The organism is Paenibacillus sp. FSL P4-0113, assembly GCF_038009305.1.
GTDB lineage: Bacteria > Bacillota > Bacilli > Paenibacillales > Paenibacillaceae > Paenibacillus > Paenibacillus polymyxa_D.
The window spans coordinates 2,950,172-3,180,857 of record NZ_JBBPAZ010000001.1 but is presented as its reverse complement, the minus strand read 5'-3'; the positions used below and the strand labels follow the sequence as shown (position 1 = coordinate 3,180,857).

Sequence of the window (230,686 nt, the reverse complement as noted above, 5' to 3'; positions counted from 1 at the left end):
TGCCAGAGAGCAAAATCGAATCGAGGATTTACTGGAAGCTTTTCGTGAGGATGTGATTGCTGTATCCGTAGGGAAGGTGACTGCACAGTCCATTGTGGAAGAAGGGATTGATCGAGTCGTGTTTCCAACCGAAGAGCGCATGGGCGCGATGATGGTGGAGCTGGGCAAATATTTTGAACATAACGATTCGGTGCATGGCTGTGGTCTGAAGATCGTGAATGGTCATTGAAATGAGATCAAAATTATAAATGCAGATGCTAAAAAATGAACTTATATTTCGGGATACAGAGTAAAATAAAGATAAGGGCCTACGAGGTCTTTATCTTTTTTTGTTGGACATGCATCGACAAAGATTGTTGTTATAGCGAAAATGTTTATCTAATATAATGAATAAGTTTCGATGCTACTTAGGACAGGAGCTGAGACGTTAATGAATTCTATTTGTGTATTTGCCGGGTCCAGACCTGGACATTCATCGGTATATGTTGAGGCTGCAGGCAAGCTGGGGGAAGCCATGGCTCGCCATCATATTCGTCTGATCTATGGTGGCTCTAGCAGGGGGCTGATGGGAGAGGTGGCGAATGGAATGCTGGCGGGTAACGGTCAGGTCACTGGCATTATGCCCACCCTATTATTTGATGCAGAGATCATTCATCGGGGAGTTACCGAATTTATTGAGGTAGCAAGCATGCATGAGCGTAAAGCGGCAATGAGCGAGATGGCCGATGCGTTTATCGCCCTTCCGGGTGGCTTGGGAACCTTCGAGGAGCTGTTCGAGGTATTGTGCTGGGCGCAAATTGGCATTCATCGCAAGCCCATTGGGCTGCTGAATGTGAATGGATATTTTGACCCGTTAGTAGAAATGGTGCGTCATAGCGTGCAAGAAGGGTTTACCGGGGCTGAGCATCCAGCGTTATTAAGTATCTCTGCGGACCCGGATGAATTGCTACATATGTTAAAAAATAAAGCAGAGAACTTGAAATAAAGCGTTTTTCGTGCTTGCACAACTGATTGAGGCAAGGTTATGATAAGACCCATAATCAAATAGCGGACAGACAAGGTGCCTTTGCGGTTGAGCAAAGGGTAACAGGGAATCGGGTGCAAATCCCGAGCGGTCCCGCCACTGTAAGGAAGAGGATTTTTTTAAATGGTCACTCGTGAAAAACGGGGAAGACGAAAGAATCTGTTGATGCCAAGCCAGGAGACCTACCTTGATCTGTATGCACCGTTAACCTTCGCGGAGAGGATGGGTGTACGAAATCAGGAAATCAGGCACACGTTGCTTTTTCCATGTTGGCTAGAGGTTTGCGTGGATATGAACGTGCAGCAGCGTTTGAAGCGTAAACAGACAGATGGAAAACAACGGCAGGCTGGAGGAAGACAAATCGTGTCTTCTTACGCTGTTTGTTCGTCTGATGAGAGATACGTACATAGAAACCCCATCCGGGTAGGATGGGGTTTTTTTGAGTTACAGGATGTCCATAAATCATTGGAATAGATAGCATAGCTGCCCTGAAAAGGATGAATAGGAGGAGCACGATGAACCCATTAGGAAAATTGCTGGTGATTGGATTTGGACCAGGAGATATGGAACATATCACAAAACGGGCGCTGGATGCGCTGGCCGAAAGTGAGGTCATTATCGGCTACAATACCTACGTTGATTTGATCCGTCCGTTGTTGAACGGACAGGAGATTGTACGTACAGGGATGACAGAGGAAGTGAGCCGTGCGCAGGAGGCGGTTCGCCAAGCAGAGATGGGCAAGAAGGTAGCCGTCATTTCCAGTGGAGATGCAGGAGTCTATGGCATGGCAGGGCTGGTGTACGAAGTGTTGATGCAAAAAGGCTGGCGACGCGAGGACGGGGTTGAGGTAGAAGTCGTACCGGGGATCTCGGCTATTCAGTCCTGTGCTTCGTTGCTGGGGGCGCCGGTTATGCATGATGCTTGCACGATCAGTCTGAGTGATCATCTGACCCCGTGGGAAACGATTGTGAAGCGCGTAGAAGCAGCGGCTTCGGCCGATTTTGTGATTGCATTATACAACCCGCGCAGTGGTCGGCGTACCCGCCAAATTGTGGAGACACAGTCCATTTTGCTTCGTTACCGCGATCCGAAAACTCCGGTCGGGCTGGTGAAGAGTGCTTATCGTGAACGTCAGCAAGTTATTGTAACGACGCTGGAAGATATGCTGAACCATGATATCGGGATGCTGACGACTGTAATCATCGGCAATTCCTCGACGACGGTGTATGACGGCTTGATCGTGACTCCGCGCGGATATCAGCGCAAATACACGCTGGATGCGACCGAGCAGGCGCTCAAGCCGCATCAGCGGCTCCGCACGGAAGCGGAGCCGTGGTCGCTGGATGCGTCGCAGGCTGGAGCAGCTCCAGCCGTGACTGGACCCTCCGCGAGCGGCGCTTCGGTTGCGACGCAGGCACGCCCGCAAGCGATGGCTGCCGTGCAGGCAACGACTGCTGTGCAAACCGGCGCAGCCCCGGCATCGCTGGCAGCAGAGGCGCTAAGCCGCCTCGCTATCGGCGGTAAGCTGCCTGGCGAAGCCAACGCTCGCTGGAGCGGGCAAGCGCCTGCTGCCGAGAGCACCGCCAGAACGTCAGCGGTGGCCGGAGCGGGAGCCCCGGCCGTGATGGCGACAGGCGGCTTTGGCAAGCCTGCGCTATTTGAGGTGGGCGTTTCCCCGGGTGTGGGAAACAAGAAGTTCACCGCTCGCCAGATGGCGCTGCTCGCTGAGGTAGCGGGTGATGACGGCGAGCTGGAATACACGCCAGATCATCAGATCGTGCTGCGCGTGCCGTGTGCAGACCCCGAGGAACTGGTCGGGCGGCTGCGGGATGAACGATTCATTGTCATGCCGATTGGCGATGTGTTTAGGGTGAAGGCGTGCGACTTCTGCAATATGGAGAAGGATGACTCGGTGCCTGTGGCTGAGCATTTACAGGTTGTACTTGGCGGATTACAGGCACCCAAGGAAACGAGCATTGCTTTGAACGGATGCGGTATGGCCTGCTATGGAGCCGTACTGGAGGATATCGGAATCGTCTATCGCAAGGGTGGGTACGATCTCTTCCTCGGTGGCAAAAAATTCGGCCGCAATGCTCATGCCGCTCAGCCTGTAGCGGAAGGAATTCCGGGTGATCAGATTACCGACATCGTGGAGAACGTCATCGCTGAATATAAGGAAAAAGGGCATCCGAATGAGCGTTTTCATAAATTTTTTAAGCGTGTAGGTGTCGTTGCGGGGTTCCGGCATGAGGATGCACCAGCAACGGTAGAAGTGAATGCGGTTTGTGGTGATTAATGGACTGAAGGCCTGATGAACTGGATACAAGCATATATATAATAGGGCGTCATGCAGGCTATCCCTATTAAAGAGGAGGAAACAACAGCAGTGGATGCAATATTGTTGGTTGGACATGGAAGTCGGGACCCGGAGGGGAACCAGGAACTGCTGGAATTTGCACAGGCAGTGGCAGATCGGGTACCGGAAATGTGCGTGGAAACCTGTTTCTTGGAGTTGGCACGTCCCAGCATTGCTGATGGGATGCAAACTTGTGTGGAGAAAGGGGCGACACGTGTCGTTCTTATTCCGATTATCTTGTTCGCAGCGGTACATGCCAAAATTGATATTCCGATGGCTATTGACCGGGCAAAGGCGAAATATCCGCAGGTGGAATTTGTATACGGACGTCCGATTGGTGTTCACGAGAAAATCGTCAGCATTCTGCTAAGCCGCTTGAAAGAGGCCCGTCCGGTTGCAGTTCCAGCGGGGATGAATAGCGCGGTCGAGGTATCTGACGAAGAAACGGCGGTACTTGTATTAGGACGCGGAAGTAGCGATCCAGATGCGAACAGTGACTTTTTCAAAATCACCCGTATGCTGTGGGAGAAGCTTCCTTATACATGGGTAGAGAGCAGCTTTATCGGTGTGACGCAGCCTTCCTTTCCCGATGGATTGGAGCGTTGTGTACGATTGGGTGCCAAAAAGATTATCGTGCTTCCCTATTTTCTGTTCACGGGTGTGCTAATTAAGCGCATCGGAGAAATGACCCAGGAATTTGCCGAGGCTCACCCTGCATTACAAGTGGAGATGGGCGGATATTTTGGTTTCCATCCCCAATTGATTGAACTGGTGCTGGAGCGAGCTAAGGAAGGCTTGTTCGGCAAGGTTACAGCCAATTGTGATAACTGCCAGTTCCGTCTGGAGGCGCAGGAGCATCACCATCATCACCACGACCATAACCATGACCACGATCATCATCATGAACATGAGCATCACCACCACCATCATGCACATGAGCACGACCATCATGATCACCATACACACAGCCACGATCACACTCATGAGCATGTCCATGCTCACAGCCATGATGACCATGATCACCATCACGAGCATTCACATACGCCATCTGTGATGAACGGAAGCGGGCAGGTGAAGGGCTCATGATATTCATGCTATGCGGAACGAGCGATGCTCGGGAATTGGCGCTGCAAATCCGTGACAATGGCTTCAACGTATTGACCTCGGTCGTAACCGAAAGCGCGGCGGCCAGCTTGTCCGAAGCGGGGCTGGACGTACGTACAGGCCGAATGACAGCCGATGAAATGACTACAATGATTCGGGAGCAGGGAATACAGGCGGTTGTTGATGCCAGTCATCCTTTTGCGGAAGAAGCACATGCGAATGCGATGACAGCCGCTCGCGAGTCCGGAGTTCCTTATATTCGCTACGAGCGGGCGGGACTTGTATATGACAATCATCCGTTGCTCCACATCGTGTCTTCCTATGAAGAAGCCGCATTAGAAGCGAAGCAACTCAAAGGTTCTGTAATGCTTACGACGGGCAGTAAGACGCTCGGCACGTTCACCAAGCATTTACTCGGAGACCCGGAGATTCGTCTGGTTATACGCATGCTGCCGCGCCTGGACAATATGGAGAAATGCGGCGAACTGGGCATGGAGCAAAAAAATATTATTGCCATGCAGGGACCCTTTTCCCGCGAGATGAACGAAGCATTGTACAAGCACTATGGCACGACCGTGATGGTCACCAAGGAAAGCGGAAGCACGGGAGCAGTGGATGAAAAGGTTCAATCTGCATTGGAGCTGGGGATTCACGTACTTTTGATTTCCAGGCCGGAAGTGGAATTTGGCACAGTATTTGATCATTTCGACGGAGTCATCAACGCACTGCGTACAGCAAAAGAGAAAACTTCAATTTGAGTTGAGCCTTACCCCTGCGAGTCCAGTTCATCAGGAACGACTTCTGGCATGTATTTAAAATATAGTCATCTTAAAACAGGTGTTTTTACAGGTATCCATGATTTTAGTAGCAATGAATTGTCATTTTCCTAAACTATTTTCTAATTTTCCATAAGGGAGTGGTCTACCATGGATTTCAAAACAGAATTTAAACCGCTAACGGTACAGCCGCAGGAGATTGAAGGCAAAAGCTTCGAGATGATCACAGAAGAATTGGGAGAGCATCCTTTTACAGCAGAGCAATATCCCGTTGTACAGCGTGTCATTCATGCATCTGCTGATTTTGAGCTGGGCCGCAGCATGGTGTTTCATCCAAAAGCGATTGAAGCCGGGATTGCAGCTATTCGCGCAGGACAGCAGGTAGTGGCGGATGTGCAGATGATTCAAGCGGGGCTGAGCAAGGATCGTATCCGTCAATTTGGTGGGGATGTGCATGTGTACATATCTGACCCTGACGTCATGGAAGAAGCGAAAAGGCTGAATACGACACGCGCCATTATTTCGATGCGCAAAGCGATTCAGGCGAGCGAAGGTGGTATCTATGCGATTGGTAATGCGCCGACAGCGTTGCTGGAGCTGATTCGTCTGGTGAAAGAAGGAGCGGCCAAGCCCGGACTGGTGATTGGCATGCCCGTAGGCTTCGTATCGGCGGCAGAATCCAAGGACGAGCTGCGCAAGCTGGATATTCCGTTCATTACGAATATTGGACGCAAGGGCGGCAGTACAATTGTCGTAGCAGCATTGAATGCGATCTCCTTAATGGCTGTCCGCTAGATGCGGTTGTCCGTTTGCTGTATCATGAAATGAAATGAATTGGAACATGATCAGCAGAAGAGGTTAAGGAGGAATTGTCATGGAAAAGGAAGCGGCGTCCGCCGACAAGCCCAAACGGATGAAAAGCGGTGAAGCTCCCGCACCGGACAAGCCAATGCGGTCAGGCTTTACGACAGGAGCTTGTGCGGCTGCAGTAGCCAAAGGAGCGGTACAACTGCTCATCACGGGCATTCCGCCGAAGGAAGCAGTGATATCGCTGCCCGCGGGCTTCGATCAGGCGTTTGAGCTGATTGAGCCTGTGTTGGACGCGGACGAAGCTTCCTGCACGACGATCAAGGACGGTGGCGATGACCCAGATGCCACGCATCAGGCGAGAATTATCGCGTCCGTTAGCTGGCGCGAGGAGCCGGGCATTGAACTGGACGGTGGCATCGGCGTGGGGCGGGTAACGAAGCCCGGTCTGCCTGTGCCTGTCGGAGAAGCAGCGATTAATCCGGTGCCGCGCCGGATGATTACGGAGGCTGTGACAGGTGTGCTTGAGGAGCACGGATCGGCCAAAGGTGTCCGTGTCGTCATCAGCGTACCGGACGGTGAAGAAATTGCCAAGAAAACGCTGAACGGGCGGCTTGGCATTCTTGGCGGTATTTCCATACTAGGCACGCGTGGTGTGGTCGTTCCGTTTTCCACGTCAGCTTATAAAGCCAGTGTCGTGCAGGCCATATCAGTTGCGCAAGCGATGAACTGCCAGGAGATAGTCCTGACCACAGGCGGCAGCAGTGAAAAATACGCCATGCAAATGTATGATCAGCTGACGGAAGAGGCCTTTATTCAGATGGGGGACTTTGTTGGCTTTGCTATAAAGCATGGGAAACGGCTGGGAATGAAAAAGATTATTCTCGTCGGTATGCCCGGTAAGCTGTCCAAGGTCGCTCAAGGTATCATGATGGTTCACTCCAAGAGCGCTCCGGTGGATTTTGGCTTTTTGGCTGAGGTCGCGCGTGAAGCGGGTGTGGATGAGTCGCTTGCAGCGGCAGTGGTAGAGGCGAATACAGCTACGCAGGTGGCGGATATGATGACCGAAGCGAATGCGCTGAGCTTTTTTGAAAAGCTGTGTACCTATGGATGTCAGCATTGTCTGGAGCATGCAGGTGGTGGAATCGTTGTGGAAATGGTACTGATAACGCTGAAAGGGAACGTGCTGGGGAGGGCGAGAGTCGGTGAGTAAAGTGATCCGTGTCATTGGTATCGGTGAAAATGGAGCGGCAGGTCTGTCGCAGGAAACATTGGAGCAAATTGAGCGTGCGGACCTGCTGGTTGGTGGAGAACGCCAGCTAGGATTTTTCAAGGCAGCCGCAGGGGAAAAACGAACATTAAAGAGCGGCTTATCCGCCGTGGTGGAAGAATTGGGACGGTTGCGTGAGGACAAGGATATTGTCGTGCTTGCGTCCGGAGATCCGCTTTTTTTTGGAATTGCAGGTTATTTGTCTGCCAAGCTGGGGGCGGAACATCTGGATATTATGCCGCATCTCAGCTCGGTTCAGCTGGCGTTTGCGCGTCTCGGTGAAAGCTGGCAGGATGCGGTGCTGGAAAGCGTACACGGTCGCCCGATGACCGGACTGGCGCAGCGGATTGACGGACAGAACAAGGTCGCGCTGTTGACGGACGACCGGAATCATCCCGGTGCAGTCGCTGCCTATCTGCTGCATTATGGCATGACGGAATATGATGCTTTTGTCGGCGAGCATTTGGGCGGACCGGATGAGGTGTATCAGCATTATACGCTGGAAGAGATGGCGCAGAGAACGTTCCAACCATTGAATGTGGTTATTTTGCGCCGCCGTAAGGGTGAAAACGTGCCTGCAATTCGGCGGGGATTTGGCTTCGAGGATGCGGAATTTCACCAGCGCAAGCCGGAAAAAGGGCTGATTACGAAGCGTGAAGTGCGCGTATTCAGCTTGTCCGAGCTGCGTCTGACCGAGCGGAGCATCGTATGGGACATCGGCGCAGGCTCTGGTTCTGTAGCGGTAGAATGTGCGCGACTGGCCAAGTATGGGCAAGTGTTTGCCATTGAGAAGAACGAAGGCGACCTGGCTAATGTCGAAGCGAACAAGATCAAATTCCGCACCGATTTCCCGGTTATTCATGCCAAAGCGCCTGCCGGATTGGACGAGCTGCCAGACCCGGATGCGGTGTTTATCGGTGGGAGCGGGGGAGAATTGTCCGAGCTGATTCGTCTGTGCGCTTCCCGTCTGCGTAAGGATGGACGAATTGTAGTGAATGCTGCAACGATTGAGACGCTACATGACGGTATGAAGGCGATGCAAACAGCAGGACTCGATACTTCGGTGACGTTACTGCAAACAGCGCGCAGCAAGCCGATTTTGAATATGACGCGTTTTGACGGACTCAATCCGATATATGTCATTACAGGACAGCCGTCGGTAGACGTGGCTGATGAAGTAGCAGGGGAGTAAGCTGGTAATTCAAGAGGGGGAGAGAGACAGCATGAATACGGCGGCAACAGGAACACTTTACGGCGTAGGCGTGGGGCCGGGTGATCCCGAGCTGATTACAGTCAAGGCGTATCGCATGATTCAGGAATGTGCAGTTGTGGCTTATCCGAAGAAACGCCGGGGAGGCAAATCGTATGCTCACGAGATCGTGGAGTTGTACGTCAACCCGGAGGAAAAGGAGATGCTAGGACTCATTTTTCCAATGACCAAGGACCCGGTTGTACTGGAGCGGGAGTGGAACAAAACGGTGGTTGCTTGCTGGGAAGCGCTGCGTGAAGGCAAGGATGTAGCTTTTGTCACAGAGGGAGACCCCAATCTGTACAGTACCTTTATTCACTTGGCACGACTCATGAAGGACCTCCATCCAGAGGTGCCAATTGTATCTATTCCGGGCATTTCGTCTGTGTTGGGCGCAGCGGCAGCGCTGGAATTGCCTTTGGCAGACGGAGATCAGCAGGTCGGTATTATACCGGCTACGGATGATCGGGAAGCGATGAAGCGGGCGATTGAGAATCACGATACGGTCGTGTTTATTAAGGTTGCCAAGGTGTTGGATTTGATTTTGGATGTGCTGGATGAGCTTAATCTTGGGGACTGTGCATCGGTCATTACCAAGGTCACTTCTCCTTATGAAATGGTATGGCGCAACGCACGTGAGCTGCGCGGACAGGAGCTTGAATATTTGAGTTTAATGGTGGTGAGCAAATGACGTTGGAGCCCAAAGTATATATCGTAGGAGCAGGTCCCGGCGATCCGGAGCTGATTACGGTCAAAGGCTCCCGGCTTCTACGCACGGCCGATGTGGTATTGTACACGGATTCACTCGTGAACGACGAGTTGATTGCCACGGCCAAACCAGAGGCGCAGGTATTGCAAAGCTCAGGCATGGATCTGGAGCGGCAGGTTGAGATTATGAGCGAGGCTGTGCAGGCTGGATGCAGTGTAGCTCGCGTACATACAGGCGATCCGGCAGTGTACGGAGCCATTTTGGAACAGATGGTGTTGCTGAAGCAGCGCGGAGTAGCCTACGAAATCGTACCGGGCGTCAGCTCGGTCTTTGCTTCTGCGGCCGTGCTGGGTGCAGAGCTAACTGTGCCTGATCTGACACAGACCGTCATTCTGACGCGTGCTGAAGGCCGTACACCTGTACCGGATCGGGAAAAGCTGCGTGATCTGGCTTCCCATCACTGCACAGTGGCTTTATTCCTCAGCGCAACGCTGGCGAAGAAGGTGGTCGTTGAGTTTCTGGCGGCAGGCTGGAGCGAGGACACGCCTGTAGCGGTTGTACAGCGTGCGACCTGGCCGGATCAAAAGATCGTGCGCACGACGCTTGCTCAATTACCCGCCGATTTGCGTGCAGCAGGCATAACGATGCATGCCATGATTTTGGCGGGCTGGGCGCTCGACCCAGAGCTGGTGGACAAGGACGCGCATCGTTCCAAGCTGTATGATAAGTCGTTCACCCACGGCTACCGGAAGGGAGTGAAGCCCGGTGAGTAATCCATTTGCCGCTGTGGCGATCACGAAGCATGGAGTGGAAATGGTCCGCAATCTGGGAGCCAGCTTTCCGGGTACGGATGTGTATTACATGTCCAAATTTGAGCGTGGCGACGAGCAGGAGCGTGGCATTCAGTTGTTCGAAGGCTCGGTCAAGCTGATCTTGCCGGATTTATTTAAACAATATAACGGTATTATTTTATTTATATCTCTCGGTGCAGTGGTTCGTATGATTGCACCAATTTTGGTGGATAAAAAGGTAGACCCGGCGGTAGTCGTCATTGATGATCGCGGGGAGCATGTCATTAGCGTGCTGTCCGGTCATTTGGGCGGCGCCAATGAATTGACCCGCCATGTAGCCGCTGTGCTGGGCGCACGTGCGGTAATCACAACTGCATCGGACGTGCAGGGCACAATTCCGGTGGACATGTTGGGTCGAGAATTGGGTTGGGTGGTCGATAGCTTCGACAAGGCCACTCCCGTGAGCGCTGCTGTTGTGAACGAGGAGCCTGTTGCGCTCATACAAGAGACGGGCGAACGGAACTGGTGGCGTTATGACAAGCCTGTACCTGGACATATCAAGGTATATGCTTCGACGGCAGAAGCATTACAAGAACCGTTTAACGCCGCGTTGGTCGTGAGCGACCGTTTATTGGAGCCGGAGGAAGAGGAGCAACTTCTTTCTAATGGCGTGCTGTACCGTCCGAAAAGCTTGGTACTCGGCATTGGCTGCAACCGTGGGACTGCATTAGAGGAGCTGGAAGCGGGTGTGCTGAACACCTTGCAAGAGCTGCGTTTGTCCGTGAAAAGCGTACGGAATATTGCCACCATTGATTTGAAAAAGGACGAAGAGGGCTTACTTGCCCTTTGCGCCAAATACGGTTGGGAACTGGTGACGTATACTCCGTCAGAGCTGAATACGGTGCAGCTTCCCAATCCATCGGAAACCGTCTTTAAATACACTGGTGCATATGGGGTCAGTGAACCTTCAGCCTTGTTGTCCTCCGGTGCAGACCATTGGCTGCTGGAGAAGAAAAAAAGCGGCAATATGACGTTGTCTGTAGCGCGGGTTTCCTATGACTGACATCATGAAGCAGGCTGTACAGTCTGATCCGTCTGCCGCTACGCGCAGAAGCCGTATTGTTGTTGCCGGAACAGGCAGCGGCGCAGGCAAAACGACTGTTACCCTCGGGCTGATGAAGGCGTTCGCCGACAGCGGCCTGCGAGTGCAGGGGTTTAAATGCGGGCCGGATTATATCGATCCCACCTATCATACGGCCGCGACAGGGACATCTTCCCGTAATCTGGATTCATGGATGACCTCACCGGATACGGTGCGTGAAACCTTTATCCGTGCTTCCGAAGGCGCGGATATTTCCGTGATTGAAGGCGTCATGGGGCTGTATGACGGCAAGGACCCGCTCAGCAATACCGGCTCGACCGCTGAAATCGCCATGCTGACGGACAGCCCTGTATTGCTGGTGGTCGACGTGCGCAGTATGGCACGAAGCGCCGCCGCTATTGTGCTCGGCTTTCAGCGCTTGGAGCCCAAGCTACGCATTGTGGGCGTAATTGTGAATCGCTGCGGTAGCCAAGGGCACTATGGCATCGTCAAAAAGGCGATCGAGCAGGAGTGCGGCATCCCTGTGCTCGGCTGGTTAAAGCGTGATGACGGGCTGGATATTCCCGAGCGTCATCTGGGTTTAGTACCGGCTGTGGAACGCGGCGAGCTGGAGCCGCTTTTCCAACGGGCGGCAGAGCTGATCCGCGCGGGTACGGATCTGGATGCACTGCGGGCATTGGCAGATTCGGCTCCGCCGCCCAGCCCGCCCGAGCACCCATTATTTTCCCTGAATCGGCTTCCATCAGCAGGGCATGAAGCTGATACCGGGGAACGTCCCGTCATCGCCGTCGCCAGAGATGCTGCGTTCAATTTTTACTACCCGGAAAATATGGATTTGCTGCGTCAGGCGGGAGCAGAGATTGTCTATTTCAGTCCGCTGGCGGGAGAACGCGTACCTGAGCAGGCAAGCGGCCTATACCTGGGCGGCGGTTTCCCTGAAGAGTTTGCCGCAGATATCGCTGCAAATACGGGTTTTTTGGAAGATATCCGCAACGCGGTGAGCCGGGATATGCCAGTATTCGCCGAATGCGGCGGTTATATGGTACTGGCACGGACTCTTACGGATCGTATGGGGAATGCCCATCACATGGCCGGAGTTATTCCGTCGGACGTCCGCATGCAGGAGAAACGGGCCGCACTGGGATACCGTGAAGCAACAGCTTTGCAGGATTGCTTACTGCTGGAGGCTGGACAGACCATTCGGGGACATGAATTTCATTATTCTGTCATGCACTATGACGAATCATCCGCCCCCTACTCCTACGCCTATCAAACCAAGGGGATGCGTGGTCTTCAGAGCGAAGGCTATGCGAAAGGGAATCTTTTGGCAGCCTACACGCATGTTCATCTCGCTTCTCTTCCCAAAGCGGCAGCACGCTGGGTGGAACAATGCCGGGCTTACAGTCCATAGTTTTGCAAACGAGTCCACCATTTCATATAAACAAAAAGAAGCCGATTCCCTGAAAGGGGCCGGCTTTTCTAAATTTCAATAGATTTAAACCTTACATGGTATGGAAGCGTATACATTACTTTTTTGGTGGTTCACTTACATGAGCTTTTTCAGCTGGGAAATCCTTCCCTGACTCACGCCAAGCATGGAGGCGAGTTGTTTTTGTGAAGATGCTGGATGTTCTTCCATAAGCTCTCTCATTTTCTCCAAAATAACGTCTGTGCGCTGATAAATTTTTTTCATATGCATGTTTTGCTTAAGTGGGGGTGAATGGGTTTCAGTCGCTGTGACCGGAACTAAATCTTCCGTTTTCATCGAGGCCGCACATTCATCGCAGATAAACTGATCTTTAAAATAGGTGTTAGTATCAACCGCACCGCAAAATATACAGTTGGTTGATTTGTACTTACGGAGCATGAGTGTCTGGTCTTCAATAAAAAACTCTAATGGATCGCCGATGTCAATCTCCATCGTCATGCGCAACTCTTTAGGAAGCACAATTCGCCCCAAGCTGTCCAAGGGCCGGGTCATTCCAGTCCTTTTCATTCATGCAACCTCCCCGGTTTTTTAAGATTTATAGAATGTATAAGGTTTGAGGCAATTCTTATCAATTCTATAACCGCAAGCATAAATTTCTTACAAAAAGCGGCCCTTTATTGTTAATCAAGCATGGACGCACTTTTTTTCTTACGAGTATACCATAAAGAGGCCGAATCGCCATCGTTCAGATTTATAAATTTTGAATAAGTTTTAATAAGTTTATTCCGAGCGAACATATATGCTATAATCTTCTGCTAAAGGATTTAATAGGCCGTCTGTAGAATTATTTATATATGCCGTAGCTCGGACAATGATGGCGGTGTTATGGGAAATGAATGAGGGCCAAACAGAATTTTCTGAGCGTTTTGACCCCACAAACAAGAATGAATGACACGGACCCCGCCTTTAAAGTCCTTATATACAAGTCAGGCAAGGAGGATTTATCATGGAAAAAAGAAAAGCATTGTTGTTAGGAGATTATTCGTATCCGGAGTTTCACCCGCTGCAAGGGGTGGACGAAGAGATTAGCCATATTTTACAGGATTGGATGACGGTACAATGCAGTGAAAATCGTAAAATGCTGCTCAAGGAAAATCTAGCCTCATTCGATCTATGCATCTCGTATTGTGATAGCCGTAAGGAGGTTCTGTCTCCTCAACAAACAGCAGGACTGCTGTCCTATGTTAGCGGCGGAGGTGGACTGCTTGTGCTGCATAACGGAATCACATTGCAAGGACGTTATGAAATAGCACAGCTCATGGGAGCACGCTTCCTGCGGCATCCGGCAGCGGAGCAGCTTTCCTTCAAGGTAACAGAGCCGGATCATCCGATTATGGAAGGAATCGAACCGTTCGAGATGCAAGAGGAGCCATATCGTTTTGATTTTGATCCATTCACTGAAAAAACACTACTGATGGAATACGAGTATGAAGGTCAGTGGTGGCCGGCTGCATGGTCACTGTCCTATGGCTTGGGTCGGGTCGTCTACCTGATGCCTGGACATAATCAGCCAAGTTTCCAGCACGAGAGATACCGTAAGCTGCTGCTTCAGGCTGCTAAGTGGGCTGGACGCTTTCCGGGTTAAACATAGATCATTCCATTCATTGAGGAAGGGGAGCTGCGAGCTTTATGCAGCTCCCCTTTTCAGGTTATACTAGTAGGTAATCACAGGTAGGGGAGGATATATTATGAGCGATTTGTTCAAAAAAGCCATCTCATTGGGGTGGGGCCTCACCGTTGTCAGCAAAGAAAAGGTGGAGAAAGCCGTCGAGGATCTTGTAAACCGCGGAGAACTTGCGCCTTCGGAATCCAAAGCACTGGTCGATCGTCTGATCGAACGAGGGGCAGAGGAACAGGGACAATTCAAAACAGTGATCCGCGAACAGGTTAGCCGCATTTTGCAGGAGCTGGAAGTACCTACCGAAAATGATGTCACAAGTTTGGAGCAGCGTGTGGCATTGTTGGAAAAACAGGTAGCGGAGCTGGAAAAAGAAAAGGCGGCGCTTACGGGTTCGAGCGACGCTGAAGAAGCGAACCGGCTGGATTAAAATGGCGGTTCGTATGAAGCACGCCGGTCGTTACCGGGAAATTGCCATGGCGCTGGCGCGTCATGGCTTTGGCTATATGGTGGAAGAAATGGGACTGTTCCAGCTACTGTCACTGCCTCGCAAGTGGCTGACGAGAGAAACTCCCGAGTCCAAAACGTTAGGTGAACGGATTCGACTTGTGCTGGAGGATCTGGGGCCTGCATTCATCAAGCTTGGACAGTTGGCAAGCACACGTGCTGACCTGCTGCCGGAGCCTATTATCCGTGAGCTGGTTAAGCTTCAGGATCAGGTACCGCCGTTTTCATCTGAAACGGCGCGTGGCATTCTGGAGCAGGAGCTGGACACGTCATTAGAGGACATACTGGTTCGTTTTGACGATGTTCCGCTGGCCGCTGCTTCGATCGGGCAAGTGCATTTGGGCAAGCTGCACAGCGGCGAAATGGTCGCCATTAAAATCCAGCGTCCTGGCGTTAATCGCATCATTCGGCGAGATTTGGACATTTTGCGGGAACTGACCGCAATGGCAGCCAAGCGCTGGGAATGGGTAGAGCGGTATCAGCTTCGCCAGATGGTAGAGGAGCTGGGGAGATCGCTCATTCAGGAGTTGGATTACAACCACGAAGCCCGTAATACAGAGAAGATTGCGCTCCAATTTGAGCAGGACCCACATATCTATATTCCGAAAATATACTGGGATCATACCTCTTCCCGTATACTGACCATGGAGTTTCTAGACGGAACTCACTTGGGTAGTCGTGAAGAGCTATTACGCCGTGGATATAACTTGAAAGAACTGGCGCAGCGGCTGGTGAACAGCATGTTGCATCAAATTTTTATAGAGGGATTTTTTCATGCCGATCCCCATCCGGGGAATTTACTCGTTCTGAAAAATGGTAGTCTCGCTTATTTGGACTTTGGCATGACGGGAAGGCTGAGCGAAGAGATGAAGAATCATCTCGCTTCCCTCATTATTGCCCTGATGCGCAAAAATACCGATGCCATGGTTCGGTCTATCGCACGTTTGGGGCTGGTCGAACCGGATACCAACCTGAATGCGCTACGTGCCGATCTGGACAAGATACGCGAAGATTACTCAGACGTTCCTTTTTCACAGGTCAGTATTGGTGATGCTTTGAACGACCTGTTTGGCGCAGCGCAGCGCCATCGGATTGGTTTGCCGTCGGACGTCCTGTTGCTAGGCAAGGCGTTGCTGACACTGGAGGGGGTCGTGGAGCATCTGGACCCTGATCTCAGTATTATCGCTTTGGCTGAGCCCTTTGGTAACAGGCTGCTGAAGGAACGCTTCAGCGGTCGTCGTATCCGAGGCAAGCTGCTCGGCGGTGCGACTGAGCTGGTGGAAGCGCTGATGGAACTGCCAGGACAGGCGAGGCATTTAGCCTCGATTATCGGCAAGGGCAAGCTTAAGCTGGAGGTTACTGTGCCGGAGCTGGAAATGCTTCTGCGCAGGCTGGATCAGATCAGCAACCGCCTGTCATTCAGTATCGTGCTGTTAGCGTTCAGCATTATTATGGTCGGACTGATTATCGGTTCATCGCTGAATCATCAGGCGACCATGCTGTGGAATGTACCTGCTATTGAAATCGGCTTTGTTGTCGCTCTCTTAATGGTTGCCTTTTTACTGTATTCCATTTTTAAATCGGGAAGGTTTTAGATACCGACCAGAAAGGAGAGTTATGGATACTCATAAGATGAACACTGCCCTAATGGATGGTCTCCAAATTGCAGAGGTGCCTTGGCACCGCCTGACTACTCCTTATGGTAGAGGCACGGAGTTGCCGCAATTGATATCCAATGGGGAGTACGCAGCCATTGCTGATCTGATAGAGCATCAAGGCACACTGTGGCAGGTTACGCCGTGGGTGTTACTCTTCTTATTGCGTAATTTGCATACGAGAAATTCGGATGATATCACGCCGAGTGAGTTGGAACTGTACCATGCGGTTGTTGGAGCATTGGACATGGAAAATGCACAAGAGGATTCACAGAAGTCTGTTGAATCCCTAACCATGCTGCTGGACGAAAAATATCTATGGTCAGCAGACAGCGATCCAGAAGAAGATGAACTGGAATGGGAAGAGGAAGAAGCACGTGGTTATGATCCGGTAGCTTTTTGGAGTTATTATGACTATAGCTATCGATTATTGAAGCAAGCACTGCCTGACTTTGAGAGTTTACTCCAGCACCATGCAGACTCTGAGATTGCTGAAGCCCTATCGGAGCTTGTGCAGGAATTGCGAAAATTTTAAATATAAGAAAACGAATTAAACAAGCTATGAACGGAAACTAATCTTTTGCTAAGGAGTGATTTTAGTGGCAAAAAAATTAACGGATATACATCGAATACGTCTCCTAAGTCTCCTTCGTGATATTGGGTTTGAACCATCAAAAGTTACTATAGAAAATAAACAGGGGGAAACTGAGGTTATTGATTTAGAGTCCCCGTTACCAAAAGGGTTGCAAGCTGTTTTAAATTCTCGAGGCAGTCTAAGCAAGGAGCAATTACTTGAGATCGAAGAGAGTGTTAAACAATCCAGAGAGGATTGGGATTAGATGGGGTATCTATTTGATACGAATGCAGCTATTGCCCTTCATAGACTTGACTCATCTTTGGATAGAGTAATACGACAAGCTGAGAAAGATAAAGAGAATATCTTCTTTTCTGTTATAACTCAGTCCGAGTTTATAGCCGGGTTGCCTACTAATACTGACTTAGATTCGATACCTTTTCTTGGCGGGGAATTTATTGCAGTTAATTCAGAGATCGCAGTTAAAGCGGGGCGTATCAGAAGAGAACAAAAAGATAAGTTTGCAAGAAAGCTCAAGACCCCAGATGCGTTGATTCTTGCGACAGTTATTATAAACCAATTGGTACTGGTTACGGCGGATCAAGATTTACAGTTCGCGGAGTCTGAGTATGAAGTTAAGGTGATCAACTTTAGCAGGTTAGAATCTTAGGAATTGCAAAAATTTTAAATATAAGAAAACGAATAAGATGAAGTAAATGAACGATATTCCAAGGGAATAGATGATTTCTTTCTATAAACAGCCTTTTAACTCATTCGTCTCTGCGAACCCCTTACGTTATAATGATGGACTGAATGTAACGGACCGGGTCGTTTGAGAGAGACGAACTGAATGATAGGAGAGCCTTGGCGATTGGCAGCTGGACGGATGCCCGAAACCACACGGGTTGCGAGTCAACACGCTACTCTCTGTAAATATAGGAGGCTGGAACGAGACAGTATGAATCTTAGACAACAATGGTTCGGTAATATCCGGGCCGATATACTTGCGGGCATGACCGTGGCGCTAGCACTAATTCCCGAGGCGATTGCCTTCTCGATCATTGCGGGGGTCAATCCCATGGTCGGACTGTACGCCTCCATCTCGATGGCCATTGTCATCTCTTTTGCAGGTGGACGTCCGGCGATGATCTCGGCAGCAACCGGGGCCGTAGCTGTACTGGTCGTTGGTCTGGTGAAGGATCATGGCGTGGAATATCTGTTTGCAGCTACCATTTTGGCAGGAATTATTCAAGTGCTGCTGGGTGTTTTGAAAATAGGTCGCTTTATAAGCTTTATTTCACAGCCAGTCATGACCGGGTTTGTGAATGCGTTGGCGATCCTCGTCTTTATGGCTCAGCTTACTCATTTTCATGGAGCCAATTGGATCATGTACGCGATGGTAGCAGGTACGCTGCTCATTGTGTATATATTACCGAGATTTGTGAAAAGCATCCCCGCTCCATTGACGGCAATCATCATCATGACGATCATTACGTATATATTTGGATTGAATGTGAAAACGGTAGGAGATATCGGGACGCTGACCAGTTCGCTGCCTTCATTCCACTTGCCGCAAATTGAGTGGTCGTGGCATACTTTGCGGATCTTGCTGCCGTATTCCTTTACGATGGCACTGGTTGGACTGCTGGAATCGCTGCTGACAGCCAGCATTTTGGATGAAATGACCGAAACGAAAAGCAATAAAAACCGGGAAGCCCGTGGGCAAGGGATTGCCAACTTTGTAAATGGCTTTTTTGGGGGTATGGGTGGCTGTGCCATGATCGGACAATCCGTCATTAATGTCAGCTCAGGTGGAAGAGGGCGTTTGTCCACTTTTACGGCAGGGGTATTCTTGGCCTTTCTGCTGCTCGTACTTGGTGGAGTTGTGAAGGAAGTACCCATGGGCGCATTAGTGGGAGTTATGTTCATGGTGTGTATTGGAACTGTGGATTGGAAATCGCTGCGAAACATTGCCAAGGTTCCCAAAGCAGATACGTTGATTATGGTGGTCACGGTGATCATCGTGGTGGCTACGCATGATTTGTCCAAGGGCGTAATCGTGGGCGTACTGCTAAGTGCTCTGCATTTTGGCTGGAAAATGGCTAAAATCCGTATCAGTACGACTGAGGATCATGAAGAAAAGGTGTACCATGTCAGGGGGCCGATGTTTTTCGCCTCAACGTCTCATTTTGTTGATCATTTTGAACCTTCGGATGACCCGGACCGCGTTGTAGTGGACTTTAGCCATTCGCATGTTTGGGATCACTCGGCGGTTACTGCTATTGGCAAGGTGCTTCAAAAATACAGAAACTCAGGTAAAACTATTACCCTACAAGGGTTAAATGAGGAAAGCCGTTTAATTGTAGAGAAGCTCGGCGGTCCTGTAGTTACAGAGCCACTCGTGTGATGAATCGTATAGCATAAATCAAAGCTTGAAATGAAATTTATTCATTTCAAGCTTTTTTATTTATTTCTGAAATAAAACAACACTTTTCTTTCCTAAACCATAGATAAATATGACAAATTTTCATCAAAGTATTGACGTAATAATTGGGCAGGAATACAATCATTGTTATTAAGCAAAGCAAATACATAGGAATAATTGAAAATTGAAAGGTATGCACATATGAACTTAGACTGGGACTTTATTGTAGAGAGCTTGCCGCTATATGGAGAAGCCATGTGGCTGACGTTGAAGATCGCCTTTTTTGCTATTCTGTTTTCACTAGTCGTCGGTTTGCTATGCAGTATAGTACTGTATTACAAGGTGAAGGGAATTAGCGGCATCATTGTTGCCTATATTGAGCTTTCCCGAAATACGCCGCTGCTTGTTCAGTTATATTTTCTGTATTACGGGTTTACGAAAATAGGTCTGCATATGAGCGAAATGACGTGTGCCATTGTGGGCATGACCTTTTTGGGCGGGGGTTATATGGCTGAGGCGTTCCGTGGTGGAATCGAAGCCGTAAGTAAAACGCAAACGGAATCCGGGCTGAGTCTCGGATTGTCCAAGATACAACTGGCGAGATATGTTATTTTGCCACAGGCTTTTACCATCAGTGTTCCGTCTCTGGGAGCGAATGCGATTTTTCTACTCAAGGAGACCTCCATTGTTGGCGCCATTGCTTTATTAGATTTGATGAATGTGGCAAAAGACCTAATCGGTATGTACTACAAAACGACAGAATCGCTAATTCTGCTGGTATTGGCATATCTCGTCCTGCTTTTACCTTTGTCGATACTGCTGACTTGGGTGGAAAGGAAGGTGCGATATGCTGAATTCGGGGATTAATGTGCTCTTTGAAGGTTCCAATTTCGAGCGTCTATTAGGGGGATTACTCGTTACGCTGGAGATTGCGTTACTTTCCATTATTATCGGTACTCTATTAGGCATTCTGATGGGATTGCTGCGCACCTTACAATCAAGACCGATTCGGTTTGTGCTGAGATTATATTTGGAGACATTCCGCATTATTCCGATTTTGGTGTGGTTGTATGTTGTATATTTTGGATTTACGCCTTTGTTAAATGTGAATATCAGCGGAGAATTGACAGCAATTATCGTATTCAGCCTGTGGGGAGCAGCCGAGATTGGTGACCTTGTTCGGGGTGCATTGGAATCACTGCCCAAGCATCAGGTGGAATCCGGGCAGGCACTGGGACTGACATATGGGCAGTTATACCGCCATGTACTCATTCCCCAGGCGGTGCGCCGAATGCTTCCCGGTTCTATTAATTTGGCGACACGGATGATCAAAACCACTTCATTAGTAGTGCTGATCGGTGTAGTAGAAGTGGTCAAGGTCGGACAGCAGATTATTGAGCTTGGTGTAATCAAAGCGCCCTCGGCATCCTTTTGGGTGTATGGCTTTATTTTCATATTATATTTTCTCGTATGCTATCCGTTATCCAGACTTTCCAAAAGATTTGAACGCAGATGGCAAAATTAGCAGGATGGGGTGGGTGTCATGGGAGAGGCTGTGGAGGTTTTACTCGAAATTCGAGGGCTGCACAAAAGCTTCGAAGACCGAAAAGTATTACAACAGATTAATCTGGACGTAACGAAAGGGGAAGTCGTGGTCGTTCTCGGTCCTTCGGGATGTGGAAAAAGCACACTCCTCCGATGTCTCAATGGTCTGGAACCAGTTCAGAGCGGAGATATCCGTTATAGAGGGCAAGACCTGACGGACAAGAAAGTGAATTGGCGTGAGGTGCGTCAGCATATCGGAATGGTGTTCCAGAACTACGAGCTGTTTCCGCATATGACGGTCTTAGAAAATATATTGCTCGGCCCGCTTAAAGTTCAGCGGAGAAATAAGCAGGAGGCACTTGAGCAAGCGGAGCAGCTATTGGAGCGAGTGGGTCTGCTGGATCGCAAAGATGCGTATCCGAGACAATTATCAGGTGGGCAAAAGCAACGGATTGCGATTGTGCGCGCCCTGTGTATGAATCCGGAAATTATGCTCTTTGATGAAGTCACCGCATCCTTGGACCCGGAAATGGTCAGAGAGGTGCTGGATGTCATGCGAGAGCTGGCCCAACAGGGCATGACCATGATTATCGTGACGCATGAAATGGGATTTGCCAAGTCGGTAGGAGATCGTATCGTTTTTATGGATCAAGGACAGATATGCGAAATGACTACGCCGCAGCAATTTTTTACCCAACCGGAAACAGAGCGTGCCCAGCACTTTCTGGATATATTTCAGTACGAAACGATATGAGCATTTTGCATCAATTCCATGAGCGACTTCCAATCACAATATAGAGATCGACATGTTTCTATTGGTCTCTATATTGCACCCAGAAGCGAAAGAAACCGAATGATGCAAAATGCTGACAAACAGGGGGAGGAATACAGATGAGAAAAGGAATGAAGTTCACGACGTTATTACTGGCTTTGAGCTTGCTGCTTGTTGGTTTGGTGGGATGTGCAGGGGCTGGTAATACCAACGGTAGTTCAGGCTCGGCTAAATTTGCTTCGATTGAGGATATTAAAAAGAATGGCAAGATTCGAATCGGTGTATTTGCAGATAAGCCGCCTTTTGGCTACGTGGATTCGGAAGGGAAAAATCAAGGCTTTGACGTCTATATTGCGAAGCGGTTTGCCAAAGATCTCTTGGGTGACGAGTCCAAGGTGGAATTTGTTCTGGTGGATGCTGCCAGCCGGGTTGCCTATTTGGAATCCAACAAGGTAGATATCATCTTGGCTAACTTTACGGTGACCGATGAGCGTAAAGAAAAAGTTGATTTTGCCAATCCGTATATGAAATTATCCTTTGGCATTGTGTCACCTGATAGTGCTCCAATCACCACGATTGACCAATTGAAGGGTTCGGATCAAAAGCTGATTGTCGCAAAAGGAACGACGGCTGAAACCTATTTTACGAAAAATTATCCTGACATCAAGCTGCTCAAATTCGATCAATACACAGAGATTTTCTCAGCCCTCAAAGACAAACGCGGCGTTGCCATTGCCAACGATAATACAGAGCTGATCGCCTGGGCAAAGGCCAACCCCGGCTTTACCGTAACCATCCCGGCCTTTGGTGGTCAAGATACGATTGCACCCGCAGTAGCAAAGGGAAATAAGGAGTTGTTAGACTGGATCAACAATGAGTTGGCAACGTTGGGTAAGGAAAATTTTGTCCATCAAGCCTACAAGGACACACTGACCTCCGTTTATGGAGAAGGCTTTACAGATCAATTGGTCGTAGAGGGCGGCAAAGTGGATTAATCATCATATAAGGTACTTATTAAGCATAAAGAAGCGTTGGGCTTGCTGTCCCAACGCTTCTTTAATATGGGGAAAAGAGGGCTTTAGCAACCTTTTATTTCGTCATGGAAATGCCCTCTTGGCTAATAGTAATCCTCATTCTCATATTATAGTCTCACTGTCTCTCCATTTCATCTTCGGGGATGTATTCTATAATATCAGCAAGAGTAATAGTCCTTGAAAATCTTCGTTGATGGGCAATTCTGTTCAAAGCATCAAGTATATGGACAAGTGTTTCTAATTCAAGTCTTTTGGTTTTGCCATTTACCATATCTATTACAGTAGCCGGACGTATTTTTGCTTCTACGGCTAGTTTATTTCGGGAAATATCAAGTTCTTCTAAAATATCGCCAAGTTTAAAATGATATCTCTCATGAACATTCATGATGGAAAATACTCCTTTATCAGTATAGATTCTAGCCACACGTACTCTGAAATAATGATAACAATTATGCTAAATAACAAGGAAAAAAATATCCCTGCCAGGGGCAGAGATATAAGATGCAGCGGACTATTCTGTGAATGTATCAGTGTTTCTCTGATTCATTCTCAGGTATATATTCGAGAACATCATGTAGGGTTAATGGACGACCAGAGAGCCGAATCAGTGTTTCCATCACGGTATTAAATGTTTTAAATTCGATTCGCTTGGATGTATTGTTACACATCTCATAGATGGTATTAGGTCTGATTTTTGCCTCACGAGCGAGAGCATTTTTAGTAATCCCGATTTCTCGAAGTAATTCTTCAAGTTTAAAAACAATTCCCATACATACACCTCATTATAGAAATTTAAATAGAAATAGCATTAACTATTTAAGTTTATCTTCAAAGGATATAAAATAACTACAAAGGTTAATCTTAAAAGGTTATAAAATTTACAAATCTAATCTTTAGTAAAGACCGATTTAATAGATGTGAAGGGAGCTAATCTAAATGAACAAAGGTAATTTTGAAAAAGTAAGTGTCATTCTTGGTCCCTGTGATCTTCCGCATATGTATGAGCTTTTTGAGGGCTATCTAATCAAGGACCGTTACGTCATGATGATCGACAATAGCGTGCTTACTCTTCGACATGTAAAAAAGGAAAGACATCATTCGCATCTATATTTTGATGGCGATACAGGCGGCATCACTCTTGCCAGATATGTACAACGTGAGGACATAGATGTGATTACCGAGTTAGTCGAACGGTTGCGCAACATGGATGCATTAAGTTTTCTTACAGACGAGTTGTTATGTAACACATGTCGAGAAGATATAGACTTTGATTTAGTTCGGAATAAAGGACTATGAAAAAATGGCGAACATAAATTCAGCCTCGAATTTTTGTTCTCGTCTTATTTATATAATGTAACACAGAAGCGTAAAAGGGTGAAATGAACACCGTTGTAAAAGAGATACATAATGCCCCAAAAGCTCTTGCATGCTCGTAGATTTCATTATATAATTTTAAATGATTATGATTCTCATTATCATTTAAGTCTTTAGGCACAGACTCCCAATATGAGCCTAAGTGAATAGGGTGGGGTATGTACACATGGCGAGAGCAGATGTGGCAACTGCCCGAAGACAGCCCAGCTGTCCTCATAAGGTAACGCGTAAACGAGCTTTGAGAACGCTCAAAGCTGCGAAGCGCGCGAGTTAGAGGTTCCAAGTTAACTGCAAATGGCAATATCAGTGTCAAATTTTTTAGTCTCCTCGTTTTATTTTGCACTTGCTCTCCTGATGGTGGACACAGGAAGGCAGGTGCCTTTTTTTGATGCAATAAATATAGCGCCAGGCGGATTTCGAACCGTTCTGGCGCTTTTATTTTTAGAACTGTATGAGCCAAACTCATATATTCTTTTTATATCATGTGCAATTTGCTATTGAAGTAGTTGGACGAGATTTTTCCTGCGCTTGGCAAGCCGCTCCCGAGGCTTACTCCTGGTAAGCTACATTGATTTTCATTATAGTCGTTCAGCATTAACAGCGACATTTAGTTCCATAATAGACTCCAACGCTCAGGAAGACTGTTCCTGAGCGTTGTTTTGTACTTCGGACTATGTCTCTAGCAAGATCTTTCCTGTCTCAGAAAGGTCATATCCCTGAATGGCTCCCAGTTCCCGCCGGAAGCTGTCCGAATGAAGAATCTGCAATATAAGATCAATCCATTCCTGTCGCTCTGGTGTGCGCAGCATGACGATATCGTACTGCTCCTGAATGAGTGGAATAAACTGCACGGACCCCACAATACTGGCGGCCTTCTCGATTCCGATACCAACATCGGCTTCGCCGGAGGCGACCTTGCCTGCTACAGCCATATGATGCGTCGATTCGTCTTCATATCCGAGCAAGGCAGTGCGGTCTATGTGATGAAGACGAAGCTGCTCGTCGAGCAGGATGCGCGCGCCGGAGCCCTTCTCGCGATTCGCCAAACGCAGCCCCGGAAGCGCCAAGTCCTTCCAGCCCTGCAAACCATAAGGATTCCCTGTCTGGACATACAGCCCTGCTTGCCGGGATAACAGACGGATGACGAGGTACGAGAAGCCGTTCAGAATTTTGCGAATATAAGGCAAATTATACTCACCGCTGTCGCCGTCCCACAGATGAGTACTGACGATGTCTGCTTTGCCCTGGTACATAGAGATGAGACTGTCCAGACTACCCCCATATGAGCGGAGCGGGCGAATGGACGTCTGTTGGCTCTCAAGATGCTTGACGAGAATGTCGAGGCTGATATCCTGGCCAGTAATGACTGCTGTACTGGAATTCTGCGTCGAACCGCCGGATAGCGAATGCGGCGGGATCATCATGGATATGGGTGTGGGTGATGGGTCGTGCTTCAGCAGTTGGCTTTTGGAGCGCTGCTTGTAAGCTTCGAGATCACTGGCATCCACCCGCATTTGCTTACCTACCCGGTACGAGGGGATCTCTCCTTTTTTGATCAGATCATAGACGGTCAGCTTGGATATCTTCAGTAGCTTGGCTATTTCCTCAGTCGTATAGGATACAGGAGAATTCATAGTAGACCTCCATTAATAACAGTATGATTGAAATGTATCAATTTCTGTGATGTATCATGCACAGTGTCTCATATATTGTACACCAAATCATCTGGCATAACAGAGGCTGGCGAAAAAGTCAGGAACATCAAGCTTCTAAACAGGCATAAGTGATACTTGCCAACTGCTCTTTGGTGGTTTACAAGGATTACCTTCATAGCTATAATGAGATATGAATTTATACTAGTTATATCTAATTATAACTAAACATGATTGAACGGGGGATGGAATTTGAGAAGAATCAAGTCTACGATTGGAAGTCTAGTAGCTATATGGGCACTAGTGGTGTTAGTTGCTTGCGGTTCCCAGAGTGCTGCGCCCGCAGCTCCTGTAGAGCCGGCGGCAACAGCAGCACAAACAACAACGGAGAATACAGCAGGCACGAAGGCACCGGACCAGCAACAGGTGGAGTTGACGATCTCTGCAGCGGCAAGCCTGACGGACGCCCTGAATGATATTAAGACCGGATATGAGCGGGAGCACCCGAATGTGAAGCTGAACTTTAACTTCGGCGCCTCCGGTGCACTTCAGCGTCAGATTGAGCAAGGAGCGCCCGCAGACGTCTTTATCTCTGCCTCTACCTCCAGCATGAAGGCGCTTGAGGGAAAAGCCCTTGTCAAGAAGAGCAGCACGTTGCTCGCGAATGATCTGGTATTAGTCGTTCCTGCTAAGGATGGAGTGGCGCTCAAGAAACTGGATGACCTGAAGGGACAAGACATCAAGACAGTCGCGATTGGCATTCCTGACAGTGTGCCTGCGGGGAAATATGCACAGGAAGCGTTAACGAATCAAAAGCTGTGGAGTGAATTGGAGCCGAAGCTGGTACAAGCCAAGGATGTGCGACAGGTGCTGCAGTACGTAGCAACAGGTAACGCGGATGCGGGCTTCGTATACAAGACGGATGCACTTTCCACGAAGGATACACGCATTGCGTTAACAGTGGACTCCAAGCTTCATTCTCCGATTACCTATCCGCTCGGTTTGGTAGCTGCCACAAGTCATGAGGAGGATGCACGTCAATTCTACGATTATTTGCAAACCGAGTCTGCGCTCCAGGTGATGGAAAAGTACGGCTTCCGTAAGGCGGAATAGTTGTTGACTGCTGTGAATTGGGCGGAATTTTGGCCTCCGGTACAGCTATCCCTGCAGGTCGCTTCTCTGTCCTGTGTGATCGTGCTGGTCCTAGGAGTACTGGCGGCCCGCTGGATAAGGCGAAGCCGCATACGTGGTAAGCTGGTGCTGGAGACCATTTTCATGCTTCCATTGGTGCTGCCTCCGACGGTAGTCGGGTTCCTGCTCCTGGTCATTCTGGGACGTCGAAGCTGGTTAGGACAATGGATCGAATGGCTGTTCCACGCGTCAGTCATCTTCTCCTGGTGGGCGGCGGTGCTGGCGTCTATCGTGGTGGCATTCCCGCTCGTCTATCAGACAATGAAGACGGCATTCGATGCGGTGGACCGTTCACTGGAGGACTCGGCCAGATCGGCAGGGGCTGGCGAATGGCAGATGTTTCGCTACATTACGCTGCCGCTGTCCTATCCTTCACTGCTGACTGCCGCGATACTGGGCTTCGCACGGTCGCTTGGCGAGTTTGGAGCGACGCTGATGATTGCCGGGAACATTCCGAATAAGACGCAGACGGTACCTACGGCGATCTATGTAGCTGTCGATGCAGGGAATCAGACGATGGCCTGGGCGTGGACGATTGCCATTGTCTTAATTTCATTTATTATGCTGCTTGTTGCGAGAAGGAAGACTTGAGCAAATGAAGCGTAATGATGTGTGTAATGCAGGCAATGAAAGCAGTAAAGTTAATATAGCCTAGAGGAAGTAAAAGAAGCAGAGGTAGTGCCTTAGACTATAAAGCTGTTTGCGCAGGACTGAATACGTATGAACCACCCCACAGGCTAGCGGAATGGATTGAAGAATCGTTGGGATCGTAATAGACTTTTTCATGGAGTCGCCCACCTTTCAGTTGGTTTGTAAGGGTACAAACCAACTGAAAGGTGGGCGACTTTACTTTTACCATTTAGTGGTTAATCAACAGGCCTGTACATTTATTTCTTTTGTGCAAACAGCCATTCAATCATATCCTGATTTTGCAGAGCCGGTACCCAGGAGAAGTGTCCTGTAGGTTTGATAATCCCTGCTTCGTATTCAGTAAAATGAATGAGGTTACCGTTTTGTGCTTTTATGGCAGCTACCATTTCTTGCGAGTTTTTAGGACTAACTGTGGTGTCGTCTGCAGCATGGAAGGCCCAAATCGGAACGTTTTTCAGTACTTCAACGTGTTTAGGATCGACAGGTGCATACATGTTAACGGCTTTTTCATAGTTGGTCAAACCGGCAATGGGTACACCTGCGGCGAACAAGTCAAGATTCTTTTCCAGCAGTCTCCACGTACCCATAGCTCCTTGAGAAATACCAACAATATAGATTCGGTCGGTGTCGATTGGGTATTTTAACGCTGTTTCACGTACCAAATCGGCTACAGCGCTGTTGCGTGGTTCATCCGCCCAAATGAATTTATGTTCCAAGTCAATCGGGCTTTGTGGTGCGATTACGAAGGATGGGTGTTTGGCTTGCTGCTCAGGAGAAGCCCAAGTAACAGCTCCGGCGTTTGCCAGCAAATTTACTCCGTTTCCGTCACCACGTTCGCCGTTTCCGTGCAGGAATACAACCAGAGGGTAGGTTTTGCCGGGCTCAACTTTAGGCTCAAACGTAAAGTAGTTCAGCTTGAAGCCTTCTTTATTTTCAAAGATGCTTTTTTGGAAATCGTCTACGATCGGTGTAATTTTATCTGTTGCTTTTACAGTCTGTGCAGAGGCTGGGATGAATGTTTTCTTTGAAGTTGCAATATCTTTCTTTTGACTAATAATATAATTCAACGTGTTGATGCGGTTAACTGCGCTTGTTGCATCGTAAGTAAGGGTACTTGCATTTTTATCTTGTGTATCCAGCTCAATCACGACATATTTACCATGAGTACTGCGGTTGGTGATGGCTCCAGTATCATTGGTATATACACCGGTCACGGTTCTATCTGTATATACATCATTGAGTACAGATTGAACCTGAAAGCTAGACGTGGATAAAGATGCCCCGTCAATATTGGTGCTGTATTTCAGTACAACAGCAGAAACGACTTCACCCAAAGGCTGTACTTGAGTAAGCAGGGTAGCCTGTGGCGCTGGGACATCTGTTGCTGCTGCGGCAGAGCTGGAGGATGGGAAAAAGATCGTTAGCAGGAACACGAAAGATAATAAAACAAGGGCAAAACGTCTTCTTTGCATGAGATTAATCTCCTTTGGTGTCATTTTTTAAAGCGCTTACTACATGTTCGGGATGGTTAACTGTATGCTGTGGAATCCATACAAATTAAAAAAAAGGCAAACTCCGGGTACACAAGTGTACTCGGGTTTTGCCTTTTCAGTAACAATCCCACTTGAAGGATAGCACCTTCATTGGAATTTGACAAGTGAAAGCGCTACATTTTTTTGATGTTTTATTAAAAAAGTTTTACTTTGGCAACGGTAATATTATGGTATATAATCTCCTTAACTTAACACTGTTAACTTATATAACGATGTTAAAAAAGGGGATGAAATCATGAACCAATATGATGTTATTGTCATCGGTGCAGGATTGGGTGGCTTATCCTGTGCAGCAAGACTCTCTGCGCTCGGTTACCGAACAGCTGTTTTTGAGAGCCATACTCTGCCTGGCGGTTTCGCAACTGAATTTACAAGAAAGGGATATACCTTTGATGTCTCCTTGCATGGTGTCGGCGGACTCGAGGAAGGAAGCTTTGGTCAGATGCTGAAGGCCTGTAATGCGGACCAGCGAATTGTTCCTCTCCGCAAAAAGCACCCTTACTCCATTCGTTGGGAAGGCCAGAACATTGATATTCCGTCCGATGTTCAGGAGTATGTGCAGCTCCTCAAGAACATGTTTCCTACTGAGGTGAAAGCCATTGACAGTCTATTCGCGGGCATTCGCCATTTTGAAACAGGCTTTTCTGCTTTTTCTACTCTCACTTCCTGGCGCAAGGCGGTTGGCCTGCTCAAAGCTGGGACCTTTCTCCGCTGGACGCAAATGACCACCTGGGAAGCTGTAAGCCAGTTCGGGTTATCTGACCGCTTCACGGAATTTTTCACCGCGCTGTGGGCCTATTACGGATTGCCTCCAAAGCGACTTGCGGCCCTGTATTTTTTTATTCCCTGGATCGGCTACCACATGGAGGGGACGTATTACATTGAGGGAGGCGCACAGGCTTTATCTAATGCACTGGTTGACGCTATTAAGTCAGCGGGAGGAGAAGTTCACCTGCGCAGTCAGGTATCTGAGATTATACTCGAACATGGTAAAGCTGCTGGTGTCCGTCTGAAAAAAGGGGATGTATATAAAGCCAACTGGATTGTGTCTGGTATCAGTCCCCATCATACCTATGGCCGTCTACTGGAAAACCATGATGCTGCCCGTCGTGAGCTGGAAGCTGTCAGCAGTTTGGAGACTGGCACGTCTCTCACCCAGCTATATCTGGGATTATCATGTGAACCTCATGAGCTTGGCATCACCGAAGAAGACTTAATCCTGCGTAATGAGCCGGATTCGGAGACAGATTATGAAGTAATGATGAGCGGCCAGTACACGAAAGGCAACTGGATGCTCACGAATTATAACGCCATGGACCCTAAGCTCAATGAACCGGGAAAGGGTGTCATCGCAATTACATTTTTGGACAGATTGGAGAACTGGCCTACCGCACGTCCCGAATACAAAGCCAAAAAAGAAGCCGTGACACAGCAGATATTGGGATGCCTTGAACAGCTGTATCCGGGTTTTAGCAGCAAAGTGATGGTAGCCGAATTGGGCACACCACGCACGATGCAGCGTTATACCGCTAATCCCGACGGGGCTGTTTATGGCTACGCACAAACGGTTCGGCAGTCCGGTATAAAAAGGCTCAAGCACAAATCAGCAGTAAAGCGTCTATCATTGGTAGGGGCCTGGACACAGCCTGGGGGCGGGTTTCAAGGGGTTATGGAATCGGGTATAATGGAAGCTGATCGTATCGCCGCCAAATTGGGGTAGGCAGAAAGGGCAAGTACATCTACTCATGAAACATATCAAACGCCGAGAACGTGAAAGCAATGAGATCCGCCGGAAAATCATTGAGGCCGCCCGATCGCTTTTTCTGAATCAAGGGTATGCTGAAGTCTCCATGCGCAAAATTGCGGATCAGATCGAATATTCACCAACAACTATTTATCATTATTTCGCCAATAAGGAAGCAATTGTAATTGAACTCCTGCTAGAAGGAAATGCCTTGTTTCTGCAGGCTCTTCAGCAACGTGCGGATGAAGCACAGGCAGCGGGATTGAACGCTCTGGACACACTGAAGGCGGTGTCTGATGCGTATGTTCGTTTTGGAACGGCTAACCCGGAATATTACAACATTTTGTTTATCAGCAACCTGGAATCTGTAAGCTTGGTTAGTCTTATAGACAGTGGGAGCCTTAAAGGCTTTGAGCTTCTTGAAGCTGGGCTCAAAGCCGTTATGGAGGAGGGTTCCATCATTCAAGGAGATGAGCGCTTGTTCGCCAGCTCTGTATGGAGTATGCTGCACGGCTTGACTTCTTTGCTCCTGAATTTTGATTTTCCTATGGCACAATCAAATGATGAATTGATTTCATTTACTATAGATACTTTCCTCAAGGGGTTAAGCCGCTGATGCAGCGGCTAACTTTCTTTACCTCACATCACTGTACATGTGAATCCGCATACGACCCTTCCGAAAGATTAACGAAGTTCCAAATCTGAAAGCTGCTTAAGCACGGCTTCAATACGACGTTTATCTTTTTTGAGCATCACGAGCTGCAAAGAAGCAAGAAGCAGATCTGAGATATTGGCCCAAGCGTCTGCTTCCAGAGCGGGCAGAAGATCCCGATGAATCATAATATCTAGCCCCTCCGTTGCAATCTTCTGATGAAGCTCACTACTGGATAGCCATTCAATCACCTGCTCAGCTGTAGGACAAGAGTAGGCGAAAAGTACTGCCCAGCCATCGACCGGATGATTGACCTTATCCCGTATCCAGTTAATGACCTGCGGTGAATGAAAATGCTGTAGCTGCCCATTAGCGGTGTATCCTTCTAATTTGCCATCTGCAACCGAATGCTGTAGCAGGTGATTGCAAACACATACCAAGCCTTCCTGCCCGGGTAGGCAGCGGGCGCTCAGATAGGCGCGTGTGGACGCAAATGCACCCTTAGCATGTAGGGTATTGTTTTGTGCTAAAGATGTCCATACTTGCGCGGTTTCCGGTTCCCACAAGGAGCGGACCCAATCAGCAGCCCCAACCCCTGCGGTCTCCCCTACCCAAACGGCCCATGTAGAGAATGGAACCTGGCTATGTTGAATGTTCTGCCAGTGCTGCTCCCAGGCAAGAAAAATATCCTTTGGATCATAGGCTTGAAAAGCCTGCACCACAGCAGGATGATCTACGCCATGCATGGTGGTGTAATGGATCAGCGTCTCCAACGACTGCGCATCCTCCAGCTTCATCGTACAAAACATGTCCAACCAGCGTTGCCACAGTTGTAGTGGTGGACTGTTTAGCTGAATGCCATGCTCGTCTGACACGTTAGACCAATCCCACAGCCATAGTCCGTGCAAGGTGAGCATGGTTTCTATATAGGCGGGTAGATTTTCTGCGAGCAGAGTAAACTGATCCAACTCATGATCATAACAGAACACCGCTGGCTCTGTTGCGGATGTCGCCATATCAAGCAGTATCGGATCACCCGCACCATTATAATTAAGGATCAGATATCGTTGCTCGTCCGCTGCTGAGTCGGTATCTTCCCCATAAGATGTAAAATAGCCAATATACTCATGATTCCAGCCAAATTCTCCTGTGATATCGTCGAGGATATTCGGTTCTTGTTCAAGGCCATTACTGCTTTCATATGAACAAGCCGGTTCATCGGCTACAATACAGTGTTGAGGGAGGCACCATAGCAAATGTAAGCTGCCACACCGCTTTATCAACTCAGACAGGGAGGCAGGCAAAGGCATCTGCAGCCGTTCCTCCAGCTCAGTTAGTTCACTTGTAGAAATCCCCTTCGACCATTGGTATACCACGTCAGACATCCCACCTTGTCTCAGACGATCGGCGATCTGTCCCAGCTTTTCTAAGGTTCGTTCAAAATGTACTGTCATTCGTATTTGTCCTCCTCTTACTCTACAACCTGGCAATGCTCTTTTTGCAAGAATGCTAGAATTTCATCACGAAGTGCTATCGCTGTGGGTTCATAAATGATCGCCACTTCGCGTCCATATGCATAGTTAAAACGCACATATCCGCCTAGAGTCTGAAGAAAAGCCATGCAAATATGCTCGTTTTCAATCCATAGATTTGAGTCAAAATGCTGTTTAAAACGCTGAGCCAATACCTGTATAGATGCTGGAGCTATTTGCAAGGCTTGATCGTTCGGATGGGCTGAACCGCAAGCTTCCGCCGTCTCGGGTGGATTAAATAGTAGAAATGTTGCTGCTCTATCCAGACTGACAGGTTCGAAATAACGGGGGAATGGCTCTATTCTTCCGAATTCATCCTGTAGTATATGCTCCAGTGTATCTGTAAATGGAACCTGAACATCTAATGGCTTCTTAGTAATGACCTCCGAATGTCGCGGTAGCCAAAGCAAACCTTCGACCTGAGGGTGCACCGCTAGGAAATCCCCATCTATGGAGCTACCGATGACCACGCACTCGCCTAGCTGTTGCACGGTGATCGGACAGTTATCATCATGCCTCCACAGTTCGTAATCCGCATAGGATTGTAATAGTTGAGCATCAGGCGGTTCAATCACCAGCAGTCCGCAAAAGGTACCAGGCCCATAGCGGGTGAGGAATGCTACATAGGGAGGTGGTAAAGTTAATCCATAGGTATGTTCGAAAGTTGTCAGTTCTTCGGCAGCCACCGTCGTATGTTGTGTGGAAACCCAATACATATGAATACACCTGCTTTCCGGCACTCTATCTATAGGGGTAGAGTCCAAAAGTAAATGAGAGATATGCTATAATCAGGAAATAAAATAGTTATAGATTAGTCTATCTTAATTCCGTAGGAACTACAATTTGTGAGGGACGAAGGAGGAACACATCTTATGACATCAGGGGTACAAGCCTACATCGGTCCAATTTTTGAGGAGATTGACCAGACATACGCTTCTGAGCAAAAGCGCATCGCCGAATTCCAAATCAAAAGCGTCCTTCACGAAGGGATTCATGAATACTTAAAAGTTACTTGTAAGAAGGATGGGCTGTGGGTGGATACCCACGAACCGTTTGATTGGGATCGTCGTAGACCGGATGCGGAAATTTCTGGGTTTACAGATGGGGTAACATTGCAGCAGGTGCAGGACGAATGGATGCCTATGTTCAAGGAAAAGATAGAGGCGCTATTTAATTCGGAAGAATTCAGCTCCATGTTCTTTCGTTATCGACTGGATTTTCATCTGGAAGTGGTCTTGGAGAATAAGGCCAATCATTTTACATTCTCACTCCTAAATGAAGATAAACGGCAGCAACTGTTAGCCACTATCCAACAGTTTGTAGAGCAGAAGCTCAACCCCTCCAGTAAAGCTATCCCGAAGGAAGAGGACGATTTCTTCTTAGTGAGACACTTGCTTGATCCTCATTTGTACCCTGTAAACGCCCAGCGGATGAATGAGTTGCTGAATCGAATGGATGCCAAAGTGAAGGTCAGCCGCAAGCGTGAGGAAGCATGGAGGTATCAGCTCAGCAGTGGCTTAAAGCATTGGGCTGAGGATGAATTTCTGCTGAAGTATGCGGATCGGGAAAAAAGCTATGGACTGGATTATAAAGTGAAGCCCGATATTCTCCCTTCGGAAATTCCCGCGCCAGCCATGGAGATGTTCCTGCTTACCGCGATGCGGGTGGGCTCGACCGATGCCGATGCACGGCAGAAGTATTTGGAGATTGCTGCACAGTTGGGTTCGGATCAGGCAGCCCAGTGGCTTAAGAACGGATCAGGAAGCATCCCAGCGTTATATACAAGTGAGCGAGTCATCTGCCAAGCCAATGATATTTTGCAAACGCTGGAGGTTCAGATTCGTTCAGAGGAAGAAGAGAGCTATAGAGAAGCACTCGTATATTTATGCGATATTTTAAGAAAGGGCTTTACCAAGGAATATCGGATGAAGTTCAAAAGCAAGGTGAAAAACTACCTGCCTGTACCCAAGTTGGCTAAATCTACGTTGCATCGTTTCTTCGCCAATGCACTTGAATATCCTGCGCTGCATCCGTTGCTGGCTGAATATGCTGAGGTCGTGATGGAAGAGTTCAAGTGGTATAACGATGTAGAGCCCGGTGAAAAGTCGGCAATGCCGGGAACCTATGCGGTGATGGGACTGGGCCTAAAAGGAAAGAACTATTTCCCATTAGTGAATCGTTATATGAAGCTGGTGGACAGTGAACATCAGTCCGTACAGGACGGTTACGCCGCTGTATTTGCTGACGCACACGGACTGACACCGGACACGATACCCGTTTGGACGAGGGTTCTACTGGCAGGCAACGAGTCTGCCAAACCACTGAAGTCATCCGGAATTGAAACCGTAGAGCAGGCACAGGTATTGGTGGAGGAGCTTAAGAAGCTGGAGAACTACGAACAAGAGGTGCTTGTTTATCGTATATGGGGTGGCGCGAAGAAACTAAAAAACAGCCTGAAGCAGGCTGTCCCTGAGGTAAAAGAGCTGCTGGAAACGCTTATTCCATAAAAGCATCATATTCATGATAATATCGCAGTCCTTGCGCAATGCGTTCAATATCCGGCTCGCTTCCGCTGTGGCGTAACACTTCAATGACATCCTGTACAGTCGCCACCTCCAGCCAAGATTGCACCTGATGGTCTGGCAGAGATGCAGGTATACTTTCATCACGATGATTGGTGACGGTGAGACCGGCATCCTCCAGTTCCCACAATTCTTCCTCGGGAATGATGTAATAGGTAGAATTGAGCGGATTACTTTGAACATGTTTCAGATTGGCAAATACCCATTCATTGATTTCTGTTTGGTCAACGGCATGGACCAGTGCTTCAAGGCTGTCAAAAGTTTGTATGCTCATGTATGGAGACTCCTCTCTTAGCCGCTGGCTTATGCTGTAGCTTTTGTAATATCTTTAAGATGGACTGGCGATTCTTCGCATCCTTAATGTACCTGGGAATGGAGTGGGAAGCCGTACGCATCATACCGGATGCAGGCTTTTCTCGCAACTCGGCAGAGATATAGGAGAGCAGGTAATTCAGGTGTATCCGGTTAAGAGCCCAGACAGGTTTCCCCCGATAGTAATCTAGGAAGTACAGCTGGAGCTGGAAAATAGGGTCTTTTCCGTTTTGGATCACGTTCGTATGCCATTCGCGTGATTGCACACGATGCACCGGAACCTGATTGCGTGTCTCACAGTGCGGACAGTTTATATTTGTATTTTTATGGAGTTTCGTTCGGTCATCATGGATTTCGATATTAAAATACCGTTCGCAATGGTTGCATACGCCGCGTGCATAGAATGTATAAGATTCGGGCTGCTGATATGTGTAGTAACAATGAGAACATCGAACGACGTAATAACAGTCTTTTTTGGATATGGAAATAAAAGCTTGGCCCTGACAACGGGGGCAGTGAACAGTTACCTGTTCTCCTCTTCTAATCACGGCGCTAAAGTCATATTTGTATCCATATTCATCTTTGAAGCGTTTTTGCTCCATGTTCGTTCCTCCTTTTCGGAAAGATCGTAAAAACGCACTCTTTATATTTCATATGTTATAATATTCCTTAACAACAGAATGGCTTAGATGGGCGGTCGGCTAGTCTCCTGTGAGGGAGGTGAGGCCTGTGGAGGTTAAAGACACCTTAATGTTGATGATTCAATTCGCAACGTTGGTGATTCTGATTCTTTCCTTCCATAAAAAGAAATAGACCGCCCGTGGTAGGAACCGGTCTATTTCGAATACCGTGAACTTGCAGCCACCGCCCTTAAAAGCGGCTGTTGCCAAAGAGTGAGGATGTTGACGCATCTTCACTCTTTTTTAGAATATACATCTTATTCCCATTTTAACACTTGAAAAAGACCTTTTCAATGTGCCTAAGAGCGAAAAGGTGAATAAAGATGCGCGAAAGGAGAGGGCGAGCATGAGCATTTTTACAGGACTACAGCGTCCGCAATTCCAGGCTTACTATGATGAGGCTTTTCTAATAGAGCATCGTTTTGAAAATGGTATGGGCTTTCCGCCTTCTTATATAGATTATGTCAAAACTCTTGGTTACGGGCGACTATGCGGCTTATGGAACATTCATATTCCTCTTGGCGATCACCCGGATTCATGGCTTCATCGTTATCATGATTGGCGGGCTTGGTTTGATGATTTGCTGGAATCAGAAGAGGTTTTACAAGAAGCGGCGCTGGAGCCAGATGGTTTTCCGGAGCTTTTGGAGCATGCGGTCCCTTTCGCTTCCAGTGAAGAGGATGACTTGCTGATCTGGGATATTCAATCGCCTGATGAACGGGGGGAATTCCCAATCTATGCTTTGAATCTGCGCACATGGGGCAATTTTCGGTATGCAGCCTCGGATTTGTATAGCCTCGTCGAAGCGTTGGTGGATGAAGAGCGCGTGAAGTCGGTATTGGGGACAGAGCGTACATCATTCCCATATACGTTTGAACCCTTTTAACAGGTCAAATAACCACCTTGGCATTCAAACTTCAAGGTGGTTATTTGTGCTGCTATTCTTCCTAGCGGTCATCATATTGGGCTAAATATTGCTGTACCAACTCATATCCAGCCACGCCCATTACCGTATATTGATTATATTCTTCCAGTTCCAGATTGCGTATATATTCATCCCCACAGTATAGATGGCCCGCGCAATTAAAATATTTTAGCTGCTGTTGTTCCTCGGAAAGAGGGCGATGATCGATAATGGGCCATACTCCTTTCGTCAGATTTTGGGTGGCGGTGAATATAACTTCAAATCGGCCGCGATAATTTGTGAACGGAAGATATGTCGTTTCTCCCTCGTACGCTTGATTCTGGCCTATGGATAGAACCCCGAAGGAGAACGCTTTTTTGAATCTACCATACAGTGCGCAGATCACCTGACATACCGCAAATCGGCCGTCATGCAGGGGGATAACAAAAATATCGCCTTCCTGATGTTTGATTCTTTTGAACACCATCGTCAGGCCAGCTCTTCCTGAAGGATCTCTGTTTTTAGACCTTTAGCGCTGGTAATCGTAATGCTGATCGCATCATAGCCGTTCCGCTTCGCATCTTCAAAATCGCATCGTTCGCCATTGATCAGCTCTAACTGCCCATTCTCATCTACATCGTCTGCAAACTCGTCATCCCAATCAACATTATAAAAGGCAGTTACGCTTACCTCGAAAGTATCTTCACCATCTTCGTCCAGATAGGGCAGCAGGGGAGTGCGATTGTTCTGCTGCTCCTTGGTATAAACTTCGCATAGCAGAGCATCGTAACCATGGCGGGTTCCGTCAAAAATCACGATCTGTTCACCTGTGACTGCATCTTCTGCAATAATGAGTTGGGGTGCAAATTCAGTACCAGTGATCAGCTCGTCCATAAGTTCTCCGTAATAAAAAATGTGGAATTTCGTATGTCCTGCCTGTGAACGAAGCGTACCTGTCCACTCCTGCTCGACCCATGCCTCAGGGTTTTCGGGTACAACCCAACCCTCCAAATAAGCCGGTCCCTGCTTAGCATTATGTATTTCTGTCATCATTAGGCCTTCCTTTCTGCTCGTTGAGTCGTTCAATTACCTGATTAAAAAACGTTGTAAAGTCTGTTGCCACCAGATACAAATGTCCGCATTCGTCCTGCTCTGCAATATCATAGTTCAGTTTGTCATCATAAGCATGAAGATGTGTGCGGTCCCAGTAGTACACATACGGGGTGTATTGCTTACATGTCAGAACGTAAAAATTGTCGCCCGCATCTGCACCAATCAACAAAGCGCTCTCGACATGATTGATTTCATCCAGAAATTCATCATTAATCGCTAGAAGGTCATGATTTTTGTTGGATACCTCATATCCGAAAAAACAAGTCAAATCAATGTCTCCGTTATCCACTCGATCGAAGGGCACATTGCAATAAAAAGGGGCGGCTACATAAAATCCGTTATATTGTGAAAGAAAACGTTTATAGCCAGCGGGCAATATACGCTGTATCTGTTCCTCCAATGCTGCGATCTGGGCAGGCAAAAGCCCTGATTCAATTGCGAATGACATCAACAACCAGCCCCCTTGATTCTAGTAAACCATAGATCTCTTTTTTGGAAATGAGACGACGCAGCGGTGCATCACTGTGAGATTATGTCATCGATAGGGTAACGATTTTGTTGTTCTCATCCACATCTACCTTCACATTCACTCCCAGCTTATCCTTAAACAGCTTACTGATATTGATATAGTCATCCTTAACCGGACGGCTTGAATTACCAGTTGTGCGAGTCATCCCAGCGGTGATGATGGAACGGACGTATGTTTTATCGAGCTTGGCTTCGGGATTATAGGTATAAATCATCCGTTCATGCTGATTATAAAAATGGGTTAATTCCGTGTAGTCGTTAGCATTCTCATACTGCTTTTCCTCACGCACATACTCAGGGTGGTCCATGGTGTAGTGGATTCCCCCGTCGAGGAAAGGATTTTCCTTGGAGGTTCGGAGTTCATATTGTCCATAGGCTAGCTGAAACAGATACTCTAAGCCTGAGCCCTCCGCCTGGTAGTAGAGCTGACGACTGTCCCCTCTTTTATCTATAGCGGCATAGCTACTGATTAAAGGCCAGGCATCATACTTTTTATCCTTTACCTCAATGGCAAGCTTGTAATGTACAAGCACCTTTTCATTTTGAAATAATCCAAAGCTGCTCATAATAAAATACGCAGGCACACATATAATTCCGATAATTAATATGAATATAAATATTCTTACACGCATAAGTAGAGTGATTCTCCTTTGGTTGTCGATTATGTGGAAAGCTCCCGTTTGGCAGATACACGGAATTCCTCATGCTCTACTAATTGTTTCAGAGCATGTTGTGCGAAAGGCATGCTTTTATGTGCGCGAAGCAATGCAAAAGCGGCCCCCTTGACTAAGATATATGTATCACTACGGATCAACTCTCATGTCTGTAGCTCGATAAAGCTTCTTCCGGTCCGCCACCCTCCAGCAGCACCATAACCGCATAGGAGATCGTATCAATCCAATCGTCGAGGGTGTTGATCTGCTCTACGGTCAGCAGATGATTTCGCTGCAGCATACCATCAGGATGCAACGCCCATGCCCGTGTATATTGGCAAATCCCCCACAGTGCGGCAATCAACTCTCGTTCTATGGATGGTTTCTCCAACTCATCTGCCAGAACTTCAATGATAGTCATGAGTTCATGAAAATTGTCCTCGATCAGTTCGCCTTGGAAGGGGCGAAGCATCCCTAAAAATCCGCTTCGCATTTTGGGATGCTCCAGATCATCATGGATAAAAGAATGACAGCGCAACAGCTCACGGGCTTCTTGTTTATTCATGAAGTTCCGTAATCTCTGCACGGATGCCTCTGCACAGAAAGCTGCCTGACAGCCCCGACAAGGCATCGATGTCAACGACCATATCAGCCTCTTCATAACGGAAGTCAAGTTGCAAAATGATATTTTCTGTTTCTACAGGGCTTAATACATGCTCTTTAGTTTCCAGAAATGTAAAAGTTACTGCATAGCGTGGGACGTCTTTTGCTGGAGCTTCAGGGATTACAGGTGCCTCAGTTGAAGGCTCCAGATCCGGTGATTTAGGGACAAGCACGCTAGCGTAGGATAGCTCAATCGTCAGCGTAATCTGGTCTTTCGTCATATTAGCAGCTGTAATTCGGTCATAATGAAAGGGAGGGAAATAGCCAAGCTTTTCGACAATGCTGTCTGCACCTTGAATAGAAACAGTTGGAGAGAAAGCCAGCTCCAGTCCGATGGACCCTGCCAGTTGGTCTTCATATTCCGGATTAATACGGACAAGGGCCTGTTCCGGCTCTACTTTCAAAATCGTGCCTATAAAATACTGTTTGCCATGGATCAGAACAATATCATGCGGAACGAACGGCAACGCTCCCCCGGCTTGATAATGAATGAGATATTCGTTCTCTTTTTTTTCAACCTTTTGAACTTGAATTTGCATAAATTGCAGCCTCCTGGGGTTAATAGTATGACGGATTGTTTAAGTGTGTGGTAAAGGGAACGGAGTCCACGATTGAAAAACATACTTCATATCCGGGGTATCCTGTTCGAGCATAAATGGAAGAATATCCATAATGGCGCGTGCTTTACTGCCAGCATAAAAGTTGCGCGAGCTATGTAACATTTTGTTTGCCTTTATCCACTGGCTGAGCTGCATCATAACGTCTTCGACGATTGTTTGGTTGATACGTTCATAAACGTCCTGACGGATCGAAACGAGTATGCCGCAATTATTGGATGATTGGGACATGGGGTCATTGGACAAAAGAATGTACACTTCCGGCGTCGTCCCTTTGTTATAGGACGATTTGATACTAGGCGCCTCTATAACCAGCATCAAAGGAGTCAATTCATCATTGGTTACAATACGAAGCAACTCCTGCTTGTCCCAGCGAATCTTACCGTGTTTGGCTTTCGTGGATTGATAGATAGACACACGGGTATTGCGGATTCCTGATATATTCAGGAACGTTTCAAAACAATCGAACAGGTTAGCAAAGCACTCTTCAGCAAACAAAGTGTGCTTCTCCGACAAGGAACCGGTCATTATAAAATTATAATGCAAGTTGTTAACCACAAGCATCCATCCTTTATTCATGAATTACCAATTCTTATACCATAATATATGACATGAAGATCGAATTCACCTTTTATATAGACTGTGGTCCTGTTCATTAAAATCGTTTGGAAACCAGTTCAACTTCGCGTATACTAGGAAAGTCATACATGGAACGGTCCTGAGCCGCATTGCGGCCGTATGTTGGTTACATGAACAGATTCAACGATAACGGATAAGCTCCCTTCCTGAAAAGGGTAGAATGAGAACCGATACAAAAATGGGAATTCTGAACTATGGAACGATAGATGTCATATGGCACATGAACCTATTTTACGTGACACATATTGAATACAGATAAGGGAAGTGAATACCACTTGAAGAATTTTGCAGCATTAGGCGTAGAGCAGCATTGGGTAGAAGCCTTGAAAGAACAGGGGATTTCATCTCCAACTCCTGTACAGCAGGAGTCGATTCCACTGCTGATGGAAGGTCAGGATGTGATTGCCGAGGCACATACGGGAACCGGAAAGACGCTTGCGTTTTTACTGCCGATTTTACAAAAGCTGAATTTGGACAAGCGGCACCCGCAGGCGCTTGTGATTGCACCTACGCGTGAATTGGCACTCCAGATTACAGAGGAAGCTAAATGCTTGGCTGCTGCGGAGCCGAGTTTATCTCTACTAGCTGTTTACGGAGGACAGGACGTGGAGCGTCAGCTTCGTAAACTGAAAGGTGGCGCACAACTGATTATTGGGACACCTGGGCGACTGCTGGATCACCTGAGACGTGGCACGCTGGATCTAGGCGGCATTAAAATGCTGGTCCTGGATGAAGCCGATCAAATGTTACACATGGGCTTTTTGAACGATGTGGAGACGATTCTTCAGGAAGTTCCTTACCGGAGACAGACGATGCTGTTCTCCGCTACGATGCCAGCCGGTATTCGCAAACTGGCTCGTGTATATATGAACGAACCTGTAGATGTCAAAGTGAAATCCGCTTCTTCCGTTCCGGTGAGCCAAATCCGTCAGGTCGTTGTGCAAACAACAGACCGGGGTAAGCAACAGGCATTGGTGGATATGCTGAATACGGATCGTCCGTACTTGGCTGTTATTTTCTGCCGTACGAAGCGCCGGGCTGCCAAACTGAACGAAGAGCTGCAAGAAATGGGCTTTCAGAGCGGTGAGCTTCACGGGGATTTGTCCCAGAACAAGCGGGAGCAAGTGATGAAGGCGTTTCGTGAAGCGAAACTCCAATTGCTCGTAGCGACTGATGTAGCTGCACGCGGCCTGGATGTAGAAGGCGTCACGCATGTCTTCAACTACGACATGCCGCAGGATGCCGAAAGCTACATCCACCGCATCGGGCGTACCGGCCGTGCCGGAGGCAAAGGCGTGGCGGTGACGCTCGCTACGCCAAGGGATATTCCAGAGCTTCGGAACATCCAGAAAGTTGCTGGTGTCACATTCACCAGCAGTGAGGGCGGCGGACAGCGTAGACCTGCTTCCGATACGGCTGATCGGCAGGGTCGAGAACGCCGTTCGGGCAGAAACGACCGCCGTTCCTACGGTGGCAACGACTCCGGCGGTGGACGCCGGGGCAGCGGCCGCGAACAGGCGGGCCGTCGTGACAGTGCAGGCGGCGAACGTCGCTCTAGCCGCGGCAGTAACGAGCGCAGCGGATATGACCGCAGCAGCGGTTCCGCACGAGGAGGCCAAGGTCGCTCGGCGGGACAAAGCAGCGAGCGTGGCGGGTATGACCGTAGTAGCGGCGGTTCTGCACGTGGAGGCCAAGGTCGCTCGGCAGGGCAAAGCAGCGAGCGCGGTGGATATGACCGCAGCAGCGGCGGTTCCGCACGAGGAGGCCAAGGTCGCTCGGCAGGACAAAGCAGCGAGCGCGGTGGGTATGACCGCAGCAGCAGTGGTTCTGCGCGCGGAGGCCAAGGTGGCCGCGGTGGACAAGCCAAAGGCGGCCCGCGTGGTGGTCAAGGACAAGGAGGCCGTCGCGGACGGTCCAGATAGATAAAATAGGAGTATTCTCATAGAATGCTCCACTATGGTTATCATAATAGCCCCGGGGAGGCTCATCTTCCGGGGCTATTGTAATCTTCATCCATACCGCTGAAAGAGCAGCGCCATAAGATAAATTCAAAAGATAAATTTGGAGGGGTTATACATCATGCAGGAACAGGATATGGGCAAGCGCGCCATGGTCTCAGCATGGATCAGCCTGATTAGCAACATCCTATTAACCGGCATTAAGATTATTACAGGACTTATGTTCAACAGCAAGGTGCTGGTAGCCGATGGTGTGCATAATGCTGGGGACGTGATTGCCTCTGCAACGGCACTGGGGGCGATGCGCATATCTAGCCAGCCGCCGGATGAGGACCATCCTTATGGTCACGGCAAGGCAGAAGTGATCGGTGCAAGCGTGGTGGCGGTCATATTGTTTGGAGCGGGTATATTCATCGGCTATCATTCGATTGCAGCACTGTTCGAACCGATGCCACAGGAGCATATACTGGCATTGGTGGCCGCCATTATTTCCTTGCTCTGGAAACAGTGGCTGTATATCTACACGATTCGTATCGGGAGAGCGGCCAATAGTCAGGGTCTTATTGCAACGGCAAAAGATCATCTCGCTGATGTGTACGCCTCTGGGGCTGCTGTACTGGGTATCGGATTGGGGCTGATTGGGGAGCACTGGGGCATTTCAATCTTATCTTACGGTGACCCTATTGCGGGATTCGTAGTGGCATTGCTAGTTCTGAAATTGGCGTGGGAAATGGGCCGTGAATCCATAGATGTGCTTATGGAAAAGGCGATTGCAACGGAGGAAATTGAGAGCTACGCCGCAGCCGCACTGAGTGTAGCCGAGGTTCAACGTATTGACCGTATCCGTGCCCGTGAGCACGGCCATTATATTATCGTGGATATCCGCGCTTCAGTGGATGCCTCTTTGACGATTCAGCAGGGACACGATATTATTCGACTGATTAAGGGGGCTGTCATGAAGCGGGAACCGCGGGTTTATGAGGTGCTTGTCCATTTGAATCCATGGTATGCGGACGACCACTAGAACAGACGGCGCGAATTGACAGATAACTTGCAGGAAGGGTATGCTTTTAAAAGCCGAACGATGATGAATAAAAGCGAGGTTACCCGAAAATATGCGAAAATTTTTAAAATGGTTAGGCATTTCTGTGACTGCGGCGGTTCTTTTAGTGGGCGGATATTATACGTATTCTATATATCATTTTACGAATCAAATTTCAGTTGCTTCCGGACAGGATTCGAAATTCAAACCGCAGGCACAAACTCAAACCAATGTACAACCTGTAGAGGTATCGCTCCCACCGGAATGGGATGGGACAGAAAGAGTGAATATTCTGCTGCTAGGCGGCGACTCCCGTGGAGAGGATTCAGGGCGTTCTGACTCCGTTATGGTTGCTTCTATTGATCCGGTTACGAAAAAGGCTACACTGATGTCGATTCTTCGTGATACCTACGTCAATATCCCAGGTCATGGGCAAAGTCGATTGAATGCTGCCTTTTCCTACGGGGGACCGGATTTGACCAGACAGACCGTGAGCGACCTGCTGGGCATACCAATTCAATATTATGTATATACTGATTTCAATGGTTTTATTGCGCTGGTTGATTCTGTGGGTGGTATTGACCTGGATGTCGAAAAAGATATGCATTATACCTCCAAGGCGGATAAACACCAGTTTGATATTGATTTGAAAAAGGGAATGCAGCACATGGACGGTAAAACAGCCTTGCAATATGTACGCTTCCGTCATGATGCGACTTCCGATTTTACGCGTACGGAGCGGCAACGCAAATTCATTACTGAGCTTGGCGGTAAAATTCAGTCAACCTCATCTCTAATCAAACTGCCGAGTATTTTAAATAGCATTTCTCCTTATATTGAAACGAATCTGAGTACTACGGAAATGCTGCAATTGGCTTCATTGGGCTTTAATATCGATGCAACAACAGTAGCGAAGCAGCAAATCCCGCCGAATGAATTGGTGCGCGGGGAAACCATTAAGGGTGCGCAGGTATTGGGTGTAGACGAAAGAAAGCTCAAGCGCTTCATACAGAATCTTTTTGAACAGGAGAACAAACCTGTGACCACGACGGTGGATGCTGCAACCACGATAAATGATACTCCATAACCCTCGAAAGCAAGCGAAGTTCGTACGATGACGTACAACTTTGTTTGCTTTTGTGTTTATTTGGGTATAACCTTGTATATTTTGTCCCAAAAATATATCGTATCTATGAAGAACGTATACTCATTTGTGTAAAGAGAAGGGGAATGTGGTGTGGAAATAACTCCGGCATGGAAAGACCGATTCAAGAAGTTTTTTCTGAACAACAAGTTTGTGTTATTCCTGCTGGTACTGCTGCTGATCGGCTTGAATATCTTGGTTCTTACCAAAATTTCATACATATTCACACCTGTCATAGTGCTGTTAAAAACGATCATTCTCCCTGTTATATTATCCGGCGTGTTGTACTATCTGTTCAACCCGTTGGTTGATGTACTGGAGCGTAACAAGGTGAAACGAGTATACTCCATTGTTGTATTGTTTTTGCTTATTATAGGGGTTATTGCGATTGTGGTTACATCGGTGGTGCCTGTGATCCGTGATCAAATACAGGGGCTTATTCAAAATTTCCCTGCCTATAGCGAGCAAGTACAACGACAATTCGAGAAACTGATCGGCAGCGATTTTGTAAACCAGTTCCAGAACACGATTCAAATTAATCCATCTGAGCTGGCCTCCAAAGCTTCTGAAAAGTTATCTAGCTTTATTAATAATGCATGGACGGGTGTGGGCAGCTTTTTGGGCGTGGTTACAGAAACGGTACTTGCGATTGCCACGGTTCCATTTATTCTGTTCTACTTGCTAAAAGATGGACACAAGCTACCACAGTTTATCCTGAAAATGCTCCCGCCTATGTTTCGTAAAGAAACAGATCGCATTATGACCGAGATGAATCATCAGGTCAGTTCCTATATTCGTGGGCAGATTATTGTCAGCTTCTGTATTGGGGCGCTGTTGTATATTGGTTACCTAATCATTGGATTAGACTACTCTTTGACGCTTGCAGTCATTGCATCCTTTACGAGCGTTGTCCCCTACTTAGGTCCCGTCATTGCCATTACACCTGCGTTAATTGTAGCCTTGGTTACCTCACCGATTATGCTGCTCAAGATGGTTATCGTGTGGACAGTCGTACAGCTCATTGAGGGTAAATTAATTTCTCCACAAATTATGGGCAAATCTCTTCGGGTACATCCGATCACGATTATCTTCGTTATTCTGACCGCAGGCAATTTGTTTGGTGTGGTGGGAATTGTACTGGCGGTTCCGGGGTATGCTGTCTTGAAAGTAATCGTTACACATTTGTATAGTTTCTTTAAAAAGCGTTCGCATCTCTATGAGGCGGATAAAGGGAACGCAAGTCTTTACGAAAAATAAACTTTTCCACTATAAAATTGATAGGGGCCCCTCTTGGGTAACTGTGGCTACGCGTGCTATAATTAATGTCTATCCTTATTCCCAAATAGAAAGGTCAGACTTTTATGATAAAACTCAGCATTCTTGACCAATCTCCGGTATCGGAAGGCATGACGCATGCGCAGGCATTACAAAAGACCGCTGAGCTTGCTATAGAGGCGGAACGCTTGGGTTATCATCGCTTTTGGGTATCAGAGCATCATTCTGCAGCAAATCTCGCTGGGTCCAGCCCGGAGGTACTGATTTCACATCTGGCCGCCCGTACTCGGGCCATTCGAGTGGGGTCGGGTGGGGTGATGCTGCCTCATTACAGCGCTTATAAAGTAGCGGAAAACTTTCGTGTGTTGGAGGGATTGTATCCGGGACGCATTGATTTAGGTCTGGGACGGGCGCCTGGAGGAATGCCCATTGCTACCAGAGCCCTGCAAGAAGGCAAAATGCGAGGGGGTGTAGATCTATACCCTGAGCAGTTGGATGACCTGTTAGCTTATTTACATGACAGCACAGGCAATAATCACCGTTTCGGTTCGCTACAGGCGATGCCGCTTATAGAAACTGTACCGGAAATGTGGTTGCTCGGCTCCAGTGGTGATAGCGCAGGTCTGGCAGCCGAGCGTGGCGTGGGCTTTGCGTTTGCACAGTTCATTAATGGTGAAGGCGGCACAGGGGCTATGAAGGAATACCAGGAAAGCTTCCAGCCTTCCCAGCATAGTGACCAACCACGTTCGCTTGTTGCCGTATTTGCGATCTGTGCGGATACCGAAGAGGAGGCCAATCGCTTGGCTTCCAGCATGGACTTGTCTCTTGTACTATTAGAGCAGGGAATGCGCTCCGCTGGAACACCTTCCGTGGAAAAGGCACTGGCGTATCCGTATACGCCGTTTGACCGGATGCGGATACGTGAGAATCGCAAACGTATGGTGGTCGGTTCGCCCGAACAGGTGAAGCGTCAGATTGAGCAATTAAGTAAGGACTATAATGCACAGGAGATCATGGTTGCGAGCATTATTCATGACTTTGATGCCAAAATGAAATCTATACGTCTCATGGCCGAAGTACTTGGACTGTGTTCTGTACAGTCATAATGCAATTCGCCGGATTTGAAAGATCACAGCTTCAAGGAGCTGTGATCTTTTTTTTGAATTTTTTGAGAAAATATTGGATGATATGCACTGTATGATATAGGAAATAAACCAGTTAACACTTGATAATGATTATCAATATCTTTATTATATAAAGATAGAATGAAGTTTTGATGAAAGTCGTGCGTTAAGCCCGTGACTATATATATTGGATAAGGGAAAGGGATGATTCCACATGTTTCGTCTGAAAACGGCAAATCTGGATATTGCTTATGAAGATCGATTGATTGTAGAAGATCTGAACGTAGAAATACCGCAAGGGAAAATCACAGCCTTGGTAGGCGCAAATGGTTCTGGCAAGTCCACCATTCTGAAGACGATGGCTCGCATCATGAATCCTAAGGGCGGCAGTGTTCTGCTTGACGGTAAATCCATTCATAAGCAATCCACCCGGGAAGTAGCTAAGCAGCTGGCTATTTTGCCGCAAAATCCGACTGCACCGGAAGGATTAACCGTGACGGAACTGGTATCTTACGGACGTTTTCCTTATCAAAAAGGTTTTGGTTCCATGAAAGCGGAAGATCGCAAAATGGTAGAGTGGGCCATTCAAGTAACGGGAATGAGCGAGTTCCACGATCGTCCGATTGATCAGCTTTCTGGCGGTCAGCGTCAGCGTGCCTGGATTGCTATGGCACTTGCGCAGGATACGGATATTTTATTTCTGGATGAGCCGACGACATTTTTAGATATGGCGCATCAACTGGAAGTGCTGCATTTGCTGGAGTATCTAAATACTTCGGAGGAGCGCACCATTGTTATGGTCGTGCACGATTTGAACCATGCGGCCCGGTATGCTCAGCATATGATTGCAATCAAAAAAGGGAAAGCTGAGGCGGTAGGAACTCCAACTGAGGTTATGTCCCCTGATGTGCTGCGTGAAGTGTTCGGGATTGAGGCTGATATTGTAACAGATCCTCGTACAGGTGTACCGCTCTGTCTTCCGTATGCTTTGGCTGGACAGCCTGCGGTAAGCCAAGCCATAAAAGAAATGAATGTGGAAGATAAGCAACCTGTGGGTTCTGTTGCTGAGCGACGTGATGCTAGAGCACAAGTAGCGGCAAGAGGTTAAAGGGGACATACCATGAAACCACTGGATTACGATCAGCTTGAGCAACTAGCAAACATAGTGAGAGTCACGCCGGAGGATGCTGTATATTCCGGGCCAGTGGCCGAATGGCTTGAACCAGATAAGATCCGCTCTGTGATGGAGTATTATGGCGATCTTCTGCGTGCTGAAGACGATTTAACCGCAGCCGTTTACTTTGCGAACCAGTTGCGTGGCCTCGTGTTTGCGCAGCATTTTATGGTATCACTGTGTGAACGCCGTTGGGACCTGTCCGTTTCTAATCTCAGATTTCATATTTGTTATGAAGGTCAATATCCCTCTATTAGTCTTCAGGTCATCGACTTAACAGAGCTGGACAATACGTGGAACAATGGGGATCACCGTTCTTCCAAACAGGCTCAGCAAGTGTTACGAGACTTTTACAGTTTGCAGATGCGGCCCATGTTGGAAGCAATTGCTACCGTGGGGAGCGCATCTATCGGCCAAATGTGGGGACAGTTTCCGTTGGCATTGCTGTATTTTAAGGATAGAGTACAGCCATCGTTGACTGATCCTCAGGATGTGGAGCGCTTTGAACAAGATTATATGTATGTGACACGTGAACTTGAGGGAGAGATATTTGGGCGTAAAAGAAATCCGTTTACGGTTCGTCTCGTTGAATTGGACAATCCTTACCGCCCTGGTGAAAATACCTACATGAAACCGTCCTGTTGCCAATATTACAAGACAGGTGGAGGTCAGCGGTATTGTTATACTTGCCCCAAAATGTCCGCTTCCGAACGTGAAGAACGCAGACTCGAAGTGGTGGCATCACGGTAAAGTCTCTGTGGATGTTGGCATGTCCGTCACCTTTTGGTTAAAATAGGTTATGTAACCTAAACCAAGTGACACGAAGGAGGATGCTGTATGTCTGTCTATTCACATAATGCCGTAACACCAGCGAATCAGGAGGTTTCTCTGAATACTTACGCTGGTAAGGTGCTGGTTATTGCGAATACCGCCAGTAAATGCGGACTTACCCCGCAATATGGGGATTTGCAAAAGCTTTATGACGAATATAAGGATCGGGGATTAGTTGTATTAGGCTTTCCTTGCAACCAATTTGGCGGTCAGGAGCCGGGCAGCAGCGAGGAAGCGGCTGAATTTTGCCAACTGAATTACGGGGTTAATTTCCCGGTATTCGCCAAAGTGGACGTCAATGGACCGGATACAGCGCCTCTGTTTGAATATTTGAAAAAGCAACAGCCTGGAGAACAGGAAGATGGGACAATTCAGTGGAATTTTACGAAATTCATTGTGAATCGTGAAGGTGTACCTGTGGGTCGTTTTGAACCGAAGGAGTCACCAGAAGCGATGAAAGCAGCCATTGAGCAATTGCTATAGTAGCTTTGCCTTCATTCCAAAATATATGTTTAAAAAGGTCTGATTTCCGGCATGTCTCCGGGAAGCGGACCTTTTTTTGTTCTCTACATGTGCATTTGTCTAAGGTGGGAGCATCATGTGAAAGTCGATTCCATGGGCATAATCAGGCCGCCTACAGGGGAAACTGAATGGAGCAAAAAAACATTTCAGCAAACAGTTGATCTCGTATATCCTTTCTTTTTTAAATGTGGACAAATTATGAATATCACAAAAAGCTATTGTAATGTGAAAAATATCACACTATAATAAGTGCATGAAGTGAAATAAATCACAAACACTAACGAGCTGTTTACGTGAAACTATTCACAATTATTATACAGTTTATGCCCACACACCAAGGAGGAATTCAACATGAAAGTAGCAGTTATCGGATGTACACACGCAGGCACAGCAGCTATCGTTAACACAGCTAAATGTTATCCAGATGCAGAAATTACCGTTTACGAGCGTAATGATAATATTTCATTTTTATCTTGTGGTATTGCGCTGTACGTAGGTGGTGTCGTCAAAGATCCGCACGGCCTGTTTTATTCGTCTCCAGATCAACTGTCTGACTTGGGTGTAGTGACCAAGATGCTTCATGAGGTAACGAGTGTGGATACGGCTGGCAAGTCGCTGCATGCCCGTAATCTCCAAACAGGTGAAGAATTTACAGACACATTTGATAAACTAATTGTGACCACGGGATCATGGCCCATTATTCCAAAGCTGGAAGGCATTGAACTTGATCATATTTTGCTCTGTAAAAACTATAATCATTCCAATGATATCATTGAGAAAGCCCAGCACGTACAGAACATTACAGTCGTGGGAGCTGGATACATTGGTGTTGAATTGGTAGAAGCTTTCCAAATGAATGGTAAAAATGTAACGCTGATCGACAGTGCTGATCGTATATTGAATAAGTATTTGGACCATGAGTATACAGACCGGATTGAAAGTTCCCTGAAGGAACATGGCATTAAGCTGGTACTTGGCGAGACGGTGAGTCGTTTTGAGGGTACGAACGGTAAGGTAAGTAAAGTCGTGACCTCTAAAGGAGAATATGAAACAGAGCTTGTTATTCTCTGCATCGGTTTCCGACCTCAAACGGATCTGCTCAAAGGTCAGGTAGATATGTTGCCTAACGGTGCGATCATTGTGGATAACTATATGCAAAGTAGTTGCCCGGACGTGTTTGCAGCAGGCGACAGTTGTGCAATTCGCTATAATCCGACCGGCAAAACGGCTTATATCCCTTTGGCAACCAACGCAGTTCGTATGGGTACGCTGGTGGCACGTAATCTGGTGCAACCAACCATTGCCTACATGGGAACCCAAGGAACTTCGGGTATCAAAATTTACGAAGACAATATCGCAGGAACAGGCATGACGGAAGCTGCGGCAACAGATGAAGGCATGACTGTAGAAGCTGTAACCATTGAGGACAGCTACCGACCTGAATTTATGCCAACCTCCGAAAAAGTGTTACTGAAAGTGGTATATGAACAGGGGACGCGGAGAATTCTGGGTGCTCAAATTATGTCGAAGGTGGATTTGACGCAATCCATTAACACGCTATCCGTAGCCATTCAAAACCATATGACCATTGACCAGTTGGCCTTTGTCGATTTCTTCTTCCAGCCGCACTATAACAAGCCTTGGAATTTCTTGAACGCGGCAGGTTTACAAGCATTGCCTACAATATCTGAACGGAACCCAGTTACTGTATAATTAGATTTGTCTGTGACATTGTTCATAAGTTTGTCAACAATCTGAGGCGTACGGATGAATCCTTATAGTACAATATAGAGTAGCATAAGGATCAGGGGGGAAGTAACTTATGGGTTTGTTTTATATCCTTTTTCTTGTAGTCGTGGCCATGGTAGGCCTTGGTGGAGTTCTTTGGTTCTTAAGAGCAGTTGAAAAGGAAGAATACAATTAAATGTAAAGCGCGTAGTAGCGCAGTAGATGTAATAATACAGAAAAACAGTCCTTTTTTCAGGGGCTGTTTTTTTTATAGTTACGAAAGTGATTTTTTTCACAAACTTAATCACTGATTTTAAATAAAATATGAAAGAAGAATATTTTAGTGAATAGATATTAAAGGAGCGGGGATATATGGCGAGCTATAAACCGGGGCAAATTGCTGAAAAGACGGTGGAAACAGGAGTGGCCAAGGCGAACAACCCGTGGACTGTGGCGGTGGTACTGGGGTTTTTGGCAGGTGCATTTATTGCACTCGGGTTTTTGCTGGATATACGTGTTATTGCAAGTGCGCCTAAAGAATGGGGAAGCATTGCCACCTTTATTGGAGCTGCGGTGTTCCCTATTGGTCTGGTATTAGTTTTGATCGCAGGCGGAGAATTGCTGACCGGCAATATGATGGCGGTCCCTTTGGCGAGATGGGCAGGACGGATTAAGACAGGAGTCATGTTTCGTAATTTGGCGATTATTACGCTCAGTAATTTTGCAGGTGCGTTATTCGTTGCATTTTTCTTTGGGCATGTGCTGGGTTTAACAGAAACGGGCCCTTATCTGGACAAAGTGGTGGATATGGCAGGACATAAGCTACACGAAAGCTTTTTGCAGTCTTTTATATCGGGTATAGGATGTAATTGGCTCGTAGCACTGGCTGTATGGTTGGCATATAGCACAGACTCCATTGGCGGCAAAATTATGGGGATTTGGTTCCCGACCATGGCCTTTGTGGCTATTGGATTTCAGCACGTTGTTGCCAATATGTTTCTCATTCCGGCGGCTATTTTTGCAGGCCACTTTTCATGGGCAGATTATGTTATGAACTTCATTCCGGTCTGGCTGGGGAATTTGGTAGGAGGTAGCCTGTTTGTGGCTGGAGCCTACTGGTTGGCCTATCTGAAAAAGCCTCAAGCCAACGCACATCCAGTGAATGAATCTCCAACTACTTCTTCGGTTGCACATCCAATCCGTTGATTGATCCTACCTAATCACGGTACTTTAAACAGCAATGAACAAAGCAAATCCGCCATGACAGGCCCGGGGGAACGAAACCTGTCATGGCGGATTTTTTTGGGAGTGGTCCATGATTTGGCATGGAGGATGAGTGTGCTCTCGTCCATGATGCCTTGATCTTTTTTACCCTCAGTAAGATATGATGAAACAGGATGTTGAAAAAAATTATAATTCTTAAAAAATCCGTTTTGCTCTATGCAGCAGACGGATTTTTTTAATATTTTGGAGAGCGGCTGTGTGGGAAGATCCTTCTCTTGCCATCGGCCAAAGCTGTGGATATGATAAGATCAGTGTAATTTTTGGAAACGGTAACGGAAAGGAGCATCAACACTATGGATCATCGCAATAGCGCGCCTCGTGAGGCCACGCTTCAACAAGACTTACAAGGGGGACAGCGGATGACGGAGCAGCAGGACGGTATTTTTCCGGCTGTATGCCCGTTAGATTGCCCGGATACGTGTGGGCTCCTGCTTCACAAGGAAAAAGGAAAGATAATCAAGGTGACTGGAAACCCAGATCATCCCATTACCAAAGGGGCTATTTGTAACAAAGTTCGCAATATGACGGAGCGGGTATATGATCCTGATCGGGTGCTCTATCCGTTGAAGCGTATAGGCCCCAAAGGAGAAGGGAAGTTTGAACGAATTAGCTGGGAGGAGGCGGTCAATACCATTACAGGTCGGTTCAAGGAGCTGATCCGTACGGACGGACCGGAATCTATTCTCCCCTACAGCTTTTATGGCAATATGGGCGTATTGAGTGTGGATGGAATGGATCGCCGATTTTTTAATGCGCTGGGTTCAAGCCAACTGGATCAGACGATTTGCAGCGTGGCTGGGAATGAAGGCTGGGCGTCCGTTATGGGTTTTAAGGGCGGCACCAGCCCGGAGGACACGGAGGATGCAGACCTCATTATTGTGTGGGGTGGTAATGTCATTAGCACCAACATGCATCAGGTCGTTTTGGCTGAGAAAGCACGTAAAAAAGGTGCTAAGGTGGTCGTTATTGACGTTCATCGTAACCGGACGGCGCAATGGGGGGACTGGTTCATTCCGTTATATCCGGGGACGGATACAGCGCTCGCGCTGGGTGTTATGAATGTACTGTTCGCTCAAGGACTGACGGACGACGAATTTTTACATCGCTACACAGTAGGTCATGAGGAACTGCGCGAGCATGTTAAGACCTATACACCAGAGCGGGTTTCGCGGATTACCGGCGTGCCGGAAGCGGATATTATCCGTTTGGCGGAAATGTACGGAACTGCGAGAGCAGCGTATATCAATATCGGTAATGGGCTTCAGCATCATGATAATGGCGGTATGAACGTACGTGCGGTTACATGCTTGCCTGCGCTCACTGGACAATGGCTGAAGCACGGCGGGGGAGCGTCACGCTCCAACGGCGCTTATGCCAAGATTAACAGCGCCCATCTGGAGCGTCCTGATCTGCGACAGAACCCGGATGCCCGGATGATTAACATGAACCGGATCGGAGAAGCGCTGCTACAGAAGGAACAGCCGATTAAGGCGTTATTCGTATATTGCAGTAATCCGGTAGTTGTAGCCCCCGATTCGGAACGGGTGACTAAAGGATTTGAACGAGAGGATTTGTTCACAGTCGTTCATGACCTATTCCTAACCGATACGGCCCGCTATGCAGATATTGTGCTGCCTGCCGCGTCTTCTTTTGAAGGAACAGATCTATACAAATCGTACTGGCACCACTATATCCAAATGCAGCAGCCCGTCATTGATCCGCTTGGGGAAAGCAAAAGCAATTATGAGCTGTTTAGCCTGCTCGGACGGGCAATGGGCTTTGATGAAGCTGCCTTTACGGAAAGTGAAGAGGAGATGATCGCAGGCGCGCTTGATAATCCAACGAACCCTTATCTCAACGGTGTGACCTTGGAAGCCTTAAAGAAGTCACCTTTTGTAAAGCTTGATATGACGCCAAAGGCCACTTATTTGGATCGTTTAACCACGCCTTCAGGCAAGATTGAGCTATATTCGGAAAAAATGAAACAAGCAGGTCTGCCCGCGATGCCTTCTTATGTGCCGCTGATTGAAGGGTACGACGGAGAGCACCGACCGCAAGCGGACGAGCGGTATCCATTAATGTTTATTTCACCGCCAAACCATAATTTTCTGAATTCTACTTTCGCTAACTTGCCCAAGCATCAGCGACTGGAGCGGGAGCCCTTGCTACAAATTCACCCGGAGGATGCTCAGACAAGAGGCATCGCGGACGGGGAGCCGGTTACCGTATGGAATGATCGGGGGACGTATGAGCTGAAAGCCAAAGTCACCGATCTGATGCTGCCCGGTACAGTGATTAGTCAGGGATTATGGTGGGAAGGCAAAGGACGCAGACAGCGTGTCAATGTGTTAACCTCTGATCGGCTGTCGGATATGGGACAGGGGGCTACTTTCTTCTCAACGGTGGTGAATGTGAAGCGCCAATGAGATTATGCCTTTTATGGCGTCAGATGCAAAAGGAGAAACAAAAGATATGAAATGGTTGGAGTCTTATCCGAAAGAAGTGAAAGTGTTTCTCATTGCCAGCCTGATTAATTCTGCTGGAAGTTCCCTGATGTGGCCGTTGGTTAGCATGTATGTGTTTGACGAGCTAAACCGTAGTATGGGAGATGCAGGAATTGCGATTTTAGTGCAGTCTCTGGGCGGAATTTTTGGTCAAGTGTTGGGCGGAGCCCTCTATCACCGTATTGGAGCCAAGAAGCTGATTGTTGGCTCACTCGCGATGAACGCGCTGGGACTTCTCGCGCTTCCATTTACCAGCGGTCATTGGGTAGCGTTTGTCATCATGATGGGCTTTATCGGCTTTTTTAATGTCGTATCTGTACCTGCGATTCAGGCGTTTGTAGGTTTTCGTTTCGCTGACCGTCGCGGAGAGCTGTTTAATATTATTTATGTCGCTAACAATATTGGGGTTGCAGTGGGTACGGGATTGAGTGGCGTTCTGGCTGACCTCTCCTATCAGCTCAGCTTTGTGATGAACGGAGTGACTTCTGCGGTATTTGCCGGATTCTTCTGGTCTTATCTAAGCAGGGTGGATCGGGAAGAGGGAGAAGTACAGCTCAGCAAGTCTGTGAAGAAAAGAGAGGAAATCCCAGCTCGTTTGCTGTTTCGTGATACCAGATTGTATCTCTTTGTGGGGTTAGGCTCACTTTTTTTATGGTTCGGCAATTCGATCTGGAATACAGGAGTGTCTCCCCATATTATTGAGCAGGGCTTGCCTAAAACGATGTATGGGTTACTATGGACACTGAATGGTATCCTTATTTTTGCCGCACAACCCATTATTTTTTGGATAAAACGACTGTACGCTCATCACGCTTCAGCGCAAATGACATGGGCCGGAGGATTTTATTTGGCGGCTTATATTGTCATGCTGGGCACACAGAACTATACTGGAATGATATTCGCTATGGTTCTGGCGACCCTGGGAGAAATGCTGATTGCACCTGCGGTTCCAGCATTCCTGTCTGATCATGGAGGTCGGGGTGCACCCTTTTACATTGGGCTTGTGGGGGGCATTGGCGCAGCCGGACGGGTAATGGGGCCTTATATTATGGGGAAGTTGTATGATGGTGGTGGGTTACCGCCTACACTTTGGCTGGCATCAGGCGTAGCGGTGTTGTCGATCCTGTTTTTCGTCCTGCATAGCTGGTTGAACCGTTACCGGCATCATTCGGATACTTTGAATACTATGACGTCCAAGGCGGATGTTCCCAGTTCTTAAGTCCTAATAAAAATGCAGTATTATGCTGTAATTATGGTACAATAAGTGACGGATGATTGTAGTTATTGCTTCAGGAAAGCCTTCACAGGAAGGATTGAAAGGAATTGTTTACAAGTCAACTCTTGACGATACGTCATTCGGAGATGAAGGATGCTCCTGATCTGATTGCGCTGGATGAATTGGTATGGAATGAACGCACGGCTCCCGCCTCGCTGTCCTGGAAGTCGCGCGGGGAGTTTCTGCGTAATACGCCTCCAGGCTCTCAACTGGTCGCCATCGAACAGGAAGTACTCTGCGGGTATATTGGATTTCGTCCTCCAACGCTGTTGGCTAGTAATTGTCATGTACTCGAAATAAATATAGCTGTACATCCAGCTTATCATCGCAAAGGCATTGGGACGGCACTCATGAACTCCATGAAGGATATTGCAGCTGCGGAGGGCATACGTAAGTTGAGTTTGCGTGTACTCTCATGCAACACGGAAGCCCTTATGTTTTATGAAAAAAGTGGTTTCGCGATTGAAGGACGTTTGCATGAGGAGTTTTACATAGCAGGCCAATTCGTAGATGATGTGTTAATGGCCTATTTCTTAAAATAGGCGGGAGGCTACAGACAGCAATTCGGTTGTATGCCCGGCCTAAACCAACAACGCCGCAGACCTGCTCAGGTCTGCGGCGTTGTTGTACAATACAATATTACCGAAGTTGCTTCCATTCATTTTGGAGCATACCGTACACTGCGTGGTTCATGTAGCCGTCGGGCAGCAATTCCGCTTCGCGTACAATGCCTTCGAGCACAAAGCCCAAACGTTCCGGAATACCGCGGCTACGGCGGTTCGTCGTTGCAGAGCGGATTTCGACCCGATGCAAGTCCAGCTCCATCAAAGCATATTCAACGAATACGCGGCAGGCGCTGGTCATTAGACCTTGTCCTTCGTACCCGTGTCCAAGCCAGTATCCGATGCTAACGGAGCGGTGAGTCCAATTGATCTCATGGTAGCTGATGATGCCAGCAAGCTCGTTGTCTATCCAAATTCCGGCGGTCAGACTACCGTTCTCTGCGGCTTGTTTCAAGGCGCCCTGCACGAACTGCTCTGTGTGGCTGATTTCCGTGGTAGAGTCTACCCATGGAAGCCATTGACGCAGGCGGTCACGGGACATTTCGATCAGCTCAAACAGAGGCTGCACATGCTCCTTGGTGAGCGGCCGAAGGACTGTGCGTTCGTCCAACGCATATGTAAACATGATTGATCCCCTCTTTCACTCGGAAAATCGCTAAACCAGCCAGTCTAGCATTTAATCCCATGCTACCTTATTCTGCGAGAGTCGTCAAAAGGGAGAGGAAGCTTCAAATTCAATAGGTCCCACCCGGAACCGTTCATGCTCGTATACATATCTCAGATCCAAATCCCCTACAAATTCGGTTGGGGATACACTGCCAGATACAGTGGCTTGCAGAGGAAGCTGTTCGGCATCATACATTACGACAGAGCTAAAATCGAGATGCTTTGTAAATTGGGCTGGATCATCGTAAAATACTGATGCTTTAGGGTCCATCGTGTGTGTGACACCGTCAATCGTGACAGCAATATGAACCTGGCGGTTGTGGTCACGTGGCTCCACTGAGCTGTGAACGCGCTGGGACACAGCATCTGCTGCCGATTCGACTGCATATTCTTCCATCGTCCGTGCGTTAACAATATGCAACTCCTGCAATTCGACACCCGTTCCCGAGGCACGCGTGAGGACCACGACGGCTTCACGCACACCATCCCCATTCACATCCCTATAATATAATTGTGGTGCGGTGGAGATATCTGCCGAGCCCGACCATCGGAATGTGTGGCGTTGTTGGCCGATTTCCAATACAGCTGAATGGAATAATCCCTGTGACGGACTAACAGCATATAAGCGGACGGATGAGTCTTCTGAAGCGCTGGCTAGTGGACGAGATTGTACAGTTCCGTTCACCGGGTCCGGTGAAGGATGGCCGGAAGTCATGACGGAAGAGGACAAAAGCATAGACAGCAGGATCACAATGAGCAGCTTAAACACGGGTGGGTCTCCTTTTCCGGGCAAAATAAAAGATATATACACTATAACGAATTTATTTGCCGAAAATGTTAACTCTTTTTCATAACTTGTCACTTTTTTTGCTGAAGAGAGCATAAGGATTTTCATTTTATTGAGTTATGCGGTGTGAAAGGGTATATTTAAGGGAACATGTTTTACACAGATTATACGGAAGAAAGGTTGATTAGCGTGGAGAAGCCGATCACTCCCCCCAATTTTATTAAAAATGTTATTGAAGAGGATCTACGTACGGGTAAGGTAAAGGAGGTTGTTACACGATTTCCGCCTGAACCTAACGGATATTTGCATATTGGACATGCCAAAGCTATCTGGATCAATTTCTCGTTGGGAGATGAATTCGGAGGACGCACCAATCTGCGTTTTGACGACACCAATCCGGCGAAGGAAGACACGGAATACGTGAACTCCATTCAGGAGGACGTGAAGTGGCTCGGTTATGAATGGGAGGAAAAACATTTTGCCTCCAATTATTTCGAAGAAATGTACAAGCGTGCCATCCTGCTGATCCAAAAGGGTAAAGCTTATGTGGATGATCAAAGCGCGGACCAAATCCGTGAAACTCGTGGCACACTGACCGAACCGGGGCAAAATAGTCCTTATCGGGATCGCAGTGTGGAAGATAATCTGAAGCTGTTTGAAGAGATGCGTGCAGGCAAATACCAAAATGGTGAAAAGGTGCTGCGTGCCAAAATTGATATGGCTTCGGGAAACATTAATTTACGTGATCCGATTATTTACCGTATTTCACACACAGCACATCACAATACAGGCGACACATGGTGTATCTATCCAATGTACTCCTATGCTCATCCGCTGGAAGATGCGATTGAGGGAGTAACGCACTCGCTCTGTTCGCTGGAATTCGAAGATCAGCGCCCGCTGTATGATTGGGTTGTAGCTGAATGTGAAATGGAAAAGGTACCGCACCAATACGAATTTGGACGGCTGAACCTGGCTCAAACCGTAACCAGCAAACGTAAGCTCAAGCTTCTGGTCGATGAAAAGCACGTAGATGGTTGGGATGATCCTCGTATGCCGACGATTTCCGGTTTACGTCGTCGCGGCTATACACCGGAGGCCATCCGCAGCTTCGTATATGAGACAGGTATTTCCAAAGCCTACGGAGTCATTGATTTGCAGGTGCTGGAGCATTTTGTACGTGAGGATTTGAAGCTTAAGGCACCTCGCACCATGGCAGTCATAGATCCGTTGAAGGTGGTTATCACAAACTATCCTGAAGGACAAGTTGAAATGCTGGAGGCGGAAAATAATACGGAAAATCCGGAACTCGGTACACGCCAAATTCCGTTTTCCCGGGAAATTTATATCGAGCGTGAGGACTTCATGGAGAATCCGCCGAGCAAATACTTCCGTTTGTTCCCTGGTAATGAAGTACGTCTCAAGCATGCTTACTTCATTAAATGCAACGATGTGATTAAGGACGCAGACGGAAATGTAACGGAAATCCACTGTACCTATGATGTAGAAACCAAGAGCGGATCAGGCTTTACGGGACGTAAAGTGAAAGGCACGATTCACTGGGTAGAGGCTACTCAAGCGGTTCCTGCCGAATTCCGTTTGTATGAGCCTTTGATTAACGCAGAGGACACGGATGAGATTGAAGAGGATGCATCAGAAAAAACATTCCTTGACCAATTGAATCCGAACTCATTGGAAATTGCTCATGGCTATGTCGAGCCGAACATGAAAGAAGCTCAATCACAGGACAAGTTCCAATTTTTCCGACATGGTTATTTCAGTGTCGATCCGAAGCTTTCCAAACCGGGTCAGCCTGTATTTAACCGTGTTGTATCGTTGAAGAGCTCTTTCCAATTGCCTAAGCAATAGGCTGTTGGAAAGCGTGGGAGAGATGGTAGCTTCGTGCGACCAGTTGAAAAGGAGTCTGCCGTTGGCAGACTCCTTTATTTTACGCATGCACGCTCTTTATACATTTGGCGATACTTGCTAACAAGCCAGAAGGGAAGAGGGGATACCTCATTCCTCTAGTGTTGTTAAGGGGCACTTTCTATTCGTTTGTGCCCGCTGGCAGTCCTGGCTGATAACCGTTCTTGTACAGCATGTACCACATAATGGAAAATCCCGCAGAGCCAAGTAGGGCGAAAAAGACCCCTGCATGGTACATCATTTCTCCACCAAAGTTCTGGAATAGCCAACCTCCCGCAAAACCTGCTACGATACCGGATATACCACTCCAGGTCAAGGTATATACGGCCTGTCCGGATGATCGGTATGCTGCAGGGGTAAATAGGACGGTCAACTGGGTGCCTACATAGAAGTATCCACCGAAGGTGACGCAATGAAGTGCCTGAATAAACACGATCTGAATCGGGTCTGTGGCCAGAGCCATCAGTTCCCACCGTAAGGCAAACAGCAAACTGACGAGTGCCAAACAACCTACCATCACGGTCATCTTTTTCTTCAAGAAGCGATCAAACAGCAAAAATACAATAATTTCGAATACCGATGACATAAAAACAGCAAAACCAAGCATCTGTTTGGACCCACCCAGCTCGGTGATGTACAGGGACATAAAGGCGCTGTTGATCGAATTTGGGATGGATACAAGGATGCCCAATAAAATAAAGGATATAAAGTATCCGTTCATTAAAACGCTGCCAAAGCCACGCAAATGAATAGTTGCTGTCTCCACAGAGCTTTTTAGTGGTGGGATCGACAAGGTGCAGATCAATGCAGCCAGAAGAAGTACCGTAAAGATGGTGGATATGCTGGATATCCCCGTTTGGTCAATAACGATGCCGGCAACTGCTGCTGTCACTGCCCAACCGAAAGAGCCCCATATACGGAATGCACCAAATTTCCGGTCTGTGCCCTCAATATAGCTGAGAATCAGGCTGTTGCTTTGCGCAAATAAAGGGCTTTGGAAAAAATAAAAACCAATCATCGACACATAAATCATGATATACGTATGGACATGAAATAAAGCTTGCAGCAATAACAAGGTACCTATAATCATAAATAGCAGAATACGTCGGAGGTTACGGCTCCGGTCGCTTGTATAGCCCCAAAAAGGGTTCGCAAATACGGATACAAAAGGCCCGATGGCCATCAGACTCCCGATCTCCAGCTTGTCCATGCCGATATCTTGCAGATACAACGGGAAGAAGCTGGAGAAAATGACCATAGCTCCATATAGAAAAAAATTATACAGTTTTAAGGAATATAGAGGAGTCTCTTGAATTTCTCTCTTTTGCAAGACAAGCCATTCCTTTCTTAGCCCGATAGAGAACTACGCATCGATGCCGATCTGTGGGGAGGTTCTTTATTCCAATGTATCATGTGTTGAAAGGGTTAACAAACCAATTAATTAACAATTATGTAATAATTATTAGAAGATACTAATTTGATATTGGTCTAAGTAAACTTAAAAATTATTTCGCTATTTTACTAGTTATTGTTTTTGTTGTTCCAAGGGGCGACATGTAGACGAACTACAGCATTTAAGACTATATATGGTTAGTCCAAGTAAATGCTTGGTTAGTTACAAAATCTTTATTTATAAAATAGGTTCTTAAGACCTAAAGTTTATACATAGAATAACCGATACTTAATCCATAATCAGGAGAATTTAGGATTATTTTTTCCTGAATAAAAATACTTGTCGCAGATATTACATAAAATCAGAATATTATGCTTCATGAGAAACTACATAGGTTTAATCGACTGGCCTGTATAGTTGGTTTTATGAAATATCGGGTGGAAAGGAACGGAAAATGGCATTACAGCATCGTAGAGGCAATTCCTTGTACCACCGATTTCCTCGGCTTCTTTTGCTTCAAGCAGGAGGAGGAGGTGAGTTGGTGACTTCTGAAACCAACAAGTCCAACGTAGTACTGACTCGTGAGGGAAAATCATATTATTTGCATGATCCAGAGCAACCTGGGCGGGAAGCAGAATTATTTGTTTCAGGTTTTAACGAAGTTAAACCTCAAACGCACATGATCTTTTTTGGTGTAGGACTTGGGTATCATATTCGTGAATTTCTGCGTAGACACCCAAATGCCAGCTTCTCCATCGTCGAGCCGGACATTGGTGTGATGAACATTTTTTTGCAGCATCTGGATGAAAACGATTGGCTGGCTGATAAGATGATCGAAGAGGTTATGGTAGGAGGAATGACTGGAGAAACAATCAATATACTGCATAGGTTGATTGACCGTGTATCTGGGGTCCTAGTTGTTCCATGGCTCCCGTATCGCTCCTTATTTGCTGCAGAACTGAAGAAGTTTAATGAAATATTGTACAAAATGGTCTCAAACAAGAAGGACAAAATGGCTATCAATAGCGTGTACGAAAAAAAATGGGCGTTAAACAGTATTCATAATTTCCCTTATATTTTACATAGTTCGAATTTTCTACACGCGGGCTCAGAGCATATTAGGGACAAGCCAGTCTTAGTAATATCTGCTGGCCCTTCGCTTAACGACGAAATTGAGCACCTGCGACATATTCGTGAGAACAATCTTGCTTATCTGTTTACAGTAGGATCGGCAGTGAACACGCTGGTGGAGCATGACATTTATCCGCACGGCACGTTCAGTTATGACCCGAACGAATATAACGTAAATGTAATTCAAAAGGTGATCGACAAGCGAATTGATTCAATTCCACTTATTTTCGGCAGTACGGTCGGTAAACACACCCTTGATCATTATCCAGGTCGTCTTATGCATATCATTATCTCTCAGGATGAACTCTCCAAGCACGTATTACGGACACCTGAGGGAAATAAACCAACGATTATTAACGATGCTCCTTCTGTAGCGGTCATTGCACTCCAATGTCTGATCGAGATGAAAGCAGACCCTATTGTGTTGGTGGGGCAAAATTTAGCTTATCGGGATGAACAATATTATGCTGAGGGGATTACTCATGCCCAAGGTGTTCCAGCTAGTGCAGATTTGCCGCGTGTACAGGGCGTTCATGGCCAACAGGTGGTTACACGACATTCATTTATTAAAATGAAAACAGAGATGGAGTTTTACATTAGTACAGTGAAGGGAACTGAAATTATAAACACAACGCGTGAAGGCGCTGTTATCAAAGGAACATCTTTTCAGAACTTGGAAGAGGTAATCCAGACGCGGTTAAAAAGTGTTATTGACGACGCGTGGCTGCAAACCAGCAACAATTCGGAATACGATCTCTTGTTTCTGAGGTCACGCATTGAAGAGCTTCAGCGGGACGAAGAGGTTTTTCAAACCACTATGGAACAGATTCACCATGCTTTACTCGGCATTAAACATAAGCTCAGTCTGAAGCAGGCCAATATGCTGAACGCGTCCTTTGGACAGTTTGATGACTTATTTGCCTCACTATTAGGTAATTGTTTTTTTAAAATATATGTTCTGCCTCGCCATCGTATGCGGTATGAGTTTTTGTACAGTAAAATGGACGCCATTCAGAAAAGTAGGAATCCTCTAATCAGAGGGGAGCAAATTCTGCTGTACTTCGGGGATTTCATATGGAAATGCCAGCAGGATTATATGGAAATCAAGAATGAGATCCATGAATTTCACCGTTCCATACACCTAGATAAAAAGGAGCACATATATGAGCAAGAAGAATAGAAATAAGAATAGAAGTAAAAATCGTGTAAATCGAATGATTAAGGCAAGTGTACTGACAACACAGGTACTCAACCTGGCGAACCCATATATTTCAGCTGCATTTGCATCGGATAGCGTAAGTAATACGATGGAGAATGTATCAGTGTCGGACGGATTCATACAAGACACTTCTTCATCCAGCGTGGTTTCATCGGTCTATATGCGGGCGCAAATGGACGAGCCCCCATACTATACATGGCTTTCACCTCACGCAAGCGGCGTTTCTTTTTATGAAAATCTGTATATGGCATTCAGTGAAGAGGTGCAACTGGGAGCAGGCCATCTGGTGGTGCATCAAGAAGATGGAAGTGAAGTGGGAAGAATAAACATAAGTGGGGGAACGGTCACAGGGGGAGATATCCACTTTAGTGGTCATAATGTGGTGATGAAACTGGATCATCCACTGGAGGACAGTGCCCAGTATTATGTAGAGGTCAGCTCAGGAATGTTTGTAGATAGCGCTGGACAGGGAACAAATGCCATTTGGGATAAGAACACGTGGAGCTTCCGGACAGCAGATACCATCGCACCAAAGCTGGTGAGGAAGGGACCGGAGGGCCCGGACATGAGCGGCGTGAGTCCCTACGATGCGAACTTTATGCTGGAGTTTAATGAGCCAGTGAGATGGGAGCACGGTTACGTAAGGCTGCACGAAGCTTCGGGAGGAGCCGTGGTTCGTGAGTTACCGATATCGGGTCAGTGGGGAACGGGGAAATCCCTATCAGTCTGGGAAAATACAGCCTACTTTTCCTTTTCGGGTGGGCTGGAAGAAGGAAAGTCTTACTATCTGGAAATTACTTCGGGAGCCCTAACGGATTTGGCGATGAATCCATATGTAGGGATGCATACTTCGGAGGACTGGACGTTCCGCACACGAGATGAGAAACCACGTTATACGCATCTGTATCCAGAGGGGAGCGGTCAAACGCTCACCCCGAACCTGCATATGAGCTTCAGTGAAGAGGTGCAGCTAGGTACAGGCCATCTGGTGGTGCACCAGAAGGATGGAAGTGAAGCAGGTCGGATTAACGTGAGCGGAGGTACGGTCGTAGGTGGCACGGTACATATCAGTGGTCAGCATGTGCGGATGGAACTGGATCATCCACTGGAAGACAGTACCCAGTATTATGTAGAGGTTAGCTCGGGTATGTTTGTAGACCGTGCGGGTCAGGGGACAAATGCGATTTGGGACGAGAATATGTGGAGCTTTCGGACAGCAGACACTACCGCGCCGAAACTGGTGAAGAGAAGAACGCCTGAAGGCTTGGAACTCAGTGGTGCAGGCCAGTATGCAGGCTTTATATTGGAGTTCAATGAGCCGATGAAGTGGAACCAAGGTTATGTAAGGCTCCACGAAGCCTCAGGTGGGGCAGTGGTTCGTGAACTGCGAGTATCCGGCGTAGGAAATTTAAACAGTACGTTAGAAGGACAAGACAATGTAGCCGAATTCTTGCTGTCAGGTGGGCTAGAAGAAGGAAAGTCGTACTATCTGGAAATCACCTCGGGAGCATTGACGGACTTGGCGATGAATCCGTATGTGGGTACGCGTACTCGAGAGGAATGGACGTTCCGCGTACAAGATGAGAGGCCCTATTATACCTATATGTCCCCTCACGGCAATGTGTGGACGCTCGCACCGGAGTTGGGCATGGCATTCAGCGAAGAGGTGCAGCTAGGTACAGGCCATCTGGTGGTGCACCAGAAGGATGGAAGTGAAGCAGGTCGGATTAACGTGAGCGGAGGTACGGTCGTAGGTGGCACGGTACATATCAGTGGTCAGCATGTGCGGATGGAACTGGATCATCCACTGGAAGACAGTACCCAGTATTATGTAGAGGTTAGCTCGGGTATGTTTGTAGACCGTGCGGGTCAGGGGACAAATGCGATTTGGGACGAGAATATGTGGAGCTTTCGGACAGCAGACACTACCGCGCCGAAACTGGTGAAAAGAAGAACGCCTGAAGGCTTGGAACTCAGTGGTGCAGGCCAGTATGCAGGCTTTATATTGGAGTTCAATGAGCCGATGAAGTGGAACCAAGGCTATGTAAGGCTCCACGAAGCCTCAGGTGGGGCAGTGGTTCGTGAACTGCGAGTATCCGGCGTAGGAAATTTAAACAGTACGTTAGAAGGACAAGACAATGTAGCCGAATTCTTGCTGTCAGGTGGGCTAGAAGAAGGAAAGTCGTACTATCTGGAAATCACCTCGGGAGCATTGACGGACTTGGCGATGAATCCGTATGTGGGTACGCGTACTCGAGAGGAATGGACGTTCCGCGTACAAGATGAGAGGCCCTATTATACCTATATGTCCCCTCACGGCAATGTGTGGACGCTCGCACCGGAGTTGGGCATGGCATTCAGCGAAGAGGTGCAGCTAGGTACAGGCCATCTGGTGGTGCACCAGAAGGATGGAAGTGAAGCAGGTCGGATTAACGTGAGCGGAGGTACGGTCGTAGGTGGCACGGTACATATCAGTGGTCAGCATGTGCGGATGGAACTGGATCATCCACTGGAAGACAGTACCCAGTATTATGTAGAGGTTAGCTCGGGTATGTTTGTAGACCGTGCGGGTCAGGGGACAAATGCGATTTGGGACGAGAATATGTGGAGCTTTCGGACAGCAGACACCACCGCACCGAAGCTGGTAAAGAAGAGATCACCGGAAGGGTTAGAGCTCAGTGGAGTAGGCCAGTATGCCGGTTTTATGCTGGAGTTTAATGAGCCCATGAAGTGGAACCAAGGTTATGTAAGGCTCCACGAAGCCTCAGGTGGGGCAGTGGTTCGCGAACTTCGGATATCGGGTGCAGGGAAATCGAACTTTACGTTAAAAGGCGAGGAAAATATAGCGTACATTGAGCTATCAGGCGGGTTGGAAGAAGGAAAGCCGTACTATCTTGAAATCACCTCAGGAGCGCTTACGGATATAGCGATGAATCCGTATGCGGGGATGCATACGCCAGAGGAATGGGCGTTCCGCGTACGAGATGAGCGCTCACATCGTTCTAAGCATAAAGAAACGTCAGCTCAGGATACTTCGTCTGCGGCTTCACAAACGGAGACAAAGACTGGTGCCAAATTAACAGACGCTAAGACAGCATCAGGTAAGGGCGGTACTATTCAGTTTATCGATTTAAATGATGGAGACGCCAGCCAAGCCCTGAATGTTACAAATGTTGACCAGAAAGAACTGGTAGTTGATGCCTCGGAATACAGCAAAGCAGCAAAAGTGAGTATACCTTCTGACTTTTTAAAGAAATATGAGAAAGAAAATACAAAGGTGCCGATTAGCATTCACACGGCAGTAGCCCAGTTCACTCTTTCTGCTGAATTGGTTGGCAAATTGGTCTCATTATATCCTGAAGACGACCTGATCGTCGAAATTTCAGCGTTGTCAGGCGAAAATGGTGCACAAGTGCGACAAGCTATTGCTGACACGGGTTTAGTGAATGTTGTGGTAAACCCGGTTGATTTTAAGCTTATGGCTGGAGATCAAGAGATCACTGAATTTTTCGGGCATTACGTAGAACGGAAATTGATTCTCGATCGTGAAGTGGATCCTAAGCATATAGCGGCCGTTTGGTTCGATCCTAAGACAGGTGTATTGTCGTCTGTTCCCGTGTTGATTCAGAATGTGGATGGGAAATTGGAGGCAATCATCAAATCAAATCATAACAGCATTTATGCAGTAGTCTCAGCAGATAAAAAGTTTAAGGATCTAGAAAATCATTGGGCGCAAAAAGATGTGGAGATGCTGGCAAACAAGCTGATTGTCCAAGGTGTTCAGCCTGATATTTTTGAACCGAATCGGGCGGTGACAAGAGCTGAATTTGTGGCAATGCTTGTGCGCGGGCTTGGTATGCAGGAGAAGCCGTTAACAGAGCCCTTTACAGACGTGAAAGAAAATGCCTGGTATGCTGGTAGTGTTGGAGCTGCGGTGGAAGCTGGTTTGATCCGTGGTTACGGGAATCAGTCATTTGGGCCAGAAAGATTAATTACGCGTGAAGAAATCGTGGTTATTACCGAAAAGGCTGCACATTACGCTCAAACACTGAATGCTGATCCTACTAATGAGAAATATAAAGAGATTTACAGCGATGCATCCACTGTTTCTCCTTGGGCTCAAGATGCTATGGCGCATGCTACGGAGCAAGGCTTAATTAAGGGTGTCTCTCCCGACTTGCTTGCGCCCAAACAGCAGGCGGCCCGGGCGGAGGCTACTTCCATAATAAAACGATTTTTGCAACTTATTAAGTTCACGAATTAAAAGTAATGAACTAGACGAATAGGCACCCTCTTTTTTGGCGATCCAGGTGGATCGCCATTTTTTTATACTTTAGATAGATGATATTATTAGATGTATCCGTGTTTAATGATAGAATTTGTCTAGCAAAAAGGAGGTGCGATGGTGATGGTGGAGGTGACTGGAATTATCGTGGCAGGCGGACGCTCTAACAGAATGGGACAGGACAAGGCGCTGCTTCAGCTGGGAGGCGTTACGGTACTGGAGAGAATAGCAGCTGTGCTAGGGCAGGTAGCAAAACGGGTTATTGTAGTAACTCGGGATACGCAGCAGTATAGGGAGCTTGATCTGGAAACGACAAAAGACCTGTATCCTGGCTTAGGCCCCTTGAGCGGCATTCATGCGGGACTTTCTGCTTCCAGAACAGAGTGGGGCATTGTCGTTGCCTGCGATATGCCCTTCGTGCAGCCAGAGATATTGTGCGCTTTGCTTACTCGCGTAACGAACTGGACAGCGGCGCAAGAGACAAGCAGTGAACAAGGAAAACAACAAGTACAAGGGGATCATGCAACCTTGACAGGAAAAGGCTCATTGCCCCAGCCAGCAGAACCAGCATTACAGGCAGTGATCGCCTCTGTGGATGGACGTATACATCCGCTGCTAGGTGTATATCATCAAAGTGTGTTGCCGTCTGCCGAGCAATGTCTGCGTAGTGACCGTCTTCGTCTGATCGACTGGCTAGATTCATTGAACGTTCGTTATGAGACAGCGGGCGATTGGCCAGGTGCGAGCTTAGAAATGTGGCGGCAAGCTGTGTTTAATATGAACTACCCGCAAGATTATCAGACTACAGTGGAGCAATTAAGGGGTATACAAAAAGGTATCGAACGTGCACAGAGTATGGAAAAGCCAGAACGATAACCACATCAAGAACGGAAAGAAATAACGAAAGATGAGAGAGAAGAAGTGTAATGGTTTTGAGGGGAGTACATAACATGCTGGAAGCTATTATCCATGCTGTTTTATTGGCGTTGGGTTTGATTTTGCCTTTGGGGGTACAAAATGTATTTGTGTTTAATCAAGGGGCGTGCCAGTCGCGGTTTCGCAATGCATTGCCTGCTGTCATAACAGCGGGTGTCTGTGACACAATCCTGATTACGCTTGCGGTTGGGGGCGTATCTCTTATTTTGCAGCAATTTCTATGGCTCACGAACGTACTCTATGCGGCGGGCTGTTTGTTTCTGCTGTATATGGCCTGGACTTTATGGAGATCGAAGGCAGCTTCCTCGGGAGAAAGTCAGGCGATGCGGCCGAAACAACAGATGATTTTTGCCGCTTCGGTATCGCTATTGAATCCACATGCCATACTGGACACGGTTGGCGTAATTGGAACCAGCTCCCTTCAATATGACGGCGGGGAACGCTGGGCCTTTGGTCTAGCCGCCGTGTCCGTATCTTGGATATGGTTTATCGGTCTGGCAACGGCGGGGCGTCTCGTGGGACGTATGGATTCAGAAGGGAAGTTTGGGACTGTGCTCAACAAAATATCGGCACTGATTATTTTAGGCTTGGCCATTTATATGGCGATAAATTTCATTACCAGTATGTGACCCAATCCTTGTTAGAGGAAAAACTTCAATACGGCGAACACCCCGCTCAAAGCAAAGGGAACACCGATCAAAAATAGCATAAAGGCCAGACAGCCTGCACCATTTATACCGCCTGCAATTCGGGCGTCCCGAGGGTTGGATGGATTGTAAATCGGAAAAGCGCATAGTTGGAATATAGAACATTCGGAATCGGAACAACTGTGTTTGTGGTATGAAAATGAGCGAATGTGTAGATGAAATAAAAAAAGTGACGCTGAATTACAACAGCGTCACCGTAATGCCTTGCTCCAGACGCTTCACGTCCTGGAGCTCGATCTTCCCGGCCATGGCGTGCAGAGCTGCCGCTGTGCCGCAGGCCGCTCCCTGCCGTAGCATGGCAGGGAGATCCAGCCCCGTAGCTGCGCCGGTGACCAGCCCGGCGACCATGGCGTCACCGCTGCCGAGCGCGCTGACAATGTCCGCGTCTGGCAGGCTCACGCGGTAGCGCGCATCATGCGTTACCGCCAGCGCCCCGCGCGCGCCGAGCGAGATAACGGCCAGCTGCGCTCCGGCTTCCAGCAGCTTCGCTGCCGCCGCTTCAGCGGCATCCGGGCGCGCTGCGTCGATTCCCGCAAAGTGGGCGGCCTCGTCCTCGTTAGGCTTCACGAGGTCGGGCTTTCCGCGCATCCCCAAGCGCAGCGCCTCACCGCTCGCGTCCAGCGCCACCCGCGCGCCGCGCGCCTTCGCTAGCGTGCACAGCTCGGCGTATAGATCGGGCGGGCAGCCGGGTGGCAGGCTGCCGGAGAATACGACCCAAGCCGAATCCTCGGCAAGGGTCTCGATTTTGCGCCGCAGTGCGGCTAATTCAAGCGGCCCAACGGTCGGTCCGCTCTCAATCAGCTCGGTCTGCGTGCGCGCGGACGGGTCGAGCACGGTAATGGCGAGACGGGTCTCCCCATGTGCCGTTTCAATGAAATCGGCGCTTACGCCTTCCGCGCTCAACCCGTCAATGAGCAGCCGTCCGGTGTGTCCGGCAGCAAACCCGGTTGCTCGTACTGGCTCGCCTAGTGTGCGAATGACGCGGGCGGCATTCACGCCCTTGCCGCCCGGTACCGTCAGGCCGCCTTCAATGCGGTGGACGGCATTCAAACCGAAGCCTGCAACTGTGTAGATTTTATCCACAGCCGCGTTAAGCGTTACGGTGGTAATCACAAGGCATCACTCCTTTAAGATCAGCAATTTGCAGCATTTGGTGCCATTCGCTTATGCTAAGATATTAGCTTTAATCCCAATGCTGCGGCAAGAATCATGGCGATGAATAAGACACGCAGTACGCTTTTTTGTTCACCGTACAAGAACATGCCTGTAATCGTGCTACCAACCGTTCCGATGCCTGTCCATACCGCATAGGAAGTCCCCATAGGCAAACTTTTCATGGCATAGCTGAGCAGGGAAAAGCTAAGAACAAAGGATAAGACCATAAGCACTAAGGACTTCCAGCCTTTGCCCACCGTAACTCCCTTCATACCAATGACTCCTAATACTTCCGAGCATCCCGCGATAACCAAAGCAATCCAAGCCATTATGCGCCACTCCCTTCCTGAACATCACGGTCGGTAACTAACTTCAGGCCGACCACACCTGCCAGCAAAAGGGCGATTAACAGCGTTTTGGACCATTGAAACGGTTCCCCGAATAGCAGCATTTCGCCTACGACCGTTCCCCCTGTCCCTAGTCCAGTAAATACAGCATATACCGTGCCTACAGGCAAACGCTTCGCAGCCTTCATGATCAAATAAAAGCTGGCCACCACAGCCAGCACGGTTACAGCCCAGGCGAGTATAGAATCCGCATGCTTCAAACCCGATACCCATACGACCTCAATCAGGCCGCCAACAAAGACGTAAATCCAACTGCGATTCATGATGAATATTCTCCTCAAAAATAAATTTTATAAGTTCGACGGCTTCATGCTTCATGAGGTGAGGTTAACGTAATCCCACGCCAAAAAATAGGCCATGCAGCGTCCAGTCTTCGGTGGTAGTTGACGCTTCCACTGTACAGGAGCTCCACCATGACTCCGTCCACCAGTGTCATAAAGGCTAAAGCCACATCCACTGGCTCCATATGCCCAAAGGGTTCCCGATCCCGTGCATTACGGAGGTGACGAGTTAATTTTCGCTCCATTTTGTCCAGAAAAGGATTAACAATATCCAGCACCTCGTTATACAACGATACAGGCGGAAAGAAGGAAAAGCGAAGCATAAACTTGGCTGAGTCGTTGCTCTCATATTCCTGTCCCATCCAAAACAAGAAGTCATGCAGGGTATGCTTAAGCGGCTGATCTTTACGTTCCGTAAAGTACTCGAAAATACGTAGATTCTGCTCTTGAAAAGCATACCTCGCTACCTGTAGGAACAGATCCTCTTTGCCTTGGAAATGCGCGTATATAGACGGTTTTCGGATACCGACCTCAGCGGCAATACTGCTCAAGGATGCTCCTTCATACCCATTGGTGGCAAATTGAAAAAGAGCGGCCTTTCGAATCTCTTCCATTCCCATTATTGTCACCTACCTAACGTTCGTTAGTTTATTCTTGCACGAAAAAAAGTAAGTGTCAACCCAGCATCATTGTGTTTTGTATAAAGCTTTTCTTTGGATTTTTTTATCAACATTTTAATAAAAAAGTGGGAAGAAATAAGGGGCTCATGTACAATATAATGAAGAATACTTGTCGAATGTAGTCCACTGGAAGTGAGGTTAGTTATGAGGCGAAGCTTACTAGCCGTATTGATCGCGGCTATGGTGTTTATTATTTATTATTTTGGCTTGTTTAATTACATCGGCAAAAATGAAGGAACTGTCATCAGTATTTTTTCCACCCTGACAGTGATCTCCATCAGTCTGATTATTTTTACGGAGAATCGTAATCCCTCCACTACGATGTCCTGGATTTTGCTGCTGGCATTGCTGCCAGTTGTTGGACTTCCTCTCTATTTTCTGTTTGGGCAAAATGTATTCAAGCGTCGCAAGTATGATAAAAAGGCATTGCGTGACCAACAGGCTTACGACCGCATAGAAAAGGATGCTTTGCGAGTCAAACGGGATCTGACCTGCTTTACAGATGAACAGCAGCAGTTGATGCGTTTGGCACGCAGACTGGCCCGCTCCCCGATTTATTTTGCGACCGAAACTCAAATTCTGAACAATGGAGATGAAACCTTCTCCACTTTGCTAGAAGAGCTGCGCAAGGCGCAGCATCATATCCATATGGAATATTACATTTTCCGTTCGGATGATATCGGTACCAGCATTCAGAAAATTTTGATTGAAAAGGCTAAAGCGGGTGTTAAGGTTCGGTTTATGTACGATGCGGTGGGCAGTATTCAGTTGTCAAAGTCATTTTTGAAAGAAATGAGAGATGCAGGAGTAGAGGTTGTTGCGTACGGCGGCGCTCGGATCTTGTTCTTCTCCAGCCGGGTAAACTATCGTAATCACCGTAAAATTGTAGTCATCGACGGTAATATCGGATTAATTGGTGGTCTAAATGTGGGAGATGAGTATCTCAGCCGCAACAAAGCCTACGGCTTTTGGCGTGATACGCATATGATTGTGAAGGGCGAAGCTGTGCGGACGTTGCAGCTTATATTTCTACAGGATTGGCTTCACATGACGGGTGAGTCGGTGCTCGATAGCGAATATCTGTCTCCCAGTATTGAACCCATTACAGACGGAGGCGTGCAGATTATTGCTAGCGGCCCGGATAATGAGCGGAGAGTGCTTAAAAATCTGTTTTTCTCCATGATCACGTCCGCCCGAAAATCAGTCTGGATTGCCACTCCTTATTTTATCCCGGATGAAGATATCCTGACTGCCTTACGGATGGCTGCCTTGTCCGGGTTGGACGTACGTATTCTGTTTCCCGCAAAACCGGATAAATGGCTACCTTTTCTCGCGTCTCATTCGTACTTCCAGTCGTTACTGGAGGTTGGAGTCAAGGTATATGAATATGAAAAAGGGTTCCTCCACTCCAAGCTCCTCATCATTGACGGGGAAGTTGCGACCATCGGGACAGCCAATATGGATATGCGTAGCTTTCATTTGAATTTTGAAGTTAACGCTCTGTTAATTCAAACGCACAGTGTGCAGCAGATGGTAACAGACTACGAACGAGATTTGCATTCTGCCAGTCTGATCGTACGCGAAGAATTCATGAAAAAACGTCTGTTCAAACGTTTGATGGAATCGCTCGCGCGGCTGCTTTCACCGCTGTTGTAGGTCATAAACGAATTCGCTACAGCACTATTCGGTAGTTAAAATGTAGTAAAGCCTAAAATATCCTGTAGACGGTATATAATATCTTTCCAAAATGTTGAATGATCCTCGTAAGCTGCTAGATCCAAGCTGTATTCAGCCCCCTGATTATTCCATAGCTTATCAAAATAGGCCGCAACCTGTCGGGTCAGCTTGCTGTCCGCCGGAGCGGCCACCCACAATTCATTTTCCAGATTCAAATCATCCAGATTACGGGGCGTCAGATTGGTAGAGCCACCCCAAATGATATGCTCTCCTTGCGCCTTGGCGATATAAATCAGTTTGGTATGGAATTGCTCATGGGTGGTATGATACCAGCGAATTTGAATGTTCCCGCCCGATTTATCGGACAACTCTTGGGCGACCGGACGATTGGGGATGCCGATTTTTTCCTGACCAAACGCGTTCTCATTGGGGTCCAGCAGTAATTGGATGTTTACACCGCGCGCAGAGGCATCCAGTAGGCTATTCAATACTTTGCGGTCAGCCAAATAAAACATGCCCATATGAATGCTGTCACCTTTCTTCGTCTGCCCGATGCCATCCAGAACCGAGGTGTACACCTTGCCCTCAGTTAGATATTTGATTCGATAGCTGTCCTTACTCGATGGAACTTTGGGTTCGGCCTGTGGTGTATAGGCAGGAAGCTGCCCACCGCCCGAAAAGTCCAACACCGCCTGTTCCGTTTGTAAAATGTCTCCGATGATGGGCCCCTTCACCTCCAGCGCTACATTGGAGTGGTAGGCGCTCGCGTCGTGCACATTGCCTGTAGAAATGAGCGCTGTCTGTTCGCTGACAACCAATTTTCGGTGATTGGCCTTGACGTTTAACAGCTTAAGATAGGAGCGAGCCGTAACATCCGGTCCGTCACTGGCCATCAGGTTGGGAATCCAGCCTGTGCCTTGCTGCCCGAACCATTGGAAGAAGGTACGCCACACCGCCGAATAGATGGGTGTAGAGTCCCGCAGGGGATCTACATCGGTCTGCACGACCTGAATCCCTGCTCGCTTCATATTTTCCAACAAAGGGTTGGGAGCAGAATTGTAGTTGGTATTGACTTCATCTGTAATGAAAAAGATAGGCATATCAGGATGAGCTTTCTTTTTGGCAATAAGATGATCGGTCATTTGTGCGCTAACTTGGGGGAAGTGCTGACCTTTATGCTTATAGTCGTTGAACAGAAACAGATCGATGACGATAAATTGCTCGGCTTCATCAATGATCCCGAGCATACGCTTCAAAATTTGTCCTTCATGCTGTGCAGTACTACCATCCCCGGTGGGATAGGTCAAATCCGTCCAGAAGTTTACCTCATGGGTTGAATACTCCTGGCTCTCATAAGAGACGAACGGAGGCAAGGGTTTATGGGTCTGATACAGCATGACGGCAATCAGCCAAAGGATAAGTACCAGAATGGCGATTTTAAGGGCACGGCCCTTATGCCTGGATTTTCTTTGATATTCCGGCTTAGAATGCAGCGGATCACGTGTAGTCATATGACGATCAACTCCTCAATTGGATGCTGCATTCCGTTTTACCGTGCCGGAACATGCAGTTTTATGATGGGATACTGTCAAGTTATTAACGCAAGTGTGCAGGATTGACGCGGATACTGAATGAAATGAAGGATGTTTTACTATTCGTTGAGGACATATGTCCTTTATAGAGAGTCTGCCCTATAATTTAATATATAGAAAAGTCATTTACATGGGGAGAATAACGATTTATGAGAGGAATCTTGTTTGCTTTTCTGGGAGGAGCGTGTATTACGCTACAAGGTGTAGCGAATACACGGATTAGTCAGGATATTGGTACATGGCAGGCTGCTGCTGTTACTCAGCTAATAGGGTTTATTTTGGCAGCATTAGTCTGGATGTTTACAAGGGATGGCAATGTGGCTGAAATGAAACAGGTGAAGCCAATGTATCTTTGGGGCGGTGCCTTTGCAGCTATTATTATATTTAGTGAAGTCACGGCGATCCAACATATTGGGGTTACGTTCACGATCTCGGCGTTGTTGATTGCGCAGTTGTGTTTAACCTTTCTGGTAGATATTAAGGGATGGTTCGGTATAGTGAAGCAAAAGATGAAGCTGCCACAATTTATAGGTATTGGTATGATGATCGCGGGTGTAATTATTCTGAAGCTTTAAAATAGAAATTTAACTTGTAAAGAAAGCTTAGAATGTAGAGATTGAAGGTGAGCTTAGGAATGAGAGAAATTCAGGATCAAGAGCAGCTAAAATATTTTTTGCAGCTGCATGAGTTGGAATCCATACTCTACGAGCCACTACATCCTTATTTGTCGTTGCATCGTTTGGAGCAAGGGGAAAAGCTCTGTTTACAGGGGGATCCCATTGAGCATCTATATATACTGGTGCAGGGCAAGGTCAAGATTTATACCAGTTCTACAGAAGGGAAAACCCTGATCCTTTGCTTCAAAACACCGATCGAGGTCATAGGAGATGTTGAATATATTCGGAATAGTCACGTCATCAACACGGTAGAGGCAGTGTCTCCGATCTATGTGATCGGTATTCACCACCAATGGATGAACAAATACGGCAAAGACTATGCTCCTTTGCTGCAATTTCTATTGGATGTTGTCACGCGAAAGTTTTGCCTGGACTCCGACTTTTCCAGTTTTAATCTCATGTATCCGGTGGAAGTCAGACTGGCGAGCTACCTGCTATCGGTTTCTTTTGACGAATCGAATACAGCTTTTCATGAGGAATTACGGGCATCCAGTCTGGTAGATGTGGCGAATTTGATCGGAACCAGCTATAGACATCTCAACCGTGTTATTCGCAAAATGATTGAAGATGGATGGGTTGAACGGACAAAAGGCTATATTGTCATTCGGGACAGAAAAGGTTTGAGTGAACTGGCAGGACATAATATTTATGAATCATTGTAATAGGAGCATGTAGTAAAAAACAGAAGAATATCAAGGATCATCAAGGGAGAGTTAACATATGTTATTAGGAATTGTATTGGCGGTTATCGCAGGTGCCTTGGTCAGTCTGCAAACGATATTCAATAATAAGGTGAATGAACGGACAGGATCGTGGGCCACAACAACATTGGTGCTGGGCACAGGGTTCTTGGCTTCCTTACTCGGGAGTCTTATTTTTGAAGGGAAAAATACATTTGCTTTACAGCATATGCAGCCGTGGTACTGGTTCAGTGGCATGATTGGTGTCGGTGTTGTGTTCTGTCTGGTACAAGGAATGAAGCGACTTGGCCCGACCTATGCGATCTCCATTGTATTGACAGCGCAATTAGGGACCGCCCTGTTGTGGGATTCATTAGGATGGCTAGGATTAGAGAAAATTCCGTTTACCATTAACAAGCTGATCGGTGTATTGGTCATTATCGGTGGTATTCTTGTGTTTAAATTTGGACATTTTGCAGAAAAGCGGCAGCTCAATTAGGGGCGGCTTTTCTGTAAAGTTTCCGAAATAACTGGTTTATTGCGTATTTTGAACATGATCTATGGGGGAGAAAAAATGTTCACGATCGTGTATATATTTTCCCATCCATGATACAATGAGAGTATCTTAAAATAACCACTTTAAGGGCATACGATATTTGTATAAGAGACGATAAATAGATCGGTTACCGTGTTCGGGAACGGTCTTATTTGTGCTTCTTGAACTTGATACAATAAACAGAGTGACTTTGGATGAGGTGGAACATAGATGAGTAGTACAGAGAATAAAAAAGGAGCACCTGACGGCTTTAACAGATCCGGCTCTTTGTTGCCTGCCGCGCGGACAGGCGAACGGAAGATTGAGCACGTCCGCCTTTGTTTGCAAGAAGATGTGGCCGGACAAGGTATCACCAGCGGGCTGGAGCGGTATGTCTTTAAGCACTGCGCTCTGCCGGAGTTGCAATTTGACGAGGTTCGCCTTGATACTACTTTTTTAGGACAGGCTGTACGAACACCGTTGCTTATTAGCTCCATGACAGGCGGCAGCGCCGAGACAGGAGCGATTAATGAGCGATTAGCAGAGACAGCGGAGAGACGCGGCTGGGCATTGGGCATCGGCTCGGTACGGGCTGCGGTGGAAAGGGAAGAATTGGCTCCAACCTTTGCAGTCCGCCGTCTGGCACCCAGTATCCCGATCCTTGCCAATCTGGGTGCGGTGCAGCTGAACTACGGATTTGGCGTGGACGATTGTCGCCGTGCAGTAGACATTGCTGGAGCAGATATGTTGGTGCTGCATTTGAACGGATTGCAGGAGATTTTCCAACCCGAAGGGAATTTGGATTTTAGCGGCCTGCTTAATCGTATCGAGGAGTTGTGTCGTCAGCTTTCAGTGCCTGTAGGAGTGAAGGAAGTAGGTTGGGGCATAGATGGCGAGACGGCATCAAGACTGTATGATGCGGGTGCAGCCTTTATTGATGTCGCTGGTGCAGGCGGGACAAGCTGGAGCCAAGTGGAGAAATTTCGTAACCCTGATCCTGTGCGTCGCGCGGCGGCGGAGGCGTTTGCGGACTGGGGCAATTCGACCGCTGATTGTATCGTGGAAGTCAGAGCCGCTCAGCCACATGGTGCTCTGATCGGCAGCGGTGGACTGAGAGACGGTGTCAATGCAGCGAAGGTGCTTGCTTTGGGAGCTGACATGGCAGGCTTCGGGCGTTCTTTGCTCGGTTCTGCGGTTGCCTCTAGTGAAGCGCTGGAGGCACGTTTGGAGCAGGTCGAACTGGAACTCCGCACGGTCATGTTTGGCATTGGGGTAGATGGAATAGAAGGGCTCAAAGATACGACTCGACTAAGAAAGAAGGTAAATGGATGAGCGGACTTATTACATTGGTTCCGATGAATGCGGAGCAATATGATCGATTTGAACAACGCTCGCTTGCCGACTATGCGGATGAGAAAATCCAAGCAGGTACATGGACGGTTGAAGAAGCACCAGAGCGAGCGGCAGAAAGTTTTGCTCAATACCTGCCACAGAGACTAGACACACCTCATGCTCACCTGTATATGTTGATGTTTTCCGATGACGGGGGGCAGAGTCAGGAGGAAGCTGGCTACATCTGGTTCAATATTACGGACGGCGTGCAAGGAGAAGAAGCTTTTCTATTGGATATCCTTGTATACGATTCATACCAGGGGAGGGGTCTAGGTACGATGGCGATGGAGGCTTTGGAACAGGAGGCTCGCAGGCTGGGAGCTGTCCGCATCGGGTTGCATGTATTTGGGCATAATGAGCGAGCTTTGCATGTATATCGCAAGTCGGGCTATCGGATTACAGATATCCAGATGAGCAAAGAAATCTAAATAGGGATATAGTAAAATCCTGAATTCCATAACCGTATGCTTGCCGCGTGTATAGGTTCTCATATATAATGTGGGTTGGTAAACTAACGGATGGCATAACGCATATTTTATATAAACGGGAGTTGTTCTGATTATGGCTTTAAAAGCGGGGATTGTGGGCTTGCCGAACGTGGGCAAATCAACACTTTTTAACGCAATAACGCAGGCGGGTGCGGAATCCGCAAACTATCCATTTTGTACGATTGACCCCAATGTAGGCGTCGTTGAAGTACCGGACGAGCGGCTGGATAAGTTGACCGAACTGGTTGTGCCGAATAAAACGGTGCCAACGGCTTTTGAATTTGTTGATATTGCAGGACTTGTGCGCGGTGCGAGCAAGGGCGAGGGTCTGGGTAACAAGTTTCTGGCTCATATTCGTGAAGTGGATGCGATTGTACATGTGGTACGTTGCTTTGAAGATGAGAACATTACCCATGTAGACGGCAAAATTGACCCGATCAGCGACATTCAGACCATTAATTTGGAACTGATTCTGGCGGATATCGAAAGCGTAGACAAGCGTATTGAACGTTCCCGCAAAAACATGAAGGGTGGCAACAAGCAATACACCCAAGAAGTTGAAGTGTTGGAGCGGATCAAAGAAACGCTATATGCTGATAAACCTGCGCGTAGCTTAGAATTGTCGGATGAAGAACGGCTGATTGTACGCGATCTTCATTTGCTGACGATGAAGCCTGTACTCTATGCCGCTAATGTTAGCGAAGATGGCGTAACGGAAGCCGACAGCAATCCATATGTGCAAAAGGTACGCGATTTTGCCGTGGCTGAAAATGCAGAAGTGGTGCCGATTAGCGCCAAGGTAGAATCTGAAATTGCTGAGCTGGAAGGCGAAGACAAGGCGATGTTCCTCGAGGAGCTGGGATTGGCTGAATCCGGATTGAACCGTTTGATTAAAGCAGCATATCGCTTGTTGGGCCTGTATACGTATTTCACAGCAGGTGTGCAGGAAGTACGCGCTTGGACGATTCACAAAGGAACGAAGGCACCGGGTGCTGCGGGCGTAATTCATACGGATTTTGAACGCGGATTTATTCGTGCCGAGGTTGTATCCTACAACGATTTAGTCGCTGCTGGTTCGATGAATGGGGCCAAGGAACGGGGTCAGCTTCGTCTGGAAGGTAAGGAATATGTAGTGCAGGACGGAGACGTTATGCATTTCCGTTTTAATGTTTAATATAAAATTTCTAGAGTACAATACTCGATTCGGATATATAAAAGACGATGTCTCAAGTAAGTGTGTTCTAAAATGTGCTAGATAATGCGGTCGCTGCCTATATTAGGGCGGCGACTTTTTTTATTGAATTACATGTCGTGTGGATTTTTGCAAAATCCTAAATTAGTCAGTATTTCTTGTAGCTAATTCATGAATTAGTTGGTATAATAAAGAGCTGTAGCCAGTGAAATTGAAGCTGGCTTCATATTAATTTAACTGAAGAGGTGAATCGCTTGTTGGACCGATTGCAATCATTGGCGGACCGCTACGATAAACTGAGCGAACTGCTCTGCGATCCGGATGTAGCGAACGATAGCAAAAAACTTAGAGATTATTCCAAAGAACAGTCTGATTTACAGCCTGCTTATGAAGCATATACCGAATATAAAAATGTCGTTGAAGAGCTGGAAGCTGCAAAAACCATGCAGGGTGAAAAGCTGGACGACGAGATGCGTGAAATGGTCAAAATGGAGATTGAAGAACTGAGTGTTCGTAAGCGGGAGCTGGATGAAAAAATCCGTATTTTGCTGCTGCCGAAGGACCCGAATGATGATAAAAACGTTATTATTGAGATTCGTGGTGCAGCGGGTGGTGACGAAGCAGCACTATTCGCAGCTGATTTGTACCGGATGTATACCCGTTATGCCGATACCCAAGGCTGGCGTGTAGAGCTGATGGACGCGAACATGAATGATCTCGGGGGCTTTAAAGAGGTTATTTTCATGATTAACGGCCGCGGTGCATACAGCAAAATGAAATTCGAAAGCGGCGCACACCGCGTCCAGCGGATTCCGACGACGGAATCAGGTGGACGTATTCATACATCGACATCTACAGTATCCGTTATGCCTGAGGCAGAAGAAGTGGATATTGAAATTTCCGACAAGGATATTCGCGTGGATACGTTCTGTTCCAGCGGTGCGGGCGGACAATCCGTTAATACGACCAAGTCGGCGGTGCGTGTAACGCATATGCCAACAGGTATTATGGCAACCTGTCAGGACGGAAAATCCCAGAACTCCAATAAGGAGAAGGCGCTGCAAGTTTTGCGTGCCCGTATTTCGGATATGTTGCGTCAGGAAGAGGAAGCCAAATATGCAGGCGAGCGTAAGAGCAAAGTAGGTACCGGGGACCGCAGTGAGCGTATCCGTACCTACAACTTTCCGCAAAGCCGTGTAACGGATCATCGTATTGGACTAACTATGCATAAGCTGGACCAGGTGATGAACGGGGAGATCGAAGAAATCGTATCGGCGCTCACGATTGCAGAGCAGGCTGATTTGATGGAACAAGAGGTTTAAGTTTTGGGGAACGAGCGCGATTGTGTGTATCGGATGTCGCCGGAACGAAACATGAGTGTCAGAGAAGCCTTGGTTGAGGCTTCTTCTTTTTTAGGAAGCTGTGGCGTTCTGGAGCCCCAGCATAATGCCCGTTTGTTGCTGGAGCATGTGCTCGGATTGGAAGGTACGGCGTTTTACGCCGCTCTGGGTGATCCGTTCCCTTCCACCGCCAAGGAGGCGTGGGAACGGATCATAGCCCGCAAAGCTGCGGGTGAACCGGCGCAGTATATTATCGGACGGCAGGAATTTTATGGCCGCCCGTTCGCGGTTTCGCCGTCGGTGCTGATTCCGCGCCCCGAGACAGAACTGCTCGTCGAGGCGATACTCCAGCACGGCGATCGGCTGTGGCCAAGCGGTGCTCCTCAGGCGCTCGACATCGGCGCAGGCAGCGGTGCGATTGCCGTGACGCTGGCGGCTGAGCGACCGAGCTGGCGCGTAGCGGCAGGGGATATTTCGGCTGCCGCGTTAAAAGTAGCGGCTTATAACGCTGCTGCGAACGGCGCAGCCGTAGAATTCCGCGAGGGCGATCTGCTGGCGCCATTTGCGGGAACGACGGTGGACATTCTCGTGTCCAACCCGCCGTACATCCCGGCTGCTGACATCGCTGGCCTACAGCCGGAGGTCCGCGACCACGAGCCACGGATGGCGTTAGATGGTGGTCCTGACGGGCTCGGCCCGTATCGGGCAATGCTGGAGCAGCTCGGACTCCTTCAGGCTCCGCCCTGGCTAATCGGGTTTGAGCTGGGGATGGGACAGGCCAGAGACGTGGCTGGCCTGCTGGAACAGGCAGGTCATTGGAAGAACATTATAATCGTTTCTGACCTTGCAGGGATTGAACGACATGTCCTAGGCGTCTCGGAGTAGTGGTGCATTTTCTTTTTGCGAGTCTTTCCTTTAGAATAAGAGGAGTATGACCGAGAAACGGCTCAGGGGGAAATCATGCTTCAGAAATTGAAAAAAATTGACGGTCCGGTTATCTTTATTCTGGTTTTGCTCATGGCGATTAGTATCATAACGGTATACAGCGCAGGTAGGGGCCCTACGAACTTGGCAGAGCACGGCAACGACTATCAAAAGATGATCGGGTATTATATATTGGGTTTTGTGGCGATCTTGGGTTTAGCGATGGTCGATTTTCGGATATTCATTAAAAAAGCCCTGTACGTATATGGAGGCGGAATATTCCTGTTGGGTCTCGGATTTTTTGGTGGGACGGTTAACAACTCTCAGGGCTTTCTGAAAATTGGTGGCTTGAATCTTCAGCCTGCCGAGGTATTCAAGCTGGTTCTTATCATTTTTCTGACTTATATGCTGATCAAAAAGCGCAAGAGTAGGCTGTATTTCATTCAGGATGTTCTTCCAGTGGCTCTGGTGAGCTTTGTCCCGTTTGCCATGGTTATGGCACAAAATGACTTGGGTAATGCGCTTGGTTACATTGTCATCGTCATTGGTATGCTATGGATTGGTAATGTGAAGGCATCCCATGCGTTAATCGGATTCATCGTATTTGCAGTCGCCGTTGGCGGCGGGATCAAAGCTTATATTTCGTTTCACGATGAGATTGATTCCTTTATGAAGGGGATTGGCCGTAGTCACTGGGTTGAGCGGTTGGACCCTTGGTTGGTACCGGAAGAGGCAACCGCGAAGGCGTCTTATCATACCAAAAATGCCAAGCTGGCGATAGCCTCTGGCGGGATGATGGGCAAGGGCTTTTTGCAAGGAACCTCGGTACAGTCCGGGCGTGTTCCTTATACGTATGCGGATTCTATTTTTGTGGTCGTAGCGGAGGAATTTGGCTTTGTAGGCTCTTCAGTGCTGTTATTGTTATATTTTATTTTGATTCACCGAATGATCCTGATTTCGCTGGAATGCCGGGATCGCGCCGGACCGTATATTATTGTCGGGATTGTGTCCATGTTACTGTACCAGATTTTTGAGAATATTGGTGCGTTTCTGGGCATTATGCCGCTTACGGGGATTACGCTCCCGTTCATAAGTTATGGTGGTACCTCGTTGCTTATTAACATGGCTAGTATCGGCTTGGTTATGAGCATTAAGGTGCACGGCCAAGAGCTGGAGGATGATCTGCCACAGCCTTCCAGATTGAACTTGACGAAGGCGAAAAAAGCCTAGTACAGTTGGAATGTGGCTAGATACTGATTGGTATTTGTGTGTGAGTTGAAACGGTGCAACGCGAGAGTCCAGATTGTGAAATCTGGGCTTTTTTATATTCCTCGGCGAGGGTCTGAAGCTTGGTGTAGCATGATTCGAGGGTGTATTGAAGAAAATCTGTAAAGTGGTTATGAATATTTTACAAGACTTATAGGTTTAGACTCTCCCAAACCGGACAAACTGATAGACATGATAGAGTTTGGGTTTGGGGGGGGCGAAGATGAGAAGTTGGGTAAAGCAAGCTGCAATGATACTATTTTGTATTTCGATATTAATGATGTCTTGGGAAGGTCAAAAGACGGATGCTGCTATGACCATGGGAACAAGAGGAGCCTTAGCATCAGGAGTGACTACAACAGGGCTGGAGGTGATTCCACACGACTCCATTCGACTGCGTATTTTGGCCAACTCGGATCGCCCGGAGGATCAGCTAGTTAAACGCGAAATACGGGACGCTATTGTGCAGCAGATGAATGCTTGGGTGAGTGAGTTGGAAAACCCGCAAAGCTTAGACCAAGCCAGATCATTGATTGATGCTCATTTACCTGAAATTGACCGTTTGGTAGGTACGGAACTGGCTCGTCGCTGCATTGCGTATGATCATCAGGTGGAACTGGCGAGCGTACCTTTCCCGACGAAAATGTACGGTGGTCTTGTCTACCCGGCAGGGAATTATGAAGCGCTACGGGTTACGCTGGGGCAAGGAAAAGGTCAAAATTGGTGGTGCGTGCTGTTTCCTCCGCTGTGCTTTATTGATGCAGGCAGTGGGGAAGCAGCGGCACAAACGGTATCAGCAAAAACGGATCATGGAGATAGTCGGACGAATACCACTGACAAGGAGCCGGAAGTGCGTTTTTTTCTGTGGGATGCACTTGCGGGACTGTGCAGCTGGGTGAGTGGCTTGTTTGCCTAAACGTTGAGGAGTGTAAGTTTCCCCATATGCTATAATGGAGCTTACGATAGATATACACATGGCAGAGCCAAATAAACTGATCTTTCAAAGTAGCCATATAGGATCAAGCGAAATCACTGGCCTGTATACGACAATAAGATATGGGATGATCTGATATGAGCGATAAATTGAATCAAATGCAAGACTTGTGCGGAGATTTTGTGCAAAAGGAAAAATCGGAGCAAAAGCTGGACGAACAGGGGAATTGCGAGCTGAAGCAGGCATTGAAGTCTTCCCATACCCAATGGTGGGATGTAAGATGTTTGGTTCCTGTGAACAACACTGACGGGGGTATTTCTGACGAAACTTCGGCTGAACAGACTCGGATCGCGGCGGAAAAAGGCATACGCGAGGCTGCTGTACTTCTCCAAGCTGGAGAGACGGTAGCCTTTCCTACGGAGACCGTGTACGGACTGGGAGCCGATGCTCGTAGTACAAAAGCGGTGGAGGCGGTATTCGCTGCCAAAGGACGCCCGTCCGATAACCCGCTCATTGTACATATTTCTGATGCTGATCAATTAGAGGGTATGGTAGCAGAAATAAACGATACAGCCCGGGCGCTGATGAATATGTTCTGGCCGGGACCGCTGACTCTCGTATTGCCAGTGGTACCGCAGGCACTGTCATCACGTGTGACAGCCGGGCTGGACACGGTTGGTGTGCGCATGCCAGATCATCCGATAGCACTGCGCTTGATCGCTGAAGCGGGTTGTCCGTTGGCTGCGCCAAGCGCCAATCGTTCGGGAAGACCTAGTCCGACCCTAGCACAGCATGTGCGGGAGGATCTGGAGGGCCGCATCGGCGGCATTTTAGACGGAGGTCCCACAGGTGTGGGGCTGGAGTCCACGGTGGTGCAGGCGGCTGACGACGGAACGGTCACCATCCTGCGCCCCGGCGGCGTGACGGCTGAGCAGCTCGCTGCAGTTGCTCGCGCCGTCGTGCTGGACCCGGCGCTGGCCGCTACGCCCGGGGAGGATGCCGACAGCCCGGCGCCGCGCTCGCCGGGCATGAAGTACACGCACTACGCGCCGCGAGGCCGCTTGAGCGTGGTACAAGGCCCGTCGTCCGTTGAGGTGACGGGCTGGATTCGCGCCGCGCTGGCGGAGGCTTCCGCCAGCGGAGAGCGCACAGCAGTGCTCGCGTTCGACGAGCATACCGCCGGCTACGCCGGAGAACGCGTCTACACGCTAGGCAAGCTGGACGCGCTCCATGAGGCAGCGCAGCGCCTATACGGCGTGCTGCGCCGCTGCGACGAGGACGGCGTCACCTACATTTTGGCGGAATCCTGTCCGCCGAAAGGATTGGGAGACGCCGTCATGAACCGCCTGCTTAAAGCGGCAGGTCACCGAATCGTCCGCCTGTAGCTTCTGTCGAATCAGAGCCTCTTATATTAAATTTTCCTCCCTCCTCTTCTCGGTATGGGGTACTTTCAGTGCATGCTTGTACTGATTTGCCCCTTGTCCGCATAACGTGTACAAGAACAGACGGATAATGGAGGGATGGAGTATGCTGGCAGCCTCTGCCCATGCCGGGCAGGTTGTAACGATTCTGATCATGGCGGTAGCGCTAGGAATGGATGCGTTATCGCTGGGCGTAGGGATCGGCATGAAGGGGATACGCCTGCGAGACGTGCTGCGCATCAGCACTGTTATTGGCTTTTTTCACATTCTGATGCCATTGCTGGGAATTTTCACGGGCCATTATATGAGTTCTTTATTAGGTCATGTGACGACCTACTTCGCAGGGGGGCTACTCATCCTTTTAGGCGGGCATATGGTGTATAATTCCTTCAAAGGGGACGGCGTACAGGTATTGGATCATCGTTCGCCTTTAGGTCTTTTGCTGTTTGCACTTGGGGTGAGCGTGGATTCATTTTCTGTAGGAGTGTCACTGGGGATGTTCCAGAGTGATCTGGTGCTGTCTGTTCTGGCATTTGGTTTTTGCGGGGGAGCAATGGCGATGTTGGGCCTGCTGCTGGGTCGCAAGGTCAGCCGCAATCTAGGAGATTACGGGGAAGCAGTGGGCGGTGCCATTTTGCTGGCATTCGGCTTTATGTTTATGTTTTGATTTTAGCGCAGACAGTGTAAAATAAGTGCAGGGTTAAAGTAAGGGATTAGGATTATAGTAATCCTCTGTTTATATATTTTTTAACATACGGGGGGTGAAAACGTTGAAGAATATCTTATTTGTATGCACTGGGAATACCTGTCGTAGTCCAATGGCTGAAGGGATGCTGCGTAAGTTGGCTGCTGAGCATGGACTAGAACTGGAAGTGCGTTCTGCGGGAGTGGCAGCGATGGAAGGCACGCCGATATCCCGACATGCAGAGGCGGTTCTACGTGATCACGATATATCCGATCAGATCACTTCAACCCCTTTGAGCGACGGGCTTGCCGGGTGGGCACACCTGATCTTAACCTTGACGCAAGGACATAAACAGCACGTAATTCAGCGCTTTCCCCAAACGGCGGGCAAAGTATTTACGCTTAAGGAATATGTGGAGAACCGGGATGCGGTGTTGAATGATGTACAGGAGTTGGACGGTTTATATGCTTCACAGCAGTTGATGGCTTCACTTGGACAAGAGCTATCGGCGCAGGAGCGTGAACGAATGATTGAATTACACCAACGGATTCCGGGCTTTGATATTTCAGATCCGTTTGGCGGTTCACGAGAAGACTACGATGTCACAGCTGCGGAAATCCGCACGGCGCTGCATAAGCTGCTGGACAAGCTAAAGGCCTCTTCCGAATAAAATCGCTCTTACTCATCTATTTTGTACGGAATCTGTTGATTTTCGACGGTTAATCCGTTAAGATAAGGTGGAAAAATGAGAATCCGATGTAACTGGCGACAAAAGTGGGATTAACCACGATGGAGCATCGGATATACGGCCGGTCGCCTGGGCAAAAGAGCAATTCCACATAGGTGTGGACTGCTCTTTTTTCATATACAAGTTATGCCAGATGTTTAGCTGAGGGTTGATTCCTTCAAAGGTTCTTCCATTTTTTCTGCTCGAAATCTGAAACATCGGCTATAATATAGTGAGATTGTGATCAGGAGAGAGTGTGTTGAACTTGGGGCATGAGACCGTGCCTAGTCTCTGAGAGGCTGTTCAACCAAAGGAGGTTCCAATGGTGGGACAATTGGATCATGAGATTTCGCTAGAAGCACAGACCACTTCTGTTGTGCGGGAAATCGCAGAAGCAGCCAGTCTCAGGGCTGGTCGCCTGCTGGTTATCGGCGTTAGCACAAGTGAAGTGGCTGGAAGTCGAATTGGCACGGCGGGAGCGCTCGATGTGGCTCAACAACTGTTATCTGGAGTAGAGTCCGTTCGCAGGCAGTATGGCTTTGATGTAGCGTTTCAATGCTGTGAGCATTTGAACCGAGCGTTGGTCGTTGAACGGGCTGTACTGGAGCGACTGGGACTGATGGAGGTTGCGGCTGTTCCTGTTCGTACAGCAGGAGGCTCTATGGCTACCGTCGCCTATCGTTCTATGAGCGACGCGTGTTTGGCGGCGAACGTGCAGGCTCATGCCGGGATAGACATCGGCGAAACGCTGATTGGCATGCATCTGCGACCGATTGCTGTTCCGTTTCGCCCAAGCCTTCGCTGGATTGGCGAAGCACGTGTGACAGCGGCGTTCACCCGTCCTCCACTTATTGGCGGACAACGGGCGGTGTACAGTCTGGAGCAAGAAGTCGGCGGAAACTGCGATTAGCATTTGGCATGGCGGCATGTTTGTACTAATCGTTTTTGCAATGAGGATGAGGTACCCAACAGAGGAGCAGGCGGTAGCTTGTATACCCAACAATTGACTATGGAGAGGGAGTAATCAATCATGATGGAACACCTGCGTAAAAGTGACCCAGCAGTGATGGAAGCAATGGGACTTGAACTGAAACGACAACGCCACAATATCGAGCTAATCGCATCCGAGAACATTGTCAGTGAAGCAGTAATGGAAGCCATGGGCTCCGTGCTGACGAATAAATATGCTGAAGGTTACCCAAACAAACGCTACTATGGTGGCTGTGAGCATGTAGATATCGTTGAAGATATCGCACGTGACCGCGCAAAAGAACTGTTCGGCGCTGAGCATGCTAACGTGCAGCCTCACTCTGGAGCACAAGCCAACATGGCAGTGTATCTGGCAGCTCTCAAACCTGGAGATACTGTACTGGGTATGAATCTGGCGCATGGTGGCCATTTAACACACGGAAGTCCGGTTAACGCTTCCGGCTTGTTGTATAACTTTGCTGCCTATGGTGTCCGCGAAGACAACTTCCGCATCGACTACGATGAAGTGCGCAAGGCAGCCTTTAAGCACCGCCCTCGTCTGATTGTAGCTGGCGCGAGTGCATATCCGCGTACTATTGACTTTGAAGCTTTTGCTTCCATTGCCAATGATGTAGGTGCTTTGTTCATGGTGGATATGGCACATATCGCAGGTCTCGTGGCAGCGGGAATTCACCCAAGTCCAGTTCCGCATGCCCAATTTGTAACAACAACGACACACAAAACGCTGCGTGGTCCGCGTGGGGGTCTGATTCTGACTCGCAAAGCATGGGCGCAAGCGATTGATAAAGCTATTTTCCCTGGTACTCAAGGGGGGCCACTGATGCATGTGATCGCGTCCAAAGCGGTTGCTTTGGGTGAAGCGCTCCAGCCATCGTTCAAAACCTATGCGCAAAATGTAGTCCGCAACGCACAGGTGCTGGCTGAAACACTGTTGGCTGAGGGGATTAACATTGTATCCGGTGGTACGGATAACCATCTGATGCTGTTGGATACGCGCAATTTGAATATCACAGGTAAAGAAGCGGAGCATGTATTGGATTCCGTGGGCATCACGGTCAATAAAAATGCGATTCCTTTTGATCCGACCAGTCCATTCGTAACAAGCGGGATTCGTATTGGTACACCTGCTGCAACATCTCGTGGGATGGATGAAGAGGCTATGGTCAAAATCGGTAAAATCATTGCTGAAACCCTTAAAAACCCGAAAGATGATACTGTATTGTCCAAAGCAAGCCAAGCGGTTGGCGAGTTAACAGATAAGTTCCCGATTTATCCAGGAACTCAATACTAATTCATCGACAATCATAATCTTTATATTATAGGCTGTTTTCCTTCCGTAAGCCGGAGGAGAACAGCCTTTTTTTGCTTCCAAACGACTCGAAACTTACATTTTTGGGTAATAAGCGATTACAGTAAAGGTTTATGCGCGCTTTCCTTTATATCTACGACAAAGGAGTGATTACATTGAGTCAAAGAAAATCCGCGCAATTATTGCAGCAGCTCGTATTTGTGGGACCGATGGCGTTGTTTTTCGTCTTGATTATGGTCATTCCGTTCCTGCTGGGGCTGTATTATTCCATGACGAACTGGGATGGAGTATCTGAAAATATCCGATGGCTCGGGCTAGGGAATTACGTTCATATTTTTAGGGACGATCCAGATTTCCGTAATGCGTTCTGGTTTACAGTTCGGTTTACCGTATGTGGTGTCATTCTAACGAACCTGATTGGCTTTTTCCTAGCCTATGCACTTACCAAACCGTTGCGTACCCGTAATGCACTGCGAACTGTATTTTTTATGCCCAATATGATTGGCGGCTTGCTGCTCGGCTTCATCTGGCAATTTATATTTGTACGCGGCTTTTCTGCGGTAGGGGAGGCAACAGGGCTTTCCTTTTTTAAACTGCCGTGGCTGGGTGATGGGCCAACTGCTTTTTGGGGAACTGTCATTGTGTTTGTATGGCAATATGCAGGTTATCTCATGGTTATTTACATATCTTCGTTAAATAATGTCCCGTCTGCCCTGATTGAATCGGCTCAAATTGACGGCGCGGGCCGAAGACAGATTTTGCGTCATATTGTAGTGCCACTTATTATGCCAGCGGTGACCGTCTGCTTGTTCCTGGCGATATCCTGGTCCTTTAAAGTATTTGAATTGAATTTGGCTCTCACAAAGGGGGGACCTTTCAAGTCGACAGAGTCTGTAGCGTTGGACATATATAATGAAGCGTTTACAAATAATCGACTTGGATTGGGAACTGCCAAGGCTATGATTTTCTTCGTGGTCGTTGCGATCATTACCAGCATTCAGGTGCGTCTCACGAAGAAAAAGGAGGTCGAAATGTAATGGAAAAAACGTCAAACTACCGTTTGGGCACATGGGTTGCTGAAATATTGCTTATTGTGATCGGGTTAATTTTTCTGGTTCCATTCTATTTTTTGCTCGTAAACTCCGTTAAATCCTTTGGTGACATTTTGGCCCATTCCGCTTCGTGGCCGACAACCTTCCGTTTTGAAAACTATGCTAACGCCTGGAATAAAATAAACTTTCCCACAGCACTGGGGAATTCACTGATTGTCACGATCGTCAGTAATGCGCTTTTGCTGCTCATCAGCTCGATGGCCGCTTACCAGATGGTTCGGCATGACACTCCTTTTAATCGGTTTTTATTCGGTTTACTTGTGGCAGCAATGGTAGTTCCCTTTCAATCGATTATGTTGCCGCTTATGGAAGTGTCCAACGTATTGAGCTTAAACAATAGTATACCAGGACTGATCCTATGTTATCTGGGTTTTGGGGCGCCTTTATCCGTTTTTCTTTTTCATGGCTTTATTAAAACGGTACCTATTGAGATCGAGCAGGCGGCAAGGGTGGACGGTTCATCCCGGTACGGGGTGTTCTTTCGCATCGTTTGTCCACTCCTGCTGCCTATGTTCGTAACTGTGCTTATTTTGAATACCTTATGGATATGGAATGACTATCTGTTGCCTTCGCTCATTTTGAATGATCCTGAGCTGCGCACCATTCCGATTGCAACCTATATGTTGTTTGGTCAGTACACCAAGCAATGGGACTTGGCGCTGCCAGCACTGGTGTTGGGGATCACGCCAATTGTTGTGTTTTTTCTGGTGATGCAAAAATACATCGTTTCTGGCATTGCAGCCGGTGCGGTCAAAGGCTGAAGGGAGGGATATCCGATGAAAAGAACAGCGTTGCTTGTCATCTCCTTGATGGTGCTGCTCGCATGTACACTTGCAGGTTGCGGAAATACGAAGGCTCAACAGAGTGAAACGAAAACGATACACATTTATCAATTCAAAGTAGAGATTTCGGAACCGCTAAATAAGCTGAAGGCAGAATATGAAAAAGCGCACCTTGGCATCAAGTTGGATATCCAATCTGTCGGTGGTGGTACGGACTACGGTGCTTCGTTGAAGGCTAAATTCGCATCAGGCGATCAGCCGGACATTTTCACAAATGAGGGCTACCAGGACCGCGATACGTGGTTGGAGTACTTGGAGGATTTGTCGGATCAGCCATGGGTAAAGGATCTGGACGATTTCGCTCGTAAGCCGATGACGGTTAACGGTAAGATTTATGGACAGCCTATGAACCTAGAAGGATTTGGTTTTGTTTATAACAAGGATTTGTTCAAAAAAGCGGGCATAACCAAACTACCTCAGACGATAGATGAACTGGAGGAAGCGGCCAAGCGACTGAAAGCGGCAGGGATTATACCTTTTGCTAACGGGTATGCGGAATGGTGGGTTCTGGGGAACCATTTTATCAATATTCCGTTTGCCAGACAGCCGAACCCGGAAAGTTATGTTGAGGATTTAAACAAAGGAACGGCTCGCATCCCCGGTAACCCGGTGTTCGATCAGTGGGTGAAGTTGCTTGACCTGACTATAAAATATGGGAACCGCAATCCGCTCACGACGGATTACAATACACAAGTGACGCTGTTTTCGACAGGTAAGGCTGCTATGATGCACCAGGGGAACTGGACGCAACCGCAAATAGATGGAATTAATCCTAACTTGAATTTGGGTATTCTGCCTGCGCCTATAGACAATGATCCCTCCACAGGAGGTAGACTCGCGGTGGGAGTAGCCTCGAACTGGGTGGTCAACAAAAATTCGCCTGTGAAGCAGGAGGCAAAAGAATTTCTCAATTGGTTGGTCACATCAGAAACAGGCAAGCATTATATCACCAAGGAGTTTAAGTTTGTTCCCGCCTTCAAAAGTATTACGTCCAGCGACGAGACGACAGGCGATCTAGGTGCAGAAATATCTCGGCATGTGAGGGAAGGCAAGATATGGAGTTGGAACTTCCAACGCTTTCCGAAGGGGCTGAATCAGGATTTAAGCAGCAGTATGCAAGCCTATATTGCAGGGGTTATCACAAAGGATGAAATGCTTCAGCAATTTCAGGGGGCATGGGACAATTTGAAGTATAGATAAAAGAATACCTCTGCATGAGGAGGCAAAGGCTATAGCTCGGGCAGGAAGTATAAAGCCTTCAGGCTTTGGCGGTCAAGGGCCGTCAGAGCCTTTTTGTTGTGTTTTTATGTGACGAAAGTCACACGTAAAGCGGTCCTATTCATTATTTTACATGTCATATCTTTCCCTTGACAAAAGGTTACGGTGGCAGGTGTTAAATCAATCAAGGGAATGTTATAATAAACAGGATTTACAGGCACGCATTGCATCTGTGCTTATTTGGTTTGTACAAATAGGTTACATAGATCCTTTCGACTCAGGATAGTTCGATATGCTGGTGCGAAAGAACGTGACGATAATACCGGAGGGAATATATTATGGCGAAACTGGTGGTTTGTGATCACCCTTTGATCCAACACAAACTTACATTTATCCGCGATGTGCGGACCAACACCAAGGATTTCCGCGAGCTGGTGGATGAAGTAGCAACATTGATGGCTTATGAAATTACACGGGATATCCCGCTGGAAAGCATTACGGTGCAGACACCGGTTGCTGAGACAGAAGGTAAAGTGATTTCCGGACGTATGCTGGGTCTTATTCCGATTCTGCGTGCAGGCTTGGGTATGCTGGATGGCGTAGTAAAACTGCTGCCTGCAGCAAAGGTGGGCCATGTGGGACTGTTCCGCGATCCTGAGACGCTGCAACCCGTAGAATACTATACGAAGCTGCCTACAGATGTAACTGAGCGCGAATTGATCGTGATTGATCCGATGCTTGCAACGGGTGGCTCTGCAATTGCGGCGATTGATGTGTTGAAAAAGAGAGGCTGCACTCAAATTAAAATGATGAATCTGATTGCTGCTCCTGAAGGAGTCAAAGCTGTGCAGGATGCACATCCTGATGTAGACATCTATGTCGCTGCACTGGACGAGCGTCTGGATGATCATGGATATATCATTCCGGGTCTTGGTGACGCGGGAGACCGCTTGTACGGAACCAAGTAGACTGCCTTTGGCAGTTCGGCAAAATCTATGGACGTTATACAGGTCCTTATTTTAAATAATGGAAGATCTGTGAAGCGGACATTTATTATGAAAAGGGGTTCAACAGAAAATGTCCAAAATCAAAGTGATGACAATTTTTGGTGTGCGTCCGGAAGCAATTAAGATGGCTCCTCTTATTTTGGAGCTTCAGCGTCACCCGGAGCATATCGAGTCCGTGGTATGCGTTACAGCTCAACATCGCCAGATGCTTGACCAGGTTCTGGAAGTTTTCAATATTCACCCTGATTATGATCTGGACGTAATGAAGGATCGCCAGACACTGAATGAAATCTCCATGCGGGTACTTCAAGGTCTGGAACCTGTATTGCGTGAGGCCAAGCCCGATATCGTGTTGGTTCACGGTGATACACTGACGACTTTCCTCGCCAGCTATGCAGCCTTTATGCAGCAGATTGAAGTAGGGCATGTGGAAGCGGGTTTGCGAACGTGGAACAAGCTTTCTCCATATCCTGAAGAAATGAACCGTCAGCTCACAGGCGTGCTGTCTGATCTGCATTTCTCGCCTACTTCTTTATCGGCTGGAAATTTGCGGAAGGAAAACAAGCCTGAATCGCGAATATATGTTACAGGCAATACAGTAACTGACGTATTTCAGTATACGGTTTGCCAGGATTACGAGCACCCTGTACTGGAGTGGGCTCAGGGCAAACGCCTGATTCTTATGACAGCACATCGCCGGGAATCCCAAGGGGAACCGCATCGTCAGATTTTTAATGCGGTTAAGCGAATTGCGGATGAGTTTGAGGATATCGCTATTGTTTATCCGGTTCATCCGAGTCCGGCTGTGAAGGAACCTGCATTTGAGATTTTAGGCAACCATCCGCGTATTAAGCTGATTGATCCGCTGGATGTCGTGGATCTGCACAATTTTTACCCACATACACATCTGATCCTTACGGATTCCGGTGGGCTTCAGGAAGAAGCGCCTTCGTTCGGAGTACCTGTTCTGGTGCTGCGTGATACGACTGAAAGACCGGAAGGAATTGAAGCGGGCACCTTGGAACTGGTGGGTACGAACGAAGAGAACGTGTACAATCGGACCAAGGCACTTTTGACAGATTCCGCGTTGTACGATTCTATGAGTCAGGCAGCGAATCCTTACGGCGATGGAAAAGCATCAGTAAGAATTGTCAATGCGATTTTGCACCATTATGGCGTTCAATCCGAACGTCCTGAAGAATTTCACACAATGTTCACAAAAGGTGTTCGTCCGATATAATTATTCTTTACAAGGCAAGCATACAGTTAAACTGTACGGTTACCAAGGGATACAGCAATTTAAGATGCTTTGTCGTTTGATTTTATACTTTAGGGCGCTAAAATATCTCAATTGACAAAGCATCTTATATTTAAGTAAAATGGACTGGAATTGCAGGGGTGACATGGAAAAGTGGTCAAACCTTCCAAGCAAAACAACAACCGAAATAACACCGGAAATGCCTTCAAGGCAATTGGATTGGTGAGCGCGATTGGCATTGATTTGGCGATATGCACACTGGGTGGTTTCTATGCCGGAAATTGGCTCGATGCCAAACTTGGTGGCTCCGGAATTTGGATTGGCGTAAGCGTTCTCGCAGGCTTGGTTGTAGGCGCATTAAGTATTGCCCTTGTGATCGGAAAGGTATTGAGGGATAACCATGAATGAGATGACCCGTATGCAAAAAATGTTATGGATCGTAGCGCTTGGTATTATGGCTCTGTGTTTCCTGGTCTCCGCCTTCATGCCCCAACATCGTGACATTGCTCACGGAATCATTCTGGGAACGGGAGTAAGCTGTCTAAATGTGCTGTATATGGCCTACAAAATTCGACAGGTTGCGAGTGCGGCCGCCGGTGAAAGAAAGAAGAGAGTGTATGGTATTGGCTTTGGCGTTCGATTAGGGACCTCAATTTTGGCAGTGGTGCTGGCGATAGAATTTCCGGCCTACTTCCATGAGATCGCTGTAATGGCAAGCCTGGTGACTGGGCAATTTCTTCTGTTAATTATAGGCATCATATTCGCGCTTCAGGAAAAATGATAGCTCAACTGAGAAAGGGGTGAGAAAACATGTTGCATGAATCACCGATTATCCAATTGGGCGGGTTTAACATTGACTTGTCCGTCATTATTATGCTTATTGTGACCTGCGCGATTGTATTTGGACTGGCATTTGCTGCAACGCGCAATTTGTCTGTGGACAATCCAAGCAAGCTGCAAAATTTTATGGAATGGGTCGTCGAATTCGTTCAAGGACTGATTACCAGCACAATGGATTTGAAAAAAGGGAAGCCATTCCTCTCTTTGGGGATGACGCTGATCATGTTCATCTTCGTGGGAAATATGCTGGGATTACCGTTCGGGATTGTGACCGAATTCGATAATGTGCAAAGTGCCCAAGTATTTGGACATGAAATCATTCCGGTCAAAGAAGCATTAGAACAAGCACAGGCGTCTCACCCGGGAGAAGCTGCCCATGTAGGCATCAGCTGGTGGAAATCACCTACCGCAGATGCAGGGGTATCCATTGGACTGGCTTTGATGATCTTTGTCCTGGTTCATTTCCTGGGGATTTTCCGTAATACCAAAGCTTACTTCAAGCATTACGTTCAGCCATTTCCATTCTTTTTGCCAATTAACTTGATTGAGCAGTTCTCAAAACTGTTGACACATGGTATGCGTCTATTCGGTAATATTTTTGCCGGCGAAGTTTTGATCAGTGTTCTGCTGAAAATGACAGCACTTGGTGTGGGAGGTATGGTTGCTTCCGTATTGGGACTCGTGGTCTGGCAAGGATTCAGTATTTTTGTCGGCAGTATCCAAGCGTTCGTCTTCACGATTCTGACGTTTGTATATATTTCACAGTCTATTGACACGCATGAAGAAGAGCATTAGACAAGCTCGTTTTCTGGTTTTAAGTTAAGTTCAGGAGTACGCTTCGCTCTTAACTGCAAATACATGTAACACACAAATACACATCACTAAGGAGGATTTTTTAAAATGGGAGTTTGGGCATATATCGCAGCTGCAATCGCAGTAGGTTTGGGCGCTTTGGGCGCTGGTATTGGTAACGGTCTGATCGTAAGTAAAACAGTTGAAGGTATCGCTCGTCAGCCTGAAGCAAAAGCAACGTTGCAAACGGTAATGTTTATCGGTGTAGGTCTGGTCGAAGCCCTGCCAATCATCGGGGTCGTTCTGGCATTCATTTTCTACGCAGGTGCTTAATTGAATGGAAGCAAGGTTTGGCGGGGAAGGCACAGCCATCCGCGCCTTCTTTGTTCGTTTGAACATGAAAGATCCAGAACCGACGTTCACCGGAAAGGAGTGACTTCAATTGAGTTTAAATTGGACAAGTATCGTTTTCACAATCATTGCATTTTTGATCTTGTACTGGTTACTGACGCGTTATGCATTCGGACCTCTCTTTTCCGTTATGGAGAAGCGGCGTCAGCTTGTATTACAGCAAATGAATGAAGCGGCACAGACGCGTGAACAGGCTGCTGCTTATGTTGAGGAGCAAAAGCAGGCTCTCCAGCAAGCACGTAAGGAAGCGTACGACATTATTGAGCAGTCAAAACAAACAGGTAACAAACAAGCGGAGCAAATTATTGTTCAGGCTAAAGACGAAGCTGTCCGCCTGAAAGACGAAGCTGTTCGTGAAATCACAAGCGAGCGTAATAAGGCGGTTGCCGAACTGCGCAGCGAAGTGGGTAAAGCTTCGGTACAAATTGCTTCCAAACTGATTCAAAAGGAAATCAAGGAAGACCAAGTCCAGGGAGAGCTTGTCGACCAATACCTTAAAGAGGTAGGAGGCAAAGCATGAGCCGGGATACGGTAGTAGCCAAACGGTATGCGAAAGCTTTGTTTGAAGTGGCAGAGCAGGAACAGACCATTATGGAAACCGAGCAGGAGCTACGTGCTTTTGTAGAGGCTGTATCGGGGGATGCTGAAATCCGTAAATTCATTAATTCTCCTAACATTACGGAAGCGGTCAAGCTTCAAGTTCTGGCTAACAGTTTTGAAGGCAAGTTGTCTGCCTCGCTAATTAACACGATCAAACTGTTGATTCAGCGTAGTAGAGCAGATTTGTTTGAATCTCTCCTTGCCGGATACCTCGATATTCAGGAATACAAGCTGGGACTTGCTCATGCAAAGGTGTATTCGACTTATGCTTTAAGTGATCAGGAAAAAACAGCGGTAGCCGAGGAATTCGGAGCCCGTGAACATAAAACAATCCGTGTGGAAAATATAGTGGACCCGAGTCTGCTGGGCGGATTAAAAGTGGTTATCGGCGATACATTGTACGACGGCAGTCTGGCCGGCAAGCTGGATCGTCTCGAGAAATCCTTTAACAGACGAGTATAGAAGATAGGGGTGAACACACTTGAGTATCAAACCTGAGGAAATCAGTTCATTGATTAAAAGTCAGATTGAACAATATAAAAATGATATCGAGGTCGTTGAAGTCGGCACTGTTGTTGAAGTCGGCGACGGTATTGCCCGCGTCTACGGACTGGAAAAAGTTATGGCCGGTGAATTGGTTGAATTCGACACTGGCGTATTGGGCTTGGCGCTCAACGTGGAAGAAAGCAATGTCGGTGTTGTTATTTTGGGTCAATTCTCCGACATTCGTGAAGGTGGTCAAGTAAAACGTACAGGCCAGATCATGCAGGTCCCTGTAGGGGAAGCAATGATTGGACGTGTAGTTAACCCATTGGGGCAACCAGTAGACGGTAAAGGACCGATTGCTACAACAGAATTCCGTCCGGTTGAAAGTCAGGCTCCAGGCGTTATGGCCCGTAAATCGGTACATGAGCCTATGCAGACGGGGATTAAAGCTATTGATGCGATGGTTCCAATTGGTCGTGGTCAACGTGAGTTGATCATCGGTGACCGTCAAACAGGTAAAACATCTATCGCAATCGATGCAATTTTGAACCAAAAAGGTAACGGCATGAAATGTATTTATGTCGCTATTGGTCAAAAACAATCCACGGTAGCTCAAGTTGTTGAAACATTGCGTCGTCACGGTGCGCTGGAATATACGATTGTCGTTACGGCATCAGCTTCCGAGCCATCACCATTGCTGTACATTGCTCCTTACTCTGGCTGCGCTATGGGTGAGTATTTCATGTACAAAGGCGAGCATGTCCTTGTTGTTTATGATGACTTGACTAAACAAGCGTCAGCTTACCGGGAATTGTCCCTGTTGCTGCGTCGTCCACCGGGCCGTGAAGCATATCCGGGTGACGTTTTCTATCTTCACTCTCGCTTGCTGGAACGTGCAGCGAAGCTGAATGATGAGTTGGGCGGCGGATCACTTACCGCATTGCCGTTCATCGAGACACAGGCTTCCGACGTTTCTGCATATATTCCAACCAACGTTATCTCCATCACAGATGGACAGATCTTCCTGGAAGCTGACTTGTTCTATGCAGGACAACGTCCGGCGATCAACGTAGGTATTTCCGTATCTCGTGTAGGTGGTTCAGCTCAGATTAAAGCAATGAAAAAGGTAGCAGGTTCCCTGCGTCTGGATCTTGCTCAATATCGTGAGCTTCAAGCGTTCTCCCAATTCGGGTCCGACTTGGATAAATCCACAAAAGCCCGTTTGGATCGCGGCGCACGCATGATGGAAATTCTGAAACAGGGTGTTAACCAACCGCTTGCTGTAGAGCAACAAGTAGTGAGCTTGTATACTGCTGTAAAAGGCTTCCTTGATGATATCCCTGTAGCGGATGTAAAACGTTTTGAAAAAGACTTCCTGTCTTTCATGGTGTCTGACCATCAGGACGTGCTTCAATCTATCCGCGACACGAAAGACTTGGTGGCTGATAACGAAACGGCTTTGAAGGCAGCTATCGAGAAATTCAAAAAATCATTCGCCACGTCGGTATAATACATTGGAATTTGCCTGTTTATGATGAAAGATGTTCTAAGGAAGCGTGCCCTCCGGGTTTTGGCTTCCTTGGCATGTTTTACCCTCAATAACAGGCCCTTTAACATATGCCCGGCTGGATTTGAATCTTACGAAGTTAGCTTTGGCTTTGCCAAAGCTTGAAGGTGGTGAAATCATGGCAAAAGGTATGCGCGAGATTAAACGTCAGATTAAAAGTGTGCAGAGTACGAAGCAGATCACGAAAGCGATGGAAATGGTCGCTGCATCCAAGCTGAGAAAAGCTCAGGAGAAAGCGGAGTCGGCTCGTCCTTACTCGGAAAAGCTTAAGGAAGTTGTGAGTAGCATTGCTTCTGGAGCGAATAACATCAAGCATCCAATGCTGGAAACGCGTCCGGTTAAAAAGACTGCTTATCTCATCATTACATCTGATCGTGGTCTGGCTGGTGGTTATAACGCCAATATTTTACGACAGGTTACGCAGACGATTTCTGAACGTCACCGTTCACAGGATGAATTTGTGATTTTCATCATTGGACGAAAAGGACGGGATTATTTCAGACGTCGTGAATTTCCTATCGCTGAATCGGTAACAGATCTGTCGGATACACCTGCTTTTGCAGATATCAAAACGATTGCAAGCAAGGCTGTACAAGGCTTTGAACTTAAAGAATTTGATGAGCTTTATCTATGCTATAACCGCTTTGTCAACGCATTGACTCAAATTCCAACAGTTGACCGTCTGTTACCAATGGCAACACCGGATTCAGCTACAGCTTCATCCTCAATTAACTATGAGTATGAGCCTTCACCAGAAGGAGTGCTGGAAGTATTGCTACCGCGTTACGCGGAAACGCTCATTTACGGCGCTTTGCTGGATGGTAAAGCTAGTGAACTGGGAGCGAAGATGACGGCAATGGGATCTGCTACGAAGAATGCTTCCAAGTTAATTGGTGAGCTTTCCTTGACCTATAACCGTGCTCGTCAAGCGGCTATTACCCAGGAAATTACGGAAATCGTTGCAGGGGCAAGTGCTCAGTCTTAATCAGGCTTATAGCGACTGTTTTATAGCAGAGTCTACACTATTATGATAAATTGCGGGCGCAAAACAAATCAGAGTGGTTCGGATTTGCGGCTGTGCAAGCTTGTAGGAGGGAAACCAAAAGATGAACAAAGGACGCGTAGTGAGCATCATGGGTCCGGTTGTCGACGTTGAGTTTGAACGTGGACAGCTTCCGGAAATCCTGAATGCCATTCATATTGGGACTGTGCTGGAGAGCGGAGTCAAAATTGACCTGACGCTCGAAGCTTCAAAACATCTAGGTGACAACCGTGTGCGTTGTATTGCCATGTCTTCCACAGATGGTTTGGTTCGTGGAGCTGAAGCCATAGATCTGGGAGCACCTATTTCAGTACCTGTCGGCGAAGCAACTCTTGGACGCGTATTTAACGTACTTGGAACGCCAATTGATAATGGTGCTGATATGAGTGAAACGGCTAGAAACCCAATTCACCGTCAAGCTCCTTCTTTCGATGAGCTGACAACTCAAGCAGAGATGCTCGAAACCGGTATTAAAGTTATCGACTTGCTGGCTCCTTATGCCAAAGGTGGTAAAGTCGGATTGTTTGGTGGTGCTGGTGTAGGTAAAACCGTAACCATTCAAGAATTGATTAACAATATCGCTCAGGAGCATGGTGGTATTTCTGTATTTGCGGGTGTAGGTGAACGCACACGTGAAGGAAATGACTTGTACCATGAAATGAGAGATTCCGGCGTTATCAACAAAACAGCGATGGTGTTCGGACAAATGAACGAGCCTCCGGGTGCACGTTTGCGTGTAGCTCTCACAGGTCTGACGATGGCGGAATACTTCCGTGACCAAGAAGGCCGTGACGTGTTGCTCTTTATTGATAACATTTTCCGCTTTACCCAAGCGGGTTCTGAGGTTTCTGCCCTGTTGGGACGTATGCCTTCAGCAGTAGGTTACCAGCCTACGCTGGCTACTGAGATGGGTCAATTGCAAGAACGGATTACTTCTACTAAAAAAGGTTCCGTTACTTCCATTCAGGCGATCTACGTGCCTGCGGATGACTACACTGACCCTGCTCCTGCTACAACGTTTGCCCATTTGGATGCTACAACGAATCTGGAACGTAAAATTTCCGAAATGGGTATTTACCCGGCGGTTGATCCACTTGCATCAAGCTCCCGGATTTTGGCTCCAGACGTTGTGGGTGAAGAGCATTACAATGTAGCGCAAGGGGTAAAACAAATTTTGGCCCGCTACAATGAGCTTCAGGATATCATTGCCATCCTGGGTATGGATGAGCTGAGTGAAGAAGATAAAATGTTGGTAGCACGTGCACGTAAAATCCAGCGTTTCCTTTCTCAACCTTTCCACGTTGCCGAAACATTTAACGGCTTCCCAGGTAAATATGTGCCGGTTAAAGAAACTGTACGAAGCTTCAAAGAAATTTTGGAAGGCAAGTATGACCACCTTCCAGAAGCGGCCTTCCTTTTTGTAGGAGCCATCGAAGAAGCAGTTGAAAAAGCTAAAACACTGTAAACATACAGGCAAAGATTAGCCGAGCCTTACGAAGTGAGCTGTCTGCGGACAGCTTCCAGGAGGGATTCAAGTGAGCACGTATTTACTAGAGATTGTGACGCCGGAGCGCCTGGTCTATACAGAACAGGTAAACAGCATCAGTGTTCGCGGCTCGGAAGGCGATCTTGGGATTTTGCCCGGACACCTTCCCTTGGTCACTCCCTTGAAGATTGCACCGATACGCATTAAAATCGGTGGTCAAACTGAAGTGATCGCGGTCAATGGGGGCTTTCTTGAAGTCCGCAAGGATAAAGTGGTCATTTTGGCTGAGAGTGCGGAACGTTCCGAAGAAATTGATGTGGAGCGTGCCCGTGCGGCAAGGGAGCGGGCAGAACTGCGGCTCCAGAGCAAGCAGGAACAGATAGATCATCATCGGGCGGAAGTAGCTCTGCAACGGGCGCTTAACCGTCTAAATGCTACAAGCATCAGAACCAATAAGAATTAATATTGGAGTTTAAGTGGAATTTTAAAAGGGTTCGGCATAGTATACGGATGGAACGACAAGGAGACCAATTCATAACTTCTGCCAGAAAATGTCCGGTAGAGGGTGAGGAGGAACCTTGCTTCCTTCGATCACTGTGATCGGACTCTTTTTTTAGCTGTTATTACCAAATGTACAGTCCTATTTCTTGCCTGGCTGCTAGGTATTTAGTACCTTTTAAATTCACGAAACAGAAGTGATTAATCACATTTTGTCGAAATAAATGTCCTAAAAACAGAAATAGCACTGGCATATTAGGCGTTCGCCGAGTATTATAAAGAAGTCTGTGACGCAGATGGGGGGAATTATGGTTGAACGGGAAACAGCAATTGGCTGAACAGCTAAGTCAATCGGCGAGTATGACCGCGCTGATCTCTATGATCGTATCGCTCCTCTGTATAGCATTAGCTTGGTGGGCTTTACAGAGCTTAAAGCTGGATTTGTTAATCCGACAACCCAAAGGACCGCAGGGCAGATTGCTGCACTTGTTTCTTGCTATTATTTTGGGACAGTTGGTTTCGGGGTTCCTGTTGAGCTACATCTCTTGGAGCCAGATGCTCTAGAATTTGTTTTAACATGAAGTAGGCGGGTTATATGACCTTATGACTGTGTCTCTGCGGGAATTGTCGAATAACATCGCGTCATATTGTTAACAATGGTAAACAAAAGAACCATACATGTATAGCTGGCTGAATCAGTTAGAGTACAATGGTCGTCAAGTACAAAAAAACGCTTGTATACTTGTTTTAATCAGTGGTATGATGGCAGTTAGGGTATTAGTAAAATCTTGTTTTTTTATGTAATGAAAAAGCAAGGCATGAAAATAGCGGAATATGTTCTTTTTTTCCAGAATGGAAAAGAGAAATGACGCGCGGAGGGAACCATAGATGAGCAAATTTATCGTCCGCGGTGGCAACAGATTGACCGGGAGTGTCAAAGTCAGCGGAGCCAAAAACTCAGTTCTGCCGATCATCGCCGCTTCTCTGCTAGGAGAAGAAGGAGAAAGTGTCATTATTGATGCACCTCCTCTAGACGATGTGATGACCATTAACAAAGTGCTGGAGTCCTTAGGAGCAGGCGTTACATACCAAGATGAGGTCATTCGTGTTGACGCGCGGAAGATAATTTCCTGTGAAGCCCCTTACGAGTGGGTTAGGAAAATGCGCGCTTCATTCTTGGTTATGGGACCGTTGCTTACGCGTTTGGGACGTACAAGAATCTCGCTTCCAGGCGGATGCGCAATCGGAACGCGACCCATTGATCAGCATTTGAAGGGTTTTGAGGCATTGGGCGCGGAAATTAGCCTGGGCCAAGGTTTTATTGAAGCTAAAAGTAACGGGCGTCTGCGTGGAGCTAAAGTTTATTTGGATGTAGCCAGCGTAGGGGCAACCGAGAATATTATGATGGCCGCTACTCTTGCTGAGGGCGTAACTACCATCGAGAATGCTGCTAAGGAACCTGAGATTGTTGATCTCGCAAATTTCCTGAATGGAATGGGTGCCAAAGTACGTGGTGCGGGCACGGGCGTTATTCGTATTGAAGGCGTTGAGAAGCTGCATGGTGTAAAACATACCGTCATTCCCGACCGGGTAGAAGCAGGTACTTATATGGTTGCTGCTGCGATCACAGGCGGGAACGTATATGTAGAAGGCGCAATATCCGATCATTTGGGTCCGGTTATTTCCAAGATGGAAGAAATGGGTGTAACCATTCAACCTGATGAGAACGGAATTCGTGTCATTGCAGATAAGCCGTTAAAAGCCGTTGATGTTAAAACGTTGCCTTATCCAGGTTTTCCTACCGATATGCAGTCACAGATGATGGCACTTCAGCTTGCCGCTGAAGGAACGAGCATTATTACGGAAACCGTGTTTGAAAATCGTTTCATGCATGTGGATGAATTTCATCTCATGAATGCGGAGATTAAGGTCGAAGGCCGTTCTGCCATTGTAACGGGTAATGCTAAGCTGACAGGTGCGAAAGTAACCTCTACAGATTTGCGTGCAGGTGCTGCGTTGATTCTGACCGGACTCATTGCAGAAGGTACAACGGAGGTATCCGGCGTACATCACATCGATCGTGGTTACGTTCATTTGGCTGAGAAGCTGACCGGATTGGGAGCGGACATTTACAGAGTGACCGTGGAAGAGTCCAAACTGGATCATTCACCCAGTACAGAGCGCGTAATGCCGGAAGAGGCGTCTGGGAATCTGTTTAAGAAGATTCAGCCTTCCCTCGCCTAAGCTTTAACGCATGTAGCTTCATGTTGCATACGTATATTCTTAAACAACGAAGAACCAAGTCCGAAAGGACTGGTTCTTTTTATTGTTTATAGCCAGTCTTTTTCATTCTTTCAGTTCTCTTAAAATGGTTCTATCAAAGTGGACGACTTCATATGATTGAAAATATCTGCTGGAGTATATCTATACTTCCAGCCGGACACTTAGCCCTTTGATGGAGGTTTCAGCCTATGAAAGATTCGCAGGTTCGCATCCGTATACCCATTCATCATCCTAAGGAACATCGCCAGGCTTTATTTGCGGAGGAAGACACTGGCTCTATAGCTACCTTGTTACAGAAAAATAAGCTTATGCAACAGCAGCCGGACGCAAGAGGTACATTGCCGACTGGCGTCAAGCCCAATCGGGGTACAACAGCCGTGCCTTCCGCTGTGAACTCTGTTGATACGGCTCTGCCTATCGCTGGAGTAGCGGCCCATGACACACGCGCTGCAAGCCCGCTGCCGCACCTGCGTCCTTCCGCCGGGCGTGCCCCACGCTGGGGCAGCCGCCGCCCATGGCTGCCATTCGCCGCCATGGCAGGGGTGCTGGTGCTTGCCATGGCTGTGCCCGCGCTAATGGCGTGGCCTCGCCAGACGGCGCAGCCGGTGCCGCCAAGCAGCCGCACGGCAGTACCGGCTGCGCCTAGCGTGACGGCAAAGGGTGAGACGCCCGTCACGCGCTTACCGGGCGTCCCGCCGATGCCAGCGGTGCCCGCTGCGCCAACGCGTAGCGTACCGGTGGCGGCAGAGCCAGACGTGCGTGTGTATGTCACGTCCACCGGTCGCACGGAGACGTTACCGCTGGAGCAATACATTGTCGGCGTAGTAGCTGCCGAAATGCCGCCCAGCTTTGAGGGGGAGGCACTGAAAGCGCAGGCCATAGCCGCGCGTACCTTCATTGCCCGGCGCTTGCTGGCTGATGACACTAGCGGTGCCCCTGCGGGAGCAGATGTGACGGATACTGTTAAACATCAGGCTTATATCTCCAAAGCTAAACTTACTAGAGAATGGGGGCATTCTGGTAAATCCGCAGAGCTGGCTAAAATTCAGCAGGCCGTACGAGACACCAAGGATACGATCATGGTATATGAAGGCAAGCCCATTACGGCATCTTTTTTTTCTACTAGCAATGGCTACACCGAAAATTCAGAGGATGTGTGGGCGAAGGCAGTGCCCTATTTACGAAGCGTATCAAGTCCATGGGACAAGCAGTTGGCCCCGCGTTATTCAGAAACCGTCACACTGAGTCGTCAAAGCGTGTTCGATAGATTGGGGTTAAGTCGTACTGCAATTGCCGCCTCTACTGGAGGAGGAAGTATGCCAGAGATTCGTATACTCTCCAAGACAGAAGGACATCGCATCAAGAAGATTGAAGTTGGTGGCTCAATCTTTACGGGACCGGAGATCCGTAACAAACTGGGGTTGCGTTCGGCTGAGTTTACTTGGAAGGCTGAAGGGGACCGGATTGCTATAACAACCTATGGCTATGGTCATGGTGTTGGTATGAGTCAGTGGGGAGCCAATGGAATGGCCAAAGAAGGTCATACTGCCACTCAAATACTCCTTCACTATTATACTGGCATTTCTTTTGCGCAAGCCTCTCGTATTCTAAGTTAGTAAATATTTCGAAACTTTGAAGTATAAAAGAGTTGCACCCGGTAACACTGGTTACTGAGGTGATGAGCAAATGAATGAACAAAATAAAAACCAGAACCAAAACCATGAAGAAACACCCAAAACCTTTCAGGGTGGAAGAGCTTCACGGCCGTCTTCGTGGAAAAAGCTGTTGTCCAAAAGGTGGGCATACCCGGCAGCCTACATTGCCGCAGCAGCCATTATACTAACTTTAGTGTGGGTCTATCAGGATGCCAGCCAGAAGTCTTTCAAACCTGACCCAGCTAGTCCATCGGTACAAAGCACAAGTGCAGTGAATACCGATGTTAACGGACAACAGCCAGAAAGCGTGGAAGTCGTTGCCCAGTCGGAAAATATCGCATGGCCAGTGGCAGATGCTGGCGCAGTACAGGTCGTAAAGCCGTTCTTTGATGAGAACGCGACCGCTGATGAGCAGGCGGCAGCTATGGTAGAGTACGATAAAACATTTACCGCTAACACTGGGATTGATCTTTCCCGGACTGACGATCAGGCGTTTGAAGTAAGAGCCGCCCTGAGTGGCAAAGTATCTCGTGTGGAACAACATCCGCTGGTAGGTAATGTCGTAGAAATTACGCATGATAATAATCTCAAAACGGTGTACCAAAGCTTGAGTGATCTGAAAGTAAAAGAAGGCGATCAAGTGAAACAAAACGATGTGATTGCTTCAGCGGGTCGTAACGAGCTTGAAAAGGATTTGAAAACACATTTGCATTTTGAAGTGTATCAGGATGACAAGCCTGTGAATCCAGCAGGTCTGCTTCCTAAAAAATAAATCTGGTCATGGCTTTGCATGCAAAGCGGGGAATCCATATTCCCTGCTTTTTTCTTGTGTAGTTTTTGTGCATAAGGTAAACATAAGCTGCTTTTGCCAAATAAATAGGCCTTCCGAAGCATGTCTTCCCGCCAAACCGCGAATATATAGGCACGCTCCTCATATAATGTACCAAACTATCCACAGTAGGGAGGCGGGAGCGTGCACGATTACATCAAGGAACGGACCATCAAAATCGGTCGCTGTATCGTGGAAACAAGGAATACGGTCCGTACGATTGCCAAGGAATTTGGTGTCTCCAAGAGCACGGTGCATAAAGATCTGACCGAACGGCTGCCTGAAATCAACCCGGATCTTGCCGATCAGGTGAAGCACATTCTTGAATACCATAAATCCATCCGCCATCTGCGGGGGGGAGAAGCCACGAAAATTAAGTACAAAAAAACGAGTGGCAAACGAAGGGAGATTCTCGTTTCCGGCAAGTCCTAAAAATATATAGTGAATTGGCTGGCAAAGCCATTGAATCAACCCCCTGAAGTATGATATGTTAAAAGATGGTACAAGACGAAAAATGACATGTAACCGTAGGTTTATACATATATTTGCCGCTTCTTGTCGAATCTTAGCTTTTTAAAATATCACTTTGGGGGCCTTTTTAATATGTTCAGTAATGATATCGGTATCGACCTCGGTACGGCCAACGTGCTTATCCACGTCAAAGGGAAGGGGGTTGTTCTTGACGAACCTTCCGTTGTCGCGATAGAAAGCGATACAAAAAGAGTCCTGGCTGTCGGAGAGGAAGCGCGCCGTATGGTGGGACGTACTCCTGGTAATATCATAGCCATCCGTCCATTACGTGATGGTGTCATCGCCGATTTTGAAGTAACAGAAGCGATGTTAAAATATTTTATCAATCGGGTGGGGGGGAAAAGCTGGTACAGCCACCCTCGTATTCTAATTTGTGCGCCAACGAACATTACCTCAGTGGAGCAAAAAGCGATTCGTGAAGCGGCGGAACGTAGCGGGGCCAAGGAAGTATTTTTGGAGGAAGAGCCAAAAGCGGCTGCCATTGGAGCAGGAATGGATATTTTTGAGCCTAGCGGCAACATGGTAGTGGATATTGGTGGCGGAACGACTGACGTTGCAGTCCTCTCTATGGGGGATGTCGTAACAGCTTCTTCCATTAAAATGGCAGGGGACAAATTTGATACAGCCATCATGAAATATGTAAAAACGAAGTACAAGCTTCTGATCGGAGAACGTACGGCTGAAGATATCAAGATTGCTATCGGAACTGTGCATCCGAGTGGACGTCGTGCAGAGATGGACATCCGTGGACGGGATATGGTATCCGGATTGCCCAAAACGTTAAGTATATCTGCAGATGAAGTGCAGGATGCACTTAGAGATCCTGTGTCAGCGATTGTTGCTGCGGCCAAGTTTGTATTGGAGCAGACCCCACCGGAACTGTCAGCTGATATTATTGACCGTGGTGTTATTTTGACTGGTGGCGGTGCCTTGCTTAGCGGATTGGACGAGCTACTTGCTGAAGAACTGCGCGTTCCCGTACTGGTTGCCGAAGATCCGATGCATTGTGTTGTTAAAGGTACAGGAATTATGCTAGATAATTTGGATCATGTGGTTAAGAAAAAGTTCTAATCTGCCGATAGTGACTATAAGAGACTCGTGTGCGGTCAGGCAGGTTGCCTAGCATTTTGGCCTTCGTGCCTCCGCGCGAGCATATGATTTTAGCAGAGTATAGGATTGGGGTGCACGTTACATGTTGAGAGGTTTATATACTGCGGCCGCCGGATTGATGACACAACAACGACGCCATGACACCGTGACGCAAAATATTGCTAATATGAATACGACGGGATACAAACAGGAGAACAGTGTTCAGCGTTCTTTCCCCGAAATGCTTATTTCCATGACGGGTGGTAACCCTGATAACCCGGACCGTACGGTCGGCAAGCTCAATACTGGCGTTTTTGCTGAGGAAAGCCTCTCCCCTTACATTCAGGGAGCATTAAAGGACAGTGGACAAGCGACGGATTTTGCGATACAGTCCAATATTAATGTGAACGACCCAGCTACTGGTCAACCTATGGCTTTTGATCAGGCGGGAAAATTCATCAATGCTAACGGTGAAGTCACCTACCGTCCAGAAGCGTTTTTTTCGGTGCGGGACAGTAATGGTAATGTTCGTTATACACGTGACGGGCATTTTCAAGTAAATGGAGCGGGAGCATTGCTTTCATCGACTGGCTCAGCGGTGCTGGATACGAATGGAAAACCAATTCAATTGATCGGGGCTGTCTCAGCGCTTAAAGTAAATGAGCGGGGCGAATTGGTAGATAGCCAGTCCAACCAGACGTTGGGGACGACGCTCGGTATTAGTGTCATTGATCGTCCGTATCAGCTCGTTCGTGAGGGTAATGGGAATTTCCGCCTGAATGATACTGATGGTGCTACAGCTAGAATGATGACCGCTAATGATGCTGTATCCGTTCGTCAAGGTTACCTGGAGGTATCTAATGTAGATGCTTCACAGTCAATGGTGGATATGATGGCTGCGTTAAGAGCGTACGAAGCGAATCAGAAGGTAATTCAATTTTATGATAAAAGCTTGGACAAGGCCGTTAATGAAGTAGGCCGTGTATAACAGGGGGTAAGTGATGAACAACTCCATGATTGGTGCAATGGTATCTATGGCCAGTGTGCAGCAGCGTTTGGATTTAATTGCCGATAATATTGCCAATGTCAATACAGTTGGTTATAAGAGTAAACAGGGTTCATTTGAAGATGTATTGGCCAATGTGAAACAACAGCCTTCAACGTATCTCCAAAATGGACGGGCCATGCCGCTCGGTTATAATTTGGGCTACGGAGTTAAAACGGCCGCAATCATGAAAAATATGGAGCAAGGTCCGCTCAAGGAGACGGGACTTCCTACTGATCTGGCGATCCAGGGTAATGCCATGTTTGAAGTTCAGGGAAATGGGCAAAAAGCTTGGACCCGTGATGGTAGCTTTCATTTTATTCCTGATCCGAGTGATAGTGCGACGATGATGTTGACCACTGCTGAAGGCTACTCCGTGCTAGATAACAATGATGTTCCTGTGACTGCTCCAGCGGGTTCCAAGGTGGCTATTAACTCGGATGGCGAATTGCTGATTCGTGCTAATGGAACTGGGATTCCGACAGTTGGTCAGAGAATCAAGCTAATGGATGTACAGCGTCCAGAAGGACTGGAACAGCGGGATGATAACCTGTTCGTGTTGTTGAATGGTGTAACAGAGGCAAATGTATTCGGAGCTGCAGGTGTGGCAGGTGCTGTTCCAGCGGACGTATCTGTGCGTTCCGGTTATCTCGAGGAATCTAATGTGGATTTAGCGGGCGAAATGACGGATATGATGCAAGTTCAGCGGATGTATCAAATGGCGGCACGGGCATTAACTTCTAGCGATACGATGATGAACATGGCCAACAATCTGAGGGCTTAAGGATTTGGTGATGAAAGAAGAACAATCTGATTCCCGTCCGGTGCCTGTAAAGACGAAGTCCCGCTGGCGTACTGCTCGTTATTTCATAGTTCCGTTGCTGCTCCTGTTATCGCTGTTAGGCGGCTTAATTGCAGGATATGTAATTGTAGGTAAGCAAGGGTTGTCAGGCGTATTTGAATGGAGAACCTGGCAGCATGTCATTGATCTTATTTTTGCGCCTTAAGTTTACTTTAAAAGAGTGGGGTGGCGGGAAAAGTCCGCTCCGCTGCTACCCGCCATTAGTGCCACTCTTATTAAAATAAACCCCCCGCCATTGTGTGGGGAGTATAGCATAACAAAACCCTGTGCCAGTGGCGCAGGGTTTTGTTATGCTTTTAAGGGAGAGGCCTCCAGCGTAGCGCGTGTGGAACGTAGCCAATGAAGCCATCGCAGGGGGCTTCGATTTTATTTCGTCCTTCACGGCAAGCGAGCATTATCGAAGCGAGGCTTTCCTTTTGAGCCAAAAGTAACTCGGCGGAGGGGTTTATTTGAATCTGGAGAAGCGATAGCGTTCGCCTTTGCCCCTAAATTTTAACCTTGCAGGTTTTATAAAATGAGAAAATTTAGGGACAACAGCGATCGGAAGATCAAATAAATCGTGCAGCCCCTCCTCCTTTGCTCAATTGAATCTCCGCTTCACCCCATAATAGGAGCACCCAATATGGTACTTCCGCGTAATTTTCTTTTTGCATCTGATAACTGTATAATGATGGGGAAGTTTATAACACTGCGGGGTAAAACCAAGCACGGGCAAAAGGGCTTCTTCGCGCCTCGGGTTGCATAACCGGCGGAAAAAGCCCCTTATCTCAACCTCCACTTCTGCAGTAGGTGAAGGATATCTAACATTGTTGCCGCCAAGAGCTGTTTTTATACAGCGTAGGCGGGGTAATATTATGCTTGCAGTAACTCATGATTGATACAGAGTCAGACCTGCAAGCGGGAGGAGTTATTAAGGTAAATGGACAAATTGCAATTGGATGTTAATCAAATTCAGGAGATTATCCCACATCGAGCGCCATTTTTATTGGTGGATCGTATTATTGAGCTGGAGGAAGGGAAAAGAGCAGTAGGTATTAAAAATGTAACGATGAATGAGCCTCATTTCATTGGACATTTTCCGGGGTATCCCGTTATGCCTGGTGTGTTGATTACCGAAGCACTGGCTCAAGTTGGGGCAGTGGCATTACTGCACCTAGAGAGCAATCGTGGCAAAATCGGGTTCTTGGCAGGATTGGATGGTTTCCGTTTCCGAGGACAGGTGGTTCCTGGTGATACGTTAACGCTTGAAGTGGAAATCACTCGTTCCAAAGGCGCATTTGGCAAAGGGAAAGCTACGGCTAAAGTAGGCGATACGGTAGTAGCTGAGGGCGAAATTATGTTTGCTCTATCTGACCCTCCCCAATAAATAAAGCTCTGCCGACATAAGCACGAGGTCTGAACCGAGTGCAAGTGTACATAGAAATCCTGTTTTGATAAACCAAAAATGGAGAGGGGAAATTCCGTATGACGCAGTTGAGTAAAAAAGCATTAGAAGGCGTTGAGAGCTGGCTGCAAGACCCTTATATTGATGAAGAAACCAAACAGGAGTTGCGCGCATTGGAAGGCAACGAGCAGGAACTGGAGGATCGCTTTTACAAAGAGCTGGAATTTGGCACAGGCGGTCTGCGTGGAGTGATCGGAGCAGGGAGTAACCGGATGAACCGTTACGTCATTGGACGTGCGACTCAAGGGCTGGCTCGCTATATTTTAGAACAGCATGCTGGTAAAGAAGGCAAACCTTCGGTTGTCATTGCGCATGATTCGCGTCATTTTTCACCAGAGTTTGCACTGGATGCAGCTTTGGTGCTGGCGGGCAATGGTATCGTGGCTAAATTGTTCCCTTCCTTGCGTCCAACGCCACAGCTTTCGTTTAGTGTACGTCATTTGGGAGCCAGTGGAGGGATCGTTGTAACAGCCAGTCACAATCCTCCTGAGTATAATGGATACAAGGTATACAACGATGAAGGGGGTCAGCTTGTTCCTGATCAGGCTGAACAGGTAATTAGTTATATCCGTGAGGTTCCTTCTTTTGCTGACATTCGCAGTCTGACACGTGAGGAAGCAGAGGCACAGGGATTGTTGGTTTGGCTTCGAGAAGAGGAAGATGAAGCGTTTGTAGATACGGTAGCCAGTGTGAGTGTGAACCGTGAGCTGATTGCAGCCGGACCAGGCAAAAATTTCAAAGTTGTGTTTACGCCTCTCCATGGCACTGGAAATGTACCGGTTCGTCGCGTACTGGAGAAAATCGGTTTTGAACAGGTGCATATTGTGCCTGAGCAAGAGCTGCCAGATGCTGAATTTTCGACTGTTAAGTCGCCAAACCCAGAAGAACGCGATGCGTTTAAACTGGCAATTGCGCTGGGTGAGAAAATTGGTGCAGATCTGTTGATCGGAACAGACCCTGATGCTGACCGTATGGGTGCAGTTGTGAAAAACCGTGATGGCGAATATGTAGTATTGTCCGGTAATCAGTCTGGTGCGATCATGGTTTACTACTTGTTGAATCAGCTGAAAGAAACAGGCAAGCTTCCGAATAATGGGGCTGTTATCAAAACCATCGTAACCAGCGAAATGGGTGCAGTCATTGCTGAACATTTTGGAGCAACCGTGTTTAACACGCTAACTGGCTTCAAGTATATTGGCGAGAAAATGAACCAGTTTGACCGAACTGGCGAGTACACCTACTTGTTTGGCTATGAAGAGAGCTATGGTTATTTGGCAGGTAATTATGCTCGCGATAAGGATGCTGTCTTGGCGGCTATGCTGATCGCTGAAGCTGCTGCTTATTACAGCACACAAGGTAAGACGCTCTATGATGTTTTACAAGAGCTGTACGAGCAGTTTGGCTACTTCCTTGAGAAGCTGGAGTCTCGTACTCTTAAGGGTAAGGATGGAGTGGCACAGATTCAGGGCAAAATGACCGATTGGCGTAGCAACGCGCCTCAAGAGATTGCAGGCGTGAAGGTAGATAAGGTACTGGACTACTCACAAGGTCTGGACGGTCTTCCACAGGAAAATGTACTCAAATTCTTACTGGAGGACGGTTCGTGGTTTTGCCTGCGCCCTTCGGGAACAGAGCCGAAAATCAAAGTATACTTTGCGGTACGCGGTTCCTCGCTATCAGACGCGGAGCAAAGAATCAGCCACCTGGTCGATGCTGTTATGTCTCGCGTAGACGCTTGAGAAAAATCCCTTTATAATAGAATAGGTTAAGGTAATTGGATAAGATATAGTAATCGGTGACCTCTCACGGCAAAGGGCAGTACGCCGTGGAGGTCATTTCTGTATTGCAGAATAACCTGGAAGAGGCTTTGGGGAAAATAGGCTTATTCCGGCAGCGGAGGATTTTGCAAAATTCAATGAGTGACCTACCAAAAGGCTGAGTACGACAAGGTGGGCAGCATTGAATTTTGCAAAATCCCGAATATTAAGGAGGTTCTTTGGTGTATCAGAAATGGCAGTGTTGGAATACGGCTTCTCGAAAATGGTTATGGATTTTGGTGGCTGTCGGCTTGCTGGCTTCCATTCCAGTCATCGCCGATCGTGTGAAGACAGAATCCTCGAGTAAAAAAGTAGAGATTGTATTCGATTATCGGGATTTGACGGAGGCAGCCTCGTATCAGGCTCATCCGCAGGACTATCTGAATGAGCAGCTTGACCGCTTACAGCAGGCGGGTGTGAACAGCATGGCGATGTATGAAAGTACGTTGGATGATTTTCGTAAAGCGGGCCGTGTCGTAACCTATACGACTCAGAACGTTGCCGATATGGAAAAACGGCTTTCACCTGCAAATGAGAATTTTACGTATATTGTTTTTGCTGACAAAGAAAATGCGGAGGCATTAAAGCCGTTAATTTTACGTACGTTTACAAGCCTGGACATCAATGTAAAACCTTGGACTTATCAGGGACAGGAAGGGTTAGTTGTGGAAACATCTCCAGAGGATGCGTACCTCAAGCCCATGCAGCCTGACCCGATTGCGATGAAGCAGCTTCGGAGCAAAGGATTTTTTATTGTTCCACGGATGAGCGACAGTCTTCCTTATAACCAGGAGTTGACAGAAGAGATGCTTGCTTCTTTTCAGCAGAATGGTGTAAAACGCATTTTGTTTGAAGGTGATTCAGTCAAAGGCTTCACCGATAACGAGAAAGAGCATAGCTTAGCGGCATTTGCTAAATTGCTGAACAAATACGATATTGGCCTAGCTGCTATCGAAAACTTAAAAAAACCGCAAGCAGGCTTCAATAAGCTCGCTTACGATATCCACTATAACGTTGTGCGTTTATACTCATTGAGCGATAAAGATGCAACGCTCGATGTGGAAACGTTGGCCGATCGTTTTGCTCTGGCTACCAAGGATCGTAATATTCGCATGTTGTATCTGAATACCGCGCCTAGCCGTAGTATTGCTGAAGCCAAGGTGAAGGATTCGGTAGATAACCTGATCCACAGCTTGGATAAGCCGGGTAACGCTGTACAACGGATGGAGAAAAAGGGGTTTGAACTCGGACAGGCTGAACCATTCCAAGTAGTCGATTCGTCCATTCAGCGCTATCTGAAAATGATTGTCGTACTAGGTGCACTGGCATTCTTCTCCATTATGGTGTCCTATTTCGTCCCGGCATTGACTTTGCTGGCATTTGCACTCGGTTTGGTAGGTTCAGCAGGACTTTATGTTTTGAACTCCAGCTTGATGGAGCAAGGTCTAGCCCTACTCGCGGCGATTAGCGGACCAACGGTTGCAATGATCATTGCTGTGCACACGATTAGAATTAAACGTGAACAGGGATCTGAACTTTCTGCAGGTCAGCGTTTGGTTCAAACGCTTATACTGTACGTACGGACAGCGATTTTGTCGCTGGCTGCAGTACCATTTGTTATTGCTCTGTTGAATAGTATTGCTTACAGCCTTGTGCTGAACCAATTCAGAGGTGTAAGCTTGCTTCACATTCTGCCGATCTTCTTGGCAGCGATATATATTTTCTTTTATCGTGGCGTTTCTATACGAGAGGAAATTTCCAAGCTGCTACGTACGCCGATTACTGTATTGTGGGTGATCGCATTGGCTGTTATCGCAGCCGCAGGTTATTACTATTTGACTCGTACTGGAAATGCGGGCACAGTGTCGAACACGGAGCTGGCATTCCGGAACTTCCTTGAAAATGCGTTTGGTGTACGTCCACGCAATAAGGAATTTTTGATGGCTCACCCACTGTTTATTGCAGGAGCGTTCTTGAGTTTGAAATATCGCAAAGCAATCTATTTGCTGATTATAGCTGCTATTGGTCAAGCCTCTATGGTGGATACCTTTGCTCACATTCACTCTCCAGCGGCACTGTCGCTTAGTCGCGGGCTGTTAGGATTGGGCTTCGGTCTGGTGCTGGGAATCATCGCAATTGTCGTGTGGCAAGTGCTGGAAGGGTGTTGGAAGAAATGGTCACCACAGCTCAAACGATAATCATCTCGGGTTATTACGGCTTTCACAATAGTGGGGATGAGGCGGTGCTCAAGTCGATTTTGACAGCTTTAGAGGAGGAGAGCCGTCAGGCGGGTATCACGGTCAAGCCTGTTGTTCTATCTTCTGACCCTGCTTGGACACAGAAAATGTACGGAGTAGAAGCTGTACCGCGGATGAGTTTGGGGGAAGTTCGTAGAGCGATTAAAAACAGCGATGGGCTAATAAGTGGCGGCGGGAGTCTGCTCCAGGATGCAACAAGCCCTAAAAGTATTCCGTATTATCTGGCGATTCTGAAACTGGCCCAATGGGCTGGAAAGCCGACTTTTGTATATGCTCAGGGCATTGGTCCGGTACAACGGAAGATATTTTATCCTATGATCCGTTCTGTGTTTCAGCGCTGTGAATATGTTTCTGTAAGAGATGAGCAGTCTGCCGCACTACTGGATACTATGAAACTAAAGAACCCGGTTGTCGAAGTTGTTCCTGATCCGGTAATGGGGCTTCCATTGCCCCGAGGTTCCGAGCTGCATAAAGCAGCAACTGAGACTGATCAGGATCAACCTCCGATCGTTGGCGTATCTGTACGTTACTGGGATAAGGAACGCCGCGATTTGAAGGCTATCGCGGAGGGCTTAAAAAAATTAGCTGCTGAGCGCCGTGTACACTTACGCTTTTTACCTTTCCATCTGCCTGATGACGAGCAGGCTTCAAGGATGGTAATGGATTTGTTGGGGGATATTAGGAGGACGAGAAGCATTGTAAGCATGTGTGATCAAGTCACCGATCCTCAACAGATGCTTTTGGAAGTCAGTCGTTGCAGTTTGATGATCGGGATGCGATTACACAGCTTGATCTATGCAGCATCCCATCAGGTGCCTCCGTTGGGGATATCCTATGATCCTAAAATTGATCATTTCCTCAGCCGTGTCGGTAGCCAGCCTGTAGGCACTACAGAGGCACTGGATGGACAAAAACTGGCTAATGAGTCTATGCGGTTGCTGGATCAGCGAAGTCAATGGATCGAGAGCCAGGGAGCGGCCATTGCTTTGTTAAAAAGTGAGGCTCGCTTACCGGCGCAGCATATCGTTAATTACTTGTGTCGCAAAGGATGATGGATACAGTGACAGTTGATAAGGTTACGAATGTGCCTACCGTCCCGATTTTCGGTGTTCCGGTATCAAGGCTTAATATGAAAGATACATTAAATGTATTAATTCAAGCAGTGGAGTCTCGCCGGCCCCATCAAGTGATCACTGCCAATCCGATAATGGTAATGGCAGCATTGGAAGATCCAGTGTACATGAACGTTATGAAACAGGCGGAGCTGATTGTCCCGGATGGGACCGGCGTAGTGTGGGCTGCAAACTATGTAGGACATCCTGTACCTGAGCGTGTAGCGGGCTTTGACTTGTTACATGAATTACTTGCAGCTGGCGAAAACTATCATTGGAAGGTTTATTTACTGGGATCAACATCTGAGGTGATTCAAGCGACCGCAAAGCGGGTACATGAGCTTTATCCCGCAATTACGGTTTGTGGCAAGCGTGATGGTTTTTTTGGACCAAAAGAGGATGAAGCCGTAATTGCAGCTATTCGTGAAGCAAATCCTGATTTATTGTTTGTAGCACGTGGAGCGGACACACAGGAACCCTGGATTGGTAAATATAAGGAAAAGTTGGGTATACCGGTGATGATGGGGGTTGGCGGCAGCTTCGATGTTATATCAGGCAGAACCAAACGCGCACCTAAATTGTTTCAAAAGCTACGGGCTGAATGGTTATATAGACTCCTCAAAGAGCCAAGCCGTTACAAAAGAATGCTTGCGCTGCCGAAATTCGCCGCGAAAGTGATGCGCGAAAAAGAAAACGTCACAAAAGTGTGATAAATAGCTTGAATCTGCCTCCAAAACCCGCTAATTTGCCAGAATATGAAGCTTGGTATTTATTTTTGATCAGAGTATAATTCAATGCGGTTACATCTGAAAAGGGATTGCTTTAAAATTGGGGGTCGAATGATCAAATGTTATTGATCTATATTATTGGGTTCATCATGGCACTGGGACTTGCGCTGTTACTGACACCGCTCGTCAAGAAATTCGCTGTGAAGGTTGGAGCCGTCGATGTACCGAATGCCCGAAAAGTACATACCCGAATTATGCCGCGTCTTGGCGGACTGGGGATTTTCTTGGCATTTCTGTTGTCCTTATTGGCGGTGTTACCTTTTGTGCCTGACGGAATGCTGTCCTCTCGGGATATTAACTTTATCGCAGCCTTTCTGATTGGCGGTACGCTGATTACACTGATTGGTGCTCTCGATGATCGTTTCGATCTCAATGCAAAATTGAAATTTTTGGCTCAAATTGCCGTTGCGTGTATGGTCGTGTTTGCTTTTGATATTCGTGTAGATTTTGTAAATGTACCTTTTCAGGATGCATACTCATCTTTGGAAAGCTGGATTTCCATTCCACTTACGATTTTTTGGATCGTAGGTGTAACGAATGCCATCAATTTGATTGACGGTCTGGATGGACTGGCTGCAGGTGTCTCAGGCATTGCGATTGGAACTATTTTTGTGATGTCGATATTGATGGGTAATTACATGGTAGCTATGCTTTGTCTTGTGCTGCTGGGCAGTATTATCGGATTCTTATTTTTTAACTTTCATCCTGCAAAAATATTTATGGGTGATACAGGGTCATTATTTTTAGGTTTCTGTCTGGCCATGCTATCCATGCTTGGTTTCAAGCAAATTGCTATCGTATCTTTTATTACGCCATTGATTATTATCGGTGTACCATTGTCAGATACATTCTTTGCTATCATTCGTCGCAAGTTGCAGAAAAAACCGATTTTCTCTCCCGATAAAGGTCATTTGCATCACTGCTTACGCGAACTAGGTTTCAGTCACAGACAGACGGTGTTGATTATCTACGGTATTGCTGCATTTTTCGGTGTATTGGCCGTGATTCAGTCGTCTGCTGCGCTTAATGAAGCGAACTGGGTCACCTTTGTCGTGATTTGTATTATGATGTTCTTCCTACAGATCGGTGCAGAGGTTATTGGTCTTGTTGGCAAAACCAAACGCCCAGTTATTAACACACTGATTCGGTTGTTGGCTAAGCCAGATTCCCAAACGCGTTCAAAATTATAATTTTAATTTAAAAGTAAGCCTTCAAGCTTGGCGGAATACCGCGGGTTTGAAGGCTTTTTTGATGTTTGCTGTAAAAAAACTCCCTCCTTTTTTGAGAATTTACTAATTTTTTGTATGTTTACTACCGATAAAAAAAGTATTGAATGATTACGTACCCCAAGGTGCGACAGAATCAAAGGAGGACAATGATTTGAAACGATTGCTATCCATGTTGCTGACGGTTGGTCTCATCATTGGCTTGGTGCCGGCGGCCCTGGTAGGTACGGCTCATGCTGCGACAGGAACTTATTTCATTTTTCCAAATGAGAAGTATGATGCGGATTCGGCCAGATCGGTGAACACCGACCGTATTACAGTTAACGGTACGATTAACGGAGTGAACGGAAGCACGATATCATATAGTGTATTCCAGCTCTCTAAAAATGGAACGACCCTTAATGTGGTGAATAAAAATGAGAGTCAAAAAGGCGGAATTACGGTCAGTGGCTCTACACTTCAAATTACAGACATCAAGCTGTTTCCTGGCTTGAACCGAATTACATTCCAAAGTAGCCAAAACTCGGCTGAGATGAAGGATTCTATTTACGTAGAGTACCAGGATGGACCCAAGGTTTATGATCTGTCTGCTACGCTGAATGGTGAAACAGAGCAATTGGTAGAGAACCAGACAGCTGTGTTAACAGACGCTCGCAATAGCGGTACGGATGATGTTAAAGTAGTCATTCAAGGTACGGCGCCTAATGCCGACAGTGTAACGCTTACGTCTGCAAAAAGCAGTAATACGTATAATGTATCCTCTTACACTGGCTATAAACTAACAGGTAGTGTTGTACTCAGTCCAGGTAAAAATATAGTGAATATTAAAGTGAATAACGGAACTCAGGCTCTTACAGTTACACGTGAAATTACGATTTATACGGGAAAACCGGAATTCTCTGATTTGACCTTGAACAAGGATGGGAATGTTTCTGCCGATCTGACCACCTCGCCTGACTTTACCGTATCGTCTACAAGTGGTGTGGTTTTAAAAGGTAATGTTTTGGTGCCAGGCGGTCCAACCGATCCAGGAGTTGCCACAATCAATGCGCGTTTTACCGATGTGAGTAACAATGGTAGCGCTGTGGGTAGTGCGACTGGAGTTGATGCCACAATTGATACTGCAAATGTGGTTACATCAAATGGTTATAAAGTATATCCATTTCAGGTGACTGTACCTTCAGAAGCTGTTATTGATCATTTGACCAGGGCATCTCTGGGGATAACCTATACGGATAGCAGTACACCTCCAGCTCCATCGGCTGTCCAATTTACATTGCGCAGCAGCACTCAGCCGTATATTGATGATATTAACTATCTTCCTGATTTTAATAATCAATTGTTGAGCAGAATTAAGGGAAGCGGGTCTGATCAAGCAGCTGCCATAGATGAAGCTCTGAAATTAACTGGAAGCTCTATGAAGAACAAGACTACAGATGCTCCATCTGTTCCTGTTGGTATGGAGTTCATCGTTGTTAACGGTGCACCTTCTTCAATTAGTGAACTTTCTGGTGTGTCAGTTCATACTGTAGGATCACCTCAAGATGTGATTCGGACAATCAATGGTAAGTCAACACAAGTGAAGAAAATCGTTGCTTATGTAGACACTTTGCCTAAAGAAGGACAAAACGTACTGAATTTTTACCTGAATGGCGACTCGACCAAATTAATTAAAGCAACGGTGAATCTGTTGCAGGGTCCGTTCATGAAATACGATACGATTTATGATGGGCAACAAATTCCGTTAAATACATCCAGCTCAAACTTGAATACCTATAAATTGACTCAACTGGGCTACTTTAAAGGTAAATTGCTTGATGTGAGCAACGCAGCGGATATTCATTACACTGGAAGTAACCGAAATGTATTCCTGTATGTTAATAATGTATTGGTTGATCTGGATGGTTCAGGAGCGGACTTCAAGCTTGCTGCTTCCTCAGAGACAGCCGCAGCCAATGCCTTGGCGAACGGGAATAATGAAATCAAGTTTGTGTACAAGCCAGGTATTGAGTACAGCAATACGGTAAAAGTAAACTTTACACAGACGAATATTCCAGTAATTCCTGTTCCAAATACACAAGGAATCATCCCTTTTACACCAGTTAGCGGCTTGAGCAATACACCGAAGTATAGCGAAATTGCTCCGAAATCAAAAGATGCTAATTTCACCAAAGTGGATGATACTAACTACAATACATCTCTGAAAAATATCAATGTATTTGGTACTTTCAGTATTGCCGATTTGGGTAAAGCAGATCAGGTAAATGGTTCGTTAAGTGATATTGCCAATAAAGATCAATATATTTTGGAGATTAAGGGATCGGATGACAGTGAATTCAACTGGACGTTGAGTAACGAGTTTTTCTCAGCAGAAGATGCTAAGACAACATACAATTCCGGTTCTACTACAGATAAATTTACTAATAAAGATTTAAAAGACCTGCTTGTGTACTACCATCCGGACAAAAAGTATTTCAGCTTTGTGTTGAAAAACCAAACTCTTTCGCAAGATGGAACACCAGTAGCTTATAACATTACCTTGTACAACAGTGGCAAGAGCGGGCCGTTTGCTACTTTCCGACTGCAAGTATCCGGTCAATCCACATCTTTTGATATCTTGCGTCCGCTTCCTGAAAAACGGATCGTGAATCAAAACTTTGTGCAAGTTGTTGTAAACGCAGGTAACGCAGATAGTGTTATGGTAGGTAAGGAAAAAGCGGTTCAAGAAGGATTTGATTCTGACTATGATGGTACTGTTGATTACCCATCAACTTACAAAGCCATCGTTACAGGTCTAAAAGCTAACAAAGATAATAAAATTGATGTAGTGGTTACAGTAGGCAAGGAAAAACTAAAACAAACCATTACTGTTAAATATGTGCCTACAAATATTCCTGGCGAGCAGTACATGGAAGCGATGAAAACATCGCACAAAGTGTTCGATGGTAATCTTACACTTGCTTTTGCAAAGGGAACGAGTCTAATTCGCCGGGATTACGATCAACCACAGCAATTCAAAAACCAGGTTTTCTCTGGGCATACTTTGTATTTTGCGATAGCAAATAGCGAAGATGGTGTGGTAGACCGTCATGAATTTGAAACTGAAAAAGCATTGTCCGATATGCGGAGCTTGATTGCAGACGGAAGTAGATACTTCAACCGGGATTTCCCAAGTCGTTTTACCAAGTCCAGTCCAGTATTCTGGATTGACCCAGGTACCGCAGATGATATCAAAACGGATGCTTACGATCCAGTGACATATGGTGCTGATCCTTATCAATTGGCTAACAAGTCGCAAAATGACAGCAGCAAGATCAAAAACTTCTACTGGCGTGACCCATCTAACGAGTTAGTACCTTCCAAGCGTGCTACATTGACGCTGACGTATGATAGTAGTATTGCTCAAGATGCAGGGAAACAAATGTCGGTGTTCTATTTTGATTCTGATCTTAAAGACTGGCAGAACATTGGTGGTGTGGTGGATCCGAAAAAACACACCATTAAAGTACCGTTTGATCGTTTCGGTTACTATGTAGTTGCTAAAGTTGGAGAAACGTATAGTGATGTCATTAAGCACAAATACGCCAGAGATTACATCGAAGCTATTTTGGCTAAAGGTGTCATGAACCCAATGGATCCAATTAATAGCTTTGGACCTGACAGCTACATTAAAAGAGGCGAATTTACGTCTATGATCGTCAAAGGTCTGCAAATTCCGCTTAATTTCAGCGGAGCGAAGCATTTTGACGACGTGTCTATTCCAAATACGATATCAGCAGATGCGCTCTATGATTATCGTTATATTGAAACAGCTGCACGCGCTGGTATTGTCAAAGGTTCGCAACCAAGAATCTTTATGCCGGAAGATGTAATCACACGCCAAGATGCAGCAGTCATTATCGCTAAGGCATTGAATTTGAAGCTTGAAACAGATCATGACAAGATCATGAAGAATCTGTCTAAGACCTTTAAAGATGCGGACAAAATTGATTACTATGCACAGGCATCTGTGTTGGCTATTGCCAAGAAAGGCTTTATTACGGGTTCACCTGTTGATGCAAGCGATCTGAAAAAAGGATATATGTTTAATCCTACTTCTCTGACCTTGCGTGGAGATGCAGCCATTATTGTAGCTAAAGTTATGGCTGATAAAAAGCTGCTTCCTAAAATCTAATTAACAAAACACCTGAAATTATTAAACATCCCTCCATGCGAAATGGAAATTCCCTTTCATATACATGAGAGGGATGTTTTTTATAAATCAGCTATTTGACTGGAATTAAGGGCCTATGCCATAATATCAATGAGGTAAGAACTTTGGATTAGCCTTACAACGTTTTTTATTTTGGATTTAGCTTAAACGTCTGTAATTAATTTCTTTTTTTTAAGCTTTTATCTCAAAATGTGTTTATTATTTTTTTATATGTTTTTTTTGCGCATTTATCTGAAACTTTACGCTTATTTCATCGTAGTAGTGGATGTGTGTGCTTAAATATTACATAGAGAAGTGAGTGGGGAGTGATGAGATGTCTCAGTTTTCAATACGCCGTCCTGTAACAGTATTTATGTTAATTATTGCTTTGTTAATCGGGGGCGGTATTTTTGCGTTAAGACTTCCTGTAGAGCAAATGCCGGATATGAAGTTGCCATTCGCTGCAGTGGTGACTAGTATTCCAAATGCAACGCCTACAGAAGTTGAGGAATTGGTTACTAAACCTATTGAGAAAAGTCTGGCTTCTATTGAGAACGTGGATAAAGTCATGTCCGAGTCTTCAGAAGGAACATCTATGGTCATGATTCAATTTAACTGGGGAGTAGATATCAATCAAGCAACCCTCGACATGCGAGATAAAGTTGATGGGGTTAAAGGGTCTCTTCCCAAGGCGGCTAATTCGCCGCGTGTCCTTAAGGTGGATCTCAACGCAACGCCGGTTATTACGCTCTCTCTTACAGGAGACCAGGATATTAACAAGTTGAAGCCTATTGCTGAAGATATTATTGAGCCGCGGCTTGAAAGAATTGCGGGAGTAGCTGCAGCCAACATGTCAGGTGGGCAGGCTCGGCTTGTGAAGATTACCGTAGATCAAGCCAAACTTCAAAGCTATGGCATTACGTTAGATCAAATCAGCCAAGCGCTATCGTCTAATAACGTAGCGGGTTCTGCTGGTTCGGTGTACCGAGGCAATACAGAAATCCAACTTCGGGTTCAAGGTGAATACAAAGCTGTTTCAGAAATGGGTGAAACGCCAATTCCAGTAGGGAAGGGAAGCATTAAGCTAAAGGACATCGCGAAAGTTGAAGATTCCTTGGATGATGTTACAACCATTTCTACCTATAACGGAAAGCCAAGTATCAATATTTCTGTTACTAAAGCTACAGGAGGGAATACCCTTTCAATCGCCGATTCTGTAAAGGATAGTTTAGATTCGATACGGAAGGAATTGCCTCCGGGAACTCAATTGGAGATGGTAACAGATGCATCCAAACCCATTAGCGACTCCGTACACTCATTAGTAGAGCATGCTATATTGGGAGTTATTATCGCAGCTATTGTGTTGCTGTTATTTTTGAATAGTATACGTTCTACTATTATTGCTACTATTGTTATTCCAATTTCCTTCGTAGCTACGTTTATGATGATGTATTTCACCGGACAAACCATTAATATTATTTCACTGAGCGGTTTGCTTCTGGGGTTAGGATCCTTTGTCGATTTTGCGGTTGTTATTATTGAGAATATTTTTAGACAGCGACATGAAGGGAAAAGCATGCTACAAGGGGCTATTGATGGCTCCAAGCAGGTGGGTAATGCCGTTATGGCATCTGCACTTGCGCAGATCGTAGTATTTTTACCAGTTGTTTTTGTTGACGGAATTGCGGGAGTTCTATTTAAACCGTTGGCGTTAACAGTTATTTTCTCTCACATTGCAGCCTTGCTTGTATCCCTTATGATTGTGCCGATGCTGGGCTCACGTTGGCTACCTACCGTGCCAGATGAATCCATTTATTCTTCAGGTACTTATAAGGGTGTTAACCCTATTGTGTGGTTTAATATTGGCTTCGAGAAATTTAAGAGTGGGTATCGCCGTATACTGAAGTGGGGAATTAACCATAGAAAATCTGTGTTAATTATTACTTTATTAATGTTTGTGGCAGCTGGGGCTCTAGTTCCTTTCGTTAAGGCTGAATTTATCCCAGCATCCGATACTGGGGAATTCACAATTAACGTGAAACTTCCTAATGGAACGGTCTTGGAAGAAACGGAAAAGGTTGTTCAAGATATAGAAAAAGAAATTTTGAAAGTTCCGGATCTAGATAAAATGACAGTGACTGTTGGTTCTGGTGGCAATTCTGGTTATTCAGGGGCAGCTCCAACTAATTCGGCGGATCTAAGCGTAACGCTGAAGGATGGACATCAGCCAACAGATGGTGTAGTTGAGGGCCTTCGTAAGAAATTTGATAGCATTCCGGATGCAGAGATTACAATGGCGTCTACAACAGGCCTTTCAAGCGGAGCGGCTGTTAATATTAACTTAAAAGGTGACGATATTGACGTCCTGAGAGAACTTTCAGACAATCTCGTTGCGGACGTAAAAAACATACCGGGTACGGTCAATGTGAAAAGTACCTTGAGTGCTGTTCGCGAAGAATATGAGATTACCGTTAATCGGGAGCTTGCGAGTCGATATGGCTTATCAGCAACTCAAATTTTATCAGCAGTGAATACTTCTTTTAATGGATCAGTCGCCACAAGCTATCGTACAGGTGAAGATCAGATTGATGTGAAGATATCGTTGCCAGAGCAAAACCGCCATGATTTGTCAAATCTTAAATCCTTACGGATTACCACTTCGCAAGGTATTGATGTACCTTTGTCTTCCGTAGTAAGTATTGATAAACGGACTGTACCCGATACTGTTACTCGTGAAGACCAAACGCGTCAAGTGCAGATTACAGCTGATATTGATGGAACAGGGGATATTCTTACTATTAATCAAAAAATAGATGCTCTTTTGAAGAGTACTCACTTCCCAGAAGGCTACAGTGCAGACACGGGTGGTGGACAAAATGAACAAATGCTGGAGTCTTTCATGAACTTGGCGATAGCTATTTTGCTATCTGTCGTGCTCATTTATATGGTTATGGCAGGACAGTTCGAATCGTTGCTCACACCGTTTGTTATTATGTTTTCCGTTCCACCTACGGTAATTGGTGTGCTTATCGGTTTAGCTGTAACCGGGGCGAGTCTCAGCGTTTCAGCTTTGACGGGTTACATCATGCTCGTCGGTTTGGTCGTCAACAATGCCATAGTTATGATTGACTTTATAATTCAGCTCCGAAAAGACGGCCAAGATCGGGATGAAGCTATTATTCATGGAGCGTCTGAGCGGTTGCGTCCGATTTTGATGACCACGCTGGCTACTGTACTAGCTTTGATCCCAATGGCATTCGCTACAGGAGAGGGTAACGAAACACAAGCACCGATGGCAGTTGTTGTTGTATTCGGGTTATCCTTCGCAGCTGTTATTACATTGATTCTTATTCCGGTAGTCTACGTCATCATGGATAATATGATACAAAAACGTAAGAATCGGAAATTAAAAAGACAAGCGAAGAGAGAATTAAAAAAAGAAGCGAAACTACAAAAAAGTGTTCATATATAAGGTGAGGTGGAGAAACATAATGAATAAAAAAAGTGCTCTGATTGCTACAACTTTGCTTTTATCAGTTGCATTAGCGGGTTGCGGTGGGGGAGAGGCCCCTGCCGCATCGACTACGGCGCAACAAGCCATTCCAGTTCAAGTAGCAAAAGTGGCTAAAGGTAGTATTAACGATTCAACAGGTATTATTGGAAGCTTTGCTCCCAAAGAGACAGCTCAGGTGTCTCCGAAAATTAGTGGTAAAATTCAAAGTATTAACCTTACAGTGGGCCAAAAAGTAAATAAAGGCGACACATTGTTTACTATAGACCAAAAGGACTTGCAAGACTCGATTAAGCAATCCCAGGAGTCTTACCAGGTTGCCCTGGCCAATTTAAAACAAGCAGAGTCAGGTGCAGCGCAATCGGTACAGCAGGCAGAATCCAGCGTGGATCAAGCCAAAAGTGCGCTTGTCCAGCAAGACAACACCATCACCCAAGCTCAGACCAGTCTGGTCGATGCTCAGAGTTCCGTGCGTGATGCTCAAAATACGCTCAACCGCAACCAACAGTTGTTTAGTGCGGGTGCTCTATCTCAATCTGAGTTAGAGCAGTCTCAAATAGCGCATAGAAGGGCTTTAACTGCAGTGGAGAATGCACAGATCACACTTCACAATGCACAGACGTCCAAGCAAAGTGCGCAAACAACATATAGCAATGCTCAAAAATCATTACGTCTTGCCCAACAGAAAACAGGCATTGACGTAGCTCGTGCTTCTGTCAATCAAGCTAAGTCCAGTTTAGACACAGCACGTAGCCAACTGGTGGATACTGTGGTCAAAGCTCCGATTTCCGGTACGATATCGGTAGTAACAGGAACCCAGGGGCAAATGGTTAGTGCACAATCCGCGGTTGCTACAATAGCAAATACCAATCCTATTATTGCTAAAGTTAACGTTTCTGAATCTGAGCTTCTCAAGATGCAGGTGGGTTCATCTGTGACTGTAGGCGTGGACTCGTTAAATAAGCGAATTGAGGCCAAAGTATCGGCTGTCAATCCGGTAATGGATAATGATCTGAAGGCATACCCTGTTGAGGTATCAGTTCCTAATGGTTCTGGCGAATTAAAATCAGGGATGGTTGTAACTGTATACATGAAATCAGAAGCTCCTAAAAACATTTTGGTATCGCAGGATGCCATTACGGAGCAGGCAGGGAAAAAGTATGCTTATGTAGTGGAAGGAACAGTGGCTAAGCGGGTAGAGGTGCAGACAGGCCAGGAAAGTGCCAAACAGGTTGAGGTAACCAAGGGGCTTGCTGAAGGACAAAATGTTGTCGTTAAGGGCGTTAGTCTGCTTACGGATGGCGCGAAGATTAATGTAGTGAAGTAATTTGTCGCGGCTATATTTACGGTAAATCACTGTTACTCCGTCATTTCTACTACCTAAAGTGTATTAGAGTATTAGATTTCAAGGGAATCTGTAGACTTTATGTACTTTATATATTCTATGGATAATTCTTAACGAATATACTCCATTAAAGGCCGATTTCATGTACGAAAATAACCCTTGTACATTTAAGGTTGATAAGGTAAAAGTTGTAGGATGACGGAGGAACAGGTTCAATAGTATAATTATGACTGTGGAAAGCGGAATACATAATTCAAAAAAAATAATTTTTTTTTGAAACAGACGCAACTTTTTGAACCCATGCTACGTCTAATTGGGTGAGTATGAAACAAAGGGGTACAAAAGCGTAAAGACAAAATTCGCTAAAAAAAATCTTTACTGCATTGTTATCACATTGTATAATACTGGAGTACGTCATAAATGGACGCTTTCTTTCAACTAGATTCCAAGCTTCTGTGATATTGTCACAGATATCATTTTATAAGGGTTCTCATAAAGCTCGGAAAGGAGGTGTAACGACTGATGAGTGACAAGATCCGACAAAAAGACAAAAATAATATTTCTGGTTATATTCAAGGAGGAGAAAAAAAGGTTATGACAAAGTTTAATAAAAAAATGATTAACGTGCTGGCAACAGCAACATTGGTTGCTGGTGTAGCAGCTCCAATCGCAGCATTGACTGCACCAACTGCAATCCATGCAGCTTCTAGCTTATCAAACCTGAATAGCCCTAGTATTGGTTCTAGTGCAAAAACGAATGTTGAATTGGGTAGAGCAAAAGTTAGCATTAGCCAAGCTTCCATCAGACCTGGTGCATCGTTTACAGTAACATTGCCAAAAGGTTTTGAATTTTCTGGCGCTGGAAACGGTGTTAGTCGCGTAAGAACTGCTACTGACGCTACTTATGGTTTGGGTGTATATCTTGATGCAAAAGATAACGACGACGCTGAAAACCTTGAATCTACTGGATATAAAGATGCAGATGCAATTGTAGTTACTAAACTGACTAACAAGTCTGCAAAAGTTGAATTGAATTTCAGCAACTCTGCTGATGCTGCTGATCTTTATCTGAACTTTGGTAAAATCAATGTTACTGGACCTAGCAATGGACCTATCAAAGTTGCTATTGATGCTGCTTCCGCAAGCGGTTTGACTAGTGGCGAAGTAGTGATTGGTAACGTGGTTTCTTCTGGTCAAATTTCTTTGAGCGCAGCTGATACTGTTTCCAGTGAAGAAAACTTTACTGCAACTTTGAAAGTTAAAGAAGAAACAGCTGGTTCATTGGGTAACAACAACATTAAGTTGAAATTGCCTAGCGGTTTCAAATGGGATTCTGCTCCTAAATCCGCAGCTACTATTCTGTTTGGTACTGATATCAAACCTGAAAACGTAAAATATTCCACTGACGGCGATACTTTGACTTTGTCCTTGGATAAAGTAAGTGGTGAGCAAACATCTTTCCAATTGCCTGTAGGATTCTATGTTGATGATGAAAACAGTGCTAAAGAAGGCGATGTTACTGTTAGTATCTCTGGTAATGCAACAACTGATGTTAGCTCCCTCGTAGTAGGTAGCTACGGTCAAATCGGTGGTGGCGTTTCTGTTGCTACTCCATCAACAATCCTTGCTGGTCATGACGAGCAAAAAATTGGTGATGTTACAATTAAAGAAACTGTTGCTGGCTCTTTCGTAAAAGGACGTACTGTAACTTTGCGTTTGCCTGAAGGTGCTCGTTGGCAGTCGACTTTTGAAAGCAATAACCCAGGAAGTAACTTCTCTGGTTCTATGGAAAACACTAACGGTTTGGGTGGAGCAGAAGTTTCCTACACTGACTCTGACAAACGTACTTTGAAATTGACTTTCAATAGCGCAAACAGCACAACTGACGCTGGTACTTTGAAACTGAAGAACGTTGAAGTTGCAACGCAACCAGGTTTCTCCGGCGATCTGAACGTTGATGTTGCTGGTAGCCAAGGTCTGAGCGGTACTGTTAAGGTTGCTACTGTGAAACAAGCAGTTACTCTGGCTGCTGCTTCCAAACCAACCCTGACAATCGGTCTGGGCGATCAACAAGTTGGCGATATCACAATCACTGAAGCTGCTAAAGAAGCTTTCGTTAAGAAAGACGGTAGCCGTGAAGTAATCTTGGAATTGCCAACAGGCGTACGTTTTGCTTCTACTCCAGAAGTAAAAGTTACAGCTGGTGACGTTAAAGTGAAGAGCGTATCTACTGATACTTACGGCGAAAGCAACAAAGGCCGTCTGAGCTTCTACATCGACAGCGAATCTGCTACTCCAAGTACAATCACAATCTCGGCTCCTAAGCTGACTGTTGACCGTACTGTAGCTCAAGGCGACATCGTTGCTAAGCTGAAAGGTAGCGCAGTTTCTTACACTGCATACAAAGGCGCAACTGACAACACTCAAAACTGGAAAGACAACAACACTGCAGCTGCTGAAGTAGCAATCGCAACTGTTGGAACTCCAGCTCCAGGTGCTACTAAAACTAAAGCTGTCTTCACACTGGGAAGCACTTCCTACACTGTGAACGGCGAAAGTAAAACTTCTGATGTAGCTGCTTATGCTGAAAACGGACGCACTTACTTGCCAGTACGTTATGCAGCTGAAGCTTTGGGTGTATCCCCACAAAACATCCTGTTTGACAAAGCAACTTCCACAGTTACCCTGATTAAAGGTGACCGCGTTGCTCAAATCAAACTGAACACAAACCTGTTGACTATTAACGGTTCTGTGGTTCGTATGGACGTTAAAGCTGTAACTAACAAAAACCGTACTGTACTGCCTATCTTCTGGGTGAGCAGAGCGTTGGATGCATCCATTAACTACGATGCAACTGCTAAAACAGTAACTGTTGAAAACAACAACTAATTTAAGAGCAACTCTTTTGAGTTAACTGAATTAGATGAGAAGAGGGTTCCTTTTGGAGCCCTTTTCTTTTATTAGTCTTATTGACAAAGGAGAGAAATTATGAAACGTTTTGGAGTGGCAGTACTGTCCACACTGGTTCTTTCTTCTGCGTTCGCCAGTCTTGCAGGAGCTCAACCAGGTGATATAAAGGTTATTATTAACGGCGTAACTCAGCAATATACCCAGTCCCCGGTTGTTAGTCAAAATACAACCTTGGTGCCTCTGCGTGGAGTTTTCGAAAGCTTGGGTGCGAAAGTCGATTGGGACAGCAAAGCTAAAAAAGTGACAGCATCTAAAAATGACGATACGTTAACTTTAAATGTTGGTTCTAAACTTGCTTATAAAAATAGTAATCCTGTACAGCTTGATGCAGCTACTCAAATTCAAAAGGGTCAAGTACTCGTTCCTTTACGTTTTGTGAGCCAATCATTAGGCGCCAAAGTAAATTGGGAACAGGCTACACGAACAGTGACCATTTCCAATCAAGCTAATAGCAGTACTACTGACGACCAAACCAATAGTTTGTCCAGTAAGCCTCTCGCAACTCCTGTGACCCAAGTTACTTATGATACCTACTATAATGACTCTTTGACCTATAATGATGCAGTTAAACTGGCTGTAGCTGATAGTACTTCAGTTAAAACTGCAGCAACGAATATCGATCAAGCCGGAAAAATCATGAAAGAAGCTGGCAAGGATATTAATTTTGTTCCAGCAGAAGCAGGTGATGAAGCGCAAGACAAAGCTTTTAAAGGTTATGCCCAAACGAACCTTAATTATGAGGCTGCTAAGAAAAACTTGGATATGACCAAAGAGAGTATTGAATATAATGTGAAGGATCTTTATAACAAGCTCCTACAAAAGCAAAATGCCGTTAAGCTGGCTGCTTTGAATATTGAAGATGCAGAGCGCAAGCTTAAAGTTGCACAAATTAAAAGAGATAATCAAATGTCGAGTGATTATGAGGTCACGCAAGCGACTAATCAGTTGACTCAAAATCAAGCTGCTTTAGAGAAGGCAAAAAAAGATTTAGATAGCGCATATGTATCTTTGAACCAAGTGATTGGTTACAAACCAGAGCAACGTTATGAACTGAAGGATAAGCCTGTCTATTCTGAATTTAAAGATAATGTAGAGACAAAAGTAAGCCAAGTACTTACTAGCAGTACTGCTATTTGGTTGAGTGAGCAAAAAGTGGATTTGGCTGAATTGAGCTTGAAGCTTTACAACTTCAATACTCCAGGAAATACCCCTTATGAAGCTGAACAACTTAATGTTGAAAAAGCTCAATATGCTACAGAAGGCACAAAGAGACAACTCGAAGAAGCTGTAAGAACAATTTATAACAATATCAAAGCATTGGAAAGTCAATATTCACAGATTCAAGCTGGCTTAGTGAGTGCTAGAAGTGCGGCTGATATGGCTAAGAAGCAATTTGATGTTGGGTTGGCTACAGAGCTTCAGGTTTATGAAGCTAATTTGAAAGTAACTACTGCTGAGCAACAGGCGGAAGATATAGTTTCAAGTATTGATACTTTGAAGGTGGCTTTCAATAAGCCTTGGGCTATGCAAGGTTCCACTGGAGCAAGCGCGCAATAATTAAAACTTAACTATACTTGCTATAACCTGCTGTAGGAGGACTTCATGAAATCACGCTATAAAGTATCGTTGGCTGCAGCTTTACTTGGGGGAGGAATTGTAGCAGGCTCCTTAATGAACAATTCAGTTAACGGAGCCTCCAGTTCTGGACAACCTGGTACAGCTGATGATCCAGTCGTAACCAAAAGCTATGTTGACCAAAAAATTGCCCAGGCAATCAAAGGTGGAGTGCCCGCAAGTAACACGAGTAGTAAAACGACTAGTTCGCCTACTCCAGCGACAAACGCTACCTCTAACACAACGGCGTCAGGAACTTCTAGTGCAGGAAAAACTTCCACACCAGAGCAGACAGAGGTTTTAAAGGTTGTTGATGTAAAGCCTGGTCAAAAACTGATTGCCAAAGCAGGCTCGGAATTTATTTTACGTAATGGTTATGCTGTTGTGTATAGTATGGATGCCAGTGGGGCTATTGATATTACTTCTGGAACGGAAATTGTTCATAATCAGGCTGTCGAAAAAAATCATTTATTATCGTTTCCTAGAGAAGGAAGAGGTATTCAAGTAAAAGAAGGTCAGAAGTTTGGTCTGGTCGTTATGGTACGAGGCGGTTATTCTGTTCAGTAAACTGTTTTGTATTTAAGCTGCTTTCGGCGGCTCTTTTTCTTAAATACTGTTTGGGATAGCAAATTGTTCTTGGCTAAGTTGAACCTAATCGCTGCACACTAACCCCATGAAAGACAATACATTTAGTGGAGGGTGTATACGAGATGGCGTCAAGAGGTCAAAGACGATTAATTCCCGAGAGTCGTGTCAGGTTAGATGATTTGAAGTATGAAATTGCTGCTGAGTTTGGGCTACCTGTTTATAATCCCCAATATACACATATACAACCTAAGGCTGACAGTGAATTTGCTGCAGAATTGGGGGAGTTTGCGGGGGGCGGGAATGTAGCATGGCGTGATTTAACTTCAAGACAGAACGGTTCGGTTGGTGGTGAAATTACTAAGCGACTGATAAAATCTGCTGAACGTAGCTTATCTGAATATGGTACATTGTAAGTTGCAATAATTTCTACAGTTTTTGAACATATAGTAGCGTAAAATCTGGGGTAATTTACATGTAAATCAAAAATGGTTTGCATGTAGATTTACCCTAATTTCGAATGTTGTCATTGGGTGACACGAATTGACACCTTGTTTTAAATAAGATATCATGGCATTTGAGGCTTGTACGCAACCTTTTCCTACCGGAGAAGGTTCATTTTTTATTAATCAGGTGTAACAAGATACCTCCCGCCATTTGATGGCTTGAAGGTATCTGAATAATGCCATTACCATGTCAGGATTTTTTTATTAAATCCTCATGTATTTTAATTGTGGGAGGTTGAAATTCATGTCTGTAAAAGGCCGTCATTTGTTCACGTCCGAGTCTGTAACAGAAGGCCATCCGGATAAAATCTGTGATCAGATATCCGATGCTGTATTGGATGCCTTTCTGGCTAATGACCCTAATGCACGGGTAGCATGTGAAGTATCGGTAGCTACTGGTCTCGTTCTCGTCATTGGTGAAATCAGTTCCAAATCGGAGTACGTGGATATTCCATCCATTGTACGTAATACGATTAAGGAAATTGGCTATACACGTGCGAAATACGGTTTCGACTATAATACTTGCGCTGTATTGACTTCTTTGAATGAACAGTCGCCGGACATCGCTCAAGGGGTTAATGCTGCCTTGGAAAGCCGTGATCCTGCTGAAGTAGATAAAGAAACTGAAAACATTGGGGCTGGAGATCAAGGATTGATGTTTGGTTTTGCTACGAACGAGACGCCGGAGTTGATGCCTTTACCTATCGCTATGTCTCACCGTATTGCACGGCGCTTGTCTGAAGTGCGTAAGGATGGAACACTGAATTACCTTCGTCCTGACGGTAAAACCCAAGTAACGGTAGAGTATGAAAATGGTAAACCTGTTCGTATTGATGCTATTGTAGTTTCTACGCAGCATGCGGAGGATACTACTTTGGAGCAAATTCAAGCAGACATCAAAGAAAAGGTTATTTTGCCAGTTGTTCCTGCCGAATTATTGGATGAGCAAACCAAGTATTACATTAATCCGACAGGACGCTTTGTTATCGGTGGTCCTCAAGGAGATGCAGGTCTGACAGGTCGCAAAATTATTGTGGATACGTATGGTGGGTATGCACGTCACGGCGGGGGAGCATTCTCCGGTAAAGATCCGACCAAAGTGGACCGTTCCGCTGCTTACGCTGCTCGTTATGTAGCGAAAAACCTCGTAGCAGCTGGATTGGCAGACAAAGTGGAAATTCAGCTTGCTTATGCCATCGGTGTAGCTACGCCTGTTTCGATTAACGTCGATACATACGGTACGGGTAAAGTGAGTGATGAGAAGCTGGTTGAATTGATCCGAAATAACTTTGATCTGCGCCCAACAGGTATTATTCGCATGTTGGATCTGCGTCGTCCAATTTATAAGCAAACTGCTGCCTACGGTCACTTTGGACGTACAGATTTGGATGTACCATGGGAGAGCGTAGATAAAGCTGAAATTCTAAAAGAACAAGCGGGGCTGTAATTCCTCGTATGTTATCAAAATAAAAGCAATAACCCAAAAAGACTGTTTCATGCTTTGCATGAACAGTCTTTTTTTTGATGTGTTTCGCTGTTAAGTACGAATTTGTTCTGATGTACCGAATGCTGAGTGACTACTCGGATATCGGAGCATGGTCCAATAAATTTTTAAGTAAACGACAAACCTTTTGCAGTTCCTTGTACTGCTCCAAATACGCAAAAAGGGCTTTCAGGAGACCTTTCTGAGGGTTCGATTTCAGAGCCTCTTCCTTTAAATGAGCGTAGATTTGCTGACACTCCTGTTTCTCCTCTGAACTCCAAGAAGACAGCAGTATACTGTCTTCCAAAGAGTGGAGAAGGCTGTTAATTTGACGGCCTTGATCAAAAGGATTACTTAGAGCACTTTCGGGTAACCAGCCTTGCTTGCTCCAGAACAAATGTGGAGCTGAATCAGCATTGTTCAGGCTGGTTGCCAAGGAACTGGATAAGAAGATAATAAACTGTGTCAGATGTTCAATCGTTTCATCATTCATGCGATCGGCAAAGAAGCGAATATATTCAAACACAATGCTTTTAAGTACAAAGGTCACGTCCCATGCATGATCTTCAATGCTCGGTCCAAAAATATCAATCAGGCAGTCGCGAACCCATCTGTACAATTTGTATTCATGATTCTCGAATGCGTAATTAAGTTGTTCATTCTGGAAAATAAGCATGGAAGGCTCAGGAAGATCCATCATGAGATACACTTTGTTTTCAACGAGATTTTTCAAGTAAAGTACAATAAAACCGTGTAGTTTATCGTGCTTAGAAAGATCAGGTTTACTGTAGAGAGCCCGGATGTCTTGTTCAATATTATTTTCCAGAATGATACACATTTCTAGAGGGAGTTCTTCTTTTCCCTGAAAATATTTATAAAAGGATGCCTTCGCCATCCCACTTTCTTTGGCGATTTCTTCAACAGATGTTGAATAATAGCCTTTTCTGGAGAACAGCCGAATGGCGGCCTGTAAAATATCATTTTTTTTGCTTTCCATACATACTTCCCCCTAGGGACCGACTAACTCGACAGCATGCGAACTCACTTCATACATCATAAAGATTGATCAGGTGTGATAACTGTGTGCTGCTGTCTTTTGAGTTGACGGCGCATCTTGTATTTGGCCATGATCATATACAAGGACGGCACGACAAACAAGGTTAACAAGGTCGAGAATAACAAACCGAAAATGACGGTAAACGCCAGTGGCTTAAAGAGCAGGCTTCCCAATAGTGCCAACGGAATCATACCTACAATGGCGGCCAAGGATGTCAATAAAATTGGTCTGAAGCGAGCGGCGGCCGCCTGTATTACGGCTTCCTTCAATTCCATTCCTTCATGTCGTGCATCCTCGATAAATTCAATTAACACAATCCCATTCCGCACAACAATGCCCGCGAGTGCAATGATTCCCATGATGCTCATAAAACCGATAGGCATATCGGTTAAGAAAATACCAATAATCCCGCCGGCTGCTGCCAGGTACACGGTCGTCATAATAATAATAGGAATGGAGAGAGAATAAAATTGCATAGTAATCAAGAGTAAAATGAGCAAGACTACAACGATAGCCAGCTGTCCTAAGTCCTTGAATATGGTCGATTGGTCAGAGGTTTCCCCACCAACCTCCCATTTGTAGCCTTCTGGGAATTTCATTTGCGCCAGCTTACTTTCAACATCAACCATCGCTTCGCTTGCAGTTCGTCCGTTCAAATCGGCTTCCACCGTAATCGTCCGCTCCATATTGTAATGCTTGATTTGCTGAATAGCAAATGACGGCTTAATCTGGACAAGCTGGTTTAATGGAATTTGCTTACCAGCTGCATTAACTACACTTAATTGTTGGAAAAGCTTACTTGGCTCCTCGTCGCTGTGATTCAAATACATTTTAATATCTACCAGACTGTTTCCAGTATCAAATTGGCTGACTTGGGCTCCTTCTTTTAATAGAAGCAGGGTGCGAGTCAAATCTGTGTAACTTACCAGGTATTGATCCATCGCTTGTTTGTTGACCTCAAGCTCCAGTGCATATCGTTCAATTCCTATATCATCCACGATGCCTGTTGTGCCCTCTACTGTCGCGATCTGCTCCTTTGCCTTTTGGGCAAGAGTTTGCAGTTCATTCAGATCCTGACCTGAGATACGAATAGAAACGGGCTTACCCACTGGAATCCCGAGACGAGGAACATACATCGTAACTGTAACTCCAGGGTAGGATTTCTTAACATGTTGTTCCCAAGCATCAACTGTCGTATTGAGATCGAATACGTTTTCTTTGCCGACGACAGCAATCTGCCCCACCGTTTCGTTATAACTAATATTTCCACCCGAACTATTAATGTCACTAAACAGTTGTGGGGCAGTCCCTCCAGTGCTGTAGACGACCTTGGAAGTTTCAGGTTGCTTTTTCACCCAGCCTGCAAGGTCTTTAACGACCTGGTCGGTTTCCGCAATTGAAGTGCCTACAGGCATTTTTACATTTAGTGCAACATGAGGATCTTCCGACTCAGGAAAAAGTTCAACTGAGGTAAAGGGAACTAATCCATAGGCGGCTGTTCCAAGCATGAGTCCGACCATGGCTGTCAACAAGGGACGTTGAATGACCTTAGGCATCAGTTTTTGTGAATAGAGCTTGTTTAAAGAATGAATCTGCTGGCCGAGCAAGCCTGCTGGTTTAGATTTACCCTGAGGGTGACGAGCCTGTCTGCGCTTCTCATACCATTCTCGAAAAATAGGGATGATGGTGAGCGACATGATCATAGAGGCAAGCATGGTCAGGGAGACAATAGCAGGAATAGGTTTAATAAAGGCACCTACATTTCCAGGAAGAAACAACAATGGCGCGAAAGCTGAGATGGTAGCCAGAGTTGCAACCAAAATAGAAAGCATGACCTCTTTGGTACCTTTTACAGCTGCGACTGAGGGTGATTCTCCTAATTCCGTAAGTCTACGCTCAATATTATCATTTACAACTACGGCATCATCCACGAGTATGCCGAGTACGATGATCAGACCGACAACGGAAATCTGATTTAGAGTAATGCCGAACATAGGCAAAAAGATAATGGCAATCGAAACCGAAATAGGAATGGCCAGTGCAACAAATGCAGAGGTGAGCAAATTCAGCCCCAACATACAAACGAGAATAACGGCCACAATCGCAAGAATCGTTTCACGCTTTAAGTCGTCAAAGATATGGCTTACCTGATCCTTTTGTGCAAAAAGAGTTTGAAAGTGAACACCTGCGGGGAGTGTTTTTTCCAGTTCTTTGAGCTTGGTATTGACCTTTTCGCTCATAGAAGGGATGTCTGTGCCTGTTTCTGCTCCAATACTTAACGTAATGGCCGGTTTACCCTCTACATAGGCAAAGTATTCTGTATTAGGATGGGCCAGCTCCGTTATGCCGATATCTCTCAAATAAACAGGATTACCCTCTTTGGTGCGTGTCAAAAGGACCTGATTCAATTCATCAGCTTTTTCGGTCTCGCGAACAATAAGTTGATAGGTACGTCCGTTGTATTCAATATTACCAGTAGGGACCCGATCAATTTGAGCCTGAATCGCTTGAGCCACTTGTCCCCACGAAAGCTGGTATTGCTGAAGTTTCTGATTGTCAATATGGACACGTACTTCTTGATCAGGGAGACCATTGAATTTGACGCTAGATACGCCAGAAATGGTATTGAGCTGATCTTTCCAAGTCGTTGTTAAATCATTTAGTTTATACAGCGGTGTGGAAGAGTCAGCCGTCAGGGCATAGGAGCCGATAAAAGAGCTGGTTAGTTTGTCATTTACAACAGGTACTTCAACGCCTTGAGGAAGATCAGCTTGTGCATCTTGCACTTTTTTACGCATATCATCCCAAACCGTTTGAGGATCAACTCCGTTTTTGGATTCGATTAAAATAGAGGAGAATCCGTTACCAGAAGTCGAACTAATCGTTTTAACACCTTCAACTTCCTTAATGCGTTTCTCCAGCTCTTTAGTTACGGTTTCTTCTACTTTTTGTGGTGAAGCACCAGGGTAGACTGTTGTTACCATAGCATTCTGTATGGTGACATCCGGCATTTCCTGCTGTGGTAACTGGAAAAAGCCGAAGATTCCGACCAAAATCAGCATGACAAAAAACAGCAATGTAATTTTTCGTTTTTTTACGATGTACTCAATCATGGGCGTCCGCCTTCCTCCGACTGAATCGCATTTCCATCAAACAGGTTTTCTGCCCCTTTAACGATAATACGTTCGCCTTCACGAAGTCCCGATACGATTTGCAACTGATTATCTACAACCTGATTACCAAGCTCCACAGGGGTTTTAACAGCTTTTCCTTGAATGTCTTTGAAAATAAAAGGCTTGCTTCCCGTGTTAATGACTGCTTCGGCAGGAACGAGAATCCCATTCTTGTCGGTCACCTGTTGAGCAGCTTTAATGACCTGACCGGGTAACCAGTCTCGCTGTGGATTGTTTATAACAATCTCTACGTTAACCCTTCCTGTGTCGGTGCTGGTTGAAGGATAGACGTTAGACACCGTACCTTGACGGGTCTCTTCATAGAGCGCCACTTCTACTTGTTGACCCTTTTTCCAATCCTTAATTTCACTGTCTGGTACAGGAAGTAGTACTTTGAGGCGGTCGATGGAGCCTATGCGATAGACGGCTTGCCCTGACGCGACCAAATCACCTGTATTCACGATTTTTTCTAAGATTACACCGTTCACAGGAGAGATTAGACGTGTGCGTGAAAGTGCAAGTTCTGCCTGCCCCTTGGCAACAAGGGCTTTTTCGTAGTTGGCATGGGCTTGTTTTTGGGAAGCCACAGCCTGTTCACTGGCCGCTAGGGCTTTGCTTTTACCTGCAAGCGCATCTTGAAAGGAAGCTTGGGCGGATTGATGATCTTCGGCTGTGGCCCCTTCCAGCAAAAGGGACAGGGATTCCTTGGCTTGTTCCAAGTCTTTCAGGGCTGCGGTAGCATTCAGGTGAGCATTTTCATTATCTGATGCGGTAGCAGCGCCTGCCTCAAACAGCTTCTGTGTGCGCTCGCTATCCGTCTTGGCCTTGTTATAAGCGCTTTGTGCCTTATCTACAGTAGCTTGCGCTTGTTGTTTCTCTTGAGCACGTGCGCCTTTATTGACCTTGTTAACATTCGCGCGAGCTCCTGTAATGCCGGCATCGGCGGATTGAATCGCGGAGGTAGCAGCCTGTAAATTAGCCTGTGCGTTATCTATACCGGCCAAGGCCTCTTGAATAGAGGCTGTCGCCTGTGCAACCTGCAGTCTATAGTCAGCGTCATCTAGACGGGCAATGGTTGTACCTTTCTGTACAGCCGTCCCGGTAGTGATTTCTGCGCTAGCGACGATACCTCCGTTCTGAAAAGCCAGTGTACGTTCTTCATAGGCTTGAAGAGTGCCTGACAAGTTATAGGCAGTATGAAGTGGCGTTGATTTGACGATTGCGGTCCGCACAACGGTTGGCTGTACAGATGAACCTAGAGCGGCATCTTTTTTTTCTGTAGAACATCCGGTCATTGCGATGCACAGGGATAAAGTAGATATGATGATGGCCCGTTGTTTATTCATGATTATCAATCCTTCCGATAGGGTCATAATTAGAGAAGTGAAGTGAACTAATAAGTATTATTTGAACTAACAAGTTCAAATGTATTATAGTGCGCCGATATTGCATTCGTCAATTCATCGTTTTAGATTTTATGAATTAGTTGACGGGACTTTCGTAACTTTTGCCTATATAATAAGTCTATTAACATAAGAGGATTTTTTTGTTTATTGATAGAGTACATGCGCGGAACAAAACCGTTTAAATACATTGAAGATGGGAGCTATTATCCAAATGTTTTTAAGTAATAAGAAACAGAGTGAAGTGAAAGTTAATGGCAGAGGAATCGCTAAAAGATGGGCCGTGTTAACACTGGCAGGGGTATTATGGGTCGGTCCGGTTGCTGGAACTGGGGCTCTAATCCCCTTGAATGGCTGGATGTCTGCTCCAATCGCAAGTGCAGCCTCTGGTTCAACTGTAAAATTGGGAGAAGAGATCATTACTTCGGGTGCAACATTATTGAAATATCGTTTTAAAGGGTCCAAAGGAACAGCACTGGCTGATATCATTCGAGTAGACTTGCAAAATCCGTACGTTAAGCTGGATGTCATGACGGGGAAGAATGGACAGTTTACGACCCGGCAGAGCACAGGCGGCATGGCAAAAGAGACTGGAGCGGTTGCTGGTGTAAACGGGGATTATTTTAATACCTCAAGCGAGGGAGCTCCGATCGGTGGACAAGTATCCAAGGGTGTGTTGATGTCTACTCCATCTGATTTAACGGGCATGTATGCCTTTGCTGTAACCAGAGATGGTTCTCCGATGGTGGAGCAGTTTACTTTTGAAGGAACAGTAAAAGCTGGAGACGGGTCGTCTTTCTCTTTGGCGGGGATGAACAAGGCTTCGTATTCGCCTGAGACGAGCGGGGGCAGTTATAGTCACTCTAATGCTATGTATATTTATACATCTGCTTGGAAAGCAATTGAGCGGCCCAAAAACAGTTCGACAACGCCTACCGAGGTATTGGTACAAAATGGTGTGGTTACGCAAGTCTCCGACAATGCTACATTGAATATGACCGTTCCGCAGGATGGCTATATTTTACGTACTCACGGTAAAGCGGCTGATTATGCCAAAGCGCATCTGACCGTGGGACAGACGGTAGAAACAAGCTATCGCCTTCGTGTTAAATCGACAGGGAGTGAAGTAGATCCTTCCAACCTTCAGATGATGATTGGTGGACATACCATATTAGTAAATGACGGTCAGAAAACCTCTTTTTCCCGGAGCACAACAAGCATAGGCGGGACGCGTGCGCGTACAGCTTTGGGATATTCCCGTGACAAGCGTTACGCTTATGTCATTGCCGTTGAGAAGAATGGGAACAGCGTTGGTGTATCCCTGAGCGAGCTGCAAACGCTGATGAAAGATATTGGCGTTTGGAAGGGTATGAACCTCGATGGGGGCGGTTCTACGACCATGGTGACTCGTGATTTGGGGGATACGACAGCGGGACTTACGTTCAATACGGAATATGGTACAGAGCAACGTAGTATCGTAAATGGAGTGGGGGTATATACCAATGCTCCTAAAGGAACGCTCAAAGGTTTCACCATCAAGGGCAATAAAACGCTGCTGATTGGTCAGACCGGAAGCTATTCCTTCAAAGGCTATGACAACTACTACAATCCCTTCGATACCTCAAAAGTACAAGTGACGTGGAAGTCCAGCAACCCGGCTGTTGTGTCAGTGAGCGGCGGCGTTGTGAAGGGGGCCCAACCGGGAACGGCTACTTTAACGGCATCCAGTGGCTCAGCCAGCGCTACAACTAAGGTCACCGTGCTTGGAGCAGATGAAATTTCATCACTCACCGCAGGAAGTGGAACTGGCTCGCTTACCGCTGGAGCTAAAATCGCTGTACCGGTAACGGCAAAGACAAAAGATGGACAGAGTGTCAGCATTACGTCAGATGCGCTCAAATGGGAGTTCATTGGCTTTAAGGGAAGCGTTAAGGACAATCAACTTACAGTAAATACGGTGGATGCAGGCGTGAAAACGGGCTATGCCATCGGTCGCTATGATGGTTTCAGCGCTGTCGTCTTCTTGTCTGCTGGCGGAGCAAGTACAAACAATTGGGAGAACTTCGAAAATGTTTCGTATCCGGTTGATTTTACTTCGAATGTGGAAGGTGTTACCGGCACAGTGGCTGTTGTACAAGGAGATGGTGACCATGCCAATTCCAAAGTGCTGGAACTGAACTACGATATGACAAATGGCAGTGGTAAAATGTATGCTTACGCCCAATTGAACGGCACGTCCGGGAAAACGCTTGAACAGGCGGCTACTTCCATCTCAATTGATGTCAGAGGGGATAAGAGTCTGAACTGGCTGCGTGCGGAGCTAGAGGATGCCCAAGGCAAAACAGCATATATTGATCTCGCTAAAGTGATCGACTGGAACGGTTGGAAAACCATTAATGCAGATATGAGCGGTTTGAATATTTCGTATCCAGCGAAGCTGAAACGTCTTTATGTGGTCAATGTGGCGGAAGGTCAGGACGAGCGTGCTAAAACAGGCAATGTTGCTTTTGATAATATTTCTTTTAATACACCGGGAACGGTCGGCACAGAAGGACTTAAAAAGGGAACAGCTCAAATGACGATCGGACAAAAATCAATGACAGTAAACGGAACACCTACAACAATTGATGCAGCTCCGATGACTCGCGATGGTTCAACGTATGTTCCGATTAAGTATGTGCTGGACGCATTTGGCGGACAAGCCAAATGGAATGCGGGCGATCAACGGATCACCGTTATGCGCGGTGGTGTGCTGATGGATTTGACCGTAGGGAAAAAAGAAGTTGTTCTGAACGGGAAGCGTCAAAGTACTGATGTTGCACCCGTTGTGCTAGGGGGTAGGACTTTAGTCCCGTTGAGACTCGTGTCTGAGCAGTTAGGAATGACTGTAAAATGGGAACAAGAAACGAAGACCATCACCCTTCAATCATGATATGGTATGATATATACTTGAAATGCTAGGATTGGAGTAGAACATTTGTGGACTTTCAAGCCGATATCATAGACCGAGTCATTAAAAATGCCATCCAGGTGATGGAGAACAGCAAATATCAGATGTTCGAAATATTGGACACGGCCCGGACCGAGCTGGTCACGTTAAATCAGGAGCTCCAGAGCGTCTTGAAGGAAACAGCAGAAACGATCGAAAAGGTGGACCAGCTGGAAATGAACTATCGGCGGTCCCGCATTCGGTTGACTGAGGTCAGCCGTGACTTCGTTCGCTATTCGGAAGAGGATATCAAGCAGGCTTATGAGAAGGCAACACAGCTTCAACTCGATGTGATGATTTTCCGCGAGAAGGAAATGTATCTCAAAGCCAGAAGAGATGATCTTCAAAAGCGGGCCAAAAGTGTTGAGGCTTCTGTCGAGCGCGCCGAAACCATCGGTTCGCAGATGGGAGTCGTGCTGGAATATTTGTCGGGCGAATTGGGACAAGTGACGCGGATCATCGAATCGGCTAAAAACCGGCAGTTTATTGGTCTGAAAATTATTTTGGCTCAGGAAGAGGAGCGTAAACGCATATCCCGTGAAATTCACGATGGACCTGCGCAGCTCCTTGCGCATCTAGTGCTTAGGACGGAAATTGTGGAAAGAATGATCGCCAAGCAGGAATTTAAGATGGTTCAGGACGAAATAGTAGACTTGAAGAAACAGGTTCGCTCCAGTCTTGAGGAAATGCGAAAGGTCATTTTCAATTTGCGTCCTATGGCCCTGGATGACCTGGGACTTATTCCGACGCTCCGGAAATATGTGCAGGATTTTGAAGAAAAAACGAAGATTAGATCGCTTTTTGAAACAAGGGGCAAGGAACACCGTCTCTCTTCCGCGATGGAAGCAGCCATTTACCGTCTGATCCAGGAAGCTTTGACCAACGCTGCCAAGCATGCTTATCCTACCTATGTGCTTGTTGAGATTACCTATCAGGCGCAGCTTGTAAAAATCGTGGTGCAGGATAATGGTTTGGGCTTCAAGCCAGAGCTTTTTCAGCAAAAAAGCAAAGATCATGGGCATTTTGGTCTGATTGGTATGCGGGAAAGGGTTGAACTGCTCGAGGGGAGAATGGAGATCGAATCAGCTGAGAATCAAGGCACCAAGATAGTGATTCATATCCCAACCAACGTGGAAAAGGGAAAGGAGTAACAACATGGAAAATCAGGAAATTAGCAATGCACCCATTAAAGTTCTCTTAGCGGACGATCATCAGTTGTTCCGTGAAGGGCTTAAACGTATTTTGAATATGGAGGACGACATTGAGGTCATCGGAGAATGTGGTGATGGTATTCAAGTGTTGGAATTCTGTAACGTAGAGAAACCGGATATTGTTCTGATGGACATTAATATGCCAATCGAAAATGGTGTAGAGGCAACTGAAAAACTGCGTGAGATGTTCCCGGATGTCAAAGTTATCATTTTATCCATTCATGATGATGAAAGCTATGTATTTGAGACGTTGCGCAAGGGAGCCAATGGTTATCTGTTAAAGGATATGGAGGCCGAGTCCCTCATTAATGCTATTCGTTCGGTTCATGAAGGCTATGCGTTTATCCATCCGAAGGTAACAGGTAAGCTCATTCAGCAACTCCGCCGGATGACCTACTTGAATGAAACAGGGGCTATGGCTGAAGGTCATACGAAGGAAGCCGGCGTGAAGTTTGTCGCAGGTGAAAATAATCCATTGACCCGTCGTGAAGCTGAAGTATTGCGTCTGATGGCTGAAGGTAAGAGCAACAAGATGATCGGTGAATATTTATTCATTAGTGAGAAAACGGTCAAAAACCATGTCAGCAGTATTTTGCAAAAAATGGAGGTTGATGACCGTACACAAGCAGTTATTAACTCAATCAAATATGGATGGGTTACGCTGTAAAGTGTAGTTTTTCCATGCATTAGACGATGCAGCTGCTAATAGATATGAATGCTGTACCGTCTTTCACTCCGGGCGATATGTCCGCTCATACAGAAACCCAGTACATAACCGTGACACCTCTTCCTGTTATACGGCATATATTGTCGCTATAGGAGGAGGTGGAACCCTCGTGACGGCTCACTTGGTTTGGATATTGCTTATATACGGCGTGGGGGCCGCTGTCGTGCATCTTATGTATATACGACAGGCGGTTCAGGCTTATCACAATGGCGAAGATTCATGCGCGATATCTCCAGGTCATCGCGCGATTCGCTATATTGTGATTACGTCCAATGACGGAGATCGTGTGGAATGGGTGATGCGTTCGTTGAACATACTTGCCTGGCTGCACCGGAGGCCGCTACATGTGACGGTACTGGATGATGAATCTATGGACGATACGCTACCGATTCTGACACGGCTAGTGCGCTATAGTCATATGGATGTTTCAGTCATTTCAAGTCGTTTTTCACCGGGGAACCCGGTTTTACCGAAGTCAGGCGGTGAAAAGCAGGTTGTTATTGATCTTAGAACAGTCAAGTCGTTGGCGGACGCTCCGCTTGTTCCTTAGCAACAGGGGATTGTGGACATCGTGGTCAAAATCGGATATAAATGTTTATAAACAGTTGCATAGGCAAGACAACAGGGATATCGTTGAGATCTACTTGATGTGAAGCACACTTCAGGCTATTAGCCACAGAAGTGTGCTTTTTTGCTGTTCTCTGGGGTGATAAGAACCCAAAAAGTAATGAATGGGGGGAGAAGGGGAAGGTGAAAATTGCAGTATATGCAGTGAGGTATAAGGGGAATTGGAATCTCCGATTATCTGTGGATATTCGAGTAGATATGACATGGTGGATGAATCCAGATGAGGGGCAGGGGAATGTTGTCGAAAGGTGGGTGTTATTAGGAGATGAGCTCCCCTTGTCCTGGGGAACAAAGCTGTGTGAAACATTTAAGGAATTAGTAGGTATGGAGCGATGGGGGAAACGGCAGTGGTGGGCTTATATTATCGCACAGCTAAAAAGTGAACTGGCTCTTGAACCTTTTGACGGAGAACGAATTTTATCTGGAAGAGTAGAGAATATATGCATTTGGGATCATGTACAAGGTTGGACTTCTCGCACAGAAAGTGGGGATGAGAGACGAGAAACAAAGGGAGTTTTACGTTCTATTCAAAAAAGGGACCTCGTCACGGGAATGGATGGATTGGAGAGGGAGTGTTTAACACGACAAGCGAATGAACTGGCTAATTTGTTGTCAGGACGCCAGTTACTCGTTCCAGAAGTCGAAGCGCTACTGGCAGAGGCAGCGCCAGGTTTGGAGCGTACTTGGCGATCCGCTGCACAACTTGCATATCTGCAAGGCCGACTCAGCTTTGCTACTGGCCTCGATCCAGCACCTCGCACGCGCTGGTCTGCCGCGCGTACGCATGAACTCCGCTGCAACCGTTGTGGCAGCGGGATAGTGCACCGCACGAGCTGCGCATCGTGCGGCCGTAAGGCGTGCGCCTACTGCGAGACATGTCTCGCACTTGGACGCAGCCGTGAATGCTCGCTGCTGCTGCGCGGTGCAGCGAAACCCGCGCTGCCGTGCACAGCAGGCATAGCCCCGGCGACGGAACTCGACCGCTGGGGGCTAAGCTCAGCGCAGCGTGCCGCCGCCGAAGCGGCGCTGCGCTTTTTAGCCGCACCGCACGGCGGAGTGCGGGGACATTTTCGCCCGGAAGGCCGTGGGCTCCGGGCGTTGTTCCGGCGCGACATGGTTGCGTGCCGGGGATCAGATGCTGCCACTTCGCAGGGCAGCAACCTTGCCCGTAGCAGACAGTCTTCGCCGAAACCTGGCGAAGGTGCGAGGTACAACGCTGATCGGCAGGTGCCTGGTACTAAGGTAGAGCGTTTTTTGCTCTGGGCCGTAACGGGCGCAGGCAAGACGGAAATGATGTTTCCGCTCTTGCAATATGTGCTAGACCACGGAGGAACGGCACTTGTGGCAACACCACGCCGCGACGTGGTACTGGAGTTAGCCCCTCGTTTGGCCATTGCTTTTCCCGATGTGAGCATGGTGACGCTCTATGGGGGAAGCGCAGAACGCTGGCAAAGGGGACAGCTGACACTGGCAACGACACATCAGCTATTGCGTTATCGTCAAGCTTTTGATTTGGTTGTGATTGATGAGATTGACGCGTTTCCTTATCACAATGATCCTATGCTTGCCTTTGCTGCACGAGCAGTATGTAAGCCGAAGGGGAAGTTTATCTATTTGTCTGCTACACCACCGCAATCCTTGCAGAAAGAGGCTGCACGAGGTCTGCTGCCACACGCCAAGGTTCCCGTTCGTTTTCATCGTCATCCTCTACCTGTCCCATTTCGTTTGGGGGCTGCTTCAGTGCAACAATGGCTGCAAAAAGGTCGGCTTCCCGCATCCTTTATTCAACGCCTACGCGTATCCATACAACGTGGGGCACAGGTTTTCCTGTTTGTGACACGAATCTCACATATTCAGGGACTTGTGAAGCTGCTGATTAAACATTTGCCTTATGTACCTATTGCGGGCACCTCCTCACAGGATGAAGAAAGAACCGCTAAAGTACGCTTATTTCGAGCTACTGAAATACGTGTTCTGGTTACAACGACTATTTTGGAGCGAGGGGTAACTGTTCCACGGAGTGATGTGTACGTATTAGACGCGGACAGTAGTCTTTTTGATGAAGCCTCTCTTGTCCAAATGGCTGGTCGCGCGGGCAGGTCCAAGGATGACCCATGTGGAGTTGTTATTTTTACATCCCCCCAATGGACACGAGGTCAAAAAAGAGCAATTAGACAGATTAAACGTATGAATGAACTGGCTCGGAAAAGAGGATACCTGAAGGAGGCGAAGCACTAAATGCATTAAATAAAAAAAGTTTTTTTGGAAATGTGAAACCTGAAACAATGTCGGTACGTAAGCTACCAAGAAAGGTGCATTCTGATATGGGGATGATTCCAACAACCCGTCTATTTTTGAATTGGTTATTCCATCGCCAGTCCCAAACATGTATGGCTTGCGGCACTCTCACAGGTCGTTTTTCCGAATTCCCCGGGATTTGTACTTCTTGTTCACTTCAAATTCCTTGGGTTTACGATATTCGTTGTGTTTATTGTGGACGTCCAACGTCTTGCCCGGATTGCATAAGGCTTCACCGATTAGTACGTTACTATGTGTGCAATCGGAGTGCAACCAGCTATACACCAATGATGAGAGAATGGATTGGGCAGTTCAAATATCGCGGGAATGAAAAGTATGGTTCCCTGCTGGGTGAGATCATGAATCGAGCCTATCAGGCGATGAGGTATGAGTTTGCAGGTCTTAAACATTCTCGTTTCAAGCGATCTTTGTGGAGTGTGGATGTAGTGACCTGTGTTCCGGTAAGTGAGAAGAGGCTGTCAGAGCGAGGTTTCAATCAGGCTCGGATCTTGGCAGAAGAGATTGCTAAGCGGAATAAGCTCCCCTTCCTATCTTTACTTGCTCGTCCACAAGATACAGGCAAACAAAGCTTTAAATCAAAAAAGGAACGCATGAACACAATGAATAATGCGTTTTCTGTTCACCCCAATATGACAAATTTGCTGAAGTCTTTTATTTTAAAAGCTAAATCTCAATCTCAATGTGTTACGGAAAATAAGCTTTCCGTTACCGTTTTGCTTGTTGATGATATTTATACAACGGGGAGCACATTGCAGGCGTGTGCACGTGTTTTGAGAGAAAAGGCATTAGAGCAAGGAATACATTTGACTATTTTTTGCCTGACCTTAGCAAGATCATAAGTCTAAATATCTGGTATTCCCCATAAATTTCGCTTGAAACTATGAAAAAAAGGTTATAATTCTCTTGAAAGAAGGGTTAAATGATAGAGCAAAAAGTCTTTTAAGCCGTACAATCAGCAGGATTTGACAACAAGCTAGAGAGAGGTATATAATAAAAAATATAGAGACAAACAAAAAGTAAGGAAGTGAGGGATGAAAACAGAATATTTCAATTTAGAGGTTGATTTTTTTGGAAAAGAGGAGTACAATTTCTATCTGTTGATAGCTAACATGATTGGTTATAAGTGATTAGCTAATGACTAAAGAGCGGACATTGGGAGTGTCTCGCTCAGTAGTAAAGCAGTTAATTAAAATTTAAAGTTAAAAAGAGGAGAGAATAAATCATGAAAAACGTAATGAAAAAAGTAGCAGTATCTAGCATGTTGGCAGTTAGTTTAGGTGCAGTATCTTTGTTGAGTCCACTTGCAACAGGTCAAGTAATGGCGAAGTCCAGCTCCGATGACGAAATTCAGCAATTGGAGGACCAACTCATAAGAGAGCAGCAAGAAGCAGCACAGAAAGCATTTGAAGCTAAGTTTTTTAAAACTGAAACTACTGAAAATGCAGCGACTGTAACACCAGCTCAACCAGCTACTGAGAACAACAATCAAGCAACAACCACAAAACCAGCAACAACTACAAATGAAACACCAGCAACTGTAAATACAATCACAGTAAATGTTCAAGAGGGCGACACACTGGCTTCTATTGCTGAAAAATACGGTGTAACTGTTGAAGAACTGGTTAAGATTAACAACCTAGTTAAAGCAGGCCAAGAACTGCAAGTACCGCAAACAAAAACAAATAAATAATTATCATTATAAATGTATAATGAAGTATGTTTTTTAAACCAAGCGTTTGACTATAGTATACGGGAAGGCCACTATTAAAACAATGCTTTTTTGAATAATTATTTGTGAAATAGCTTGTTTTTTTGGGTTGCAAATTTCCACTGGTGCATCTAGCTTGATTTCAGATAGGTTATAAGTTGAGATGATGTTAGGTCCATGAGATTTATGAATACCCACACTCCATGTGCGGAGCATTCGTATGGGCGCCGTTCCCCCGGATTTACAGGACTTTCTTGATGTCATTCGGGGCACAGGTGAACATGAATTCTTCTGAGGATTGTTTCGCCCGGTTTTTCCCTCATCTTGATAATTAATTTCTACATTTACTCATATTCATACAGCTATTTTAATTGTATAATGAAGCGCTATTCCCGAAAATAACTGGAATGGCGCTTATTTTATTTTCTATCTAAAGTACGGAGCAATGTTTGACGATAAATAGACACAGACACTAGACTGAGTTATTAGCTTTCATGGGCTTTCTTTATTTTTATGTCATTGCATATTGATGCATATAGATGTAGAGGAACTTTTGCTGATGGGTCATTCTCTCTTATACTTTTAATATGATAACTTATAAGATGTGCAATTGTGTAAAATCTGAAAATCTCTTTTTGAAATATTTGCTAGACGAGGCTCTTCATTATAAGGTAATGTAAGGATAAAAGTATTTTAAAGATCGGAAATTGGAAAGGGGCGCTACAGAGGATGAATTTGGATAACTGTCCTCGATGTGGAAAGCTGTTTATTATGAACGTCAGGGGAATCTGCCAGAACTGTATTAAAGAAATTGAAATTGAATACGAACGCTGTGTCAAACATATACGTGAGAATAAGGGCATTCATATGCATGAGCTTTCGGAGGCTACTGAGGTATCCGTAAAGCAAATCACGACATTTATACGCGAGGGACGTATTTCCATTGCTAATGCGCCCAATATGACGTATCCTTGCGAGGTATGCGGGATACCGATTCGTGAAGGGCATATGTGCGATTCTTGTCGAACACGTCTGACTAAAGACCTGCATCAGGCTGTACGCGAAAGTAGTAATCAGGATCAAAGTAATAATATGGGCTCAGGTACCTACAGCGCGATTGATAAACTTCGTGGAAAGTAGTACAGGGGAATTAAAAACACATTCAGCTATTCAAAAAGTTTCAAATACCGCCGATAATCTTTATAGAGCTTATCGGTTTTTTTATTTTTAGCAACCATGCACAAAATAAAGAAGTGAGGCATAATACGAACCATGTTCGACGCTATGTCGTCTGATACATTCTGACCATATCAAATAACTAAGGAAGGTGGAAGTTATGAAAATTAACGAGACCAACCGCATCGGAGCTATTAATCCATACCAACGAAATATTGAAACAGGGCGTCAAGAGGAGCTTAAGAAGTCTCGCCGCAAGGACGAGGTTTCGATTTCTCCGGAAGCGATGGAAATGCTGAACCGCAGCAGTGATGCAGATCGCGTTAAGAAAATTCAGGAGCTTAAGCAACAAGTAGCTTCTGGAACCTATCGTGTAGATGCCGATAAAATTGCAGAGAAGCTGTTACCTTACTTCAAGCAGTCTTCCGAAAGCTAGGTGAAGGAATATGCCTTTAGAGCGATTGATTGATGTGCTGGAGCAGCTTAGAGAGGCTCACGAGCAGTTGATTGCATTAGGAACTCAAAAAAAGGAAGCACTGATATCAAATAAGGTAGATCAGCTCATTCTAGTCATGAATCAGGAATCGAAGATGTCCAGACACATTGAACAGCTGGATGAACGACGCCTGCAGGCAGCATATGAATTTTTGCAGGAACGTGGTATTAAGTCCAAGTTGAATCTCAATATTACGGAGTTGTCTCGTCTTGTGTTTGATGTAGAAGATAAGCAGCGCCTCCTTCACATTCAAAAAAATCTAGCGGATACGCTTGAAGAATTGAAAAATTTAAATGAGTTGAATCAACAGCTTATACAACAGGCGCTTTCCTATATTGATTTTTCTATTGAGAGTATGTCATATTATGCGGAATCTGAAGCGGTTTATCAGCGTCCAGCTGATAAGAGCACATCATCAGTACGAGCGGGACTATTTGATACACGCGCCTAATTGAAGGAGGAAAACATGGTCTCAACATTTCATGGTATAGAAACAGCGAAAAGAAGCTTAAACACACAAACAGCTGCATTAAATACAACCGGACACAATATCTCGAATGCCAACACAGCTGGTTACTCCAGACAAGTGGTTAGTATGAAGGCCTCGGAATCTATGGAAGCCTATGGTTTGAATCGTTCCGTTGTACGAGGTCAAATGGGTACAGGGGTTGAATTCACTGCTATTGAGCGTGTTCGTCAGACGTTTCTCGACGATCAGTATCGTAATGAAAGTTCTTCTCAAGGTGGATGGGACATCCGTTATGACACACTGAACAAGCTCGAGACCATCATGAACGAGCCTTCCGATACAGGTATCCGTAAGGTCATGGATAATTTTTGGGATTCATGGTCCGATCTGAGCCAAGACCCCCAGGATGTCACGAATCGCAAAATTGTAAAAGAGACTACACTTGCTCTGACAGATGCGATGAACCAGGCTAGTAAGCAACTGGATGCACTCAGTTCTGATTTGACTAATAACGTTACATTAAAAACATCTGAGATGAATTCGTTATTGCAGTCTGTAGCGGATTTGAATGGAAATATTTATAAATTAGAACAGCTTGGGGATAATCCAAATGACTTGCGGGATCAGCGGGATTATGCAATTGATAAGTTGTCCAAGCTTGCGAATGTGCAGGTAACTCAATTGGATAACGGTTATCAGGTAACGGTGGCAGGACAGATAGCTGTAGCTGGCACAGAGGTAACTGCTATTACGGCGGCTGGCCTTGAGGCTGCATATCAAGGTGGAGCGTTAACTGGTGGCGAAGTGTACGGTATGATTTTATCCAGAGATAAATATGTAGCAGATTATAAAACCCAGATGGACCAGTTAGCTAATACATTGGCAAATGGTAACATTGAAATTACTTTACCTGCAGGTACAGTTCTGCCTGAGGGAACGGTATTGAATTCAGGTGTCAACAATGCAGCGGTTACTTACTCAAATGCGAATAACAACAGAACCTTGACCGCGGATTTGAAAGTAACCGTACAAGGAATTAATGGACTCCATCAGTTGGGATACACACTTAGTGGTACGACACCACAAAAGGGCGGGGCGTTCTTTACCTCCAAAGATGGAGCTGCTATTACAGCAGGTAACATTACGTTGAATAAGGATATTCAAGACGATCCAAACAAAATTGCCAGTTCTTTGCGTGTAGATGGAACGGGAACGGCCAATGAGAAGGTGACCGTAGGTAACAATGCATTGGCATTGTCTATGGCAAGCCTGAAAAATGTAAAGTTTGGTTTTAATACAACTCAAGCGCAAACCACCACTGTAGATGACTTCTTCAGTGCAATTGTTGGGCAATTAGGTGTTCAAACTCAGGAAGCAGAGCGACAATCGCAGAATGCACAGTTGTTGACCGAGCAAGTGGACTTGAACCGCCAATCTGTCAGCGGGGTATCACTGGATGAAGAAATGTCAAACATGATCAAGTTTCAACATGCTTACAGTGCAGCTTCCCGGTTCATGACAACTTTTGATCAACTGTTGGAAAAGCTGATTAATGGTACAGGTCGCGTAGGTCTCTAGTATAATGAGAAGGTGGAGTAAGCCATGCCAATTCGAGTGACTTCAGGGATGACTAATATGCAACTGCTCAGTAACCTGAATCGAAATAATAATAATATGGGTAAAATGGAGAATCAGATTTCGACTGGTCGTAAGTTGAATAAGCCTTCAGATGATCCAGTAGGGGTAACTTATGCCCTACGGTACAGAGCCGAGTTGGCTTCTAATGAACAATATAAGACAAACTCAGATGCAGCTGTTAGCTGGTTAGATTTCACTGATACAACCATGCAACAAGCCAGTGATGTAATGAAGCGTCTTAAAGAGCTGACAGTTCAAGCTTCAAGTGAAACCCTTCCTCAATCCGGCTTGGATTCAATTAAATTGGAAGTTGATCAGTTAAAAGAACAAATGATGAATATTGGTAACAGCCAGCTTCGTGGGAAGTATGTTTTTAATGGACAAAATTATGATCAGATGCCGTATCAGCTATCTGCTACGGTAACAAGTTATGATCAGATTAATCCAGATCAAGGCGCGGTCAGCTATGCAGTTGGAGACCAAGACGCATTTCGGGTAAATACGTCCGGTAGCGATTTTTTTGGGAAATCGACAGATCCTGATAATGTTTTTAAGGTCATGGATGCTATATCTTCTGCACTAAGCAGTGGAAATAGTACGGCAATATCGAGTCAACTTTCAAGTATTGAATCCCGCTTTACTAAAATGCAGACAAGTTTGTCTGAAGTGGGCGCACGTACGAATCGGGTTGAACTGATACAATCCCGTTTGGAAGAGCGAAATTTGAATTTGACGACACTTCAAGCTAAAACGGAAGATGCGGATGTTGCTAGTCTGATGATTCAAGCTACATCTGCCCAAACCATTTATGAAGCCGCCCTGAAATCATCAGCTAAGATCATGCAGCCATCCCTGATGGACTTTATGAGCTGATTTCTATCTCTTTGACATTTATAATTTGAAGCTATGGACGAGTGTCCGTAGCTTTTTTGTTACTATATTTAGGAGGAGTTACTTATGACCCCAGAACAGAAATTAGATGAAGAAAACCAAGATAAAAATACTAGTCTTTATGTGTTTCCGAAAGGAATACCAGGATTTGAACAACTTCGGGAATTTCAGTTACAGGAGCATAATGAATTATTTAGTCTTTTCAGTGCAGTAGAGCAGCCAGCTACTATTTTTATTACCGTAAATCCATTTGATTTTTTTGAAGATTATGAATTTGAGTTATCTGATGATGCTCTAGAGGATATTGGAATTACAAGTCAGGAACAGATATCAGTACGATGTATTTGTACATGGAACAGTGATCAATCCAAAACAACAGTTAATTTGCTTGCGCCTTTAATTTTTAACATTGAACAGCAGACGGGAAAGCAAATTGTTTTGCAAAATACGAACTATACAATTAAGCATCCCTTGTGGAATGAAATAGAGTCCAGCAAAGGCGGTGAGTCCTAATGCTGGTATTAACACGTAAAAAGGGTGAATCCATTGTAATTCAGAATGATATCGTCATAACAGTTCTTTCTGTTGAAGGAGATACTGTGAAAATCGGTATTTCTGCCCCTAAGGATATCGATATTTACCGAAAAGAAGTCTTTGATGCTATTCAGCAAAATAATCAAATTGCTGTTATGGATTCGAATGCTATTCAAAATGCAATGTTGGAAATGAATAAGAGAAAAGTCTGATTAAACAATAATAGTAGTACACTTTCATTGAGAAAGGCCGACACGAGTAAAGTGTCGGCCTTCAATTTTACGTTTATTCATCTGGAAACAGTGCTTGATATAATCTTGTATTCCACATTTATCACCTGGGTGATTGTTTAATGGCTTAAGTCAGGTGTAGACAGTTCGGATTTGGGCAAGGTCATCATTATAGAGATGTTGACTTTTAATCGAAATAACCGAGTCGTAGACTTCTAAGAAAATATTTCAAAAAAAATCTGGAATGCTATAAACAATTCTAGTCTTAGGGTCGATATATATTTTAGAGCGGTAATTCTTCAGGGCGGCCGACCTGTGAAGACGCTTATACCACAAGGACGTGGGAATTAAACCATTTCAGGGAGGAAATTAAAATGATTATCAATCACAACTTACCGGCAGTAAATACACACCGTAACATGCAATTGAACAACACGGCAGCAAGCAAAAACATGGAGAAATTGTCTTCAGGTCTGCGTATCAACCGTGCAGCTGACGATGCTGCGGGTCTCTCCATTTCCGAAAAAATGCGCGGTCAAATCCGTGGTCTGGAACAAGCACAACGTAACGTTCAAGACGGTATCTCTTTCGCACAAACAGCTGAGGGTGCAATGAACGAAGTATCCTCCATGTTGACTCGTATGAAAGAACTGAGCGTTCAACAACTCAATGATACTTACAGCGCTGGCGATAAATCTAACATTAAAGCTGAGCTTGGTCAATTGGGCGGTCAAATTGATGCAATCCTGTCCAACACTAAATTCAACGGTATTGCGATTTCCGGTGGAAGCGTTAAAATCCAAGCTGATGATAACGCGTTCGTTCTCACTGTTAAAGGTATCGATTCCACTCAAATTCGTGGTCTTACTTCTGGAGTAACTTTGTCTGCTACAACAAATGCAATTGAAAAAGTTGCTAAGCAACGTGCTAACTTGGGTGCTATGCAAAATCGTATGGAATACACTTCCAACAACTTGGGCACAACTGTAGAAAACCTGACAGCTTCCGAATCCCGTATTCGTGACACTGACATGGCAAAAGAAATGGTTGCTCTGTCCAAAAACAACATCTTGCTGCAAGCTTCCCAATCCATGCTGTCACAAGCAAACTCTGCGCCACAAGGCGTACTGTCGTTGCTTCGTTAATTTTAAACGACAGCCGTTACAAAAAAAGATCCTGCTTATTGCAGGATCTTTTTTTGTTTTATTTTAGTTTTTTCGTAAATAATTGCACTCATTTACCGATATATAATGTATTAGCATTTCAAATATAGAACGGTTTTATTGTGTCTAAAAACTACTAATGGAGGTTATTCTATGGACTCGATGATCCCCCCTAGCACTGGGAATCTGTTGCCAGTTCAGCCATCAGCAGGAATAAAACGTGAAGCCCCTTCAGATGTCAAAACAAATTATGCTGCTGCACAAGATGTTGTCCTCAATAGAGGTGGTGCTGGTCAGAAACAACCGACACATGAAGAAGCAGTGTTGGAGCTACAGAAAGTAATTGATGCTATACAAGGCCCACAGAAGATGTTTGAGATCTCTGTGCATGAAAAGACACATGCAATCATGATAAAAGTGATGAACAAGGAAACCGGCGATCTGATTCGTGAGGTACCTCCCGAAAAAATTCTGGATATAGCGGCTAGAATGATGGAGATTGCAGGAATCATTATCGATAAAAAAGTATAGGGGGATATACAATTATGGTAACCAGAATAAGTGGTCTTGCCTCAGGTATGGATATTGATGCAGTGGTTAAAAAGTTGATGACTGCTGAGCGTGTACCACTCGATAAGATGAATCAACAAAAGCAGTTGATGGAATGGAAACGAGAAAACTACCGTGAGTCCAGTACTAAAATTGTTTCATTTCTACAAGATAAACTGACGACATTAAGCCGTACTGCTTCAATGAATCCGCAGAAAGTAACAGTATCGGGAAATAGTGACGCGTTGACTGCATCGGCTTCATCGTCTGCCAGTGGAGTATTGGATATCTCGGTAACCAATCTCGCTACTGCCGCAAGATCTGTCTCAGATAGCTCATGGTCTGAAAAGGCAAGCACCGAGCTTGCCTTTGCCGATGGGGCAGCTCGTACGGTTCAGGTTGGTGGGGACACCATTGATGTGGATGCAAACGAAACCATTGAATCGTTTGTCAAAAAAATTAATGATAACAGTAAGACAGGAGTAACTGCCCTGTACGATCCCAAATCTGGTTTGTCATTAACTAGTAAGACTACGGGGTCGCAAACATTCAATATTGATTCTCAAATTAGTAGTGAATTTAAATTGTCTTCAACAAACGGAACGGATGCTGTGCTAAAGGTAAATGGACTTGAAGTCAAAAAGTCATCAAATAATTTTACCATTAATGGCATTGATATTACACTGAAGACAGCCGGTGGTGCTGCGACAAGAATTGAAGCTACCAAAGATACCGATAAGATTGTCGAAAATATTCAAAGTTTTGTCGATGCATATAATGATGTTCTTGCTACACTCAATGGCAAGGTTGGTGAAGAGAGATATAAAAAATACGCTCCGCTTACGACGGAACAAAGAGCCGCTATGAGTGATGATGAAGCCAAGCTCTGGACAACCAAGGCCAAGAGTGGCATGCTTAGAAACGATCCTATCCTGCAGGATACCTTGTCTGAGATGCGTAGTGCTATGATCCAAGGTGTAGATATCGGCAGAGTTGACGCGGATGGTAAGAATAAGCCCTTAATGATGTCTGAGCTAGGAATCACTACGGGGACGTATGATACAAAAGGCAAGCTTATTCTAGATGCAGACAAATTGCGTGCAGCGGTAGAAAAAGATCCGGATATTGTCGCGAACTTTTTCGGGAAACAGGACCCAAGTACCCTATTAACAAATAAATATACACAACAAGATGGTGTTCTTGCTAAACTAAAGAAAATTTCGAATACCTCACTTCAAAGAATGGCAGATACAGCTGGTACTTCAAAAGTAAGTAAGGACCTAACTGCTTCATTTCTTTCTACAAGCACAATGGGAGAGCAATTGTCGAGCCTGAACCGTCGAATTAGTGACATGACTAGCCGTCTAACGATGATTGAAACTAACTATTACAAAAAATTCACCGCGATGGAGACGGCAATCAGCAAGTATAATAGCACATCTTCGAGTCTTACTGGCATGTCGTCATAAAGGAGGTTTTACAATTGATCAATACACCCTATCAGAAATACCGGCAGACTCAAGCGCAAACTGCTTCCAAGCCTAAACTGCTAATTATGCTGTACGATGGGGCTATTCGTTTCCTTCGTGCGGGAATTGAGGGGATAGAGAATAAGGATAACGAGAAAGCAAATAATAATTTGTGTAAAGCGCAAGCGATTGTACACGAGTTGATATCTGCGTTGAATTTTGAGTATCCAATATCCCATGACTTATTGAGAGTGTATGAATATATGCTGCATGAGCTGATTGAGGCGAATGTTCACAAAATAGCCGCTCCGGCACAAGAGGTGCTGGAACATTTGACTGACCTACGGGAAGCTTGGTTGGAAGCCATGAAAATGCCTGGTGTAGTTGGTAGTGTGTGATGGCAGATCCTAATATGCAAGTACTCCTTGAAGAGCTGCAACATAGGACAGAAGCAGTGTTATCTAACCTTCTGAATATAAGTGAGGAAGAGTTTGAACAGTTTGCAGATCAAAGGCAGCGCATTGTAGAACAGATGCAGCCCTATCAACCATCGTTAACGGAACATGATAAACAGAAAATTCGTGATATACTAAGTAACGATTCTGTAATTTTGCAGCGCATGCATGTACTAAAGGATGAGGCTGGTCAATGGATGGAGAAACGCGGAGCCATTCGTGTGCAGCAGCATGCATACCAGCAAGCTTATTCTGTAGACAGTTTGTTTATTGATCATCGCAAATAAAAAATGCTTTATGGAGCGTACCCCCTATTCGATTTAGAATGGGGGTATTTTTGTGAAAAGGTTCATTCCATTAAGAGTAAATCCGATATACTAATTAACAAATATTAATGTGAAACGGTGGTAATACCTTGTCTCAACTACAAATAAACCATACAATTCTAGAGCAAAGGTTTCCTCATGTTGCAACCAAAATAAATAGTTTGCCGAATGATGACTTATCTATACCTTTGTTTACTGAGTCCTTCGAAAAGGATACTGCTTGGCTTAATGCTGTTGATGGAGCTATTGGAAATGGAAAGATCATTTTTGTATATGGGTTTGAGAGGGGGCTCAGTATTGCTGATCTCCTCGAATTGTACCCGAACCACTGGTTGTTTGTATACGAGCCGGATGAGCAGCTGTTTCGGAAGGCAGTAACGGACTATGACCTCAGTCTTTTGCTGGGGCATCCCAATTTGTACTGGCTATCTGTTGGTGAGTCTCAGCTCAATATGATGTTTCACATGTTAAGTAGTTATATGCTGGAAGATTTGGGGTTTATCGCACTGCGCAAGTATCTATCAGATGATATGAATTTGTTGCGTGAAGTAAAGGAGAAATTTCAGGAATATCGTCAGAGCTTCCTCGTAGATAAACATACAGAGAATCGTTTTCGAGAAGAATGGACTCGGAATTATCTATATCACCTTTCTGATGTGATAAACACTCCTTCCATTGAGCGACTTTTTTATGCTTTTGAAGGCGCAACGGTGGTTGTTGTATCATCGGGACCATCGTTACAGGAAGATATCGAATGGTTGAAAAAATTATGTCCTCATGTACTGATTATTTCAGCAGGCTCCAGTATTCAGGCTTTAATAAAGCATGGAATACAGCCTCACCTTGCTGTCATTATGGATGGGCATCCAGTCAATAAGAAAATCTTTGCTTCTTCTGTAACAAGGGAGCAGCCTTTATTGTTTACCTCTTCATCTTATTATGAAATCTCTGAGCAGAACAGCGCAGAGAAAATTCATAGTATTATGAAAAGTGATGCTGTATCTCAGTATTTCTTTGGACTCAGTAAAGAGGAACTCTTTATATCTCCCACAGAAACAGTTGCAGGAACGGCTATTCAAGCAGCAGCATGTTTAGGGGCTAAACGGATCATACTTGCAGGTCAGGATTTATCGTTCCCGGATAACAAATTTTACGCAGATGGAATTGAACATTTTGCGGCCGAAACTACTGATAAGACAGTCCAGGAAGCGCCTAAGAAGGTACTGAATGTAAAGGGAACATACAACACTACAGATGAGAGTTTCTCTTTGATGAAGGATGGACTCGAAAATCTCATTACGGCACTTCCAAGAATCGAATTCGTCAATTCAAGCCGCAATGGTGCAGTGATTGAGGGTGCTCCTTTCAAGCCCATGGAAGAGATGTATAAATTGTTAGCATCAGAATCTGTTGATCCTGATGCTATAGCCGATTTGATAAACAAAATAAATATTGCAGCTGATATGAATAAGGTGCAGGATGTCAGAGATAAGCTGATAGCGACACGTGAAGACTTTTCCAATGTACGCTCTGAGATTGCAGCAATTCACAAGCTTATGAATAAGCTACGCGAGTTTAGCCGGACTAAACCAGCAAAGGCTCAAAATATGATGGAATCCATAGAGCAGATGTGGGGGCTAATAGCTAACAGAACATGGTTCTCACCTATATTTGAGTCTATCATGCCTATCGAAGTTGCTCGCTTTGATCAGGTGCTTCCTGTCATTGTGACAGAACATCAATTGACTCGTAAGTCTGATCTAATCTATGAGCATCTGGGTAAGCTGCTACAGGATATTACAACACAAATCCCAATACTTGAAGAAATGTTTTCGGAATCGATTCGCCGTTTAGATAAAAAACAGATAGCGATGCAGTGATCCATAAAGATATATAAACTAATCGTTTTACACTCCGGAGGTCATTATGTTTACCAACAAGATTGTACTGGTTACGGGCGGCACAGGTTCGATTGGAAGCGAAATTGTACGTAATATTTTGTCGTATAACCCTAAAGCTTTACGGGTTTTTAGCAGGGATGAGAGCAAACAGTTTGATCTGCAGCAGGAATTAAAAGAATATACGAATATCCGTTATTTGATCGGTGATATTAGGGACAAGCAAAGACTGAGTTATGCTATGGAGGATGTGGATTATATTTTTCATGCTGCTGCTCTCAAACATGTGCCTGCATGCGAGTATAACCCTATGGAAGCAGTAAAAACGAATGTTATTGGCGTACAAAATCTGATAGAGACGGCTATTGAGCATAATGTAGAAAAAGTAGTAGCCATCAGCACAGATAAAGTGGTAAACCCAACGAATACGATGGGGGCTACGAAGTTGCTATCCGAACGTTTGATTTCTGCCGCCAACTTGTATAAAGGAAGCAAACGTACCATCTTTTCTTGTGTCCGCTTTGGAAATGTTATGGGATCCAGGGGCTCTGTTATTCCTTTATTCCGTGATCAGATTGCTAAAGGGACACCGGTGACGGTCACACATGCAGAGATGACTCGGTTTATGATGTCTATTCCTCAAGCAGCTCAATTGGTCATAGATGCGGCGCACTATTCGCAGGGTGGAGAAGTATTTGTACTAAAAATGCCGATTCTCAAAATTACGGATTTGGCCCAATGTTTGATTGATTCGTATGAAGAGGCAGTTGGTAAATCTTATGGTGGAGAAATCATTGAGACCGGAATCCGTCCGGGAGAAAAGCTATATGAGGAGCTCATGACGCTTGAGGAGTCGGAAAGAGCGTTGGAGAATGGACAAATGTATATCATTCCTTCGTTATTTCATACCGCAGAGCAAGAATATGAAGGTTTTCAAAAGGCGATTCGCCAAGAATATTCTTCAATGACTGCACCACAGATTTTCCCGAAAGCCATCCGGGAGCTTATTGAACAGAACGGATTGGGCTTTACAAAAGGTATTGTATGATGAGCAATCACAAGTGTTTGGCAATTATTCCTGCGCGGGGTGGATCAAAAGGTTTACCCGGTAAAAACATAAGATTGTTACATGATAAACCGCTCATTCAATATAGCATTGAGGCTGCGTTGAACAGTGGTTGCGTAGATGAAGTTGTAGTCACAACCGATAGTGAGGATATTGCTCGTGTATCAAGTCAGGCTGGAGCTGCTGTTCCATTTATTAGGCCTGCTGAACTGGCTACCGATGAGGCCAAAAGCATTGATGTGTTAAAGCATGCAGTTGAATTTTATGAGCAGACGCAAAATCAAATATTTGATGTTATTATGCTGCTACAGCCCACATCTCCACTGCGAAATGCTATGGACATTAGAGAAGCATATAAAACATTTTTAGATCATCAGGCTGATTCACTTCAAAGTGTCACTTTATCTGGAGTGCAACCCTATTTACTAAGGGAAATGGATAACGGACGAGTTACGCCCTACCTGAAAGGTGAAAGCGAGCATTTGAGGAGACAAGATCTGAAAGAACTGCATGCTTTAAATGGAGCCATCTATATCGTAAAAAAAGATCTGTTGATGAATAGTGACACTCTGGTTGGTCCTAATAATTGTGGCTATATTATGCCTAAAGAACGGTCTGTTGACATAGATGACGAGTTTGATTTAAAAATGGCAGAGTTTTTTTGGAGAGAATCCAATCACAAGGAATCCTTGCAGTAGGAGGGAGGAATATAACATGCAAAACCTCTTGTCAAATCATGAAAACCACCCTATCTATATTATCGCAGAGGTAGGAGTCAATCATAATGGATCATTGGAGCTTGCATTCGAGTGTATTGATCAAGCGATTTTATGCGGTGCAGATGCGGTGAAATTCCAGACCTTTAAAAGTGAAAAACTAGTAACCAAGTACGCCCAGAAGGCTAATTATCAGACAGAAAATACGAACTCAGCTGAAAGCCAACTAGATATGTTAAGACAGCTGGAATTGAGCTTTGAGGATTTTGTTCTTTTGAAAAAGTACTGTGAGGATAAAGGGATAGATTTCCTTTCCACACCCTTTGATGAAGAGAGTGCTGAGTTTCTGAATTCAATTCATATTGACGCATTCAAGGTTGGATCAGGAGATATGAATAATATCCCCTTTCTTCAAAAGCTTGATAGCTATGGGCGTCCAATTATTCTATCGACCGGGATGTCTAATTTAGATGAAATTGGAGAGTCGTTACAAGCATTTAAAAAAAGTGAAGTACTATTGCTACACTGTACTTCTGACTATCCGGCGCCTTTAGAAGATGTGAATCTGCTAGCTATGAAGACAATATCTACAGCTTTTAATAAGGTCACAGGTTACTCAGATCATACGGCTGGGATTGAGATCGCTATAGCGGCTTCAGCACTGGGAGCGAGAATTATTGAAAAGCATTTTACATTGGATCGAAATCTTCCAGGTCCTGACCATAAGGCTTCACTGGAGCCTGCTGACTTTTCAAAGATGGTTCTTGCGATTCGAAAAGTGGAGCAGGCTTTAGGGGATGGTGTTAAAAGATGTATGCCTTCCGAGGAAAGCACCAGAGCCGTTGCAAGAAAAAGTATTGTGATGGCAACATCCAAAAAGACAGGCCAGCAATTAACTCGAGAAGATCTAGTTATCAAGCGTCCGGGCACTGGAATAGAGCCTAAATATTTTGATGACTTGGTTGGTAAGCAGCTTTTAAAGGATGTACATGAAGACTATTTGTTATCATGGGATGATGTGCAATGAAAAAAGTATTGGTGATTACCGGAACACGAGCTGATTATGGGATATATTACCCGGTTTTGCGGGCTCTTGAGGAAGAACATGCTCTGGAGCTCCACCTGTTGGTTACAGGCATGCATTTGTCTCCACAGCATGGGTATACATTGGACGCTATCCAAAAGGACGGATTTCGTGTATCTGCTAAGGTAGACTGTCTGCTGCAAGGATCTACTCATGCTAATATGTCTCGCTCTATTGGAATAGCAATCATGGGCATGACACAAGCCGTAGAAGCTTTGGAACCAGATTTCGTTGTTGTATTAGGAGATCGGGGAGAAATGCTTGCAGCTGCGATTGTATCCTCTCACATGAACATTCCGCTTGTTCATTTGCATGGTGGAGAAGTATCCGGCACGATTGATGAGTCTGTACGGCATGCGATTAGTAAGTTGGCCCACATCCACTTTGTGGCTACAAATGGAAGCAGGGATCGCCTAATCAGACTTGGCGAAGAACCTTGGAGAATTCATGTCGTCGGTGCTCCGAGAATTGAAACGATGATGAACACATCCCTGCCTGAGCTAGAGAGGACGAAACGTAAATACGATCTGAATATAGATAATGATTATGTACTGTTTGCTTATCATCCTGTCACCACGGAAGTAGCGGATATGCACATCCTTGGTAAGATGATGGAAGTTCTTTTGGCTGGGGAGAATGAGGTAATTTGTGTGATGCCCAATTCGGATGCTGGAGCTGATGCGATCGTTGATGTATATAATCGGTTTTCTGCAAGAAAAGGGATGCATCTTGTAACCAGTTTTGAGCAACTTGATTATCTGACGATGTTGAAAAATGCAAAAATATTAATTGGAAATTCCTCATCGGGGATTATTGAAGCTGCCTCCTTTCATGTTCCAGTCATTAATATTGGAACTCGTCAGACAGGCAGAGAGCGTTCTGTGAACACAATAGATATTGCAGCTGACGAGCTCGAATTGACTTCTGCAATAGAGTACGCAATGTCTGAGCCTTTCCAACAAATTGTTAAAGCAGCCGACAATATTTACAGTAGAGATAACACAAGCTCTCGCATCGTAGATATATTGAACCGAATATCCAAGTCAGAGCAGCTTATTCAAAAGACTATTACCTATTAAGGAGGATCGGCCTTGAGCTATATTGTTTTTGGAGCAGGAGGACATGCCAAGGTCATCGTGGATATTTTGCGGTCCTGTGGTGAAGAAATCATTGGAGTTCTGGATGATCATTGTAAAGAAGAAGCATGGAATGGACTGCCGATCTTGGGGAACCGTAATCAGATTGCTCAACTATTATCTCTGTATCCAGAGGCACTGTTCGTTGTGGCAATCGGAGATAATACAACCAGAAGGAAAATTGTAAGTCAATTAAAAGTTGCTTCAGTCCAATTTGGTACTGCTGTTCACCCAAGCGCTGTAGTCGCACCCAGCGCATTCATTGGGGAAGGGACGGTTGTCATGCCTAATGCTGTAATTAACGCAGACGCGTACGTTGGAGAGCATGTCATTGTTAATACCGCTGCTACTATAGACCATGATTGCCGAATAGAAGACTTCGTGCATATTTCCCCAGGTGTACATATGGCAGGTGGAGTTCAGATCGGGTGCTGTGCTCATATCGGAATAGGTGCAAGTCTTATACCTGGTGTTCGCGTAGGGTGTGATACCATCGTTGGTGCTGCTTCTTGTGTCATCCGCGATTTGCCAGAAAACGTTATAGCTGTGGGTTGTCCGGCCAAAGTAATAAAAAACCTATAAGGATAAGGGATGAAACAAAATGTCCAATCGAGATAGAATTTATTTATCTTCACCGCATATGGGCGGGCTTGAACAACAATATATCGCAGAAGCCTTTGAAACGAATTGGATTGCTCCACTAGGTAAAAATGTAGACGCTTTTGAATCAGAGGTGGCAAATTACTTAGGATGTGGAGGCGCAGTTGCCCTAAGTTCTGGAACAGCAGCGATTCACTTGTCTTTAATATTGCTTGGTGTGGAAAAGGATGATATTGTTTTTTGTTCTTCTCTTACCTTTGTTGCCAGTGCTAACCCGATCTTATATCAAGGTGCAATTCCTGTCTTTATCGATTCGGAACCAGACAGCTGGAATATGTCCCCTGAGGCACTAGAGCGAGCATTCAAGACTTATGCAGATAAGGGAAAGAAACCTAAAGCTGTAGTTATAGTCAATTTGTATGGGCAGAGTGCAGACTACGATCGCTTGAAAAAAATATGTGATTATTACGAGGTGCCAATTGTAGAAGATGCTGCGGAATCACTCGGAGCAACTTACGGCAAGCAAATGAGTGGAACGCTTGGGAAATTCGGCATTCTTTCATTTAATGGAAATAAAATTATTACTACTTCAGGTGGGGGCATGCTGGTTTCAGATGATTTAGAAGCACTAAGTAGAGCGCGACATTACGCAACTCAGGCGAGGGAAAAGGCGATACATTATCAGCATGAGGATGTAGGCTTCAATTATCGTCTCAGTAATGTTCTGGCAGGTATAGGAAGAGGGCAGCTTCGTGTGTTGGACGAACGCATTCAACAGAAACGAGAAATTTTTGAAAAGTATAGCTATGAGCTATCAGGAATTGATGGAATACAATTTATGCCGGAAAAGGGTTTGGGTAAGTCTACACGATGGTTGACAACAATGATAATAGATCCTGAGATTATTGGCACAAGCGTTAGTGATTTAATAGGGTATTTAGGAAAAGATAATATTGAATCACGACCAGTATGGAAGCCGCTTCATCTGCAACCACTCTTTAAAGATGCCGTGTATTTTGCTCATGAAAGTGGCATGGATATTAGCAAAATATTATTTGAAAAAGGAGTTTGTTTGCCCTCTGGAACAAATATGTCGGTGGATGAGCAGAGCTTTGTAATCGATCAAATAAAGGCATTTTTTCAATGAAAAAATGCCGAATCCATATCGAATAGTCCGTCAAAGGTGCCGGTTATAGTGATTTTTAAATCCTTAACCTGCTTTCCTTATTAACTCCTAATTATAAAATGAAAAGAGGTTACTAATGAGCTACTCTGAGGCAACACTTGAAATAGAAAAAATACTGTCAAATGATAAATTGCCGAATGTGGAAGTATACAAATTACTAGATCATGAACTAACCAAATTAAATGAAAACTTTGAAAATATAAATTCAAATAGTCGTCAAGAGATAGTAACTGAAATCGAACAAATGACATCAGATTATAAGAATTGGGGACTATATTTAACGTCATTTCTACTCACATGTACAAAGGATCAGAAGTTTTTAGATGATATTTTTGAATATATAGAAAAAGAAGTAAGGATAGATGTGCTTCATTTTGTTTACTGGCAAATTACGAGCTTTCTTTTTACTACTCCTAAATTGAAAACGGAGCAAAACACTAATAGACTGAGAAGGATATATCGAAAATATTTTGAGTATTTTAATAGTCAAATTGCAAACGAGGCGAAATGGATTCCTTATGAAGAACGCAACAAAGATCTTGTAGTTGTTGTAGCCGGACAGGTGCTTTCTATGTTACATAGCCCAACACAAGTAGCGTTAGATCATTGCAAAGCTTTATATAATCTCAAAAAAAATATTTTCCTTATCAATACCGCAGACATGCCCCGCTCTATAGCCACGCCTTATTTCGGAGCTGTCCTATCTAACTATGTTGAGGGATACAATCAAACTGACAAGCTAATGTATGAAAATTTAAGTGTTCCATTCTTTCAATGTCGAAAAGAAATGCCAAATGGCAGTCAAATAATGGAACTTATGAAAATGATATTGCATTTAAAGCCGCTCTTTGTTTTATCCATCTCAGGCTCCAATCTAAGCTCCGACCTATTCTCTAATTTTGTGCCCGTAATTACTCTGCCATTGGCTTATGATCTTCCCATCTCCGAGAGCACATTTTCAATTTTGCCCAGAAAAATAAACCAAGCAGATTTGAACACGCTAGAAGAATTAAATAGGTCTCGGGAATCCGTTATTGAGAGTGTATTTACTTATAAATATACGCCTCCACAGACTAAAATGCATAGAGAGTATTGGGGGTTAGCTGAGGATAATTTTGTATTGGCCGTGGTAGGTAATCGCCTTGATACGGAGCTAGACGATTCTTTTTTAACAGAACTAGATGATCTATTGAGATGTAATGATCATACCCGCATTATGTTTATAGGAGAACTTGAAAATTATAAAAAGATAACGAATCAGTATGTCACTCTTGAAAAACAATCTGTCCATGTCGGAGTTCAAAGGGACTTAGCCGCTGTTTATGAAGTGTGTGACGCGTATTTAAACACATTTCGATCTGGAGGCGGTACGTCTGCTGCCATTGCTTTGCGGCAAGGGCTACCCGTTTTTACATATGCTTTCGGAGATGTTGCTCATACAGCAGGAGAGCACTATCATATTGACAGTTTTGAAGATGTGAAGACATTTATAAAAAATTGGGATAATCCTGTGTTTAGGGAACGCGAAAGATCTATAGCTATAAACAGGGCGAATGAAATTTTTGATAGTGAAAAGGTTATGAGAGAGATCATAGAGTCTATGACTAAATCACCACACTTTTATTAGGCTGCATGGGCTTCACCACATAATTTGCTGAAATGAGAGATGATAATGATAAATTTCAATGTACCAGCAATCGTAGGTAAAGAAGGAGAGTATGTCGAAAAGTCATTTTCTAGTGGACATCTTTCGGGGGATGGAGAATTTACGCGTTTATGTGCAAACTGGTTTGAAAGAATTTTTGATGTGAAAAAAACATTAATAACGACTTCTTGCACACATGCTCTGGAGATGGCTGCTATTCTCTTGGATATCCAACAGGGTGATGAAATTATCATGCCTTCTTATACATTCGTATCCACTGCCAATGCCTTTGTTTTAAGAGGAGCTAAGATTGTATTCGTGGATATTCGACCTGATACTATGAATATCAATGAAGATCTTATAGAAGATGCGATCACTAATAAAACAAAAGCAATTGTCCCAGTGCATTATGCTGGAGTAGCTTGTGATATGGATAAAATTTTAGAGTTGGCGAATAGATACAAGTTGGCAGTTGTAGAGGATGCAGCACAAGGAATTCTTAGTGAATATAAAGGAAGGAAACTTGGCACCCTTGGTCACTTAGGATGTATCAGCTTTCACGAAACCAAGAATGTACATTGCGGGGAAGGTGGCGCTTTGTTAGTTAATGATGAAACATTTATGGAAAAGGCTGAAATAATACGTGAGAAAGGGACAAACAGATCTAAATTTTTTAGAGGCCAGGTAGATAAGTATACTTGGGTTGACATAGGTTCTTCCTACCTCCCTAGTGAACTAAACACTGCATTTTTAATGGCACAACTTGAAGCCTCAGAAATGATTACAAAAAATAGATTGGTTAGCTGGAATTTATATTTTAATCTATTACAACCTTTGAGTGAATTAAATTTAATCGACTTACCATGTATACCTTTTAATATTACCCATAATGCTCATATGTTTTATATTAAAGTAAGAGATTTAGAAATAAGAACCGAACTATTAAATTTTTTGAGAAGACATGAAATCATGGCTGTTTTTCATTATGTGCCGCTTCATAGTTCCGAGGCAGGATTAAAGCATAGTTCTTTTACCGGTGAGGATGTCTATACAACTAGAGAGAGCGAGCGTTTAATTAGATTACCTCTCTATTTCAATATAAAAGAGTCAGACATAAATAAGATTGTAGAATGTATATTCGACTTTTTTCGACAGTATAGTTGGAGGGGTTAGATGCTGAGGCTTTTGCATTGGGATTCTATTTTTTTTGCTATGAATATGGCGGAGATTGCTAATACTTCCCCAGTTTCAAGCTCATATTTTCAACACGTTATAGAAAAGAATCAATTAGATTTTATACAAGCACTTTGTAAAATTGATGATATAACGACCATTCATTTTCTCGAAAATGAAAATTTCCATATAGCGGATACTAAAGTGACATTTGAGACTACAATTGAAACTAACGTACAAAGTAAAAGTTCTCTCGTATTAGCTACGGAGCATGACTTTTCTATTTTACAAAATATGATGACTGGATTATTTAAAGATAGTAGATATTCTTGTTATCCACATCTTTTTGATAAAGGGAAAGTGGATGAGTTATATAAACTATGGGTGAAAAAGTCTATTACGGGTGCGTTCGATGACTATTGTCTTGTCATTAAATTAAATGAAGAAATTATTGGATTCGTGACAATTAAAGAAGATTTAATAGATAGAAAGGCAAGGATCGGTCTTTTGGGAATTGATTTGAAACATCAAAGCAATGGAATAGGTACGAAATTATTAACAGAATTAAAGGTGTTTCTTGAAAGTAGGCCGATTGAACAACTAGTAGTTTCAACACAAGGTCGAAATTATAGTGCATTAAATTTATATATAAAGTGTGGTTACAGAATTCAAAAAATGGAAAGTTGGTATTATTGGACGAGGGTGCTGATCAATGCTCGTTCATAGATTCAATGTAAGATAGTCTAAGACGAAACCTTAGAATAAAGGATAATTAAGTATTTTATAGAATTAGTACATCATCCATAGGAATTAATTTCAATCTATGAATAATTTTAAGTATTCTGAGAAGGGATGATGTTTATGAAACGGGGAAAATATCTTTCTGGAATTTTATTAGTCATTTTAGTTTTAAGTAGTATGTCAGTAGCTCCAGCCTCAGTTGAGGCTAACTCATCAAGTTCAACGGCGAAGGATATGGCTACGTCACTTTCGCTTAATACGACTCAAACGCTGGAACCTACCAGCACGACTGAGGCTGTATATGGTGAGACTCTTAAAGTGAACAATCATCGTGTTTCATTAATGTCTAATTTTAATGTGAACGGTGACCTCATGAGTTTCGAAGATTCATTAACGACAGCTGATCCAACAGATTTTTGGTTCTTTAACGTACCTACGGATAGAAGCATTCTGGCTCAGATCAAATCCAGTAATCCCAATTATAGATTTGATTTGTATTCGATTGATTGGAGCACGGGAACAGCAAGTTTGACGGGTTTTGGAGGAAAGGCCTCTGAATTGAAGTTTGCTACAGACTTAAAAGCAGGGGACTGGGGACTTCGTGTTACTTCCACAGGAACGGTAGGTGAAAGCTATAGTATCCACATGAATGCGGCCTCGCCAGCGGATACACCGATTAATGGTAAGACGGCCAAGCTAACATCTTACTCGAACAATTTGTTATATACGGTCATTGAGTATCCAAATGGAGATATTAAGGTGAATGGGACCCAAATTGCCAATACAACGGTGGCAAACCCGAATTTGGAATGGTCAAGAGAATTCAACTTCTCCAGTGGTGGCAGTTATTCTTCAAGAAGTCATAATGTATCAGATGTTCGGATTAAAAGTATCACTACGCCTGTGAAGTATACCTCAAATTATGCAAGCTCAGATAATGCTGTTTTGATTGTTCTAAATGCTGACACGCTTTTTACCTATTTTGAATCTGCATATAGTTCTGGCAATCCACCATATCACAGTTCCTCTTTTGTTGACACCAGTGGCAGAACTACGCCGAGACGTCTAGATATTATTGATATGGCTGGAGATCCAGACATTCTTGTGTACGATCTGGATACAAAGAAAGTAATTGATTTTGTAAGTAACTTGAATTACTACTATGCAAAAGGAATTGAGCCCCAGCCAACGGTAGTTTACTATAATTAAGTAAAAAAGAAATAAGAAAAATTTTCAATGTTTTTTCCCTAGGGGTTTCAAACATTTACAAAGAGTTTACTATACTTGTATAGTAAACTCTTTGCTTAATATACCATTTCAATCTATAGAAATAGATTGCTTTGTAAAATTGGAATAACTATGAATGAAAACATTATCAATTCCAATTGACAATGGATAACTTTGGGTGGTATAGTCGGAAATGTGGGCGAGAGCTTCACTTCATTTGATGACGAAGGGAATGTTAGTGCATGCAAGGTAAAGTAAAATGGTTTAACGCAGAAAAAGGTTATGGTTTCATTGAAACATCTGACGGCGGCGACGTATTTGTACATTTTTCCGCAATTCAAACAGAAGGCTTCAAAACACTTGAAGAAGGACAAGACGTGGAGTTCGACATTGTCGAAGGCGCACGTGGACCACAAGCCGCTAACGTAACCAAATTATAATCATCCCCGGCATAGCCGACCTACATAATTGGTAAGATGGTTAGCAATGGATAACGCGCTAGCACTGCCCTGGAATTTATTCCAGGGCTTTTTTATGTTTTCTAATTACATAAAAAAGCCCCTTACCCAGTGGTAAGGAGCTCAACACAATAGAACTTTTACTCTAGAGAACCATCAAAGTCAGCCATCTCCACAAAAATGGTATTGGAGGAGGCAGATTGATTCTCTACGCTTCCGTCTGGATAACGGAATTGATAGCGCAGAATAACTTGGGCGATCAGATACGCACGGAGCGCAGATTCGATGTCGAAAGAGAATACGATGACGGCTTTGTGGTCTGGGTCAAGCCGACCTAACGGTATATCTTGGAGCAGGTTAGGATGCGGAAGCGGCACAGAATTCACGGTGACCGTTCGCAGCAAAATGAAATCTTCGGCTGCAAATGGTGCAGTGAGCAAGAGCTCTTCCAGCGGGGTATTGCCGATGTTTTCCACATGGACGGTGAAAGACAGGGTATCTTCTTGGCCGACACGCAGAGCGCTGGAGCTAAGCGTGAGTTTAGGAATGGCTGCAATAACGGTCACGCCAACGGTGTTGGTCTGGGAGGTTTCCTGGATGGTCTCTCCTCCACTACGACGTGAGGTATATTCGATGATGGCCTGGTTGCTGAATGTTCCATCCGCAGGTGCTTCACGAATTTGCGTCTGAAGCGTAAGGGTGAGCGTCTCCCCTGGTGCAATATCCGGGAGCGTGATACCTGCGGCGGGATTAGCACCTGGCTGTGCTTTTTCTTGGATAGTTAGGCTGTTGGGTACATAAATGAGTCCATGCGGCAACGGGTCCGTGAACAACGGATATTGTGCAGAGATCCCCCCTTTGTTAGTAATCTGAATGGTGAAGGTGAGTGTGTCGCCTACAGAGGCATCTGTGGTGTTCACCTTTTTAACTAATTCGAGCAGTGGGGATACAATTGGGATCGTAACGGCTTTGGTAGTCAATGTCCCTGATACGACTCTTCCTCCAGGTAGCGTAAACGAGTAGGCAAAGGCAGCTTGATTTACGATGTAGCCAGATGGAGGCGTCTCCGATACGGTCACTTGATAAGTCAATGTCAATGACTGTCCTGGTTCCACATACCCTAGGCTAACACCGATAGTTGGATCGGCTCCCGACAGTGATTGACCGTTCAACTGTATGCTGTCAGGAATCAACAGAGTCCCGGCAGGAATGAAATTTTGCAGTGTAACTTCGGATGTTACGTTGCCGAAGTTGTTGAGCAGTACCGTATAGGTAAGACTTTCTCCTGCGATGGCCTCCGTATTTTCCGTGGAGATACTTGCGGCAAGCTGTGGATCGAAAACAGCTATAGTCACGGTATTGCTGGTAACCTCGCTAGCACCGTCACTGCCAGCATATTGAAGCCGCACGCTATTGTTTAGACGTCCTCCGAGAGGCAGAGACTGAACGTTCACGCTGTAGGATACATCAATTGTCTGTCCTGCCTGCAAGCTGCCGATAAATAATGGTTCACCCGGCTTGCTAGAAGCAGGTGGAGAACCGCTAATTCTCAAGCTACTCGGGTTTATGATGGTTCCATTCGGTACGTAATCGGCTAACACTACATCGGTAATGACCGAGCCTCCATCATTAACAAGAGTCAACTGATAAGGCACAGCATCGCCTAATGCGACAGTAGACACTGTTGTGCGTAGCACGGCTGACAAGGCTCCTTTAGCAGTAGGGGCTACTTTAACCGAGACAGAAGGTGAAGCAGTTACCAGATTCGTGCTTCGTCCGTCCGGCAGCTGGTAGGAGTAAGCCAGCGAAGCTTGATTCACCAGTGTGCCAGACTCGGAGGCACGAACGACAAGCGCGGAGAAGAGGGTAGTCGTCTTTTCTCCTGGTGCGATAGTGCCTAGGGCAATGCCTTGCCCTGGACTGACGCCATATTGAGGGATTCCATTAACCGAAACAGAGCCAGAAACAAAAGAAAGCTCCGATGGCAGTGAGTCCGTTAACAAGCCAAATGCACCGATATTCCCAGTATTTTCTGCAATGATGGAATAGGTGATGCTTTGACCTGGCTGTACGCTCTCCGTGCTGGCTATTTTCGTCAGTTTCACTACAGGCTGAAGTAAGGCAATGGTGACAGCATTGGACAAAACGGCACTCGCTTCTTCACCATTTGAGAGTAACAAGCGTGCCTGATTCGTACGTGGTCCTGGCTGTTCTGTCGCTGTGATACGGACATCAAAGGATATGACAGTCTTGGAATTCGCTTCTAACGGTGGCAAAGGTATACCGGTGCCGGGATCGCTTTCTGTTACCGTAGATCCATTAATCTGAACTGAACCTGTAATAAACTCGATGTCTTCTGGCAAAATATCCAGCAAACGGGCATCTTGCACGGTATTTGTATCCTCGTTGAAGATCACGAGTTCATACGTCAAGGTTTCGCCAGTAGTGGCGAAAGGTGAGCTTACGCTTTTACTTAATGTGATGTCTAGCGGTGACACGGCAACCTCAACAATGTTGGATAAACGGAAACCGCCTGCCTCTCGCCCATTTGGTGCATTAAAGCGATAGTCTACCTCGGCCTGATCAACCAGCAGTACGGTTGCAGGGATGGAAGATACCAGCACTTGGAAAGTGACAGTTGCCGATTGTCCTGGTGGTATGGCTGGAGTCGGGATGCCGGAAACCGGGCTTGCACCGGGAGCTGCAATGCCATTAATCGAGACGGTGTTGGGAAGGAATACAGAGCCGTCTGGAATATTGTCGCTTACCGTAGTTGAGGCTGCAATGTTACCCGTGTTGGATACGACAATCGTATAAGTGATGATGTCTCCGACGGTGGCATTATTAGTATTGCTTGTTTTGACTGCTGTCAGGATCGGCTGGAAGACTGGAATAGTTACCACATTAGATGTTGAACTGCCAGTAAATGCCCCGCTGGTAAAGCTAACGGATGCCTGATTGGTTAATTGTGCCGATGTGGGCAAGAAATCAACTCGAGCCTGGAACGTAACGGTAGTAACAGCTCCTGGAGCGAGCGTACCGATGGCAATACCAAATCCAGGATTTCCATCAGGGAAGGAGGTTCCATTTACAGTAACACTGCCATTCACAAAGGAGCTTCCTGCTGCAATGATATCTGAAACCACTATATTATTGGCGGTACTGATTCCATTGTTGGAAACGGCCAAGGTATAGGTGATGATATCGCCGACAATGGCGTCTGTAGCTGCTGTTCCTTTGACAATGCTCACATCTGGTGAGGATACAGAGATACTAACTGTGTTGGATACCGCAGATCCGGATACTGTTCTGCCATCTGGTGGTTGGAAAGTGAATGAACCTGATGCCTGATCGACCAGTACCTGTGGATTAGGCAGAGTATTGATAACGGTTTGGAACGTTACGGATACCGTTCCGCCTGGCAACACGGATCCAACGGGAACGCCAGTTTCGATGGACAATCCAGGTTGCGGACTGCCAGCAATGCTGACACTGTTGGCAAGGAAAGTCGATCCGGCTGGGATGTTATCGCTGATGGTAAGTGCTGCTGCAATATTGCCGCTATTTACGGCCGTAATCGTGTACGTCAGTGTATCGCCGACGGAGGCGTTAAGAGTGCTGGATGCTTTAGTAATTGCAATTAGCGGTTGGAACACAGGTACGATGAGTGGATCGGAAAAGGCAGTGCCAGTGAACGTTCCGCTAGTAAACGTGACGGCTGCAATATCTGTGAGCAGGGGTGGTTGCGGCAAAGACTGGACAGTCGTTTGGAAACTGACGACGAATGTATTTCCAGGTGCGACGTTTCCAATGGCAATTCCAGCAATCGGAGAGGCATTAGGGAAGGCTACTCCGTCGATGAGGACACTGCCCGGAACGAAGGAGGTACCTGCAGGAATTGTATCGGTCACGACAGTATCTGTGACTGAATCCACACCGCTATTCGTGATGCTCAGTGTATATCTGATCGTATCTCCGACTACAGCGGCTGCCAGACTGGATGTTTTCGTCACCTGAATATTAGGTGCAGACACAGCAACATTGACTGTATTGGATGTGACGGAACCACTCAGCACCCTACCATCTGGCGGTGAGTACGTAAAATTCGCTTGCCCTTGGTCGGTTAATATAGGCGGAACTGGCAGAGACGAAACGATGGTTTGGAAGCTCAATGTAATACTGCCTGAAGGGGCTAGTGATCCGAGCGTTATGCCTGTAACTGGCGAAGCTCCTGGTACAAGGATGCCATTAACGACTACGCTGTTAGGCAGTAGCTCAGAGCCAGTAGGAATGTTATCCGAAAGCACAGGTATAACGGCAATATTTCCGGTATTGGTGAGTGTCAGGGTATAGACCAATGTTGAGCCGATTTGTGTGTTGACGGTGTTGACGGTTTTGGTCAGGCCGATGATTGGCTGATAAACAGGCAAGGTCACCGGATCGGATTGCGAAGACGAGGTCAACGCGCCCGAAGTAAAGCTGACGGTTGCTTGATTAGTTATTTGCGGCGGCTGCGGCAGACTAACGACGGAGACCTGGAATGTAACGGCTGCCGAGCCACCTACTGCAATGGTGCCAACAGGGATACCTGAGCTTGGTGATGCAGTAGGTACAGATGTGCCATTCACGGTTACACTGCCAGAAACAAAGCTGGTGCCGGGCGGCAGCTGATCAGATACAACGGCATTGACGACTTGACTGATTCCGTTATTCGTAGCGACGACAGTATACGTAATGGTATCTCCGACTACGGCATCCGTAGCAGAGGCTGTTTTGGTAACGTCCACATCCGGCGAAGAGACCGAGACGGTCACGGACGGAGATACTGCACTTCCAGTCAGGACACGACCATCTGGAGGTTGATAGCTGTAAGCTGCGGTCGCCTGATTGACCAATGTACCTGATGCGGGCAGTGAGGTAATGACTGTCTGAAAGGTCAGAGTAACGGTCGTAGCTGCACCTATGATACCTAATGGAATCCCAACACTTGGATCTGAACCAGGTGCGGCGGTGCCATTGATCACTACACTATTAGGTATAAAAGCAGCCCCTGCCGGGATGGGATCACTAAGTACGGTATCTGCACCGATGTTTCCAGAGTTCGTAACGGAGAATGTATAGGTTACAGTATCTCCAACTGTAGCTCTTCCCGCTCCCGCGCTTTTAGTTACAGTGACGATCGGTTGATACACAGGGATGGTAACGGGATTGGATACCGAAAATCCATTAAATGCACCTGAAGTAAAGCTGACGGTTGCTTCATTAGTGATGGACGCCGGTGTCGGCAGGGATTGTACGTTAAGCAAAAAGCGAATCGTGGCTCCGCCACCAGCTCCAAGCGTTCCGACAGGAATGCCATTTTGTGGGTTGGCTGTAACAACAGGAGTACCATTAATTGTAACGCTGCCTGGGACAAAGGCGGTTCCGAAAGGAATGGTGTCCGTAACGATTACGCTAGTAACCGGATCGAGTCCGTTATTGAACGCAGTTATGACATATGGGACAGAATCGCCCACGACAGCGACAGCCACCTCGGCTGCCTTTGTGACTGTTACATTCGGTGACGAGATTGGAATGGATACAGGCAGGGCTGCTCCGCTTCCAGTCAACGTTCGTCCATCTGGCAATTGGAACGTGTAGTTCACAGTGGCCTGGTTGGTCAGTATAGAGCCAGGTGGTACTGATATGACCACGGCGCTAAACGAGACGGTTACCGTCGCGCCTGGTGCGATTGAACCGATATTGATGCCTGTAATAGGGTCCGCTCCGGGAATGGGCGCACCGTTGACCAATACGCTATTTTGATTCAGGCTAAGCGAGCTGGATAACAGATCAAGCACGACCGTTTCTGCAGGCGCGTTGCCGGTATTGGTTACAGTGATGAAAAAACCTAGTGTATTCCCTACGGTAGCACGATCCGCACTGAGGGTATTGGTCACATTCAAGATCGGCTGTAATACAGGCAGGCTGACTTGATTCGAGACGGATTGACCTGCAAAAGCCCCGGAATTAAAGGATACCGTTGCCTGATCTGTTGACAAACCTGATGCTGGCAAGGATGTTACTGTGGCCTGGAAGGTAACCGTTGCTGAGCTGCCAGCTGGAACAGTGCCTACGGACACACCTGTAGCAATGTTGGCTCCTGGTATAGTGATACCGTTGACTTGTACGGAGTTAGGTATAAAAGTAGTGCCATCAGCTATCGGGTCGATAAAGACCGTCCCTGTTACAGGTTCAATGCCTCCGTTTGCTGCGGTAATGGTGTACGTAATGGTGTCTCCAAAGGCTACAGAAGTCTGATTGACTGTTTTGGTCACGGTGACATCTGGATTGGATACAGGAATAAACACCGGATTGGATTGGACGCTTCCGTTTAATGTGCGACCGTCAGGTGGCTGGAAAGTGAATGTGGCCGAACCTTGATTTAACAGGCCCAGGCCAGTGGGGACAGCGTTAATGACCACTTGAAAGGTAAGAGAAACAGAAGCCCCCGCTGCAATGTTTCCGACTATTACCCCTGATTGGGGATTGGCTCCAGCAACAGGCAGACCGTTCACGGTGACGCTATTCGGTATAAAGGAGGAACCAGATGGAATGGCATCGGTGAAGGTGGCGGTTGCTGCTAGATTACCTGTATTTTGGGCAGTGAGTGTATAGACTACGGTGTCGCCTACCGTTGCTTGACTCGTATTTGCGGTTTTAAGAAGACTGATAATAGGCTGGTAAACAGGGACGACAACGGTGTTGGAGAGTGATGTGAAGTTCAGTGTACCGCTGGTAAAAGAAACTGTAGCCTGATCACTCAGCTGAGGTGGGTCAGGCAGGCTGTTGACAGACACGGAAAAGGTAACGGTTGTTGACGCTCCAGCAGCGATGGAGCCAATTGGAATCCCCGTTAAGGGGCTTGCTGACGGCAGCGTTGTTCCATTTACGATAACGGAGCCAGGAACAAAAGAGGAGCCTGTCGGAATGGTATCGGTCACACGAACATCTGTTATGATTTCGATGCCACTATTGGTAGCTGTAATAGTATAGGTTATCGTATCACCAGGAACGGCATCAGTTGCCGAGGTGCTTTTACTGACCTGCACATTGGGTGACGATACAGGAATTGTGACAATATTGGACGAAACATTGCCGTTAACAATCCGGCCATCCGGCGGTTGAAAGGAAAAACTGATATTCGCCTGGTCGGTGAGTTGGGGAGGTAAAGGCACGGAAGTAATCACCACCTGAAAAGTTGTTTGAGTTACGGCTCCAGGTGCAATGGAGCCAATAGACAGACCTGCTTCGGGACTGGTACCAGGAATAGGAACACCGCTGACGACCACACTGTTCGGTACCAGTGCTGAGCCTGCGGGAATATTGTCTGTCAATGTGGCAGCAGCAGCTATGTTACCATGGTTGGTTACCGCCACGGAATACGTTACGATATCGCCAACTGTTGCCCGTAGGAGGTCAGCAGTTTTACTTACAGTTAGCACTGGAGCATTGACGGCTACTGTCACCGGGTTAGATACTGACACGCCGGAAAAAGCACCGCTCGTGTAGCTGACACGCGATTGATTGGTGAGCTGCGGTGGACTTGGTAATGGAGAGGATACCGTTACCCTGAAGGTGATCGTAGCTCCCCCTCCAGCGGCAATGCTCCCAATTACGATACCTAAAGAAGGATCTCCACTGGCTATTGTGGAGCCATTCAGCGTTACGCTACCCGCAGTGAATTGAGAGCCGGCCGGGATAGGATCGGAAACGACCACATTGTTCACGGTCTGGATTCCGTTGTTAAGTACGGTCAGGGTGTATAATACCGAATCACCTGGAATGGCGGTGAAACGGTTTGCAGTCTTCGAAATGGACACATTCGGCGCAGACACAGGAATGGATAGCACGTTGGACGATGTGCTATCTGTTCGCACCCGCCCATCAGGCAACGTAAAGGAAATGGCGGCGGTGGCCTGGTCTGTCAGTTGAGATGGTGTTGGAAGAGAGGCTACTACGGTTTGGAATGTCAGTGTGATAGGGCTTTGCGGCGACACGGTTCCGATGAAAATGCCTGCTGCTGGACTGGCTCCAGGCTGACTAACACCATTGATTACTACGCTGTTCTCCATAAATGTGGAACCGGCAGGAATAACATCTGTCAGCGTTACAGAAGCATTATAGTTACCGTTGTTCGCGACCAACAATGTATACAGAATTGTGTCGCCTATCGTAGCTACTGTTGTATTTGCAGATTTGACCACACTGATACGAGGCTGATAAACCGGCACAGAGACGGTATTCGTCTGGGATGTTCCGGTAAAAGCACCGCTGGTGAAGCTGACACTGGCTGTGTTTTGCAGCGGCTGTACGGACGGAACGGCGTTGACTAGCACGGCATAGGACACCTGCACGGATGCGCCTGCGCCAATGGTACCGACTGGAATGCCACTTCTTGGATCGACTGTGCTCACAGGTGAACCACCGACGGTTACGCTTCCGGGTACAAATGACACGCTGCCGGGGAGTGGATCGGTAATCACGGTGTTTGTGATGGGGTCAATTCCGTTATTAACGGCGTTCACGCTGTAGGTCAGCGTTTCGCCAACACTAACGGATGTGAATCCCGCAGACTTGGTTACGGCTACGTTGGGAAGCGAAATCGATACGGAAACAATATTGGAAAAAAGCGAGCCCGAGAGGGTTCTTCCGTCTTGCAACTGATATGAATATTGGAGCAGGCCCTGATCGTTTAATCCACCCCCGGGTGGTAGGGAATCTACTGTCGTCCGGAATGAGACTGTAATTTGTGCACCAGGGTTTACGGTGCCCACTGAAATTCCCGTATTAGGATTGGCGCCTGGCACTGAGGATCCGCCGACAATGACGCTTCCGGGAATAAAGGTGGAGCCTGTCGGTACGGTTTCCGTCAAGGTCGTGTTTAATACGGCTGTTCCGGTATTAGCGATGAGAAATGAATAAGTAATTATTCCACCAACGCTGGCACGGTTGGAGCTTGCGCTCTTGGTAATCGTCGGGGCTGCAATAACGACTGGTATGGTTACAAGATTGGACAAAGATGATCCGGTAAAGGCCCCGGAAGTGAAGCTGACAGTTGCACGATTGTTGATCTGTGCAGGAGAAGGCAGAGAATTAATGGCTGCCCGGAATACAACCGTAACCGATGCGCCTGGAGCTAAAGTGCCGATCGGAATGCCGTTCACAGGTGTAGCACTCGCAGAGGCAGTTCCGTTCACGGTGACGCTACCAGGTACAAAGGCAACTCCGCTTGGCAGCGGATCGGTAATGACTATATTGGTCACATTGGCGATTCCGTTGTTTGTGGCGGTTATGGTAAATTGAACAGTCTCTCCGACTGCGGCTGCCGCCAGGGAAGATGTTTTTGTCACGGTCACATTTGGTGAGGATACGGGAATGGTGAGCGTGTTGGACGTCCCACTTCCGTTCAATACACGTCCGTCAGGCGGTGTGAAGGTATACGTGTAAGCCGCCTGATCGGTCAAATTACCAGAGGCGGGAACCGCGTTGACGAGAGTCTGGAAGGTCACGGGTATAGTAGCACCTGTATTAATTGTTCCTACTGAAAAGCCAGTAGCGGGATTGGCAGCAGGCACGGAAGAACCGCCAATGGTCACACTACCGGCTATGAAGGATGATCCGGTGGGAATGCTCTCCGAAAAGCTGAGATTTGCAGCAATGCTGCCCGTGTTGGATATCTGAAACGTGTACGTAATCGTATCTCCAACTGTAGCAGCCGTTGTATTGGCACTTTTAACAATCCCGATGACAGGCTGGTAGATCGGTGTGCTCGCAGTGTTGGACGGAACGTTGCCGGAAATGACAGGTCCTCCAGGTACGGTTTGGAAGGAAAAGGATGCTGATGCTTGATTGCCCAGCTGGGTGTTTGCTGGCAATGAAGTGACGGTTGCCCGGAATGTAATGGTCACCGTGGAAGCAGGAGCTACACTACCCACTGTGATACCTGTAGTGGGATTAGCTGTTGGCTGGGCTGTGCCCGCGACAACAACACTGCCGGGTACGAAGGTAGCCCCGGCTGGTATGGTATCGGTAAGTACTGTGTTGGAAGCACTAACGAGCCCCGTATTCGAAATGTTAACCGTATAGGTCACTGTATCGCCAATAACCAAGCCCGTAGAGCTGGCCGTTTTGGTCAGAGTCACCAGCGGAGCATTGATATCAATTTGAATGGCGTTGGCATTTACAGTGTAAATATCGCCATTGGTTGTCAGCTGAAGGACACCCGTGGTCTGGCTGTTGAGTAGCGTGGAGGAAATATCGACATTGGTAATGTCCCAGCCTTGCCGTCCGCCTGTCACCTGCGTTCCAGGTGAGCCATTTACGGCATTAGTTGTTCCGAAGGTCCCGGTCGTGACCAATGTACCGTCGTCTCCATTTATTTGGGAAGCGAAAAAATTAGTTGAAAAATTATTAGGCCCAGACAGCGCAGTCAAACTGGATGTGGTAGGTCCAAACAACGCACGGTCACCAGTAATGTCCACGTCACCTTCTTGGGCGCTAATCAGCGCCCTACCGCGCAAAGTCCCCTGTACGGGCGTGGCAAAGCCACTCACTACAACGTTGACTGAGCCAGTAGCACTGCTGACCCCCTCACCGCCTACACGCAGCGACAGGTTACGGAAGGGCAGAGATGGGTTATTGTACACCACAGCGAGCGTCCAGCCGGCATGGTTGGTATTGGTGGAATCAGGAACCGTGATGGTGCCCGTCACATTTCCGACCGTGTATGCCCCTGCGCCGCCTTGAATGACCAGATTTGTGACATTCGCTGTTCTCACATAGGTACTGATACTGGTGACGTTGACTGATGTTGCAGATTCAGGGCTGACCGTGGTAGATAAAGCAGGTGTCTGAAATGTGACCGGGTTACTGGCGCTGGACAATACATTGGTGCTGCCGTTGGCATAACTTCCTCCCCAAATAAGCTCAGCATACAGCACTGTACTGCCCGCAGGGAGCACAAGGAATGCTGTCGATGAGTTACTGGTAAAGCTAGAAGTCGTGCCAAATGGATACGTGCCGAAGCGAGAGGCTGTATTGGTTGTGATGAAAGCGCCAATGCTGGTCGCTGTTCCCGGCACTCCTACCGAATTAGAACGTGCCAGCCCAAGTGTATTCCCTATAAAGGTGACAGCCCCCGTCTGGTTCGTTACGTAACGCTGAATAAAAGCCATGGATTAGCTTCCTACTTTCCATCTCTTCCAAATCTGTTATCTTGAGATCTCCGTATAGGAAGAGCCAGCTAGGCTGGGTGTAATAATCCTTTCGTATAAATTGTCTGGGTTGTAACCAGGCCTTGCATACCGCACAAGTCCATGTACCTGTCCAGCGGGAAAGGGACACCCCCTTTTTCGATAAGATCGCTTAGCATGAAGCCCAAAATAGTTGTTTGTCATGACGTCAGCGGAGCAATATTCGTATATGCACTCATTATTCACATATGTATGCAAGTCGATTTTAAACATACCTGTTTTCAAAGAATGACGTTATGGGAAGCGTTTTAGCGAAAAAAGAGGGATTTTGTAAAATAGCTTCGAAATGTTGGTCTCTTTTTTTACTTGGCGTTAACATATGTGCTATACTGAAGGGGCAAAGGAGGCGTGCCCTATGAACTTAACAGTACGAGGTCAACAGATCGAGGTTACCGACGCTTTGAAGGACTACGTTGATAAGAAATTCAGCAGACTTGAAAAGTATTTCGATGCACCCCCGACGTCTGATGGAAGTGTAACGTTAAGCACAACCAGAGATTTGCACACTGTAGAAGTAACCATTCCTTTGCCGGGGCTTGTACTCCGTGCCGAAGACGAGAGCGATGACATGTATGCATCCATTGATGCCGTGGTAGACAAGCTTGAACGGCAAATTCGCAAGCACAAAACCAAGCTAAACCGAAAATTCCGTCAAGAAGGCAGTTTGAAAACCCTTTTTGTGGAAGATCCGGCAGGTGGCGTGGCTGTTGCTGAAGATGCAGAACTGGATGAGCTGGAAGTTGTCCGCACCAAGCGTTTCTTATTGAAACCTATGGATGTGGAAGAAGCTATTCTTCAAATGAACATGGTTGGACATAATTTCTTTGTGTTTTCCAATATTGACAACGAAGAAGTTAACGTAGTTTACAAGCGCAATGATGGTAAATACGGTCTGATCGAACGGCAATAGCCTGTGAAGTAGGAACTTTTCACATTTTAAAATGAATAGAACGATTTCGATTGAAGCATGCTTCATGGATATTAGGAAAATGAAAACAACACGAGCCTTATCCTTGCGAACCTGGCGGGATAAGGCTCTTTTATATGTTTTTTTGTGAAAGTAAGGAAATTTAAACTTGGATAAGTGTAATCAAGTTGTGTATTTCGTGCGTCAATTGTTTTGGTATCTTTAACCGGATGCAAATCTGGAGGCTGCTTGTGTTGCGGCATGTCCTACAAACTGTTACAATTTATGCAAAGTACATCGCACGATGGGCTGGTACAGCCGGGCCTGTCAAACATATCGGGAATCAATTTCATCATGGACCCTTTCTTATTGTGAAATTGATTCTATTAATTGTTTTGCGCGAAAGGGGTAAACCATGCTAGGAATTGTTAAGAAAATCTTCGGAGATACCAATGAACGTGATGTCAAGCGTTTAATGAAGACGGTTGAACTGATCAATAAGATAGAGCCGGATTTCGAAAAGCTCTCGGATGAGGAGTTGCAAGCGAAGACGGTGGAATTTAAAGCTCGGGTCGAACAAGGGACTACGGCTGAAGAAATTTTGCCAGAAGCTTTTGCTACTGTTCGCGAAGCGTCCAAACGGGTGCTGGGTAAACGTCATTATGACGTACAGATGCTCGGCGGTATTGCGCTGCATGAAGGTAAAATTGCCGAAATGAAAACCGGTGAAGGTAAAACACTGGTAGGAACACTGCCGGTTTATTTGAATGCTCTGTTGGGCAAAGGCGTGCACGTGGTTACGGTCAATGACTATTTGGCGCAACGTGACAGCGGAGAAATGGGACAAATTTATAACTTCCTAGGAATGTCCGTAGGGCTTAATTTGGCCAACATGGATCATGCCGCCAAGCAGGCAGCATATGCTTGTGACATCACATACGGTACAAACAACGAGTTCGGATTCGATTATCTGCGCGATAACATGGTGCTTTACAAAGAGCAGATGGTACAACGTCCGTTGTACTTCTGTATCATTGATGAAGTGGATTCCATTCTCGTCGATGAAGCCCGTACACCATTGATTATTTCAGGACAAGCTCAGAAATCGACCGAGCTGTATTTTGCGGCTGACCGTTTTGTGAAGAGCCTGAATGTTGAAGAAGATTACACGCTGGATATTAAGGTGAAGTCGGTTGCTTTGACCGAAAACGGCGTATCCAAAGCTGAAAATTTCTTTGGTCTTGAAAACTTGTACGATCAGGAAAGTGTTACAATCAATCACCACATTGTACAGGCATTGAAAGCTAATGCTATTATGCGTTTGGATGTGGACTATGTCGTGGCTGACGGTGAAGTCCTAATTGTCGATGAGTTTACAGGTCGTTTGATGGCTGGACGTCGTTACAGTGATGGTTTGCACCAAGCTATTGAAGCAAAGGAAAACATCATTGTACAAAATGAAAGCATGACATTGGCGACAATTACATTCCAAAACTATTTCCGTATGTACCGCAAATTGGCGGGTATGACGGGTACAGCTAAAACAGAAGAAGAAGAATTCAAAAAAATATATGGTCTGGAAGTGCTCCAAATTCCGACGAATAAGCCTAACCAGCGTGTAGATATGCCTGACATAGTGTACAAGAGCGTGAAAGGCAAATTCCATGCTGTGGTAGATGAAATCCTGGAGCGTAACAAAAAGAACCAGCCGATATTAGTAGGTACGGTTTCTATTGAAAACTCGGAGCTTCTTTCTGAAATGCTGAAACGCAAAGGCGTTCGTCACAAAGTGCTTAACGCCAAGTATCATGCTGAGGAAGCTGAGATTATTTCCCGTGCAGGTGAAGCAGGCGCAGTTACCATCGCTACCAACATGGCCGGACGTGGTACTGACATCGTACTGGGTGAAGGCGTATCAGAACTTGGTGGTTTGCACATCATCGGTACAGAACGTCATGAATCCCGTCGTATTGATAATCAGCTTCGCGGACGTGCAGGACGTCAGGGTGATCCGGGCTCCACACAGTTTTACTTATCGCTGGGCGATGAGTTAATGAAGCGTTTTGGTGCGGACAACGTACTGAATATGATGGAGCGTTTGGGCTTCGAGGAAGACCAACCTATCGAGAGCCGTATGATTACACGTGCTATCGAATCAGCTCAAAAACGCGTCGAAGGCAACAACTTTGATCAGCGTAAAGTCGTTCTCCAGTATGATGATGTAATGAACCAGCAGCGTGCTATTATTTACAAACAACGCCGTGAGGTGCTGGAATCAGAGAACATCAAGGAAATTGTGTTTGACATGATCAAGCCTGTCATTGAGCGTGTAGTGGAAGCTCATTGCGGGGATGACATTCCTGAAAACTGGGAACTTGAAGAAGTAGCAGAGTATGTGAATAACAACCTGCTTGAGGAAAATACACTTACACGTGACGACCTGTGGGGCAAGGAAAAAGAGGAGATCGTGGACATGATCTTCGAAAAAGTTACCAACAGATACCACAGCCGTGAAGAAATGATTGGCGAAGATATGGTACGCGAGTTCGAGAAAGTTATCGTACTGCGTGCGGTCGATAGCAAATGGATGGACCATATTGATGCTATGGATCAATTGCGTCAAGGTATTCACTTGCGTGCTTACGGCGGTACCGATCCTCTGCGCGAGTATCAATTTGAAGGCTTCGAAATGTTCCATGCTATGATTGCTAGCATCCAAGAGGAAGTAGCGACATACATCATGAAAGCACAAATTGAATCCAATCAAGAGCGTCAGGCTGTCATTGACGAAGACAAAATCTCGACGAGTGGTGAACCAGCTGCTCCTAAAAAGAAATCCGCTCCTTCGCGTCCGCGTAGAAAATAACGGATTGAAATTAAGGGAGAGTCTTGAGATACACTATTCCCTGCAGTGCATATAATGGCAGGCGGCAGTTCAACCACTGACCGTCGGCCATTTTGTGCCATACAGGGGATGCACTGATGTTTTCAGCTTATAGTGTTTTTGTTGGAGGATCAGTTTGAATATTTTTTTCTTGAGAAGATTGTCCCTATTTCTATAATTATGACAAGCAAGCGGGTCTTAGCTTGCTTGTCAGTTAATTCAGCTCTTGACTCGGCTCACATACCTGAGCCGATTATCTATAAGTCGTTTGACTTTACGGCGGTCGGTAGCGAAGTGAAGGATTTGAATCTGGAGAAGCGTCAGCGTTCGCCTTTGCAGTGAGATGCCCACCTTTGAATGTGTTAATCCAATCAAGGGCATCTCGCTGCAACAGCGATCGTAAGATCAAATCATTCGCGCAGCGTCTCTTCACCCAGCCGTAACTCACAACGCTTTTACTTCCCCTAACCATATATTAAAAGGAGAATGACAGCATGATTGATCCAAGTGTAAAGCATGATTTGCGAGAAATAGGCAAGAAACTAACAAACCTTAGGGGGTCTCTTTGACTTAGATCTCAAACAGGAAATGATCGCAAACTTTGAAGTAAAGATGGCTGCACCTGACTTTTGGGATGATAATGATAAAGCCCAAGGTGTAATTGCAGAAATGAACGCTGTTAAGTCTTCAGTAGACAGCTATGAACAGCTTCGTCAGGAATACGAAGATGCTGGCATGATGGCTGAGCTGGCTGATGAGGAAGGCGATGAAACACTGGCTGGAGAAATCGAGAATAGTGTCAGTTCTCTGCTGAGCAAGCTTCAGGAGTTTGAGTTGCAATTGCTTTTGAATCAGCCGTATGACAAACTTAATGCCATCCTGGAGTTGCATCCGGGAGCAGGCGGAACGGAGTCCCAAGACTGGGGACAAATGTTGCTACGGATGTATACTCGCTGGGCTGAAAAACGGGGCTTTAAGGTAGAGACCCTGGATTATCTAGCGGGTGATGAAGCAGGAATTAAGAGTGTAACACTTTTGATCAAAGGTTATAATGCCTATGGCTATTTGAAAGCGGAGAAAGGCGTGCATCGGCTTGTTCGTATCTCTCCATTTGATTCCTCCGGCCGTCGGCATACATCGTTCGTATCCTGTGATGTGGTGCCTGAAATTGCGGATGATGTGGACGTTGAGATCCGCACGGAAGATCTTAAAATTGATACGTACCGGGCCAGTGGTGCGGGAGGTCAGCATATTAATACGACCGATTCAGCCGTTCGGATTACGCATTTACCTTCCGGTATTGTCGTGACCTGTCAAAATGAACGCTCCCAGATCAAGAACCGAGAGCGTGCCATGACGATGCTCCGTTCCAAGCTCTACGAGCGTAAGATCGAAGAGCAGCGTCAGCATTTGGATGAAATCCGCGGAGAACAGTCCGATATTGCATGGGGCAGCCAAATTCGCTCCTACGTGTTCCATCCATACAGCATGGTTAAGGATCACCGTACTAGCGTGGAAACTGGCAACGTAGGGGCTGTCATGGATGGCGATCTCGATCCCTTCATCGATGGTTACCTGCGCAGCCAAATTAAGCTGGACGCAGAATAATAGCCTGTACGTTTTCCTACAGTCCGCAGACCATGTGCCTGCAGACTGTAGGAATTTTTGTGTAACGGTATTTTTTAATTAAAGGAGAACACGAATGATGCCTCAATTGAATCCTCCCGCTGCTCGCCGAAGACGACGCAAGCCTCTGATTGCCGCCAGCGGACCCGCACGCAACGTGACCGATATTTTGCTGATTATACTCGGCTCTTTCATTACAGCGCTGACCTTTAACATGTTCTTGCTCCCAAACCGGATTGCATCCGGGGGGGTATCGGGCTTGTCTATCTTGGGCGAGGAGCTGTTTGGCCTGGAACCCGCCTATACGCAGTGGGGAATGAATATTCCATTATTTATAGCAGGGGTCCTGCTGTTAGGGAAAAAATACGGTTTGCGTTCTCTGCTGGGAAGTATTATGCTGCCGCTATTCGTTTATGTTACGAAGGATTGGGCAGTTCCGACAACCAATCCGTTGCTGGCTTCGCTATATGGTGGAATCGGAGTAGGATTGGGTTTAGGTACCGTGTTTCGGGGCAGGGGCTCGACGGGTGGATTGGCTATTTTGGCGCAGATTATTCAAAAATATACGGGTTTTAGTCTTTCTCTCTGTGTTATGTTGATGGATGGCACGGTGATTACACTGGCTGGTTTCGCCCTCTCGCCGGAACGGGCGCTGTATGCGTTGATCGGCTTGTTTGTAACGGGTAAGGTCATTGATGCCGTGGAAATGGGATTGGGCTACTCCAAAGTGGCTTACATCATATCCAATCAGAAAGAAACGATCACGCAGGCTATTTTGCAGGATTTGGACCGAGGATTGACAGAGCTGGCAGGACGGGGCGGTTACACGAACGAAGAACGTCCTGTGCTTATGGTTGTAGTCGGACAAAACGAGGTAACTCGCCTTAAAACGCTCGTCCGCTTGGTAGACCCGGAAGCTTTTGTGATAATAAGTAATACTCGTGAGGTATTGGGTGAAGGGTTTAAGAAGGAAAGCTGAAACAAAGAGGGCCTTCTGGAGGCATGCTCTTAACTGAATCCATGCAGGAGAGCCCACTAATATAGTAGGCTCTTCTCTCTTCAGCATGCTTTACTAGATTCATTTTACCAATCGTTCAAGCCAATTTGCCGTTTGTCCTTGATTAAAATACGAGGTAGGCGTTCCTTTTACCCCTGTCTTGACCATAAATAGGCCGCCTGCTAAGGGTTGATCGGCACTATCATCATCTTGAGCAGTCGTAATATATAACTCATCCAGCTGTTCACCGCCAAAAGCGCACGAAGTCACACAATTGACGGGAAGTGATACCTCAGCAATTACTTCTCCATGAGCAGGATGGATACGGGAGACACGTTTACCACCCCATCTCGCGACCCACAACATGCCCTCTGCATCGATTGTCATGCCATCTGGATACCCTTCACTTTCATCCAATCTAGCCACCAGTTGCTTATTCCTAATAGTGCCTTGCACCACATCGTAATCGAAGGAGACCACCTCCAATGTTGGAGTATCAATGTAATACATTGTACGATGATCTGCGCTCCAGGCTAATCCATTAGATATGGAAGCTTTACCAACCAGTAAGGAGACCTTGCCTTTTGTGTTCAGACTATACAATGCTCCTTGCGCATGTTCGCCATTTAGACTCATGGTTCCTGCTAAAAAACGTCCGGCAGGATCGCATTTTCCATCATTAAAACGATTACCTAGTCTACCTTCCTCAGGATCATGAATTAATACTTTGGCCCCTGTCTCAATATCTAAACAATATAGACCGCTAATCAGCGCTACGATCACTTTATTTTTGAGATAAGGTACAACTGCACCAATATGTTCACCAACATTTATTGTACGATCTGTGCATGTAGAAGGATCGTAGATATGCAATTGAAAGCCTTTAATATCGACCCAAAATAAACGTTGAAACCGCTGATCCCAGCTGGGACCCTCGCCTAACTTTGCTTTTGCATCTATAACGATATTCGCTGTATATGTTTCGATGTGTAACACCCCTAACGTATAGGTTTATTTTCGACCCCAATTATCCGCTTCAGCGGTTCCTCTGAGCAGATTCACTAGATGCAGTGCATGTGATTTCCTCTTGTATGTAGTGCTACATGTACTCCCTTCATGTTCAACAAGTCCATAAAGTGCAGCAAATGACCAATCGAGATGAACTCCAATAAGTGAGATCATGTAAAGGGAATATCCCCCTTATTCTTTATGCAAAGTGGCAAGCTGTATTCAAGAAGTTCGCTGTCTATTTTTTTATTTACTTTATTATAGCTCGTATAGCTTGTCGGTCAAAAGAATAGACAAGAGCGCATATTTTAAATTAGGGGGAATAACATGACATGAGGTGTTGTATTTATATAAATAGAGTCGTATAATAATACATATTTCATACGAACGGAATGGAGGAAGGTCTGTGAGCAGCAGGTTAAAAGTGGCAATTGTCGGTTCCACCGGGTATGGCGGGGTGGAGCTGATTCGTTTTTTGGTTCATCATCCGCAAGTAGAGATTGTATCTGTTATTTCTTCGTCCAGCGCGGGTGTCCCAATCAGTGACGGATTTCCACATCTGACGGACATTGTGGTGCAGGATTTGGACGGTGTCGAAGTCCACGAAATTGCTGCTAAGGCCGATCTGGTTTTCACTGCTACGCCATCGGGCGTTAGTACCAAGTTAGTGCCGCAGCTTCTTGATGTCGGACTGAAGGTCATTGATCTTTCCGGGGACTTCAGGCTTCGAAGCGGGGAAACGTATGAAGCATGGTATAAAAAGCCTGCAGCTTCACCCGAATATCTCAAGCAAGCGGTATACGGACTCAGTGAGGTGTATGCAGAAAAGCTGGCGGGCGTTTCTTTTATTTCAAATCCAGGCTGTTATCCGACTGCAACATTACTGGGGATTATTCCTGCGCTGAAAGCGGATTGGATCGACCATCGGTCGCTGATTGTGGATGCCAAATCCGGTGTATCCGGCTCGGGTAGGGGAACAAGCCTCGTTTCGCACTATGCGGAAATGAACGAGAATTTTAAGGCTTATAAGGTGAATAAGCACCAGCACATCCCTGAGATCGAACAGGTACTGGGCGATATTGCGGGCGAGGACGTTACGATTACGTTTACAACACAACTTGTTCCTATGACCCGAGGAATTATGAGTACGATTTATGTCACGCTGAAGGGTGAGCATACAGATCAAGATCTTATCGGGTTATACCGGGATTATTATAAAGGCCATCCTTTTGTCCGTGTACGTGGCGAAGGTATATGGCCAGCAACGAAGGAAGTAATGGGTTCGAATTACTGTGACATTGGTTTTGCAGCAGATGCCCGAACCGGGCGTCTTACGATTATTTCTGTCATTGATAATGTTGTGAAGGGTGCCGCTGGGCAGGCGATTCAGAATTTAAATTTGATGATGGGATGGGAGGAGAACCTCGGGCTAGGCTTCATACCGGTATATCCGTAAGTAGCAAGTAACTGCAACATGGATACGGATAACGGCAGCGAGCGGGAATTTGGAATACAAACAGCTGTCATTCATCGAATATGTTGCGAACGAGGGCACATAATTATGGGCAAAGTAGAGTTTACAGTAGTAAACGGGGGTAACATCGTAACTCCGCGTGGTTTTACAGCCGGAGGATTACACTGCGGGCTAAAAAATTCGAACCGCAACGATATGGGCGCGATTCGTTGTGAGGTAGAAGCGACAGCTGCTGCGGTGTACACCACCAATGTGTTTCAGGCTGCACCGCTGAAGGTGACCCGCGAGAGCTTGGCAGATGGTCGATTGCAGGCAGTAGTGGTGAACAGCGGAAACGCCAATGCCTGCACGGGACAACAAGGAGAGCAGGATGCTTACGCTATGCGTTCGGCTGCGGCTCATGAACTGGGTGTTGCTGAGAGCAATGTAGCCGTCGCCTCGACAGGCGTGATCGGCGAGCATTTGAAAATGGATTGTGTGCTTGAAGGTATATCCTCCTTACCTGACCGTATGAACGGGGCAAACGATGGAGCAGAGCAATTTACCCAAGCCATTCTGACAACGGACTTGGTTAAAAAGGAAGCATGTGTGGCGGTTGAAGTGGACGGTGTGACCGTGCACATCGCCGGGGCGGCCAAGGGATCGGGCATGATACATCCGAATATGGCAACGATGCTCGCTTTTATGACCTGTGATGCAGTAATCGGACAGACGGCGCTTCATCAACTATTAAAGCAGGCAACGGATACCAGCTTTAATATGATTACGGTGGATGGGGATACGAGCACGAACGATATGCTGATTGCTATGGCAAGTGGGCTGGCTGGCAACCGTGAACTGCACGTAGGGCATCCCGATTGGGACGCTTTTGCCGAGGCGTTCACCTATATCTGCCGAGAACTGGCGAAGGCAATTGCTCGCGATGGAGAGGGTGCTACGAAGCTAGTAGAGGTGTCTGTAAGCGGAGCGGTAAGCGATGCGTCCGCTCAAGCGATAGCCAAGACGGTGGTTGGGTCCAGTCTGGTCAAGTCAGCCGTCTTCGGAGCAGATGCGAATTGGGGACGGATTATTGCGGCCGTAGGGCGTGCTGGAGAGCCAGTTAATCCAGAAACGGTAGATATTCGCTTGGGTGATATTGTTGTGCTAAGCCAATCAAGTCCGGTCGCTTTTGATGAAGAAGAGGCGCTAGCCTATTTGCGGGGAGATACGGTGCAAATTATTGTTGATTTGCATCACGGGGACGGAACCGCTACAGCATGGGGCTGTGACCTAACCTATGATTATGTGCGGATTAACGCTGCTTATCGGACATAGATACCAGAATAAATACGGATTAAATTAAGGATAGTAGTTAATAGAAGCAAAGAGCGGATGTAAGTCCAGCATCATTTAAAAATTGCACGGATATACAGAGGAGAAAAGGAGAGATGATATGCAATCGGCAGTGGAACACGCGGATCAAGCGAATCATGCGGGAGTGGCACGTCGTAATTTTGTGATGAAATGCGGAGGAAGTACGCTGGCTGCGTTACCTGATTCCTTTTTTGAAGATTTGGCGCGTTTGCAGTCGGAAGGTCTTCAACCTGTCATTGTACATGGCGGTGGCCCTGCGATCTCCGACAACTTGGCGAAGCTGGGGATCGAAACAGAGTTCATTCATGGATTACGCAAAACGACCGAACCCGTGCTGGATGTCGTGGAGATGGTACTGGCGGGTAGCATTAACAAGCAGATTGTACGTAGAATAGGACTGCATGGGGGCCGAGCGTTGGGGTTGTCAGGTAGTGATGGTTATTTAATCGAAGCCAAGCCTGTGTCGAATGCTGCTGAGGTCGGTTGGGTCGGAGAGGTAACATCTGTTCAAGCCTCGATTATTACAGGTGTCCTGGATATGGACTATATGCCTGTTATTGCCCCCATCGGGATTGATCGATCGGGTCAGCGTTACAACATTAATGCGGATACGGCGGCGGGTGCGGTAGCCTCTCATCTGGGGGTCAGTCGGATGATCGTCGTTACAGATGTACCAGGCATATTGAAGAAGTATGGCGGAGAAAAGAAAGTGCTGGACTCTATCACCGTACAGGAAATTGAGGATATGATCAGCACAGGTGAAATATATGGGGGTATGATCCCGAAAGTGAGAGCGGCTATTGCCTGTATCCACGGCAAAGTGAAGGAAGTCGTCATTGTGAACGGTAGCGAACCACAGGTACTAAGTCGTGTGCTAGGCGGAGAATCGATTGGAACACGCATTGTGCGTATGCAGTAATTGTAATATATAGCTCGACCTATATAACCAAACGATAAAGGAGCGTGAACATAATGAGTAAGGAACCGAATACGCTGGTGAGCGAGGAAATGCCAAGTACGGATGGAAGCGAAGTGCAAACGGAAAAGGTGTCAGCAAAAGCGCAGACAAATAGCTCTCTTTTTCCAAACTACGCAAGATACCCGCTTACACTGGTGAAAGGGCAAGGAAGCTGGCTGTGGGACGATCAGGGCAAGCGTTATCTGGATTTCATGTCAGGCATCGCCGTTACTAATTTGGGCCATGCGCCTCAAGCAGTAGCTGAACGATTGAAAAAACAGATCGATGAATTGTGGCATGTATCCAATCTGTTTCATATACCGGGGCAGGAACGGGCAGCTGCCTTGCTGACAGCCCATAGCAGCGCAGATGCCGTGTTCTTCTGCAACAGCGGGGCCGAAGCGAACGAAGCTGCAATTAAGCTGGCGCGTCGTTACCACCAGAAGGTAAAGCAGACCGGTCGCTACGAAATCATTACGTTCACGCAATCCTTTCACGGACGGACGCTGGCAACCTTGACCGCTACGGGTCAGGACAAAGTGAAAGAAGGCTTTTTACCGCTTCCCGCCGGATTCAAAAGCGTTCCGCTTCATGATCAGACGGCGCTTGAAGCAGCCATCAGTGAGCATACGGCGGCAATTATGCTGGAAATGGTGCAGGCCGAAGGCGGCATGTATCCGGTAGACCCTGCTTTCGTAGACGTGATCACCAAGCTATGCCGCGAGCATGGTTTGCTGCTGATCATTGACGAAGTGCAAACAGGTATGGGACGGACGGGCAAGCTGTTTTCCTTTGAGCATTATGGTATAGAGCCAGATATCTTTACATTGGCGAAAGGACTGGGCAGTGGTTTCTCTGTGGGTGCGATGCTAGGCAAAGGATATTTGCGTGAAGCGTTCACAGCGGGCAGTCATGGTTCTACCTTTGGAGGTACGCCACTTGCTATGGCGGCGGTTCAAGCTACTATTGAAACGATTATTGATGACAAGCTGCCAGAACGTGCAGCAGAGATGGGAGATTACCTCTTCCATAGCCTGCAAAAGCAGCTTGGAGATAGTCCTTTTGTAAAGGATATCCGTGGAAAAGGTTTGATGGTCGGCATTGAGTGTGCAGAGCCGGTAGCGGAGCTTGTTTTGGCAGGACAGAAGAAGGGCATTCTGTTCATTACAGCAGGACCGAATGTGATTCGCCTGTTGCCTAACTTGTATGTAACGAAAAACGAAATAGATCAGGCTGTAACATGGATTGCTGAATTGATTTGGGAGCATGTGGCTTAGTGTAAAGATCAAATCATCCCAGACTAGAGTGTAAAAGGAGACGATAGCATGAGCCAGGGCGGCGCACTGCAGCAGATGAATTTGAAAGGACGGGACTTCCTGGAGCTGGACGATTACTCGCCAGAGGAAATCCAGTATTTAATTGATCTCGCTGTTGAAATTAAGCGTAAGCATAAAAACGGGGAAACCTATCAGCCGCTAAAAGGGAAAACGCTCGGACTGATTTTCGAGAAATCCTCTACCCGCACACGGGTATCTTTCGAAGTCGGTATGTATCAATTGGGTGGGCATGCCCTTTTCCTCAGCAAAAATGACATTCAACTGGGACGCGGCGAACCGATTAGCGACATGGCCCAAGTCATGTCACGTTATCTGGATGGCATTATGATTCGTACCTTTGGACACGATAATGTGGTAGAGTTGGCACGTTATGCGTCCATTCCTGTGATCAATGGATTGAGTGATTTGGCGCATCCGTGCCAAGTGCTAGCAGATTATCAAACCTTGTATGAGCAAAAGGGTGAGCTAAAAGGGCTCAAATTGGCTTACATCGGAGACGGTAACAATATGGCTCATTCTCTCTTGATTGGGGGGGCGAAGCTCGGAGTGCATGTGTCGATTGCAAGTCCAGCTGGATACGAGCCTGACCCGAGTGTGGTCGCAGCTTCCCGTGAAATTGCCAAACAGACAGGTAGTGAGATCGTTATAACCCAAAGTCCGCAGGAAGCAGTACAAGATGCGGATGCGATCTACACAGATGTGTGGGCGAGCATGGGATTTGAGGAAGAGCAGAAGGAGCGGGAGCTTGCTTTTGCCGACTTTCAGGTGAATGAGGAGCTGGTTAAGCTGGCAAAGCCGGATTATTTATTCCTGCATTGTCTCCCTGCGCATCGTGGGGAAGAAGTGAGTGCAGGCGTAATCGATGGTCCGAATTCGGTCATCTTTGATGAAGCGGAGAATCGTCTGCATGCGCAAAAAGCGCTGTTAGTTGCTTTAATGGCATAAGATTGATAGGTATTGATAGGTAAAGAAGATAAGGGCTAGAAGCATTCGGGGAGGACTTTAACAATGGCAAAAGAAAAAATCGTACTCGCATATTCCGGCGGTCTGGATACGTCGGTTATTCTGAAATGGCTCAAAGAAACTTATGATGCTGAAATCATCGCTTTCACCGCAGATATTGGTCAAAAAGAAGAACTGGACGGTTTGGAGGAAAAAGCACTCGCTACAGGGGCTTCCAAAGTGTACATTGATGATCTGCGTGATGAATTCGCCAAGGATTTTATCTATCCGATGTTTCAGGCGGGTGCTTTATATGAAGGACAATATTTGCTCGGAACGAGTATTGCACGTCCATTGATCGCTAAGCGGATGGTCGATATTGCGATTGCCGAGGGAGCAACAGCCATTGCTCACGGGGCAACAGGCAAAGGTAACGATCAGGTACGCTTCGAGCTGAACGCGGCGGCGTTGACGCCGGATATCAAGGTGATTGCACCTTGGCGGCTGGAAGAGTTCCGCAATCAGTTCCCGGGCCGTGCAGAAATGATTGCCTATGCGGAAAAACACGACATTCCGGTAACTGCTTCTGCAGCCAAGCCATACTCCATGGACCGTAATCTGCTGCATATCAGCTATGAAAGCGGCGTGCTGGAGGACCCTTGGTTTGATCCAAGTGCTCCTGAAAATAAAGAAATGTTCTTGCTCAGTAACGCGCCTGAGGACGCTCCTGATGAAGCAGAATATTTGGAGTTGGAATTTGAAGCAGGTAACTGCATCGCTTTGAACGGAGAACAGCTTAGTCCATTGCAAGTGATGGAAAAACTGAATGAGCTCGGCGGCAAGCATGGTATCGGACGCGTGGATATGGTGGAAAACCGTTTTGTTGGTATGAAAAGTCGGGGAGTCTATGAGACGCCGGGCGGTACGATCCTGTTCACAGCTCACCGCAAAATGGAATCCATCACGATGGATCGCGAGGTTATGAATCTGCGTGATAGTCTGATTACCCGTTATGCTACCTTGGTTTACAACGGTTTCTGGTTCGCACCGGAACGTGTCGCTTTGCAGGCTCTGGTTCATGAGAGTCAGAAAAATGTCAGTGGTACCGTGCGTGTGAAGCTGTACAAAGGCAACATTATCGGCGCAGGCGTTAAAAGTCCGGTTAGCTTGTACAACCCGGACATTGCGACCATGGAAGCCGATCCGACACAAGCCTACGATCAAGGCGATGCAACAGGCTTTATCCGCTTGAATGCTCTGCGTTTGAAGGTCAATGCGGGTGTAACACAAAATCATAAATAATGATGTAACCTAAAAAATGTACGGGATGCGGGCCGTTCTTGTCCAAACGACGAGGGCGGCTTGTATTGCAGAGAGGGGATCATGCAATGAGTAAGCTATGGGGCGGACGGTTTACGAAGCAAACGAACAAGCTGGTAGAGGAATATACGGCTTCTATCGGGTTTGATCAGGCGTTGGCGGAAGAAGATATTCAAGGCAGTTTGGCTCATGTGGCCATGCTAGGAAAATGTGGAATTATTCCGCAGGAGGATGCAGACACGATCAAGGAAGGACTGCACACCGTTCTGGAGCGTATCCGCCGTGGGGAAATTGAATTTTCCGTTTCGGATGAGGATATTCACATGAATATCGAAAAAAATCTAATCGAGGCTATTGGTCCAGTGGGGGGTAAACTACACACTGGGCGTAGCCGTAACGATCAGGTAGCAACGGATATGCACTTGTATTTGCGTGGACGTGTGGTATCGCTGGTGGGTATGCTGCATGATGTACAAGCTGCATTAATCGGCCAAGCAAAGGATAATCTGGACACGATTGTACCTGGATACACACACTTGCAGCGTGCGCAGCCTATTTTATTTGCACATCATCTGCTGGCGTATGTGTCTATGCTGGAGCGTGATATTGACCGACTCAAAGACAGCTACAAGCGGATTAACGTGTTGCCGCTTGGCGCGGGTGCTTTGGCCGGGACCACTTTTCCGATCGACCGTCATTTTGTAGCCGAGCAACTGGGATTTGATGGCGTATATGAAAATAGCCTCGATGCCGTCAGCGATCGGGATTTTATCGTAGAGTTCCTGGCTGGCGCCTCGCTGATTATGACGCATTTGTCTCGTCTGAGCGAAGAATTGGTGCTATGGAGCAGCACGGAGTTTGGTTTTGTCGAGCTGGATGATGCTTTTTGTACAGGCAGCAGCATTATGCCGCAGAAGAAAAATCCGGACGTACCGGAGTTGGTACGTGGTAAAACCGGACGTGTCTATGGAAACCTCGTGGGCTTGTTGACTGTATTGAAATCCTTGCCGCTGGCATACAACAAGGACATGCAGGAAGACAAGGAAGGGATGTTCGATACCGTTGCCACGCTGGAAGGAGCCTTGCAACTGTTCGCACCGATGATCGCCACGATGAAGGTGAACAAGGATCGCATGCGTCAAGCGGTCAACCAGGACTTCTCCAATGCAACGGATATTGCGGACTTCTTGGTCGGCAAAGGGCTTCCGTTCCGTCAGGCGCATGAGGTCATTGGCAAAACCGTACTGTATTGCATCCAGCATGGAAAATATTTGCTTGATCTGACACTGGACGAATTTCAGCAGTTTTCGGATTTGTTTGATGAGCGTATCTATGAGGTACTTCAACCGGAAGCGGTAGTGAATGCACGGAATGTATATGGTGGAACCGCTACCGGTCAGGTACAGGCAGCCATTGGGCGCAGTGAACAGCTCCTGGCGAATACATCAACATGGTTTGAAGGGCACAAGCCGAAAAATTAATCAGTAAAGAAAGATATTATTCTCTTGCACAGTAGCGGTATACTGTGTAAAATCAAATTTTAAGGAATTAGCAATCAAAGATTCTAAGGCACCGTTCGCGGTGTCTTTTGTGCTTTTTGGGGCATTAATTCATAGTTCCAAATACCTATTACTACACTAGTGTGAAAGTTTCTAGAATTTACATTTTTGTATACTACGTCTACGGTGATTATGGTAGAATAGCACTAAGTTTTTCATTGAATTACCAATTCAATAGGACAAGAACTATATTCAATAAATAAATGTCAAGTTACTAGGGGCTCTTTTGGTCAAGTGAATTTCATAAATGTGTAAATGAAGGGCTTGAATGAGAACAGAGGTATGTCCTGGTTTTGGGAGAACGGCATGTATATGCTTTAAGGTAGTGACGTAGCAAAAGGCAGAGTCGGGATGATTCAGGGAGGTATTATGAGAACTAAAAGGACGGCGCGTCAGTTAAAGAGCGCTTGGATCGGTTATCGCGCTTCTGAAGCCGATCAACTGATATCTTCATTGCATGAGGAACGGATACAAGCGGAGGAGTTACTGCGCGAGGAGCGGGAACTTTTTCACGCGGCGCTGGAACGAAAAAAGCAGCGGGATGCGGAGTTAAAGCAGCTGCTTGCAGATGCGCTTGCGGAAGAGCGGCGCTGGATTGAAAGGGCGGGAATTCATGGGTGACAAGCTTAGGTGGCAGGTTGGAGGAGTTTCAATTCGCCAAACCAAGAGAAGAATAAAAGAAGAGCGTCAGCGAATCGAACAACTGCAACAACAGCTAGAGGCTCAGCGGGCAGAGCAGGCTCCGGTGCTGTACAAGCTTGATTTTCATATCGAAGAGTTGGAACGGCGACTTCAGGATACAGAACTTCGTATCGAGGCTATACGGAACGCCAATGATACAGCAGCAGCTGTGGAACAATTGCTGGATGAAGGGATACAGGATGGACAGGGGCAGGAGGCTCAAGTCCAATATGCATCTGGCCAGGAACAGACAGCAGCAGGAGCTGCTATGGTCACTGCTTCCAGTATCCCTGGTACGGAAGGCGAAGAGGCAGCAACAGGAACGCGGAGCGGCCGAAACGGCAAGGCCCGTCTGGGGGATCAACTGGTGGAGAACGGGATGATCACCCGCGATCAGCTGACAGATGCCATCCGCAACCAGAAGCGCTACGGTGGTAGGCTGGGCGATATTCTTGTAGAAATGGGCTTCATTACAGCCGAGCAGCTACAGGAACAGGTTGGCGGCGGCGAGTCCAAGGAGCGCCTAGGCGATATGCTGGTTCGTTCCGGTTATATATTGCCGGAACAACTGGAACGCGCACTGGAGTTCCAGGCGAAGAGCGGCGGGCTGCTGGGCGACATCTTGCTGTCATTGCAAATGCTGGAACCTGCGGATTTGTACCGCGCGATTGCTACACAGAACCGGATCGGGCGTATTGGTGAGGAACTCGCGCTGGATGCGGCGTACAAACTACCCGAGCAAGTGGCAATGGCTTATGGCGTGGTCGTTATCCATCAATATATGAACCGATATATTGTGGCGGTCAGCGATCCGCTGCCAGAAGAGCGACGCTTGAAGCTGGAGGGAATTCTGGGTATGCCGGTAGAGCAGGTGCTTGCTACGAAGGAAGAGATGGAGCAGCTCTGGGGTAAAATCTACGGTGAAGAAATGATGCAGGAGAGCACGACCGGGCTGTTGGAAAAAGAACCGCACAATTCGGCGCGGACGACTTTTACAAAGGGACAACTTTGGGTGTTCGCAGCCATGGGTATGATTACACTGCTCGGTCTCTTCTGGAACAGTTGGAAAACGGTGTTGATCATCAATATGATGATTCAGCTGTTTTATTTTGCGATGACGCTATTTAAATTTGGCATTATTTATCTTGGTTCCCGGCGTGGGGCGCAGCTTCGTTTTACGAAGGAAGAGGTTGACGCCATGGATGAAAAGAAACTGCCGATCTATACCATTCTTGTACCTATGTATAAGGAAGCGGGCGTGCTTCCGATGTTGTTGCGAAATTTGGAGCAGCTGGATTATCCCAAGTCCAAGCTGGACGTGCGGCTGCTGATTGAAGAGGATGACATTGAGACGATCGAGCTACTTCGGGAAATGAAGCTGCCGGCCTATTACACGACACTGGTCGTTCCAGACGGTTTGCCGAAAACCAAGCCGAAGGCATGTAATTATGGACTTATTCGGGCACGTGGCGAGTTTGTCGTGATTTACGATGCTGAGGATCGTCCCGACGCTGATCAGCTTAAAAAGGTCATTGCAGCGTTCGATTCACTCCCTGAGCATTATGCGTGTATTCAGGCGAAGCTCAACTATTTTAATAGTACACAAAATTTGCTGACCCGCTGGTTCACTCAAGAATACAGTATGTGGTTCGAGCTACTGCTGCCGGGTATTATGCAGTTAGATACCCCAATTCCTTTAGGTGGCACATCCAATCATTTTCGGGTATCTGTATTGAAAGATATTAATGCGTGGGACCCCTATAATGTAACCGAGGATGCCGATCTGGGCATACGTCTGTATAAAGGCGGCTACAAAACTGCTATTGTCGATTCCCGTACATGGGAGGAAGCTAACAGCCGCGTGGGCAACTGGATTCGTCAGCGGTCGCGCTGGATCAAGGGGTATATGCAGACGTGGCTGGTTCATATGCGCAATCCGGTGAAGCTGGTGCGCGAAGTGGGCTGGAAAGGTTTTTTCGGCTTTCAGGTGATGATTTTGGCAACTCCAATGTTGCCGTTGCTGAATCCGATTTTTTGGGGCTTGCTTATTTTATGGTTTGGCTGGGAATTGTCCTTTATTCCCAAGCTGTTCCCGGGATATGTGTATTACCTGGCCAGCGCGGAATTTTATATCGGTAACTTTCTGTTCGTATTCAGTAACGTGGCCGGAATGTATTGGGTCATCGGGGAACTGGAAGAGCGCGGTGAACGAACATTTTCATACGCGATGGTCAAATATGGGCTACTCTCGCCGTTATATTGGGTACTAATGAGTATAGCTGCGGTGAAAGCAGCTTGGCAGCTCATTACCAAGCCGTTCTATTGGGAAAAGACGACACATGGTCTGACCGATATGCACGACTTGGATGATACCCCGGCACAGTCCTCCTGAATATGAAGAAAGAAGGAGCAAGAATGGAGACAAAAACACCTTTTTTATCCGTCGTCATTCCCATGTACAATGAAAGCTCGCATCTTGAGCGTTCGCTTAAGGTGATTGATGGGGTACTGTCTGTTGTCACCTCACGCTATGAACTCATCATTGTAGATGATGGTTCCAAGGACGATACGTGGCTTAAATTGTCTGAATTATCCCATCGAATGCCCTCTTTGCTCGCGCTCCGGTTGAGTCGGAACTTCGGTAAGGAACTGGCGTTGTGCGCAGGTCTGGAAAATGCCTCTGGCGATGCAATCATTGTCATGGACGGTGATTTGCAGCACCCTCCTGAGATGATTGGAGAAATGGTGCGTTTATGGCAAAATGAAGGTTATGATTTGGTCGAATGTGTGAAAGAATTCCGGGGAGAAGAGTCGGTGGGCAAAAAGCTTGGAGCTTCTTTGTTCTACGCGACCTTGAACCGCTTGACGGGCTTTAATCTCAAGGATGCCTCCGATTATAAGCTACTGGATCGACGAGTGGTGGATGCCTGGATGGCGATGCCAGAGCGGATGCCGTTTTTTCGCGGAATGACGGCCTGGCTCGGTTTCCGTAAAACCCAGATTTCATTCCGAGTGGCTCCACGCGAAGAGGGTCCAAGCCGCTGGAGTCCGTTAGGGCTGACTCGACTGGCAGCAGAAGCGATCGTTTCGTTTTCGACAGTACCATTGCGGGTTGTAAGTCTGATGGGCCTCATTTTTATGCTGATTTCAGTCGTATTGGGGATTCAGACCTTAATGCGTAAATTAATGGGTGACGCTGTGACCGGTTTTACCACTGTCATTTTGCTGCTCTTGATTATCGGCAGTGTACTCATGCTGTCGATCGGAGTAGTAGGAGAATATATTGCCGCCATATATCACGAAGTCAAAGCTAGACCTCGCTATCTGATAGCAGATAAACGGGCGAATGCTGACCGATTGTGGGTGGACAGGGAGTTTAATCAACATGATCAGACGTTCATATCTAAAGTATCCAATCATTAAATACGGTATTGTAGGACTGCTGGGTACAGGTATCCATGTTGGTGTACTTGTGCTGCTGGTGGAGCTGTTTACGGTACCTGCAGTAATGGCTACTACAATAGGATTCGTGGTTACGCTGCTCGTTTCCTATGTGCTGAACCGAAACTGGACGTTCGAGCCTACCGGTGAGGGAAGCCGCACCCAGTTTCTTAAATATTTATTGGTCTGTACCTGTGGCTTACTCTTAAATGCCGCCCTGATGTACATGACCATTCACTGGATCGGTTGGTCGTATCTGATCGGTGAAGTACTAACTACCATCATCGTGCCTGTTCATAATTATTTCTGGAACCGCTACTGGATCTTCTCCGTTCCGCAACAGCGTCAGAAAGAGGTTTCATGATTTTAAGAAAACACGGAAAATTGCTGTCATTGTTTGCTTTTATTGCTGCTCTTGAACTGGCGGGGGGTGTGTATTTTGCATGGCATCTTGGCTATATGCATACCGATGCGCTCAGTCGAGTGGCTAATGCATTTTATGTGCTATACAGTCGTGATCCACACTTGGGTGCTATCGGGTTTGTATGGAATCCGCTGCCCAGTTTGATGGAACTGATCGTGCTGTTGTTTTATCCTTTATTTCCAGTACTCGCTTCCCACGGGCTGGCGGCAGTGATTGTGAGCAGCCTGTTTGCAGGGGCGAGCGCGGCATTATTGTATGCGACGGGCAAACAGTTGGGGCTTCACGGTGCAACCAGCTTGCTGATTGCGCTATTATTTTCACTGAATCCATTTATGTTTCTGTTTGGCTTCAACGGCTTAAGTGACTCGCCATATATCTTTTTCATCCTGTTGACAGTGAGTCGATTTTGTATGTGGTTGAAGGATCGCAAGGCGGCGAATTTGATCGTATCCGGTTTTGCACTTGCACTCGCTTTTTGGGTGCGCTATGAAGCGGTTCCGCTTGGCGTTGCGATGGCTTTGGGTGTATTGCTGACGATCTTTTTTCTGCATCGGTGGCGTACAAACAGAGAGAGCGTTAGAACGCAATTGTCTTTAAAAGAGCGCCTGTACAAGGTAGAAGCGACATGGCTTCTATTGTTGCTGCCGCTTGTCTTTTCCGGTTTGCTGTGGCTCTTTTTTAACTGGATTATCATGGGCGACCCGCTTTACTTTTTACGCTCGCAATATTCCAATTCCACACAATCAGCGGCTTTGTTAGAGGATCAGCGCTTTGTGGCCATGTTCGCCCACCCTGTGCTGATGCTAAAGTTCATAGGGCAACGAACCTTATGGTATGCGGCTCCGTTAATTTCCATTTTGCTTATACGCCTATTGGACAAACGTCTGTGGAGTTGGAGCACGCTTACGCTATTAGCAATCTTTTTATCGGTACCCGGGCTTCAGCTTTTACTGATGTTTAAGCATTCTTCGTTTGGCTGGTTCCGATATTTTATGTATGTATTCCCGATTACGGTTGCTTGGCTGCCGTATGAGCTTAGTCTGTTGAAGGGGAAAATGCGGGGGATCGGAATCTCACTGGTAACGGCAGGGATGTTGGTAACAGCAGGCTTGTTATCCTACGCACTGACGAACCCCGCGATTGCAGCAGATGAACACAGCTATTTGACGCATAGTGGTAATGAAAGCTACGAACGTCAAATTATTGAGCGGAAAATAGCGCCGTGGCTGGATGAGTATTATGGTTCATCTCTTATTTTGACAGATTCTTATGCCGCCTATCCGATCATTTTGAGCAGCAAAATTCCGAAGAAGTTTATGATTACGAGTGATTATGATTTTGGGGAATCTTTAATAGATCTGCCTGCTTCCAAGGTGGATTATGTCTTGGTCACGCGCTTGGTGGATGGGGTACCGCTGGATCAGGTAAACCGGAGCTATCCTGATTTATTCGAAAAGGGAGCGCCGTGGGCCTCGTTGGTACATGACTTTGACGGGCAGTGGCGACTGTACAAAATAGAGCATGAAGAATCGAAATAATTATTATATTTTAGTGCATCGTAGCGGAGGGAAGAATACAGCTGTAGGGTGTGAGTGGGCTACAGCTGTATCACCGCAAGAAGTTTGAGGGGGAACGAGAGGAATGTCCTTTCGCAAATGGTCTGCAAGCAGATGGATGGCTATAGGTCTGTTTGTATTTATACTTGCATTGGAACTTTCTGCGGGCATCTATTTCAGCTATGTTCTGGGATATATGCACACAGACGCGCTCAGTCGCGTAGCTAACGCATTTTACGTGCTGTACAGCCGCGACCCGCATCTGGGCGCCATCGGATTTATCTGGAATCCACTACCCAGTCTTCTGGAAATGGTGATTCTACTGCTGTATCCAATCTTTCCGGCATTAGCCACCTATGGATTGGCTGCTATTATTTTGAGTGCTACCTTTTCTGCTTTGACCGCTATGTTGCTATATCGGGCGGGTGTCAGAACAGGGCTTAGCTCTAGTATGAGCTTGCTGCTGGCTTTGTTGTATGCACTGAATCCGTTTATTTTACTGTTTGGTGCCAATGGGCTGAGTGATTCGCTATACATATATTTCATTATGATGACGGTGATTGAGTTTGCATTGTGGCTCAAGGATCGCATGACGGCAAGTCTGATTGTTTCTGGATTAGCGCTTGCCATGGCGTTCTGGACTCGTTATGAAGCGGTTCCTCTGGGCGTGGCAATGGCAGGTGGCGTGGTCTTGGCGGTTTTGTTTCTCCATCGAAACATGGGCAGACGCGAGCTGGCCTTGCGAGAAAAACTGCACAAGGTCGAGGCAACGTGGTTACTGCTTCTGCTCCCCGTGGTCTTTTCCGGGCTGTTATGGATTTTCTTTAACTATCTCATTATGGGGAATGCTTTTTACTTCCTGAATTCGGAGTATTCGAACACGGCCCAATCGGCAGAGCTGCTGAATGATGATAAGTTTGTAGAGATTTTCTCCAATCCGCTGGTAGCCTTGAAATTTATTGCTTCCAAAACACTTTGGTATTCGGTACCGTTGTTGGCTATTCTGTTCATTCGTCTGTTGAGTGGACGCTTGTTCCGATGGGGAACCCTGATTATTTTGCTGCTGTTCCTATCAGTGCCGGGATTGCAGTTTTTACTTATGATGAAGCAATCTTCGTATGGATGGTTTCGTTATTTTATGTATGTATTCCCAATTACCATAGCCTGGTTGCCTTATGAGTTGAGCCAGCTTCAGGGACGATGGCGGAGGGCAGCCTTTGGCCTGGTATCCGTCAGTCTGCTGCTTACCGCTGGATTACTTTCCTATGCGTTGACTCGCCCGGATATTGCACCGGATGAGAACAGCTTTCTCACACGGACAGGTAATGTGAACTATGTGAGACAGGAGTCAGATCGTAGGATTGCCGTTTGGTTGGATGAGCATCTGCCGAAGTCTACCATTATGACCGATTCGGCTTCAGCCTACACCATGATTGTTTACAGCCAACATCCTAAACGCTTCCTGATCACCAGCGATTATTCGTTCAATAAGGCATTAAGTTATCCGCAGGATCACCATGTGGATTATATCCTTGTACCTAAGATCATGTCAGGCATGCCACTGAGTAAGATCAATATGGTATATCCGAACTTATATGAACATGGTGCCCCATGGGTTCAGCTTGAACGTGAGTTTAATGGCGAGTGGCGCCTGTATAAAGTACTGCCTAAGTCACTAACTAAAGAATCTCCATCAACGGAGACCACAACAAATCCCTAATGTGCATATAATAAATCCCCGAGCCTATCCCTTCGCCATGGTGCGATGAGAGAAGCTACGGGGATTTTTTTAACCTGTTTAGTGCTCTTTGAGCGGTAGCCATGCCAGAACATCCTGAATTTTCGCGTCCCAGTATCCCCATTCATGCGCTCCAGGACCTTCTTCGTAGGTCAGCGGAACCCCGACGGTACTACATGTTTCACGAAAAGCCTGATTTCCCTTATAGAGGAAATCCTCTGTGCCGCAGCATTGGTAGAGTCGGGGGAGTGAGGTCCCCAAGGCAGCATGACGTTGTAGCAACTCTAGCAAGTCGTGATCTGTTCCGCGTATTTCATCTGGCCCAAAAATGTTAAGCCATTCCGCTGGACTCATCGCATTTTGCATAGGATCGGTGCGTGATGCGTGTAAATCCATGACTCCCGAAAGACTGGCAGCGGCTGCAAACCGCTCTGGATGCTGGAGTGCCAGTTTGAAAGCACCATATCCCCCCATAGAAAGTCCGGCTACAAAATTATCCTCACGCTTGTCGGATAGAGGAAAGAATGAACGTGCCAAAGCTGGCAATTCTTCACTGATAAAGCTCCAATAAGCCGCTCCTTGCTCCATATTCGTATAGAAACTCCGATGTACTTGGGGCATAACGACAGCCAGGCCCAATGAGGCCACATAGCGTTCAATGGAGGTTCGACGCAACCAGGTTGAATCATCGTCCGATAGGCCATGCAGCAAATACAGCGTCGGATGTGGCCCGGTTCCTTGCTTGCCCTCTAGTCCAATTTGTGAACGGGTTGCCTGAGGAAGAATAACATTCATGGATGTGCTCAGACCAAGAACTTCCGAATAAAACTGACATTGAATAAGAGCCATAAGAAGACCTCTTTTCCTAGGGGTTTGTGACCTCATTGCGGTGTTCAGCATATGACTGAGTATTCATTCAGTATACCTTAGCCTGTCTAAATATACATATCCAAGTGAGCGACTAGGTATTAAGTCCCGTTTCTTATTTATCCTACATTAGGAGGGGGTATGGTTATATGGGACGATTTTTTTAATTTGGGGGTTATTTGGGTTTGATTTCTGGTAAAGTGTTTAAAAAAGAATGATGAATCCAATCAGAGGAGGAATTTATAGCATGGGAAAAAAGTTAAGAAATACAGTTACAGGTGTATTGAGTACAGGTCTTATTCTTAGCGCATTCAGCGCAGCGGCAGCTGCTCCTCAAACTACAAATGGACATTGGGCAGGAGATCAGGTGCAACGCTGGTCAGCCACAGGACAATTGGACGGCGCGGTAAAACCGGATGCGGCAATCACACGTGCAGAATTTATTGTTCTTCTGAACCGCAGTTTGGGTACGTTCACGCAGGATACTCCAGCTGTGACAGACGTAACGTATGCGGACAGTGTAAAAGTAAACGGTAATGGAGGCAGAACGTTCACAGATGTACCAGCTTCTCACTGGGCATACAACGAGCTGACAAGTGCCGTGAATGCAGGTTACATAAGCGGCTATGCAGGTAACAAGCTCAAACCAAATGGTAAGGTAACACGTCAAGAGGCTGCGGCTATCGTAGGCAAAGCTATTGGACTCACTGCGGGTAACGCAGCAGATGTTACTAAATTTATTGACTCCGACAAAATTGGATCTTGGGCAAAGAAAAGTGTAGCGGCAGCTGCGGAGCAAAAAATCATCAACGGTTATCCGGATGGTAAATTTCAGCCACTGAAGTCGCTGACTCGTGCAGAGGCAATTGCTATTCTGGACGCTGCTTCCGGCTACAACCTGAGCCCTGTTGATAATCTGACGACGACTCCTGGTGGAACGGTAACGGATTCCACATACAGCAACGTGACAGATTCCACTTATGGTAACACGTCGACTACTTCTGGCAGCGAAACAGAAGATAGCAGCACAAATACCAGCACAGATAGCGCGACTACGAACAACTCTACAACAATAGATACCAACACAGATGCAGACACAACTACGGATACGACTACAGATAGCACTACAGACACAGTTGCAACTACGGGAGTACTGAAAGTCAACGATGTGTATGACGGAGAAAGTACAATTACGGGGACAGCTAAAGCAGGTTCCACAGTAACCGCCTATTCCAACGAACTGCCTATCGGTAGTGCAGTAGCCAAAGATGATGGCACATTTAGTATCAGTGTGCTTACTCAAAAAGCAACGGTTAGACTGGTAATCAAAGCTAAAGATGCAGACGGTAACGAAAGTGAGCCTGTAGAAATTTCTGTTTTGGGTAAACGCAGCGAGTAATTTATAGCTAAAATCCCCCTTTCATTCTGTCTGGAACAAGTCCAGCCGACAATGGAAGGGGGATTTTTCGTTTATTCGCTTATACCATCCTCGACAATAGACTTCTCGGGTTCACGTGTTTGTGGCTCAGACGATGTGCCACCGCCATAACTAGCTATAATGCGTTGCTGCGCTCGATACGTATCGCGGCTGATTCGGGTGCGATCTACGGCTTTTCCGTCTACCTTTTTTACCCGAAATGTTTCTACCACATACCCTTCTTTGCCCTGCCGAAGTACTTGATAGAAGCCAGGGGAAAGTGAGTCATTACGCAGCCTCTTCTCCGGTATGGGAAGTACGCGAACCGTATGGGATTCCAGTTCATACGAAACATTGGACGGAAATGTACCAAAAAATTTAACAATAAGTGTTCGGTTTTGGACAGCCGCACGAAGTAACAAATGCTTGCCTGTATTGTTTTTAAAACGGAAATTAATGGACCCCGTAGCGAAAGTCGCATCCTGACCTTTGGGCAGATAGCTGACCGGCAAGGAATGGTTGCGGCGCTCAACAATGTCCAAACCGACTCGCAGCGCTGCATTATACACCGTGCTGGATACCTGACAAATCCCCCCGCCTATACCGGACTCCAACTGACCGTTCACGATCACTGGAGCTTCACGAAAGCCATGAGTGCGCTCAGCCTTGGCAATCAATTGGCCATAGTCAAAAATGTCACCCGGCTTGAGAATTAAACCATCAACGGTGCTTGCCGCTGAGTTAACGTTGTACACGCGTCCTTCCGAGCTGCTGCCCAGACTGGTGGAGAACTGGACAATTTTGCGCTCAATCCCTTCGTTACGTAGACTGTCCACCGAAATTTTCGGTTCCAGCTGACGGAAAGGTAATTCCACTCGTACGGGCTCTTCCGAAGCGGTAAAATCCTTGGGCAGCGCCTTATCTAGTGCGGCGTCCAATCTGGGCCAATCTAGGCGTCGGGCAGAGCGCCCCGGAATATAACGAACCTGATCATTCCCGTCAATCTGTCGCACAGCATTGATAGGCATGCCATATCGTTGCTCCTCCCAATCGGCTCCGAATTGGGCCCTTAATATCTCCTCCTGTCGGAAAGATGTGATAGACCATTCCTTCTCGAAGCTAAAACGTGTCTGCACACGAGTCCATAGATGCTCCGAGCTGAGTGCCGTCACGGCATTCCGAAATGCCTCCGCTTTATAATGAATTCCTGCTTCCCCGAGTGTAATTTTTATATCCTGTGCACTGCTGTCACTGTCCGTCAGAAGTAGTGGACGTTGCTTCAATGCATCCAATTTTTTATCCACCAGCCGAAGAGCGGCTGTGTGATCCATGCTTCCTACGTTAATTCCTCCGACCCTCACTCCCTCCGGCAGTGTTTGTCTGTCGGCGTACAGATGAAGTCCTCCCCACAACATGGCTAGCGCCAGAACACCAGACCATATCCAAATGACAGATAAATGAATTTTTTTCATAATGCAGATGTCTCCTGTCTGATAAGCTTGATAGCGTACTCGTGTGCCATAATATTCATATATATGTGCCAAAAGCAGAAAACTTTCGGTACTATTTAGGTAACAAATTTGTTACAATGATAAACGGTATGATGAAATAGAGAAGTTTTTAAAGGAAATGCATGGAATATGTCGAATGGATATTAGGTTATGCGTAATATGATTAAGCAACGGGAAGTGATCGAGTGATTGAAATGCAGGATGTGTGGAAGACCTATACTAACGGAACCCACGCACTTCAAGGAGTATCGGTCAGAATTGACCGCAATGAATTTGTATACGTAGTCGGCCCGTCTGGAGCGGGGAAATCGACTTTTATGAAGCTTATTTATAGAGAAGAAGTACCTACCAAGGGGCAAATTTCAGTCAATGGTTTTAATATCGGGAAGCTCAAGCAGCGTAAAATTCCCTACGTTCGTCGTAACATCGGAGTCATTTTTCAGGATTTCCGGCTTTTGCCGCGTTTGACGGCTTATGAGAATGTGGCTTTTGCTATGGAAGTTATTGAAGCTCCCAAGAAGCTGATTCGCAAACGGGTACCCGAAGTGCTTGAACTGGTTGGCTTGAAAACAAAAATGAATCGTGAGCCTGCCCAGCTTTCCGGTGGGGAGCAACAGCGTGTAGCGATTGCACGGGCCATCGTAAACAATCCTTCCGTGATCATTGCCGATGAACCTACGGGAAATCTGGACCCGGAAACATCGTGGGAGATCATGCAGTTGCTGGACGAAATTAATTTTCGAGGCACGACCATTGTGATGGCGACCCACAATAAGGACATCGTGAACTCTATGCGTAAACGCGTGATTGCCATTGAAAATGGCAACATCGTAAGGGATCAGGTAAGAGGGGAGTACGGATATGACTTTTAACACCTTCTTACGTCATGTGCGGGAAGGTTTCAAAAACATATTCCGCAATGGCTGGATGTCCGTGGCATCCGTCACCTCGATTATTGTATCACTGCTCATATTGGGCGTATTTATCATGCTGGTGCTCAACGTCAATTCCCTGGCTGATCAGGCAGATAGTCAGGTGGAGGTTAACGTATTTCTGGAGCTGAATGTAGAGCAAAACATGCGTGAAACACTGCAAAAGGAAATCGCGGCGATGCCAGAAATCAGCAAAACGACCTTTGTGACTAAAGCTCAGGGTTTGGAAGAGCTGCGCAAAGATTTGGGTGACAGCGGCAAGGAGCTGCTGGAGGGTTTTGACAAGGACAGCAATCCACTGCCGGACAAAATTGTGGTAGAGGTTATTGAACCAACAACGGTTCCATTTGTGGCCGAAAAGATTGAGAAGCTGAATACGTTGCATCCAGAGAAACCGATTTTAAAGGTTCGTTATGGAAAAGGCACCGTAGAGACGCTCTTTACGATTACGAAGCTCATTCGTAATGTAGGCTTTATATTCGTCGCTGGACTGGCGATCATGTCCATGTTCCTCATCTCGAATACGATTCGCGTGACCATATTGGCACGACGAAGAGAGATTGGCATTATGAAGCTGGTCGGTGCGACCAACTTTTTTATACGCTGGCCGTTTTTTATTGAAGGAGCGCTTATTGGTCTCATTGGTTCCCTGATTACCGTGGGTATTTTATTTACTGGATATCAGCGTTTGCTGACCGCCGTTCAGGGCGATATAGCTCTGAATATGTTGAAGCTTATGCCACTTGAAGGCATTTGGATTCAGTTGAGTGCATTGTTGATTATTTTGGGGATGCTGGTCGGAATTGTTGGCAGTACCCTGTCCATGCGCAAGTTCTTAAAAGTATAAGAAGCGCTGGATGACGTCGTGGTCGATTTAATAGAACGGGGAAGCCCGGTGTTATTTTGCGATAAAGGATGGGGAGTGCAAGTTGAAAAAAACAGGATCTGTGTTGGCCGCTACCTTGGTAGCCGCATTGCTAATCCAGCCTTCTGACGGATATGCCAAAAGCATGAGTGAGATCAATTCGCAGCTGAACAAATTGGAAAAGCAGGCCCAATCTGCCAAGCAACAACAGGAAAAGGCTGCTCAAGATAAACAGTATGCCCAACATTACAAAAATAAAACCGTGCAAAACCTAAAAATTGTGCTTGCTCAGATTAACAGTGTCAGTGATCAGCTGACTCGTGTTGCGGTTCAGATTGATCAAACGGAAGATAATCTGCGTGCGACTAAAAAAGATTTAGCTGAGGCCATTGATCGTATCCAGTCACGGGAAAAAATGCTGGAAACTCGTGTGCGTTTGATGTATACGGATGGAACCGTCTCATATATGGACGTGCTGATGTCTTCGTCCAGTTTTAGTGACTTTCTTAGCCGGGTAGATTCCCTGAAAACGATCGTGGAGCAGGATCAAATCCTGTTGGACGAGCATAAAAAGGACAAGGCTCTGGTCGTAAGTAAGAAGAAGCAGCTGGATACGGAATATAAAAATGCCAAGAAGCTGTATGCGCTCAAGCAGGGCGCCAAAGCAGAACTGAATTCGAAGGAGAAAGAGAAGCAAAGACTGATTTCCAATTATGATCATGATATTGCGGAGTCAGATGAAATCAGCGAAGAGCAAAATGACATGCTGGTAGCCCTCGCGAACAAACGTGTGGGTCTGGTGCAGGAGAAGAACAAGCTCAGAGCGGAGCAGGCTGCCAAAGCAGCACGCGCCAGAGCGGCTGCACGTGCGGCTGAAGCCAAACGATATGCATCTTCTTCCTCAGGCGCTGCCTCGAATTCCAGCCATGCGGCAGCCAGTACGTATACGGGTGGATCAGGTACGTTGGCTTTACCTGTATCTCATTACAGACTCTCATCTACTTTTGGCATGCGGGTACATCCGATTACTGGCAAGCTTAAAGGCCACACAGGTATTGATATGGCGGCTCCGCAGGGAACTGATATTCATGCAGCTGAAGACGGTGTTGTCATTGTTGCCGAGTGGTGGAGTGGTTATGGAAACACAGTTGTAATTGACCATGGAGACGGACTATGGACCCTATACGGACACATTCGCAATGGCGGTACGGTGGTTCATACGGGGCAGACTGTGAAACGTGGTCAAAAAATTGCAGAAGTTGGTTCGACGGGCAATTCCACAGGACCTCACTGTCATTTTGAGGTGCGCGAAAATAATAAACCTGTAAATCCGATGAACTATTTATAGTAAAAAAGGTAAGCCCTATTTATAGCCATTACGGTTGTAGATAGGGCTTTGCTGTAATGGTTAATATCCGATGAAGAACATGTGCATTGAGACACGGAGTAGGATACAATTAACATATTCCGTACAAGCTAGACGTATACTTCGTGGATGGATATGCGTTGTAAGGCAATAGGATACAAGATAATGAGAAGGCGGTGGACGATTAGATGTTGAAAAAAAGTACAGCGATACTCTTGATGGTGATCGGGCTGCTTGGCGGCAGTCTGCTCACTTTTGCCTATACTGGAACGACTACAGTAGGGAACAGCGCTCTGGGCGAAGGACTGCTGGCGAGTGTGACAGGTAGCAGTTCTACTTCCAGAAGTGATATCCGCAAAATCGAAACGGCGATGGACCTGATTCAGGGACAATATTATCAGGATGTGGATCGTACCAAGCTGGTGGATGGCGCCATCAATGGTATGATGGAGTCGCTCGGCGACCCGTATTCCTCTTATATGGGTAAAGAAACTGCACAACAGTTCGAGCAATCTATAGAAGGCTCTTTTACCGGGATCGGAGCTGAAGTAGCGGCTGAAAACGGAAAAGTAGTTGTAGTCACGCCAATTAAAGGCTCGCCGGCTGAAAAGGCAGGGCTACGCTCTAAGGATATTATTTTGTCTGTTAATGGTGAAACACTGGACGGATTGGATCTGAACAAGGCCGTTTCCAAAATCCGTGGACCTAAAGGCAGTCAGGCGAAAGTCAAAATTCAGCGCAGTGGCTCTCCTGATCCGCTCGAATACACGATTACCCGTGACAATATTGATATGGAAACTGTAACAGCTCATATGGAAAGCGACGGTGTAGGCGTCATCACGATCACCCAGTTCTCCTTGAATACAGCAGAACGATTCAAGGAAGAGTTGGCGAAGCTCGAGAAGCAAGGGCTAAAAGGGCTCGTCATTGACGTGCGTAATAACCCGGGCGGCGTGCTTTCCGTGGTCATTGAGATTGCGCAGCAATTTGTACCTTCTGGCAAAACGATTGTACAAGTGGAAGACAAGAATCAGAAGCGTGAAGAAGAGAAATCCAAAGGTTCACGTAAAAATTACCCTGTGACTTTGCTAATGAATAAAGGTAGCGCAAGTGCGTCCGAAATTCTGGCAGGTGCTCTCCAGCAATCAGCAGGTGCTGTGTTGATCGGGGAAAACTCCTTTGGTAAAGGTACTGTACAAACCAGCTATGACAAGCAAATGGGTGACGGTAGCCTGCTCAAAATCACGATTGCCAAATGGTTAACGCCAAATGGAACGTGGATTCATAAAAAAGGGATTAAGCCGAACATCGCGGTGGAACAGCCTGAATACTTCACAGCAGCACCGCTGAACAAGGAAAAGTCCTTGAAATACAATATGAATAGCAGTGATGTGAAAAATGCACAAATCATTCTGCAAGGTTTGGGTTACAAACCAGGTCGCGAGGATGGCTATTTTGACAAAGTAACTGAAAGCTCTGTTATTGCTTTTCAAAAACAAGCGAAGCTGACGGCTAGTGGCATCATTGATGCGAAGACAGCAGCAGCGATGGAAGCCAAGCTGATTGAGAAAATTCGTGATCCGAAAAATGATAATCAACTCAAGCAGGGGATTGAAGAGATTCGGAAGGAAATGAAGACAAGCGTAGCGAAATAATAGTGAGGCTACAACAAGGGGGCTGGAAACAGCCTCCTTTTATATTGGGATTTATTTGCAGTCTGTCGGTTTGTCTTCCCTACGTTGGCAATTTCATATAGAATAAATGGATATGAAGTGTACGTGATCCGCTATACAGCGGGCCAGGGGCATAAGGGAGTGTGAATGGACTTGGAATGGGCATTACAATGGGGATGGAGCGTCTTGAATGCTTGCTTATACCTGCTTATGCAGCCGTTTTATTATATCTCAATACTCATTGTCGCACTTGGTTATCGTCGGCAAATGCTGCTGGAGCGCAAGCTATTTCATACTAAAATGCATAGCTGGGCCTCAGAGACCTGGCGTGTCGTATGGAGTGGTTTGCTTGCTGGAATGGCGCTATCCGTTCTGGGAATGTTCGTCAGCGTGCATCTGAACCCGGCTTCCATCGTGTGCCTGTGGGTAGCAACATTACTGCTCATGCTGGTACGCGTCCGTTACCTGTGTCTCGCTTATTCGGTAGGTCTGCTAGGTGTGGTTCAATTTTTCCTAAATGTGGCCAGTGGCTGGCAACCTGTGGGAGCGCTCGGAACTTCAGTAACGGCTATCCGCGGATTGGATATTCCAGCACTGTTGGTGTTGGCCGCCGTGCTGCATGTGGCTGAGGCGCTGTTGGTTCGCTGGCAAGGGGGGAAAGCTGCCACTCCACTGTTTGTCGAGGGCAAACGGGGGAGATTGGTTGGCGGCTATCGGATGGAAGATCTCTGGCCCATTCCGTTGTTATTGCTGGTACCCACTCAGGGAGGATTCATGCTTCCCTGGACACCGTTGTTCGGCGGCGATGCCGGAACCGGGTATATGCTGGCAGCCTTACCAGTCCTGATGGGCTTCAGCAGCGTGACGCTAGGCCAGCTACCACGACAGAAGGCGGTACTCACTTCGAACCGCTTGCTTCTGTACAGTGTGGCTTTACTTCTGCTGAGCTTGCTGGCTGCATGGTGGAGTCCGCTGATATTGTTAGCAGCGTTATTCTCTTTTCTGGCTCATGAGGCACTGATCTGGTATGGTAATATGGAGGAAAGTCGTCTTAGCCCGATGTTTGTCCATCCGGAGCAAGGGATGCGTGTGCTCGCTGTGCTGCCAGACAGTCCGGCGACAGCCATGGGCATACTGCCGGGCGAGGCCATTTACCGCGTGAATGGAGTTATTGTGAATACCCGTGCCGAGTTACACCAGGCCTTGCGGATCAATTCTGCCTTTTGCAAGCTGGAAGTACGCAATCTGCAAGGCGAGAGCAAGTTTGTGCAGCGAGGCATGTACGATGGCGATCATCACCAGCTAGGGGTCGTGCTTGCACCGGATGCAGACGCGAGCTGGGCCGTATCCCTACAGCCGGCCTCCATCTATCGGATTGTTGCCATGCATATAGGCGCACGGCGACGTAAAGCTGGACAGGCATCGCAGGCAGAGGGTACACAGTTGGATACCATGAACAAATAGATGTTACAATAAGAGGGTAGTCATTATTTGATTAGAGTCGAATAAGGCTACGCTCTTTTTATATGCCAACAGTAGCCTGCTTGAAATCAATATTCTGATCGGTATACAATGAATATGTAATAAGAAGCGTCGATGAACCGAATGTCTATCATGTGTGTCAAGCAGGGAGAGGAAAAGATGAACGCGATTCACTTTATTCGAGAGTACATCAGGCATCCACGCAGCGTAGGCGCTGTTATACCCAGCTCAAGACAGTTGGCCAAACAAATTGCCACACCGATTTACTTTGACAAAGCATCGTGCATTATTGAATATGGTGCAGGGACCGGTGTGTTTACGCAAGAGCTGATTTTGAACAAGCGTCCAGAAACGCTACTTTTAGTGATTGAAGCTAATGAATCGTTTTACAAAACGCTACAAAGCAAGTACGGACACTTGGAGAAGGTACACATCATTCATGGATCGGCTGAGCATGTAGCGCAGTATATACGACAGTATGAGGTTCCAAAAGTGGATTATGTCGTATCAGGGCTCCCTTTCACCAGCCTGCCAGGCGCGTTATCTAGCCTTATTTTGGGACAAACGGCTGAGGTTTTGGGCCAGGAAGGCAAATTTATTACGTTCCAGTACAGCAAGGTCAAACACAATTTTTTCCGCACCTTTTTTGCTGACATTCAGATTAAAAAGGTAAACTGCAATGTCCCGCCCGCTTATGTGTTCACGTGCAGCCTGTAACCTTGCAGCTATGTAGAAGATTAGAATAAATACGAATGCGATTATACGGATGATTATGAGAAGACTTGGTCAGCGTCATTAAGATACTGAAACGGTCTTTTTTTGTTGTCCACTTTCATAGATATATAAGAAGGGGATATGTTAAAAAGCAAAATTCATTTAAGGAATCATATTTTAAAATGGGGCTTAACCTATATATTACATAAGATGGAACCCACTAGATTTTTGTAAGATTCATGATAAATCTGAACTTTTGTTAAAGGAGATTTATATATGGTAAAACCACTGATATTCATGCGTTGGTGTGAGTACTATAAGTTAAGTGATCGTGAGACGGACTTTGTATCTTTTTTTATGATGAATTTCTCGGCTGCCCGTTCAGGCAATCAACCGAAGCTTAGGGAGCAGTTTGTTGAAATTCAGAAAAAAACCTTTCCTGAGTACCCGTTTGATATTACCCCGGAAGAACTGGATTACTCCAAATTCGAAGGTTTGATGAAGCAGGTGTTGAAAATTCATTTTGACACGGCCGAGCTACTATACTCCTTTTACCTCCAAAAGCTGTGCGCACCTTTGGCAGAATACATTTTATCCACTGGAGAATCAGAGCCTGCGCGCATCTATTATAAGCTTATTCAAAAGGATAAAGTACGGTAGGAAAGACGAGTGTGGATAAGCAAGAGCTATTGGGATACTCAAGCAATATGGTTATTTAAGAAATTAATACTAGCTAATTAAAACAATAGTTAAAAATGTCAATATACCTTTGTGTTAAGGTAATATTATAAATCCAGTTTCAAAGAAAGAGGGTGTTGTCTTCGGCTGGAACATTTCAAGCAGGGATATGACGCTGTACCAGAACGATAAACTCGTTTGGAATCAGGAGCCTTAAAGCCTTGTAGAGCGGCACTCGTATGGGTGCCGCTCTTTTCAAACTTAAAGGAGGAAAGCGGCATGAAGGAGAAAAATAGTAGTGGTATTTGGTCCAAACGTTCCAAATGGCTGCCGGTCGTCATGGCATGCACGATTATAGTAGGGGGGGCTCTACCGACTCCAACTGTAGTTCACGGTCAAACGGCAAAGACCGTTACCATTAAAGTCGATACATCCAAGGATCGTAAGCCGATTAGCCCTTATATTTACGGTACGAATCAGGAATTGGCAGGCGATGAGAATCTGACTGCCAGACGACTTGGTGGCAATCGAATGACCGGATATAACTGGGAAAACAATATGTCCAATGCAGGAAGTGACTGGATGCAGTCCAGCGATAGCTATTTATGCGACAACGCCGGATTGACAAAAGCCGAATGTGAAAAGCCAGGTGCGGTGGCAACCTCGTTTCACGATCAATCGCTGAAGCAGGGCACATATTCTTTAGTCACGCTGCCGATGGCTGGTTATGTGGCCAAGGATGGAAACGGAAGTGTGCAGGAAAGTGAAAAGGCCCCTTCTGCTCGTTGGAATCAGGTCGTAAACGCTAAAAATGCGCCGTTCCAACTACAGCCTGATCTGAATGACAATCAGGTTTATGCGGATGAATTCGTCAACTTTTTAGTGAAAAAGTACGGCGTTGCTTCAACAAAGACGGGCGTGAAAGGATATGCGCTCGACAATGAACCCGCTCTCTGGTCGCACACGCATCCGCGCATTCATGGTGAAAAGGTCGGAGCCAAAGAGTTGGTAGACCGGTCGGTAAGTTTATCCAAAGCTGTTAAAGCGGTTGACGCGGGTGCGGAAATTTTTGGGCCCGTTCTTTACGGTTTTGGCGCCTATACAGATCTTCAAACCGCACCTGATTGGAACTCTGTAAAAGGCAACTACAGCTGGTTCGTGGACTATTACCTGGATCAAATGCGCCTTAGCTCGCAAGCTGAAGGCAAGAGATTGCTGGATGTTTTCGACGTCCACTGGTATCCCGAAGCGATGGGCGGAGGCATACGAATTACGAATGAGGTAGGCAATGACGAAACGAAGAAAGCCAGAATGCAGGCGCCTCGTACTTTGTGGGATCCGACCTACAAGGAAGATAGCTGGATCGCTCAATGGAACAGTGAATTCTTGCCTTTATTGCCTCGATTAAAGCAGTCGGTGGATAAGTATTACCCGGGAACCAAGCTGGCTTTGACTGAGTATAGCTATGGCGGCGAAAATGATATTTCTGGCGGTATCGCTATGGCCGATGTGTTGGGCATCTTGGGCAAAAACGACGTTTATATGGCAAACTACTGGAAGTTAAAGGAGGGTGCCAACAACTACGTTAGTGCCGCTTACAAGCTTTATCGCAATTATGACGGAAAAAGCTCTACTTTCGGTGATATCAGCGTTAACGCGCAAACGTCGGATATTGTTAATAGCTCGGTGCATGCTTCCGTAACAGATGCATCCTACAAAGAACTGCACCTCGTTGTCATGAATAAAAGCATGGACAGCGCATTCGGCGCCCAATTTGATCTTTCCGGCGAGACGACTTACGGTTCCGGTAAAGTATGGGGCTTCGACAAAAATAGCTCGCAAATTAAGGAATCCGCACCAATCACGCAAATTTCAGGCAACCGCTTTACCTATACAGTACCACCATTGACGGCTTATCATATCGTCTTGACTGCTGGCAATGATACGTCTGTGCCACCTGTGGAAGGTCCTGAAAGCTTTGCGCTGAGGGCTGAGGCTGGCGATGGGAAAGTCGATTTATCCTGGGACGCTTCCAGCGGAGCTGTAGGGTACAGTGTACAGCGGGCTACGTATGAAAACGGTCCTTTTACTGCTGTAGCATCCAACTTGGTCGAAACGTCTTATACAGATACCAACGTAACGAACGGCACTTCTTATTATTATAAAATAACCGCAAAAACAAAGGCGGGAATAAGCGAATCCAATGTTTTGAAAGCGGTTCCTCGAGCGCCTGTAGACGGATCCAATCGCTATGAAGCCGAAGAGGGCACGCTGAAGGGAACCATTGTGGAATCCAGCGGGACTGGCTTCTCAGGTACTGGTTATGTAACTAATTTCCACAATCCGGGGGATTCCCTGGCGATGACGATTCAGGCAGAGGCGGCAGGCTTGTACAATCTTACAATCGGCTACCGTTCTCCTCATGATGACAAACGCACGAACTTCTCTTTAAACGGCAAAGCGTCTGGCGAGCTGATACTTTCGAAATCGGCTGATTTTAAAGAGACTTCCGGTGGTAAGGTTCTGTTGAATGCAGGGGCCAATACGATCGGTTTTGAAACAGGCTGGGGCTGGTATGATATCGACTATGTCAAGCTGGAGCCAGCTACTGACCGTCCACCGCATGCGGTAACCAAAACGCTCATTAATCCGAATGCGACGATAGAAGCAAGAGCATTGATGAACTACCTGGTTGATCAATACGGGAAGAATATGCTCTCTGGTCAGGAGGAGATAAACGAAATTGATTGGCTTCAAGCCAATGTAGGTAAAAAACCAGCAATTGCAGCGCTTGACCTGATCGACTATTCGCCAAGCAGAGCGGAACACGGTCTTAGTTCCACAGAGACGGAAAAGGCGATTGCATGGGATAAGCAAGGGGGCATTGTTACCTTTGCATGGCATTGGAACGCACCGAAAGGTCTGATCGATACGCAGGGAAAAGAATGGTGGAGAGGCTTTTATGCCGATTCAACTACATTCGATATCGAATATGCGATGAATCATCCAGAGTCCGAAGATTATACATTGCTTATTCGCGACATCGATGTAATTGCGGGGCAATTGAAGAAGTTGCAGGATGCGAAAGTTCCTGTGCTGTTCCGTCCTTTGCACGAAGCGGAAGGCAAATGGTTCTGGTGGGGCGCCAAAGGCCCTGAGCCTGTTAAAAAATTGTATATTTTGATGCATGACCGTTTGACGAATGTGCACAAACTGAACAATTTGATTTGGGTATGGAATTCTGTTGCTCCGGATTGGTATCCGGGAGATGAGTATGTGGATATTTTGAGCTTTGACTCTTATCCGCAAGCAGGCGACTACAGCCCGCAGATTGCAAAATACGAAGACCTTGTTACATTGGGCAAGGACAAAAAGTTAGTTGCCATGAGCGAAAACGGACCTATCCCGGACCCTGATCTGATGAAGGCGTATCAAGCCCATTGGAGCTGGTTCGCTACATGGTATGGGGATTTCCTGAGAGACGGCAAACAAAACAGTCTGGAGCATCTGAAAAAAGTGTATAATCATCCGAACGTCATTACGCTTGAAAAGCTCCCGACTAACTTAAAAACGTATGGCATTACCGAGCAACCATCAGTACCGGGCAGCTTCACGCTGAACGCAGCGGGCGAAACGGCGAAAGTAAAGCTGAGCTGGACAGCATCGGCGAATGCCGCAAGCTATGAAGTGAAGCGTTCGACGGCTGAAAACGGTACGTTCGCCACCGTAGCGAGCGATGTATACGAAAGCAGCTACACCGACACAGCCGTAACGGCAGACACGATATACTATTACCAAGTCGTAGCGAAGAACGATGCAGGTCAAACGCTTTCGAACACGGCTAGCGCAGCACCGAAAGCGGATACTCAGCAGCCGACAACGGGACTGGTGCTCCAGTATCGCACAGCGGATACAAATGTGAACGACAATCACTTGAACCCGCATTTCCAAATTGTAAACAAAGGTACAGCCTCCGTACCGATCAACGAGTTGAAAATTCGCTACTACTACACGATCGACGGTGACCGTGAGCAGACATTCAACTGCGACTATGCAATGCTGAGCTGCTCAAAGCTGAATGGTAAACTGGTTAAAATGGATAAGGCTGCAACCGGTGCTGATTATTATTTGGAAGTCAGCTTCAACTCAGATGCAGGCGTGTTAGCACCTAGAGGAAGCACGGGCGGAATTCAAACTCGTATTCATAAAACAGACTGGTCGAACTATAACGAAAGTGACGATTACTCGTATAAAGGCACGCAAACTTCATTCGCCGATCATACGAAAGCTACGTTGTATCATAATGGGGTACTTGTTTGGGGAACCGAACCGACAGCTAATTAAAATGATATAAATACTATCGCTGAAATGAGCAGGGGGATTTGTATCCTACCTGCTCATTTTTTTATACGAGAAGCCATCTATATGATTATTTTGTAAAAAATGAAATGATATGTTTATTTCTATTCTTTTTGTAACATATCAAGAATTAGAATGGAATTAATTAGAAGGAAGGGGGTTGGAAAATGTAACAGAAACGTAGCCACAGACATAAAGCAAGGTGTTTAGTAGCTTAAGAACTTTTAAAGAAGACTATTAAAGAGGAGAAATGACAAATGAAAAAAGCAATCTTAGCACTATCAATTTCCGCGTTAGCTTTATCTTTAGGGGGAGTAGCTTCGGCTTCACCAGTAAGTTCAACAATATCTGTTGGAGCTCCAGCGAAAGTAACCGTAACCTTTAGTCCTGCCAATGGAGAAAAGCCACCTATTACAAAGCAAGATACTCCCCCACTTAAATTAGGTATAGGTAGCTCATATGCTATGGAAGGTTCTAACTGGATGATTTTGTATGGAAGTGATGTTGTCGAACTTCATGGAAATAAAGCTAAGATGATCGGTTATGGAACAGCCCAAGTAGCCGCATATAAATCTAATGGAGACAAGCTTGGAGTTTATACTTTTGATGTTAGAAGATAGATAGTACTTATATGCAGTGAAGGAGGTGAAGTACGCTTCACTTCCTTCACTTATTTATTATCATGGATTAATCGGGTAAGTAATCTCTAGATCAGGGAAATACTCTATTTTTGGATTTCCATCTTTGTCTAATTCAAATTTGCTCTTATCATCTTTTCTTAAGATAACCTTGTCGACCTTTATAGTAATTGATTTGGGGAGAGAGGTGAAAGGTTCAAAACGTGAATCAGTTATCAGAACGTTTCCATCCGTAGCACTCCAACCGTTGTTGCTTATAAATTTTAGTTGTTTTCCTTTATCATCGTAAATTTCATACTCCAAAAAAGGAAGTGACGAAATTTTCGAATTAGTAGGTAGCTTTATGCGAGTAGTGATGCTGGTTGTAATCGGTGTGAGCTCAACTTTTTCTAGGGTATAGTCAATGTTTGAATACTTTCGCTTAAGAGACGGTGTAAAAACCAAGTTATTCTTGGTGTTCTTTTCCACAGGAATTTCTATTTTAAATGGTTGCTTAATGCCGGAGACAGGCATGGAGACTGTTAAATTAAACTTATCTGGGAAAGGCTTCCCTCCCTGGTTACGTAAATCTGAAAATTGTATAATTGTTGAATTAGAATTTTTCCCAGGTATCGTATAAGGATCAATGGAGTTGCTAGTGTTAGCAGGTGCATAAGAGTGTATGTCTTCTCCATTAATGGAAAGTATTAAATCATCAAGTAATAAGGGTAATTCGGTGTTTAAAAATCTTTTGTCAGTGGTTTGCCGTTCTAAGGCAATGGATATACGTGTTCCATCAAACATAACTTCCGGTACGCTGAGAGTCAGGCCATCGTGAGTGTCACTAAGATTTGGTTTGGATAGTAGCCCTTTTTCGTCCGCTGTTTGTAAACCAAGATCACCAGCTAGCTGGAATATAGAATTCATACCTGGAACTTGTTTTAAGGATGCAGCCATTGTTGGTGAAATGAATCCAGTACTAACGACAAGTGTAAACGCCATTACAAGTGCAGCGGAGGTTCCGAAAAAGGCATTGCGAACTCTTTTTGAACGAGAGTTAGAGCGCTTATAACGTCTTGTTTTCATATTGCTATAGCGTTCCATAGTTCTATCTATTAAATCCACTTGTAATGGAGTATTCCGAATAAGCTTTTGTAAGTGCTCGATTTCTTTATCTTCCGGGTTTAAATGAATGCTCAATTTGTTTTCCTCCCTTTTCATTGTAGTTAATTAGCTTTTTACGGAGTCGCTCATATCTTTTTCGGATCGTGGATGATTTCAGTCCCATAATTGTAGCAATCTCTTCGTAGTTGTAATCCTCAAGCGAACGTAATAATAAAATCTGGCGATCTTTTAATGTTAGCTGGTCCAGTAACTCGTGAATTAAATTTGTATATTCATGTATGGGTTGTTGCTTTAGGTTCAGTTTGTACTGAATGAAGGATTTGAATGTTCTAGCGTTTCTTTTTAATAAGTCAGTGCAGTGATTTTGAGCGATTTTGTAAAGCCAAGCTGAAAAAGAAACTGTAGGTACGAACTGACGGATGTGCTCAAGCCCTTTGATGAATATTTCTTGAGCGGCATCTTCTGCTTCTTCCTGATTTTTAAGTAAGTAGTAGCAATATAAAAAGATCTGTTGTTGATAACGTCGTATGATATGTGTGTATGCTTGTTTGTCGCCTGCTTGGACCTGCTCTATGACAAGATTGATGTCTGCGTTTTGATTGTCTGTATTTAGTTTTTCCATTAACGTCCCTCCCTTCTGCCTATATAACTGAAAAAGATATACATTTGTGACATTCAAATAAAAAAACTTGAAGTTTGTTTTTAATGGTTCTCCAAATGTACCTCATTTAACTTTTCAATTATCACGGAATTCGTAAAAAAAAGGCTTCTTTCTAAGGCATCATAAAATAAAATGACTATATAGACCATATATTTCACTATTTTAATTATTTTGTAATGAAATGAAGTTCTTACGACCGAAATCACATGTTAAGTATGACTTACGATATAACTGCAACTATATTGAGGGGGATTGAAATGGAACATGCACCTACGATCCGCTCGACGATAGAGACCGAACTAAAGCAAAGGGGATATACATTTAGCAGCTTTAGTAAAATATCTGGTATTAACCGTGGTACATTCAGTACCATGCTGAACAGTAACCCACCCAAGCCGATCTCCGTTCGGCAGATGGACCTGATTACTAAGGCATTAGGGTATCCCGAGGGCTGGTTGTATGAGTTGTACATAGATGAATGCTTTTACGAAGGGAAAGGGCACTGGAAACGGATCAAACCTTTTTTATTGCGTTGTGTAGAGTTAGGAAAGGGAGACTGTATTCAAAAGGTATTGACGAGACTAACGGAGGATTTGTTCTATGTGTCGACAATATTTGAGCTTGCAGAAGAACTACACGAAGTAGGTAAGCAAAAGGAATCTATCCCCTTTTACGAGTGTGTAATAGAAAATGAAAGGTATTACCACTCGGAGCGCTTGGCCATTAGTCAATACAGATTGTTTTGTTACTCGCTTACTGAAGATTTAGAAAGCAGCTTAAAAGCTGCTATTAAATTCGATCCATTTCGCAAAAGCTTGCCAGAGAATCATCAGTTGGATGGATTATTGAAGTTAACCAATGTTTATTTCAACACAAGTAATTGGGAGATTGCGATAAAGTATGCGAAAGAACTTCGGACACTGGCTATAAGTGTCTATCATCAGCAAGTTTATAGTTGTTCGAAAAATAGGAAACTGGATAACATCAATAGTGAGAAGCCCCTTGTCGTATACTATGGTCTAGGGTATTTATTGCACGGGAACGCGTTGGAGAATCAAGGAATGTATGAAGAGGCTTTAAAATTCATTCCCTATTATGAAGATTTGTCATGGTTTGAGGGATTGGATGAAAATGGTCTACAAGGGGTGAAAATGCTCCAATTATGGGCAAAGGCTAATCTTCTTAATTTAAAAGTTTTAATTGGAGATGTCAGCAGCTTAGCAGCTTATGTCGAGCTTATACAGCAAAATCCCCAAGAAATTTCTCATGGTCTAATTACCATTATAGAGTCGGCAAACAAGTATAATTTCTCTTTAGAAGATGTCCTAGATGTTTTCTCTGACGAAATTGCTGATTATAAGAAATTCGTCTCAACACCATCACACTATCAAATAAGTACTC

The 230,686-nt window shown here is 46.2% G+C and carries 197 protein-coding genes and 2 riboswitches (2 of these 199 cut by a window edge); of the genes, 164 read left to right on the top strand and 33 right to left on the bottom strand.

The annotated features are described in order from the left end of the window. From MKX46_RS13555 to MKX46_RS13500, 12 genes are all read left to right on the top strand, one after another. Positions 1 to 229, top strand: partial view of a uroporphyrinogen-III synthase gene (locus MKX46_RS13555; RefSeq protein ID WP_029518594.1) — the 3' end only. The gene continues 623 nt to the left of window position 1, outside the view; the window shows 229 of its 852 coding nt (coding positions 624-852); the start codon falls outside the window, past its left edge; it ends in the stop codon at positions 227 to 229. Positions 230 to 430: 201 nt separating this feature from the next. Then, positions 431 to 985: an LOG family protein gene (locus MKX46_RS13550; protein WP_341071321.1), complete on the top strand. Its 555-nt coding sequence runs from the start codon at positions 431 to 433 to the stop codon at positions 983 to 985. 57 nt (positions 986 to 1,042) lie between these two features. Further along, positions 1,043 to 1,228: riboswitch (cobalamin riboswitch) on the top strand. A gap of 311 nt (positions 1,229 to 1,539) precedes the next feature. Beyond that, positions 1,540 to 3,321: a precorrin-3B C(17)-methyltransferase gene (gene cobJ / locus MKX46_RS13545; protein WP_341071320.1), complete on the top strand. Its 1,782-nt coding sequence runs from the start codon at positions 1,540 to 1,542 to the stop codon at positions 3,319 to 3,321. Between the two features lie 90 nt (positions 3,322 to 3,411). After that, a complete protein-coding gene (locus MKX46_RS13540; RefSeq protein WP_341071319.1) occupies positions 3,412 to 4,467 on the top strand; it encodes a sirohydrochlorin chelatase in 1,056 nt (351 codons plus the stop codon). Next, positions 4,464 to 5,243, top strand: coding sequence for a precorrin-6A reductase (gene cobK, locus MKX46_RS13535; RefSeq protein WP_341071318.1), 780 nt, complete (start codon positions 4,464 to 4,466; stop codon positions 5,241 to 5,243). Before MKX46_RS13540 ends, cobK begins: the two co-directional genes overlap by 4 nt. Positions 5,244 to 5,411: 168 nt before the next feature. Then, positions 5,412 to 6,056 (top strand): precorrin-8X methylmutase, encoded by a 645-nt coding sequence (locus tag MKX46_RS13530; protein WP_069012857.1) that lies wholly within the window; start codon positions 5,412 to 5,414, stop codon positions 6,054 to 6,056. 79 nt (positions 6,057 to 6,135) lie between these two features. Continuing rightward, positions 6,136 to 7,281 (top strand): cobalt-precorrin-5B (C(1))-methyltransferase, encoded by a 1,146-nt coding sequence (locus MKX46_RS13525; RefSeq protein ID WP_341071317.1) that lies wholly within the window; start codon positions 6,136 to 6,138, stop codon positions 7,279 to 7,281. Further along, positions 7,274 to 8,530, top strand: coding sequence for a bifunctional cobalt-precorrin-7 (C(5))-methyltransferase/cobalt-precorrin-6B (C(15))-methyltransferase (locus MKX46_RS13520; RefSeq protein ID WP_069010069.1), 1,257 nt, complete (start codon positions 7,274 to 7,276; stop codon positions 8,528 to 8,530). Before MKX46_RS13525 ends, MKX46_RS13520 begins: the two co-directional genes overlap by 8 nt. Before the next feature lie 31 nt (positions 8,531 to 8,561). Further along, positions 8,562 to 9,278: a precorrin-2 C(20)-methyltransferase gene (gene cobI / locus MKX46_RS13515; RefSeq protein WP_069010067.1), complete on the top strand. Its 717-nt coding sequence runs from the start codon at positions 8,562 to 8,564 to the stop codon at positions 9,276 to 9,278. Further along, a complete protein-coding gene (gene cobM, locus MKX46_RS13510) occupies positions 9,275 to 10,069 on the top strand; it encodes a precorrin-4 C(11)-methyltransferase (RefSeq protein WP_069010065.1) in 795 nt (264 codons plus the stop codon). Before cobI ends, cobM begins: the two co-directional genes overlap by 4 nt. Then, positions 10,062 to 11,150 (top strand): cobalt-precorrin 5A hydrolase, encoded by a 1,089-nt coding sequence (locus tag MKX46_RS13505; RefSeq protein WP_069010063.1) that lies wholly within the window; start codon positions 10,062 to 10,064, stop codon positions 11,148 to 11,150. Before cobM ends, MKX46_RS13505 begins: the two co-directional genes overlap by 8 nt. Then, entirely contained in the window at positions 11,143 to 12,600 is a 1,458-nt protein-coding gene (locus tag MKX46_RS13500) for a cobyrinate a,c-diamide synthase (protein WP_069010061.1), read from the top strand. Before MKX46_RS13505 ends, MKX46_RS13500 begins: the two co-directional genes overlap by 8 nt. Positions 12,601 to 12,735: 135 nt before the next feature. On the opposite strand, the gene MKX46_RS13495 is transcribed toward MKX46_RS13500, so the two are convergent. Further along, positions 12,736 to 13,185 (bottom strand): AbrB/MazE/SpoVT family DNA-binding domain-containing protein, encoded by a 450-nt coding sequence (locus MKX46_RS13495; protein WP_025721620.1) that lies wholly within the window; start codon positions 13,183 to 13,185, stop codon positions 12,736 to 12,738. 439 nt (positions 13,186 to 13,624) lie between these two features. Between MKX46_RS13495 and MKX46_RS13490 the strand changes: the two genes are divergently transcribed. From MKX46_RS13490 to MKX46_RS13440, 11 genes are all read left to right on the top strand, one after another. Beyond that, complete coding sequence (locus MKX46_RS13490) at positions 13,625 to 14,263, top strand: ThuA domain-containing protein (protein ID WP_069010060.1); 639 nt, start codon at positions 13,625 to 13,627, stop codon at positions 14,261 to 14,263. A 103-nt stretch (positions 14,264 to 14,366) separates the two neighbouring features. After that, entirely contained in the window at positions 14,367 to 14,726 is a 360-nt protein-coding gene (locus MKX46_RS13485) for a phasin family protein (RefSeq protein WP_013312404.1), read from the top strand. 1 nt (position 14,727) lies between these two features. Beyond that, a complete protein-coding gene (locus MKX46_RS13480; protein WP_069010059.1) occupies positions 14,728 to 16,398 on the top strand; it encodes an ABC1 kinase family protein in 1,671 nt (556 codons plus the stop codon). A 22-nt stretch (positions 16,399 to 16,420) separates the two neighbouring features. Further along, positions 16,421 to 16,993, top strand: a complete 573-nt coding sequence (locus tag MKX46_RS13475) for a hypothetical protein (protein ID WP_029518579.1) — start codon at positions 16,421 to 16,423, stop codon at positions 16,991 to 16,993. 64 nt (positions 16,994 to 17,057) lie between these two features. Next, entirely contained in the window at positions 17,058 to 17,297 is a 240-nt protein-coding gene (locus MKX46_RS13470) for a hypothetical protein (RefSeq protein ID WP_016822811.1), read from the top strand. Continuing rightward, positions 17,298 to 17,702 carry a PIN domain-containing protein gene (locus MKX46_RS13465; protein ID WP_341071316.1) on the top strand — a complete coding sequence of 135 codons (405 nt, stop codon included), beginning with the start codon at positions 17,298 to 17,300 and terminating at the stop codon, positions 17,700 to 17,702. It abuts the gene before it with no gap. Positions 17,703 to 17,990: 288 nt separating this feature from the next. Then, the gene (locus MKX46_RS13460; protein ID WP_340886665.1) at positions 17,991 to 19,439 is read left to right on the top strand and encodes a SulP family inorganic anion transporter; all 1,449 of its coding nucleotides are present in this window, start codon (positions 17,991 to 17,993) and stop codon (positions 19,437 to 19,439) included. Between the two features lie 219 nt (positions 19,440 to 19,658). Next, entirely contained in the window at positions 19,659 to 20,324 is a 666-nt protein-coding gene (locus tag MKX46_RS13455; protein WP_029518576.1) for an amino acid ABC transporter permease, read from the top strand. After that, positions 20,305 to 20,982 (top strand): amino acid ABC transporter permease, encoded by a 678-nt coding sequence (locus tag MKX46_RS13450; RefSeq protein WP_029518575.1) that lies wholly within the window; start codon positions 20,305 to 20,307, stop codon positions 20,980 to 20,982. The genes MKX46_RS13455 and MKX46_RS13450 overlap by 20 nt, the downstream gene beginning before the upstream one ends. Before the next feature lie 18 nt (positions 20,983 to 21,000). Then, positions 21,001 to 21,756 (top strand): amino acid ABC transporter ATP-binding protein, encoded by a 756-nt coding sequence (locus MKX46_RS13445; protein WP_029518574.1) that lies wholly within the window; start codon positions 21,001 to 21,003, stop codon positions 21,754 to 21,756. Positions 21,757 to 21,893: 137 nt separating this feature from the next. Then, entirely contained in the window at positions 21,894 to 22,769 is an 876-nt protein-coding gene (locus MKX46_RS13440) for a cysteine ABC transporter substrate-binding protein (RefSeq protein ID WP_341071315.1), read from the top strand. A 154-nt stretch (positions 22,770 to 22,923) separates the two neighbouring features. On the opposite strand, the gene MKX46_RS13435 is transcribed toward MKX46_RS13440, so the two are convergent. Both MKX46_RS13435 and MKX46_RS13430 read right to left on the bottom strand, forming a co-directional pair. Continuing rightward, positions 22,924 to 23,193: a helix-turn-helix domain-containing protein gene (locus MKX46_RS13435; RefSeq protein ID WP_039271640.1), complete on the bottom strand. Its 270-nt coding sequence runs from the start codon at positions 23,191 to 23,193 to the stop codon at positions 22,924 to 22,926. Between the two features lie 142 nt (positions 23,194 to 23,335). Continuing rightward, positions 23,336 to 23,578: a helix-turn-helix domain-containing protein gene (locus MKX46_RS13430; RefSeq protein WP_029518571.1), complete on the bottom strand. Its 243-nt coding sequence runs from the start codon at positions 23,576 to 23,578 to the stop codon at positions 23,336 to 23,338. Positions 23,579 to 23,744: 166 nt separating this feature from the next. On the opposite strand from MKX46_RS13430, the gene MKX46_RS13425 reads away from it, so the two are divergent. Both MKX46_RS13425 and MKX46_RS13420 read left to right on the top strand, forming a co-directional pair. After that, complete coding sequence (locus tag MKX46_RS13425; RefSeq protein ID WP_318627954.1) at positions 23,745 to 24,104, top strand: hypothetical protein; 360 nt, start codon at positions 23,745 to 23,747, stop codon at positions 24,102 to 24,104. Positions 24,105 to 24,348: 244 nt separating this feature from the next. Then, on the top strand, positions 24,349 to 24,456 hold the full coding sequence (locus MKX46_RS13420) for a putative metal homeostasis protein (RefSeq protein ID WP_341071314.1): 108 nt from the start codon (positions 24,349 to 24,351) through the stop codon (positions 24,454 to 24,456). A 397-nt stretch (positions 24,457 to 24,853) separates the two neighbouring features. On the opposite strand, the gene MKX46_RS13415 is transcribed toward MKX46_RS13420, so the two are convergent. After that, positions 24,854 to 25,816 carry a substrate-binding domain-containing protein gene (locus tag MKX46_RS13415; RefSeq protein WP_069010054.1) on the bottom strand — a complete coding sequence of 321 codons (963 nt, stop codon included), beginning with the start codon at positions 25,814 to 25,816 and terminating at the stop codon, positions 24,854 to 24,856. Positions 25,817 to 26,086: 270 nt separating this feature from the next. On the opposite strand from MKX46_RS13415, the gene modA reads away from it, so the two are divergent. Together modA and modB are read left to right on the top strand one after the other, a co-directional pair. Then, positions 26,087 to 26,947: a molybdate ABC transporter substrate-binding protein gene (modA, locus tag MKX46_RS13410; protein WP_340933503.1), complete on the top strand. Its 861-nt coding sequence runs from the start codon at positions 26,087 to 26,089 to the stop codon at positions 26,945 to 26,947. Between the two features lie 3 nt (positions 26,948 to 26,950). Then, complete coding sequence (modB, locus tag MKX46_RS13405) at positions 26,951 to 27,616, top strand: molybdate ABC transporter permease subunit (protein WP_029518567.1); 666 nt, start codon at positions 26,951 to 26,953, stop codon at positions 27,614 to 27,616. Between the two features lie 296 nt (positions 27,617 to 27,912). Here the strand turns inward: modB and MKX46_RS13400 are convergent, their stop codons facing one another. Continuing rightward, positions 27,913 to 29,148 carry a PHB depolymerase family esterase gene (locus MKX46_RS13400; RefSeq protein ID WP_340933500.1) on the bottom strand — a complete coding sequence of 412 codons (1,236 nt, stop codon included), beginning with the start codon at positions 29,146 to 29,148 and terminating at the stop codon, positions 27,913 to 27,915. Between the two features lie 316 nt (positions 29,149 to 29,464). On the opposite strand from MKX46_RS13400, the gene MKX46_RS13395 reads away from it, so the two are divergent. Beyond that, positions 29,465 to 30,949 carry a phytoene desaturase family protein gene (locus MKX46_RS13395; RefSeq protein ID WP_340933497.1) on the top strand — a complete coding sequence of 495 codons (1,485 nt, stop codon included), beginning with the start codon at positions 29,465 to 29,467 and terminating at the stop codon, positions 30,947 to 30,949. A 25-nt stretch (positions 30,950 to 30,974) separates the two neighbouring features. Beyond that, positions 30,975 to 31,589 carry a TetR/AcrR family transcriptional regulator gene (locus MKX46_RS13390; RefSeq protein ID WP_340886656.1) on the top strand — a complete coding sequence of 205 codons (615 nt, stop codon included), beginning with the start codon at positions 30,975 to 30,977 and terminating at the stop codon, positions 31,587 to 31,589. A 68-nt stretch (positions 31,590 to 31,657) separates the two neighbouring features. On the opposite strand, the gene MKX46_RS13385 is transcribed toward MKX46_RS13390, so the two are convergent. Further along, positions 31,658 to 33,079, bottom strand: a complete 1,422-nt coding sequence (locus MKX46_RS13385) for an SMI1/KNR4 family protein (protein WP_340933496.1) — start codon at positions 33,077 to 33,079, stop codon at positions 31,658 to 31,660. Positions 33,080 to 33,096: 17 nt separating this feature from the next. Then, complete coding sequence (locus tag MKX46_RS13380) at positions 33,097 to 33,873, bottom strand: SMI1/KNR4 family protein (RefSeq protein WP_340933494.1); 777 nt, start codon at positions 33,871 to 33,873, stop codon at positions 33,097 to 33,099. 156 nt (positions 33,874 to 34,029) lie between these two features. Here MKX46_RS13380 and MKX46_RS13375 point away from each other — a divergent pair, with 156 nt between their 5' ends. After that, positions 34,030 to 35,664 carry a DUF6138 family protein gene (locus MKX46_RS13375; RefSeq protein ID WP_069010048.1) on the top strand — a complete coding sequence of 545 codons (1,635 nt, stop codon included), beginning with the start codon at positions 34,030 to 34,032 and terminating at the stop codon, positions 35,662 to 35,664. Here the strand turns inward: MKX46_RS13375 and MKX46_RS13370 are convergent. After that, positions 35,654 to 36,013 (bottom strand): DUF7716 domain-containing protein, encoded by a 360-nt coding sequence (locus tag MKX46_RS13370; RefSeq protein WP_176715670.1) that lies wholly within the window; start codon positions 36,011 to 36,013, stop codon positions 35,654 to 35,656. The genes MKX46_RS13375 and MKX46_RS13370 overlap by 11 nt on opposite strands. Beyond that, on the bottom strand, positions 35,994 to 36,653 hold the full coding sequence (locus MKX46_RS13365) for a DNA gyrase inhibitor YacG (RefSeq protein WP_069010047.1): 660 nt from the start codon (positions 36,651 to 36,653) through the stop codon (positions 35,994 to 35,996). Before MKX46_RS13365 ends, MKX46_RS13370 begins: the two co-directional genes overlap by 20 nt. A 109-nt stretch (positions 36,654 to 36,762) precedes the next feature. Here MKX46_RS13365 and MKX46_RS25595 point away from each other — a divergent pair, with 109 nt between their 5' ends. Then, positions 36,763 to 36,864, top strand: coding sequence for a putative holin-like toxin (locus MKX46_RS25595; protein ID WP_219728090.1), 102 nt, complete (start codon positions 36,763 to 36,765; stop codon positions 36,862 to 36,864). 213 nt (positions 36,865 to 37,077) lie between these two features. Further along, positions 37,078 to 37,617 carry a hypothetical protein gene (locus tag MKX46_RS13360; RefSeq protein WP_029518560.1) on the top strand — a complete coding sequence of 180 codons (540 nt, stop codon included), beginning with the start codon at positions 37,078 to 37,080 and terminating at the stop codon, positions 37,615 to 37,617. 61 nt (positions 37,618 to 37,678) lie between these two features. Here the strand turns inward: MKX46_RS13360 and MKX46_RS13355 are convergent, their stop codons facing one another. From MKX46_RS13355 to MKX46_RS13325, 7 genes are all read right to left on the bottom strand, one after another. Next, the gene (locus tag MKX46_RS13355) at positions 37,679 to 38,122 is read right to left on the bottom strand and encodes an immunity 26/phosphotriesterase HocA family protein (protein WP_069010046.1); all 444 of its coding nucleotides are present in this window, start codon (positions 38,120 to 38,122) and stop codon (positions 37,679 to 37,681) included. Positions 38,123 to 38,124: 2 nt separating this feature from the next. Then, positions 38,125 to 38,685 carry a hypothetical protein gene (locus MKX46_RS13350; RefSeq protein WP_069010045.1) on the bottom strand — a complete coding sequence of 187 codons (561 nt, stop codon included), beginning with the start codon at positions 38,683 to 38,685 and terminating at the stop codon, positions 38,125 to 38,127. After that, positions 38,669 to 39,196: an SMI1/KNR4 family protein gene (locus MKX46_RS13345; protein WP_081317503.1), complete on the bottom strand. Its 528-nt coding sequence runs from the start codon at positions 39,194 to 39,196 to the stop codon at positions 38,669 to 38,671. The genes MKX46_RS13350 and MKX46_RS13345 overlap by 17 nt, the downstream gene beginning before the upstream one ends. A gap of 82 nt (positions 39,197 to 39,278) precedes the next feature. Further along, the gene (locus MKX46_RS13340; RefSeq protein ID WP_069010044.1) at positions 39,279 to 39,908 is read right to left on the bottom strand and encodes a hypothetical protein; all 630 of its coding nucleotides are present in this window, start codon (positions 39,906 to 39,908) and stop codon (positions 39,279 to 39,281) included. Positions 39,909 to 40,086: 178 nt separating this feature from the next. Further along, the gene (locus tag MKX46_RS13335) at positions 40,087 to 40,494 is read right to left on the bottom strand and encodes a hypothetical protein (protein WP_069010043.1); all 408 of its coding nucleotides are present in this window, start codon (positions 40,492 to 40,494) and stop codon (positions 40,087 to 40,089) included. After that, positions 40,487 to 41,131, bottom strand: coding sequence for an immunity 50 family protein (locus MKX46_RS13330; protein ID WP_069010042.1), 645 nt, complete (start codon positions 41,129 to 41,131; stop codon positions 40,487 to 40,489). Before MKX46_RS13330 ends, MKX46_RS13335 begins: the two co-directional genes overlap by 8 nt. Positions 41,132 to 41,170: 39 nt before the next feature. Continuing rightward, a complete protein-coding gene (locus tag MKX46_RS13325) occupies positions 41,171 to 41,788 on the bottom strand; it encodes a hypothetical protein (RefSeq protein ID WP_069010041.1) in 618 nt (205 codons plus the stop codon). Between the two features lie 335 nt (positions 41,789 to 42,123). Here MKX46_RS13325 and MKX46_RS13320 point away from each other — a divergent pair, with 335 nt between their 5' ends. The 13 genes from MKX46_RS13320 (at position 42,124) to MKX46_RS13260 (ending at position 58,252) form a co-directional block, all read left to right on the top strand. After that, the gene (locus tag MKX46_RS13320) at positions 42,124 to 43,770 is read left to right on the top strand and encodes a DEAD/DEAH box helicase (protein WP_341071313.1); all 1,647 of its coding nucleotides are present in this window, start codon (positions 42,124 to 42,126) and stop codon (positions 43,768 to 43,770) included. A 157-nt stretch (positions 43,771 to 43,927) separates the two neighbouring features. Continuing rightward, entirely contained in the window at positions 43,928 to 44,830 is a 903-nt protein-coding gene (locus tag MKX46_RS13315) for a cation diffusion facilitator family transporter (RefSeq protein ID WP_029518550.1), read from the top strand. A 91-nt stretch (positions 44,831 to 44,921) separates the two neighbouring features. Beyond that, complete coding sequence (locus MKX46_RS13310; RefSeq protein ID WP_013312376.1) at positions 44,922 to 45,935, top strand: LCP family protein; 1,014 nt, start codon at positions 44,922 to 44,924, stop codon at positions 45,933 to 45,935. Positions 45,936 to 46,085: 150 nt separating this feature from the next. Continuing rightward, entirely contained in the window at positions 46,086 to 47,249 is a 1,164-nt protein-coding gene (locus tag MKX46_RS13305; RefSeq protein ID WP_069010039.1) for an AI-2E family transporter, read from the top strand. A gap of 104 nt (positions 47,250 to 47,353) precedes the next feature. After that, a complete protein-coding gene (locus MKX46_RS13300; RefSeq protein ID WP_209947776.1) occupies positions 47,354 to 48,373 on the top strand; it encodes an LLM class flavin-dependent oxidoreductase in 1,020 nt (339 codons plus the stop codon). A gap of 232 nt (positions 48,374 to 48,605) precedes the next feature. Continuing rightward, positions 48,606 to 49,499, top strand: a complete 894-nt coding sequence (locus MKX46_RS13295; RefSeq protein ID WP_029518547.1) for an ABC transporter ATP-binding protein — start codon at positions 48,606 to 48,608, stop codon at positions 49,497 to 49,499. Between the two features lie 12 nt (positions 49,500 to 49,511). Beyond that, positions 49,512 to 50,315: a (2Fe-2S)-binding protein gene (locus MKX46_RS13290; protein ID WP_340933475.1), complete on the top strand. Its 804-nt coding sequence runs from the start codon at positions 49,512 to 49,514 to the stop codon at positions 50,313 to 50,315. Between the two features lie 87 nt (positions 50,316 to 50,402). Further along, positions 50,403 to 50,879 carry a glutathione peroxidase gene (locus MKX46_RS13285; protein ID WP_069010036.1) on the top strand — a complete coding sequence of 159 codons (477 nt, stop codon included), beginning with the start codon at positions 50,403 to 50,405 and terminating at the stop codon, positions 50,877 to 50,879. Between the two features lie 390 nt (positions 50,880 to 51,269). Then, positions 51,270 to 52,631 (top strand): FAD-dependent oxidoreductase, encoded by a 1,362-nt coding sequence (locus MKX46_RS13280; protein WP_069010035.1) that lies wholly within the window; start codon positions 51,270 to 51,272, stop codon positions 52,629 to 52,631. 387 nt (positions 52,632 to 53,018) lie between these two features. Beyond that, on the top strand, positions 53,019 to 53,852 hold the full coding sequence (locus MKX46_RS13275) for a formate/nitrite transporter family protein (RefSeq protein ID WP_069010034.1): 834 nt from the start codon (positions 53,019 to 53,021) through the stop codon (positions 53,850 to 53,852). A gap of 371 nt (positions 53,853 to 54,223) precedes the next feature. After that, complete coding sequence (locus tag MKX46_RS13270) at positions 54,224 to 56,356, top strand: molybdopterin-containing oxidoreductase family protein (protein WP_341040192.1); 2,133 nt, start codon at positions 54,224 to 54,226, stop codon at positions 56,354 to 56,356. A gap of 46 nt (positions 56,357 to 56,402) precedes the next feature. After that, the gene (locus MKX46_RS13265) at positions 56,403 to 57,653 is read left to right on the top strand and encodes an MFS transporter (protein ID WP_165146112.1); all 1,251 of its coding nucleotides are present in this window, start codon (positions 56,403 to 56,405) and stop codon (positions 57,651 to 57,653) included. A 104-nt stretch (positions 57,654 to 57,757) separates the two neighbouring features. After that, a complete protein-coding gene (locus MKX46_RS13260; protein WP_069010031.1) occupies positions 57,758 to 58,252 on the top strand; it encodes a GNAT family N-acetyltransferase in 495 nt (164 codons plus the stop codon). Between the two features lie 97 nt (positions 58,253 to 58,349). On the opposite strand, the gene MKX46_RS13255 is transcribed toward MKX46_RS13260, so the two are convergent. Together MKX46_RS13255 and MKX46_RS13250 are read right to left on the bottom strand one after the other, a co-directional pair. Further along, positions 58,350 to 58,898, bottom strand: a complete 549-nt coding sequence (locus tag MKX46_RS13255; RefSeq protein ID WP_029518539.1) for a GNAT family N-acetyltransferase — start codon at positions 58,896 to 58,898, stop codon at positions 58,350 to 58,352. A gap of 84 nt (positions 58,899 to 58,982) precedes the next feature. Further along, positions 58,983 to 59,708: a copper amine oxidase gene (locus tag MKX46_RS13250; RefSeq protein ID WP_069010030.1), complete on the bottom strand. Its 726-nt coding sequence runs from the start codon at positions 59,706 to 59,708 to the stop codon at positions 58,983 to 58,985. 168 nt (positions 59,709 to 59,876) lie between these two features. Here MKX46_RS13250 and MKX46_RS13245 point away from each other — a divergent pair, with 168 nt between their 5' ends. Next, positions 59,877 to 61,595 (top strand): glutamine--tRNA ligase/YqeY domain fusion protein, encoded by a 1,719-nt coding sequence (locus tag MKX46_RS13245; RefSeq protein ID WP_340957132.1) that lies wholly within the window; start codon positions 59,877 to 59,879, stop codon positions 61,593 to 61,595. Between the two features lie 178 nt (positions 61,596 to 61,773). Here MKX46_RS13245 and MKX46_RS13240 read toward each other — a convergent pair whose 3' ends face one another. Beyond that, on the bottom strand, positions 61,774 to 62,982 hold the full coding sequence (locus MKX46_RS13240; protein WP_340886637.1) for an MFS transporter: 1,209 nt from the start codon (positions 62,980 to 62,982) through the stop codon (positions 61,774 to 61,776). Positions 62,983 to 63,586: 604 nt separating this feature from the next. Between MKX46_RS13240 and MKX46_RS13235 the strand changes: the two genes are divergently transcribed. The 4 genes from MKX46_RS13235 to MKX46_RS13220 all read left to right on the top strand — a co-directional run bounded on the left by MKX46_RS13235 (position 63,587) and on the right by MKX46_RS13220 (position 71,245). Beyond that, entirely contained in the window at positions 63,587 to 65,356 is a 1,770-nt protein-coding gene (locus MKX46_RS13235) for a motility associated factor glycosyltransferase family protein (protein WP_341071312.1), read from the top strand. Then, positions 65,340 to 69,659 carry an S-layer homology domain-containing protein gene (locus MKX46_RS13230; protein ID WP_341071311.1) on the top strand — a complete coding sequence of 1,440 codons (4,320 nt, stop codon included), beginning with the start codon at positions 65,340 to 65,342 and terminating at the stop codon, positions 69,657 to 69,659. The genes MKX46_RS13235 and MKX46_RS13230 overlap by 17 nt, the downstream gene beginning before the upstream one ends. A gap of 144 nt (positions 69,660 to 69,803) precedes the next feature. Next, positions 69,804 to 70,556 carry a molybdenum cofactor guanylyltransferase gene (gene mobA / locus MKX46_RS13225; protein ID WP_341071905.1) on the top strand — a complete coding sequence of 251 codons (753 nt, stop codon included), beginning with the start codon at positions 69,804 to 69,806 and terminating at the stop codon, positions 70,554 to 70,556. A 74-nt stretch (positions 70,557 to 70,630) separates the two neighbouring features. Further along, positions 70,631 to 71,245 carry a LysE/ArgO family amino acid transporter gene (locus tag MKX46_RS13220; protein WP_340933460.1) on the top strand — a complete coding sequence of 205 codons (615 nt, stop codon included), beginning with the start codon at positions 70,631 to 70,633 and terminating at the stop codon, positions 71,243 to 71,245. 258 nt (positions 71,246 to 71,503) lie between these two features. On the opposite strand, the gene MKX46_RS13215 is transcribed toward MKX46_RS13220, so the two are convergent. The 4 genes from MKX46_RS13215 to MKX46_RS13200 are packed head-to-tail and all read right to left on the bottom strand — an operon-like array spanning position 71,504 to position 73,786. Then, positions 71,504 to 72,436: a 1-phosphofructokinase family hexose kinase gene (locus MKX46_RS13215; protein ID WP_340886635.1), complete on the bottom strand. Its 933-nt coding sequence runs from the start codon at positions 72,434 to 72,436 to the stop codon at positions 71,504 to 71,506. A gap of 56 nt (positions 72,437 to 72,492) precedes the next feature. Next, the gene (locus tag MKX46_RS13210) at positions 72,493 to 72,807 is read right to left on the bottom strand and encodes a DMT family transporter (protein ID WP_013312355.1); all 315 of its coding nucleotides are present in this window, start codon (positions 72,805 to 72,807) and stop codon (positions 72,493 to 72,495) included. After that, on the bottom strand, positions 72,807 to 73,148 hold the full coding sequence (locus tag MKX46_RS13205) for a DMT family transporter (RefSeq protein WP_013312354.1): 342 nt from the start codon (positions 73,146 to 73,148) through the stop codon (positions 72,807 to 72,809). The genes MKX46_RS13210 and MKX46_RS13205 overlap by 1 nt, the downstream gene beginning before the upstream one ends. A gap of 44 nt (positions 73,149 to 73,192) precedes the next feature. Beyond that, positions 73,193 to 73,786, bottom strand: a complete 594-nt coding sequence (locus tag MKX46_RS13200) for a TetR/AcrR family transcriptional regulator (protein ID WP_069010026.1) — start codon at positions 73,784 to 73,786, stop codon at positions 73,193 to 73,195. Positions 73,787 to 73,990: 204 nt separating this feature from the next. On the opposite strand from MKX46_RS13200, the gene cls reads away from it, so the two are divergent. Then, a complete protein-coding gene (gene cls / locus MKX46_RS13195; protein WP_029518528.1) occupies positions 73,991 to 75,502 on the top strand; it encodes a cardiolipin synthase in 1,512 nt (503 codons plus the stop codon). A gap of 35 nt (positions 75,503 to 75,537) precedes the next feature. On the opposite strand, the gene MKX46_RS13190 is transcribed toward cls, so the two are convergent. Beyond that, positions 75,538 to 77,034, bottom strand: a complete 1,497-nt coding sequence (locus MKX46_RS13190; RefSeq protein ID WP_069010025.1) for a phospholipase D family protein — start codon at positions 77,032 to 77,034, stop codon at positions 75,538 to 75,540. A 230-nt stretch (positions 77,035 to 77,264) separates the two neighbouring features. On the opposite strand from MKX46_RS13190, the gene MKX46_RS13185 reads away from it, so the two are divergent. The 53 genes from MKX46_RS13185 to metK all read left to right on the top strand — a co-directional run bounded on the left by MKX46_RS13185 (position 77,265) and on the right by metK (position 137,943). Continuing rightward, positions 77,265 to 77,690, top strand: a complete 426-nt coding sequence (locus MKX46_RS13185; protein ID WP_069010024.1) for a DMT family transporter — start codon at positions 77,265 to 77,267, stop codon at positions 77,688 to 77,690. Between the two features lie 59 nt (positions 77,691 to 77,749). Next, positions 77,750 to 78,454, top strand: coding sequence for a Crp/Fnr family transcriptional regulator (locus tag MKX46_RS13180; protein ID WP_029518525.1), 705 nt, complete (start codon positions 77,750 to 77,752; stop codon positions 78,452 to 78,454). 58 nt (positions 78,455 to 78,512) lie between these two features. Continuing rightward, positions 78,513 to 78,971: a DMT family transporter gene (locus MKX46_RS13175; protein ID WP_029518524.1), complete on the top strand. Its 459-nt coding sequence runs from the start codon at positions 78,513 to 78,515 to the stop codon at positions 78,969 to 78,971. 267 nt (positions 78,972 to 79,238) lie between these two features. After that, entirely contained in the window at positions 79,239 to 80,339 is a 1,101-nt protein-coding gene (gene fni / locus MKX46_RS13170; protein ID WP_341071310.1) for a type 2 isopentenyl-diphosphate Delta-isomerase, read from the top strand. Next, complete coding sequence (locus MKX46_RS13165; protein ID WP_029518522.1) at positions 80,336 to 80,827, top strand: GNAT family N-acetyltransferase; 492 nt, start codon at positions 80,336 to 80,338, stop codon at positions 80,825 to 80,827. The genes fni and MKX46_RS13165 overlap by 4 nt, the downstream gene beginning before the upstream one ends. A gap of 133 nt (positions 80,828 to 80,960) precedes the next feature. Further along, the gene (gene ychF, locus MKX46_RS13160; RefSeq protein WP_013312345.1) at positions 80,961 to 82,061 is read left to right on the top strand and encodes a redox-regulated ATPase YchF; all 1,101 of its coding nucleotides are present in this window, start codon (positions 80,961 to 80,963) and stop codon (positions 82,059 to 82,061) included. 272 nt (positions 82,062 to 82,333) lie between these two features. Further along, positions 82,334 to 83,401 (top strand): peptide chain release factor 1, encoded by a 1,068-nt coding sequence (gene prfA, locus MKX46_RS13155; RefSeq protein WP_013312344.1) that lies wholly within the window; start codon positions 82,334 to 82,336, stop codon positions 83,399 to 83,401. Positions 83,402 to 83,404: 3 nt separating this feature from the next. Next, on the top strand, positions 83,405 to 84,304 hold the full coding sequence (prmC, locus tag MKX46_RS13150) for a peptide chain release factor N(5)-glutamine methyltransferase (protein ID WP_341071309.1): 900 nt from the start codon (positions 83,405 to 83,407) through the stop codon (positions 84,302 to 84,304). Between the two features lie 75 nt (positions 84,305 to 84,379). Continuing rightward, positions 84,380 to 85,573 carry an FtsW/RodA/SpoVE family cell cycle protein gene (locus tag MKX46_RS13145; RefSeq protein ID WP_029518520.1) on the top strand — a complete coding sequence of 398 codons (1,194 nt, stop codon included), beginning with the start codon at positions 84,380 to 84,382 and terminating at the stop codon, positions 85,571 to 85,573. A gap of 259 nt (positions 85,574 to 85,832) precedes the next feature. Continuing rightward, a complete protein-coding gene (spoIIR, locus tag MKX46_RS13140; protein WP_341071308.1) occupies positions 85,833 to 86,525 on the top strand; it encodes a stage II sporulation protein R in 693 nt (230 codons plus the stop codon). Between the two features lie 155 nt (positions 86,526 to 86,680). Further along, entirely contained in the window at positions 86,681 to 87,928 is a 1,248-nt protein-coding gene (locus tag MKX46_RS13135; RefSeq protein WP_341071307.1) for an L-threonylcarbamoyladenylate synthase, read from the top strand. 142 nt (positions 87,929 to 88,070) lie between these two features. Then, positions 88,071 to 88,631 (top strand): manganese efflux pump MntP, encoded by a 561-nt coding sequence (locus tag MKX46_RS13130; protein ID WP_029518517.1) that lies wholly within the window; start codon positions 88,071 to 88,073, stop codon positions 88,629 to 88,631. 103 nt (positions 88,632 to 88,734) lie between these two features. After that, on the top strand, positions 88,735 to 89,319 hold the full coding sequence (locus tag MKX46_RS13125; protein WP_029518516.1) for a low molecular weight protein arginine phosphatase: 585 nt from the start codon (positions 88,735 to 88,737) through the stop codon (positions 89,317 to 89,319). A gap of 78 nt (positions 89,320 to 89,397) precedes the next feature. Next, a riboswitch (ZMP/ZTP riboswitch) is annotated at positions 89,398 to 89,479 on the top strand. 219 nt (positions 89,480 to 89,698) lie between these two features. Next, a complete protein-coding gene (locus MKX46_RS13120; protein WP_029518515.1) occupies positions 89,699 to 90,286 on the top strand; it encodes a TIGR01440 family protein in 588 nt (195 codons plus the stop codon). A gap of 120 nt (positions 90,287 to 90,406) precedes the next feature. Beyond that, positions 90,407 to 91,657 (top strand): serine hydroxymethyltransferase, encoded by a 1,251-nt coding sequence (gene glyA, locus MKX46_RS13115; protein ID WP_013312336.1) that lies wholly within the window; start codon positions 90,407 to 90,409, stop codon positions 91,655 to 91,657. A 173-nt stretch (positions 91,658 to 91,830) separates the two neighbouring features. Beyond that, the gene (locus MKX46_RS13110) at positions 91,831 to 92,712 is read left to right on the top strand and encodes a carbohydrate ABC transporter permease (RefSeq protein WP_029518514.1); all 882 of its coding nucleotides are present in this window, start codon (positions 91,831 to 91,833) and stop codon (positions 92,710 to 92,712) included. Continuing rightward, a complete protein-coding gene (locus tag MKX46_RS13105; RefSeq protein ID WP_318627941.1) occupies positions 92,712 to 93,548 on the top strand; it encodes a carbohydrate ABC transporter permease in 837 nt (278 codons plus the stop codon). Before MKX46_RS13110 ends, MKX46_RS13105 begins: the two co-directional genes overlap by 1 nt. Before the next feature lie 15 nt (positions 93,549 to 93,563). Further along, positions 93,564 to 94,829 (top strand): ABC transporter substrate-binding protein, encoded by a 1,266-nt coding sequence (locus MKX46_RS13100; RefSeq protein ID WP_341071305.1) that lies wholly within the window; start codon positions 93,564 to 93,566, stop codon positions 94,827 to 94,829. A 356-nt stretch (positions 94,830 to 95,185) separates the two neighbouring features. Further along, positions 95,186 to 95,815 (top strand): uracil phosphoribosyltransferase, encoded by a 630-nt coding sequence (upp, locus tag MKX46_RS13095; RefSeq protein ID WP_013312332.1) that lies wholly within the window; start codon positions 95,186 to 95,188, stop codon positions 95,813 to 95,815. Between the two features lie 109 nt (positions 95,816 to 95,924). Continuing rightward, positions 95,925 to 97,094 carry a non-hydrolyzing UDP-N-acetylglucosamine 2-epimerase gene (wecB, locus tag MKX46_RS13090; protein WP_341071304.1) on the top strand — a complete coding sequence of 390 codons (1,170 nt, stop codon included), beginning with the start codon at positions 95,925 to 95,927 and terminating at the stop codon, positions 97,092 to 97,094. 171 nt (positions 97,095 to 97,265) lie between these two features. After that, positions 97,266 to 97,520: an AtpZ/AtpI family protein gene (locus MKX46_RS13085; RefSeq protein ID WP_029518510.1), complete on the top strand. Its 255-nt coding sequence runs from the start codon at positions 97,266 to 97,268 to the stop codon at positions 97,518 to 97,520. After that, positions 97,513 to 97,893 carry an ATP synthase subunit I gene (locus MKX46_RS13080; protein ID WP_165146172.1) on the top strand — a complete coding sequence of 127 codons (381 nt, stop codon included), beginning with the start codon at positions 97,513 to 97,515 and terminating at the stop codon, positions 97,891 to 97,893. The genes MKX46_RS13085 and MKX46_RS13080 overlap by 8 nt, the downstream gene beginning before the upstream one ends. Positions 97,894 to 97,922: 29 nt before the next feature. Then, on the top strand, positions 97,923 to 98,747 hold the full coding sequence (gene atpB, locus MKX46_RS13075; RefSeq protein WP_069290543.1) for a F0F1 ATP synthase subunit A: 825 nt from the start codon (positions 97,923 to 97,925) through the stop codon (positions 98,745 to 98,747). Positions 98,748 to 98,852: 105 nt separating this feature from the next. Then, positions 98,853 to 99,077 carry a F0F1 ATP synthase subunit C gene (gene atpE / locus MKX46_RS13070; protein WP_007432750.1) on the top strand — a complete coding sequence of 75 codons (225 nt, stop codon included), beginning with the start codon at positions 98,853 to 98,855 and terminating at the stop codon, positions 99,075 to 99,077. A 109-nt stretch (positions 99,078 to 99,186) separates the two neighbouring features. Beyond that, positions 99,187 to 99,675: a F0F1 ATP synthase subunit B gene (gene atpF / locus MKX46_RS13065; RefSeq protein ID WP_023990709.1), complete on the top strand. Its 489-nt coding sequence runs from the start codon at positions 99,187 to 99,189 to the stop codon at positions 99,673 to 99,675. Then, positions 99,672 to 100,217, top strand: a complete 546-nt coding sequence (locus MKX46_RS13060) for a F0F1 ATP synthase subunit delta (RefSeq protein ID WP_029518507.1) — start codon at positions 99,672 to 99,674, stop codon at positions 100,215 to 100,217. Before atpF ends, MKX46_RS13060 begins: the two co-directional genes overlap by 4 nt. A 19-nt stretch (positions 100,218 to 100,236) precedes the next feature. After that, positions 100,237 to 101,751 (top strand): F0F1 ATP synthase subunit alpha, encoded by a 1,515-nt coding sequence (gene atpA / locus MKX46_RS13055; RefSeq protein WP_029518506.1) that lies wholly within the window; start codon positions 100,237 to 100,239, stop codon positions 101,749 to 101,751. Positions 101,752 to 101,926: 175 nt separating this feature from the next. Beyond that, a complete protein-coding gene (gene atpG, locus MKX46_RS13050) occupies positions 101,927 to 102,793 on the top strand; it encodes an ATP synthase F1 subunit gamma (RefSeq protein ID WP_023990707.1) in 867 nt (288 codons plus the stop codon). A 121-nt stretch (positions 102,794 to 102,914) separates the two neighbouring features. Further along, positions 102,915 to 104,315, top strand: coding sequence for a F0F1 ATP synthase subunit beta (gene atpD / locus MKX46_RS13045; protein WP_029518505.1), 1,401 nt, complete (start codon positions 102,915 to 102,917; stop codon positions 104,313 to 104,315). A 70-nt stretch (positions 104,316 to 104,385) separates the two neighbouring features. Further along, positions 104,386 to 104,799, top strand: a complete 414-nt coding sequence (locus MKX46_RS13040) for a F0F1 ATP synthase subunit epsilon (protein ID WP_013312322.1) — start codon at positions 104,386 to 104,388, stop codon at positions 104,797 to 104,799. A 347-nt stretch (positions 104,800 to 105,146) separates the two neighbouring features. Beyond that, a complete protein-coding gene (locus tag MKX46_RS13035; protein ID WP_039271550.1) occupies positions 105,147 to 105,398 on the top strand; it encodes a DUF1146 family protein in 252 nt (83 codons plus the stop codon). A gap of 324 nt (positions 105,399 to 105,722) precedes the next feature. Further along, positions 105,723 to 107,078, top strand: a complete 1,356-nt coding sequence (gene murA / locus MKX46_RS13030; protein ID WP_029518503.1) for a UDP-N-acetylglucosamine 1-carboxyvinyltransferase — start codon at positions 105,723 to 105,725, stop codon at positions 107,076 to 107,078. 227 nt (positions 107,079 to 107,305) lie between these two features. After that, positions 107,306 to 108,733, top strand: coding sequence for a stage II sporulation protein D (gene spoIID / locus MKX46_RS13025; protein ID WP_241113436.1), 1,428 nt, complete (start codon positions 107,306 to 107,308; stop codon positions 108,731 to 108,733). 70 nt (positions 108,734 to 108,803) lie between these two features. After that, complete coding sequence (locus MKX46_RS13020) at positions 108,804 to 109,544, top strand: M23 family metallopeptidase (protein ID WP_029514614.1); 741 nt, start codon at positions 108,804 to 108,806, stop codon at positions 109,542 to 109,544. Positions 109,545 to 109,745: 201 nt separating this feature from the next. Next, a complete protein-coding gene (gene spoIIID / locus MKX46_RS13015) occupies positions 109,746 to 110,033 on the top strand; it encodes a sporulation transcriptional regulator SpoIIID (protein WP_007432737.1) in 288 nt (95 codons plus the stop codon). Positions 110,034 to 110,204: 171 nt separating this feature from the next. Further along, positions 110,205 to 111,203 carry a rod shape-determining protein gene (locus MKX46_RS13010; protein ID WP_023990703.1) on the top strand — a complete coding sequence of 333 codons (999 nt, stop codon included), beginning with the start codon at positions 110,205 to 110,207 and terminating at the stop codon, positions 111,201 to 111,203. A 121-nt stretch (positions 111,204 to 111,324) separates the two neighbouring features. Further along, positions 111,325 to 112,209: a flagellar hook-basal body protein gene (locus MKX46_RS13005; RefSeq protein ID WP_341071303.1), complete on the top strand. Its 885-nt coding sequence runs from the start codon at positions 111,325 to 111,327 to the stop codon at positions 112,207 to 112,209. Between the two features lie 13 nt (positions 112,210 to 112,222). Beyond that, the gene (locus tag MKX46_RS13000) at positions 112,223 to 113,050 is read left to right on the top strand and encodes a flagellar hook-basal body protein (RefSeq protein ID WP_069010008.1); all 828 of its coding nucleotides are present in this window, start codon (positions 112,223 to 112,225) and stop codon (positions 113,048 to 113,050) included. A gap of 10 nt (positions 113,051 to 113,060) precedes the next feature. Further along, positions 113,061 to 113,273, top strand: a complete 213-nt coding sequence (locus tag MKX46_RS12995) for a DNA-directed RNA polymerase subunit beta (RefSeq protein ID WP_069010007.1) — start codon at positions 113,061 to 113,063, stop codon at positions 113,271 to 113,273. Positions 113,274 to 114,047: 774 nt separating this feature from the next. Further along, positions 114,048 to 114,494, top strand: coding sequence for a 3-hydroxyacyl-ACP dehydratase FabZ (gene fabZ / locus MKX46_RS12990; protein WP_013312312.1), 447 nt, complete (start codon positions 114,048 to 114,050; stop codon positions 114,492 to 114,494). 98 nt (positions 114,495 to 114,592) lie between these two features. Beyond that, a complete protein-coding gene (locus tag MKX46_RS12985; protein WP_341071302.1) occupies positions 114,593 to 116,311 on the top strand; it encodes a phospho-sugar mutase in 1,719 nt (572 codons plus the stop codon). Positions 116,312 to 116,571: 260 nt separating this feature from the next. Continuing rightward, on the top strand, positions 116,572 to 118,587 hold the full coding sequence (locus MKX46_RS12980; protein ID WP_341071301.1) for a DUF5693 family protein: 2,016 nt from the start codon (positions 116,572 to 116,574) through the stop codon (positions 118,585 to 118,587). Continuing rightward, positions 118,563 to 119,699 (top strand): polysaccharide pyruvyl transferase CsaB, encoded by a 1,137-nt coding sequence (gene csaB, locus MKX46_RS12975; protein ID WP_341071300.1) that lies wholly within the window; start codon positions 118,563 to 118,565, stop codon positions 119,697 to 119,699. Before MKX46_RS12980 ends, csaB begins: the two co-directional genes overlap by 25 nt. Positions 119,700 to 119,707: 8 nt before the next feature. Next, complete coding sequence (locus tag MKX46_RS12970; RefSeq protein ID WP_341071299.1) at positions 119,708 to 120,469, top strand: WecB/TagA/CpsF family glycosyltransferase; 762 nt, start codon at positions 119,708 to 119,710, stop codon at positions 120,467 to 120,469. Between the two features lie 137 nt (positions 120,470 to 120,606). After that, the gene (locus MKX46_RS12965) at positions 120,607 to 121,737 is read left to right on the top strand and encodes a glycosyltransferase family 4 protein (protein WP_029514606.1); all 1,131 of its coding nucleotides are present in this window, start codon (positions 120,607 to 120,609) and stop codon (positions 121,735 to 121,737) included. A gap of 190 nt (positions 121,738 to 121,927) precedes the next feature. After that, positions 121,928 to 125,947, top strand: a complete 4,020-nt coding sequence (locus MKX46_RS12960; protein WP_341071297.1) for an S-layer homology domain-containing protein — start codon at positions 121,928 to 121,930, stop codon at positions 125,945 to 125,947. Between the two features lie 352 nt (positions 125,948 to 126,299). Then, positions 126,300 to 129,437, top strand: coding sequence for an efflux RND transporter permease subunit (locus MKX46_RS12955; protein ID WP_341071296.1), 3,138 nt, complete (start codon positions 126,300 to 126,302; stop codon positions 129,435 to 129,437). 19 nt (positions 129,438 to 129,456) lie between these two features. Next, on the top strand, positions 129,457 to 130,803 hold the full coding sequence (locus tag MKX46_RS12950; RefSeq protein ID WP_341071295.1) for an efflux RND transporter periplasmic adaptor subunit: 1,347 nt from the start codon (positions 129,457 to 129,459) through the stop codon (positions 130,801 to 130,803). A 540-nt stretch (positions 130,804 to 131,343) separates the two neighbouring features. Next, positions 131,344 to 133,710: a copper amine oxidase N-terminal domain-containing protein gene (locus MKX46_RS12945; RefSeq protein WP_340933431.1), complete on the top strand. Its 2,367-nt coding sequence runs from the start codon at positions 131,344 to 131,346 to the stop codon at positions 133,708 to 133,710. Between the two features lie 99 nt (positions 133,711 to 133,809). Then, positions 133,810 to 135,348, top strand: coding sequence for a stalk domain-containing protein (locus MKX46_RS12940; protein ID WP_340933429.1), 1,539 nt, complete (start codon positions 133,810 to 133,812; stop codon positions 135,346 to 135,348). A gap of 45 nt (positions 135,349 to 135,393) precedes the next feature. Then, complete coding sequence (locus MKX46_RS12935) at positions 135,394 to 135,972, top strand: hypothetical protein (protein WP_165146201.1); 579 nt, start codon at positions 135,394 to 135,396, stop codon at positions 135,970 to 135,972. 143 nt (positions 135,973 to 136,115) lie between these two features. After that, on the top strand, positions 136,116 to 136,406 hold the full coding sequence (locus tag MKX46_RS12930; RefSeq protein ID WP_340933428.1) for an alpha/beta-type small acid-soluble spore protein: 291 nt from the start codon (positions 136,116 to 136,118) through the stop codon (positions 136,404 to 136,406). A gap of 334 nt (positions 136,407 to 136,740) precedes the next feature. Beyond that, the gene (metK, locus tag MKX46_RS12925) at positions 136,741 to 137,943 is read left to right on the top strand and encodes a methionine adenosyltransferase (protein WP_013312298.1); all 1,203 of its coding nucleotides are present in this window, start codon (positions 136,741 to 136,743) and stop codon (positions 137,941 to 137,943) included. Between the two features lie 130 nt (positions 137,944 to 138,073). Here the strand turns inward: metK and MKX46_RS12920 are convergent, their stop codons facing one another. The 3 genes from MKX46_RS12920 to MKX46_RS12910 are packed head-to-tail and all read right to left on the bottom strand — an operon-like array spanning position 138,074 to position 143,555. Continuing rightward, positions 138,074 to 138,976 carry a TetR/AcrR family transcriptional regulator gene (locus tag MKX46_RS12920; RefSeq protein WP_029514598.1) on the bottom strand — a complete coding sequence of 301 codons (903 nt, stop codon included), beginning with the start codon at positions 138,974 to 138,976 and terminating at the stop codon, positions 138,074 to 138,076. Between the two features lie 56 nt (positions 138,977 to 139,032). Then, positions 139,033 to 142,149: an efflux RND transporter permease subunit gene (locus MKX46_RS12915; RefSeq protein WP_341071294.1), complete on the bottom strand. Its 3,117-nt coding sequence runs from the start codon at positions 142,147 to 142,149 to the stop codon at positions 139,033 to 139,035. Further along, complete coding sequence (locus MKX46_RS12910) at positions 142,146 to 143,555, bottom strand: efflux RND transporter periplasmic adaptor subunit (RefSeq protein ID WP_340933427.1); 1,410 nt, start codon at positions 143,553 to 143,555, stop codon at positions 142,146 to 142,148. Before MKX46_RS12910 ends, MKX46_RS12915 begins: the two co-directional genes overlap by 4 nt. A gap of 271 nt (positions 143,556 to 143,826) precedes the next feature. Between MKX46_RS12910 and MKX46_RS12905 the strand changes: the two genes are divergently transcribed. From MKX46_RS12905 to MKX46_RS12755, 31 genes are all read left to right on the top strand, one after another. Beyond that, positions 143,827 to 146,544 carry a stalk domain-containing protein gene (locus MKX46_RS12905; RefSeq protein WP_209947820.1) on the top strand — a complete coding sequence of 906 codons (2,718 nt, stop codon included), beginning with the start codon at positions 143,827 to 143,829 and terminating at the stop codon, positions 146,542 to 146,544. Between the two features lie 47 nt (positions 146,545 to 146,591). Next, a complete protein-coding gene (locus MKX46_RS12900) occupies positions 146,592 to 147,752 on the top strand; it encodes a sensor histidine kinase (RefSeq protein ID WP_013312293.1) in 1,161 nt (386 codons plus the stop codon). A gap of 4 nt (positions 147,753 to 147,756) precedes the next feature. Continuing rightward, a complete protein-coding gene (locus tag MKX46_RS12895; RefSeq protein WP_007432713.1) occupies positions 147,757 to 148,479 on the top strand; it encodes a response regulator in 723 nt (240 codons plus the stop codon). 169 nt (positions 148,480 to 148,648) lie between these two features. Next, complete coding sequence (locus MKX46_RS12890) at positions 148,649 to 149,089, top strand: hypothetical protein (protein WP_029514594.1); 441 nt, start codon at positions 148,649 to 148,651, stop codon at positions 149,087 to 149,089. 200 nt (positions 149,090 to 149,289) lie between these two features. Beyond that, on the top strand, positions 149,290 to 151,404 hold the full coding sequence (locus tag MKX46_RS12885; RefSeq protein ID WP_341071293.1) for a DEAD/DEAH box helicase: 2,115 nt from the start codon (positions 149,290 to 149,292) through the stop codon (positions 151,402 to 151,404). 86 nt (positions 151,405 to 151,490) lie between these two features. Then, positions 151,491 to 152,324 (top strand): ComF family protein, encoded by an 834-nt coding sequence (locus tag MKX46_RS12880; RefSeq protein ID WP_341071292.1) that lies wholly within the window; start codon positions 151,491 to 151,493, stop codon positions 152,322 to 152,324. 383 nt (positions 152,325 to 152,707) lie between these two features. Continuing rightward, on the top strand, positions 152,708 to 153,175 hold the full coding sequence (locus MKX46_RS12875; RefSeq protein WP_318627928.1) for a LysM peptidoglycan-binding domain-containing protein: 468 nt from the start codon (positions 152,708 to 152,710) through the stop codon (positions 153,173 to 153,175). Between the two features lie 747 nt (positions 153,176 to 153,922). Continuing rightward, a complete protein-coding gene (locus tag MKX46_RS12870; protein WP_039271507.1) occupies positions 153,923 to 154,333 on the top strand; it encodes a TIGR03826 family flagellar region protein in 411 nt (136 codons plus the stop codon). Positions 154,334 to 154,529: 196 nt separating this feature from the next. Next, positions 154,530 to 154,805, top strand: a complete 276-nt coding sequence (gene flgM, locus MKX46_RS12865; protein ID WP_039271505.1) for a flagellar biosynthesis anti-sigma factor FlgM — start codon at positions 154,530 to 154,532, stop codon at positions 154,803 to 154,805. Between the two features lie 10 nt (positions 154,806 to 154,815). Next, positions 154,816 to 155,316 (top strand): flagellar protein FlgN, encoded by a 501-nt coding sequence (locus MKX46_RS12860; protein ID WP_039271503.1) that lies wholly within the window; start codon positions 154,816 to 154,818, stop codon positions 155,314 to 155,316. Between the two features lie 15 nt (positions 155,317 to 155,331). After that, a complete protein-coding gene (gene flgK / locus MKX46_RS12855) occupies positions 155,332 to 156,912 on the top strand; it encodes a flagellar hook-associated protein FlgK (protein WP_039271501.1) in 1,581 nt (526 codons plus the stop codon). A 24-nt stretch (positions 156,913 to 156,936) separates the two neighbouring features. Further along, the gene (flgL, locus tag MKX46_RS12850) at positions 156,937 to 157,845 is read left to right on the top strand and encodes a flagellar hook-associated protein FlgL (protein WP_340933418.1); all 909 of its coding nucleotides are present in this window, start codon (positions 156,937 to 156,939) and stop codon (positions 157,843 to 157,845) included. A gap of 84 nt (positions 157,846 to 157,929) precedes the next feature. Further along, positions 157,930 to 158,376 carry a flagellar assembly protein FliW gene (locus MKX46_RS12845; RefSeq protein ID WP_039271499.1) on the top strand — a complete coding sequence of 149 codons (447 nt, stop codon included), beginning with the start codon at positions 157,930 to 157,932 and terminating at the stop codon, positions 158,374 to 158,376. After that, complete coding sequence (csrA, locus tag MKX46_RS12840) at positions 158,376 to 158,609, top strand: carbon storage regulator CsrA (protein ID WP_340933416.1); 234 nt, start codon at positions 158,376 to 158,378, stop codon at positions 158,607 to 158,609. Before MKX46_RS12845 ends, csrA begins: the two co-directional genes overlap by 1 nt. A 392-nt stretch (positions 158,610 to 159,001) precedes the next feature. Further along, positions 159,002 to 159,772, top strand: a complete 771-nt coding sequence (locus MKX46_RS12835; RefSeq protein WP_061829919.1) for a flagellin N-terminal helical domain-containing protein — start codon at positions 159,002 to 159,004, stop codon at positions 159,770 to 159,772. 171 nt (positions 159,773 to 159,943) lie between these two features. Further along, complete coding sequence (locus MKX46_RS12830; protein WP_340933414.1) at positions 159,944 to 160,321, top strand: flagellar protein FlaG; 378 nt, start codon at positions 159,944 to 159,946, stop codon at positions 160,319 to 160,321. Between the two features lie 14 nt (positions 160,322 to 160,335). Continuing rightward, a complete protein-coding gene (fliD, locus tag MKX46_RS12825) occupies positions 160,336 to 161,808 on the top strand; it encodes a flagellar filament capping protein FliD (RefSeq protein ID WP_340933412.1) in 1,473 nt (490 codons plus the stop codon). Between the two features lie 14 nt (positions 161,809 to 161,822). Next, a complete protein-coding gene (fliS, locus tag MKX46_RS12820; RefSeq protein ID WP_039271489.1) occupies positions 161,823 to 162,206 on the top strand; it encodes a flagellar export chaperone FliS in 384 nt (127 codons plus the stop codon). Next, positions 162,206 to 162,550, top strand: a complete 345-nt coding sequence (locus tag MKX46_RS12815) for a hypothetical protein (RefSeq protein ID WP_340933408.1) — start codon at positions 162,206 to 162,208, stop codon at positions 162,548 to 162,550. The genes fliS and MKX46_RS12815 overlap by 1 nt, the downstream gene beginning before the upstream one ends. 455 nt (positions 162,551 to 163,005) lie before the next feature. Next, positions 163,006 to 164,469 (top strand): motility associated factor glycosyltransferase family protein, encoded by a 1,464-nt coding sequence (locus MKX46_RS12810; protein WP_340933406.1) that lies wholly within the window; start codon positions 163,006 to 163,008, stop codon positions 164,467 to 164,469. A gap of 46 nt (positions 164,470 to 164,515) precedes the next feature. Then, complete coding sequence (locus tag MKX46_RS12805) at positions 164,516 to 165,535, top strand: UDP-N-acetylglucosamine 4,6-dehydratase family protein (protein WP_341071290.1); 1,020 nt, start codon at positions 164,516 to 164,518, stop codon at positions 165,533 to 165,535. Continuing rightward, positions 165,532 to 166,251 (top strand): acylneuraminate cytidylyltransferase family protein, encoded by a 720-nt coding sequence (locus MKX46_RS12800; protein ID WP_322251487.1) that lies wholly within the window; start codon positions 165,532 to 165,534, stop codon positions 166,249 to 166,251. The genes MKX46_RS12805 and MKX46_RS12800 overlap by 4 nt, the downstream gene beginning before the upstream one ends. Before the next feature lie 16 nt (positions 166,252 to 166,267). Continuing rightward, the gene (gene neuB, locus MKX46_RS12795; protein WP_340933397.1) at positions 166,268 to 167,296 is read left to right on the top strand and encodes an N-acetylneuraminate synthase; all 1,029 of its coding nucleotides are present in this window, start codon (positions 166,268 to 166,270) and stop codon (positions 167,294 to 167,296) included. Further along, positions 167,293 to 168,432: a UDP-N-acetylglucosamine 2-epimerase gene (neuC, locus tag MKX46_RS12790; protein ID WP_340933395.1), complete on the top strand. Its 1,140-nt coding sequence runs from the start codon at positions 167,293 to 167,295 to the stop codon at positions 168,430 to 168,432. The genes neuB and neuC overlap by 4 nt, the downstream gene beginning before the upstream one ends. Positions 168,433 to 168,444: 12 nt before the next feature. Continuing rightward, complete coding sequence (locus tag MKX46_RS12785) at positions 168,445 to 169,071, top strand: acetyltransferase (RefSeq protein WP_254328279.1); 627 nt, start codon at positions 168,445 to 168,447, stop codon at positions 169,069 to 169,071. A gap of 19 nt (positions 169,072 to 169,090) precedes the next feature. Next, the gene (locus MKX46_RS12780) at positions 169,091 to 170,236 is read left to right on the top strand and encodes a DegT/DnrJ/EryC1/StrS family aminotransferase (protein WP_340933389.1); all 1,146 of its coding nucleotides are present in this window, start codon (positions 169,091 to 169,093) and stop codon (positions 170,234 to 170,236) included. Between the two features lie 115 nt (positions 170,237 to 170,351). Continuing rightward, the gene (locus MKX46_RS12775) at positions 170,352 to 171,902 is read left to right on the top strand and encodes a glycosyltransferase (RefSeq protein ID WP_341071289.1); all 1,551 of its coding nucleotides are present in this window, start codon (positions 170,352 to 170,354) and stop codon (positions 171,900 to 171,902) included. A gap of 45 nt (positions 171,903 to 171,947) precedes the next feature. Beyond that, entirely contained in the window at positions 171,948 to 173,093 is a 1,146-nt protein-coding gene (gene rffA, locus MKX46_RS12770; RefSeq protein ID WP_340933384.1) for a dTDP-4-amino-4,6-dideoxygalactose transaminase, read from the top strand. Further along, complete coding sequence (locus MKX46_RS12765) at positions 173,094 to 173,819, top strand: GNAT family N-acetyltransferase (protein WP_340933382.1); 726 nt, start codon at positions 173,094 to 173,096, stop codon at positions 173,817 to 173,819. It begins immediately after the preceding gene. A gap of 135 nt (positions 173,820 to 173,954) precedes the next feature. Further along, on the top strand, positions 173,955 to 175,043 hold the full coding sequence (locus tag MKX46_RS12760) for a hypothetical protein (protein WP_340933380.1): 1,089 nt from the start codon (positions 173,955 to 173,957) through the stop codon (positions 175,041 to 175,043). 260 nt (positions 175,044 to 175,303) lie between these two features. Then, complete coding sequence (locus MKX46_RS12755) at positions 175,304 to 175,501, top strand: cold shock domain-containing protein (protein WP_013312263.1); 198 nt, start codon at positions 175,304 to 175,306, stop codon at positions 175,499 to 175,501. Positions 175,502 to 175,659: 158 nt separating this feature from the next. On the opposite strand, the gene MKX46_RS12750 is transcribed toward MKX46_RS12755, so the two are convergent. Next, positions 175,660 to 186,735: a DUF7507 domain-containing protein gene (locus MKX46_RS12750; RefSeq protein WP_341071288.1), complete on the bottom strand. Its 11,076-nt coding sequence runs from the start codon at positions 186,733 to 186,735 to the stop codon at positions 175,660 to 175,662. 433 nt (positions 186,736 to 187,168) lie between these two features. Between MKX46_RS12750 and hpf the strand changes: the two genes are divergently transcribed. The 5 genes from hpf to MKX46_RS12725 all read left to right on the top strand — a co-directional run bounded on the left by hpf (position 187,169) and on the right by MKX46_RS12725 (position 193,209). After that, complete coding sequence (hpf, locus tag MKX46_RS12745) at positions 187,169 to 187,723, top strand: ribosome hibernation-promoting factor, HPF/YfiA family (RefSeq protein WP_029514571.1); 555 nt, start codon at positions 187,169 to 187,171, stop codon at positions 187,721 to 187,723. A gap of 412 nt (positions 187,724 to 188,135) precedes the next feature. Further along, positions 188,136 to 190,586 (top strand): preprotein translocase subunit SecA, encoded by a 2,451-nt coding sequence (gene secA, locus MKX46_RS12740; RefSeq protein WP_039271459.1) that lies wholly within the window; start codon positions 188,136 to 188,138, stop codon positions 190,584 to 190,586. A gap of 225 nt (positions 190,587 to 190,811) precedes the next feature. Beyond that, positions 190,812 to 190,946, top strand: a complete 135-nt coding sequence (locus tag MKX46_RS12735) for a hypothetical protein (RefSeq protein ID WP_280921432.1) — start codon at positions 190,812 to 190,814, stop codon at positions 190,944 to 190,946. 152 nt (positions 190,947 to 191,098) lie between these two features. After that, positions 191,099 to 192,212 (top strand): peptide chain release factor 2 gene (gene prfB, locus MKX46_RS12730; protein WP_141695457.1). Its coding sequence is split into 2 segments (ribosomal slippage): positions 191,099 to 191,170 and positions 191,172 to 192,212, totalling 1,113 coding nucleotides; the frame shifts between segments, so codons are not numbered across the junction. Positions 192,213 to 192,309: 97 nt separating this feature from the next. Next, on the top strand, positions 192,310 to 193,209 hold the full coding sequence (locus tag MKX46_RS12725) for a YitT family protein (protein WP_029514568.1): 900 nt from the start codon (positions 192,310 to 192,312) through the stop codon (positions 193,207 to 193,209). A gap of 99 nt (positions 193,210 to 193,308) precedes the next feature. Here MKX46_RS12725 and MKX46_RS12720 read toward each other — a convergent pair whose 3' ends face one another. Next, on the bottom strand, positions 193,309 to 194,223 hold the full coding sequence (locus MKX46_RS12720) for an SMP-30/gluconolactonase/LRE family protein (protein ID WP_165146250.1): 915 nt from the start codon (positions 194,221 to 194,223) through the stop codon (positions 193,309 to 193,311). A gap of 418 nt (positions 194,224 to 194,641) precedes the next feature. Between MKX46_RS12720 and argC the strand changes: the two genes are divergently transcribed. The 13 genes from argC (at position 194,642) to MKX46_RS12655 (ending at position 211,000) form a co-directional block, all read left to right on the top strand. Continuing rightward, positions 194,642 to 195,691 (top strand): N-acetyl-gamma-glutamyl-phosphate reductase, encoded by a 1,050-nt coding sequence (gene argC, locus MKX46_RS12715; RefSeq protein ID WP_341071287.1) that lies wholly within the window; start codon positions 194,642 to 194,644, stop codon positions 195,689 to 195,691. Between the two features lie 105 nt (positions 195,692 to 195,796). Continuing rightward, positions 195,797 to 197,023 (top strand): bifunctional glutamate N-acetyltransferase/amino-acid acetyltransferase ArgJ, encoded by a 1,227-nt coding sequence (gene argJ / locus MKX46_RS12710; protein ID WP_069010676.1) that lies wholly within the window; start codon positions 195,797 to 195,799, stop codon positions 197,021 to 197,023. 118 nt (positions 197,024 to 197,141) lie between these two features. Next, positions 197,142 to 197,981, top strand: coding sequence for an acetylglutamate kinase (gene argB / locus MKX46_RS12705; RefSeq protein WP_029514564.1), 840 nt, complete (start codon positions 197,142 to 197,144; stop codon positions 197,979 to 197,981). A gap of 53 nt (positions 197,982 to 198,034) precedes the next feature. Further along, positions 198,035 to 199,297 carry an acetylornithine transaminase gene (locus tag MKX46_RS12700; protein ID WP_341071286.1) on the top strand — a complete coding sequence of 421 codons (1,263 nt, stop codon included), beginning with the start codon at positions 198,035 to 198,037 and terminating at the stop codon, positions 199,295 to 199,297. A gap of 48 nt (positions 199,298 to 199,345) precedes the next feature. After that, on the top strand, positions 199,346 to 200,302 hold the full coding sequence (gene argF, locus MKX46_RS12695) for an ornithine carbamoyltransferase (protein ID WP_165146279.1): 957 nt from the start codon (positions 199,346 to 199,348) through the stop codon (positions 200,300 to 200,302). A gap of 63 nt (positions 200,303 to 200,365) precedes the next feature. After that, positions 200,366 to 201,601 carry an argininosuccinate synthase gene (locus tag MKX46_RS12690; RefSeq protein WP_069010680.1) on the top strand — a complete coding sequence of 412 codons (1,236 nt, stop codon included), beginning with the start codon at positions 200,366 to 200,368 and terminating at the stop codon, positions 201,599 to 201,601. Positions 201,602 to 201,687: 86 nt separating this feature from the next. Continuing rightward, positions 201,688 to 203,100 carry an argininosuccinate lyase gene (gene argH, locus MKX46_RS12685; protein WP_013312248.1) on the top strand — a complete coding sequence of 471 codons (1,413 nt, stop codon included), beginning with the start codon at positions 201,688 to 201,690 and terminating at the stop codon, positions 203,098 to 203,100. Between the two features lie 447 nt (positions 203,101 to 203,547). Further along, a complete protein-coding gene (locus MKX46_RS12680; protein ID WP_029514559.1) occupies positions 203,548 to 203,799 on the top strand; it encodes a hypothetical protein in 252 nt (83 codons plus the stop codon). Continuing rightward, positions 203,792 to 206,251: a glycosyltransferase family 2 protein gene (locus tag MKX46_RS12675; protein ID WP_341071285.1), complete on the top strand. Its 2,460-nt coding sequence runs from the start codon at positions 203,792 to 203,794 to the stop codon at positions 206,249 to 206,251. Before MKX46_RS12680 ends, MKX46_RS12675 begins: the two co-directional genes overlap by 8 nt. 23 nt (positions 206,252 to 206,274) lie before the next feature. After that, positions 206,275 to 207,282 carry a glycosyltransferase family 2 protein gene (locus MKX46_RS12670; protein WP_029514557.1) on the top strand — a complete coding sequence of 336 codons (1,008 nt, stop codon included), beginning with the start codon at positions 206,275 to 206,277 and terminating at the stop codon, positions 207,280 to 207,282. Then, complete coding sequence (locus MKX46_RS12665; protein WP_341071284.1) at positions 207,245 to 207,664, top strand: GtrA family protein; 420 nt, start codon at positions 207,245 to 207,247, stop codon at positions 207,662 to 207,664. The genes MKX46_RS12670 and MKX46_RS12665 overlap by 38 nt, the downstream gene beginning before the upstream one ends. Continuing rightward, positions 207,661 to 209,262, top strand: a complete 1,602-nt coding sequence (locus tag MKX46_RS12660) for an ArnT family glycosyltransferase (RefSeq protein ID WP_341071283.1) — start codon at positions 207,661 to 207,663, stop codon at positions 209,260 to 209,262. Before MKX46_RS12665 ends, MKX46_RS12660 begins: the two co-directional genes overlap by 4 nt. Before the next feature lie 103 nt (positions 209,263 to 209,365). Next, complete coding sequence (locus tag MKX46_RS12655; RefSeq protein WP_069010684.1) at positions 209,366 to 211,000, top strand: glycosyltransferase family 39 protein; 1,635 nt, start codon at positions 209,366 to 209,368, stop codon at positions 210,998 to 211,000. Positions 211,001 to 211,078: 78 nt separating this feature from the next. On the opposite strand, the gene MKX46_RS12650 is transcribed toward MKX46_RS12655, so the two are convergent. Beyond that, entirely contained in the window at positions 211,079 to 211,867 is a 789-nt protein-coding gene (locus tag MKX46_RS12650) for an alpha/beta hydrolase (RefSeq protein ID WP_318627919.1), read from the bottom strand. A gap of 265 nt (positions 211,868 to 212,132) precedes the next feature. On the opposite strand from MKX46_RS12650, the gene MKX46_RS12645 reads away from it, so the two are divergent. Further along, on the top strand, positions 212,133 to 213,284 hold the full coding sequence (locus tag MKX46_RS12645) for an S-layer homology domain-containing protein (RefSeq protein WP_341071282.1): 1,152 nt from the start codon (positions 212,133 to 212,135) through the stop codon (positions 213,282 to 213,284). A gap of 71 nt (positions 213,285 to 213,355) precedes the next feature. On the opposite strand, the gene MKX46_RS12640 is transcribed toward MKX46_RS12645, so the two are convergent. Continuing rightward, positions 213,356 to 214,774 (bottom strand): VanW family protein, encoded by a 1,419-nt coding sequence (locus MKX46_RS12640; protein WP_069010687.1) that lies wholly within the window; start codon positions 214,772 to 214,774, stop codon positions 213,356 to 213,358. Positions 214,775 to 214,998: 224 nt separating this feature from the next. Here MKX46_RS12640 and ftsE point away from each other — a divergent pair, with 224 nt between their 5' ends. The 9 genes from ftsE to MKX46_RS12595 all read left to right on the top strand — a co-directional run bounded on the left by ftsE (position 214,999) and on the right by MKX46_RS12595 (position 227,502). Beyond that, entirely contained in the window at positions 214,999 to 215,685 is a 687-nt protein-coding gene (gene ftsE, locus MKX46_RS12635) for a cell division ATP-binding protein FtsE (protein ID WP_023990620.1), read from the top strand. Further along, entirely contained in the window at positions 215,675 to 216,592 is a 918-nt protein-coding gene (ftsX, locus tag MKX46_RS12630; protein WP_013312238.1) for a permease-like cell division protein FtsX, read from the top strand. The genes ftsE and ftsX overlap by 11 nt, the downstream gene beginning before the upstream one ends. Before the next feature lie 82 nt (positions 216,593 to 216,674). Next, positions 216,675 to 217,958: a M23 family metallopeptidase gene (locus MKX46_RS12625; protein WP_029514550.1), complete on the top strand. Its 1,284-nt coding sequence runs from the start codon at positions 216,675 to 216,677 to the stop codon at positions 217,956 to 217,958. Between the two features lie 206 nt (positions 217,959 to 218,164). Next, complete coding sequence (locus MKX46_RS12620) at positions 218,165 to 219,631, top strand: S41 family peptidase (protein WP_029514549.1); 1,467 nt, start codon at positions 218,165 to 218,167, stop codon at positions 219,629 to 219,631. A 165-nt stretch (positions 219,632 to 219,796) separates the two neighbouring features. Further along, the gene (locus MKX46_RS12615) at positions 219,797 to 221,113 is read left to right on the top strand and encodes a PDZ domain-containing protein (protein ID WP_341071281.1); all 1,317 of its coding nucleotides are present in this window, start codon (positions 219,797 to 219,799) and stop codon (positions 221,111 to 221,113) included. A gap of 177 nt (positions 221,114 to 221,290) precedes the next feature. Beyond that, entirely contained in the window at positions 221,291 to 221,848 is a 558-nt protein-coding gene (locus MKX46_RS12610) for a class I SAM-dependent methyltransferase (RefSeq protein ID WP_029514547.1), read from the top strand. A 273-nt stretch (positions 221,849 to 222,121) separates the two neighbouring features. Then, positions 222,122 to 222,505 carry a hypothetical protein gene (locus MKX46_RS12605; RefSeq protein ID WP_029514546.1) on the top strand — a complete coding sequence of 128 codons (384 nt, stop codon included), beginning with the start codon at positions 222,122 to 222,124 and terminating at the stop codon, positions 222,503 to 222,505. 297 nt (positions 222,506 to 222,802) lie between these two features. After that, positions 222,803 to 226,867 (top strand): glycosyl hydrolase, encoded by a 4,065-nt coding sequence (locus MKX46_RS12600; RefSeq protein ID WP_341071280.1) that lies wholly within the window; start codon positions 222,803 to 222,805, stop codon positions 226,865 to 226,867. A gap of 272 nt (positions 226,868 to 227,139) precedes the next feature. Further along, on the top strand, positions 227,140 to 227,502 hold the full coding sequence (locus tag MKX46_RS12595; protein WP_029514544.1) for a hypothetical protein: 363 nt from the start codon (positions 227,140 to 227,142) through the stop codon (positions 227,500 to 227,502). Between the two features lie 60 nt (positions 227,503 to 227,562). Here the strand turns inward: MKX46_RS12595 and MKX46_RS12590 are convergent, their stop codons facing one another. Further along, the gene (locus tag MKX46_RS12590) at positions 227,563 to 228,699 is read right to left on the bottom strand and encodes a DUF4179 domain-containing protein (protein ID WP_341071279.1); all 1,137 of its coding nucleotides are present in this window, start codon (positions 228,697 to 228,699) and stop codon (positions 227,563 to 227,565) included. Then, a complete protein-coding gene (locus MKX46_RS12585) occupies positions 228,671 to 229,246 on the bottom strand; it encodes an RNA polymerase sigma factor (RefSeq protein ID WP_029514542.1) in 576 nt (191 codons plus the stop codon). The genes MKX46_RS12590 and MKX46_RS12585 overlap by 29 nt, the downstream gene beginning before the upstream one ends. Positions 229,247 to 229,542: 296 nt before the next feature. Between MKX46_RS12585 and MKX46_RS12580 the strand changes: the two genes are divergently transcribed. After that, positions 229,543 to 230,686, top strand: the 5' portion of a protein-coding gene (locus MKX46_RS12580) for a helix-turn-helix domain-containing protein (RefSeq protein ID WP_341071278.1). Its footprint extends 254 nt past the window's final position; only the first 1,144 of its 1,398 coding nucleotides appear in the window; the start codon lies at positions 229,543 to 229,545; its stop codon lies beyond the right edge, outside the window.

Bases quoted from the DNA above. Each gene is read 5' to 3' on its own strand.
- MKX46_RS13550 (WP_341071321.1), top strand. From the start codon at position 431: ATGAATTCTATTTGTGTATTTGCCGGGTCCAGACCTGGACATTCATCG.
- cobJ (WP_341071320.1), top strand. From the start codon at position 1,540: ATGAACCCATTAGGAAAATTGCTGGTGATTGGATTTGGACCAGGAGAT.
- cobK (WP_341071318.1), top strand. From the start codon at position 4,464: ATGATATTCATGCTATGCGGAACGAGCGATGCTCGGGAATTGGCGCTG.
- MKX46_RS13530 (WP_069012857.1), top strand. From the start codon at position 5,412: ATGGATTTCAAAACAGAATTTAAACCGCTAACGGTACAGCCGCAGGAG.
- MKX46_RS13525 (WP_341071317.1), top strand. From the start codon at position 6,136: ATGGAAAAGGAAGCGGCGTCCGCCGACAAGCCCAAACGGATGAAAAGC.
- cobI (WP_069010067.1), top strand. From the start codon at position 8,562: ATGAATACGGCGGCAACAGGAACACTTTACGGCGTAGGCGTGGGGCCG.
- cobM (WP_069010065.1), top strand. From the start codon at position 9,275: ATGACGTTGGAGCCCAAAGTATATATCGTAGGAGCAGGTCCCGGCGAT.
- MKX46_RS13500 (WP_069010061.1), top strand. From the start codon at position 11,143: ATGACTGACATCATGAAGCAGGCTGTACAGTCTGATCCGTCTGCCGCT.
- MKX46_RS13495 (WP_025721620.1), bottom strand. From the start codon at position 13,185: ATGAAAAGGACTGGAATGACCCGGCCCTTGGACAGCTTGGGGCGAATT.
- MKX46_RS13490 (WP_069010060.1), top strand. From the start codon at position 13,625: ATGGAAAAAAGAAAAGCATTGTTGTTAGGAGATTATTCGTATCCGGAG.
- MKX46_RS13485 (WP_013312404.1), top strand. From the start codon at position 14,367: ATGAGCGATTTGTTCAAAAAAGCCATCTCATTGGGGTGGGGCCTCACC.
- MKX46_RS13480 (WP_069010059.1), top strand. From the start codon at position 14,728: ATGGCGGTTCGTATGAAGCACGCCGGTCGTTACCGGGAAATTGCCATG.
- MKX46_RS13475 (WP_029518579.1), top strand. From the start codon at position 16,421: ATGGATACTCATAAGATGAACACTGCCCTAATGGATGGTCTCCAAATT.
- MKX46_RS13465 (WP_341071316.1), top strand. From the start codon at position 17,298: ATGGGGTATCTATTTGATACGAATGCAGCTATTGCCCTTCATAGACTT.
- MKX46_RS13460 (WP_340886665.1), top strand. From the start codon at position 17,991: ATGAATCTTAGACAACAATGGTTCGGTAATATCCGGGCCGATATACTT.
- MKX46_RS13455 (WP_029518576.1), top strand. From the start codon at position 19,659: ATGAACTTAGACTGGGACTTTATTGTAGAGAGCTTGCCGCTATATGGA.
- MKX46_RS13450 (WP_029518575.1), top strand. From the start codon at position 20,305: ATGCTGAATTCGGGGATTAATGTGCTCTTTGAAGGTTCCAATTTCGAG.
- MKX46_RS13445 (WP_029518574.1), top strand. From the start codon at position 21,001: ATGGGAGAGGCTGTGGAGGTTTTACTCGAAATTCGAGGGCTGCACAAA.
- MKX46_RS13440 (WP_341071315.1), top strand. From the start codon at position 21,894: ATGAGAAAAGGAATGAAGTTCACGACGTTATTACTGGCTTTGAGCTTG.
- MKX46_RS13435 (WP_039271640.1), bottom strand. From the start codon at position 23,193: ATGAATGTTCATGAGAGATATCATTTTAAACTTGGCGATATTTTAGAA.
- MKX46_RS13430 (WP_029518571.1), bottom strand. From the start codon at position 23,578: ATGGGAATTGTTTTTAAACTTGAAGAATTACTTCGAGAAATCGGGATT.
- MKX46_RS13425 (WP_318627954.1), top strand. From the start codon at position 23,745: ATGAACAAAGGTAATTTTGAAAAAGTAAGTGTCATTCTTGGTCCCTGT.
- MKX46_RS13420 (WP_341071314.1), top strand. From the start codon at position 24,349: ATGGCGAGAGCAGATGTGGCAACTGCCCGAAGACAGCCCAGCTGTCCT.
- MKX46_RS13415 (WP_069010054.1), bottom strand. From the start codon at position 25,816: ATGAATTCTCCTGTATCCTATACGACTGAGGAAATAGCCAAGCTACTG.
- MKX46_RS13400 (WP_340933500.1), bottom strand. From the start codon at position 29,148: ATGCAAAGAAGACGTTTTGCCCTTGTTTTATTATCTTTCGTGTTCCTG.
- MKX46_RS13395 (WP_340933497.1), top strand. From the start codon at position 29,465: ATGAACCAATATGATGTTATTGTCATCGGTGCAGGATTGGGTGGCTTA.
- MKX46_RS13390 (WP_340886656.1), top strand. From the start codon at position 30,975: ATGAAACATATCAAACGCCGAGAACGTGAAAGCAATGAGATCCGCCGG.
- MKX46_RS13385 (WP_340933496.1), bottom strand. From the start codon at position 33,079: ATGACAGTACATTTTGAACGAACCTTAGAAAAGCTGGGACAGATCGCC.
- MKX46_RS13380 (WP_340933494.1), bottom strand. From the start codon at position 33,873: ATGTATTGGGTTTCCACACAACATACGACGGTGGCTGCCGAAGAACTG.
- MKX46_RS13375 (WP_069010048.1), top strand. From the start codon at position 34,030: ATGACATCAGGGGTACAAGCCTACATCGGTCCAATTTTTGAGGAGATT.
- MKX46_RS13370 (WP_176715670.1), bottom strand. From the start codon at position 36,013: ATGAGCATACAAACTTTTGACAGCCTTGAAGCACTGGTCCATGCCGTT.
- MKX46_RS13365 (WP_069010047.1), bottom strand. From the start codon at position 36,653: ATGGAGCAAAAACGCTTCAAAGATGAATATGGATACAAATATGACTTT.
- MKX46_RS13360 (WP_029518560.1), top strand. From the start codon at position 37,078: ATGAGCATTTTTACAGGACTACAGCGTCCGCAATTCCAGGCTTACTAT.
- MKX46_RS13355 (WP_069010046.1), bottom strand. From the start codon at position 38,122: ATGGTGTTCAAAAGAATCAAACATCAGGAAGGCGATATTTTTGTTATC.
- MKX46_RS13350 (WP_069010045.1), bottom strand. From the start codon at position 38,685: ATGACAGAAATACATAATGCTAAGCAGGGACCGGCTTATTTGGAGGGT.
- MKX46_RS13345 (WP_081317503.1), bottom strand. From the start codon at position 39,196: ATGTCATTCGCAATTGAATCAGGGCTTTTGCCTGCCCAGATCGCAGCA.
- MKX46_RS13340 (WP_069010044.1), bottom strand. From the start codon at position 39,908: ATGCGTGTAAGAATATTTATATTCATATTAATTATCGGAATTATATGT.
- MKX46_RS13335 (WP_069010043.1), bottom strand. From the start codon at position 40,494: ATGAATAAACAAGAAGCCCGTGAGCTGTTGCGCTGTCATTCTTTTATC.
- MKX46_RS13330 (WP_069010042.1), bottom strand. From the start codon at position 41,131: ATGCAAATTCAAGTTCAAAAGGTTGAAAAAAAAGAGAACGAATATCTC.
- MKX46_RS13325 (WP_069010041.1), bottom strand. From the start codon at position 41,788: ATGAATAAAGGATGGATGCTTGTGGTTAACAACTTGCATTATAATTTT.
- MKX46_RS13315 (WP_029518550.1), top strand. From the start codon at position 43,928: ATGCAGGAACAGGATATGGGCAAGCGCGCCATGGTCTCAGCATGGATC.
- MKX46_RS13310 (WP_013312376.1), top strand. From the start codon at position 44,922: ATGCGAAAATTTTTAAAATGGTTAGGCATTTCTGTGACTGCGGCGGTT.
- MKX46_RS13300 (WP_209947776.1), top strand. From the start codon at position 47,354: ATGATAAAACTCAGCATTCTTGACCAATCTCCGGTATCGGAAGGCATG.
- MKX46_RS13295 (WP_029518547.1), top strand. From the start codon at position 48,606: ATGTTTCGTCTGAAAACGGCAAATCTGGATATTGCTTATGAAGATCGA.
- MKX46_RS13290 (WP_340933475.1), top strand. From the start codon at position 49,512: ATGAAACCACTGGATTACGATCAGCTTGAGCAACTAGCAAACATAGTG.
- MKX46_RS13285 (WP_069010036.1), top strand. From the start codon at position 50,403: ATGTCTGTCTATTCACATAATGCCGTAACACCAGCGAATCAGGAGGTT.
- MKX46_RS13280 (WP_069010035.1), top strand. From the start codon at position 51,270: ATGAAAGTAGCAGTTATCGGATGTACACACGCAGGCACAGCAGCTATC.
- MKX46_RS13275 (WP_069010034.1), top strand. From the start codon at position 53,019: ATGGCGAGCTATAAACCGGGGCAAATTGCTGAAAAGACGGTGGAAACA.
- MKX46_RS13270 (WP_341040192.1), top strand. From the start codon at position 54,224: ATGGATCATCGCAATAGCGCGCCTCGTGAGGCCACGCTTCAACAAGAC.
- MKX46_RS13265 (WP_165146112.1), top strand. From the start codon at position 56,403: ATGAAATGGTTGGAGTCTTATCCGAAAGAAGTGAAAGTGTTTCTCATT.
- MKX46_RS13255 (WP_029518539.1), bottom strand. From the start codon at position 58,898: ATGTTTACATATGCGTTGGACGAACGCACAGTCCTTCGGCCGCTCACC.
- MKX46_RS13245 (WP_340957132.1), top strand. From the start codon at position 59,877: ATGTTTTACACAGATTATACGGAAGAAAGGTTGATTAGCGTGGAGAAG.
- MKX46_RS13230 (WP_341071311.1), top strand. From the start codon at position 65,340: ATGAGCAAGAAGAATAGAAATAAGAATAGAAGTAAAAATCGTGTAAAT.
- mobA (WP_341071905.1), top strand. From the start codon at position 69,804: ATGGTGGAGGTGACTGGAATTATCGTGGCAGGCGGACGCTCTAACAGA.
- MKX46_RS13220 (WP_340933460.1), top strand. From the start codon at position 70,631: ATGCTGGAAGCTATTATCCATGCTGTTTTATTGGCGTTGGGTTTGATT.
- MKX46_RS13210 (WP_013312355.1), bottom strand. From the start codon at position 72,807: ATGGCTTGGATTGCTTTGGTTATCGCGGGATGCTCGGAAGTATTAGGA.
- MKX46_RS13205 (WP_013312354.1), bottom strand. From the start codon at position 73,148: ATGAATCGCAGTTGGATTTACGTCTTTGTTGGCGGCCTGATTGAGGTC.
- MKX46_RS13200 (WP_069010026.1), bottom strand. From the start codon at position 73,786: ATGGGAATGGAAGAGATTCGAAAGGCCGCTCTTTTTCAATTTGCCACC.
- cls (WP_029518528.1), top strand. From the start codon at position 73,991: ATGAGGCGAAGCTTACTAGCCGTATTGATCGCGGCTATGGTGTTTATT.
- MKX46_RS13190 (WP_069010025.1), bottom strand. From the start codon at position 77,034: ATGACTACACGTGATCCGCTGCATTCTAAGCCGGAATATCAAAGAAAA.
- MKX46_RS13185 (WP_069010024.1), top strand. From the start codon at position 77,265: ATGAGAGGAATCTTGTTTGCTTTTCTGGGAGGAGCGTGTATTACGCTA.
- MKX46_RS13180 (WP_029518525.1), top strand. From the start codon at position 77,750: ATGAGAGAAATTCAGGATCAAGAGCAGCTAAAATATTTTTTGCAGCTG.
- MKX46_RS13175 (WP_029518524.1), top strand. From the start codon at position 78,513: ATGTTATTAGGAATTGTATTGGCGGTTATCGCAGGTGCCTTGGTCAGT.
- fni (WP_341071310.1), top strand. From the start codon at position 79,239: ATGAGTAGTACAGAGAATAAAAAAGGAGCACCTGACGGCTTTAACAGA.
- MKX46_RS13165 (WP_029518522.1), top strand. From the start codon at position 80,336: ATGAGCGGACTTATTACATTGGTTCCGATGAATGCGGAGCAATATGAT.
- ychF (WP_013312345.1), top strand. From the start codon at position 80,961: ATGGCTTTAAAAGCGGGGATTGTGGGCTTGCCGAACGTGGGCAAATCA.
- MKX46_RS13145 (WP_029518520.1), top strand. From the start codon at position 84,380: ATGCTTCAGAAATTGAAAAAAATTGACGGTCCGGTTATCTTTATTCTG.
- spoIIR (WP_341071308.1), top strand. From the start codon at position 85,833: ATGAGAAGTTGGGTAAAGCAAGCTGCAATGATACTATTTTGTATTTCG.
- MKX46_RS13135 (WP_341071307.1), top strand. From the start codon at position 86,681: ATGAGCGATAAATTGAATCAAATGCAAGACTTGTGCGGAGATTTTGTG.
- MKX46_RS13130 (WP_029518517.1), top strand. From the start codon at position 88,071: ATGCTGGCAGCCTCTGCCCATGCCGGGCAGGTTGTAACGATTCTGATC.
- MKX46_RS13120 (WP_029518515.1), top strand. From the start codon at position 89,699: ATGGTGGGACAATTGGATCATGAGATTTCGCTAGAAGCACAGACCACT.
- glyA (WP_013312336.1), top strand. From the start codon at position 90,407: ATGATGGAACACCTGCGTAAAAGTGACCCAGCAGTGATGGAAGCAATG.
- MKX46_RS13105 (WP_318627941.1), top strand. From the start codon at position 92,712: ATGGAAAAAACGTCAAACTACCGTTTGGGCACATGGGTTGCTGAAATA.
- MKX46_RS13100 (WP_341071305.1), top strand. From the start codon at position 93,564: ATGAAAAGAACAGCGTTGCTTGTCATCTCCTTGATGGTGCTGCTCGCA.
- upp (WP_013312332.1), top strand. From the start codon at position 95,186: ATGGCGAAACTGGTGGTTTGTGATCACCCTTTGATCCAACACAAACTT.
- wecB (WP_341071304.1), top strand. From the start codon at position 95,925: ATGTCCAAAATCAAAGTGATGACAATTTTTGGTGTGCGTCCGGAAGCA.
- MKX46_RS13080 (WP_165146172.1), top strand. From the start codon at position 97,513: ATGAATGAGATGACCCGTATGCAAAAAATGTTATGGATCGTAGCGCTT.
- atpB (WP_069290543.1), top strand. From the start codon at position 97,923: ATGTTGCATGAATCACCGATTATCCAATTGGGCGGGTTTAACATTGAC.
- atpE (WP_007432750.1), top strand. From the start codon at position 98,853: ATGGGAGTTTGGGCATATATCGCAGCTGCAATCGCAGTAGGTTTGGGC.
- MKX46_RS13060 (WP_029518507.1), top strand. From the start codon at position 99,672: ATGAGCCGGGATACGGTAGTAGCCAAACGGTATGCGAAAGCTTTGTTT.
- atpG (WP_023990707.1), top strand. From the start codon at position 101,927: ATGGCAAAAGGTATGCGCGAGATTAAACGTCAGATTAAAAGTGTGCAG.
- atpD (WP_029518505.1), top strand. From the start codon at position 102,915: ATGAACAAAGGACGCGTAGTGAGCATCATGGGTCCGGTTGTCGACGTT.
- murA (WP_029518503.1), top strand. From the start codon at position 105,723: ATGAGCAAATTTATCGTCCGCGGTGGCAACAGATTGACCGGGAGTGTC.
- spoIID (WP_241113436.1), top strand. From the start codon at position 107,306: ATGAAAGATTCGCAGGTTCGCATCCGTATACCCATTCATCATCCTAAG.
- MKX46_RS13020 (WP_029514614.1), top strand. From the start codon at position 108,804: ATGAATGAACAAAATAAAAACCAGAACCAAAACCATGAAGAAACACCC.
- MKX46_RS13010 (WP_023990703.1), top strand. From the start codon at position 110,205: ATGTTCAGTAATGATATCGGTATCGACCTCGGTACGGCCAACGTGCTT.
- MKX46_RS13005 (WP_341071303.1), top strand. From the start codon at position 111,325: ATGTTGAGAGGTTTATATACTGCGGCCGCCGGATTGATGACACAACAA.
- MKX46_RS13000 (WP_069010008.1), top strand. From the start codon at position 112,223: ATGAACAACTCCATGATTGGTGCAATGGTATCTATGGCCAGTGTGCAG.
- MKX46_RS12995 (WP_069010007.1), top strand. From the start codon at position 113,061: ATGAAAGAAGAACAATCTGATTCCCGTCCGGTGCCTGTAAAGACGAAG.
- fabZ (WP_013312312.1), top strand. From the start codon at position 114,048: ATGGACAAATTGCAATTGGATGTTAATCAAATTCAGGAGATTATCCCA.
- MKX46_RS12985 (WP_341071302.1), top strand. From the start codon at position 114,593: ATGACGCAGTTGAGTAAAAAAGCATTAGAAGGCGTTGAGAGCTGGCTG.
- csaB (WP_341071300.1), top strand. From the start codon at position 118,563: ATGGTCACCACAGCTCAAACGATAATCATCTCGGGTTATTACGGCTTT.
- MKX46_RS12965 (WP_029514606.1), top strand. From the start codon at position 120,607: ATGTTATTGATCTATATTATTGGGTTCATCATGGCACTGGGACTTGCG.
- MKX46_RS12955 (WP_341071296.1), top strand. From the start codon at position 126,300: ATGTCTCAGTTTTCAATACGCCGTCCTGTAACAGTATTTATGTTAATT.
- MKX46_RS12950 (WP_341071295.1), top strand. From the start codon at position 129,457: ATGAATAAAAAAAGTGCTCTGATTGCTACAACTTTGCTTTTATCAGTT.
- MKX46_RS12945 (WP_340933431.1), top strand. From the start codon at position 131,344: ATGAGTGACAAGATCCGACAAAAAGACAAAAATAATATTTCTGGTTAT.
- MKX46_RS12940 (WP_340933429.1), top strand. From the start codon at position 133,810: ATGAAACGTTTTGGAGTGGCAGTACTGTCCACACTGGTTCTTTCTTCT.
- MKX46_RS12935 (WP_165146201.1), top strand. From the start codon at position 135,394: ATGAAATCACGCTATAAAGTATCGTTGGCTGCAGCTTTACTTGGGGGA.
- MKX46_RS12930 (WP_340933428.1), top strand. From the start codon at position 136,116: ATGGCGTCAAGAGGTCAAAGACGATTAATTCCCGAGAGTCGTGTCAGG.
- metK (WP_013312298.1), top strand. From the start codon at position 136,741: ATGTCTGTAAAAGGCCGTCATTTGTTCACGTCCGAGTCTGTAACAGAA.
- MKX46_RS12920 (WP_029514598.1), bottom strand. From the start codon at position 138,976: ATGGAAAGCAAAAAAAATGATATTTTACAGGCCGCCATTCGGCTGTTC.
- MKX46_RS12915 (WP_341071294.1), bottom strand. From the start codon at position 142,149: ATGATTGAGTACATCGTAAAAAAACGAAAAATTACATTGCTGTTTTTT.
- MKX46_RS12910 (WP_340933427.1), bottom strand. From the start codon at position 143,555: ATGAATAAACAACGGGCCATCATCATATCTACTTTATCCCTGTGCATC.
- MKX46_RS12905 (WP_209947820.1), top strand. From the start codon at position 143,827: ATGTTTTTAAGTAATAAGAAACAGAGTGAAGTGAAAGTTAATGGCAGA.
- MKX46_RS12895 (WP_007432713.1), top strand. From the start codon at position 147,757: ATGGAAAATCAGGAAATTAGCAATGCACCCATTAAAGTTCTCTTAGCG.
- MKX46_RS12880 (WP_341071292.1), top strand. From the start codon at position 151,491: ATGGGGATGATTCCAACAACCCGTCTATTTTTGAATTGGTTATTCCAT.
- MKX46_RS12875 (WP_318627928.1), top strand. From the start codon at position 152,708: ATGAAAAACGTAATGAAAAAAGTAGCAGTATCTAGCATGTTGGCAGTT.
- MKX46_RS12870 (WP_039271507.1), top strand. From the start codon at position 153,923: ATGAATTTGGATAACTGTCCTCGATGTGGAAAGCTGTTTATTATGAAC.
- flgM (WP_039271505.1), top strand. From the start codon at position 154,530: ATGAAAATTAACGAGACCAACCGCATCGGAGCTATTAATCCATACCAA.
- MKX46_RS12860 (WP_039271503.1), top strand. From the start codon at position 154,816: ATGCCTTTAGAGCGATTGATTGATGTGCTGGAGCAGCTTAGAGAGGCT.
- flgK (WP_039271501.1), top strand. From the start codon at position 155,332: ATGGTCTCAACATTTCATGGTATAGAAACAGCGAAAAGAAGCTTAAAC.
- flgL (WP_340933418.1), top strand. From the start codon at position 156,937: ATGCCAATTCGAGTGACTTCAGGGATGACTAATATGCAACTGCTCAGT.
- MKX46_RS12845 (WP_039271499.1), top strand. From the start codon at position 157,930: ATGACCCCAGAACAGAAATTAGATGAAGAAAACCAAGATAAAAATACT.
- csrA (WP_340933416.1), top strand. From the start codon at position 158,376: ATGCTGGTATTAACACGTAAAAAGGGTGAATCCATTGTAATTCAGAAT.
- MKX46_RS12835 (WP_061829919.1), top strand. From the start codon at position 159,002: ATGATTATCAATCACAACTTACCGGCAGTAAATACACACCGTAACATG.
- MKX46_RS12830 (WP_340933414.1), top strand. From the start codon at position 159,944: ATGGACTCGATGATCCCCCCTAGCACTGGGAATCTGTTGCCAGTTCAG.
- fliD (WP_340933412.1), top strand. From the start codon at position 160,336: ATGGTAACCAGAATAAGTGGTCTTGCCTCAGGTATGGATATTGATGCA.
- MKX46_RS12815 (WP_340933408.1), top strand. From the start codon at position 162,206: ATGGCAGATCCTAATATGCAAGTACTCCTTGAAGAGCTGCAACATAGG.
- MKX46_RS12805 (WP_341071290.1), top strand. From the start codon at position 164,516: ATGTTTACCAACAAGATTGTACTGGTTACGGGCGGCACAGGTTCGATT.
- MKX46_RS12800 (WP_322251487.1), top strand. From the start codon at position 165,532: ATGATGAGCAATCACAAGTGTTTGGCAATTATTCCTGCGCGGGGTGGA.
- neuB (WP_340933397.1), top strand. From the start codon at position 166,268: ATGCAAAACCTCTTGTCAAATCATGAAAACCACCCTATCTATATTATC.
- neuC (WP_340933395.1), top strand. From the start codon at position 167,293: ATGAAAAAAGTATTGGTGATTACCGGAACACGAGCTGATTATGGGATA.
- MKX46_RS12780 (WP_340933389.1), top strand. From the start codon at position 169,091: ATGTCCAATCGAGATAGAATTTATTTATCTTCACCGCATATGGGCGGG.
- MKX46_RS12775 (WP_341071289.1), top strand. From the start codon at position 170,352: ATGAGCTACTCTGAGGCAACACTTGAAATAGAAAAAATACTGTCAAAT.
- rffA (WP_340933384.1), top strand. From the start codon at position 171,948: ATGATAAATTTCAATGTACCAGCAATCGTAGGTAAAGAAGGAGAGTAT.
- MKX46_RS12765 (WP_340933382.1), top strand. From the start codon at position 173,094: ATGCTGAGGCTTTTGCATTGGGATTCTATTTTTTTTGCTATGAATATG.
- MKX46_RS12760 (WP_340933380.1), top strand. From the start codon at position 173,955: ATGAAACGGGGAAAATATCTTTCTGGAATTTTATTAGTCATTTTAGTT.
- MKX46_RS12755 (WP_013312263.1), top strand. From the start codon at position 175,304: ATGCAAGGTAAAGTAAAATGGTTTAACGCAGAAAAAGGTTATGGTTTC.
- MKX46_RS12750 (WP_341071288.1), bottom strand. From the start codon at position 186,735: ATGGCTTTTATTCAGCGTTACGTAACGAACCAGACGGGGGCTGTCACC.
- hpf (WP_029514571.1), top strand. From the start codon at position 187,169: ATGAACTTAACAGTACGAGGTCAACAGATCGAGGTTACCGACGCTTTG.
- secA (WP_039271459.1), top strand. From the start codon at position 188,136: ATGCTAGGAATTGTTAAGAAAATCTTCGGAGATACCAATGAACGTGAT.
- MKX46_RS12725 (WP_029514568.1), top strand. From the start codon at position 192,310: ATGCCTCAATTGAATCCTCCCGCTGCTCGCCGAAGACGACGCAAGCCT.
- argJ (WP_069010676.1), top strand. From the start codon at position 195,797: ATGGGCAAAGTAGAGTTTACAGTAGTAAACGGGGGTAACATCGTAACT.
- argB (WP_029514564.1), top strand. From the start codon at position 197,142: ATGCAATCGGCAGTGGAACACGCGGATCAAGCGAATCATGCGGGAGTG.
- MKX46_RS12700 (WP_341071286.1), top strand. From the start codon at position 198,035: ATGAGTAAGGAACCGAATACGCTGGTGAGCGAGGAAATGCCAAGTACG.
- argF (WP_165146279.1), top strand. From the start codon at position 199,346: ATGAGCCAGGGCGGCGCACTGCAGCAGATGAATTTGAAAGGACGGGAC.
- MKX46_RS12690 (WP_069010680.1), top strand. From the start codon at position 200,366: ATGGCAAAAGAAAAAATCGTACTCGCATATTCCGGCGGTCTGGATACG.
- argH (WP_013312248.1), top strand. From the start codon at position 201,688: ATGAGTAAGCTATGGGGCGGACGGTTTACGAAGCAAACGAACAAGCTG.
- MKX46_RS12680 (WP_029514559.1), top strand. From the start codon at position 203,548: ATGAGAACTAAAAGGACGGCGCGTCAGTTAAAGAGCGCTTGGATCGGT.
- MKX46_RS12675 (WP_341071285.1), top strand. From the start codon at position 203,792: ATGGGTGACAAGCTTAGGTGGCAGGTTGGAGGAGTTTCAATTCGCCAA.
- MKX46_RS12670 (WP_029514557.1), top strand. From the start codon at position 206,275: ATGGAGACAAAAACACCTTTTTTATCCGTCGTCATTCCCATGTACAAT.
- MKX46_RS12665 (WP_341071284.1), top strand. From the start codon at position 207,245: ATGATCAGACGTTCATATCTAAAGTATCCAATCATTAAATACGGTATT.
- MKX46_RS12660 (WP_341071283.1), top strand. From the start codon at position 207,661: ATGATTTTAAGAAAACACGGAAAATTGCTGTCATTGTTTGCTTTTATT.
- MKX46_RS12655 (WP_069010684.1), top strand. From the start codon at position 209,366: ATGTCCTTTCGCAAATGGTCTGCAAGCAGATGGATGGCTATAGGTCTG.
- MKX46_RS12650 (WP_318627919.1), bottom strand. From the start codon at position 211,867: ATGGCTCTTATTCAATGTCAGTTTTATTCGGAAGTTCTTGGTCTGAGC.
- MKX46_RS12645 (WP_341071282.1), top strand. From the start codon at position 212,133: ATGGGAAAAAAGTTAAGAAATACAGTTACAGGTGTATTGAGTACAGGT.
- MKX46_RS12640 (WP_069010687.1), bottom strand. From the start codon at position 214,774: ATGAAAAAAATTCATTTATCTGTCATTTGGATATGGTCTGGTGTTCTG.
- ftsX (WP_013312238.1), top strand. From the start codon at position 215,675: ATGACTTTTAACACCTTCTTACGTCATGTGCGGGAAGGTTTCAAAAAC.
- MKX46_RS12620 (WP_029514549.1), top strand. From the start codon at position 218,165: ATGTTGAAAAAAAGTACAGCGATACTCTTGATGGTGATCGGGCTGCTT.
- MKX46_RS12615 (WP_341071281.1), top strand. From the start codon at position 219,797: ATGGACTTGGAATGGGCATTACAATGGGGATGGAGCGTCTTGAATGCT.
- MKX46_RS12610 (WP_029514547.1), top strand. From the start codon at position 221,291: ATGAACGCGATTCACTTTATTCGAGAGTACATCAGGCATCCACGCAGC.
- MKX46_RS12605 (WP_029514546.1), top strand. From the start codon at position 222,122: ATGGTAAAACCACTGATATTCATGCGTTGGTGTGAGTACTATAAGTTA.
- MKX46_RS12600 (WP_341071280.1), top strand. From the start codon at position 222,803: ATGAAGGAGAAAAATAGTAGTGGTATTTGGTCCAAACGTTCCAAATGG.
- MKX46_RS12595 (WP_029514544.1), top strand. From the start codon at position 227,140: ATGAAAAAAGCAATCTTAGCACTATCAATTTCCGCGTTAGCTTTATCT.
- MKX46_RS12585 (WP_029514542.1), bottom strand. From the start codon at position 229,246: ATGGAAAAACTAAATACAGACAATCAAAACGCAGACATCAATCTTGTC.